Source organism: Vibrio mangrovi, assembly GCF_024346955.1.
In the GTDB taxonomy this organism is placed as follows: domain Bacteria; phylum Pseudomonadota; class Gammaproteobacteria; order Enterobacterales; family Vibrionaceae; genus Vibrio; species Vibrio mangrovi.
On the sequence record NZ_AP024883.1, the window covers coordinates 922,745 to 1,153,430 of the forward strand.

224 protein-coding genes, 15 tRNA genes and 1 pseudogene (2 of these 240 cut by a window edge) are annotated in these 230,686 nt (G+C 45.4%); 167 read left to right on the plus strand and 73 right to left on the minus strand.

Annotated elements, in window-relative coordinates; all coding sequences use genetic code 11:
- The 7 genes from nqrF to OCU74_RS04115 all read left to right on the plus strand — a co-directional run.
- Positions 1–949: the 3' portion of an NADH:ubiquinone reductase (Na(+)-transporting) subunit F gene (gene nqrF, locus OCU74_RS04085; protein WP_087480372.1), read on the plus strand. Its footprint begins 275 nt before the window's first position; 949 of the gene's 1,224 nt are visible here — the last part of the coding sequence; the start codon falls outside the window, past its left edge; it ends in the stop codon at positions 947–949.
- Positions 950–1,085: 136 nt separating this feature from the next.
- Complete coding sequence (nqrM, locus tag OCU74_RS04090) at positions 1,086–1,319, plus strand: (Na+)-NQR maturation NqrM (protein WP_087480373.1); 234 nt, start codon at positions 1,086–1,088, stop codon at positions 1,317–1,319.
- Positions 1,320–1,584: 265 nt separating this feature from the next.
- Positions 1,585–2,652, plus strand: a complete 1,068-nt coding sequence (locus OCU74_RS04095; RefSeq protein WP_087480374.1) for a PA0069 family radical SAM protein — start codon at positions 1,585–1,587, stop codon at positions 2,650–2,652.
- A 4-nt stretch (positions 2,653–2,656) separates the two neighbouring features.
- Positions 2,657–3,745 (plus strand): DNA polymerase IV, encoded by a 1,089-nt coding sequence (gene dinB / locus OCU74_RS04100; RefSeq protein WP_087480375.1) that lies wholly within the window; start codon positions 2,657–2,659, stop codon positions 3,743–3,745.
- 113 nt (positions 3,746–3,858) lie between these two features.
- Positions 3,859–4,101, plus strand: a complete 243-nt coding sequence (locus OCU74_RS04105; protein WP_087480376.1) for a DUF2884 family protein — start codon at positions 3,859–3,861, stop codon at positions 4,099–4,101.
- Positions 4,102–4,176: 75 nt separating this feature from the next.
- The gene (locus tag OCU74_RS04110; protein ID WP_087480377.1) at positions 4,177–5,712 is read left to right on the plus strand and encodes a diguanylate cyclase domain-containing protein; all 1,536 of its coding nucleotides are present in this window, start codon (positions 4,177–4,179) and stop codon (positions 5,710–5,712) included.
- A 140-nt stretch (positions 5,713–5,852) separates the two neighbouring features.
- Positions 5,853–7,211, plus strand: coding sequence for a sodium-dependent transporter (locus tag OCU74_RS04115; protein WP_087480378.1), 1,359 nt, complete (start codon positions 5,853–5,855; stop codon positions 7,209–7,211).
- Between the two features lie 96 nt (positions 7,212–7,307).
- On the opposite strand, the gene rimK is transcribed toward OCU74_RS04115, so the two are convergent.
- From rimK to OCU74_RS04130, 3 genes are all read right to left on the minus strand, one after another.
- Complete coding sequence (gene rimK, locus OCU74_RS04120; protein WP_087480379.1) at positions 7,308–8,213, minus strand: 30S ribosomal protein S6--L-glutamate ligase; 906 nt, start codon at positions 8,211–8,213, stop codon at positions 7,308–7,310.
- Positions 8,210–8,653, minus strand: a complete 444-nt coding sequence (locus OCU74_RS04125) for an ATP-dependent zinc protease family protein (RefSeq protein WP_087480380.1) — start codon at positions 8,651–8,653, stop codon at positions 8,210–8,212. The genes rimK and OCU74_RS04125 overlap by 4 nt, the downstream gene beginning before the upstream one ends.
- A gap of 353 nt (positions 8,654–9,006) precedes the next feature.
- Positions 9,007–10,488 carry an aminoacyl-histidine dipeptidase gene (locus OCU74_RS04130; RefSeq protein ID WP_087480381.1) on the minus strand — a complete coding sequence of 494 codons (1,482 nt, stop codon included), beginning with the start codon at positions 10,486–10,488 and terminating at the stop codon, positions 9,007–9,009.
- 766 nt (positions 10,489–11,254) lie between these two features.
- Here OCU74_RS04130 and OCU74_RS04135 point away from each other — a divergent pair.
- From OCU74_RS04135 to pgpA, 14 genes are all read left to right on the plus strand, one after another.
- Positions 11,255–12,547, plus strand: a complete 1,293-nt coding sequence (locus OCU74_RS04135; RefSeq protein ID WP_087480382.1) for an NCS2 family permease — start codon at positions 11,255–11,257, stop codon at positions 12,545–12,547.
- Positions 12,548–12,585: 38 nt separating this feature from the next.
- Positions 12,586–13,050: a xanthine phosphoribosyltransferase gene (gpt, locus tag OCU74_RS04140; protein WP_087480383.1), complete on the plus strand. Its 465-nt coding sequence runs from the start codon at positions 12,586–12,588 to the stop codon at positions 13,048–13,050.
- 108 nt (positions 13,051–13,158) lie between these two features.
- Positions 13,159–14,403, plus strand: coding sequence for an esterase FrsA (gene frsA, locus OCU74_RS04145; protein WP_087480734.1), 1,245 nt, complete (start codon positions 13,159–13,161; stop codon positions 14,401–14,403).
- Positions 14,404–14,488: 85 nt separating this feature from the next.
- The gene (gene crl, locus OCU74_RS04150; RefSeq protein ID WP_087480384.1) at positions 14,489–14,881 is read left to right on the plus strand and encodes a sigma factor-binding protein Crl; all 393 of its coding nucleotides are present in this window, start codon (positions 14,489–14,491) and stop codon (positions 14,879–14,881) included.
- Between the two features lie 114 nt (positions 14,882–14,995).
- Positions 14,996–16,135 carry a glutamate 5-kinase gene (gene proB / locus OCU74_RS04155; RefSeq protein WP_087480385.1) on the plus strand — a complete coding sequence of 380 codons (1,140 nt, stop codon included), beginning with the start codon at positions 14,996–14,998 and terminating at the stop codon, positions 16,133–16,135.
- A gap of 14 nt (positions 16,136–16,149) precedes the next feature.
- A complete protein-coding gene (locus OCU74_RS04160) occupies positions 16,150–17,400 on the plus strand; it encodes a glutamate-5-semialdehyde dehydrogenase (protein WP_087480386.1) in 1,251 nt (416 codons plus the stop codon).
- Between the two features lie 112 nt (positions 17,401–17,512).
- Positions 17,513–17,962: a transcriptional regulator NrdR gene (nrdR, locus tag OCU74_RS04165; RefSeq protein ID WP_087480387.1), complete on the plus strand. Its 450-nt coding sequence runs from the start codon at positions 17,513–17,515 to the stop codon at positions 17,960–17,962.
- Positions 17,963–17,975: 13 nt separating this feature from the next.
- Positions 17,976–19,088 carry a bifunctional diaminohydroxyphosphoribosylaminopyrimidine deaminase/5-amino-6-(5-phosphoribosylamino)uracil reductase RibD gene (gene ribD / locus OCU74_RS04170; protein WP_087480388.1) on the plus strand — a complete coding sequence of 371 codons (1,113 nt, stop codon included), beginning with the start codon at positions 17,976–17,978 and terminating at the stop codon, positions 19,086–19,088.
- An 18-nt stretch (positions 19,089–19,106) separates the two neighbouring features.
- On the plus strand, positions 19,107–19,766 hold the full coding sequence (locus OCU74_RS04175) for a riboflavin synthase (protein WP_087480389.1): 660 nt from the start codon (positions 19,107–19,109) through the stop codon (positions 19,764–19,766).
- A gap of 80 nt (positions 19,767–19,846) precedes the next feature.
- Entirely contained in the window at positions 19,847–20,956 is a 1,110-nt protein-coding gene (gene ribBA, locus OCU74_RS04180) for a bifunctional 3,4-dihydroxy-2-butanone-4-phosphate synthase/GTP cyclohydrolase II (RefSeq protein ID WP_087480390.1), read from the plus strand.
- Positions 20,957–21,092: 136 nt separating this feature from the next.
- Positions 21,093–21,563, plus strand: a complete 471-nt coding sequence (ribH, locus tag OCU74_RS04185) for a 6,7-dimethyl-8-ribityllumazine synthase (RefSeq protein ID WP_087480391.1) — start codon at positions 21,093–21,095, stop codon at positions 21,561–21,563.
- Positions 21,563–22,030, plus strand: coding sequence for a transcription antitermination factor NusB (nusB, locus tag OCU74_RS04190; RefSeq protein WP_087480392.1), 468 nt, complete (start codon positions 21,563–21,565; stop codon positions 22,028–22,030). Before ribH ends, nusB begins: the two co-directional genes overlap by 1 nt.
- A gap of 97 nt (positions 22,031–22,127) precedes the next feature.
- Entirely contained in the window at positions 22,128–23,105 is a 978-nt protein-coding gene (gene thiL / locus OCU74_RS04195; protein ID WP_087480393.1) for a thiamine-phosphate kinase, read from the plus strand.
- A gap of 3 nt (positions 23,106–23,108) precedes the next feature.
- On the plus strand, positions 23,109–23,612 hold the full coding sequence (gene pgpA, locus OCU74_RS04200; protein ID WP_087480394.1) for a phosphatidylglycerophosphatase A: 504 nt from the start codon (positions 23,109–23,111) through the stop codon (positions 23,610–23,612).
- A 51-nt stretch (positions 23,613–23,663) separates the two neighbouring features.
- On the opposite strand, the gene OCU74_RS04205 is transcribed toward pgpA, so the two are convergent.
- The 3 genes from OCU74_RS04205 to map form a co-directional block, all read right to left on the minus strand.
- Positions 23,664–24,047 carry a DUF3461 family protein gene (locus OCU74_RS04205; protein ID WP_087480395.1) on the minus strand — a complete coding sequence of 128 codons (384 nt, stop codon included), beginning with the start codon at positions 24,045–24,047 and terminating at the stop codon, positions 23,664–23,666.
- Between the two features lie 154 nt (positions 24,048–24,201).
- The gene (glnD, locus tag OCU74_RS04210; RefSeq protein WP_087480735.1) at positions 24,202–26,826 is read right to left on the minus strand and encodes a bifunctional uridylyltransferase/uridylyl-removing protein GlnD; all 2,625 of its coding nucleotides are present in this window, start codon (positions 26,824–26,826) and stop codon (positions 24,202–24,204) included.
- Between the two features lie 210 nt (positions 26,827–27,036).
- On the minus strand, positions 27,037–27,879 hold the full coding sequence (map, locus tag OCU74_RS04215; protein ID WP_087480396.1) for a type I methionyl aminopeptidase: 843 nt from the start codon (positions 27,877–27,879) through the stop codon (positions 27,037–27,039).
- Positions 27,880–28,240: 361 nt separating this feature from the next.
- On the opposite strand from map, the gene rpsB reads away from it, so the two are divergent.
- The 21 genes from rpsB (at position 28,241) to OCU74_RS04320 (ending at position 50,833) form a co-directional block, all read left to right on the plus strand.
- A complete protein-coding gene (gene rpsB, locus OCU74_RS04220; RefSeq protein ID WP_087480397.1) occupies positions 28,241–28,972 on the plus strand; it encodes a 30S ribosomal protein S2 in 732 nt (243 codons plus the stop codon).
- 130 nt (positions 28,973–29,102) lie between these two features.
- The gene (gene tsf, locus OCU74_RS04225; RefSeq protein ID WP_087480398.1) at positions 29,103–29,945 is read left to right on the plus strand and encodes a translation elongation factor Ts; all 843 of its coding nucleotides are present in this window, start codon (positions 29,103–29,105) and stop codon (positions 29,943–29,945) included.
- 160 nt (positions 29,946–30,105) lie between these two features.
- Positions 30,106–30,843 carry a UMP kinase gene (gene pyrH / locus OCU74_RS04230; protein ID WP_087480399.1) on the plus strand — a complete coding sequence of 246 codons (738 nt, stop codon included), beginning with the start codon at positions 30,106–30,108 and terminating at the stop codon, positions 30,841–30,843.
- A gap of 32 nt (positions 30,844–30,875) precedes the next feature.
- A complete protein-coding gene (gene frr, locus OCU74_RS04235) occupies positions 30,876–31,433 on the plus strand; it encodes a ribosome recycling factor (protein ID WP_087480400.1) in 558 nt (185 codons plus the stop codon).
- A gap of 91 nt (positions 31,434–31,524) precedes the next feature.
- Positions 31,525–32,280, plus strand: a complete 756-nt coding sequence (locus OCU74_RS04240; RefSeq protein WP_087480401.1) for an isoprenyl transferase — start codon at positions 31,525–31,527, stop codon at positions 32,278–32,280.
- Between the two features lie 11 nt (positions 32,281–32,291).
- Positions 32,292–33,134 (plus strand): phosphatidate cytidylyltransferase, encoded by an 843-nt coding sequence (locus OCU74_RS04245; RefSeq protein WP_087480402.1) that lies wholly within the window; start codon positions 32,292–32,294, stop codon positions 33,132–33,134.
- 59 nt (positions 33,135–33,193) lie between these two features.
- A complete protein-coding gene (gene ispC, locus OCU74_RS04250; protein WP_087480403.1) occupies positions 33,194–34,405 on the plus strand; it encodes a 1-deoxy-D-xylulose-5-phosphate reductoisomerase in 1,212 nt (403 codons plus the stop codon).
- Positions 34,402–35,760 carry a sigma E protease regulator RseP gene (gene rseP, locus OCU74_RS04255; RefSeq protein ID WP_087480404.1) on the plus strand — a complete coding sequence of 453 codons (1,359 nt, stop codon included), beginning with the start codon at positions 34,402–34,404 and terminating at the stop codon, positions 35,758–35,760. The genes ispC and rseP overlap by 4 nt, the downstream gene beginning before the upstream one ends.
- Before the next feature lie 49 nt (positions 35,761–35,809).
- Complete coding sequence (bamA, locus tag OCU74_RS04260; protein ID WP_087480405.1) at positions 35,810–38,230, plus strand: outer membrane protein assembly factor BamA; 2,421 nt, start codon at positions 35,810–35,812, stop codon at positions 38,228–38,230.
- Positions 38,231–38,246: 16 nt separating this feature from the next.
- Positions 38,247–38,756, plus strand: a complete 510-nt coding sequence (locus tag OCU74_RS04265) for an OmpH family outer membrane protein (protein ID WP_087480406.1) — start codon at positions 38,247–38,249, stop codon at positions 38,754–38,756.
- A gap of 7 nt (positions 38,757–38,763) precedes the next feature.
- Positions 38,764–39,795: a UDP-3-O-(3-hydroxymyristoyl)glucosamine N-acyltransferase gene (lpxD, locus tag OCU74_RS04270; protein WP_087480736.1), complete on the plus strand. Its 1,032-nt coding sequence runs from the start codon at positions 38,764–38,766 to the stop codon at positions 39,793–39,795.
- A 150-nt stretch (positions 39,796–39,945) separates the two neighbouring features.
- Positions 39,946–40,377: a 3-hydroxyacyl-ACP dehydratase FabZ gene (gene fabZ, locus OCU74_RS04275; RefSeq protein WP_200807703.1), complete on the plus strand. Its 432-nt coding sequence runs from the start codon at positions 39,946–39,948 to the stop codon at positions 40,375–40,377.
- 1 nt (position 40,378) lies between these two features.
- Positions 40,379–41,167 (plus strand): acyl-ACP--UDP-N-acetylglucosamine O-acyltransferase, encoded by a 789-nt coding sequence (gene lpxA, locus OCU74_RS04280; protein WP_087480407.1) that lies wholly within the window; start codon positions 40,379–40,381, stop codon positions 41,165–41,167.
- 91 nt (positions 41,168–41,258) lie between these two features.
- The gene (gene lpxB, locus OCU74_RS04285; protein WP_087480408.1) at positions 41,259–42,410 is read left to right on the plus strand and encodes a lipid-A-disaccharide synthase; all 1,152 of its coding nucleotides are present in this window, start codon (positions 41,259–41,261) and stop codon (positions 42,408–42,410) included.
- Positions 42,411–42,413: 3 nt separating this feature from the next.
- Positions 42,414–43,034, plus strand: a complete 621-nt coding sequence (gene rnhB, locus OCU74_RS04290) for a ribonuclease HII (protein WP_087480409.1) — start codon at positions 42,414–42,416, stop codon at positions 43,032–43,034.
- Positions 43,035–43,117: 83 nt separating this feature from the next.
- Positions 43,118–46,597: a DNA polymerase III subunit alpha gene (gene dnaE / locus OCU74_RS04295; RefSeq protein WP_087480410.1), complete on the plus strand. Its 3,480-nt coding sequence runs from the start codon at positions 43,118–43,120 to the stop codon at positions 46,595–46,597.
- Positions 46,598–46,641: 44 nt separating this feature from the next.
- A complete protein-coding gene (accA, locus tag OCU74_RS04300; RefSeq protein ID WP_087480411.1) occupies positions 46,642–47,601 on the plus strand; it encodes an acetyl-CoA carboxylase carboxyl transferase subunit alpha in 960 nt (319 codons plus the stop codon).
- Between the two features lie 166 nt (positions 47,602–47,767).
- The gene (gene tilS / locus OCU74_RS04305; protein WP_087480412.1) at positions 47,768–49,117 is read left to right on the plus strand and encodes a tRNA lysidine(34) synthetase TilS; all 1,350 of its coding nucleotides are present in this window, start codon (positions 47,768–47,770) and stop codon (positions 49,115–49,117) included.
- A gap of 4 nt (positions 49,118–49,121) precedes the next feature.
- Positions 49,122–49,439: a c-type cytochrome gene (locus tag OCU74_RS04310; protein ID WP_200807690.1), complete on the plus strand. Its 318-nt coding sequence runs from the start codon at positions 49,122–49,124 to the stop codon at positions 49,437–49,439.
- A gap of 114 nt (positions 49,440–49,553) precedes the next feature.
- The gene (gene glnB / locus OCU74_RS04315) at positions 49,554–49,892 is read left to right on the plus strand and encodes a nitrogen regulatory protein P-II (protein ID WP_087480414.1); all 339 of its coding nucleotides are present in this window, start codon (positions 49,554–49,556) and stop codon (positions 49,890–49,892) included.
- Between the two features lie 86 nt (positions 49,893–49,978).
- Complete coding sequence (locus tag OCU74_RS04320; protein WP_087480738.1) at positions 49,979–50,833, plus strand: endonuclease/exonuclease/phosphatase family protein; 855 nt, start codon at positions 49,979–49,981, stop codon at positions 50,831–50,833.
- Positions 50,834–50,906: 73 nt separating this feature from the next.
- On the opposite strand, the gene OCU74_RS04325 is transcribed toward OCU74_RS04320, so the two are convergent.
- Both OCU74_RS04325 and gloB read right to left on the minus strand, forming a co-directional pair.
- On the minus strand, positions 50,907–52,490 hold the full coding sequence (locus OCU74_RS04325) for a LysM peptidoglycan-binding domain-containing protein (protein WP_087480415.1): 1,584 nt from the start codon (positions 52,488–52,490) through the stop codon (positions 50,907–50,909).
- 75 nt (positions 52,491–52,565) lie between these two features.
- Positions 52,566–53,324 carry a hydroxyacylglutathione hydrolase gene (gloB, locus tag OCU74_RS04330; RefSeq protein WP_087480416.1) on the minus strand — a complete coding sequence of 253 codons (759 nt, stop codon included), beginning with the start codon at positions 53,322–53,324 and terminating at the stop codon, positions 52,566–52,568.
- A gap of 51 nt (positions 53,325–53,375) precedes the next feature.
- Here gloB and OCU74_RS04335 point away from each other — a divergent pair.
- A pseudogene (locus OCU74_RS04335) lies at positions 53,376–54,107 on the plus strand (class I SAM-dependent methyltransferase); the annotation flags it as partial.
- 1 nt (position 54,108) lies between these two features.
- Here the strand turns inward: OCU74_RS04335 and rnhA are convergent.
- Positions 54,109–54,570, minus strand: a complete 462-nt coding sequence (gene rnhA / locus OCU74_RS04340; RefSeq protein WP_087480418.1) for a ribonuclease HI — start codon at positions 54,568–54,570, stop codon at positions 54,109–54,111.
- 57 nt (positions 54,571–54,627) lie between these two features.
- Between rnhA and dnaQ the strand changes: the two genes are divergently transcribed.
- Positions 54,628–55,365 (plus strand): DNA polymerase III subunit epsilon, encoded by a 738-nt coding sequence (gene dnaQ, locus OCU74_RS04345; RefSeq protein ID WP_087480419.1) that lies wholly within the window; start codon positions 54,628–54,630, stop codon positions 55,363–55,365.
- 14 nt (positions 55,366–55,379) lie between these two features.
- Entirely contained in the window at positions 55,380–56,627 is a 1,248-nt protein-coding gene (locus OCU74_RS04350; RefSeq protein ID WP_087480420.1) for a TIGR03503 family protein, read from the plus strand.
- A 46-nt stretch (positions 56,628–56,673) separates the two neighbouring features.
- Here the strand turns inward: OCU74_RS04350 and fadE are convergent, their stop codons facing one another.
- Positions 56,674–59,160, minus strand: a complete 2,487-nt coding sequence (gene fadE, locus OCU74_RS04355) for an acyl-CoA dehydrogenase FadE (protein WP_087480421.1) — start codon at positions 59,158–59,160, stop codon at positions 56,674–56,676.
- 316 nt (positions 59,161–59,476) lie between these two features.
- Here fadE and lpcA point away from each other — a divergent pair, with 316 nt between their 5' ends.
- Together lpcA and OCU74_RS04365 are read left to right on the plus strand one after the other, a co-directional pair.
- Positions 59,477–60,052: a D-sedoheptulose 7-phosphate isomerase gene (lpcA, locus tag OCU74_RS04360; RefSeq protein ID WP_087480422.1), complete on the plus strand. Its 576-nt coding sequence runs from the start codon at positions 59,477–59,479 to the stop codon at positions 60,050–60,052.
- A 29-nt stretch (positions 60,053–60,081) separates the two neighbouring features.
- Positions 60,082–60,927 carry a class II glutamine amidotransferase gene (locus OCU74_RS04365; protein ID WP_087480423.1) on the plus strand — a complete coding sequence of 282 codons (846 nt, stop codon included), beginning with the start codon at positions 60,082–60,084 and terminating at the stop codon, positions 60,925–60,927.
- Positions 60,928–60,990: 63 nt separating this feature from the next.
- Here OCU74_RS04365 and nudI read toward each other — a convergent pair whose 3' ends face one another.
- The 5 genes from nudI to purM form a co-directional block, all read right to left on the minus strand.
- The gene (gene nudI, locus OCU74_RS04370; RefSeq protein ID WP_087480424.1) at positions 60,991–61,416 is read right to left on the minus strand and encodes a nucleoside triphosphatase NudI; all 426 of its coding nucleotides are present in this window, start codon (positions 61,414–61,416) and stop codon (positions 60,991–60,993) included.
- Positions 61,386–62,126: a deoxynucleoside kinase gene (locus OCU74_RS04375; RefSeq protein ID WP_087480425.1), complete on the minus strand. Its 741-nt coding sequence runs from the start codon at positions 62,124–62,126 to the stop codon at positions 61,386–61,388. The genes nudI and OCU74_RS04375 overlap by 31 nt, the downstream gene beginning before the upstream one ends.
- A complete protein-coding gene (locus OCU74_RS04380; protein ID WP_087480426.1) occupies positions 62,123–62,992 on the minus strand; it encodes a radical SAM protein in 870 nt (289 codons plus the stop codon). The genes OCU74_RS04375 and OCU74_RS04380 overlap by 4 nt, the downstream gene beginning before the upstream one ends.
- A 456-nt stretch (positions 62,993–63,448) precedes the next feature.
- Complete coding sequence (purN, locus tag OCU74_RS04385) at positions 63,449–64,096, minus strand: phosphoribosylglycinamide formyltransferase (protein WP_087480427.1); 648 nt, start codon at positions 64,094–64,096, stop codon at positions 63,449–63,451.
- A 3-nt stretch (positions 64,097–64,099) separates the two neighbouring features.
- Positions 64,100–65,140: a phosphoribosylformylglycinamidine cyclo-ligase gene (purM, locus tag OCU74_RS04390; protein ID WP_087480428.1), complete on the minus strand. Its 1,041-nt coding sequence runs from the start codon at positions 65,138–65,140 to the stop codon at positions 64,100–64,102.
- A gap of 237 nt (positions 65,141–65,377) precedes the next feature.
- Here purM and upp point away from each other — a divergent pair, with 237 nt between their 5' ends.
- A complete protein-coding gene (gene upp / locus OCU74_RS04395; protein WP_087480739.1) occupies positions 65,378–66,004 on the plus strand; it encodes a uracil phosphoribosyltransferase in 627 nt (208 codons plus the stop codon).
- 93 nt (positions 66,005–66,097) lie between these two features.
- Here upp and smrA read toward each other — a convergent pair whose 3' ends face one another.
- Positions 66,098–66,679, minus strand: a complete 582-nt coding sequence (gene smrA / locus OCU74_RS04400; RefSeq protein WP_087480429.1) for a DNA endonuclease SmrA — start codon at positions 66,677–66,679, stop codon at positions 66,098–66,100.
- A gap of 733 nt (positions 66,680–67,412) precedes the next feature.
- Between smrA and OCU74_RS04405 the strand changes: the two genes are divergently transcribed.
- A tRNA-Pro gene (locus OCU74_RS04405) sits at positions 67,413–67,489 on the plus strand.
- Between the two features lie 88 nt (positions 67,490–67,577).
- Here OCU74_RS04405 and OCU74_RS04410 read toward each other — a convergent pair.
- The 3 genes from OCU74_RS04410 to OCU74_RS04420 all read right to left on the minus strand — a co-directional run bounded on the left by OCU74_RS04410 (position 67,578) and on the right by OCU74_RS04420 (position 71,992).
- Positions 67,578–68,480, minus strand: coding sequence for a TraB/GumN family protein (locus tag OCU74_RS04410; RefSeq protein ID WP_087480430.1), 903 nt, complete (start codon positions 68,478–68,480; stop codon positions 67,578–67,580).
- Between the two features lie 126 nt (positions 68,481–68,606).
- A complete protein-coding gene (locus OCU74_RS04415) occupies positions 68,607–69,047 on the minus strand; it encodes a DUF411 domain-containing protein (RefSeq protein ID WP_087480431.1) in 441 nt (146 codons plus the stop codon).
- Entirely contained in the window at positions 69,044–71,992 is a 2,949-nt protein-coding gene (locus OCU74_RS04420; RefSeq protein ID WP_087480432.1) for a heavy metal translocating P-type ATPase, read from the minus strand. Before OCU74_RS04420 ends, OCU74_RS04415 begins: the two co-directional genes overlap by 4 nt.
- Before the next feature lie 246 nt (positions 71,993–72,238).
- Between OCU74_RS04420 and gltX the strand changes: the two genes are divergently transcribed.
- Together gltX and OCU74_RS04430 are read left to right on the plus strand one after the other, a co-directional pair.
- Complete coding sequence (gene gltX / locus OCU74_RS04425) at positions 72,239–73,666, plus strand: glutamate--tRNA ligase (protein WP_087480433.1); 1,428 nt, start codon at positions 72,239–72,241, stop codon at positions 73,664–73,666.
- Positions 73,667–73,938: 272 nt separating this feature from the next.
- Complete coding sequence (locus OCU74_RS04430) at positions 73,939–74,928, plus strand: OmpA family protein (protein ID WP_087480434.1); 990 nt, start codon at positions 73,939–73,941, stop codon at positions 74,926–74,928.
- Positions 74,929–75,082: 154 nt separating this feature from the next.
- Here the strand turns inward: OCU74_RS04430 and OCU74_RS04435 are convergent, their stop codons facing one another.
- Complete coding sequence (locus OCU74_RS04435; protein WP_087480435.1) at positions 75,083–75,589, minus strand: Fe3+-citrate ABC transporter substrate-binding protein; 507 nt, start codon at positions 75,587–75,589, stop codon at positions 75,083–75,085.
- 315 nt (positions 75,590–75,904) lie between these two features.
- The gene (locus tag OCU74_RS04440) at positions 75,905–76,390 is read right to left on the minus strand and encodes a MarR family winged helix-turn-helix transcriptional regulator (protein WP_087480436.1); all 486 of its coding nucleotides are present in this window, start codon (positions 76,388–76,390) and stop codon (positions 75,905–75,907) included.
- A 113-nt stretch (positions 76,391–76,503) separates the two neighbouring features.
- Here OCU74_RS04440 and OCU74_RS04445 point away from each other — a divergent pair, with 113 nt between their 5' ends.
- The 3 genes from OCU74_RS04445 (at position 76,504) to OCU74_RS04455 (ending at position 79,783) form a co-directional block, all read left to right on the plus strand.
- A complete protein-coding gene (locus OCU74_RS04445; protein ID WP_087480437.1) occupies positions 76,504–77,415 on the plus strand; it encodes a DMT family transporter in 912 nt (303 codons plus the stop codon).
- Positions 77,416–77,992: 577 nt separating this feature from the next.
- Positions 77,993–79,255 (plus strand): hypothetical protein, encoded by a 1,263-nt coding sequence (locus OCU74_RS04450; RefSeq protein WP_087480438.1) that lies wholly within the window; start codon positions 77,993–77,995, stop codon positions 79,253–79,255.
- Positions 79,256–79,303: 48 nt separating this feature from the next.
- Positions 79,304–79,783 (plus strand): GNAT family N-acetyltransferase, encoded by a 480-nt coding sequence (locus tag OCU74_RS04455; protein ID WP_087480439.1) that lies wholly within the window; start codon positions 79,304–79,306, stop codon positions 79,781–79,783.
- Between the two features lie 109 nt (positions 79,784–79,892).
- On the opposite strand, the gene OCU74_RS04460 is transcribed toward OCU74_RS04455, so the two are convergent.
- Positions 79,893–80,318, minus strand: a complete 426-nt coding sequence (locus OCU74_RS04460) for an Hsp20/alpha crystallin family protein (protein ID WP_234993565.1) — start codon at positions 80,316–80,318, stop codon at positions 79,893–79,895.
- Between the two features lie 304 nt (positions 80,319–80,622).
- Here OCU74_RS04460 and ompW point away from each other — a divergent pair, with 304 nt between their 5' ends.
- Positions 80,623–81,267, plus strand: a complete 645-nt coding sequence (gene ompW / locus OCU74_RS04465; protein WP_087480441.1) for an outer membrane protein OmpW — start codon at positions 80,623–80,625, stop codon at positions 81,265–81,267.
- A 187-nt stretch (positions 81,268–81,454) separates the two neighbouring features.
- Positions 81,455–82,051 (plus strand): class I SAM-dependent methyltransferase, encoded by a 597-nt coding sequence (locus OCU74_RS04470; RefSeq protein ID WP_087480442.1) that lies wholly within the window; start codon positions 81,455–81,457, stop codon positions 82,049–82,051.
- Between the two features lie 38 nt (positions 82,052–82,089).
- Here the strand turns inward: OCU74_RS04470 and OCU74_RS04475 are convergent.
- Positions 82,090–82,165, minus strand: a tRNA-Arg gene (locus tag OCU74_RS04475).
- A gap of 98 nt (positions 82,166–82,263) precedes the next feature.
- Complete coding sequence (locus OCU74_RS04480; protein ID WP_087480443.1) at positions 82,264–83,403, minus strand: flagellar assembly protein FlgT; 1,140 nt, start codon at positions 83,401–83,403, stop codon at positions 82,264–82,266.
- 170 nt (positions 83,404–83,573) lie between these two features.
- Here OCU74_RS04480 and OCU74_RS04485 point away from each other — a divergent pair, with 170 nt between their 5' ends.
- Both OCU74_RS04485 and flgP read left to right on the plus strand, forming a co-directional pair.
- Positions 83,574–84,209, plus strand: a complete 636-nt coding sequence (locus OCU74_RS04485) for a FlgO family outer membrane protein (protein ID WP_087480740.1) — start codon at positions 83,574–83,576, stop codon at positions 84,207–84,209.
- A 9-nt stretch (positions 84,210–84,218) separates the two neighbouring features.
- Entirely contained in the window at positions 84,219–84,650 is a 432-nt protein-coding gene (gene flgP, locus OCU74_RS04490; protein WP_087480444.1) for a flagellar assembly lipoprotein FlgP, read from the plus strand.
- 150 nt (positions 84,651–84,800) lie between these two features.
- Here flgP and OCU74_RS04495 read toward each other — a convergent pair whose 3' ends face one another.
- From OCU74_RS04495 to flgA, 3 genes are all read right to left on the minus strand, one after another.
- On the minus strand, positions 84,801–85,226 hold the full coding sequence (locus OCU74_RS04495) for a flagella synthesis protein FlgN (protein ID WP_087480445.1): 426 nt from the start codon (positions 85,224–85,226) through the stop codon (positions 84,801–84,803).
- A gap of 64 nt (positions 85,227–85,290) precedes the next feature.
- Positions 85,291–85,611: a flagellar biosynthesis anti-sigma factor FlgM gene (gene flgM, locus OCU74_RS04500; RefSeq protein ID WP_087480446.1), complete on the minus strand. Its 321-nt coding sequence runs from the start codon at positions 85,609–85,611 to the stop codon at positions 85,291–85,293.
- A gap of 119 nt (positions 85,612–85,730) precedes the next feature.
- Positions 85,731–86,474 (minus strand): flagellar basal body P-ring formation chaperone FlgA, encoded by a 744-nt coding sequence (flgA, locus tag OCU74_RS04505; protein WP_087480447.1) that lies wholly within the window; start codon positions 86,472–86,474, stop codon positions 85,731–85,733.
- Between the two features lie 83 nt (positions 86,475–86,557).
- Between flgA and OCU74_RS04510 the strand changes: the two genes are divergently transcribed.
- The 15 genes from OCU74_RS04510 (at position 86,558) to OCU74_RS04580 (ending at position 102,522) form a co-directional block, all read left to right on the plus strand.
- Positions 86,558–87,511, plus strand: a complete 954-nt coding sequence (locus OCU74_RS04510) for a chemotaxis protein CheV (protein ID WP_087480448.1) — start codon at positions 86,558–86,560, stop codon at positions 87,509–87,511.
- Positions 87,508–88,335, plus strand: a complete 828-nt coding sequence (locus tag OCU74_RS04515) for a CheR family methyltransferase (RefSeq protein WP_087480449.1) — start codon at positions 87,508–87,510, stop codon at positions 88,333–88,335. The genes OCU74_RS04510 and OCU74_RS04515 overlap by 4 nt, the downstream gene beginning before the upstream one ends.
- A 198-nt stretch (positions 88,336–88,533) precedes the next feature.
- The gene (flgB, locus tag OCU74_RS04520; RefSeq protein WP_087480450.1) at positions 88,534–88,929 is read left to right on the plus strand and encodes a flagellar basal body rod protein FlgB; all 396 of its coding nucleotides are present in this window, start codon (positions 88,534–88,536) and stop codon (positions 88,927–88,929) included.
- 5 nt (positions 88,930–88,934) lie between these two features.
- Positions 88,935–89,351: a flagellar basal body rod protein FlgC gene (gene flgC / locus OCU74_RS04525; RefSeq protein ID WP_087480451.1), complete on the plus strand. Its 417-nt coding sequence runs from the start codon at positions 88,935–88,937 to the stop codon at positions 89,349–89,351.
- 17 nt (positions 89,352–89,368) lie between these two features.
- Entirely contained in the window at positions 89,369–90,079 is a 711-nt protein-coding gene (gene flgD / locus OCU74_RS04530; protein WP_087480452.1) for a flagellar hook assembly protein FlgD, read from the plus strand.
- Between the two features lie 25 nt (positions 90,080–90,104).
- Positions 90,105–91,409: a flagellar hook protein FlgE gene (flgE, locus tag OCU74_RS04535; RefSeq protein WP_087480453.1), complete on the plus strand. Its 1,305-nt coding sequence runs from the start codon at positions 90,105–90,107 to the stop codon at positions 91,407–91,409.
- A gap of 184 nt (positions 91,410–91,593) precedes the next feature.
- Positions 91,594–92,343: a flagellar basal-body rod protein FlgF gene (flgF, locus tag OCU74_RS04540; RefSeq protein WP_087480454.1), complete on the plus strand. Its 750-nt coding sequence runs from the start codon at positions 91,594–91,596 to the stop codon at positions 92,341–92,343.
- A 19-nt stretch (positions 92,344–92,362) separates the two neighbouring features.
- Positions 92,363–93,151, plus strand: coding sequence for a flagellar basal-body rod protein FlgG (flgG, locus tag OCU74_RS04545; protein ID WP_087480455.1), 789 nt, complete (start codon positions 92,363–92,365; stop codon positions 93,149–93,151).
- A gap of 26 nt (positions 93,152–93,177) precedes the next feature.
- Positions 93,178–93,960 (plus strand): flagellar basal body L-ring protein FlgH, encoded by a 783-nt coding sequence (gene flgH, locus OCU74_RS04550; RefSeq protein WP_087480456.1) that lies wholly within the window; start codon positions 93,178–93,180, stop codon positions 93,958–93,960.
- A 68-nt stretch (positions 93,961–94,028) separates the two neighbouring features.
- Positions 94,029–95,120: a flagellar basal body P-ring protein FlgI gene (locus OCU74_RS04555; RefSeq protein ID WP_087480457.1), complete on the plus strand. Its 1,092-nt coding sequence runs from the start codon at positions 94,029–94,031 to the stop codon at positions 95,118–95,120.
- A gap of 11 nt (positions 95,121–95,131) precedes the next feature.
- Positions 95,132–96,058, plus strand: a complete 927-nt coding sequence (gene flgJ / locus OCU74_RS04560) for a flagellar assembly peptidoglycan hydrolase FlgJ (protein WP_087480458.1) — start codon at positions 95,132–95,134, stop codon at positions 96,056–96,058.
- 152 nt (positions 96,059–96,210) lie between these two features.
- Positions 96,211–98,085, plus strand: coding sequence for a flagellar hook-associated protein FlgK (flgK, locus tag OCU74_RS04565; RefSeq protein WP_087480459.1), 1,875 nt, complete (start codon positions 96,211–96,213; stop codon positions 98,083–98,085).
- Between the two features lie 13 nt (positions 98,086–98,098).
- Positions 98,099–99,292, plus strand: coding sequence for a flagellar hook-associated protein FlgL (gene flgL / locus OCU74_RS04570; RefSeq protein WP_087480460.1), 1,194 nt, complete (start codon positions 98,099–98,101; stop codon positions 99,290–99,292).
- A gap of 420 nt (positions 99,293–99,712) precedes the next feature.
- Positions 99,713–100,852: a flagellin gene (locus OCU74_RS04575; RefSeq protein WP_087480461.1), complete on the plus strand. Its 1,140-nt coding sequence runs from the start codon at positions 99,713–99,715 to the stop codon at positions 100,850–100,852.
- Between the two features lie 536 nt (positions 100,853–101,388).
- Positions 101,389–102,522, plus strand: a complete 1,134-nt coding sequence (locus OCU74_RS04580; protein ID WP_087480462.1) for a flagellin — start codon at positions 101,389–101,391, stop codon at positions 102,520–102,522.
- 136 nt (positions 102,523–102,658) lie between these two features.
- On the opposite strand, the gene OCU74_RS04585 is transcribed toward OCU74_RS04580, so the two are convergent.
- The 18 genes from OCU74_RS04585 to lolB all read right to left on the minus strand — a co-directional run bounded on the left by OCU74_RS04585 (position 102,659) and on the right by lolB (position 108,899).
- Positions 102,659–102,743: transfer RNA gene (locus OCU74_RS04585), tRNA-Leu, on the minus strand.
- Between the two features lie 51 nt (positions 102,744–102,794).
- Positions 102,795–102,869: transfer RNA gene (locus OCU74_RS04590), tRNA-Gln, on the minus strand.
- A 14-nt stretch (positions 102,870–102,883) separates the two neighbouring features.
- Positions 102,884–102,970, minus strand: a tRNA-Leu gene (locus OCU74_RS04595).
- A 25-nt stretch (positions 102,971–102,995) separates the two neighbouring features.
- Positions 102,996–103,072 (minus strand) — tRNA-Met (locus OCU74_RS04600).
- A gap of 32 nt (positions 103,073–103,104) precedes the next feature.
- Positions 103,105–103,189, minus strand: a tRNA-Leu gene (locus OCU74_RS04605).
- 61 nt (positions 103,190–103,250) lie between these two features.
- Positions 103,251–103,325 (minus strand) — tRNA-Gln (locus OCU74_RS04610).
- Between the two features lie 34 nt (positions 103,326–103,359).
- Positions 103,360–103,444: transfer RNA gene (locus tag OCU74_RS04615), tRNA-Leu, on the minus strand.
- Positions 103,445–103,500: 56 nt separating this feature from the next.
- Positions 103,501–103,575 (minus strand) — tRNA-Gln (locus OCU74_RS04620).
- Positions 103,576–103,589: 14 nt separating this feature from the next.
- A tRNA-Leu gene (locus OCU74_RS04625) sits at positions 103,590–103,676 on the minus strand.
- Between the two features lie 25 nt (positions 103,677–103,701).
- Positions 103,702–103,778, minus strand: a tRNA-Met gene (locus OCU74_RS04630).
- 79 nt (positions 103,779–103,857) lie between these two features.
- Positions 103,858–103,932: transfer RNA gene (locus OCU74_RS04635), tRNA-Gln, on the minus strand.
- 35 nt (positions 103,933–103,967) lie between these two features.
- Positions 103,968–104,052: transfer RNA gene (locus OCU74_RS04640), tRNA-Leu, on the minus strand.
- A 44-nt stretch (positions 104,053–104,096) separates the two neighbouring features.
- Positions 104,097–104,173, minus strand: a tRNA-Met gene (locus OCU74_RS04645).
- Between the two features lie 284 nt (positions 104,174–104,457).
- The gene (gene ychF, locus OCU74_RS04650) at positions 104,458–105,549 is read right to left on the minus strand and encodes a redox-regulated ATPase YchF (RefSeq protein WP_087480463.1); all 1,092 of its coding nucleotides are present in this window, start codon (positions 105,547–105,549) and stop codon (positions 104,458–104,460) included.
- 10 nt (positions 105,550–105,559) lie between these two features.
- Positions 105,560–106,150 carry an aminoacyl-tRNA hydrolase gene (pth, locus tag OCU74_RS04655; protein WP_087480464.1) on the minus strand — a complete coding sequence of 197 codons (591 nt, stop codon included), beginning with the start codon at positions 106,148–106,150 and terminating at the stop codon, positions 105,560–105,562.
- A gap of 201 nt (positions 106,151–106,351) precedes the next feature.
- Positions 106,352–107,296 (minus strand): ribose-phosphate pyrophosphokinase, encoded by a 945-nt coding sequence (locus OCU74_RS04660; RefSeq protein WP_087480465.1) that lies wholly within the window; start codon positions 107,294–107,296, stop codon positions 106,352–106,354.
- A gap of 110 nt (positions 107,297–107,406) precedes the next feature.
- Positions 107,407–108,309, minus strand: a complete 903-nt coding sequence (gene ispE, locus OCU74_RS04665; protein ID WP_390623640.1) for a 4-(cytidine 5'-diphospho)-2-C-methyl-D-erythritol kinase — start codon at positions 108,307–108,309, stop codon at positions 107,407–107,409.
- Complete coding sequence (lolB, locus tag OCU74_RS04670; protein WP_087480467.1) at positions 108,291–108,899, minus strand: lipoprotein insertase outer membrane protein LolB; 609 nt, start codon at positions 108,897–108,899, stop codon at positions 108,291–108,293. The genes ispE and lolB overlap by 19 nt, the downstream gene beginning before the upstream one ends.
- Before the next feature lie 172 nt (positions 108,900–109,071).
- Here lolB and hemA point away from each other — a divergent pair, with 172 nt between their 5' ends.
- The 8 genes from hemA (at position 109,072) to ybaK (ending at position 117,021) form a co-directional block, all read left to right on the plus strand.
- The gene (hemA, locus tag OCU74_RS04675; protein ID WP_087480468.1) at positions 109,072–110,328 is read left to right on the plus strand and encodes a glutamyl-tRNA reductase; all 1,257 of its coding nucleotides are present in this window, start codon (positions 109,072–109,074) and stop codon (positions 110,326–110,328) included.
- 32 nt (positions 110,329–110,360) lie between these two features.
- Positions 110,361–111,449, plus strand: a complete 1,089-nt coding sequence (gene prfA, locus OCU74_RS04680; RefSeq protein WP_087480469.1) for a peptide chain release factor 1 — start codon at positions 110,361–110,363, stop codon at positions 111,447–111,449.
- A 3-nt stretch (positions 111,450–111,452) separates the two neighbouring features.
- A complete protein-coding gene (gene prmC, locus OCU74_RS04685) occupies positions 111,453–112,310 on the plus strand; it encodes a peptide chain release factor N(5)-glutamine methyltransferase (protein ID WP_087480470.1) in 858 nt (285 codons plus the stop codon).
- Between the two features lie 54 nt (positions 112,311–112,364).
- Positions 112,365–112,748: a SirB2 family protein gene (locus OCU74_RS04690; protein WP_087480471.1), complete on the plus strand. Its 384-nt coding sequence runs from the start codon at positions 112,365–112,367 to the stop codon at positions 112,746–112,748.
- A gap of 19 nt (positions 112,749–112,767) precedes the next feature.
- Positions 112,768–113,577, plus strand: coding sequence for a SirB1 family protein (locus tag OCU74_RS04695; RefSeq protein ID WP_087480472.1), 810 nt, complete (start codon positions 112,768–112,770; stop codon positions 113,575–113,577).
- A gap of 25 nt (positions 113,578–113,602) precedes the next feature.
- Positions 113,603–114,454 (plus strand): 3-deoxy-8-phosphooctulonate synthase, encoded by an 852-nt coding sequence (kdsA, locus tag OCU74_RS04700; protein ID WP_087480473.1) that lies wholly within the window; start codon positions 113,603–113,605, stop codon positions 114,452–114,454.
- Between the two features lie 294 nt (positions 114,455–114,748).
- Complete coding sequence (ushA, locus tag OCU74_RS04705) at positions 114,749–116,428, plus strand: bifunctional UDP-sugar hydrolase/5'-nucleotidase UshA (RefSeq protein WP_087480474.1); 1,680 nt, start codon at positions 114,749–114,751, stop codon at positions 116,426–116,428.
- Between the two features lie 110 nt (positions 116,429–116,538).
- Complete coding sequence (gene ybaK, locus OCU74_RS04710; protein ID WP_087480475.1) at positions 116,539–117,021, plus strand: Cys-tRNA(Pro) deacylase; 483 nt, start codon at positions 116,539–116,541, stop codon at positions 117,019–117,021.
- 57 nt (positions 117,022–117,078) lie between these two features.
- On the opposite strand, the gene OCU74_RS04715 is transcribed toward ybaK, so the two are convergent.
- Positions 117,079–118,320, minus strand: coding sequence for a uracil-xanthine permease family protein (locus OCU74_RS04715; RefSeq protein ID WP_087480476.1), 1,242 nt, complete (start codon positions 118,318–118,320; stop codon positions 117,079–117,081).
- Between the two features lie 187 nt (positions 118,321–118,507).
- On the opposite strand from OCU74_RS04715, the gene OCU74_RS04720 reads away from it, so the two are divergent.
- Positions 118,508–119,809, plus strand: a complete 1,302-nt coding sequence (locus OCU74_RS04720; protein ID WP_087480477.1) for a DUF2066 domain-containing protein — start codon at positions 118,508–118,510, stop codon at positions 119,807–119,809.
- 85 nt (positions 119,810–119,894) lie between these two features.
- Here the strand turns inward: OCU74_RS04720 and wrbA are convergent, their stop codons facing one another.
- Genes wrbA through bepA form a run of 3 tightly spaced genes read right to left on the minus strand, consistent with a single transcriptional unit; the run spans position 119,895 to position 122,299 of the window.
- On the minus strand, positions 119,895–120,476 hold the full coding sequence (gene wrbA / locus OCU74_RS04725) for an NAD(P)H:quinone oxidoreductase (protein ID WP_087480478.1): 582 nt from the start codon (positions 120,474–120,476) through the stop codon (positions 119,895–119,897).
- Positions 120,473–120,823: an arsenate reductase (glutaredoxin) gene (gene arsC, locus OCU74_RS04730; protein WP_087480479.1), complete on the minus strand. Its 351-nt coding sequence runs from the start codon at positions 120,821–120,823 to the stop codon at positions 120,473–120,475. The genes wrbA and arsC overlap by 4 nt, the downstream gene beginning before the upstream one ends.
- 18 nt (positions 120,824–120,841) lie before the next feature.
- Complete coding sequence (bepA, locus tag OCU74_RS04735) at positions 120,842–122,299, minus strand: beta-barrel assembly-enhancing protease (protein WP_200807705.1); 1,458 nt, start codon at positions 122,297–122,299, stop codon at positions 120,842–120,844.
- Between the two features lie 367 nt (positions 122,300–122,666).
- Here bepA and OCU74_RS04740 point away from each other — a divergent pair, with 367 nt between their 5' ends.
- The 3 genes from OCU74_RS04740 to OCU74_RS04750 all read left to right on the plus strand — a co-directional run bounded on the left by OCU74_RS04740 (position 122,667) and on the right by OCU74_RS04750 (position 125,986).
- Positions 122,667–122,894, plus strand: a complete 228-nt coding sequence (locus tag OCU74_RS04740; protein WP_087480481.1) for a sulfurtransferase TusA family protein — start codon at positions 122,667–122,669, stop codon at positions 122,892–122,894.
- Positions 122,895–123,968, plus strand: coding sequence for an AI-2E family transporter (locus OCU74_RS04745; RefSeq protein WP_087480482.1), 1,074 nt, complete (start codon positions 122,895–122,897; stop codon positions 123,966–123,968).
- Between the two features lie 149 nt (positions 123,969–124,117).
- Positions 124,118–125,986, plus strand: coding sequence for a methyl-accepting chemotaxis protein (locus OCU74_RS04750; protein ID WP_087480483.1), 1,869 nt, complete (start codon positions 124,118–124,120; stop codon positions 125,984–125,986).
- A 66-nt stretch (positions 125,987–126,052) separates the two neighbouring features.
- On the opposite strand, the gene bcp is transcribed toward OCU74_RS04750, so the two are convergent.
- Complete coding sequence (gene bcp, locus OCU74_RS04755; protein WP_087480484.1) at positions 126,053–126,514, minus strand: thioredoxin-dependent thiol peroxidase; 462 nt, start codon at positions 126,512–126,514, stop codon at positions 126,053–126,055.
- A gap of 208 nt (positions 126,515–126,722) precedes the next feature.
- Here bcp and dapA point away from each other — a divergent pair, with 208 nt between their 5' ends.
- Positions 126,723–127,601 (plus strand): 4-hydroxy-tetrahydrodipicolinate synthase, encoded by an 879-nt coding sequence (gene dapA / locus OCU74_RS04760; protein WP_087480485.1) that lies wholly within the window; start codon positions 126,723–126,725, stop codon positions 127,599–127,601.
- Between the two features lie 92 nt (positions 127,602–127,693).
- The gene (bamC, locus tag OCU74_RS04765) at positions 127,694–128,704 is read left to right on the plus strand and encodes an outer membrane protein assembly factor BamC (protein ID WP_087480486.1); all 1,011 of its coding nucleotides are present in this window, start codon (positions 127,694–127,696) and stop codon (positions 128,702–128,704) included.
- Between the two features lie 33 nt (positions 128,705–128,737).
- Here the strand turns inward: bamC and OCU74_RS04770 are convergent, their stop codons facing one another.
- The 4 genes from OCU74_RS04770 to OCU74_RS04785 are packed head-to-tail and all read right to left on the minus strand — an operon-like array spanning position 128,738 to position 131,115.
- Entirely contained in the window at positions 128,738–128,929 is a 192-nt protein-coding gene (locus tag OCU74_RS04770) for a DUF2897 family protein (protein ID WP_087480487.1), read from the minus strand.
- A gap of 2 nt (positions 128,930–128,931) precedes the next feature.
- Positions 128,932–129,615 carry a M15 family metallopeptidase gene (locus OCU74_RS04775; RefSeq protein ID WP_087480488.1) on the minus strand — a complete coding sequence of 228 codons (684 nt, stop codon included), beginning with the start codon at positions 129,613–129,615 and terminating at the stop codon, positions 128,932–128,934.
- Between the two features lies 1 nt (position 129,616).
- Positions 129,617–130,753, minus strand: coding sequence for a succinyl-diaminopimelate desuccinylase (dapE, locus tag OCU74_RS04780; protein ID WP_087480489.1), 1,137 nt, complete (start codon positions 130,751–130,753; stop codon positions 129,617–129,619).
- A gap of 14 nt (positions 130,754–130,767) precedes the next feature.
- Positions 130,768–131,115: an ArsC family reductase gene (locus tag OCU74_RS04785; protein WP_087480490.1), complete on the minus strand. Its 348-nt coding sequence runs from the start codon at positions 131,113–131,115 to the stop codon at positions 130,768–130,770.
- 204 nt (positions 131,116–131,319) lie between these two features.
- Between OCU74_RS04785 and OCU74_RS04790 the strand changes: the two genes are divergently transcribed.
- Positions 131,320–131,601 carry a winged helix-turn-helix domain-containing protein gene (locus OCU74_RS04790; RefSeq protein ID WP_087480491.1) on the plus strand — a complete coding sequence of 94 codons (282 nt, stop codon included), beginning with the start codon at positions 131,320–131,322 and terminating at the stop codon, positions 131,599–131,601.
- A 71-nt stretch (positions 131,602–131,672) separates the two neighbouring features.
- Here the strand turns inward: OCU74_RS04790 and OCU74_RS04795 are convergent, their stop codons facing one another.
- On the minus strand, positions 131,673–132,038 hold the full coding sequence (locus OCU74_RS04795; protein WP_087480492.1) for a DUF2956 family protein: 366 nt from the start codon (positions 132,036–132,038) through the stop codon (positions 131,673–131,675).
- A 243-nt stretch (positions 132,039–132,281) separates the two neighbouring features.
- On the opposite strand from OCU74_RS04795, the gene OCU74_RS04800 reads away from it, so the two are divergent.
- The 26 genes from OCU74_RS04800 to flhB all read left to right on the plus strand — a co-directional run bounded on the left by OCU74_RS04800 (position 132,282) and on the right by flhB (position 158,558).
- Positions 132,282–133,184 (plus strand): Dyp-type peroxidase, encoded by a 903-nt coding sequence (locus OCU74_RS04800; protein WP_087480493.1) that lies wholly within the window; start codon positions 132,282–132,284, stop codon positions 133,182–133,184.
- A gap of 113 nt (positions 133,185–133,297) precedes the next feature.
- Entirely contained in the window at positions 133,298–134,431 is a 1,134-nt protein-coding gene (locus OCU74_RS04805; RefSeq protein ID WP_087480741.1) for a flagellin, read from the plus strand.
- Positions 134,432–134,953: 522 nt separating this feature from the next.
- Positions 134,954–136,087 carry a flagellin gene (locus OCU74_RS04810; protein WP_087480494.1) on the plus strand — a complete coding sequence of 378 codons (1,134 nt, stop codon included), beginning with the start codon at positions 134,954–134,956 and terminating at the stop codon, positions 136,085–136,087.
- A gap of 259 nt (positions 136,088–136,346) precedes the next feature.
- Positions 136,347–137,480, plus strand: a complete 1,134-nt coding sequence (locus tag OCU74_RS04815) for a flagellin (protein ID WP_087480495.1) — start codon at positions 136,347–136,349, stop codon at positions 137,478–137,480.
- A 74-nt stretch (positions 137,481–137,554) separates the two neighbouring features.
- On the plus strand, positions 137,555–137,998 hold the full coding sequence (gene flaG, locus OCU74_RS04820) for a flagellar protein FlaG (protein WP_087480496.1): 444 nt from the start codon (positions 137,555–137,557) through the stop codon (positions 137,996–137,998).
- A gap of 21 nt (positions 137,999–138,019) precedes the next feature.
- Positions 138,020–140,020, plus strand: a complete 2,001-nt coding sequence (gene fliD / locus OCU74_RS04825) for a flagellar filament capping protein FliD (RefSeq protein ID WP_087480497.1) — start codon at positions 138,020–138,022, stop codon at positions 140,018–140,020.
- Positions 140,013–140,318, plus strand: a complete 306-nt coding sequence (locus tag OCU74_RS04830; RefSeq protein WP_087480498.1) for a flagellar protein FliT — start codon at positions 140,013–140,015, stop codon at positions 140,316–140,318. The genes fliD and OCU74_RS04830 overlap by 8 nt, the downstream gene beginning before the upstream one ends.
- 12 nt (positions 140,319–140,330) lie before the next feature.
- The gene (gene fliS, locus OCU74_RS04835) at positions 140,331–140,741 is read left to right on the plus strand and encodes a flagellar export chaperone FliS (protein ID WP_087480499.1); all 411 of its coding nucleotides are present in this window, start codon (positions 140,331–140,333) and stop codon (positions 140,739–140,741) included.
- Between the two features lie 240 nt (positions 140,742–140,981).
- Complete coding sequence (locus tag OCU74_RS04840; RefSeq protein WP_087480500.1) at positions 140,982–142,451, plus strand: sigma-54 dependent transcriptional regulator; 1,470 nt, start codon at positions 140,982–140,984, stop codon at positions 142,449–142,451.
- A gap of 131 nt (positions 142,452–142,582) precedes the next feature.
- The gene (locus tag OCU74_RS04845; RefSeq protein ID WP_087480742.1) at positions 142,583–143,638 is read left to right on the plus strand and encodes a sensor histidine kinase; all 1,056 of its coding nucleotides are present in this window, start codon (positions 142,583–142,585) and stop codon (positions 143,636–143,638) included.
- A 2-nt stretch (positions 143,639–143,640) separates the two neighbouring features.
- Positions 143,641–145,077, plus strand: a complete 1,437-nt coding sequence (locus tag OCU74_RS04850; protein ID WP_087480501.1) for a sigma-54-dependent transcriptional regulator — start codon at positions 143,641–143,643, stop codon at positions 145,075–145,077.
- Between the two features lie 87 nt (positions 145,078–145,164).
- Positions 145,165–145,476: a flagellar hook-basal body complex protein FliE gene (gene fliE / locus OCU74_RS04855; RefSeq protein ID WP_087480502.1), complete on the plus strand. Its 312-nt coding sequence runs from the start codon at positions 145,165–145,167 to the stop codon at positions 145,474–145,476.
- A 25-nt stretch (positions 145,477–145,501) separates the two neighbouring features.
- Positions 145,502–147,241 carry a flagellar basal-body MS-ring/collar protein FliF gene (fliF, locus tag OCU74_RS04860; RefSeq protein ID WP_087480503.1) on the plus strand — a complete coding sequence of 580 codons (1,740 nt, stop codon included), beginning with the start codon at positions 145,502–145,504 and terminating at the stop codon, positions 147,239–147,241.
- Positions 147,234–148,280 carry a flagellar motor switch protein FliG gene (gene fliG, locus OCU74_RS04865; protein WP_087480504.1) on the plus strand — a complete coding sequence of 349 codons (1,047 nt, stop codon included), beginning with the start codon at positions 147,234–147,236 and terminating at the stop codon, positions 148,278–148,280. The genes fliF and fliG overlap by 8 nt, the downstream gene beginning before the upstream one ends.
- Positions 148,281–148,302: 22 nt before the next feature.
- Positions 148,303–149,103: a flagellar assembly protein FliH gene (gene fliH / locus OCU74_RS04870; protein WP_087480505.1), complete on the plus strand. Its 801-nt coding sequence runs from the start codon at positions 148,303–148,305 to the stop codon at positions 149,101–149,103.
- Positions 149,097–150,422, plus strand: coding sequence for a flagellar protein export ATPase FliI (fliI, locus tag OCU74_RS04875; RefSeq protein ID WP_087480506.1), 1,326 nt, complete (start codon positions 149,097–149,099; stop codon positions 150,420–150,422). The genes fliH and fliI overlap by 7 nt, the downstream gene beginning before the upstream one ends.
- A gap of 4 nt (positions 150,423–150,426) precedes the next feature.
- Entirely contained in the window at positions 150,427–150,867 is a 441-nt protein-coding gene (gene fliJ, locus OCU74_RS04880) for a flagellar export protein FliJ (protein WP_087480507.1), read from the plus strand.
- Between the two features lie 151 nt (positions 150,868–151,018).
- On the plus strand, positions 151,019–153,034 hold the full coding sequence (locus tag OCU74_RS04885) for a flagellar hook-length control protein FliK (protein ID WP_087480508.1): 2,016 nt from the start codon (positions 151,019–151,021) through the stop codon (positions 153,032–153,034).
- Positions 153,035–153,071: 37 nt separating this feature from the next.
- Complete coding sequence (fliL, locus tag OCU74_RS04890; RefSeq protein ID WP_087480509.1) at positions 153,072–153,578, plus strand: flagellar basal body-associated protein FliL; 507 nt, start codon at positions 153,072–153,074, stop codon at positions 153,576–153,578.
- A 7-nt stretch (positions 153,579–153,585) separates the two neighbouring features.
- Positions 153,586–154,641, plus strand: a complete 1,056-nt coding sequence (fliM, locus tag OCU74_RS04895) for a flagellar motor switch protein FliM (protein ID WP_087480510.1) — start codon at positions 153,586–153,588, stop codon at positions 154,639–154,641.
- 9 nt (positions 154,642–154,650) lie between these two features.
- A complete protein-coding gene (gene fliN, locus OCU74_RS04900) occupies positions 154,651–155,064 on the plus strand; it encodes a flagellar motor switch protein FliN (protein ID WP_087480511.1) in 414 nt (137 codons plus the stop codon).
- A 17-nt stretch (positions 155,065–155,081) separates the two neighbouring features.
- The gene (gene fliO, locus OCU74_RS04905) at positions 155,082–155,459 is read left to right on the plus strand and encodes a flagellar biosynthetic protein FliO (RefSeq protein WP_087480512.1); all 378 of its coding nucleotides are present in this window, start codon (positions 155,082–155,084) and stop codon (positions 155,457–155,459) included.
- Positions 155,456–156,334, plus strand: coding sequence for a flagellar type III secretion system pore protein FliP (gene fliP / locus OCU74_RS04910; RefSeq protein ID WP_087480513.1), 879 nt, complete (start codon positions 155,456–155,458; stop codon positions 156,332–156,334). Before fliO ends, fliP begins: the two co-directional genes overlap by 4 nt.
- 9 nt (positions 156,335–156,343) lie before the next feature.
- Entirely contained in the window at positions 156,344–156,613 is a 270-nt protein-coding gene (gene fliQ, locus OCU74_RS04915; protein WP_087480514.1) for a flagellar biosynthesis protein FliQ, read from the plus strand.
- 10 nt (positions 156,614–156,623) lie between these two features.
- Complete coding sequence (fliR, locus tag OCU74_RS04920) at positions 156,624–157,415, plus strand: flagellar biosynthetic protein FliR (RefSeq protein ID WP_087480515.1); 792 nt, start codon at positions 156,624–156,626, stop codon at positions 157,413–157,415.
- Positions 157,416–157,427: 12 nt separating this feature from the next.
- Positions 157,428–158,558, plus strand: a complete 1,131-nt coding sequence (gene flhB / locus OCU74_RS04925; protein ID WP_087480516.1) for a flagellar biosynthesis protein FlhB — start codon at positions 157,428–157,430, stop codon at positions 158,556–158,558.
- Between the two features lie 50 nt (positions 158,559–158,608).
- Here flhB and smrB read toward each other — a convergent pair whose 3' ends face one another.
- On the minus strand, positions 158,609–159,139 hold the full coding sequence (gene smrB / locus OCU74_RS04930) for an endonuclease SmrB (RefSeq protein ID WP_087480517.1): 531 nt from the start codon (positions 159,137–159,139) through the stop codon (positions 158,609–158,611).
- Positions 159,140–159,201: 62 nt separating this feature from the next.
- On the opposite strand from smrB, the gene prmB reads away from it, so the two are divergent.
- The 5 genes from prmB (at position 159,202) to OCU74_RS04955 (ending at position 163,132) form a co-directional block, all read left to right on the plus strand.
- Positions 159,202–160,134, plus strand: a complete 933-nt coding sequence (gene prmB, locus OCU74_RS04935) for a 50S ribosomal protein L3 N(5)-glutamine methyltransferase (protein ID WP_087480518.1) — start codon at positions 159,202–159,204, stop codon at positions 160,132–160,134.
- Positions 160,135–160,401: 267 nt separating this feature from the next.
- Positions 160,402–161,487 (plus strand): chorismate synthase, encoded by a 1,086-nt coding sequence (aroC, locus tag OCU74_RS04940; RefSeq protein WP_087480519.1) that lies wholly within the window; start codon positions 160,402–160,404, stop codon positions 161,485–161,487.
- 140 nt (positions 161,488–161,627) lie between these two features.
- Positions 161,628–162,158: an elongation factor P hydroxylase gene (locus OCU74_RS04945; protein ID WP_087480520.1), complete on the plus strand. Its 531-nt coding sequence runs from the start codon at positions 161,628–161,630 to the stop codon at positions 162,156–162,158.
- A 61-nt stretch (positions 162,159–162,219) separates the two neighbouring features.
- Positions 162,220–162,486, plus strand: a complete 267-nt coding sequence (locus OCU74_RS04950; RefSeq protein WP_087480521.1) for a YfcL family protein — start codon at positions 162,220–162,222, stop codon at positions 162,484–162,486.
- A gap of 118 nt (positions 162,487–162,604) precedes the next feature.
- Entirely contained in the window at positions 162,605–163,132 is a 528-nt protein-coding gene (locus OCU74_RS04955; RefSeq protein WP_087480743.1) for an NADPH-dependent FMN reductase, read from the plus strand.
- A gap of 76 nt (positions 163,133–163,208) precedes the next feature.
- On the opposite strand, the gene mnmC is transcribed toward OCU74_RS04955, so the two are convergent.
- Positions 163,209–165,230 carry a bifunctional tRNA (5-methylaminomethyl-2-thiouridine)(34)-methyltransferase MnmD/FAD-dependent 5-carboxymethylaminomethyl-2-thiouridine(34) oxidoreductase MnmC gene (mnmC, locus tag OCU74_RS04960; protein ID WP_087480522.1) on the minus strand — a complete coding sequence of 674 codons (2,022 nt, stop codon included), beginning with the start codon at positions 165,228–165,230 and terminating at the stop codon, positions 163,209–163,211.
- A gap of 121 nt (positions 165,231–165,351) precedes the next feature.
- Between mnmC and fabB the strand changes: the two genes are divergently transcribed.
- From fabB to OCU74_RS04975, 3 genes are all read left to right on the plus strand, one after another.
- Positions 165,352–166,563, plus strand: a complete 1,212-nt coding sequence (gene fabB / locus OCU74_RS04965) for a beta-ketoacyl-ACP synthase I (protein ID WP_087480523.1) — start codon at positions 165,352–165,354, stop codon at positions 166,561–166,563.
- Between the two features lie 221 nt (positions 166,564–166,784).
- On the plus strand, positions 166,785–167,918 hold the full coding sequence (locus OCU74_RS04970; protein ID WP_087480744.1) for a 4-phosphoerythronate dehydrogenase: 1,134 nt from the start codon (positions 166,785–166,787) through the stop codon (positions 167,916–167,918).
- Positions 167,915–168,928: an aspartate-semialdehyde dehydrogenase gene (locus OCU74_RS04975; RefSeq protein ID WP_087480524.1), complete on the plus strand. Its 1,014-nt coding sequence runs from the start codon at positions 167,915–167,917 to the stop codon at positions 168,926–168,928. The genes OCU74_RS04970 and OCU74_RS04975 overlap by 4 nt, the downstream gene beginning before the upstream one ends.
- Before the next feature lie 53 nt (positions 168,929–168,981).
- Here the strand turns inward: OCU74_RS04975 and fcrX are convergent, their stop codons facing one another.
- The 3 genes from fcrX to OCU74_RS04990 form a co-directional block, all read right to left on the minus strand.
- Positions 168,982–169,431 carry a ferric iron uptake transcriptional regulator FcrX gene (fcrX, locus tag OCU74_RS04980; protein ID WP_087480525.1) on the minus strand — a complete coding sequence of 150 codons (450 nt, stop codon included), beginning with the start codon at positions 169,429–169,431 and terminating at the stop codon, positions 168,982–168,984.
- A gap of 268 nt (positions 169,432–169,699) precedes the next feature.
- Positions 169,700–170,227, minus strand: coding sequence for a flavodoxin FldA (gene fldA, locus OCU74_RS04985; protein WP_087480526.1), 528 nt, complete (start codon positions 170,225–170,227; stop codon positions 169,700–169,702).
- A gap of 278 nt (positions 170,228–170,505) precedes the next feature.
- A complete protein-coding gene (locus OCU74_RS04990) occupies positions 170,506–171,279 on the minus strand; it encodes an alpha/beta fold hydrolase (protein ID WP_087480527.1) in 774 nt (257 codons plus the stop codon).
- A 91-nt stretch (positions 171,280–171,370) separates the two neighbouring features.
- Between OCU74_RS04990 and seqA the strand changes: the two genes are divergently transcribed.
- From seqA to OCU74_RS05005, 3 genes are all read left to right on the plus strand, one after another.
- Positions 171,371–171,949, plus strand: coding sequence for a replication initiation negative regulator SeqA (gene seqA, locus OCU74_RS04995; RefSeq protein ID WP_087480528.1), 579 nt, complete (start codon positions 171,371–171,373; stop codon positions 171,947–171,949).
- Between the two features lie 115 nt (positions 171,950–172,064).
- A complete protein-coding gene (gene pgm, locus OCU74_RS05000; protein ID WP_087480529.1) occupies positions 172,065–173,708 on the plus strand; it encodes a phosphoglucomutase (alpha-D-glucose-1,6-bisphosphate-dependent) in 1,644 nt (547 codons plus the stop codon).
- 222 nt (positions 173,709–173,930) lie between these two features.
- The gene (locus tag OCU74_RS05005) at positions 173,931–174,635 is read left to right on the plus strand and encodes a GH12 family glycosyl hydrolase domain-containing protein (RefSeq protein ID WP_087480530.1); all 705 of its coding nucleotides are present in this window, start codon (positions 173,931–173,933) and stop codon (positions 174,633–174,635) included.
- A 112-nt stretch (positions 174,636–174,747) separates the two neighbouring features.
- Here OCU74_RS05005 and OCU74_RS05010 read toward each other — a convergent pair whose 3' ends face one another.
- Positions 174,748–175,143, minus strand: coding sequence for a VOC family protein (locus OCU74_RS05010; RefSeq protein WP_087480531.1), 396 nt, complete (start codon positions 175,141–175,143; stop codon positions 174,748–174,750).
- A gap of 113 nt (positions 175,144–175,256) precedes the next feature.
- Positions 175,257–176,000: a DUF1853 family protein gene (locus OCU74_RS05015; protein ID WP_087480745.1), complete on the minus strand. Its 744-nt coding sequence runs from the start codon at positions 175,998–176,000 to the stop codon at positions 175,257–175,259.
- Between the two features lie 73 nt (positions 176,001–176,073).
- Between OCU74_RS05015 and OCU74_RS05020 the strand changes: the two genes are divergently transcribed.
- Entirely contained in the window at positions 176,074–176,829 is a 756-nt protein-coding gene (locus OCU74_RS05020; RefSeq protein ID WP_087480532.1) for a Nif3-like dinuclear metal center hexameric protein, read from the plus strand.
- Positions 176,830–176,906: 77 nt separating this feature from the next.
- On the opposite strand, the gene OCU74_RS05025 is transcribed toward OCU74_RS05020, so the two are convergent.
- Positions 176,907–178,196, minus strand: a complete 1,290-nt coding sequence (locus OCU74_RS05025; RefSeq protein WP_087480533.1) for a citrate synthase — start codon at positions 178,194–178,196, stop codon at positions 176,907–176,909.
- A 392-nt stretch (positions 178,197–178,588) separates the two neighbouring features.
- On the opposite strand from OCU74_RS05025, the gene sdhC reads away from it, so the two are divergent.
- From sdhC to sucD, 8 genes are all read left to right on the plus strand, one after another.
- Positions 178,589–178,981: a succinate dehydrogenase cytochrome b556 subunit gene (gene sdhC, locus OCU74_RS05030; RefSeq protein ID WP_087480534.1), complete on the plus strand. Its 393-nt coding sequence runs from the start codon at positions 178,589–178,591 to the stop codon at positions 178,979–178,981.
- Positions 178,975–179,322, plus strand: coding sequence for a succinate dehydrogenase, hydrophobic membrane anchor protein (sdhD, locus tag OCU74_RS05035; protein ID WP_087480535.1), 348 nt, complete (start codon positions 178,975–178,977; stop codon positions 179,320–179,322). The genes sdhC and sdhD overlap by 7 nt, the downstream gene beginning before the upstream one ends.
- Positions 179,323–181,089, plus strand: a complete 1,767-nt coding sequence (sdhA, locus tag OCU74_RS05040; protein WP_087480536.1) for a succinate dehydrogenase flavoprotein subunit — start codon at positions 179,323–179,325, stop codon at positions 181,087–181,089.
- 15 nt (positions 181,090–181,104) lie between these two features.
- Positions 181,105–181,815, plus strand: a complete 711-nt coding sequence (locus OCU74_RS05045; RefSeq protein WP_087480537.1) for a succinate dehydrogenase iron-sulfur subunit — start codon at positions 181,105–181,107, stop codon at positions 181,813–181,815.
- An 87-nt stretch (positions 181,816–181,902) separates the two neighbouring features.
- The gene (sucA, locus tag OCU74_RS05050) at positions 181,903–184,716 is read left to right on the plus strand and encodes a 2-oxoglutarate dehydrogenase E1 component (protein WP_087480538.1); all 2,814 of its coding nucleotides are present in this window, start codon (positions 181,903–181,905) and stop codon (positions 184,714–184,716) included.
- 27 nt (positions 184,717–184,743) lie between these two features.
- Positions 184,744–185,952, plus strand: a complete 1,209-nt coding sequence (gene odhB, locus OCU74_RS05055) for a 2-oxoglutarate dehydrogenase complex dihydrolipoyllysine-residue succinyltransferase (protein WP_087480539.1) — start codon at positions 184,744–184,746, stop codon at positions 185,950–185,952.
- Between the two features lie 194 nt (positions 185,953–186,146).
- Complete coding sequence (sucC, locus tag OCU74_RS05060; RefSeq protein WP_087480540.1) at positions 186,147–187,313, plus strand: ADP-forming succinate--CoA ligase subunit beta; 1,167 nt, start codon at positions 186,147–186,149, stop codon at positions 187,311–187,313.
- A complete protein-coding gene (sucD, locus tag OCU74_RS05065; RefSeq protein ID WP_087480541.1) occupies positions 187,313–188,185 on the plus strand; it encodes a succinate--CoA ligase subunit alpha in 873 nt (290 codons plus the stop codon). Before sucC ends, sucD begins: the two co-directional genes overlap by 1 nt.
- A gap of 50 nt (positions 188,186–188,235) precedes the next feature.
- On the opposite strand, the gene znuB is transcribed toward sucD, so the two are convergent.
- Together znuB and znuC are read right to left on the minus strand one after the other, a co-directional pair.
- Entirely contained in the window at positions 188,236–189,021 is a 786-nt protein-coding gene (gene znuB, locus OCU74_RS05070; RefSeq protein ID WP_087480542.1) for a zinc ABC transporter permease subunit ZnuB, read from the minus strand.
- Positions 189,014–189,802, minus strand: coding sequence for a zinc ABC transporter ATP-binding protein ZnuC (gene znuC, locus OCU74_RS05075; RefSeq protein WP_087480543.1), 789 nt, complete (start codon positions 189,800–189,802; stop codon positions 189,014–189,016). Before znuC ends, znuB begins: the two co-directional genes overlap by 8 nt.
- A gap of 80 nt (positions 189,803–189,882) precedes the next feature.
- Here znuC and OCU74_RS05080 point away from each other — a divergent pair, with 80 nt between their 5' ends.
- From OCU74_RS05080 to OCU74_RS05095, 4 genes are all read left to right on the plus strand, one after another.
- Complete coding sequence (locus OCU74_RS05080) at positions 189,883–190,767, plus strand: zinc ABC transporter substrate-binding protein ZnuA (RefSeq protein ID WP_087480544.1); 885 nt, start codon at positions 189,883–189,885, stop codon at positions 190,765–190,767.
- 387 nt (positions 190,768–191,154) lie between these two features.
- Positions 191,155–191,385: a FeoA family protein gene (locus OCU74_RS05085; protein ID WP_087480545.1), complete on the plus strand. Its 231-nt coding sequence runs from the start codon at positions 191,155–191,157 to the stop codon at positions 191,383–191,385.
- Complete coding sequence (feoB, locus tag OCU74_RS05090; protein WP_087480546.1) at positions 191,382–193,667, plus strand: Fe(2+) transporter permease subunit FeoB; 2,286 nt, start codon at positions 191,382–191,384, stop codon at positions 193,665–193,667. Before OCU74_RS05085 ends, feoB begins: the two co-directional genes overlap by 4 nt.
- The gene (locus OCU74_RS05095; protein WP_087480547.1) at positions 193,664–193,894 is read left to right on the plus strand and encodes a FeoC-like transcriptional regulator; all 231 of its coding nucleotides are present in this window, start codon (positions 193,664–193,666) and stop codon (positions 193,892–193,894) included. The genes feoB and OCU74_RS05095 overlap by 4 nt, the downstream gene beginning before the upstream one ends.
- A 1-nt stretch (position 193,895) precedes the next feature.
- On the opposite strand, the gene OCU74_RS05100 is transcribed toward OCU74_RS05095, so the two are convergent.
- The 3 genes from OCU74_RS05100 to OCU74_RS05110 all read right to left on the minus strand — a co-directional run bounded on the left by OCU74_RS05100 (position 193,896) and on the right by OCU74_RS05110 (position 197,061).
- Positions 193,896–194,327 carry an HIT domain-containing protein gene (locus OCU74_RS05100; RefSeq protein ID WP_200807706.1) on the minus strand — a complete coding sequence of 144 codons (432 nt, stop codon included), beginning with the start codon at positions 194,325–194,327 and terminating at the stop codon, positions 193,896–193,898.
- Positions 194,328–194,400: 73 nt separating this feature from the next.
- Positions 194,401–196,056 (minus strand): methyl-accepting chemotaxis protein, encoded by a 1,656-nt coding sequence (locus tag OCU74_RS05105; RefSeq protein WP_087480549.1) that lies wholly within the window; start codon positions 196,054–196,056, stop codon positions 194,401–194,403.
- 495 nt (positions 196,057–196,551) lie between these two features.
- Entirely contained in the window at positions 196,552–197,061 is a 510-nt protein-coding gene (locus OCU74_RS05110; RefSeq protein ID WP_087480550.1) for a phenolic acid decarboxylase, read from the minus strand.
- Between the two features lie 118 nt (positions 197,062–197,179).
- On the opposite strand from OCU74_RS05110, the gene OCU74_RS05115 reads away from it, so the two are divergent.
- Both OCU74_RS05115 and OCU74_RS05120 read left to right on the plus strand, forming a co-directional pair.
- Positions 197,180–198,064, plus strand: coding sequence for a LysR family transcriptional regulator (locus tag OCU74_RS05115; RefSeq protein WP_087480551.1), 885 nt, complete (start codon positions 197,180–197,182; stop codon positions 198,062–198,064).
- A gap of 141 nt (positions 198,065–198,205) precedes the next feature.
- Positions 198,206–198,625 carry a DoxX family protein gene (locus tag OCU74_RS05120; RefSeq protein WP_087480552.1) on the plus strand — a complete coding sequence of 140 codons (420 nt, stop codon included), beginning with the start codon at positions 198,206–198,208 and terminating at the stop codon, positions 198,623–198,625.
- A gap of 74 nt (positions 198,626–198,699) precedes the next feature.
- Here the strand turns inward: OCU74_RS05120 and argS are convergent, their stop codons facing one another.
- Positions 198,700–200,433 carry an arginine--tRNA ligase gene (gene argS / locus OCU74_RS05125; protein WP_087480553.1) on the minus strand — a complete coding sequence of 578 codons (1,734 nt, stop codon included), beginning with the start codon at positions 200,431–200,433 and terminating at the stop codon, positions 198,700–198,702.
- A 198-nt stretch (positions 200,434–200,631) separates the two neighbouring features.
- Here argS and OCU74_RS05130 point away from each other — a divergent pair, with 198 nt between their 5' ends.
- Positions 200,632–201,243 (plus strand): VOC family protein, encoded by a 612-nt coding sequence (locus OCU74_RS05130; protein ID WP_087480554.1) that lies wholly within the window; start codon positions 200,632–200,634, stop codon positions 201,241–201,243.
- On the opposite strand, the gene OCU74_RS05135 is transcribed toward OCU74_RS05130, so the two are convergent.
- Positions 201,240–204,017: an insulinase family protein gene (locus OCU74_RS05135; protein WP_087480555.1), complete on the minus strand. Its 2,778-nt coding sequence runs from the start codon at positions 204,015–204,017 to the stop codon at positions 201,240–201,242. The two genes, OCU74_RS05130 and OCU74_RS05135, sit on opposite strands and share 4 nt — an antisense overlap.
- A 235-nt stretch (positions 204,018–204,252) precedes the next feature.
- On the opposite strand from OCU74_RS05135, the gene sixA reads away from it, so the two are divergent.
- The 23 genes from sixA (at position 204,253) to OCU74_RS05250 (ending at position 225,997) form a co-directional block, all read left to right on the plus strand.
- Positions 204,253–204,720 (plus strand): phosphohistidine phosphatase SixA, encoded by a 468-nt coding sequence (gene sixA / locus OCU74_RS05140; RefSeq protein WP_087480556.1) that lies wholly within the window; start codon positions 204,253–204,255, stop codon positions 204,718–204,720.
- Positions 204,721–205,069: 349 nt separating this feature from the next.
- Complete coding sequence (gene flhA, locus OCU74_RS05145; RefSeq protein ID WP_087480557.1) at positions 205,070–207,163, plus strand: flagellar biosynthesis protein FlhA; 2,094 nt, start codon at positions 205,070–205,072, stop codon at positions 207,161–207,163.
- A gap of 58 nt (positions 207,164–207,221) precedes the next feature.
- Complete coding sequence (gene flhF / locus OCU74_RS05150; protein ID WP_390623647.1) at positions 207,222–208,673, plus strand: flagellar biosynthesis protein FlhF; 1,452 nt, start codon at positions 207,222–207,224, stop codon at positions 208,671–208,673.
- A 13-nt stretch (positions 208,674–208,686) separates the two neighbouring features.
- Complete coding sequence (locus OCU74_RS05155) at positions 208,687–209,574, plus strand: MinD/ParA family protein (RefSeq protein WP_200807691.1); 888 nt, start codon at positions 208,687–208,689, stop codon at positions 209,572–209,574.
- The gene (locus tag OCU74_RS05160; RefSeq protein WP_087480560.1) at positions 209,567–210,301 is read left to right on the plus strand and encodes an RNA polymerase sigma factor FliA; all 735 of its coding nucleotides are present in this window, start codon (positions 209,567–209,569) and stop codon (positions 210,299–210,301) included. The genes OCU74_RS05155 and OCU74_RS05160 overlap by 8 nt, the downstream gene beginning before the upstream one ends.
- Positions 210,302–210,345: 44 nt before the next feature.
- A complete protein-coding gene (gene cheY / locus OCU74_RS05165; RefSeq protein WP_087480561.1) occupies positions 210,346–210,714 on the plus strand; it encodes a chemotaxis response regulator CheY in 369 nt (122 codons plus the stop codon).
- A gap of 71 nt (positions 210,715–210,785) precedes the next feature.
- A complete protein-coding gene (locus OCU74_RS05170) occupies positions 210,786–211,508 on the plus strand; it encodes a protein phosphatase CheZ (protein ID WP_087480562.1) in 723 nt (240 codons plus the stop codon).
- 9 nt (positions 211,509–211,517) lie between these two features.
- On the plus strand, positions 211,518–213,833 hold the full coding sequence (locus OCU74_RS05175) for a chemotaxis protein CheA (protein ID WP_087480563.1): 2,316 nt from the start codon (positions 211,518–211,520) through the stop codon (positions 213,831–213,833).
- Between the two features lie 25 nt (positions 213,834–213,858).
- Positions 213,859–214,998, plus strand: coding sequence for a protein-glutamate methylesterase/protein-glutamine glutaminase (locus tag OCU74_RS05180; RefSeq protein WP_087480564.1), 1,140 nt, complete (start codon positions 213,859–213,861; stop codon positions 214,996–214,998).
- Between the two features lie 9 nt (positions 214,999–215,007).
- Entirely contained in the window at positions 215,008–215,787 is a 780-nt protein-coding gene (locus tag OCU74_RS05185; protein ID WP_087480565.1) for a ParA family protein, read from the plus strand.
- Complete coding sequence (locus OCU74_RS05190; RefSeq protein WP_087480566.1) at positions 215,777–216,820, plus strand: chemotaxis protein CheW; 1,044 nt, start codon at positions 215,777–215,779, stop codon at positions 216,818–216,820. The genes OCU74_RS05185 and OCU74_RS05190 overlap by 11 nt, the downstream gene beginning before the upstream one ends.
- Positions 216,821–216,867: 47 nt before the next feature.
- Positions 216,868–217,362: a chemotaxis protein CheW gene (locus OCU74_RS05195; RefSeq protein ID WP_021018794.1), complete on the plus strand. Its 495-nt coding sequence runs from the start codon at positions 216,868–216,870 to the stop codon at positions 217,360–217,362.
- Positions 217,362–217,862 carry a DUF2802 domain-containing protein gene (locus tag OCU74_RS05200; RefSeq protein WP_087480567.1) on the plus strand — a complete coding sequence of 167 codons (501 nt, stop codon included), beginning with the start codon at positions 217,362–217,364 and terminating at the stop codon, positions 217,860–217,862. The genes OCU74_RS05195 and OCU74_RS05200 overlap by 1 nt, the downstream gene beginning before the upstream one ends.
- 200 nt (positions 217,863–218,062) lie before the next feature.
- Positions 218,063–218,686 carry a cytochrome c biogenesis heme-transporting ATPase CcmA gene (ccmA, locus tag OCU74_RS05205; protein ID WP_087480568.1) on the plus strand — a complete coding sequence of 208 codons (624 nt, stop codon included), beginning with the start codon at positions 218,063–218,065 and terminating at the stop codon, positions 218,684–218,686.
- Positions 218,683–219,354 carry a heme exporter protein CcmB gene (gene ccmB, locus OCU74_RS05210; RefSeq protein ID WP_087480569.1) on the plus strand — a complete coding sequence of 224 codons (672 nt, stop codon included), beginning with the start codon at positions 218,683–218,685 and terminating at the stop codon, positions 219,352–219,354. Before ccmA ends, ccmB begins: the two co-directional genes overlap by 4 nt.
- An 83-nt stretch (positions 219,355–219,437) precedes the next feature.
- Entirely contained in the window at positions 219,438–220,208 is a 771-nt protein-coding gene (locus OCU74_RS05215) for a heme ABC transporter permease (RefSeq protein WP_087480570.1), read from the plus strand.
- Complete coding sequence (gene ccmD, locus OCU74_RS05220) at positions 220,208–220,414, plus strand: heme exporter protein CcmD (RefSeq protein ID WP_087480571.1); 207 nt, start codon at positions 220,208–220,210, stop codon at positions 220,412–220,414. Before OCU74_RS05215 ends, ccmD begins: the two co-directional genes overlap by 1 nt.
- Positions 220,411–220,890: a cytochrome c maturation protein CcmE gene (gene ccmE, locus OCU74_RS05225; protein WP_087480572.1), complete on the plus strand. Its 480-nt coding sequence runs from the start codon at positions 220,411–220,413 to the stop codon at positions 220,888–220,890. The genes ccmD and ccmE overlap by 4 nt, the downstream gene beginning before the upstream one ends.
- Entirely contained in the window at positions 220,887–222,845 is a 1,959-nt protein-coding gene (locus OCU74_RS05230; protein ID WP_087480573.1) for a heme lyase CcmF/NrfE family subunit, read from the plus strand. The genes ccmE and OCU74_RS05230 overlap by 4 nt, the downstream gene beginning before the upstream one ends.
- On the plus strand, positions 222,846–223,403 hold the full coding sequence (locus tag OCU74_RS05235) for a DsbE family thiol:disulfide interchange protein (protein ID WP_087480574.1): 558 nt from the start codon (positions 222,846–222,848) through the stop codon (positions 223,401–223,403).
- Positions 223,404–223,411: 8 nt separating this feature from the next.
- Positions 223,412–223,900 (plus strand): cytochrome c-type biogenesis protein, encoded by a 489-nt coding sequence (locus OCU74_RS05240; protein WP_390623642.1) that lies wholly within the window; start codon positions 223,412–223,414, stop codon positions 223,898–223,900.
- Positions 223,897–225,120, plus strand: a complete 1,224-nt coding sequence (gene ccmI / locus OCU74_RS05245) for a c-type cytochrome biogenesis protein CcmI (protein WP_087480575.1) — start codon at positions 223,897–223,899, stop codon at positions 225,118–225,120. Before OCU74_RS05240 ends, ccmI begins: the two co-directional genes overlap by 4 nt.
- A 106-nt stretch (positions 225,121–225,226) precedes the next feature.
- Entirely contained in the window at positions 225,227–225,997 is a 771-nt protein-coding gene (locus OCU74_RS05250; protein ID WP_087480576.1) for an MlaA family lipoprotein, read from the plus strand.
- Between the two features lie 67 nt (positions 225,998–226,064).
- Here the strand turns inward: OCU74_RS05250 and OCU74_RS05255 are convergent, their stop codons facing one another.
- A complete protein-coding gene (locus OCU74_RS05255) occupies positions 226,065–226,736 on the minus strand; it encodes an SDR family oxidoreductase (RefSeq protein ID WP_087480577.1) in 672 nt (223 codons plus the stop codon).
- A 179-nt stretch (positions 226,737–226,915) separates the two neighbouring features.
- Positions 226,916–227,440 (minus strand): VC2046/SO_2500 family protein, encoded by a 525-nt coding sequence (locus tag OCU74_RS05260; protein WP_234993566.1) that lies wholly within the window; start codon positions 227,438–227,440, stop codon positions 226,916–226,918.
- 203 nt (positions 227,441–227,643) lie between these two features.
- On the opposite strand from OCU74_RS05260, the gene OCU74_RS05265 reads away from it, so the two are divergent.
- Positions 227,644–228,030 carry a DUF4260 domain-containing protein gene (locus tag OCU74_RS05265; RefSeq protein ID WP_087480580.1) on the plus strand — a complete coding sequence of 129 codons (387 nt, stop codon included), beginning with the start codon at positions 227,644–227,646 and terminating at the stop codon, positions 228,028–228,030.
- Between the two features lie 62 nt (positions 228,031–228,092).
- Here the strand turns inward: OCU74_RS05265 and sodB are convergent, their stop codons facing one another.
- Positions 228,093–228,677, minus strand: coding sequence for a superoxide dismutase [Fe] (gene sodB, locus OCU74_RS05270; protein ID WP_087480581.1), 585 nt, complete (start codon positions 228,675–228,677; stop codon positions 228,093–228,095).
- A gap of 254 nt (positions 228,678–228,931) precedes the next feature.
- Between sodB and OCU74_RS05275 the strand changes: the two genes are divergently transcribed.
- Together OCU74_RS05275 and OCU74_RS05280 are read left to right on the plus strand one after the other, a co-directional pair.
- Positions 228,932–229,264, plus strand: a complete 333-nt coding sequence (locus OCU74_RS05275; RefSeq protein WP_087480582.1) for a Grx4 family monothiol glutaredoxin — start codon at positions 228,932–228,934, stop codon at positions 229,262–229,264.
- A gap of 69 nt (positions 229,265–229,333) precedes the next feature.
- Positions 229,334–230,686: the 5' portion of a DNA topoisomerase III gene (locus OCU74_RS05280; protein WP_087480583.1), read on the plus strand. The gene runs 591 nt beyond the window's last position; only the first 1,353 of its 1,944 coding nucleotides appear in the window; the start codon lies at positions 229,334–229,336; its stop codon lies off the right edge, out of view.

Consider the following 230,686-nt stretch of genomic DNA (forward strand, 5'->3'; position numbering starts at 1 on the left):
AGAATTGAGCCATATCTCTAAAGGTGAAGCTCGTGAAGGTGAGCGTCTGGCGTGTCAGGTTTCTGTGAAAACAGATATGGAAATCGAACTGCCGGAAGAAATCTTCGGAGTGAAAAAATGGGAATGTTCCGTTATCTCGAACGATAACAAAGCTACTTTTATCAAGGAGCTGAAGTTACAAATCCCTGACGGAGAATCTGTTCCGTTTCGTGCGGGAGGATATATCCAGATTGAAGCTCCGGCACACCATATCAAGTACTCAGATTTTGATGTACCTGATGAGTATCGTTCAGATTGGGATAAATTTAATCTGTTCCGCTACGAATCGAAAGTTGATGAAGACATCATTCGGGCATATTCGATGGCAAACTATCCTGAAGAATTTGGCATTATCATGCTGAATGTTCGGATTGCAACGCCACCGCCAAATAATCCGAATGTACCACCGGGTCAGATGTCATCTTATATCTGGTCTCTGAAAGAGGGAGACAAGGTGACGATTTCTGGACCGTTTGGTGAGTTCTTTGCCAAAGATACTGATGCGGAAATGGTCTTTATCGGTGGTGGTGCCGGTATGGCTCCAATGCGTTCTCACATCTTTGACCAACTGAAGCGTCTGAAATCTAAACGTAAGATGAGTTTCTGGTATGGTGCACGTTCGAAGCGGGAAATGTTCTATGTGGAAGATTTCGATGAACTGCAAGCAGAGAACGACAACTTCAATTGGTTCTGTGCACTTTCAGATCCATTACCGGAAGATAACTGGGACGGCTATACCGGTTTCATTCACAATGTTCTGTTTGAGAACTATCTGAAGGATCATGATGCACCCGAAGACTGTGAATACTATATGTGTGGGCCACCGGTCATGAACGCAGCAGTAATCAATATGTTGAAAGATCTGGGTGTGGAAGAAGAAAATATCCTTCTGGATGATTTCGGCGGTTAAGCTTTCGCTTCACTCTCGGTATAATATGGCTGGCTGTAAAAAGTCAGCCATTGTTTTATCCGGACCCGAAGCTTGTGATGTCAACAAGTATACACGTCAGTATGTTGTCTGACGGTGGCTGACATGAGGTATAAATATGAGTACTTTCCTGATTACTTTTGCAATGTTTGTGATTGTGATTGCTGCAATGGCAGTTGGATACATCTTTCAAAAGAAAATGGTCAGCGGTAGTTGTGGTGGTTTAGGCTCAGTCGGTATTGAAAAAGTCTGTAATTGCCCTGAACCTTGTGATGCCCGTAAGAAACGGGAAGCTAAAGAAGCAGCTAGAGCTGAACGTTTAGCTGAGTGGAATAAGGATCGCATTGCCTAAAATCGAATTTTGGTTCACTCATTGATTCATTACTTGCTGCTCTCATCAGATACTGACCGCTCTGTTTTGAGAGCCGCTTTTCTTCTTCTGTTTTCTTTTTTATCAGTCGATTGCTTTTCCTCTCACCTTTGTTTTATTTCCCGTATCCCACTTTCAGATAACTAATACATTAATCTATGAAATAGATTATCGATAAAATTAGATCGCGATTTTTGAAAAAGTTGTTATGATTAACTGTATATATATACAGTATTGTTGTGTTGTTATGTCGAGATTTGTTGCAGGAAAGCGATTTCTGGGGCGGGGAACTATGTCGACAATTCCGGGACGTTTTGATGTCCGGATTGTTGAAGCTGATGATTGCTCCAAAGCTGAGGCGATTCCGGATACTGAAGTTCGTTACGAATATGCAAAAACAGTGATTTCATCGAATCAGTCACCTGATATTCCATTTCGTCTTTCCGTAAATCCATATCGTGGCTGTGAACATGGTTGTATTTATTGTTTTGCCCGTCCGACACATGCCTATCTGGACTTATCTCCTGGTCTTGATTTTGAAACTCGTCTGACTGCGAAGATTAATGCGCCTGAGGTTTTCGAAGCGGAACTCAGACATCCTGATTATCAGTGTCAGCCTATTGCAATAGGGATGAATACGGACGCCTATCAACCGATCGAAAAAGAACTGAAAATCACTCAGAGGTTACTGAAAATTGCATATGAATATAAACAGCCTGTTTCTCTGATTACCAAAAGCTCTCTGATTCTTAGAGATCTTGAATTATTACAATTGATGGCATCAGAACATCTCGTTCATACGGCAATTAGCCTGACGACTCTGGATAATGATTTATCTCGCAGGCTTGAACCCAGAGCTGTTTCTGGTGCGGTTCGCCTGAAAACGATTCGAGCTCTGAGGGAAAAGAACATTCCGGTCACGGTGATGATTGCTCCGATGATTCCTTTTATCAATGACCATGAGTTAGAAGTACTGATCCAGGCAAGTGTTGATGCCGGAGCCGAGCGAGTCGGATACGTGATGTTGCGCTTGCCCCATGAAGTTGCACCTTTATTTGAAGATTGGTTACAGTTACATTTTCCACAGCGGGCTGAACGGGTACTTAACCATATTCGAAGTATGCGAGGCGGGCAGTTATATAATGGACAATTTGGAAAGCGGATGACGGGGGAAGGGGTTTATGCTGATCTCATCCGGCAACGTTTTCATCTGGCAAGACGTAAAGCCAGATTAGATGTCCGCGATCTGAATATATTGGATTGCAGTCGTTTTCAATTACCTCCCCGGAGCGGGGAACAAATGATACTGTTCTGATTTCATGGATGAGGGAGTAAATACGGTGTCGTCAGAAACGATCAGAAAAATTATCCATATTGATATGGATTGTTTTTTTGCTGCTGTTGAGATGCGTGATTTTCCTGAATTTCGGGGTATTCCATTAGCTGTAGGGGGAAGTCAGAAACAGCGTGGGGTGATTAGTACATGTAACTACGAAGCCCGTAAATTTGGGGTTCGCTCAGCAATGCCGACAGCTCAGGCACTCAAACTATGTCCACACCTGAGAGTTGTACCGGGAAGAATGGAAGTTTACCGGGCAACCTCAGTACGGATTCGGGAGATTATGTCCCGCTATACTGAAATGATTGAGCCACTGTCATTGGATGAAGCTTATCTGGATGTGACGAATTCTTCATCCTGCCATGGTTCTGCAACCTTGATGGCTCAATCGATTCGTGCGGATATCTGGAATGAATTACAACTGACTGCCTCTGCCGGAGTTGCTCCGGTTAAATTTCTGGCTAAAGTGGCCTCCGATATGAATAAACCTAATGGACAGTATGTTGTGACCCCTGAGCAGATGCAGGAGGTGATCGATAACTTGCCTCTGGAAAGAATTCCGGGTGTAGGTAAAGTTGCATTAGAGCGACTGCATCAGGCTGGTTTGTTTTTGGGGCAGGATGTCAGGCTGGCAAACTATCGGCAGTTGCTGCATGATTTTGGTCGTTTGGGCGCTTCTCTGTGGAAAAAGTGTCATGGTATTGATGAACGTGAAGTGGTTTCTAAACGGGAAAGGAAATCTGTAGGTGTGGAAAGAACACTGAGCCAGAATATCAGAACTTTTGAGGAATGCTGGACGCTGATTGAAAGGCATCTTTACCCTGAGTTGCAGCAGAGGCTGGATAAACTGGAAGAAAGCAGAGAAATTATCAAGCAGGGTGTGAAAATGAAATTCGCAGACTTTCAGTTGACGACTATTGAACATATTCAGGATCAGCTTGATTTAGACGATTTTAAAATTCTGTTACAAAAGATCTTACAACGGCAGGGAAACAGAGAGATCAGGCTGTTAGGGCTTCACGTCATGTTAAAGCCCAGAGAAGCTTATCAGCAACTGAGTTTCTTCTGATAAGAATTAAGGTGTTGGCATCATTTGTTGCCTTCTTCCTGCATGATCACATTTATGTTGCAATGTATAATTAGGTTATTATTGAAAAATGATATACCTGAGATTTCACAATAATGTCACTTAGTGTTAAGCAAAAGTATCTGACCATAACATGTCTGTTCGCCGGACTACTGTTCTCTTCCGGTGGCTACGCCGGACAATGCCATTTTAATATTCAGAATGAGGTTCATCTGACCAGGACGAAGCATATTCAGCAACAGGAATTATGTGATTCATTCGATCAATTGATAAAAGCAGAGCAGGACTTACAGGAAAAAATTCCTGAATTAAGAAACTATCAGGTGTTTACCATATAAACTTATCATTAGCAGAGCTGTACAACCAAGGGGCGGCAGCCCGGCAATTATTCAGCTATATACTGGAATTATCCAATGAGATTAAAGAATCTGGGGTTGCGTTGGCTGGTATCTAGCATGTCCTTATGTGTGGTTATTCTTTTTCTTATTTTTTATTTTGCATTTAAGTATGCCTGGACACATGAGAAGCAAGCCAGAGAAGCCCGTTATCTACAGCGTATGGAGACTGAGCGTGTCGAAACTCTTCTGGAAATGAAGGGAGCAGAAATGACTTCGGCACTGGCAGATTATGCAGCCTGGAATGATATGGCAGCATTCATTCGCTCTCCGGATGATACATTTAAAACTGACAGCATGAATTTGCATGCCTTAATCTCGGTTGGTCTCAACGGTTTTTTTATGTATGACCCTGATTTTAAACTGGTTTGGGGGCTTCGGTATGACTACCGGACACAGAGTACTATCGGCTTTGATGATTTAGATTTCCATCTCCGGAAGATTTTGCAGGAAACTTCTGAAATGCAGGAGGAAACAGTTCAGCCGATACTTCGTTTTCTGGTGATTAACGGCAGCCCCTATCTGGTTGCATCTTCCCGGGTCTGCAACAGTCAAGGGTATCAGTGTCATTCTGGTTATATGATCTTTTTGCAAGAGATACGTCAGTCATTTATTCAGGAAATAGAAAAAGCAACCGGGTTGATCTTATCCGTGCTGGTTGAGTCTTCTTTGGAACCTCTGACATATCCCACATTAGAAGATAACATTTCTTATATTGAGAAACATGGTTATCGCGATGATATGTATGTGCTGATCCGTATTCATCATGATGTACAGTTGCCCAGTTTTCTTGACTGGGAAGAAGTCTCTGCCTTAGTCGGTTTTTCAGTACTGATGTTCATGATTAATTTATATGTGGTGAACTATCTGGTAAGCCCGATTCGATCAGCAAATCAGGTTCTGGAAAAATTTAAGATCTCTGGTGGAAAAATGCCGAAGGCCAATACTTTCCTTTCCAAGGAGATGAGAGCGTTTTCCCAGACAATCAATAGCATTGTTGACCAACTGGAGAAAAGTCGTCAGGAGTTACAGTGGCAGTCAGAACATGATCCATTAACCCGTATCGCCAATCGACGACGTTTAGAGAAAGATATTCTTCGTTTCATCGAGGAGTGTCATTATCCGCACATGTTACTTTTTTTGGCCGATATCGATCATTTCAAGCAATACAACGATCATTACGGGCATATGGAAGGGGACTTTGTTTTGCAAAAAATATCCCGGGCTTTTTCTCAATTCCCTTTTGATGAAGAAATGAGTGTTGCAAGATTTGGTGGGGAAGAGTTTTGTATTGTACTGGCAAGTGATCATGAGTTGGATGGAAGTCGGTATGCAGAGCAGTTGGTTCGGTTAATTGAATCATTGAATATTCCTCATGCCTGCTCCCCAACGCAGCCAATCCTGACGATCAGTGTTGGCGGAATAGTGATTGAACATCCTGATGCTGAAGACTATCTACAGTTCTTCCATGAGGCAGATAGTGTACTTTATCAGGCGAAAGCTCTAGGTCGTGCCCGCTTCGTCGTTCAGCCGTTTACAAAAAATAGTGATTAATGATGTGTTCATATTTATTTACAGTTGAATATGTACTAATTTGAGTTCTGACTAGGTGATATCACGCAATTTGATTGTGAAACGTTGCATTTTTGATTATTGTACTCATCAACTAGTTCATTGGTATTCGTGTGAGTTGTATGACACAATCTTCGTCGCGTGATTTTTTCGCTTCTCGTCTTGGATTTATCCTTTCTGCCTCAGGGGCAGCTGTTGGTTTAGGAAATATCTGGGGATTTCCTACCCAGGCTGCTAGTAATGGCGGTGGTGCATTTCTGTTGGTTTACCTGATTTTGATCGCATTTGTGGCATTTCCTATGCTGGTCGTTGAAATGGCGATCGGACGGCATGGTCAGGCTAATCCGGTAGACAGTATGCGTTCACTTTCATCTCAGCCGGGAACTCAGAAAATCGCTTCCGGAGTCGGATGGCTGGGTTTGAGTGTTCCCTGTGCGGTACTGGCTTTTTACAGTATTGTCGGTGGCTGGATTATCTGTTTCTTTCTGGCTGCATTGAGCAATTTGTTGGGCTGGAGCGAAATATCACAGTGGCTGGAGGGTTTTTCGGTTGAACGCAATCTTCTTGGGACTGTTATTTTTTATGTTTTAACAATCTTAATTGTTCAGGGCGGAGTGAAACAAGGGATTGAAAAATGGTCAACCCGGCTGATGCCAGCGTTGTTTGTTCTGTTTGCTGTGTTATTTGTCTATATTCTGATGCAGGACGGTGCAGTTGAAGGGCTGAAACAGTATTTGATTCCTGATTTTTCTAAAATATGGAATAAAGACCTGATTCTTGCGGCTATGGGGCAAGGGTTCTTCTCATTGACGATCGGTGGATGTTCCATGCTGGTTTATGGTTCCTATCTGAGTAAGAAGGAAAACCTGCCGAAAATGGCTCTGAGTGTGACTCTGGTTGATACGGGGGTTGCATTTATTGCCGGTCTTGTCGTGATGCCAGCTATGTTTGTAGCGATGAAGCAGGGCGTTGAAATATATGCTGCAGATGGCAGTTTACTGAATTCGGATACGTTGGTTTTTCGGGTATTACCGATGATGTTTGAGAGTCTTGGAGTGCTTGGGCAGATATTTGCGGCGGTTTTCTTCCTGTTATTGACGATTGCTGCATTGACCTCGTCTATTTCAATGCTTGAATGTCCTGTGACACTGGTCAGCGAACGCTGGAATACTGGCAGAAATTCGACGACCTGGGGATTAGGAGCTGTGATTGCCGTATTCAGCGTCATTGTTCTTTATCATTTCTCTGAACTGTTTGGTCTGGTTGTCATGCTGGCGACACAGTATCTTCAGCCTTTTGCTGCATTAATGTTCTGTATATTAGGCGGCTGGGTCTGGCGTCATCATTCGAAAGTTGCAGAGCTTCAGCTCGGCTTTCCCGAGCTTCCTCAGCACTGGTTCGGACGTATATGGCCGACATATGTTAAATACATATGCCCGATCTTTGTGGTTGCTGTGCTGTGGTTTTCTCTGTTTTCCTGATGGGTTTCGTTGATGAGAGCAGTGCTCTCATCTGAGTAAAGACGACTCTGTATAAAATCCCTCAAGAGCCAGATTATGGCTTTTGAGGGGAATCATTTAACCTCTTCCTCTAGTTTTAGTTTTTCTGGAATGTGCATTTTTCTCAACAAATTCAATGATCATTCCTGCAATGTCTTTCCCGGTTGCTTTTTCAATCCCTTCCAGGCCGGGAGATGAATTTACTTCCATCACCAACGGTCCTCTGGAGGAACGGAGTAAATCAACACCGGCAACATTCAAACCCATGACCTTTGCAGCATCAATGGCTGTTTTTCTCTCCAGTGGTGAAATCTTAACCAGAGCCGCGGTTCCACCCCGATGTAAATTAGAACGGAATTCCCCTTCAGCTCCCTGACGCTTCATCGATGCTATGACTTTATCACCGATAACAAAACAACGGATATCCGCACCACCGGCTTCCTGGATATATTCCTGAACCATGATATTGGCTTTGAGTCCCATGAAGGCTTCAATAACACTTTCTGCTGCTTTACGGTTTTCTGCCAGAACAACCCCAATCCCCTGAGTTCCTTCAAGAAGCTTAATAACTACCGGTGCTCCGCCAACCATTTTCAGCAAGTCTTTTATATCATCCGGTTTACTGGCAAAGCCGGTAATTGGCATGCCGATTCCTTTTCTGGACAGTAACTGCATGGAGCGGAGTTTGTCTCTGGAACGGCTGATAGCAACAGATTCGTTTACCGGATAAACCCCCATCATTTCAAATTGACGCAAGACGGCAGTGCCATAGAAAGTCACCGATGCTCCAATTCTTGGAATGATGGCATCAAATCCTGATAGTTCTTCTCCTTTAAAGTGAATCTCCGGCTTTTCGGAGTTAATGTTCATGTAACAACGCAAGGCATCGATCACTTTGTACTCATGTCCCCGGATCTGGCATGCTTCAATGAGCCGCTGAGTTGAATAGAGAGAACTGTTTCTGGAAAGAATCCCTATTTTCATATGTTGTCACCGCCGGCAGAAAGTAAAAATGAAGCATCAGGATCGACAATAATTCTGGGACGCATTGCTGTTCTGCCCAATAGCATTCGGAATGCCATATTTTCACGATTCGTCAACGTAATGTCGATTGACCACTGCTCTGTCCCTAACTGAAGATCTGTACGGATAACATAGCGTTTTTCTTCATAACCACCAGAGTTTCTGACTATGCGTCTGTCAATGACAGGTGCTTCGCAAATAATGACCTCAGAATCATCTTTCTGCCGGGGATGAAGCCAGAAGCGAACCCACTGTAAGCCATCTTTAGTGAAGGCTTTTATCTTAAATGCGTGCAGACAGGATGTTTTTGCACCAGTATCGATTTTGGCATTGATGGATTTAATACCCAAAGCCGGAAGACTGAGAGTTTCTCTCCAGCCAACAATTATTTTTTCTTTCATCTTTGTGTTCTTCGATTAATGAAGGTGAATCGATAGGGGAGGCTCTGGGCAGTCGGCTTCTGCAATAGGATTTCCCCTCGGAAATCATAGTCCGAAGATATCGTGACATACAGAAGATTGCTCAAGTTTTAACCAGAATTGGCTTTGCCTGGAGGAACACTACCAGTAGTTTCGGGATTGAGCGAACAAAAAAATTGTCCGTCACGATAAATAATAATGATGATTATGGGGGGAATGGCTTATTAAGTACATGATCTGAATTTTCAGAGGGGCAAGGAGATGTGATTCGATGCAGTATTCTGAGTTTTAAGACAGTAGCGGAAGTGTTGTACTTCCGCTACTAGAGCTAGAGGTTAGTTTTTCTCAGGAATATGTTTCAGCATAACGATCATCTGTTCCCAGAACTGTTGCACTGTACTGATTTGTACTTTTTCGTCCGGAGAATGAGGGAATTTGATTGTCGGTCCGAACGATACCATATCCATATCCGGATAGGGTTGCTTGAATAATCCGCATTCGAGTCCGGCGTGAATGACCATAATGTTTGGTTTATATCCGTAGATCTTTTCATACTGCTCTCTGAATATCGCCATAATGACCGAATTAGTGTCTGGCTTCCAGCCCGGATAAGCATCATAGAAATCGACTTTGGCATTTGCCAGTTCTGCGATAGAGGTCAGGCTGCTTTCAACCTGCTGACGGCCAGAATCAATCAGAGAACGAATCAGGCTCAGGATCGAGACTCTCGAGTCTTCTGTTTCTACAACGCCCAAATTCAGTGATGTTTCAACAACCCCGGGGAAATCATCACTCATGCGGATCACGCCATTGGGACAAGCATTGAGAGTTGCGATAAAACGCTGCTGTGTCGATTGATCAAAGATTTGATGTTTTTCATGATCCAGCGTGATGTCATGGAGTTCAGTTACAATGTTGCCCTCGGTTTGCTCGAGTTCCCGGCAAATCGTATCCGTGAAGTGTTGAAAGGCTTCAGAAAGTTGAGAGGTATTCTCTTTCGGAAGAGATAAAGTGACCGAACCTTCCCGGGGGATTGCGTTTCGGAGTGTTCCTCCCTGAAAATCAATCAGATGAAGTGCGAGTGATTCAGCATTTTGTGCCAGGAACCGGGCTAGCAGCTTGTTTGCATTTCCTCTGCCCAGATGGATGTCACAGCCTGAATGCCCGCCTTTCAGGCCTTTCAGTTGTAGTTTCCGGACAACATGGTTTTCCGGTACTTCACTCCGTTGGATGTCAAAAGCCAGCAGACCGTTGATTCCCCCTGCGCATCCGACATAGACTTCTCCTTCCTGCTCAGAATCCGTATTGAGCAGGATTTCTCCCTCAAGGTAACCGGCTTCCAGGCCAAATGCTCCGGTCATTCCGGCTTCTTCATTAATGGTCAGCAGAACTTCTAATGGACCATGCTGGATATTGTCAGACGCCAGAACAGCAAGACAGGTTGCCATGCCGATGCCATTGTCTGCACCAAGGGTTGTTCCCTGAGCTGTGACCCACTCTCCGTCAATGTAAGGACGAATTGGATCATTCGCAAAGTCGTGCTCCGTCTCTTCATTTTTCTGTGGGACCATATCAAGATGAGCCTGTAGTACAACGCCCTTTCTGCTCTCCATTCCCGGCGTTGCCGGTTTTTTGATGAAGATATTTCCAGTTGGATCCCGCCGGACATCAAGTTGTTGAGACTGAGCCCAATCGATAATGTACCGGGCTAGCGCCTCTTCATGATATGAAGGGTGTGGGATAGAACATATTTTATCGAAAAAGCTCCAAACGAGATGTGGTGAAAGATTGCTAATTTCAGATTGGAATTCAGACACTGAAGACTCCTGTTCCCCGAAGTGATAAATAAGTTAAGCTTGATTGATGCGCAAGACGATGTGCACCAGTAGATAGAAGAAGAATATCACCCTCGTCATCATGGGGGTAGCATGTCCGTAGGTATTTTCACAAATAACATATTAAACAAGTTGAAATTAAATGTAGACATTTATGGAATAAAGTTTCAATTGATAAAGTTATTTTTGTAATTTAATTACCTAAAACTCAATTAAAAATGCTTTGTAATGGATTTTATTTGATTTTTGTCACATGTATATTGTAATAAATTTTCTTTATGGTATATTTTGAGCCGTTTGCAACGCTTCTGATTTGATCGATTTATGGAGCTGCCCGAATTTGGTATTTCCCCTGAGTGGATTGATGGGGGACATGAGGGAAGTTCTGTCAGGCCATGCTGATCTAATGGCCTTGTTGTTGAGTTAGATCGAAATAGGAACTTGCAGCTCGGACATTTTTTGTTCACCCCTAATTTATTATTGGAAGATTTTGACCCCTTTCCATCGCCACTTCATATGAAGTGGCGTTTTTTTATTTTTCGGTCTGTTATCCTTTTTGATGAGAAAGGATAGAAGGTGGTCTCCGGTTGCTCCTGCGGTGTAAGACCGAATATTTACAGGGTTTCATAAAGTTGACTATCAGGTCAGTTTTTATGTGAATTGAGCTAGAATTTGCCGGGTTTAGTCTCTATAATCGCCCCCCAATCGTTTACGCAACCGTTTACTTGAAATCTATACAGGATCCATCATGCTCGAGAAGCTATTTAAACTGAGTGAACATGGTACAACCATGCGAACAGAAGTCATTGCGGGAATTACGACTTTTCTGACCATGGCTTATATTATCTTTGTCAATCCGGCGATTTTATCCGATACGGGAATGGATCGTGGGGCAGTTTTTGTTGCAACATGTCTGGCTGCTGCCGTCGGATGTTTTATCATGGGCTTCATTGCAAACTATCCGATTGCTCTTGCTCCGGGAATGGGGCTGAACGCTTTCTTCACATATACTGTTGTTCTTGGTCTGGGTTACACCTGGCAGGTTGCTTTGGCTGCGGTATTTGCTTCCGGCGTGTTGTTTATTCTGCTGAGCCTGTTTAAAATACGGGAGTGGATTATTAACTCGATTCCTATGTCCTTAAGGACTGGAATCTCAGCTGGTATCGGGTTGTTCCTTGCTTTCATCGCGCTAAAGAATGCCGGCATCATTGTTGATAATCCGGCCACGCTTGTTTCACTTGGAAATATGACGTCACTTCAGTGTGTGCTGGGCGCTTTAGGTTTCTTTCTGACCATCGCCTTAGTTTACCGTAACGTCAGAGGTGGTGTGATGATCGCAATTCTGGTGATTAGTGCCATTGGTCTGATTTTGGGTGATGTTAAATGGGCCGGTAATCTGGTCTCTATGCCACCAAGTATTGCCCCGACATTTTTACAACTGGATTTTTCTGCATTACTGGATGTCGGCATGATCTCAGTGGTTTTTGCCTTTCTGTTTGTCGATCTGTTTGATACAGCCGGTACATTAGTTGGCGTTGCCCAGAAGGCTGATCTTATCGGTGAAGATGGCAAGATTCCTCGTTTGAACCGCGCACTGCTGGCTGATTCCTCGGCAACAGCAGTTGGTGCGTTGTTTGGTACATCAAATACAACTTCTTATATCGAGAGTGCGGCCGGTGTTGCTACTGGTGGACGTACCGGTCTGACGGCTGTCGTTGTCGGTGTTCTGTTCCTGTTCGCTCTGTTTTTTGCTCCTCTGGCCGGAATGATTCCTGCGTATGCAACCGCTGGTGCGCTTCTCTACGTTTCTATTCTGATGTTGTCCGGATTGGTCAGTATCGACTGGCGGGATTTGACGGAAGCAGCACCTGTCGTAGTGACTTGTTTGATGATGCCTCTCACATCTTCAATTGCAGAAGGTATCTCTTTAGGTTTTATCTCGTATGCTGTGATTAAACTGCTGAGTGGTCGGGCTCGTAATGTATCACTGAGCGTATGGGTGATGGCTGCGATTTTTGTTGTAAAATATATCGCAGGATAACGACTTTAGATTTTAGATAAAAATTTGGATAGAAAACAATGAGCAAAAAATTCCTGATTACATGGGATAACATGCAGATGTATTGCCGCCAGCTTGCTGAGCGCCAGATGCCCGCAGAGCAATGGAAGGGATTGATTGGTGTGAGTCGGGGCGGACTCGTTCCGGCAGCGATTCTTGCTCGTGAATTGGGTATCCGCTATGTGGATACCATCTGTATTTCCAGCTATGACCATGACCACCAGCGCGATATGAGTGTTCTTAAAGCACCGGAGCATGATGGTGAAGGTTATCTCATCATCGATGATTTGGTCGACAGTGGAGATACGGCACGTAAAATTCGTGAATTGTATCCGAAAGCCAAACTGGTAACAGTATGTGCCAAACCGGCAGGCAAAGACTTAGTCGACGAGTACGTCGTTGATGTGCCTCAGGATACATGGATTGAACAACCATGGGATACTGTACTATCTTATGTTGAGCCAGTTAATCGTAAGCTGAAATGAATCTTTTCGTATGAATTGATGTAAATTGATGTAAATTGAGAAAGTGGTCCTTTTATGGACCATTTTTTTTTGATTAATATACAGTGTTGCCCGAAATGGTCCCAAGTTATGCCTAAAACAAGAAACAATAGCCAAAATCTTTCTGAACGATTGTTTGCCAATCATAAGCAGGCGAAAGAAACTTCTGCTCTGACCCGGTATATGCCAAGTAGTCAGGCGTTTGTATCCCAGAAAATTGAAGGTGCCTGGTATCGGACGTTAAGAAGAATGCAGTGGGCATGGCAGGGAATCGATCCGGTCGATCAGGAAGAGATTCTGGCCCGAATCGCTTCTTCAGCCCATTCGAGAACGGTTGATGAATGGCTGGATACAGTGATGGGGTACCGGAGGGGCAACTGGGCTTACGAATGGAATAAGCTGGGAATGCGCTATCAGCAGGAATCCGGTCAGCTTCAGGGAGAAGATGCGGCAGATAAAATGTTTACGGCTTCTTTGTGTTTTAGTATTGCCGGATACCCACATTTAAAGAATGATAATCTTGCGATTCAAGCGCAGGCAATGGCCAATTCAGCTTATACGGAAGCGGCGAAACTTTCGCATTATGTTGTGAAGCAACTGGAATTTCCGTATCAAAACAAGAAAATAGTTGCACACCTGCATCTCTCTCATACGGAACATCCGCAACCCGTTGTGATGGTGACTGCGGGGTTGGATAGTCTGCAAACTGATATGTGGCGTTTGTTCCGGGACTATTTGGCACAAAGGGATATTGCGATGCTGACGGTTGATATGCCTTCGATTGGATTCAATTCTCAGTGGCCGTTGACCGAAGATACTTCAGCACTTCATCAGGCTGTTCTGAATCAGCTTTCCGGTTTGCCGTGGGTTGATCATCACCGGGTCGGACTTATCGGTTTCCGCTTCGGAGGTAACGCAATGATTCGCCTTTCATTTGTTGAATCCAGCAAAGTGAAAGCCTGCATCTCGCTGGGAGCGCCGGTACATGACATTCTGTCATCTCCTGAAAAATTAAAGCGGATGCCGAAAATGTATCTTGATGTTCTGGCTTCCCGGTTAGGAAAAAACGTGGTTGATATCGATAGTTTAGCGATGCAGTTACGGGCATGGTCACTCAAAGTTCAGGGATTTCTTGCCAACAGAAAAACAAAAACACCGATTCTGGCTCTGGGATTGGAAGGCGATCCGATCTCTCCTTATTCGGATAATCAACTGGTTGCGCTTTTTAGTTCCAGAGGAAGATCAAAAGAGATTAAGTCAAAGACATTATTCCATGGATATGAGCAAGCCCTCGATTTAGCGATCAATTGGCTTGAAGATGAACTGATTAAGTGACATTTAGTATGATTTTAGTTACAAAATATGTGCTTTGTTGAATATTTTGTTTGAAATGCAATTCTGTAAAAAAGGGAGTGCTGAGATGCCAGAATTGAGTAAGGAACCTACATATCATCGGCTAAATGCTGCATTTAAATTATTAGGTCCGTATCTGAGAGAAGATAAATATCAGAGTGGAACTTACCTGTTTGATTGCCTGGCTGTTTGTGTCAATGACAAAAAATCTCCGGAAGTCCGAGAATTTTGGGGGTGGTGGATGGAGCTGTCGCACCCGGGTGAGCAGTTATTTGAGGCGAAATATGCCATCGGTCGATTTGATTTGGCCGGAAACTGGGTGTCTGAAAATCCGCAGCCACAAGCTCTGGAAGAAGTACACCGAACTCAGAAAGCTTTTCATTCAAAGCTTGAAACACTACTGAAAGAACAATTTCAGTGTGAATTGACGACTTGTGATCCGCTTTTGGTCGACAAGTAATTCCTGTCCATTTTCTGATTCCGACAAAAAAGGTGCAGATTGCACCTTTTCTGCTTGTGAATTTGTCTTTTGATTGCTAAAAATAGTCTCTCATTTTCTACTTAGATCGTATTGATGATGACGACAGAGCAACCTGAAACAGAACAACAATCAAAAACAGTCATTATAAAGTTGGGAACCAGCGTCCTGACCGGCGGAACATTGGCTCTTGAACGGGCTCAGATGGTTGAGTTGGTCCGGCAATGTGCTGAACTCAGACGCCAGGGACATGCCGTTGTCCTGGTTTCTTCCGGAGCCATCGCTGCCGGAAGGGAGCATCTGGGCTACCCGGCACTACCGAATACGATTGCAAGTAAGCAGCTTCTGGCTGCTGTGGGGCAGAGTCAACTGATCCAGACTTGGGAATCTCTGTTTTCGATTTATGATCTCAAGATTGGCCAGATGTTACTGACCCGGGCTGATCTGGAAGATCGGGAGCGTTTTTTGAATGCCCGGGATACAGTGAATGCCCTGATTGAAAACGATATTATTCCTATCGTTAATGAGAATGATGCCGTGGCAACCGTAGAAATTAAGGTTGGTGATAATGACAACCTGTCTGCTTTGGTTGGAATCCTTTGTGGTGCAGATAAGTTGCTTCTCCTGACGGATCAGAAAGGATTATTTACCGCGGATCCCCGGAAAGATCCGAATGCCGAATTAATCCGGGAAGTTAAAAAAATTGATGATACGCTGAGAAAAATTGCCGGGGGAAGTGGTACTACGCTGGGAACCGGAGGAATGGCAACGAAGTTGCAGGCTGCGGATATTGCCCGTCGTGCCGGTATGGAAGTGATTATCGCCTCCGGGCGGGCTCCGAATGTCATTTCTGATTCTCTCAGCGAACATCCGCAGGGAACCCGTTTTTTACCATTGGAAGAAGCACTGGAAAGCCGGAAACGCTGGATTCTGGCAGGGCCGGCGGCATCAGGTGATATCATCGTTGACGATGGGGCGGTGAAGGCTGTTGTATCCAGAGGGAGCAGTCTGCTGGCGAAAGGGATTACCGGTATTCGTGGTGCTTTTGCCCGTGGTGATGTGGCAAGAATCCTGAATCAGTCGGGACAGATTGTTGCCCGGGGAATCTCTTCATATTCCAGCCGGGACTTAGAACTGATCCAGGGTAAACATAGTAAAGATATTCATGATATTCTGGGACATGACTATGGCTCCGAAGTCATTCATAGAGATGATATGGTCATCATTCAGGAATAAGAAGGAAGTATAGCGTGGACTTAACATTGATGGGAAAAGCAGCGAAAGAAGCTGCTTTTCATTTATCAACTGCAACAACAGCACAAAAAAATCAGGCTTTGGCAATGATTGCCGATGAACTGGAAGCGAACAGTGAAGCGATTCTGGCGGCAAATGCGCGGGATATTGAACTGGGGCGTCAGGCTGGATTGAGTGAAGCTTTGCTGGATCGGTTGTTGCTGAATTCTGAGCGTTTGGCCAGTATTGCCGGAGATGTACGTAATGTGATTGGTTTACAGGACCCGGTTGGTAGTGAAATTGATAGTCGTGTTCTGGAGAATGGCATGTCACTTTCCCGTCGTCGTGTGCCGCTGGGGGTGGTTGGCGTCATTTATGAGGCCCGGCCTAATGTGACGATCGATATTGCCGCGCTATGTTTGAAAACCGGTAATGCCAGTATTTTGCGTGGTGGCAAAGAGACGTTTTATTCCAATATGGAGCTGGTGAAAGTGATTCAGTTGTCACTGAAGAAAGCCGGACTACCTGCTGCATCGGTACAGTATATTGAGAATCCGGATCGTGCTTTGGTTAGCCAGTTACTGACTCTGGACCAGTATGTCGATATGATTATTCCCCGGGGTGGCGCAGGTTTACATAAAATGTGTAAGGAAAACAGTACGATTCCTGTCATTATCGGTGGGTTTGGTATCAGTCACATGTTTGTCGATGAGAGTGCGGATCTGACACGTTCTCTGGACGTGATTGAAAATGCAAAGGTACAACGTCCGTCGGCCTGTAATGCTCTGGATACACTGTTGGTTCATGAAGGTGTCGCAACTGAATTTTTACCACGTCTGGTTCAACATCTGGGTGATAAAGTCACTTTTGTTGCAGATGCATCTGCACAGACTGGTCTGAGCGGAGCAACATCTTTGAAAGAGGCTCAGGAAGGTGATTTTGATACGGAATGGCTCAGTTATACGCTTGGTGTTAAAGTTGTGAAAGATATTCATGAAGCCATTGAGCATATGCGGGAACATCATGCCAGCCATTCAGATGCAATCCTGACCAACCGATTGGATCACGCGGAGCTTTTTATCAATGCTGTTGATTCGGCCGCTGTTTATGTGAACGCCTCAACACGTTTTACCGATGGTGCTCAATTCGGTTTAGGTGCTGAGGTTGCTGTATCGACTCAGAAATTGCACGCTCGGGGACCGATGGGTCTGGAAGAACTGACCAGTTATAAGTGGGTTGGTAAAGCAGACTACCTGTCCAGATGTTGATATTTTCAGGGTATATATAAGCGATTGTGTGATAAGGGGGCATTTCTGCCCCTTTTTCTTTCACTCCTGTCTGCAATTCCGTTACACTCACTCTCACTAGAATGGAGGTGATATGCATTGTCCTTTTTGTTCGGAAAATGATACGAAAGTGATCGATTCCCGGCTGGTTGCCGATGGCCACCAAGTGCGCCGCCGCCGTCAATGTCTGGCTTGCCATGAGCGATTTACGACATTTGAAACAGCTGAGCTGGTGATGCCCAGAGTGATTAAATCAAATGGAAACCGTGAACCATTTGATGAAGATAAAATGGTTAACGGTATGCTGAGAGCGCTGGAAAAGCGGCCTGTGAGTGCTGATGCGATTGATTTGTCAATCAGTACGATTAAGTCACGTCTGCGGGCGACCGGAGAACGGGAAGTGCCCAGCGAATTGATTGGTAACCTGGTGATGGAACAGCTCAAAGAGCTGGATAAAGTTGCTTATATTCGTTTTGCATCAGTTTACCGGAGCTTTGAAGATATCCGAGAGTTTGGTGAAGAAATCGCCAAACTGGAAGACTAAAAAGGTTTGATCCATGAGCATATTTAGCGCATTTGACTATCAGATGATGTCAAGGGCGATTGCACTGGCAAAGCAGGGGATTTATACCACAACACCGAATCCGAATGTCGGATGTGTTTTGGTCAGAGACGGCCAGATTGTTGGTGAAGGTTATCATATTCAGGCCGGAGGGCCTCATGCTGAAGTCCATGCATTACGGATGGCTGGAGAACAAGCCAAAGGTGCGACTGCTTATGTCACGCTTGAACCCTGTTCTCACTATGGCAGAACGCCACCTTGTGCAGAAGGACTGATTCAGGCCGGTGTCCGAAAAGTTATTTGTGCGATGCAGGATCCGAATCCGCAGGTTGCCGGCCGGGGGATGGCTATGTTGCAGGATGCCGGAATCGAAGTCCTGAGTGGATTACTGGAAGATGATGCTAATGCGCTGAACCCGGCTTTTATCAAACGAATGAAAACAGGCCTGCCCTGGGTTCAGTTAAAGATGGCCGCTAGTCTGGATGGGCAGACCGCATTAGCCAATGGCGTCAGTCAATGGATAACCTCTCCGGAGGCTCGGTGTGATGTGCAGAAGTTCCGGGCTGGTGCTGGTGCAATTTTGTCAACAAGCCGCACGGTTATCGCTGATAATGCCTCTCTGACGGTCCGGGATAGTGAGTTACCTGAATCTGTCCGGCATGTTTATCCGCTGGCTGAGATCCGGCAACCCATGCGCATCATTCTGGATCAGCATCATCAGTTATATTCCGGGCTGAAGCTTTATGATGCCGGTGGGACAGTGATGACTGTCGGGCAGGAAGATGCGGATATTTGTATTGCGACTGAATCAACAGGTAAACTCGACCTCCGCCACCTGTTCAGAACTCTGGCCGATGAACATCAAATCAACCATCTCTGGGTTGAAGCGGGAGCAACACTCTCCCAAACACTGTTATCGCAACAGTTAGTGGATGAAATTATTTTATACTTAGCACCTAAGTTAATGGGAAGTGACGGACGGGGATTGTTTGGCAGTTTTGGTTTTGAGGTAATGAAAGACGTTTTTCAACTTGAAATCTCAGATATTGTCCGGGTTGGCCCCGATATTCGTATCACTGCAATACCGCAGTATCACTCCTTTGTTTAAGAATATAAGAGTAACTTTATGTTTACAGGTATTGTTGAGTCGACCGGAACACTGATGGCAATTACTCCTAAAGGGGAAGATGTGTCTATTCAGGTCGATGTCGGTTCTTTGGATATGACAGATGTCAGGCTTGGGGACAGTATTGCGACCAATGGTGTGTGTCTGACCGTGGTTCACATGACCGAGAAAACTTATACCGCCGATTTGTCTTTAGAAACCCTGAATAAGTCGAGTTTTGCTCAGGCTCGTGTTGGTGATCAGGTTAATCTGGAAAAGGCAATGCTGCCGACGACCCGGTTTGGCGGACATATTGTTTCCGGTCATGTCGACGGCATCGGGGAGATTGTCGAACGTGCTCAGGTCGGGCGGGCAATCGAATTCTGGATCGCCTTACCGGAAGAGCTTGCCCGATACGTGGCTGAAAAAGGGTCGATTACGGTTGACGGTATTAGTCTGACAGTGAATGCCTTGCGTAAGAATACCTTTAAACTGACAATCATTCCCCATACTTCGTCAGAAACAACGATTCATTCATTTCAGGTCGGACGGAAAGTCAATCTGGAAGTCGATGTGATGGCTCGCTATCTGGAGCGATTACTGAGTGCCGGTAAAGCTGATCAGAATGAGCCCGGCTCCTCCATCACTTTCGAATTTCTGCAACAAAATGGTTTTGCCTGAATCACAGAAATTGTGGATGTCAGGTGGCATTGAAGAATTATACAAATAAATGTACTGAATCAGTACCGAGGATAGAAACAATGGCGATTAGCACCCCCCAGGAAATTATCGAAGATATTCGTCAGGGTAAAATGGTTATCCTGATGGATGATGAAGACCGTGAGAATGAAGGCGATGTGATTATTGCCGCAGAGCATGTCACACCTGAAGCGATCAATTTTATGGCAACACACGGGCGGGGACTGATTTGTCTGACAATGACGAAAGAACGTTGTCAGCGTCTGGGACTGGCTCCAATGGTTCAGGATAATAACGCACAGTTTACGACTAACTTTACCGTGTCTATTGAAGCTGCTGAAGGTGTGACGACCGGAATTTCCGCTGGAGATCGGGCCCGGACTGTTCAGGCAGCTGTTGCAGCGGATGCTAAAGCATCAGATTTGGTTCAGCCGGGACATATTTTTCCTCTGGCTGCCCAGGATGGTGGTGTGCTGACCCGTGCCGGCCACACCGAAGCCGGATGTGATCTGGCCAGATTAGCCGGGCTGGAACCTGCTTCAGTGATTGTTGAAATCCTGAAAGAGGACGGCAGTATGGCAAGACGTCCGGATTTGGAAGTTTTTGCAGAGAAGCACCAGATTAAGTTAGGCACAATTGCCGATTTGATTGAATACCGGAACAATACAGAAACAACCATTGAGCGTGTTGCAAGCTGTAAACTACCGACGGCTTACGGTGAGTTCGATCTGATCACCTACCGGGATGTTATCGATAATCAGATTCACTATGCACTGGTCAAAGAAAAAAACGGGCAGAATGTGCCTTTGGTCCGTGTACATCTGATTAATACATTCACGGATGTACTCCACAGTGACCGGAATACGGATCGGAGCTGGAGTATTGAAGATGCAATGAAACGTATTGATGCTGAAGGTGGTGTGTTGGTCTTACTGGGGAATGAAGAATCTCCGGAACTGATTATTCACCGGGTTAAAATGTTTGAGTTGCAGGATAAAGGCGAAGTGCCAGCGATGGCGAAAAAGCAAGGAACATCCCGTCGTGTCGGTGTTGGCTCTCAGATCCTTGCTGATTTGGGTGTGACCGATATGAAGTTGCTTTCTTCTGCCAATAAAAAATATCATGCGTTGGGTGGATTTGGTCTGAATGTAATTGAATATGTCAGTGAGTGATCAGATCGTTCACTATTGATTGAAAGCCGTGAATGTGTTTCGCGGCTTTCTCCGGAAATACCATTAGATATTGATTATGGAACTATGCTAGAATCCGGCGATTCTCGCTGATGAACAGAGTTTTTAAGGAAAGTTTATGAAAGTGATTGAGGGAGGTTTCCCTGCACCTCACGCGAAAATTGCGATTGTCATTTCACGGTTTAATAGTTTTATTAATGAAAGTTTACTTTCCGGTGCGATTGACACGCTGAAACGTCATGGTCAGGTAAGTGATGAGAATATCACAGTTGTTCGTTGCCCAGGTGCAGTAGAGTTGCCTCTGGTCGCTCAGCGAGTCGCAAAAACCGGTAAATTTGATGCAATCGTATCTCTGGGGACAGTGATCCGTGGTGGAACACCACACTTTGACTACGTTTGTAACGAATGTAATAAAGGCTTAGCTCAGGTTTCTCTGGAATACAGCCTTCCGGTAGCTTTCGGTGTATTGACTGTTGATACCATCGACCAAGCTATCGAACGCGCAGGAACCAAGGCTGGTAACAAAGGTGCAGAGGCAGCACTAAGCGCACTTGAAATGATTAATGTTCTTTCTGCAATTGATTCCTAATGGGGGCACGCGTGAAACCAGCCGCACGTCGTAATGCACGTCAGTTTGCTTTGCAAGCTATTTATTCTTGGCAAATTACTCGTGAGAATGTCTCAACAATTGAGGCTCAGTTTCTCTCTGGTGATAAGTATGATGATGAAGAGCATCATTCAACGGAGCCAGCGCTTCGGGCACCTGAAACTGACGTTGAGTATTTTCGTGATTTGCTAGCAGGCGTCGTATTACATCATACTGAGCTGGATAGCAAAATTCGCCCTTATGCTTCTCGTCCGATGCAGGATCTGGATATGATGGAGCTTGCTTTACTTCGTTTAGCGATGTACGAGATGACACGTCGCGATGATGTGCCTTACAAGGTTGTCATCAATGAAGCGATTGAACTGGCGAAATCTTTTGCTGCAGAAGATAGTCATAAGTTCGTCAATGGTGTGCTGGATAAAGCTGCACCTCATGTACGCAAGAAGTAAAAAACGATTAAAATAAACAGGTCAGCGAGAGCTGACCTTTTTTATGAGCAGTATATTCTGGCATCATCGATTGTGTCTCCATATTCAGGAAAATTTTATGACTGGTGAATTTAGTTTAATTGACCGTTTTTTTAAGCAACGGCAAGCACAGCGTAAAGATGTTCAGCTTGGTATTGGTGATGATTGCGCCATAGTAAAAGTGCCAGAGCAGGTCAGGCTTGCCATCAGTACCGATACTATGGTTTCCGGAACTCATTTTCTTCCTGACGCGAATCCAGCCTGGGTCGCACATAAAGCACTGGCATCCAATTTGAGTGATTTGGCATCAATGGGGGCAACTCCGGCCTGGTGTTCTCTGGCTCTGACTTTGCCAGAGACAGATACAGAATGGCTGAGTCAGTTCTGTGATGCTTTTTTTGAGTTGGCGAGTTATTACAATATCCAACTGATTGGCGGAGATACAACCCGTGGGCCGCTGAGTATTACATTGACTGTTCATGGCTTTGTTCCGGAAGATCAGGTTCTGACGCGTCAGGGAGCAAAAGTCGGAGATTGGATCTATGTGACCGGAACGCTGGGAGACAGTAAAGCTGGATTAGAGCTGATTCTGTCCGGGGAGCAGATGGTTCATCCTTCAGGTGCCGAACTGGAAAAGCGTCATTATTTGTCTTCTCCCCGGGTTCTTGCCGGGCAGGCTTTGTTAAAACTGGCTTCTTCCGCCATTGATATATCCGATGGTTTGGCCGCCGATGTTCAACATATTCTGGAATGTTCCGGGGTCGGTGCCAGTATTGATGTGAGTTGTTTACCTGTATCGAAAGAGCTATTGCAGTATTTGGGCGATGATATTGTCAAAGCGCAGCAGTATGCTTTGACGAGTGGTGAAGAGTATGAGCTCTGTTTTACGGTTTCAGAGGGAAATAAAGGTTCACTGGAGAGTGCTCTTTCTCATTGTGATACACCACTGACTTGCATCGGACAAATTCGGCCTCAGGGGCAGTGGGAACTACATGATAAAGGGAAACCACTTGCGTGGAACCTGACCGGTTATGATCATTTTCGGCGGGAGAAATAAGTCATGAAACCAACTGAACGGCTGAATCTGTGTAATCCCTGGCATCTGCTTGCGACTGGTTTCGGGAGTGGATTGTCTCCGGTTATTCCCGGAACTATGGGAACACTGGCTGCTATTCCGTTTTATTTGCTGTTGGCACAATTACCATTTGGGATCTACGTTGCTGTGATCGTCATTGCTGCATTGGTCGGCATCAAAATATGTCAGAAGACTTCAGACGATATGCAAGTCCATGATCACGGTTCTATTGTATGGGATGAGTTTGTCGGATTTTGGATCACGATGCTGATTATTCCCTATATGGTTCAGGGAGTGGGTGACTGGTCATGGATTGCATCGGGATTTGTGTTGTTCCGTTTCTTTGATATGGTGAAACCGTGGCCGATTAGCTGGTTGGATCGCCATGTCGAAGGTGGTTTTGGGATTATGATCGACGATGTTCTTGCCGGTATAATGGCCGGTATTGTCCTGACTGTGATTGGTTTCGGTATGGCATGGTTTGGTTAAAGGTCAAAACTTACAGGTTCCCGTTCAGGAACCTGTTGTTTGGCTGTCAGATCACTTCAGTTTCATGAGATCTGTTTCTATTTCGTGGATTTTACTGGTGACGACTTTTTCAAGATGACGTAAATCATTGAGTATTTTTTCTTTCAGATCACTTTCGGAGAGCTGTTCCGGAGTGGTAATCCGGTTCAGTTCATCAATCACCAACGTAAGATTCCGGTTGATTTCCGTGACTTCTTTATACTGATGACTACCACTATCGACGAGAACATTTTTGACTTGTCTCGGATATTTAAACTTAACGCTTTTGGCGAATAGTTCTCCCCTTTGTTTGTGAAAATAAATTTTCAGCACATCTTTCAGCGCTTCCTGACGGAGCGTGTAGCGTTCTATCTGGGTTGGATCATGTATTCCCAAGCTCGTGAGATGGGGGAACATAGGCTACCTCTCTGATGACAAGTGATATATTCAATGTATCAGCCTCTTTCCGGTAGAGGTAGCACACGCTCCTATTTTGCATTGAAGTTGTGGTGTAGATCGCTCTCTCTGTTTATCTCAGAGAGGCTCTCTGTCTGGCTGTGGGATGTCTGGCCTAATTCGGCATCAAAGCATCTACATTTTCAATCAACACCTGTCTTAAGTGCTCTTGTTCTTCCATGGTCAGTTTTCCGTGCTGCGTACTGGCAATGATGAACAAATCTTCGGCTCTTTCTCCAATGGTTGTAATCTTTGCTCCGCGGATGTCAAATCCCAGCTCTGCAAAGGTCGCACCGACAGTTGCCAGCAGACCGGGCATGTCCAGAGCGACAAATTCCAGCAGGGTTCGTTTTTTGCTTTTGGTCGGCAGAAAATCGACCTGAGTTTTCACTTTAAAGTGTTTCAGGTTGCTTGGTGTTCTGCGTGTTTTATGGAGTGCAGGAGTGCCGTTCTCAATAGCGCGGTGGAGATGAGATGTCAAAATCTGATGTCGTTCGGCATCAATGATTTCTCCATTTTGGTCAAGAACCATAAATGTATCGAGAACATATCCGTCTTTGCTGGTCATAATTTGAGCATCATGAACATTTAATCCTTTGCGATCCAGTTCGGCCACAACGGTTGCAAACAGCGCATGCTGATCCTTGGTATAGACAAAAATCTCAGTCCCGCCGCGTGTGGCTTTCTTACTAATCAGAATCAGCGGTTCGTCCGGGGATTCATGTCTGAGAATATGTGTACTGTGCCAGGCTATCTGTTTGTGAGTATGACGCAGGAAGTAGTCTGCTTTAAAACGCTGCCACAACGATTCGATTTCCCGGCTGGTGAAACCTTCTTTTCTTAATAATGCGGAAGAGAGTTGTTGGTTATGCCGGATGCGCTCTCTGACATCAACCGGGTTTTCCAGTCCACGGCGTAATACCCGTTGTGTTGAGTAAAATAGTTCGGCCAGCAGGGTTCGTTTCCAGCTGTTCCATAGTTCCGGATTTGTGGCGCATATGTCTGCGACAGTCAGGCAGACGAGAAATTCGAGGTATTCTTCATCCCGGACTGTTTTGGCAAACTCAGTGATAACATCCGGATCATAGATATCACGTCGCTGCGCTGTTACTGACATCAGCAGGTGATTTTGTACCAGCCATGAAACCAGCCTGGCCTCTGGTTTAGATAACCCGTGTTCAATACAGAAGTCATAAGCTTCAACCGCTCCGATTTCTGAATGATCACCGCCACGCCCTTTACCGATATCGTGGAATATAGCAGCAAGAATCAGTAGCTCTTTCTTTTGTAGCCGAGGATAAACTTCACAGCAAATGGGGTGTTTTTCATGATTTTTCGGGTCACTAAAAGTCCGGATATGTTTCAGGAGACGAATACTATGCTCATCGACTGTATAAACATGGAACAGGTCAAATTGCATTTGTCCGACGATATGACTCCATTGAGGAAGATAGGCTGCTAAAACGCCATGCCGGTGCATCAGACTGAAAGCTTTGGTTAGCGCATTAGGATGACGTACCAGCTCCATGAATTTTTCCCGGGCTTCCGGCAGCATATGTAAGAAATGGCTCAGTCTGCGGCGGGCAGTTCTCAGTTGTCTCATGGTTGCAGGTGCAACGCCTTCAATCTGGGAATCGTTAGCAATATGGATAAACATATCCAGTATCGACTCCGGTTTCTGCTGGAAGAGTCCTTCAATCCGGAGTTCGATAAGATTGCCCCGCTTCTGAAAGGCTGCATTGATTACTTCAGGATCGGGTTCATCTCCCTGATCTAAAATTGCCTGATCAAAGAGTTTGAGTAACATTTTATTCAGCTCGGCGACCCGTCTGAGTGTCCGGTAAAACTCTTTCATCATCATTTCAACGGCAAGGTTTCCTTCCCCTTGGAAACCAAGATGATGGGCAACCTGAGCCTGATGGGCAAAAGTCAGCCGGTTATCGTAACGTTTGAGTTCCAGATGCAATGCAAAACGCACACGCCACAAAAAGTCCTGACACTCAGCCAGTTCCCGGTATTCAGCATCTGTGAGAAAACCGTGACGGCTCATTTCAAATAATGAAGTGGCTCCGAAATGTCGTCTGGCAATCCAGCTCAGAGTATGGATATCTCTCAGTCCACCCGGAGTCGATTTTATATCCGGTTCCAGATTATAAGTTGTGTCGTGATAACGGGCATGACGTGCTTTCTGCTCCTGTACTTTGGCACGATAGAATGTTTCTGTCGGCCAGAATGATTCGGATAGAATCATCACTTTGAGCTGATGGAATATATCGTCACAACCTGAGAGCAATCGGGCTTCCTGCAAATTAGTTGCAACAGTTAAGTCTTCACGTCCGATATGTCCGCATTCTTCAATTGTTCTGACCGCATGACCAACTTCCAGTTTTAAATCCCAAAGCAGGGTAATGAATTCACTGATTTTTGCCTGAACTTCTGCCGGAAGTTTCTGCTTGGAAAGAATTAAAATATCAATATCGGATAATGGATGAAGCTCTTTTCTTCCATAGCCGCCAACGGCAATCAGACAGAGATGATCGATCAGATGGAAATCATAAAACTGCCACAATCTCTGGAGCAGTTGATCCATATATTCAGCCCGGCCGTAGACCAGATCCGGGACTGGATGCGCATCCAGAAATGCCTGTTTCTGGCTTTCGGCAAATGCTTCCAACTGATTTTTCAGTAACGGAAGTGTGAGTTGTTCATCTTGCAGTGTGAGTGGTGATTGAACATGCATATCAGTAGCGTCCATGCAACATACATCTTAATTGTGAACATGAATCTATCAAAGATAAATACAGAAGCATACCTTTTGCGCTTCCCTGAGTGTTAAAACCGGGAAAAGGAAGGGAGTTATACCGATAAATCTAAAGCCGTTACAGCCTGAAACAAGAAGAACCAGCAGTGCAGTTCTGGATATCAATGCACTGCTGGTTTTTAGCTTAAATTAAAGATTGTTCAAATGACGGGGGATTGTCTCATCTTTGCGTAAGGTGAGGACTTCACAGCCGGTGTCTGTTACCAGTAGTGTATGTTCCCATTGAGCGGAATTTTTTCCATCTGCAGTATAAACTGTCCATCCGTCTTCTTCATCCAGACGACAGCCGAATTTCCCTGCGTTGATCATGGGTTCTATCGTAAATGTCATTCCGGGCTGTAGCACGGTTCTGTCGCTATTCTTATAGTGAACAACCTGAGGCTCTTCATGGAATCCTGCACCGATTCCATGGCCACAATAATCTTTCACGATAGAGAACTTCATCCGCGGATTATTCTTATTGTTGGTTTTGATATATTTCTCGATGGCCGTGCCGATTTCACCCAGACGAATGCCGGGCTTGACCACTTTCATCGCCAGGTAGAGACTTTCCTGGGCAACCAGGCACAGCCGCTTATCTGCCGGAGAGACATCTCCCACTAAAAACATTCTGGATGTATCCCCGTGATAGCCATTTTTAATCACGGTGATATCAATATTGATAATATCACCATCTTTCAGAATTGCCGGACGTTGGATTTGTCCGAACACGCCGTCTTCGGTGGCTGGAACACCGTGGCAGACGACATGATTAATGGATGTACAAATCGATTTGGTGAAACCATGATAATTCAGTGGCGCAGGAATAGCCTGTTGAGATTCAGTGATGTACCGATGGCAGATTTGATCCAGTTCTTCTGTCGTTACACCCGGTTTTACATGGGGTTCTATCATTTCAAGTACATCTGCCGCAAGTTGGCCGGCAACTCGCATCTTTTCAATTTCTTCTGCGGTTTTTATTTTTACAGACATCGGTCATCTCTATTTCATTTAATATGCACTCAATCGTGCGATGGGCTTATTTTAACAATCGGAGACAGGAGCGCAAGCTGGCAACATCGACGTAACATGACAAATTCAGCTGAGAGGTGATTCCCTGTGGGAAGATTGTATTTTTTTCTAGCCAGTGAACGGTAAAATATGATATAAAGCGCGCCGGAATGACGACGAGTTTCTTTTCTTTTGATAGAAATGAGGATATGTCTTCATTCTTTCCATTTACTTCTTTAAATCACACACATTCCGACACGTGTTCCGGGGTGCTTCTGCTGAAATAGTGCAGGGGTCGGAAACATGGGGGATGTGGAGGCCTAACCCCATAGAGGATGAAAATATGGCAACTGTATCAATGCGCGATATGCTAAAAGCTGGTGTTCACTTTGGTCACCAGACTCGTTACTGGAACCCAAAAATGAAGCCATTCATTTTCGGTGCTCGTAACCGTGTTCATATCATTAACCTGGAAAAAACTGTTCCTATGTTCAACGATGCGCTGGCTGAGCTGGCAAAAATCGGTGAGAAAAAAGGTAAAGTTCTTTTCGTTGGTACAAAGCGCGCTGCATCTGAATCTGTAAAAGAAGCTGCATTAGCAAGCAACCAATACTATGTTAACAACCGCTGGTTGGGCGGAATGCTAACAAACTGGAAAACCGTTCGTCAGTCAATCAAGCGTCTGAAAGACCTTGAAGCTCAATCAACAGACGGTACTTTCGACAAGCTGACCAAGAAAGAAGCTCTGATGCGTACTCGCGAAATGGAGAAGCTGGAGAAATCTCTTGGTGGTATCAAAGATATGGGTGGTTTACCAGACGCTCTGTTCATCATCGATGCTGATCACGAGCATATCGCAGTTAAAGAAGCGAACAACCTGGGTATCCCTGTATTCGCAGTTGTTGATACGAACTCTAACCCAGATGGTGTTGACTATATTATTCCAGGTAACGATGATGCAATCCGTGCAGTTCAACTTTATCTGAATGCTGCTGCTGCATCTGTCAGTGAAGGCCGTAACAAAGACGTTGCTGCTATTGTTGCTGAAAAAGACGGTTTCGTAGAAGCTGAATAATTGCGGCTCTGAGTCACACTTAGTCTGATGTGCAACGGAAGTGACACATTAGCTAAGTTATAGTTAACATTGGGGGCCGGAAACTGGCCCCCGATTTTTACCATATCCAGAATCAATCGAGGAATAGAGAATGGCTGTTACTGCTGCTCTAGTAAAAGAACTGCGCGAGCGTACTGGCGCAGGTATGATGGAATGTAAGAAAGCGCTGGTTGAAACAGACGGCGATATTGAACTTGCAATCGAGAACATGCGTAAAAGTGGTGCTGCTAAAGCTGCTAAAAAAGCAGGTAATCTGGCAGCTGAAGGCGCGATTATTATCAGAGAAGGCAACGGTCTTGCTGCTCTTCTTGAAGTCAACTGCCAAACTGACTTTGTTGCTAAAGACGAAAACTTTACTGCATTTGCCAACGAAGTTGCTGAAGCAGCGCTGGCTTCTAAAACAACTGTTGATGTACTTCAGGCTCAATTTGAAGAAACTCGTGTGGCACTGGTTGCTAAAATCGGTGAAAACGTCACAATTCGTCGCGTTCAGTATATCGAAGGTGCAGCAATGGCTTCTTACCGCCATGGTGAGAAAATCGGTGTTGTTGTTGCCGGTGAAGGCGATGCTGAAACTCTGAAACACATCGCGATGCACGTTGCTGCATCTCGCCCTGAGTACGTCAACCCAGAAGATGTACCAGCTGATGTTGTTGAAAAAGAAAAAGAAGTTCAAGTTGAAATTGCAATGAATGAAGGCAAGCCAGCTGAAATTGCAGAGAAAATGGTTATTGGCCGTATGAAGAAATTCACCGGTGAAATCTCTCTGACTGGTCAGCCTTTCGTGATGGAACCTAAGAAATCTGTTGGCGAAATCCTGAAAGAAAAAGGTGCTTCTGTTTCTGCATTTGTCCGTCTTGAAGTCGGTGAAGGTATTGAAAAACAGGAAGGCCTGAGCTTTGCTGAAGAAGTTGCACTGGCGCAAAAAGGTTAATTTCTGATTCGCTAAGCAATGAAAAGGACCGTGGCAATTGCTGCGGTCTTTTCGCGATTAGAACCATCATTAATTGTGATGAATATATGTTTATAATAATCTTCAAGCATCTATTCATGACAGTTAATTGATTGACAACTTTCTTGAGAAGGTAAACACCATGACAACGAATCCGAAACCTGCATATCAACGTATTTTGTTAAAATTAAGTGGTGAAGCCCTACAAGGTGATGAAGGCTTTGGCATCGATCCTACTGTGCTTGATCGTATGGCTCAGGAGGTAAAAGAACTGGTTGAGCTGGGCGTTCAGGTTGGCGTCGTAATTGGTGGCGGAAATTTATTCCGTGGTGCCGGACTGGCGAAAGCCGGTATGAATCGTGTTGTCGGTGATCACATGGGGATGCTGGCAACAGTGATGAATGGTCTGGCGATGCGTGACGCTCTGCACCGGGCTTATGTGAATGCACGGGTTATGTCTGCAATTCCGCTGAATGGTGTGTGTGATGACTATAACTGGGCCAATGCCATCAGTCAGCTTCGGCAGGGCCGCGTTGTCATTTTCTCTGCGGGAACTGGGAATCCTTTCTTCACAACAGATTCTGCTGCGTGCTTACGTGGCATCGAAATTGAGGCTGATGTTGTGCTGAAAGCCACAAAAGTTGACGGTGTTTATAGTGCTGATCCGGTAGCAAACCCAGAAGCAGAACTGTATGATAAGCTGACTTATGACGATGTTCTTGAAAAGGAATTACGAGTGATGGATTTGGCCGCCTTTACGCTTGCCAGAGATCATCAAATGCCAATCCGAGTCTTTAATATGAATAAACCTGGAGCCCTGCGCCGTATTGTGATGGGAGAAGCTGAAGGTACACTTATTAACAACAAGGCTTCGTTGTAATCTATAGGTTGAGTAAGAATTAAGGTGATAATGTGATTAATGAAATCAAAAAAGACGCTCAGGAAAGAATGGATAAGAGTGTAGAAGCGCTCAAAAATAACCTATCTAAAGTTCGCACAGGCCGGGCTCATCCCAGTTTACTTTCCGGTATCTCCGTTGAATATTACGGCGCACCGACACCGTTGAATCAGGTTGCTAATGTTGTTGCCGAAGATTCAAGAACACTTGCGATTACTGTTTTTGACAAAGAATTGGCACCCAAAGTAGAAAAAGCCATTATGATGTCTGATCTGGGCTTAAATCCAATGTCTGCCGGTACTGTTATTCGTGTACCACTGCCAGCGCTTACGGAAGAACGTCGCCGTGATCTGGTTAAGATTGTTCGCGGTGAAGCAGAAGGTGGCCGGGTTGCTGTACGAAATATTCGTCGTGATGCAAATAATGAACTGAAAGCTTTGTTGAAAGATAAAGAAATTTCAGAAGATGAAGAACGTAAAGCTCAGGAAGACGTCCAAAAACTGACTGATGTTGCCGTAAAGAATATCGATGAAGTTCTGGCTGCAAAAGAAAAAGAGTTAATGGAAGTTTAGTTGATATCTTTGTATGTCATAGAGGCGCTGAGCAAGAACAGTACAGCGCCTTTTTGTTCTAAACATTTTACTGAAAATCAATTCGTTCCTTATGCAAAAATCACAACTCTCGTCTGATGCATTCCCCCAACATATTGCTATTATTATGGATGGTAATGGACGATGGGCAAAAGCCAGGGGAAAACCGAGAGTTTTTGGACATAGAAATGGTGTCAAAGCGGTAAGAAAAACAATTACAACAGCAGCTCAATTGGGTATTCAGGCGGTGACTTTATTTGCTTTCAGTAGTGAAAACTGGCGGCGTCCTGAAGATGAAGTTGGTGTATTGATGGAGTTGTTTATTACTGCGTTGTCAACAGAAGCCAAAAAACTGCACAAAAACAATCTCCGATTACGGGTCATCGGGGATATCTCTCGTTTTAACTCTCGTTTACAAGATAAGATTGCTCAGACTGAGTCTTTAACCGCGCAGAATACCGGTATGGTGGTTAATATTGCGGCTAACTATGGTGGGCAGTGGGATATTACCCAGGCTGCCAGAAAAGTTGCAGAACGAGTTGCCACCGGGGAATTGACGCCTTCTGACATTACAGAAGATATGTTGGCCCAGGGCTTGATGATGTCAGATTTACCCGATGTCGATTTATTGATCAGGACCAGTGGTGAATGCCGGATCAGTAATTTCATGTTGTGGCAGCTTGCATACGCAGAATTGTATTTTACGCCAACGTATTGGCCTGATTTTAATGAAGAAAGCTTAATTGAAGCGATTACCTGGTTTGTCAATCGTGAACGACGCTTTGGTTGTACCGGTGAACAAATTAAAGCAATTATGGATAAGAGATAAAGGTTCAGGATTTGAAGCTGAGAATTATTACTGCCTTAGTTTTGGCTCCCTTAGTGGTGCTGGGAATTTTTAAATTACCTCTGAGTATTTTTATAGCAACCTTGGCGTTGATTACGCTATTTGGTTTCTGGGAATGGACACAGTTTATTAGTTTCGATTCTCGTTTTGTTTCTCTCCTGCCAGCAATTGTGATTGGTGGTGTGAGTCTGTGGATATTGCCTGAAGACTTTACCATGGATCATTCACTCCCATTTTCTTTCCAGCTTCTTCTGTGGGGTGGTTTTCTGTGGTGGATTGTAGCGAGTTATCTGGCTGTTTCTTACCCTAAATCCCGTTCTCGCTGGGAATATTCAAAAGGGCTTAAACACCTTTTTGGGTTGCTGACATTAATTCCATTTTTCTGGAGTATCTTATTACTCCGGACGGAAGATCTATCCGTAGACCCTTTTCATGGTGCGAAGCTGGTTATGTTTGTCTGCCTGATTGTTTGGGTTGCAGACAGTGGCGCTTATTTCTCCGGACGTTTGTGGGGAAAACATAAGATGGCCCCGGAAGTGAGTCCGAATAAAACTATTGAAGGTTTAATCGGCGGGGTTGTCGCTGCATGTATCGTTGCTTTTGGGTTAGTTGAGTGGTTTGAACTCCACTTTTCCAGTACCGGAATGATGTTAGTGACGATACTGCTGACAGTTATTTTTTCTGTATTGGGTGATCTGGTGGAAAGTATGTTCAAGCGTGTTGCCGGGATCAAAGATAGTAGTCATATTATTCCCGGGCATGGCGGTATTTTAGATCGTCTGGATAGCTTAACTGCTGCATTCCCTGTGTTTGCATTTCTGTACTTCCAGGTGTAACTGACCTGTGAAGTCGGTGTCTTGCAGTGATGTTCCAAAAGAGTGATACGGTTTTTTCTATGCGTAGATTAACAATTTTAGGAGCCACAGGATCCATAGGAGCCAGTACACTCCGGGTCGTGGAAGAAAATCCTGAACTGTTTTCAGTTGTTGCTTTGGTGGCTGGCAGCCACGTCGAGAAAATGTATCAGCTTTGTTGCCACTGGCAACCACAGTATGCTGTGATGGCTTCTGAGCAGGCAGCCAGCCAGTTGAAGCAGAAGCTGCAACCGAGTTCTGTCAAGACTGAAGTTTTGTCCGGAGTGCAGGCGATGTGTGATATGGCTGCACTTGACGATGTTGATACGGTGATGTCTGCAATTGTTGGTGCTGCTGGTTTATTACCGACGATGTCAGCGATTAAAGCCGGGAAACGAGTACTGTTGGCAAATAAAGAAGCGCTGGTCATGTCTGGTCAGTTGTTTATTGATGCGGTAGAACAATATGGTGCTCAGTTACTGCCGGTTGATAGCGAGCATAATGCAATCTTTCAGTGTCTTCCTCTTACCATCCAGAAAACATTGGGACGATGCCATCTGTCTGAAAATGGCATCTCTCATATTTTGTTAACTGGCTCCGGCGGGCCATTTCGCTATACTCCGGTTCATACGCTTTCCGATGTCACGCCTGAGCAGGCTATTGCTCATCCCAACTGGTCAATGGGACCGAAAATTTCGGTTGATTCAGCCACAATGATGAATAAAGGGCTTGAGTATATTGAAGCGAAATGGTTATTTAACACCTCCCGGGAACAGCTTAAAGTCTTGATCCATCCTCAGTCAGTGATTCATTCAATGGTTCAGTACCGTGATGGCAGTGTTATTGCTCAGATGGGTGAACCTGATATGGCAACTCCGATTGCTTACACCATGGGTTACCCGGAACAGCGGGTTTCTTCAGGGGTTGCACCACTGGATTTCTCCAGCTTAAGTGAATTGACATTTATGCAGGCAGATACTGAGCGTTACCCGTGCCTGCAGTTAGCGATTGATGCGTGTTATGAAGGACAACATGCCACAACTTCGCTGAATGCCGCTAATGAAATTGCCGTTGAAGCATTTTTAAATCGCAGGATTCGTTTTACAGATATTGCCGCCATTAATGAGCGAGTTTTGTCAAAAATGTGTACAACTGAGCATTCATCTTCTGTAATGGATTTGGAATGCTTGCTGAAGCTCGATAAGATAGCTCGGCAATCGGCACAGCTATTAGTCAAAGAGTATTCGTTATGAATAGTATCCTGTGGAATTTAGTTTCCTTTATCCTTGCATTAGGCATACTTGTTGCCGTCCATGAGTTCGGTCATTTTTGGGTTGCCCGCCGTTGTGGCGTTAAAGTTGAAAAATTTTCTATCGGATTCGGGCGTTCGATTTGGCGCAGAATGGCGAAAGATGGAACTGAATACAGTTTGTCAATCATTCCTCTGGGCGGTTATGTGAAAATGCTGGATAGTCGAATTGCTGATGTTCCCGAACATTTGCGTTCTCTGGCTTTTGATCAGAAACCTTTATGGAAACGGACTGCAATTGTTGCAGCCGGACCTGTATTTAATTTTTTGTTTGCAATCTTTGCTTATTGGGCGGTGTTTTGTCTTGGAATTCCAGCAGTGAAACCTGTTGTCGGAGACGTTGCTCCGGTTTCAATTGCTGCGGATGCAGGATTGCATTCCGGGATGGAAATCCAGGCTGTCTCTGGTGTTAATACTGCAGACTGGGAGTCAGTCAATATGGAGTTGATTTCTCATATTGGTGATGCTCAGATGACTTTGACTGTTCATGAGGCAGACTCTGTCGGTCATCAGGAAATTTTGCATCTTGATCTCTCTTCATGGAACTTTGACCCAGAAAAAGAGTCTCCAATGAAGGCTCTTGGATTTCGGCCATATTCTCCAAAAGTATCGACGATTTTAGATCAGGTCGTTGAAGGAGGAGCGGGTGCTGAGGCTGGATTAACCTCTGGCGACGAGATCATTGCAATTAACGGTAAAGAAGTTTCTTCCTGGCCACAGGTTGTTCAGTCGGTGCAAAATAGCCCGGATAAGACGCTCAATTTGTCTGTCTTAAGAAATGGACAGCATGTTGATGTTGCTCTTATTCCAGGAACCAGAACTCTGTCTGACGGACGTACGGTTGGATTTGCAGGTATTTCTCCTTCTGTAGATGAGTGGCCTGCAAATTATCGTTATAATTTACAGTTTGGTGTTTTTGAATCGATCCCGAAGGCTGTTGAAAAAACAGGGCAGGTTGTCGGTTTGACGATTAGCATGTTGAAAAAACTGTTGATTGGTGATGTCGGACTGAATAATTTAAGTGGGCCGATTTCGATAGCGAAGGGAGCAGGCACGACCGCTGAATATGGCTTAGTCTATTTTCTTGGGTTTCTGGCATTGATCAGCATTAACTTGGGAATTATCAATTTAGTGCCGCTTCCGATGCTGGATGGAGGACATCTGATGTTTTTTGCTATTGAGGCTGTTACGAGACATCCTGTCCCGGAGAGAGTTCAAGAGATAGGATACCGTATTGGCGGTGCAATTATTTTTTCACTCATGGCGATTGCCATGTTTAATGATTTTACGCGCCTGTGATGAATCTGCATTTAGGCATAAGTTGTACAAAGGAATAATTAGAATAACGATGGCGATAAAAAAGCTTATCCTGACAACAGTGCTTGTCAGCAGTATGTCTGTTTACGGTGCCGAGCGATTTGTTGTTCAGGACATTCAGGTTGATGGATTACAGCGTGTTACTCTTGGTGCTGCATTATTGAAGATGCCAGTTCGGGTCGGAGATACGATTGGTTCTCAGGATATTGCCGATTTGATCAAGGCGCTATACTCATCCGGCAATTTTGAGGATATTCAGGTATCTCGGGATAATGGCACGCTGGTTGTGACAGTTAAAGAACGGCCGACCATTTCAAGTGTTTCTTTCTCAGGCAATAAAGCGATTAAAGATGAACAACTGACTGAGAACCTGAATGCATCAGGAGTCCGGGTTGGTGAGGCACTTGATCGTACTGCCTTGAGTAATATTGAAAAAGGATTGGAAGATTTCTACTACAGTGTCGGTAAATATAATGCGACAGTAAAGGCGGTTGTTACACCACTACCGCGAAATCGGGCTGATCTTAAATTTGTCTTTACCGAAGGTGTTTCTGCAAAAATTCAGCAGATCAATTTCATCGGTAACCATGTCTTCAGTGATGAGACGCTTCTCTCCCGCTTTGATCTCAATGTTGATGTCGCGTGGTGGAATTTCTTATCTTCAGATAAGTATCAAAAGCAAGTTCTTGCCGGTGATCTGGAAAAACTGAAGTCATTTTATCTGGATCGCGGTTATCTGAAGTTCCAGGTTGAATCAACTCAAGTCTCAATTTCTCCGGATAAAAAAGGTGTTTATATTACCTTGAATCTGAATGAAGGCAGGCCATATACAGTCAAAGATGTCACTTTCAGAGGTGAGTTGATTGGTAAAGAAGATGATTTTAATCATCTGATTCCTTTCGAGAAAGGAGATATTTATAACGGTTCTTCTGTGACTGCTCTGGAAAGCAATATCAAGAAAATTCTTGGTGAATCCGGTTATGCTTATCCTACAGTCAGAACAATTCCTGAGTTTGATGACGACAAACAGGAAGTTTCTCTGGTTGTTCATGTTTCTCCCGGAAAGCGCATTTATGTGCGTGATATTCGTTTTGTCGGAAATACAGTCACGAAAGATGAAGTCCTTCGTCGTGAAATGCGTCAGATGGAAGGAAGCTGGCTGAATTCTAAATCGATTGATGCAGGGAAAACCCGCCTGAACCGGCTGGGCTTCTTTGAAACTGTTGATGTTCAGACTGTACGTGTACCGGGAAGTGATGATCAGGTCGATCTCGTTTATAACGTTAAAGAAGCAAATTCCGGTAGTGTCAATTTCGGCATCGGCTATGGTACGGAATCAGGCATGAGTTTTCAGGTTGGCTTACAACAGGAAAACTTTCTGGGAACCGGAAATAGTGTCGGCATTACGACGACAATCAATGATTATCAGAAAAATGTGACTCTGAGCTATAACGATCCTTACTGGAATCTGGATGGCGTTAGCTTAGGAGGCAAGATTTTCTATAATGAATTTGAAGCATCAGAGGCTGGTATTGTCGACTATACCAATGAAAGTTATGGGACGAGTCTGACATGGGGATTCCCTTACGATGAACTGAACCGTTTTGCGTTTGGTGTCGGGTACACACATAATCAAATCGGAAACCTTTCGCCTTACCTTCAGATTGAACAATTTTTAATGTCTCAGGGGATTGATTCAAATACTTCTTCAACCGTGAGTTTTGTCACAGATGATTTTGATCTTAATCTGACCTGGACCCGAAATAATCTGAACAAAGGATATTTCCCGACAGCAGGGAATTATCAGCGGGCTTCTTACAAGATTACTGTCCCGGGTTCTGATACCCAGTATTTTAAGATGCAATATAACGTCAGACAGTATGTTCCTCTGACTAAGAAACATGATTTCACCTTGTTGCTCCGAGGAAGACTGGGGTATGGAAATGGTTATGGGCAAGATGGCGGGAACGATAATCTTTACCCATTCTATGAAAACTTTTATGCGGGTGGTTTTTCTACGTTGCGTGGTTTCGGCTCGAATTCAGCAGGACCGAAGGCTGTATTCAAAAGTTATGCAGACAGTAATAACGGTACATTGATTGCGACAAATGATTCGGCCGGGGGGAACGCAATGATGCTGGCTAGCGCTGAGTTGATTGTTCCGACACCATTCGCATCTGAAGAAGCACAAAATCAGGTTCGGACGAGCATCTTCTATGATATGGCCAGTGTCTGGGACACAGAATTTGATTATCGTGATCGCGGTGCAGATTATGGCGATGCGTATTATTATGATTATTCCGATCCGACAAAATACCGCTCATCATATGGCGCTGCATTGCAGTGGATGTCTCCGATGGGGCCGCTCGTCTTTGCTATAGCAAAACCGATTAAGAAATACGAAGGGGATGATGAAGAGTTCTTCTCCTTCACTATAGGTAAAACTTTCTAAAATGAGGATATTAATTGTGAGGAATCATATTAAAGCAATCAGTGTTGGTTTAGCTGTTTTGAGCATGTCATGTTTTAGTCTGGCTGCTGAAGCTGCACAGAAAATTGGCTATATCAATACTGCGAAAGTGTTCCAGCAACTTCCTCAGCGAGAAGTTGTCCTGCAAAAAATGAAGCAGGAGTTTCAGGATAAAGCTGCTGAGCTGCAAAGCATCAGAACTGAAGCAAAAAATAAAGTTGAAAAGCTGAAAAGAGACAGTTCATTGATGAGTGCTGATGAGGTGGAAAAGCTACGTATCGAAATCGGGCAGCTTGACAGTAAGTATAAGATTAAGTCACAGGCTTTGGAGCAGGCATCTTCTAAAAGAGAAACGGAAGAAAAAGGTAAATTGCTGAAAGTTATCCACGATGCAGTAGAAAAAATTGCTCAGAAAGAAGGCTATGACATGGTTATCGATACTCAGGTTATGCAATATGGCAAACCAGAGTATGATCTCTCGGACAAGGTTATTAAAGCGTTGAAATAATTATATGATGGTAAAACTGACATTAGCAGAGCTGGCAGATATCACTAATGGTGAAATTATCGGGGATCCAACCGTTGCCGTAAGTTCTGTCGCGCCGATGAATAAAGCGAAAGAGGGTGATATCACTTTCTTATCAAACCCGAAGTATGCGAAGCATTTAGGAGATTGTCAGGCATCTGTGATCATGGTGAAGTCTTCTCATCAGTCACTGTGTCCGAAAAATGTATTGGTTGTTGATGACCCGTATGTCGCTTTCGCAAAAGTTGCTCAGGCTCTTGATACAACACCAGCACCGGCTTCTGGAATTGCGGCATCTGCCGTGATTGCTGAGGATGCGGTTCTTGGCTCCAATGTATCGATCGGCGCTAATTCGGTCATTGAGTCCGGTGCTGTGCTGGGAGATAACGTGATCATCGGTGCGGGCTGCTTTATTGGTAAAAAAGCTAATATTGGCAGCAATACGCGTTTATGGGCTAATGTTAGTATTTATCATCGGGTTGTGATCGGCACTGATTGCCTGGTTCAGTCGGGTACGGTCATCGGTTCTGACGGGTTCGGTTATGCTAACGAGAAAGGGGAATGGATTAAAATTCCTCAGTTGGGAACTGTCCGGATAGGTAACCGGGTTGAAATTGGCGCATCAACAACAATTGATCGTGGTACACTCGACGACACGGTAATTGAAGATAATGTTATCCTTGATAACCAGATGCAAATCGCTCATAACGTGCACATCGGATATGGTACAGCAATGGCTGGTGGTACGATTATCGCAGGAAGTACCACGATAGGAAAATATTGTGTGGTCGGTGGTGCTTCGGTCATTAATGGTCACATTGAAATTGCAGATGGCGTGACTATTACCGGTATGGCAATGGTTATGCGGAGCCTTCCTGAAAAAGGTGTTTACTCTTCGGGAATACCTCTTCAGCCGAATAAAGAGTGGCGTAAAACAGCGGCCCGGGTTCTTCGGATTGAAGATATGCATAAACGTTTGAAAGCCGTCGAGCAATTGCTGGAGCAGCAAGTGGAATCTTGATCATTCTGCTGTGTATCCTTGACCGGATTTGATTTTACGGGGAAGGGTATAGAAAAGGCTCGCATCGTGTGAGCCTTTTTTGTTGATAATGCCCAGATTAGTTTTTATTGATTGTATAGGAATATGACTTTGACTACTGAAAAGAAGACGATGAATATCACTGAGATTCAGAAACTCCTTCCGCATCGTTACCCATTTTTAATGATTGATCGGGTGACAGATTACGATGAAGGGAAATACTTGATTGGCCTGAAGAATGTATCGGTCAATGAACCTCAGTTCACTGGACATTTTCCTCAGCTGCCGGTATTCCCGGGAGTGATGATTCTGGAAGCTATGGCTCAGGCGACTGGCCTGCTTGCATTTAAAACTTTTGGAGCTCCTAAAGAGAATGAGCTTTATTATTTTGCTAGTATTGATAATGCGAAGTTTCGCAAACCAGTCTCTCCGGGGGATCAGTTGATCGTTGAAGTTGAGTTCCTGAAAGATCGTCGGGGAATTGCACTTTTCACTGGAGTGGCAAAAGTTGATGGTGAAGTCGTTTGTTCGGCTGAACTGAAATGTGCTCGCAGAGAATTTTAGTATGATTCATGAAACAGCTCAGATACACCCGACTGCAGTCGTTGAAGATGGTGCTCTGATCGGTGCTAATGTAAAAATTGGTCCATTTTGTTATGTAGAAGCAAAAGTGGAAATTGGTGATGGGACAGAACTTCTGTCTCATGTTGTCGTCAAAGGACCGACTAAGATTGGTCAGGAAAATCGTATTTTCCAGTTTGCTTCTATTGGTGAAGCTTGCCAGGATTTGAAATACAAAGGGGAAGATACACAGCTGGTTATCGGGGATCGGAATACGATTCGTGAGAGTGTGACCATGCACCGGGGAACGGTACAGGATCAAGGGATTACCCAAGTCGGAAATGATAACCTGTTTATGATCAACGCGCATGTTGCGCACGATTGTATTGTCGGAGACCGGTGTATTTTTGCTAACAATGCAACGTTAGCCGGACATGTAAAAGTCGGAAACTATGCTATTGTTGGTGGAATGTGTGCGATTCATCAGTTCTGCCATATCGGAGAACATGCAATGCTGGGCGGTGGTTCCATTGTTGTCCAGGATATTCCTCCTTATGTCACGGCTCAGGGAAACCACTGTTCACCGTTTGGTATTAATATTGAAGGCCTGAAGCGCCGTGGATTTGAAAAATCTGAAATTCATGCGATTCGACGGGCGTATAAAACACTGTACCGTAGTGGTCTGAAGCTGGATGAAGCGAAAACTGAAATTGCGAAAGAAGCTGAGTCAAGTCCGGCAGTTCAGGTTTTCCTGGATTTTCTGACTCAGTCAGAACGCGGAATTATTCGTTGATTCATCTTGAATAATGAGAAAAGATCGCTCTGAAATTTAGCGATCTTTTTTTATTTATTCACCAGTAAAACGTATTAGGTATCCAAAATCGATGGTATTGGACAAGAATAAACCTCTGAATATCGGAATTGTTGTCGGGGAGTTATCCGGTGATACTCTGGGAGAAGGACTCATTAAGGCGATTCGGGAGAAGTATTCCGATGCTCGTTTTGTGGGGATTGGCGGCCCGAAAATGAAGGCATTAGGGTGTGAATCTTTATTTGATATGGAAGAGCTGGCTGTAATGGGATTGGCTGAAGTATTAGGCAGATTACCCCGTCTGATTCAGGTTAAATCTACCTTAGTCCGCTATTTTAAAGAGAATACCCCCGATGTTTTTATCGGTATTGATGCTCCGGATTTCAATTTACGTCTGGAACGTAATTTGAAGGACTTAGGTATCACAACTGTCCATTATGTGAGTCCATCTGTCTGGGCATGGCGGCAGAAACGTATTTTTAAAATTGCCCGGGCGACAAACCTTGTGTTGGCATTTCTCCCTTTCGAAAAAGCATTTTATGACAGATTCAATGTGCCATGTGAGTTTATTGGTCATACGTTGGCGGATTCAATTCCTTTGACCTCCGATAAGAATGAGGCACGTACGAAACTGAAGCTGGATACGGAACGGCGCTGGTTAGCGGTACTTCCCGGTAGTCGTGGCGGCGAACTGAAAATGTTGTGTCGTCCTTTTATTGAAACCTGTCAGAAGCTCCAGCAAAAATATCCCGATTTGGGTTTTGTCGTTGCGCTGGTGAATGAAAAAAGGCATGCACAGTTTGAAGCCGCATGGCAGGAGATTGCTCCTGAGCTGGACTTCACCCTGATTAACGGCACTGCCAGAGAAGTCATAACGGCTTCTGATGCTGTTATGTTAGCTTCCGGAACGGTAGCATTAGAGTGTATGCTGGTTAACCGGCCAATGGTAGTCGGTTATCGGTTTAATGCCGTGACCAATTTTTTAGCGAAGCGATTGGTAAAAACAAAGTATGTTTCATTACCAAATATCCTTGCAGATGACGAAATTGTGAAAGAGTTACTGCTGGACGAATGTACCTCTGAGAATCTGTACCGCGAAGTGTGTACATTACTGGATGGTGATAACAGTCAGATGCAAAGTAAATTTACGGAAATTCACCGTTTAATCCGTAAAGATGCAGATAAACAAGCGGCAAATGCTGTGCTGAACCTTATAGAGCAATAATGAATGGCAACATATAAAACAGATTTTCCTCCTTTTGAATATCCATCAGGATACCAGTTGTTTGCAGGTGTTGATGAGGTCGGACGGGGACCACTGGTTGGAGATGTTGTTACCGCGGCTGTGATTTTAGATCCAACCCGGCCAATTTCCGGTTTAACCGATTCAAAAAAATTATCGGAAAAAAAACGACTGGCACTCTTCCCTGAAATTCAGGAGAAAGCAATTGCCTGGTCTATCGGTCGTTGCTCTCCTGAAGAAATTGATCAGATGAATATCTTACAGGCGACGATGGTTGCGATGCAGCGGGCAGTTGATGGATTATCGGTTGCTGCTGAGTTTGTACTGGTTGACGGAAATCGGCTTCCACCATTGGCGGTGCCGGCGGCGGCAGTTGTCAAAGGTGATCTGAGAGTTGCTGAAATTAGTGCAGCTTCAATTCTGGCGAAGGTCACCCGTGATCAGGAAATGGAACTTTTGGATCAGCAGTATCCGGATTATGGATTTGCCCAGCATAAAGGCTATCCGACCAAAGCTCACTTGGAAGCCATTGTAAATTACGGAGTGATCGACGCTCATCGCAGAAGTTTTAAACCTGTCCGGCGTGTTTTGGACTTAGATATATAATCACGTACAATACTTTGTCATACAGTTTTTACATACAGTAACGACACGTTTCTTTGTCGTTCCTGAACAGGATATTCATTCTTATGTCTGACCCTAAATTTATCCATCTCAGAATTCATAGTGACTTTTCTATGGTTGATGGCCTCTCGAAAGTACCTCCTTTGGTGAAGAAGGTTGCCGAGATGGGAATGCCGGCGATGGCGTTAACCGACTTTACCAACTTGTGCGGATTGGTGAAGTTTTACAGTACGGCTCATAATTGCGGGGTGAAGCCGATTATCGGTGCTGATTTCGCTATGCGCTCGGAAGAGTTTGGTGATGAACTGACCCGCCTTACTTTACTGGCTGCCGATAATGTTGGTTATAACAATCTGACTTTACTCATTTCTCGGGCTTATCTCCGGGGACATATTCAGCACCGGCCTGTGATTGACAGGGAATGGCTGGAAGAACATGCAGCAGGCCTGATCGTCCTGTCTGGCGGAAAAAACGGTGATATCGGACAAGCCTTGCTGAAAGGGAACCAGAAACTGGTTGAGCAATGCGTGCATTTTTATCAGACAAACTTTCCTGATCGTTTTTATCTTGAGCTGACCCGCACAGGGCGACTGGACGAAGAAACCTATTTGCACTTTGCCGTTGAGTTGGCGGAAAAAAGTGGTTTGCCTGTGGTGGCAACAAACGATGTTGTACTCCTGAGCCGGGATTTATTTGAAGCGCACGAAATACGGGTTGCAATTCATGATGGCTATACAATGGACGATCCGCGCAGACCGAAACACTACAGTGAGCAGCAATATCTTCGTAGTGAAGGTGAGATGTGCGAGCTCTTTCAGGATATTCCTGAAGCGCTGGAGAATACGGTAGAAATAGCCAAACGCTGTAATGTAACTGTTCGGCTGGGAGAGTATTTTCTACCAAATTTCCCGACTGAAGGGATGAATATCGATGACTTTTTAGTGAAAAAGTCCCAGGAAGGTCTGGAAGAACGTCTGGAATTCCTGTTTCCTGATCCGGAAGTCAGACAGCAAAAGCGTCCTGAATACGACGAGCGCTTGCAGATTGAACTGGACGTGATCAACCAGATGGGATTCCCCGGTTACTTCCTGATCGTAATGGAGTTCATTCAGTGGTCGAAGGATAATGATATTCCTGTTGGTCCCGGCAGGGGTTCCGGTGCCGGGTCGCTGGTCGCTTATGCGCTGAAAATTACGGATCTGGATCCGTTGGAATATGATCTGCTGTTCGAACGTTTCCTGAACCCGGAGCGGATATCGATGCCCGATTTTGACGTCGATTTTTGTATGGATAAGCGGGACCGGGTCATTGACCACGTTGCTGAAATGTATGGCAGGGATGCGGTTTCTCAGATTATCACCTTTGGTACGATGGCTGCCAAAGCGGTTATTCGCGATGTGGGGCGGGTTTTAGGACATCCGTTTGGGTTTGTTGATCGAATTTCTAAACTCGTCCCTCCTGATCCGGGAATGACGCTGGAGAAAGCATTTAAAGCAGAACCGGCTTTGCAGGATCTTTATGATTCCGACGAGGAAGTGAAAGAACTGATCGATAAATGCCGGATTCTGGAAGGATGCACCCGAAATGCCGGTAAACATGCCGGTGGTGTGGTTATTTCCCCGACAACGATCACTGATTTTGCCCCGATTTACTGCGATCCGGAAGGAAATTATCCGGTTACCCAGTTTGATAAGAACGATGTTGAAACTGCCGGGCTGGTGAAGTTTGACTTTCTGGGGTTAAGAACGCTTACCATTATTGACTGGGCGCTTGGCCTGATTAATCCGAGACTGGAGAAACTTGGTGAGCCTCCGGTTCGTATCGAAGCGATTCCTCTTGCTGATCCTCCATCATTCAAAAATCTGCAAAACTCTGAAACAACAGCGGTGTTCCAGCTGGAATCCCGTGGTATGAAGGAGCTGATTAAGCGGCTTCAACCCGACTGTTTCGAAGATATTATCGCTCTGGTAGCTCTGTTCCGCCCCGGCCCGCTACAGTCCGGCATGGTTGACAACTTTATTGACCGGAAACACGGACGAGAGCCTATCTCTTATCCTGATGAAAAATGGCAACATGAGTCGCTCAAAGAGATTCTGGATCCGACATACGGCATCATCCTCTATCAGGAACAGGTCATGCAGATTGCTCAGGTGCTTGCCGGATATACGCTGGGCGGTGCCGACATGTTGCGTCGGGCGATGGGTAAGAAAAAACCGGAGGAAATGGCCAAGCAGCGGGCTGTATTCGAAGAAGGGGCGATAAATAACGGCGTTGATGGCGAACTTGCGATGAAAATCTTTGACTTGGTGGAGAAATTCGCCGGTTATGGATTTAACAAGTCGCATTCGGCAGCTTATGCGCTAGTATCATATCAGACGCTTTGGCTGAAAACGCATTATCCGGCGGAATTTATGGCGGCTGTAATGACCGCGGATATGGATAATACGGAAAAAGTTGTTGGTCTGGTTGATGAATGTATCCGGATGAACCTGAAAGTGTTACCTCCGGATATCAATTCGGGACTTTATCGGTTTAACGTCGATGATCAGGGTGCCATCGTTTATGGTATCGGTGCGATCAAAGGTGTTGGTGAGGGGCCGATTGACGCGATTCTGGAAGCCAGGAACTCCGGAGGTCATTTCAAGGATCTATTTGATTTTTGTGCCCGGATTGATTTAAAACGCGTTAATAAACGTGTGATTGAAAAACTGATTTATGCCGGAGCGCTTGATCGTCTGGGGCCACATCGTGCAGCAATGATGGCTTCTCTCGATGATGCTGTTAAGGCGGCGAGCCAACACCGTCAGGCTGAGTCATTTGGTCAGACCGACATGTTTGGTGTGTTGACCGATGCACCTGAAGCGGTGGAACAGAGATATACACAAGCACCACCATGGCCGGAAAAAGTCTGGCTGGAAGGTGAGAGAGATACGCTGGGTCTTTATTTAACCGGGCATCCGGTGAATGCGTACATCAAGGAACTCAATCACTATACGGACTGTCGATTAAAAGATGTGACGCCAACAAGACGCGATCAGTCACTAAAAGTCGCAGGATTGGTGATTGCTGCGCGGGTCATGACAACGAAGAGAGGAACCCGGATTGGTATCCTGACTCTGGACGACCGATCCGGCAGACTGGAAGCGATGTTGTTCTCCGATGCGCTGGAACAGTATGCAGAATTGCTTGAAAAAGATAAAATTTTGGTCCTAAACGGACAGGTCAGCTTTGATGACTTCAGTGGTGGCCTTAAAATGACTGTTCGCGAAGTGATGGATTTAGATTCAGCACGGGAAAAGTATGCAAAGAGTTTATCTTTATCGATGACTCAAGCACAAATTGATGAACCGTTTTTTGAGCGTTTCAGTCGGATTCTGGAACCTCACAGAGCCGGTAGTGTACCGATTCACATATATTACCAACGGGTTGATGCCAGAGCGAAGTTGACCCTGGGGACAGAATGGCGAGTGACGCCGAACGATACACTACTGGATGAATTGAAAGAATTGCTTGGCCCCGGCCAGGTTGAACTCGAATTTAACTAAATTCAGCTGAAAATAGAGAAAGCTGAGTCAAAAAGGATCGGTAAATGAGCCTGAATTTTCTAGAATTTGAAAAACCAATTGCAGAACTTGAAGCGAAAATCGAAGCGTTGCGAGATGTATCCCGTCATGGTGATAACACCTCGGTTGATCTGGATAAAGAGATTGAACAGTTAGAAAAGAAAAGTCTGGAACTGAAGAAAAAAATCTTTAGCGATTTAGGGGCATGGCAGGTTGCCCAGCTTGCCCGTCACCCTTTGCGCCCTTATACGCTGGATTATATCAAACATGTTTTTACTGATTTTGATGAACTGGCTGGCGATCGCGCTTATGCTGACGACAAAGCGATTGTTGGCGGTATGGCACGCCTTGACGGTCAGCCTGTGATGATTATCGGTCATCAGAAAGGTCGTGAAACCCGGGAGAAAGTGAAGCGTAATTTTGGGATGCCAAAACCGGAAGGTTACCGTAAGGCGTTACGTCTGATGAGAATGGCTGAGCGCTTTAATATGCCGATCATCACTTTTATCGATACTGCCGGCGCATATCCTGGGGTCGGTGCTGAAGAACGCGGACAATCTGAAGCGATTGCAACGAATCTGAAAGTGATGTCAGGTCTGAAGGTTCCGGTGATCTGTAATGTGATTGGAGAAGGTGGTTCCGGTGGTGCTCTGGCTATCGGTGTCGGTGATTATGTGAATATGTTGCAGTATTCAACTTACGCTGTTATTTCTCCTGAAGGGTGTGCGTCGATTCTGTGGCGTGATTCCGATAAAGCACCTCAGGCTGCCGAAGCGATGGGGTTAACGGCTCCACGGTTGAAAGAGCTGGGTCTGATTGATGAAGTCATTGAAGAACCTCTGGGTGGAGCTCATAGTCATCATCAGCAAATGGCACAGAGAATGAAAGCGACGCTACAACGTCAGCTTCAGGAACTACATAAATTTGATCAGGATGTTTTGTTGGATCGTCGTTTCCAGCGTTTGATGAGTTACGGTTATTGCTAAATAATATTGACTCTACTGGTTGATATCATGGGGAGATCTGCAGAGATCTCCCTTTCATTTTTGGTAACCTTTCATTTTTCATAATAATGCAGGTTTTCACAATGAAGTCCCCAAGGTAAACTGCAAGCCTCGTGTGATTTTCTGCAATATGATGTCTTAAAACGCTATGTCGACGCTTTATAACAATTTCTCCCGGTTTATGGCTGCTAATGTGCAATCGGATTCCCGGTGTGTTTTAGCATTGAGCGGCGGTATTGATTCCCGTGTGTTGCTCCATCTGTTTGCCCGCTATGTCCGGGAAAACGGATGTCCGGCGGTGGTCGTTCATGTTCACCATGGATTGAGTCCGTCTGCTGATCAATGGGTCGATCGCTGCCGGCAATGGTGTATTGAAGAAGCCCTGCCTTTTCAGGTGGAATATGTTGTTGTCGATAAAACGGGTGAAAGTCTGGAAGCGGCTGCCCGCCGGGTCAGATATCAGGCATTACAGCGCTATATCGGAGAAGGTGACCGGCTTTTAACCGGACAGCACCGTGATGATCAACTGGAAACTTTTCTGCTGGCATTAAAGCGGGGAAGCGGGCCGAAAGGATTATCCTGTATGGCAGAGTCAATGCCATTTGGCCGGGGCCGGTTATTACGTCCGTTACTGACAGTTTCCAGAGCAGACATTGAAGTGTATGCGACATCGTTTCAGTTAACGTGGGTTGAAGATGAGAGTAATCAGGATACCCGCTTTGACCGGAATTTTATCCGTCATGATGTTGTCCCATTGCTCGTATCCCGATGGCCTGATTTTCCGCAGGCAGTACAACGCAGTGCAGAATTATGTGCCAGTCAGGAAGCCTTGCTGAATGAGTTACTTCAGGACCTTTATCTGGCAGCTTTACAAACTAACCACAGTTTATCTGTGCATCACCTGCTTACTTGTAGGGAATCTGCCCGGGCACAGATATTGAGAATGTGGCTTCATCAGCTTGGGCATCCGATGCCAAGCCGGATACAACTATCTAATATTGATCATCAGGTTTTGCAGGCCAGAGCGGATGCGAATCCAAAATTGCGTTTCGGAGAGCATGAAATCCGTCGTTTTGACGGGTTTCTGTTCTGTATCCCTGTTTATCCTGATATCAGTGACTGGCAATGCCAGATAAAATTAAATCAAAGTGTTGAACTTCCTGATGGTCTGGGCACACTAACATTAACGGAAACATCTTCAGATGCCGGTCTGAATAGACAATGTCTGGCTGAGCCTCTCCGGATTACTTTCAACCCTGAAGGGCTGATGGCATCCCCGTTAGGAAGGAAAGGGCGACATAAGTTGAAGAAACTGTTTCAGGAATACCGGATTCCTAGTTGGCAGCGGCGGCGAATTCCTATTCTGATGAGTGGAAAACATGTTGTAGCGGTCGCTAATTTGTTTGTTGATAAGCACTTTTCTGGTTCAGATTGTGATCTGATTTGGGACACAATGGCTGAGTTCATGTCAGAATCCGGGCAAGAGCATCGTAAATGAGGTGATGATGAAAAAACGATTTTTACTGGGGTTGGTCACCAGTCTGTTGTCATTATCGGTATTTGCCGGTGAAGGTGACATTGTCGCCGGAAAAAAGAAATCGATGATCTGTGCCGGTTGTCATGGTATTGATGGTATTGCGCAGGTTCCGGGTTTTCCTAGCTTGAGAGGGAAGAATGAGCAGTATTTCATCAATGCGATGAAAGCTTATCAGGCACAAAGAAGAACCGGAGGAAGTGCCGCGATGATGAGTGCTCAGGCCAATGCGCTGAGTGAGCAGGATATTAAGGATCTGGCAGCCTATTATGCCAATATGAAATAGAAATTGCTCTAGTTGTTTCATATTGGCGTGATGATTGCTTACCATTTGGGGCTGTTGAATGTTTTTGTCTGGTAACCGATAATGCCAGCAACCAATAAAGTGTAAAGGATGAACATGAAAAAGATAGAAGCCATTATTAAACCATTTAAGCTCGATGATGTCCGTGAAGCTCTTGCTGATGTCGGGATCACCGGGATGACAGTTTCAGAAGTCAAAGGATTTGGTCGCCAGAAAGGTCATACTGAGCTATATCGCGGTGCTGAGTATATGGTGGATTTTTTGCCTAAAGTGAAACTGGAAATTGTCGTTTCCAGTGATGTTGTCGATCAGTGTGTTGATGCGATTATTGAAACGGCACAAACAGGTAAAATCGGTGACGGTAAAATCTTTATCACAGAAGTTGAGCGAGTCATTCGAATTCGTACCGGTGAAGAAGACGAAGATGCGATTTAATGGAAGGGGCCAACCGGCTCCTTTTTTATATACCGGTAATTTTATATCAGTCCTCCCATAATCCTCCATTTCCCGGAAAATTGACCATGAAAAGAAAACTGGGGATAACACTCTTCATACTATTGCTACTTTCCGGATTGGGTGTCACCGTCGCTTTTGATGTGCCAGACTCTCCTCAATTAATGGCATTTCTGTCGTCTGAGCCATCAAGTTCTGCTCTCAGGGGGCACTGTTACCACAATGAAAAACAGATTGCCCCGATCGATGTTCAGGGACAGTTGAATGTTCTGGTCTGGAATATCTACAAAGAAAATCGCCCCGACTGGAAATCGGCACTGACTCAATATAGTCAACACAAGCAACTGATTTTACTTCAGGAATCAAGTTTTGGCCCGGAGTTGCACCAGTGGCTGATACAGCAGAAGTTGTCCGCATTACAGGTTCATGCTTTTTCAGTCTTTGAAAAATCGGCTGGTGTGATGAACATATCCGGGCGAAAGCCTGTATCGGCCTGTGCTTACACGGCAGAAGAACCCTGGATTCGTTTACCTAAATCAGCTCTGGTTGCTTATTACATGCTGAGTCAGCATCAGACACTTGCTGTCGTGAATATACATGCGATCAATTTTTCACTTGGCATTGAAGCATTTCAAAAGCAGCTACAACAGCTTGCTTCTGCTCTGTCATCTCATCAGGGGCCGATATTGTTTGCCGGTGATTTCAACAGCTGGAATGAATCAAGAATCCAGTTGATTCATCAGTTGATGGCGTCTTTATCGATGCAGGAAGTCATTTACCCCAAAGATTTGCGTAAGCAGTTTCTTTCTCATCCGCTGGATCATGTTTATTATCGTGGCCTGATTTTGACTCAGGCCAGAGTGGAACAAACAACAGCTTCTGATCACAATCCTATACAGGTCTCTTTTGCTTTACCCGAATAGGAGTTTATCGCAAGTTGACATTTACCTAGTGATCTTCAAGAGGTAGTTTCAGCAAGATCACTGGGTTCAAAGGTCAGACGCTGACTTTCGTGACATCGACATATAATTTCAACTGCTGCCCCGGCTGGAGATATTCTCCCTTCAGCAGACTGTTCCATTTAACGATATCGGACGTTTTGAGTCTGAACTTACTGGCGATTCCACTCAGCGTATCACCGCTTCGGACCTTATAAAGTAAAGTCCGGATAATTGCACCATCACTGGCATCTTTCCAGACAACCAGTTTCCGGCCGACTCTGAGGGGATCTCTGGGGCTCATACCATTCCATTTAGCCAGAGATGTATGAGACACATGGTAATCCTGTGCAATACTCCACAAGCTTTCCCCTGAGCTGACCTGATGGGTCATTTTGTATTGTCCACGGACTCTGGACTGAATTTTCGCCAGTCGGTTACGCATACTCAGTGTATAGGCTTTTTCATCTTTGACTGATGTCGGGATCATTAAATACTGCCCGGCACGGATCAGCATTCCATCCAGATTATTTACGGTTTGGATCACTTTCATGGTCGTGTTGTATTTCTTGGCAATTTTGCCAAGTACATCTCCGGATTTGACCTGATAACGAACCAGTTTGACGCCTTGTCCATCATCATCTTCGACAGACTGTTCAAATATCTCGACTTTGTTGACAGGAATTAATAGTTGATAAGGACCATTAGGTGATGTTGCCCATTGGTTGAAAGCCGGGTTATAACTCTGAAGTTCTCTGACACTGATGTTGGCATATTTCGCTGCCAGAGCCAGATCCAATTGTTTTTGAGGATTGACACGTGCCAGTACTGGTTGATTGTCAATCGGAGGTAGTTCAATGCCGTATTGTTGCTGATGGGCTATCACATCAGCCAGAGCCAGAAGCTTTGGTACATAGCTGCTGGTTTCCTTCGGGAGATCCAAAGAGAAAAAGTCTGTCGGAAGCCCTTTTCTCTTATTTTTTCTGATGGCAGATGACACACGTCCGCTGCCACTATTATATGCGGCAATGGCGTGATACCAGTTACCGTCAAATTTCTTATTCAGGTAGGTGAGATAATCCAGTGCAGCATCTGTTGCCGCATCAACATCTCTACGCCCGTCATACCAGAAATTCTGCTTCAATCCATACAGTTTTCCGGTTGAAGGTACAAACTGCCATAAACCGGCAGCTCTGCCATAGGAGTAGGCAAAAGCATCGAAAGAACTTTCCACGACCGGTAATAATGCCAGTTCCAGAGGTAAGTGGCGTTGTTCAATTTTCTCAGTAATCAGATAGAGAAACGGCGTCGCTCTTTGTGCGACAATCTCCAGATGACCGGGATGTCTGAGATACCAGGACCGATAACGGTTCACTGATTTCTCATTCGGAACCGTCAGGCGAAACTGCATACTGATTCGTTGCCACAGATCGGTTTGTTCCTGTGGCGTGGGTGTCTTCACTTGTTCTTTTTGTTTTGCTGCCGCTGTTTGAATAGAAGTTGACAGTGTTGCGGCAACTTTTTCTGTGTGTTCCGGACGTTGTGAGCGTTCTGGTTCAGAAGCCGTTGCCTGACCAAGCGGTTGGGTGGTTTGACATCCGGTGAACAGCAACAGGAACACCCAACAGACATATATTCTCATAGATTAATAACAGCCCTTTTTCCGACGGCCCGTGATGATACTTGTCTCAGGATAGCGATGACAAGAGCGGAAACGTTAAAATTCATTTTTCCACTCACGTAATACCGTAAAAACGGAAAGCGGGTCAAGGTCTGAGGTCCGATCTGAGACAGATTTAATAATTTCGGCCTGATCCGGACGCAAAAATGGATTCACTTTTTTCTCTAAGCCAATCGTTGTGGGTACAGTTGGCTGGTGGTGTGCCCGCAGTCGGTTGACTTCATCACGGTATGCCTGAAGCTCTGGGTTTTCCGGTTCGACAGCCAACGCGAAAGCAAGATTACTGGCTGTATATTCATGAGCACAGTAGACCTTGGTGTCATCCGGCAGGGCGCTTAATTTCTGTAGCGAATGCCACATCTCTTCTGCTGTTCCCTCAAACAGACGGCCGCATCCGGCGGAGAATAGCGTATCACCGCAGAAAACCAGTGATTCGCCCAGATAACCGATATGTCCCAATGTATGGCCTTTTAAGTCAAGGATGCGAAACGTATGACCGAATATTTCAATCTGATCCCCACCGGCAACCGAATGAGTAATACCCGGAATCGCTTCACTAGCCGGACCAACGACATTGATGTGCGGAAAGTGCCGGACAAGCTCGCTGATCCCACCGGTATGATCGGCATGATGATGAGTAATCAGGATTGCATCCAGAGTCAGATGATTGGATTCCAGATAATCGATGACGACGCCAGCCTCGCCGGGATCGACAATCACACAGTGCTGATCCCGATTTTGGATGAGCCAGATGTAATTATCACGAAATGCAGGTATGCTTTTGATGTTTAACATGGGTTATCTCCATTCACCTTCTTTCTATTTTGCTTATGTAGCGGGGCAGTCATGGAACCGGCACGCAGTGAAAAAAAACTCGATAAGCCGCACTCTTGGGACCAGTTAAAGAATGGTCAATGGGTTAGTGAGTCGATACAAACCCGGTTGGATGAGTGGTGGCCGAAGTTATTTGGTTATCATATGCTGAAATTGGGCGGTTTAAGTTGTGAGCTTGCCAGTAGTCTTTCAAATATTCAACATCAAGTCCATTTGGATATAGAAAATCCATTGCATACTGTCATTGCTGATGGCTACGATTTACCCTTTCTGGAAAAAAGTATTGATGTTGTGATTCTGGCGCATCAACTTGACTATTGTAACGATCCGCACCGAATGCTCAGGGAAGTCGACCGGGTGATGGTTGATGATGGTTATCTGATTGTGACGGGGTTTAATCCGATAAGTCTGACCGGATGTGCAAGTATTCTGCCCTGGCGAAAGAAGTATCTTCCCTGGAGCGGGCGAATGTTTACTCCCAGCCGAATCAGTGACTGGCTGGGGGTTTTAAACTATCAGGTGATTGAATGCGATCGCTATGCGCTGTTTCCGGTCCAGAGCTATCGTCCTCTCTGGACCTGGCTGGAAAATAATATCAGTGACTGCTGGCGCACCTTTGGCAGCCTGTACTTTATTGTTGCGAGGAAAAGGACTTACCCTCTGAAACCGATCAAGCCACACTGGCGCTTAAAACGTCCGCTCAGCCCGGTGAGAATTAATTACCGGACACTTCCTGAACAACAGATTATGGCTGGTAGCCCTCATCATCTGCCGTTGGTGATTCAGCTGCCGTCCGGGCCAGCTCATCGCAAATTTCATTCTCCCGATGACCCGCGTGACCCTTGACCCAGTGCCACTCAATAGTATGGCGCCGGGTTTCTTCATCCAGTGCCTGCCATAGATCTGCATTTTTAACCGGTTTTTTATCCGCTGTCTTCCAGCCTTTCTTTTTCCAGTTATGAATCCACTGGGTTATTCCCTGCCGGACATACTGACTATCTGTTGTCAGAATGACATGGCAAGGCTCCTTGAGACTTTTCAGTGCCATGACGGCTGCCATCATTTCCATCCGGTTATTTGTTGTCAGCCGAAAACCCTGAGATAAGGTCTTCTCAATCTGCTTGTAACGCAGAACAATGCCATATCCGCCTGGTCCCGGATTGCCAAGACAGGAACCATCTGTGAAAATTTCCACCTGTTTCGCCATGATTTGATACTATAAGCCACAGTGATTGAATCAACATAGTCTGACACAGTTATCCCAATGAATACTAGCAACAATTCTGAAACGCATCGTATTGTGGTACTCGATACCGAAACCACGGGTATGAATATGGACGGCGGTCCGCATTATGAAGGCCACCGGATTGTCGAAATCGGTGCGGTTGAAATTATCAACCGCAAGCTGACCGGCAGACATTTCCATGTTTATCTGAAACCAGACCGGGCTATTCAGCCTGAAGCAATCGAAGTTCACGGTATTACGGATGAATTTCTGGTTGATAAGCCGGAATATAAAGACGTTCATGCATCTTTTCTGGAATTTATCCGCGGAGCAGAACTGGTGGCTCACAACGCGCCGTTCGACGTCGGTTTCATGGATTATGAGTTTGCCAAACTGAATGCAGGTATCGGAACAACAGAGCAGTACTGTAAAGTGACAGATACACTGGCAATGGCAAAGCGGATTTTCCCCGGTAAGCGGAATAATCTGGACATATTATGTGAACGCTATGGTATCGATAATTCACACCGGACACTGCATGGGGCTTTGCTCGATGCGGAGATCTTGGCTGATGTTTATCTGTTAATGACCGGGGGGCAGACTTCATTACAGTTTTCTGCCGGGCAAAGTAGCGGAGATGGCGGTGAAGCAATTCGCCGGGTTGTCTCCGGTCGAAAATCACTAAAGGTTTTGCGGGCAACTGCCGATGAAATACAAGCACATCAGGATCGTTTAGATTTAGTTGAAAAGAGCGGAAGCTGCCTTTGGCGTCAGTAGGAGAGTAAATATATATGTTGCGGGTGTTAACGATCTTTATCGGGCTGTGGGTCACACTGGGAAGTTATGCTGCAACAAGTTCTCCGGTGTCCTTACTGGATAATCGTTTTCGGGTTGATCCGACAATCAGCCAGATCACCTTTGTTATTTACCGGGCAAAACCTTCCCGGCCTGTTGTTTTAGTCCGGCCTGACGGGACTAAATACTATTCATGGCGGCATCCTGATAATGTGCGTTGGTATCAGGAGCCTTCGATGGATATTGTGTCAATTGACCATCCGATGCCCGGTCCCTGGCAGGCTGTAGGGAAAGTCACGCCGAAGAACAACATCAGACTGATTTCTAATCTGGAACTGACCACAGATAAACTCCCATTGCGCTTGTATCACGGGGAAAACATAAAATTTACTGCCAGACTGACTTCTGATGGAAAGCCGCTGACCATTCGCGATTTTCTGGATCGGGTCAAACTGAAAGTGACTTTTACTAAATATATAGAGAATGAAGACCAGCTGGTAAAAGAAGCCCGCCCGACACCAGATGTTATCGGGGAATTTTCTGATGACGGGCGGGGACTGGATGAAAACCCCGGAGATGGTGTATTTACGGTCAAACTGAACATTTTCTCCGAGCCCGGACGGTATCGTGCCCGAATTACGTCGGGAAATGGGGTTTTTCTGCGTGCGCAGGAGCAGGATGTGCTGGTCTATCCTGAACCTGTAACAACATCTTTTATTCAATCCCGGGTTGATGACCAGCCTCATCACGTTGTTTTCACCGGTCTGGAAGGGACCATCGAACCGGGTTCTGTGATCGCACATATTGATCACTGGGATCGGTATGACAATCACTATACTGCGGAAGGTCAGGCGGGAACAGAATCACTGACGGTGAAACTGAGCATTCCCAATCATGGTGAAGTGGGTAACTTTAAGTGGAATGGCCGGATTTATGCGACTGAAGTGAGCTCTCAGCGGCCGCTGAGCTTTACGATTCCTGAACACACTTATAGTGTGGTTGAAGAGTTCAACATTGAACAGACCCGGATGATGCAGGAAAAAGCATTGGCTGAAAAACTCAAGCGGGAGCAGCAGGAAGAAATATTGCAACAGCGGGAATCGGCAAGGAAATGGAAGATCATCTACATTGCAGCCGGTAATGTCGGTATCGTGATTCTGGGATTGATCATCTGGCTGGTGGTCCGGAAGATTAAAGCTAAAAGAGCCGAAATGCCGATGCAGCTTGATATGCCGAAGAAATAAAAAATGGGCCATTGGCCCATTTTTTTACTGGAGTGATGCTATTTTTCTACGATTCCTGTATCGGGCTGGGGGTTTTCTTACTTTTGCGTTTGGGTGCTGATGGTGCCGGAGATTCAGGATGTGCTGCCGCTAACTCTTCTGGTGCAAAGTCATCAACATTGATGACGTAGAGCCGTTCCTGTTCCGCTTTGACCAGCAAATTAGACTCATCTGTAGAGATGAGCTGCTCTGCCAGAGCTTCTTGTGCAAGCTGATCCAGATTAGTAAATGGATAATGCTTATTTTTCAACTGGCAGATTTTGTCAAATATGGGCTCAGCCTGCAAAATTGTATCCAGTGCCTGATGAACTCTGCCTGCAGGGTTGTGTTCACTGGCATACCAGTACTGATAGCGACCCAGACGGTTTCTCGGAGCTGTTGTGGATTGCAACAGCATGGCAACCTGATGATCCAGTTTATCGCCCGGGCCACGGCAGACTCGTCCAAAGGGCATGAGCATCCGTTTGAGTACAGCACCCAGAATTGGTGACGGATAGTTTTCCAACAATTCAGCAAGTGCCACTTCCATCTGTTTGAGGCTGTCTTCCAGTGCCCAGCGAACCAGTGCCAGATCTTCAGGACTGCGCCCGTCATCGTCATAGCGTTTCAATGTGGCTGATGACAAATACAGTTGACTAAGCAGATCACCCAGACGGGCTGATACACGTTCTTTACGTTTCAGACTACCGCCCAGTGTCAGCATTGTCAGGTCTGCCAATAGTGCGAGGTTGGCACTGTAACGGTTGAGTCTTTGATAGTAACGCTTGGTTTCATCATGATATGGTGCTGCGGACCCACGGCCGTTGGTCAGACCGAGCCAGAAACTACGGGCTGCATTACTGACGGTATAGGCAATATGGTTGATGAGCGTATCATCGAATTGCTCCATCGCCTTGTCGTCAGTGGAATGTGCAAGTTCCATCTCTTTGAGAACATATGGGTGACAACGAATCGCTCCTTGTCCAAAGATAATCATTGAACGGGTAAGTATGTTGGCACCTTCTACCGTAATGGCTATTGGTGCGCCCTGATAGTTTCTGGCCAGGAAATTGGATGGACCGAGACAGATCCCTTTCCCTCCGGTTATATCCATTGCATCTTTCAGGCACTGTTGGGCCCGGTGAGTACAGTGATATTTGACAATCGCTGAAATGACTGATGGTTTTTCGCCCTGGGTAATGCCGGTTACAGTGAGCTGACAGGCTGCATCCATCAGATAAGCATTTCCTCCCAGACGAGCCAAGGGTTCTTCGATTCCTTCCATTTTTCCGATAGGCTGTTTGAACTGACGGCGGATTCTTGCATAGGCTCCGGTGGTGACAGCCGTAGTTTTTGTCACACCAGTTGAGTTGGAAGGCAGAGTAATACCCCGGCCAACCGACAGACATTCAACCAGCATGCGCCATCCGTTTCCTGCCATATCAGGACCACCGATAATAAAATCAAGCGGGACAAAGACATCTTTTCCCTGAGTCGGACCATTCTGGAATGGAATATTGAGTGGGAAATGGCGTCGACCGATGTCGACTCCCTGAATATCTGTTGGAATTAACGCACAGGTAATACCGATGTTTTCTTCTTCACCTAATAAGTGATCTGGATCTTTGAGCTTAAATGCCAGCCCCAGCACTGTGGCAACTGGTGCCAGTGTGATATAGCGTTTGTTCCAGGTCAGACGCATCCCAACGACTTCTTTCCCTTCCCATATACCTTTACAGACGATACCAAAATCGGGAATGGAGCCCGCGTCTGAACCGGCCTCCGGACTAGTTAGTGCAAAGCAGGGGATTTCCTGACCAGCGGCAAGACGGGGCAGATAATAATCTTTCTGATCGTCGGTACCGTAATGCTGTAATAACTCGCCGGGACCTAATGAATTTGGTACGCCGACAGTAATTGCCAGAATGCCTGAAATACCGGCAAGCTTTTGCAAAACCAGAGACTGAGCATAGGCTGAAAATTCTAATCCACCGTATTGTTTCTTGATGATCATGGCAAAGAATTTATTATCTTTCAGATATTCCCAGATTTCAGGAGGCAGATCGGCCAGTTCATGGGAAACCTGATAGTCATTGACCATTTCACAAACCTGATTGACCGGACCGTCTAAAAATGCCCGTTCTTCTTCAGTGAGGTTAGGTGTCTGATAACGATGGAGCTGTTGCCAGTCTGGTTTTCCCCGGAACAGTTCGGCTTCCCACCAGACTGTTCCTGCATCCAAAGCTTCTTTCTCTGTTTTAGACATGGTTGGAAGCAGGCTTTTGAATACACTGAAAAGCCGGTATGTCAGCAGATTTTGCCGAATTGCTGGGACTGTGACACAGGCGACCACTAAAACGTAGATAGTCCAGAATGTGAAACTGACATGACCAAGCAGAGTTAAAACTACAAGTGATGCCGTGAGAACACCAGTTCCCAAAAGCATCGACAGACGGTGGTATGCGCAGATTCCCCATACTGCGATTAAGACGGCAATCGAGAGCAAGATACTCATATTCCTTTTTCCTTTATCCGAGATATATCGATGTCTTAATCGTAGATCTACTCAAGAGGTCTTACCAGTTGAAATGTTGCAAAAGTGTTAAGGAGATCGGGTTGTTATCATCTTCTGCATAATTTGGTGAGATGATCATCTGGATTTCAGGGAAGAAGCAGCATTCTTACCGACCAAGGCTCGACAGAATGAAATGTTGGGGTAAACTCATGTTTATCCCCGGAACACTTCAAGATATGTATCTTGAGTAACCGGAAATAAACTTCACTCTTATTGTAAGAGTGCCATCTCAGTACACATCAAAGAGAATTGACTCATGTACCACGATTTAATTAAGAACGAGCTGAACGAAGCGGCCGATGTACTCAATAAATTTTTAAGCGATGAGCAGAATATTGCTCAGATTGAAGCTGCCGCCAAATTGATTGCTGATTCTTTTAAACAGGGTGGCAAAGTGCTTTCTTGTGGTAACGGTGGTTCACACTGTGATGCGATGCATTTTGCTGAAGAACTGACCGGACGCTACCGGGATAACCGGCCTGGCTATCCGGGAATTGCAATTTCTGATCCCAGCCATCTGTCGTGTGTCAGTAATGATTTTGGCTATGAATTTGTGTTCTCCCGTTATGTAGAGGCCGTTGGCGCCAAGGGCGACGTTTTGTTCGGACTTTCAACATCCGGCAATTCCGGTAATATTCTGAAAGCAATAGAAGCAGCTCAGGCTAAAGGCATGAAAACCATCGCATTAACCGGTAAAGACGGTGGAAAAATGGCTGGAGCTGCTGATGTCGAAATCCGTGTTCCTCACTTCGGATATGCAGATCGCATTCAGGAAATTCATATTAAAATCATTCATATCCTCATCATGTTGATCGAGAAAGAAATGGCTTAACTCGGTCAAAGATAGGGAGAAATCAGGCTATGTGTGAATTGCTCGGCATGAGCGCGAATGTTCCGACCGATATCTGTTTTAGTTTTACCGGATTGATTCAGCGTAGTGGTAAAACGGGTCCGCACCGTGACGGCTGGGGAATAACGTTCTATGAAGGGAAGGGGTTTCGCACATTCAAAGATCCGAAACCGGGTTACCAGTCTACGATTGCTGAGCTGGTTCGGGAGTATCCGATTAAAAGCCGTGCGGTGATTAGTCATATTCGTCAGGCCAACCGTGGTGGTGTTTGTCTGGAAAATACCCATCCCTTTACCCGGGAGTTGTGGGGACGTTTCTGGACTTTTGCCCATAACGGGCAACTGACAGGTTATCAGAATCTTGACACGGCTAATCACCGCCCAGTGGGTGGGACAGACAGTGAACTGGCATTCTGCTGGTTATTGAAACGACTGGATGATCAGTATGCGACGCCGCCTGAAGATGTGAGTGAAGTTTGTCGTTTTATTGCGGCCCAGTGTGATCAGCTTCGGCAAATGGGAGTATTTAATATGCTTCTGACCGATGGTGAATATGTCATGACCTACTGTACCAATCACCTGTACTCGATTACACGACGGGCTCCTTTCGGGAAAGCAACATTGATTGATGATGAAGTTGAGGTGAATTTTCAGGAAGAGACGACACCGAATGATGTTGTCACCGTGATCGCAACTCAGCCTTTAACTGTCAATGAACAATGGCACCGGATGAAACCGGGGGAGTATAATATCTTTCACCACGGAGAATTGATTGATACGAACCAGTCTCTGTTGGAAGATGTTCCGTTCGCGGAAGCAAAACCTGGTTCTCAGGCACCGACAGAACCCTTAGAGTGAAGGGATATCTGATTAAAGATGAGAGAGGCTTGCTATCGGGCAAGCCCTCTTATTACTGGGATATTACAGGAAGCCTTTCTGTGTAAATGTAATCCTTGTTGCTTCATTCAGATCCAGTTCTTTGAGTTCATGAGGGTTGACCCATTTAAATTCCTGAAATTCATCATTGATTGCAATATGACGGTTTGAACTTTCACAATCGAAGATTAAGTAAATCATATAGATTTCTTCCTGTGTGCCATCAGGATACGTTTTGATTCGGGTGTCATCTCTGAATTTCCAGGGGGAAATATGGGTCAGTTCCAGAGTTTCACCTAACTCTTCCCTGATCTCTCGCTTCAATGCTTCCTCCATTGTTTCTCCGGCTTCCATTCCGCCACCGGGTAAGGCCCATTGTCCGGGGAATACCCCTCGATCATCAGCCATTTTACAGAGTAAGTAATCACCGTTGTTCGTAATCAACGGGCAAACAATGGTTCGCTGTCGCATAAACGCTCCTGTTTATTCTTAATGCTATTGATAACCTGATTGGTGATATCTTCAACTGTCATATGTTGATTAAATTCAACAACCCGGTCAGTCAATTTAGGGGGCAAATTGTCAATAAATGATTTGTATTCCTCTCCCCACCCATTAATCCATTGTTCTTTTGTTTTTTCATCAGGAAATTCCCGAGGGCGAATTCCTTTTGATTCATCATTGAATAAGTTTTTTAATGAAAAATCTGGTGTGAAATTCATATAAACAATGATATCTGGTATGGGAGCAATATCCATAAGCTCATTCCATAAAGAAAGGTATACTTTATGCTTTTCTCTGCTTATATATCCTTGCTTGTACATAAAATTAGCAAATATATAATCTTCTAAATGAGAGCGCTCCATAATAACATTAAAGCCTTTATCTATCCAAGATTTGACCAGTAAGACTCGCTGTATCATGAAGTTAATCTGTAATGGATATCCGTATGTTTCTGTCTTATCAAATAGGTTTTGTAGTAATGGATGATGGAGGGACTTTTCATCGATTGCAATCGTCTGATTATCTTGCTCATAAATATGTGTTGAGATTGACCTGAGGAGGGTACTTTTTCCTACGCCTGAGTTTCCGGATAATGTAATATATATTGGGGTTCTCTCTGGAATATCTGGAAATTCTTCAACACTCCAGGGGGGGATATAGAGGTGATTTTTACTCATGATACAAACTCCATCTCATCTAGCCAGAATCGATTATTTTCACATTTGTTCATGATTTCCGGTTGACCAAATATATTATGGATGATGGTTTCCGGTGTGTCTTTCTCCATATTGCACAAATAGGTATAGTTTTCTCCATCAGGAATAATGACATCAAAATTAGGTTCCATGACCACATTTGCTTTATCTCGTTCTTCGAAGGTTGCCCAACTGAGAGGAAGATCTGGAAATTCAGCTTTTGTCTGCTCCATTGTCTTGATAAATAAGTCCGTATCAATTTCCAGCTTATCTCTTTTCTCCTTACCAACGCCAAGTGGGCAGAACTGATAAAATCGCCATGACTGGACTTTATAAGAAAAGCTATTTATCCAACGAACAATATCGGATATTTGGTGGACATTGGTTTGAGAGACAACCGTCGTTAGTTTAATGTTGATTTTATTATCTGAATGAGTCAACCAAGTCAGTATATCTTTTACCACCCGGTGCTGATTTCCCATTTTTTCACTTCTGATATCACTATTCGTTTCTTTTTCTATTCCATCAATTGGAATGCCTACCCAATCCAGAATACCGTTTAATCTTTCATAATCCATGACAAAACGGTGACCTACAGTAGATAAATAAGTCATAAAACCGAGTTGTTTGGCATGTTCAATCAAAGTTAGAAAGTCTTTTCTGGTTGTAGGTTCTCCTCCCGTAAAACCAACTCTGCGAAATCCAACCTGGTACATTTTGTCTAATATTTTTAATGCATTTTCTGTTGATTGATCTTCAATTCCCGGGTTTCTGAAACATAAATCACAGCCGAGGTTACAATAAGAAGTAATACGAAAATCTAATAACAAAGTATTGATATTTAACATATTTGCCACTCTAAGCCAATAAAAACTAATTAACCATACTCTTTATAAGGCTTATATACAAGTAGTTGCGCTTTCATGAGAATTTAATAGTCATTCTAAAAATTAAGTGAATGATTTAATAGATATGATGTAATCATACAGAAGGAGTATGATGAACTTTCTCGTTTATAGAAAATAATATCAATTGCAGTAATTATCTGATCATTGAATAATTTTTATTGGTATACCCAAGTAACCTCAATATGTGGGATTCGTAGTGTCTTCAATCGGTGCTATTCAAGGAGAATGTCGGCAGGAATATTCCCATTTCAACAGTGTATATAAGAAAGTGGCCTGTGGGAGCAGATTTACCAAGATATATAGAATGAATGTGATTGATATTAATGAGCAAAAGTAGATGCAGAAAGTGAATGAAAACAGGTAGCGTTATAGAAGCTACCTGTTCAAAGTAGAAAACTAACGAGCAGATTTACCGGTGTGTCCGTGAATACCCAGAGCTTCACCGTTGAGGTAGGCTTTACCTTCACGCATCTCGACACGATCTTCAACAAACCATTGTGCGACCAACGGATAAATCCGGTGTTCCTGTTCCTGAACTTTTTTTGTCAGTGACTCAATCGTGTCATCATCATCAATAGGCACCCGGGCTTGCAGAATGACCGGACCACCATCGAGTTGTTCCGTCACGAAATGAACACTGGTGCCATGTTCTTCATCGCCAGCGAGAATGGCTCTCTGATAAGTATTCAATCCCGGATACTTCGGCAGCAGCGATGGGTGAATATTGATCATTCTACCCATATAATGACGAACGAATTCGCTGCTCAGAATACGCATGTAACCTGCCAGAATAATCAGATCCGGGGTATATTCGTCAATCTGTTCCATTAGAGAACGGTCAAACGCATCCCGGGTATCAAAGGCTTTCGGGTCAACAAAGATTGCCGCTGCATTGGCTTTCTTCGCTCTTTCCAGAGCATAAGCATCTGCTTTGTTTGAAAAAACAGCGGTTACTCTGCCATTTGGCATTTTTGACTCACAGGCATCGATGATCGCCTGCAAGTTGGTACCATTTCCCGAAACTAAAACGACAATACTTTTCATGAATTACTTAATCTCTACTTGCGGTTCGTCAGATTGGGCTTCTGCGATATGTCCGATGATCCAGGCATTTTCCCCTTCTGATTTGAGAAGTTCAACCGCTGACTGAGCCTGATCTTCCGGCAATGCGATAATCAAACCGACACCACAGTTGAAAGTCCGATACATTTCGTAGGTATCGACATTACCCTTTTTCTGAAGCCATTTGAAAATCGCCGGCCATTCCCAGCTATTACCATCAATCACTGCTTTTGTTCCCTGTGGCAGAACCCGGGGAATGTTTTCCCAGAATCCACCGCCGGTAATGTGAGAGATTGCATGAATGTCATGCTCGGCCAGTAATTTCAGCCCGGACTTAATATAGATTTTGGTTGGTTCAAGCAGGTGTTCACCAACGGTTTTTCCTTCCAGCATCTCTGCTTTGTCAGCGCCTGACACTTCCAGAATTTTACGGATCAGTGAATAACCGTTTGAATGTGGACCGCTTGAGCCAACAGCAATCAGGCTGTTACCTGACTGAACTTTAGTGCCGTCGATTATTGCTTCTTTTTCAACAACACCGACACAGAATCCGGCGACATCGTAATCTTCACCTTCGTACATCCCGGGCATTTCAGCTGTTTCGCCACCAATCAGTGAACACCCTGCCAGAAGACAGCCATCAGCAATACCTGATACCACATCTGCTGCCGTATCGACATCAAGTTTTCCTGTAGCATAGTAGTCAAGGAAAAATAGTGGCTCAGCGCCCTGAACAATCAAATCGTTGACACACATAGCGACCAGATCAATACCAATGGTGTCATGTTTCTTCATATCCAGTGCCAGACGCAATTTTGTGCCGACACCGTCAGTACCTGATACCAGCACTGGGTGCTTATATTTGGTTGGTAATTCACACAGGGCGCCAAAACCGCCAATACCACCCATTACTTCCGGGCGACGTGTTTTTTTTACCGCACCTTTAATTCGGTCTACAAGCGCGTTGCCTGCATCAATATCAACACCTGCATCTTTATAGCTCAGAGATGTGTTCTTGCCACTCACGGGGTCATCCTCGTTCTTTGGTTGGATATGAAAACGGCGCTATTCTACAGGGGAAAGACGTAAAAGGAAAACGTTTGCGTCGTTTTTTTTATCTGGCCTGATACGCTGAAATTTCTGGGTAACAATGACCTCGAAATGCGCGAAATCATGAACATTCTCTACAGTTAAGGATAAAATTAACGACAGAAAATGTGTATAATCAGAAAGTTTAATTTGATTGAATTGTCGGAGATGCAGATGAAAGTTGTTGAAATTAAGCACCCCCTTGTCAAACATAAGTTGGGTTTGATGAGAGAAAAGGATATCAGCACAAAGCGTTTTCGTGAGCTAGCTACTGAAGTTGGTAGCCTGCTCACTTATGAAGCAACCGCAGACTTTGAAACAGAAAAAGTGACCATTGAAGGATGGGACGGATCAGTTGAAGTCGATCAACTGAAAGGTAAGAAAGTGACTGTAGTACCGATTCTCCGGGCTGGTCTGGGAATGATGGACGGTGTGCTTGAGCATATTCCAAGTGCCCGAATCAGTGTCGTCGGTATCTATCGGGATGAAGAAACGCTGGAACCAGTTCCTTACTTTAATAAAATTGCTTCAAATATTGAGGAACGTATTGCTTTGGTCGTTGATCCGATGCTGGCAACCGGTGGTTCTATGATTGCAACGATTGATCTGTTAAAGGCTCAGGGATGTACACAATTTAAAGTGTTGGTTCTGGTTGCTGCGCCAGAAGGTATTGAGGCACTTGAGAAAGCTCATCCGGATGTCGAGTTGTATACGGCTGCGATTGATGATCATCTCAATGAGCATGGTTATATTGTTCCGGGTCTGGGTGATGCCGGGGACAAAATCTTCGGTACGAAATAAAGCCGGTGAGCAAGTAAAAAAACAGTCAGTCTCTATAAAGGGGCTGGCTGTTTTTTTATGCGTATACAGCAGATGTAATCACTTATTTTATCTCTAGTGCGGACGCTTTTTCTGATGCCGTTCGCGGTTTTCCTGCTTTTGCTCCTGGCTTTTACGCAAGAGAACATAAAGCGCTCCGGTACCGCCATGGAATCGTTGAGCACTATGCACACACTGAACTTCTTCTATCTGGGGAAGCCAGTGGGAAACGTAGCTTTTCATCAGGGCCGGAGGATTTGAACGTTCCCCTTTACCATGGACAATCAGCACGGTGCGAATATCCATTCTCATACACTGGCGCAGAAACGTCACAATCTCATCTCGGGCCTGTTCCAACGTTTTCCGGTGCAGATCCAGACGGGCCTGAATGGGATATTTCCCCAGCCGGAGCTTCCTGTAAACCCCATCCTGAACACCATTTCGTTTAAATTCGACCAGATCATCGGATTTGATTTGCGGCGCATGTTCCAGAGACAGATAATTTGAATCATTCTGCTCTAGTTTCATGGCAGCTTCCTGCCGGGCAAGATGTGCATCGGTAATCTGCAAATCTTTTTTGAGTTCTGCAGTATCGTGCTTCAGAGGTTTGACATCTCCCATCATTTGCTGAAATAACTCGAAATCTTCCTGAGACATTCATATTCCTCCGAATCAGTTTTGAATCGTATCGAGTCATATACCCAAATGACCTCATGGTGCAGTTTCAGCAAGAATCACTGGGTACAGAGACTGCGTTAGAGATTTATATACCTAAGTTACTTGCAGATGCAAGACTCCAGCAACATAGATGGTCGAAAGATGCGCAGAATCAGGTAGTGTGGTCGTTGCGTTATTGTGGAATCCGACTGGTGGACGAGTTTGAATGAAACGGAGGAAATTGTGCTGCCGATAAAAATAAAAAACCGGAGTGGAAAAGAGTCCGCTCCGGTGCATAGCTTATAACTGTTTATTAACAGGAGCTAAGCGATCTAGTGAGGAGATTTGTCATTCATGACTTTGTCGATAAGAAACTGCACACTTGCACTAAACCTGAGTTTACACGGTGACATACATTACATCTGTCTCTGTTTGCCAAGAGGTAGCCAAAAGTTCAGCCTCAGGTCTCTGTTTCTTCAAAGTTGCGAAGACGTGTTAAACATAAAGTGACTCAATGGATGAAGTGATGATCTGGATCAAGTGTATTGATGAAGTTGCGTATTCGTTGAAAATCATGTGTTCATTGTCACATTTATAGCCTGATGTGGATGCCTTTTGAGCACTTGATTCTTTTTTTTAAAAAATTAGCGAAAAGGAGTTGCGTCTGGGACAATAATCCGTATTATACCCATCCGTTGAGACGCCAGAGCGTCGCCATCAACAACCCAGAATTCGGTGAATAGCGCAGTTTGGTAGCGCATCTGGTTTGGGACCAGAGGGTCGGGGGTTCGAATCCCTCTTCACCGACCACTTTCGAAGCCTCGGCAATATGCCGGGGCTTTCTGTTTTATGCGATCCAGAGTTATGTGAATAGTGCAGTTTGGCCGCGCATCCCTAGTTAACTTGTCCCTTGACCATGTTCCCGATTATCTTGACTGATACGGCATTCGCTATTCTGAATTGTATTTTGCCGTGTGACCGTAAATCCCTGCTCTTTGAGGAGCTGGATTAAATTCTCCTGTCCGATCAAATGCAATGTTCCGACAACAACCAGATATTTTGCCGGTTGCGGAGAGAATATTGGTGGTGAAGTTAACTGTTCCAGCCAGTGGTGGTTTCTTTTGATTTCTAACTGACGGGACATTTCCTGAGACATTTCATGATGATCAATCAGAGATTTCAACTGCTCCAGATCACCCTGATGCCAGCTTGTCACCAGACAGTCGGTTTCTTGTGTGGTTTCTCCCCATTCCTCCAGAGTTGAAGTGAGTAACTCTTTACCATCCTGATCCAGTCCGGCCAGAATATCGATTTGAGACTGGAGTGACTCTAGTCCGATCACTGGGATAGATTCCGTCTCTGCCTGATGGATCATATATTGATCAATACCAAGTTCAGGCTGATAGCCTGCCTGATTCATCACTTGCATCTGTAAGCTAATCGCAGTCTGCCATGGTGGAGATTGTCTCAGGCGTTGAGCGTTCAGTTTCAATTGGCTGGCAATGCTATCTAACTTCTGAAGTTGTGGCGGAGAAAGAACCTGCTGTGAAGTCCATTTGACGGGTGGATATTGCAGTGTGTTTGCCTGACGAATATCAGCTTCAACAATTAATCCGTCACTTTCGTGCAGAAAGTCCATAACCGGCGTAGGTAAAGGATACATATCAGGGTGTCCTACATGAACTGAGCCTAATAACATCAGTTGCAACTGGTTTTTGCTGGCAAGCCAGTATAATGGATCCGCAGTTGTGTAGAAGCTGAGAAAAAGAGCACCGGCTGAGAGCAGGCGGGAAAGTTGCATGAGTTGAATTCCTGTCTTCTGGCATCAATCTGAACGCTAGCATAGATTGAGTCATACTTGGTTAGCAACTTTTTCATGGTACGGATACCTGTAGATTACAGGTATCCGATATTGTAATTTTTTAAGTTACAAAGCGTTGTAATGACGGTATTCGTAGTTTTTCCCTTGCTTTCCGAGGACAAATACCGAATAGGCGTCCCGTTTGTCACCATAATTCATCCCGGGAGAGCCAACTGGCATGCCTGGAACACTGAGACCTCTGGCATCAGCAGGAGGATTGGCTAAAAATGCCTGAATGTCTTCTGCCGGAACATGACCTTCGAACAGATATCCGTTGATTTCTGCGGTATGGCATGAAGTCAGCTGAGCCGGAATATTAAATTTTGCCTTAACGGTTTCCATATTTTCATGGTAGACCTCTTTGACCGTGAAACCGGCACCTTCCATATGTTTGGCCCATTGGCTACAGCAACCGCAGTAAGGGCTTTTATGATTGATGACTTCTGTTGCCATGGCTGAAAATGTAGCTGCAGAGAAGAGTGAAGCAAGTAATAGTTTCTGGATCATTCTGATTTCCCCTGAGTGGATTGTTTGTTCTGGTAGCGTGGCCGGAACAACCGTAGCCGGTTCGCATTTGTGACGACAGTTATTGAAGATAAAGCCATTGCCGCACCGGCAATGACCGGGCTGAGTAAGAAGCCAAACCATGGATACAGCACACCGGCAGCAACAGGAATACCGAGAGTGTTGTAAATAAAGGCTCCGAGCAGGTTCTGTCTGATATTCCTGACCGTTGCTTTTGAAAGTGAAATCGCATTGAGAATTGCCAGTGGAGAACTACTCAGAAAAGTCATCTGAGCACTTTCTATCGCGACATCGCTACCACTTGCCATGGCGATTCCCAGATCAGCTTGTGCTAAAGCCGGGGCATCATTAATGCCGTCACCGACCATGGCAACTTTGTGTCCGGCCTGCTGGAGTTTAATGACATGTTCAGCTTTCTGATCCGGGAGAACCTGAGCGATAACATCCTGAATTCCTAATTGTTCGGCAATTTTCCGTGCTACGGTGATGTGGTCTCCGGTCAACATCACGGTCTTGATTCCCAGATGATTGAGAGCCTGAACGGTCTGAGCCGTGTCTGCTTTGATCGGATCGGCTACGGCAATGATGCCCTGGATTTCCTGATCGACTGCGATCAGAATAGGCGTCCATGCCTGAGAAAGTACGTGGTCAAGGGCTGCTTGTACCTGTTCAAATGACAAACCTAGTGAGGTCAGATAGCTCAGAGAACCGATCTGGACGGTATGGTTCTGGTAAATTGCCGTGACGCCACGTCCCCGCAAGTTTTCGAAAGCAGAAATCGGAGCCGGTGCAATTTGTTTTGAACGGGCATATTCACAGACCGCTTTTGCCAGAGGATGCTCGGATTGCTGTTCCAGTGCGTAGGCGATCGATAACAGTTCGTTCTGATCCTGACGGAAGCTTTCCATATACTGAACCTGAGGTTTCCCTTCGGTAAGCGTTCCGGTTTTGTCAAATACAACGGTATCAATGTGACTGGCTGTTTGTAGTACCTCGGCATCCCGGATCAAGATGCCCATTTCTGCTGCTTTTCCCACACCGACAGTCACTGATAGCGGAGTTGCCAGCCCTAAAGCACAGGGACAGGCAATGATCAGGACGGTTGTGGCAACGACAAGCATGTAGCTGATTCTTGGTTCCGGGCCAACCCAAAACCAAATCAGTGCGGCAATGATTGCGATGACAACGACAACCGGAACAAAGACAGAAGATATCTGATCAGCAAGTTTGGCAATCGGTGGCTTACTGCTCTGAGCCCGGCGAACCATCTGAATAATCCGGGAAAGCATGGTTTCACTACCGACTCCAGTTGCCTGAATGATCAGGCCGCCGTCCTGATTGATAGTTCCGGCAGACACAGTATGTCCGGAACTTTTCAGAGCAGGAATCGGTTCTCCGGTCAGCATGGATTCATCGAGATAGGATTCTCCTTCAATGACAATACCGTCGACAGGAAGTTTATCGCCCGGTTTGATTCTCAGATGCATACCTTTCTGAATCTGTGCAACGGAGATCTCCTGATCACCACTTGCCGTGATGAGTGTTGCCTGTTGAGGTTGCAGGTGAATTAATGCCTGCAATGACTGGGTTGTTTTAGCTTTGGCTTTTGACTCGATAGAGTGTCCCAGAGATATCAGACCGATAATCATTGCACTGGCTTCAAAATAGACATGGCGAGCCTGAGTCGGGAACCACTGTGGGGCAATGACAACCATGATCGAGTAAAGCCATGCTACACCTGTTCCCAGTGCAACAAGTGTATCCATTGTCGCTCTTTTGTGCACAAGAGCCTGCCATGCACTTTGGTAGAATCCTCGTCCGGCGGTGCTGAGTAGCCCCAGACATAACAGACCGACAATTCCCCAGCTTAGTTGCTCCTGAGGTGTCTGAATCAGCATACTTCCGCCAAACACTCCCCATCCCATGAGCGGGATACCGAGTAATAGTCCCATAAAAGCATTACGCTGATGGTATTTCAGAGTCGCCTGTAAGTGTGCCTGCTGTTTTTCTTGTTGCAGTGCCGGGTCATCGACTGTTTCTGCGTCATATCCGGCAGCACGTATTGCGGCAACAAGTTGTTGCGTATCGGGTTGCTGGTCTGAAAAAGCTGCTGCACTTTGCTCTGCAAGATTGACCTGAGCCGTCAGAATCCCGGGGACTGACAGTAGTGCTTTTTCTACAGAAGAGACGCAACTGGCACAGGTCATGCCTTTTATCAGTAAATGCGTTGTGACTTCGGCATGTTCCGGCTCTGGTTCTTTTGTTGAGCCGGTTATTTCTGGTATTTCTGAACCAGTGGTTGGTCTGTCATTACTTTTGCCTGAAGAATCCTCTTCCCGGAAGGCTTCATAGCCAAGAGAAGCAACACTGTCGACAATTGTCTGTTCTGGTAATGTTGTCGTCAGTGAGAGCGACTCTTTGGTCACTTCCAGATCATGTATTTGTTCATTCTCATTCAGCAGATCTGTTAGTTTCTGGACACATTTACCGCAATGTAGTCCCTGTAAACGGTATGTCTGGTGGATTTCTGTCGGTAAATCAGGAGACAAAAGGGTTGCCTGATAACCCAGAGAAGAAACTTTTTCGGCGATATCCTGAGGTGAGAGGGTTGTGATTAGTGACAATGTCTCTTTTGTGACATTTAAATCGGTGATTTGCTCATTCTCACTCAGCAGGGTTGAAAGCTTCTGGACACATTTCCCGCAATGCAGCCCCTGTAAATGGTAAGTCTGCCTTTTTCCTGCCTGATATCCGAGTGATTCGATATTTTCAACGATTTCATCGATTGAAGCATTGGTATCAACTTCAATCAGGGAAGGCGAGAGATTGTGGATCTGCACATCGAAGTGTTCTTTCAGGCTGCGCTCTACTTTCCGGGCGCACCCCATGCAATGCAGGCCTGATAATGGCAGTGTTAAATGGTTCATATCAACCTCTCCTCGAATCCGATTTATCTTAAAGATAAACCTTTACGCAAGGGGAAGGTCAAGTGAGTCGTGAATTCTTTTTTCTGTGCCTGAGGGCTATTTCGGTATATCTGCTGATATTACCGAAAAATCAGGGTAAAGGGTGATTGTCGTTATTGATGCTCAGGTGCTAGAATACCGCCCAAATTTTGGCTGATAAATCTAGTCTGAAGTCGATAAAGCTCGATCGGAATAAAGGTAAATCTCATGACGGTTAAAACTCGTTTTGCTCCAAGCCCTACAGGGTTTCTTCATGTTGGTGGTGCCCGTACGGCACTGTATTCCTGGCTCTATGCAAAAAATCAGGGTGGGGAATTTGTTTTAAGAATTGAAGATACCGATTTAGAGCGTTCAACTCAGGAAGCGGTTGATGCAATTCTGGAAGGAATGAGCTGGTTAGGTCTGGATTGGGATGAAGGTCCTTATTATCAGACGAAACGCTTTGATCGTTATGATGAAGTTGTCGAACAGCTTCTTGCTGCGGATAAAGCTTATAAGTGTTACGCATCGAAAGAGTTATTGGATGAAGTTCGTGCTGAGCAGGAAGCCAACAAAGAGAATCCTCGTTATGATGCGAATCATCCTAAAATCAAAGCAGTGAATGATGCAGCAAAAGACGGAGATGCTTTCGTCGTTCGTTTCCGGAATCCGAAACAAGGCAGTGTGGTATTTGACGATCAGATTCGCGGGCGGATTGAAATCCGGAATGATCAACTGGATGATTTGATTATTCGCCGTACTGACGGTTCTCCGACATATAACTTCTGTGTGGTTGTTGATGACTGGGATATGGGAATTACTCATGTGGTTCGCGGTGAAGACCATATCAATAATACGGCACGTCAGATTAATATTTACCAAGCGTTGGGTGCTACGGTTCCGACCTTCGCCCATTGTGCGATGATTTTAGGTGATGATGGAGCGAAGCTATCGAAACGCCATGGTGCTGTTTCTGTGATGCAATACCGTGATGAAGGTTATCTCCCGGAAGCTCTGAATAACTATCTGGTTCGCCTTGGCTGGTCTCACGGAGATCAGGAAATCTTTTCCCGTGATGAAATGATTGAGTATTTCAGTCTGGATGCAATCAGCAAATCAGCATCTGCATTCAATACTGAGAAGCTGTTGTGGCTGAATAATCACTATATTAGGACTTCAGATCCTGAATATGTTGCCGGACATCTTCAATGGCATTTGGATCATCAGGGAATTAATAAAGAGAACGGACCTGCGGTTACTGAAGTGATCCAGCTTCTGGCTGACCGCTGCCAGACTCTGGTTGAGCTGGCTCAGCAGGCTCGTTATTTCTATGAAGATTTTGATGCTTTTGATGACGCTGCTGCGAAAAAACATTTGCGTCCGGTTGCAAAAGAACCTTTGGTTCTTGCTCTGGAAAAAATTACAGCGCTGGATGACTGGACGACAGAAAATCTTCATCAGGTTATCACTTCTGTGTGTGAGACTCTGGGTGTTGGTATGGGAAAAGTCGGTATGCCACTACGTGTTGCCGTGACCGGTGGTGGTCAATCACCATCTGTTGATGCAACAATGAAATTAGTTGGTAAAGAACGTGTTATTTCGCGTATTCAGATGGCGCTTGCATTCATTGAAAAGCGCGAGTCTGATTCTAACTAACTGAATTATTATATTTTTATTTCTATAGGCCGCAACTTAGTGTTGCGGCTTTTTTATTCTGTCTGTTTTTTGAACTATGCTTTCATTTTAATATGCATCTAGGTTGCTTTACCGAATGAAAATGCCGTTGTTTTTCCGGACAGAACTGAAAAGTGACAATGATTTAACGCACCGTTTTCTGATTTTTTGCAGTGATGCAATAGAGTACAGCGATGACACGCGCTAGATGCTGAGACAAATTTGAGCATCCACAATCAAAGGGAAATAAGAAGATGAAAAAAATGATAATGATGTTGTCAGCTACATCATTGATGGTATCAGCAATGGTTCATGCCGAGGTATATCTCGGGGGCAAAGTAGGCAAATCGTGGTTGGATGATGCATGCCGACCAGCGGATACATGTGATGATGATTCATCGGCAGTTGGTGCTTTTCTTGGGTATCAGGCCTGGGAAAATATTGCACTGGAAGCCGGATACGATTATTTAGGGACATTTTCCGGAGCAGGGTTGAATGATGATCATGTGAATGCAATTACCCTGGCTCCTAAGTTTAATCTTCCCATATATCAGAACCTTGATCTGTATGCCAAACTAGGTGGTGCCTATGTTGATTATGGTTCTGAAGAAGACTGGTCATATCTTGCCGCGGCAGGGCTTGAACTGAGTGCCACCCAGAATCTGGCGGTACGTCTGGAATATCAGACGCTGACCGATATTAATAATAATATTGTTCGTGCTGAAGGTAATATGGCGACACTGGGAGTGACTTATCGTTTCGGGCATTCGGAACCAGCCCCTGTCGTGGAGAGTCAACCTCGTCCGGTTGCAGCTGTTGCTGAGGAAAAACCTGAGCCAGCACCATTGACTCCGGTTAAATCTCAAGTGATGAAAACAGTGAAAAAGAGCCTGAATAGTGCCAGTAGCTTTGGGTTAAACAGTGCCGCATTAAGTGCTCAGGGACTTGCTGATCTTCAGGAAGTGGTTGATATAGTCTCCCGGTATCCTCAGGCGACTGTAACAGTGACCGGCCATACCGATTCAACCGGTTCGGCAGAATATAATCAGTCTCTTTCAGAAAAGAGAGCTCAGGCTGTTGCAAATGCCTTAGCTTCACAAGGTGTTGATCCATCCCGGATTACCGTTCGTGGTATGGGAGAGTCTGAGCCTGTCGCTTCCAATGATACTAAAGAGGGGCGTGAGAAAAACCGCCGGGTAGAGATTGAAATTCCGACGTTTACTTATCAGGTGACAGAGGAATAGACGGACTCTTGTAAGTTTATGAGGTCGTGATTAGTGCTGTTGTCAGGTGTACTTCAAAGTACTCATGCGACGGCACTTTTCTATGTAAGAAAAAATAAATATGTAAGAAAAAATAAAGATGGAGGCATTTATAGTGGTGGGGTTCGAATGATCATCATTTCAGGTCAATACTATTCAGTCTTCCCATAAAAATAAGAATATCGAGATAGTCTTTGTGAGCTTCCAGAAGGGCTTTTTTCGTCTTTGTATATGCTGCTAGTTTCCCATGTTTGTTGATTGAACAGACAACACTCTTGAAATGACATTTTCCATGTTCGTCGTAAGTACGCCAGGCGGCAATATAGCAGGCATCCCGGTAATCCGGGTTCTCTTTCGTAGGTCTTGGTTTATAGATGATCTTAGGTTCAAGGCTATGAGGTAGCCTGGTCATGAGATAAGGATCTTTAAGCAGCATTCGCCAGTGCTTACCCCACATCTGACGCCCAAGTTCATTGCGAAGTAAGATCGCTTTCTTCAGCCCCTTTTTTTCACCAATACGGATGAAACCAACAGAGCGGTGTAAAACTTTATCATCTGGCGTGTGAATATGAATTTTGTAAGCAGTTTTCGCCTTAGAAATAAAGCGATGGCCAGTGTTTGTTTCAAGATTACTCTTCTTCATCCGTTTGTTATCAATATTTTTATTAGTAATAGTAGATCAAATCACCAGCAAGGTGAAGTGGTTCCTTTCACTTGGGTAATGAGTAAAGAAACAGAGGATACAGGTAATCTCAATCAATACCGGAAAGCATGAATGCCTGTCAGTATCCCTGATATCAGATAAGGACTCTGAATCAAGCAACTCTACCCAACATCTCCGGTATTTTGATCTAGTTTGAGATAACACACAACAATTGTGACTATATTCGAGAAATCCATCCAATTTTTACTGCAAGAAAGGTAACAACCGGAACAATATTAAGTATTTCAGTATTGTTCATGGTGTGAATGATGATAGCCAAGATTTGAGCAGGGCAGTGAGTTCTTGTTGTTCTGCTGGTGTGAGTGCGCTGATTAATTCTTCCTGTGCCCGGACGTGGTCTGTCAGTGCCTGACTGATGAGCTGATAGCCTTGATCCGTTAACTGGACCGAGATACTACGACGATCTGTATGGCTATGGATTCTGGTCACTAAATTTTTTTGTTCCAGTTTATCGAGTCGGTTCGTCATCGCGCCTGAAGTGAGCATCGCTGTATCTATCAATGCTGATGGTGTCAGTTGGTAAGGCGCTCCGGAGCGAAGTAAGGTTGCCAACACATCAAACTCTCCCAGCTTTAAATCATATTGTTTGTGGATACTGGATATTTCCTGTTCTAAATGTTTGGTCAGACGTAGTAGCCGACCAAAGATACTCATCGGAAGTGTGTTCAGATCAGGCTTTTCTGCCGCCCATTGACTAATGATTTGGTCGATAATATCCATTTACAGATAGATGTATTGTCAATTGATAGTCAGAATATCTTAACATAAAGATTCTTTACAAAAACAATGAAATTTTTTATGCTTTAATAAATCTCAACGTAAAGATACTTTATATGAATATAATATTTGCTATGTTTGCTGCATTCCTGTGGGGAACGACCTACGCGGTCACACAGGCAACATTACCTGGTTGGCCACCATTGTTGCTTGGTGTATTACGTGCTTTACCTGCGGGACTTATCCTTCTGGCTATCAAACCAACTTTTCCTGAGAAAGGGACCTGGAAACTACTGACAACAACAGGTTTGGTTAACATTGCTATATTCTTCTGCTGTATTTTTGTCATGGCGCTTACTTTACCTTCTGCGATTTCCAGTGTCGGAATGATGTCGGTTCCTGTATTTGCCATGCTGATTCAATGGGGGATTGCGAAACAACGTCCTTCTATAATTCAGATCTTTGCCGGAATTGTGCTGCTTGGGTTCGCTGCACTGCTCTTTGATCCGGGTAGTCTGAATCTGAGCGTATTGGGATTATCTGCGATGCTGATTGGTATCTTGTGTATCATATGCGGCAGTTCTTTAACTCAGATGCTGAGTCGTCAGTTAGCATGGTGGTGCGTGTTAACCTGGCAGTTAATTATCGGTGGGGTGGCACTATTATTGGTTGTGCTTGTACATATCAGTTATGAACCAGGCAGTTATGTGTATGCATGGGAACACTTGAGTGGTATGAACCTGCTGGGGATTTTCTGGATCTGTATTCTGAATACGTCAGTTGCCTATACAGTTTATGTCTGGTCTTTACAGCATATTTCTGTCGTCGAATTCACTTTTGCCGGTGTCGCAAACCCGGTTGCCGGAATTCTCTGTGGATTGATTCTGGTTGGTGAATCATACACACCAGTCCAATATAGTTTGATGGCTGGAATGATTGTGATGTCTTTGCTTCCCCAGTTTGTGAAAGGTTACCAGAAACATCGTCTCTTATCGAAGAGCCGGCTTCAGCCATCTACTGAAAAATAATCATCTCCAATAGCCAGGATAGTATTTCTCTTTCCTGGCTGATTGAATCAATTCTCTTCTGTATTTCTCCCAAACCACAGACTGCCTGAATATATGCCTTAAGTTGTTATAAGAGTCTATGAATATGATGTGGCTCGAAAAAAATTTACATAATTCAAGTAAGTCTGTATCGAAATTGGAAAATGACGTAAAAAGAGAAATCTAAAGCTATCAGTTGCATAGAATGTTAAGTGTTTGATGCAAACACTCTCGGAATTTCACTGTAGGGACATATATTTTCTGAGAATAACGATAAATATAAAAAGGTGGCTAGTATGACAACATTAGTATTTAGGGCAAGAAACAGGGAATGTCCTGATTGTTTTAAATATGAACAATTGAGTGATCCAGGTCACTTTTTGAACGTGACTTGTACATCTCAAATTCAGTACCTGCGTTTGTCTTATCACAATGTTCTGTCTTTGTTTCGGGGAAATGCTGCTGATTACGATATCTTTATGGGAATCTGCTGTTTGATGATTTCTGTTCGGTTGTGGACAGAAAAACGGACTCGGATGGAGTATCGTTGGAGAGCTTTATGAAATATGTTTGCCCGAATATTCAACCTGCATTTCAGGAAGAGCAGAAGACATTTGAACAGCAACTGGAAGCCTTGTTTTTTCGGATGGATACCCAAGATGAAAGGAGTTATCTGAATCATAAAAACCGATCTTGGAGGCAGATGGAAATGCCGATTCGGGCGACCGCTGATGGGAAGGTTATTGCGTGTCATTTGGGATCGTCTTATCAGACTTCGGTTATTCGGGAGCAACCCATCAGCTATAGCCGGGATTTTTGCCTGATTCAGCATGAGTTACCTATGAGTAGTGATGGATCCGGACAAAAATTTACTTTTTATTCCTTATATATGCATTTAGCTCCACATTGCGAGAGTCACGTCACGGTTCATGCCGGTAGACGGTATCGGGTGATAGTGACCTGTCGGGCTTATGCTGTGACTGAACAAACATGGCAATCGATGGTTTTAAAGAAAGGAGCATTGATAGAAGAGGCCGACATTCCCCGAGAGTGGCATGATGGAGTGGAATATCAGGCATTTCAGGTGATAGAACACCCACAGGGAAAATATCATATTCCGCCGGAAAACTTATTGTTGGTTTGGCTGGCAACCCGTAGGAATAATAGTGAGGAAACCTCGTTTTCCTCTTCAGTAGTACAGACTTCTCCTGACTGGATGGTCGATAGTGTTGTGGGGCGGGTAACCGAACCGCTAGGGCTTGCCGGATTTTCTGAACCGGAAGGTAAAAAAGTTGGGCAACCTATTATGACGTTACCTTCAGGTACAAGAGTGTGTTACCGAAAAACGGAACAATATGGTTGGTTTGAAATCATGGGGAAAAGGAGGCTGATGGCACATTGTCGTTTCCCTGATCGTGATGTTTATACCTTAACCGGAGAACTTGCTGACGAAGGTTGGGTGTGTATTGAACCTCAGTATGTTCAGCCACTATCCAGAGAAACGATAGAGATGGATCGATTTCAGTGCTTTGGTCCGGATTCCCCATTTTTAATTCGGGCTGGAGAAACGATTGGTTACCGGAGTCGCTATAGTAGAGGGAATGGTGATGATTTACGTATGTCCGATGTGGAGAGTACCGAGCATGTGGCGTACTTTTCTCAAGAGAAACCTCCGGCTAATGTTTACCGACGTTTGTTGAACCAGCATTCGGAAAGTGGGAATCGTTTTCAGTGGGTTGGGGATGTTGACTCAGAGGGGTTGGTCGATATCGATGAGAAGAGTGTTTTCTTTCAGCACTTGATCAAATTGATTCATAAGTAAACAATAGGGCTCACTTAGGCATGGTATCAGTAAAAAGAGGATATTCTGATGCTCCAAATCGAACCTATGTATCCGAAACATCAGTCAGAGATAGAACTCTTGTCTGTGAATGCTCAGCAGCGGGCATTTGTCGGAACTATGGAAGAAATTCTGGTCAATATTAGTGATTGGGTTCATCCCCATGTGGTGATTTCGGAACAGCAAGTTATCGGTTTTTTTCTGGTTGACACCCGTTATTCCCTGAATGTGGATTTTTGTCAGCCGGATGATATTGGAATCAGGGCATTTTTTATCGACAGTCGACAGCAGGGGAAAGGATATGGAAAATTAGCTGTCAGTTTACTGAAACCTTATCTGCAACGTCAGTATCCAATGCATCATCAGGTTTATCTGACTGTGAATTGCCGCAATAAAATCGCTTTTCACTGTTATGAAGCCGGAGGGTTCAAAGATACAAGAGCGTTGTATCTTGGTGGCGCTGCGGGACCTCAGCATATTATGTCTCTTCATTTGACGTCCACCAGTTAACATACTCTGTAAGTATGGAGCTGTTATTGAAAATATTCTCTGGTTATAGAAAAACAGAATAGAAAAAGCGGCATTTTGTGCCGCTTTTATTTGTTGTTGGCCCGGAACATCAGTTGATTTGAATGTGCTGAGCTTCGTCCGGTTTCACATCTATTTTCGGAACGACAACAACGAGTACACCATCCTGGTATTCAGCATAAATTTCTTTAGCATTGATATTGTCGCCTAAAGTAAAGCTGCGTACCATTTTACCTTGATAGCGTTCTCTGTGAATGACTTTATCCTCATCGGTTTTTTCTTCACTTTTTATGGTCGATGCTTCGATAGTCAGGGTGCCATGGTGACAGCTCACCGAAATATCGTCTTTTTCGACTCCGGGTAAATCGGCAATGATTTCAAACGCAGTCTCTTTATCCAGAACATCAACTCGTGGAGAAAAAGATTCGATATTGAAACTTGGCCGAATAGACGGAAAAGCATGATCAAACAAATGATAGAAATCAGACCATGAGTCACGTGGAATCAAGCTCATCATAATCCTCCTGTTTGTCATCCTCGATCTCATCATAAGTGTAGAACTCGTCCCGAAAATCGAATAAGAAAATGCATGAAATTTGACCTGGGTCAAGTTGCGTTTGAAAAACATTGTGTGACTAACTTTTGGTTTTTATGTTTGAATTTTTGTTTTATTTCATTGTAAATGTGATGTTTATTTTATAATTGTGTTGTTTTTGTATGTAAATTTTACAAATTGATTTCCATCAAAATAGTGTGGTTTTTATGTGCTACCGTGCGCAGCAGAGAAGGTACTTTTAGCCCTGTGAAAAGGAAAATATATAATGAAAAAAACACTTTGCGGACTTGCCGTCCTGACTGCTCTTTTTTCCACCAGTGTTCTGGCACATCAAAAAGGAGATTTCATTGTTCGTGCGGGGATTGCATCCGTTATCCCAAATGATAGCAGTGATAAAATCTTAGGCAGTCAGGAAGAATTAGAGGTTAACAGCAATACCCAGATCGGCTTAACTCTGGGTTACATGATTACAGATAATGTAAGCTTTGAGGTCTTGGCAGCGACCCCATTTTCTCACGATATTTCAACACCATATGGAAATTTAGGTGATATTGGTGAAACGAAACACCTTCCACCGACATTTATGTTCGAATACTATTTCGGTCAGTCAGATTCAAAAATCCGTCCTTATGCCGGTGGCGGGATCAACTATACAACGTTTTTTGATGAAAAAATCAATAGTACCGGAGCCAATGCAGGTCTAAGCGATCTGAGTCTGGATGATTCCTGGGGATTAGCAGTGAATGCTGGTGTTGATTATAAAATCAATGAAGACTGGTTTGTGAATGCTTCAGTTTGGTATGCCGATATTGATTCGACAGCAACCTATAAAGCTGGTGGCGTTCAGCAGTCGACAGAAGTCCATATTGATCCGGTCATTGTCATGATCTCCGGCGGCTATAAATTTTAAGAATCCCCATTTTGTCTATAAGAAAGGCAGCTTTATTGCTGCCTTTGTATTATTTGTCTTTCTTACCATTTATCCCTACACACCGATAATTTGCTGAGATTCCTTTTATTTTGACGTCTCTTATTTCTTGAATCATCACAATGGTTTTTATATATTAGGATTAGCTAATTTATATTGAGGAAAGATTGTGTGGGATGACCGATATCAGGTAGATACATATATCTACGGTACAGAGCCGAATGATTTTCTTCGTGAAAGTGTGGAACATAACTATCTTTCGTCAGGGCCGGTTTTGTGTCTGGCTGATGGAGAAGGGCGTAATTCTGTTTATCTGGCTAAATGTGGCTATGAGGTAACTGCTGTCGATTTATCTGCGGTTGCGATCGAAAAAGCTCGCAGGTTTGCAGAAGAAAATGAAGTCTCTGTGAATTTCATCCAGGCTGATTTGGCTGAATTTGACTTAGGGGAGTCACAGTGGCAGGGAATTGTGGCGGTCTTTTGCCATCTTCCGCCGGTGATACGGCAAAAGTTACATCAGGCATTGCCGGTAAGCCTGAAGTCCCATGGTATTTATCTTATTGAGGGATATACACCCCAACAGTTGAAATATAAAACCGGCGGGCCCTCAGTCGCCGATATGATGTTATCCCGACAGGTTTTGGAAGAGGAGCTTCCGAGTTTGTCTCCCTGGTACATTGAAGAAAAAGAAAGAGAGATCTATGAAGGCGTGATGCATCGGGGGAAAAGTCATGTTGTTCAGGCAATTATGAAAAATATTCCGTAGGAGCATGAAATCATGTTGATCGATGCAATGATGAGAAGTGGCGTCCCCTGCGAGATTTGAACTCACGTCTAAGACTTAGGAGGTCCTTGTTCTATCCAACTGAACTAAGGGGACGGAGCAGTCATTTGACAGTGACCGCACAAGAAAAAATCGATTGTGCGGTCTGAGGTTGTACATAGTACTGATTTATTAAGATAAGTTAAGCCCTGACTTCAATTTTTTATCTGTTTGTGCATTACATCGCCAATTTGGATACTGTCTGCCAGTTCGATCTGATCAACCAATAACTCGGCTTCTGTTTCATAAACACGATCAACCGTCAGGGTTATGTCACTTTGTGTCACTTTATTTCGTGGCAATCCTCTTTGATCAATGAATGAGCCTGTATGCCACAACTGGAGTTTATCTCCTTTCTGTACGCCATGGATTCTTCCTAAATTCATCATAACTTTATGATCTGATTTAGATATAACTTCTGGCAATGTAATTTTACAGGAAAGCTCTGATTCGAGGTCTAACATGATATTGCGACTAAGGCGAAGTAGCATTTCTCCGTAAGTTGAAGCCCAGAAGCGGGCACTTTGGGTATCAACCTGGCTTGTTTTCGGGAATGGCCACCGGGCAATTTCACGGTAGTTGCGGTCCATAACTTCGTTACCGGTTTCTCCGTCGAATACATTAAGATCCATAGCAAACTGACGATTGATTACTTCATTATTGGATGAATCGACAGAAATTGTGGCGGTGAGGTCCGTGATATTTCCCGTAATAATGTATTGTGCATTGTTATCCTCTGCGATCATTTTTAGCCGGGCCGGGTAATTTTTATCAATATCATAATCGGTGGTTCCTACCGAGATGAAACTGTGTGATTCCTTATCCAGCTGTTTATTTAATACTTGGGCAAAATCATCACCAAGCTGGTAAATCTGTCCCATCACCGCTTGTTGTGGTGATGCCAGGGACATATCACTGACTAAGACGGTCTTTTTATATTGTTCTACCTGGCAACCTGATGCCGATGGATAAATATCGATTCGGACTTTGACATAAGCAACGTCATTTTTGACTTCTTGCTCTTCTATCAGAATGTAGCGGACTTCGTGATTGGTAAACTGAAATTCAGTACGCTGTGCATCCAATAGCGGGTAGAGGTTGCTGATACTACCGATGTCTGCTCCGGAAAAACTGATTGCTTTATAAATGGCATCTTCAAGAGCATATAGTTTGGCCTGAGACTCGGATGAAACGACTGCTGCACTGCCGGTAACTTCATACCATGAGGCTACTGCCGGTGTGGTACCGAATATCAGCAAGGAAAGTGATAAAAGGATGGTTCCTACATTTTTCATATTTACCTACCAATCAGGTATAAAATTTGCTTGTTATTTTGATAACAGTGATAGAGCAGTTATCGGCAAAGCTTTTCTTTATGATGAATAACAAGAGAAAAGCAAAGAGTGTTCCACTTTTGCGTCAAAAACTGGACACCTGAATGACCGAGTTATCTGGAGAGCGGAAAATGAAAAAATGGCTACCGTTAGTGCCTGCGTTATTTTTGACAGCGTGTGCCTACGCCCCGATATATAATGGTAAAGAACCCTATAAAGGGTCTCAGTTTATGTTACTGGAAAGCCCTCGCCATACCTTAGACTTTTTTGTTGAGAGTATGACTGAAGATTTAATTAAATCGAATACAAGTGTGACAGCACGAACACCAATTGCCGTTACTTCATTTGTTGACCTGCAAAATATGGATACCACTAATTGGCTGGGAAATTCTGTGACTGAAGGATTTATTCACCAGTTACAGCAACGAGGTTTTCAGGTTGTTGATTTTAAAACAACAGGATCAATTCAGGTGACGCAACAAGGGGATTTTGCCTTTAGCCGGGACTGGAAAGATCTTGCCCAGCAGCAGGAAATTCAATACGTTTTGACCGGAACGATGCTTCGTCAGGAAGGCGGTGTTTTGGTGAATGCCCGGGTGGTTGGAATGCAGTCCAGAATTGTTGTTGCAACGGCTCAGGGGTTCTTACCAGCTGACAGAATTGGCCGGGATCTGGATACACTGAATGCTGTCCGGACAGAAGATGGTGTTTTGATCCGTTCAGATCCGACGATGAGCCAGCCTTACACTGTTATTCTGCGTCCTTAGGAGTTTCTGATGAAAGTTTGGTTAATGAGTGCCGTGATCTTATTTATGGTTGGCTGTCAGCCATTGCAGACCATGAATAAGGAAGAGTGGCTGACTGCGGTAGGCTATGCTTCGATCAGTGAGCAAAAAGGTCGGAATGAGGAAGAAAAGCAGGTTCGGGCGATGCGTGCATCAAAGATCGATGCTTACCGGGAACTGGCTGAGCAGGTTTATGGGATGCGGGTTAGCGGACGAGCTGAGCTGATGGACCAACGACTGGGAACAGAAGCAACATCCGGAGCAGTCGATGGCGTGATTCGTGGTGCTGAAGTCGTCAGAAGCTATAAAGTCGGTGATAGCTATGTTACGGAACTGCGTCTGAACGTGGAAAAAATGGAAAAGCTCAGAGATTACGGTGAAGTTCAGCAGGTTCCGGAAAAACGGCAGCAGACATTGTTTTGAGTCAGTGAAACTGTTTCGATTGCCGCCTTTGCGGCAAGCCTTTTCTCTCCAGATCATAAAAAGCGGCAAGATTTGCCGCTTTTTATATTGGAATATTGTCAGATTATATCTGTAGGAATTATAAATATAGGGAAAGGAAAAGAAGACACATCAGGCTTTAATATCGGTACCTAATGTTGAAATAGAGCGTGTTTGCCCTTCAGCGGTATAAGTCATACCAATTTTTCCCTGACTTTGTTGCATCAGGTTTTTCAGTTTATGAAAACTAACCTGGGCACGACTGAGTGCTTCACCATTAATTTGGTTTGCCTGCTGGCAGTCAATAATGACGGATTTGATTTGCTCAACGAGACTTTTTAATGCTTCATCCTCTTGCAGGCTCGATACATGAGGGTGGTTTGCTATACGTTGATCAGCTTCGTTGAGTTGGTTAATCAGAGTTATTTTTTGCTTGGCAACAGCTTCAATCTGAGATGAATTACGTTGAGTAATTGCCAGTTTTTCCTGAACTAACAGTTCGGAAAGCGACTGAGCACTCTTTAACTGAAACTCGAGTAGATCCTGTAATGCTGCCATGATTTAAATTACCTGATTTCCTGGCATAAGTGTGTCTGCTGCTATCGACTGTATGATCGATGACTTATTGCAGTCCACCCAGCTCTTTTTCGAATTTGATCATGTTATCTGCAAGTTTTTCTGCATCAACACGATAAGAACCATTTGCAATGGCTTCTTTAATTGCCTGTACTTTGGCACTGTCAAAAGCCGGACTAGATGCGAGTTTACTTTGCATTTCTCCCATTGCCTTACTTTGTGAGCTCAGAGACACTGCATCTTTTTTATCGGAAGATGAGGTATGATTTGTTTTCTCTGAACTTGATGCCTTGTGTTCTGCCCGGGTCGAACTACGACTCGTATTCGCCAGAGACTGGCCAGAACGCACATTATCAATGCTTGCCATAATTGAGCCTTTTTATAAAAGTTAAACTTCTGTACCGTCAATATCGACAGACCTACTCCATACTTTAGCATTTTCTTTGCCAAAAATGATGTTTTTTTATTCGCTACCTGCCGGAAACGTTAAAAACGGACGGTGACTTCACCGATTCCTGAAACCTGAGCATCGATGATTCGGTTTGACTTGTCATTCTTCACCCGGATTTGTTCCCCGAGACTTCCGTCAGAGAGCGCTGTCCCTTGTGTTGTAATCGACAAACCATTTTTTACTGCTTTTATGGTTACCGTCTCACTACGGCATACAATGCAAATATCCCGATCACTAATAATATCGTTCAGTGGAATATTTCTTTTAACTTTTGCTCCGATCACTTGATCAATTGTCGAAAATCCTTGCTGTCGGAAGCGAAGCAGATCTACCATACCTAAAGTAACATCTTGTTGAGTAATGATTTGTCCCCGGTTTAACGGATGGGCAGCGAGTACGGCAGGAACGGAAATATTCAGACGGACGGGCACATAAATCCGCCAATTATCTGTCGGACATTCAACCAGAACAGTGATATGGCTTGCAGAACCATTTCTTGATGAAGAAAAAGCCTTCAATCCGGTTGGACAATCCGATGCTTGTATCCGATTATCAAGAGGTGCCGCCGTGGCAACAATTTTCCCTCCTGCAGGATGCTCTATGGTAGTGGTGGCATATTCTTCTGCAGTTTCTCTGATATGATCGAGTTGTTTTTGAGTTGCTGCCTGAACCGAAATATTAAAGAAAACAGATAAAATGACGATAATGCTATAAAAAAGTTTGAAGAAAGCTCTACACTTAGTAAAAGGCAGAGGGGATAAACACAGTTTCCAGGACATGATTCTGGTTCCCTTAATTTATTCATCGCTTGTTGTAGACTATCACTTTTTTACAGAAAAGTTTTAGAGATGGAGATGGGCTTATGACGGGTATTCTTGATTCTGTGAATCAGCGTACACAACTCGTTGGGCAAAACCGCTTAGAGTTGCTGACATTTCGGCTGAATGGTCGCCAGCGTTACGGGATTAACGTATTTAAAGTAAAAGAGGTATTGCAGTGTCCAAAGTTGACTGCCATGCCCAATCTACATCGTCTGGTCAAGGGCGTTGCGCATATTCGTGGACAAACCGTTTCTGTCATTGATTTGAGTCTGGCGATTGGTGGACGTGCAACAACAGATGTTGAAAAAAGTTTCGTCGTGATTGCCGAATTCAACCGAACTATTCAGGCTTTTCTGGTTGCTTCTGTCGAACGTATCGTGAATATGCGTTGGGAAGAAATTTTGCCGCCTCCGGAAGGTGCCGGGAAAGCAAACTATCTGACTGCAGTCACTAATATTGAGAATGAACTGGTTGAAATCATTGATGTGGAAAAAATCTTAGCTGAGATTGCTCCTGTAGATGAAACCATGGATTCTTCAATCGCAGAAGATATTGCTCAGGTCGAAGAGAACACCGAGAGAGAACTTGTTCGCCGTATCCTGATTGCTGATGATTCAACGGTTGCCCGTAAACAGGTACAACGTGCCGTTGAGTCGATTGGATTTGAAGTTATTGCGGTTAAAGATGGCAAAGAAGCTTATGAAAAGCTGGTCGAGCTTTCAGAGACTGATGACATCTTTGATCATATTTCACTGGTTATTTCGGATATTGAAATGCCGGAAATGGATGGTTATACACTCACTGCTGAAATTCGGCGTAACCCGAAACTGAAAAATCTTTACGTAATTCTTCATTCATCATTAAGTGGTGTATTTAACCAAGCTATGGTAGAAAGAGTAGGCGCGAATACATTCATCGCGAAGTTTAATCCTGATGAACTGGGTAATGCGGTAAAAGCTGCATTGGTAGACACCGAGCTAAAGAGAAGTGAATGACTGCGATAACGATCAGCGATCAAGAATATAAAGATTTTTGCCGCTTTTTAGAGTCTCAATGTGGAATTGTACTTGGAGACAGTAAGCAATACTTGGTTCGAAGCCGTCTCAGCCCTTTAGTAACAAAATATAAGATGGATTCTTTATCATCGTTACTGAAGGAAGTTGTGAGAGGTCTCAGCCGGGATTTAAGAATTGCTGCTGTTGATGCGATGACAACGAATGAAACGTTGTGGTTTCGTGATAATTATCCTTTTATAGTTCTCTCTGAAAGGCTGCTGCCGGAATTGGCAGCTAATCGGCGACCTATTAAAATCTGGTCTGCGGCCAGTTCGTCTGGTCAGGAACCTTATTCGATTGCGATGACGATTCTGGAAACGCAGCAGAAGAAGCCCGGACTACTGACCAACTGTTCGATTACAGCGACGGATATTTCATCAACCATGTTAGATATTTGCCGGATTGGCAGTTATGACAGTCTGGCCCTGGGACGCGGTTTATCGGTTGAACGTCGGCGTAACTTTTTTGAAGATGCCGGAGACGGCAGAATGAAAATAAAAGACAATGTTAAGCGTCTGGTGAACTTTAAACCTCAGAATCTGATGGAAAGCTATGCACTGCTCGGCAAGTTTGACATTATCTTTTGCCGGAACGTGTTGATCTATTTTTCTGCCGATATGAAATCTAAGGTTTTAAATCAGATGGCAAACTGTCTGAACCCGAATGGTTATCTGTTATTGGGAGCCTCGGAGTCTCTGACTGGTCTGACTGATCGTTTTGAGATGGTTCGCTGTAACCCCGGCATCATATATAAGCTGAAATAAAATATCTTCACTTCTCAAGCCCGGCATTGCCGGGTTTTTCTTTTTATTCACCACGTCTTTGGTCTGGAATTTGCCTATATTAAAGAAAAGTAAAGGCGTGAATCATCATTTCAGGAAAATAGCGGCAATGATCAAAGTTGGTATATAAGTTGCTAGAGTTACGACATAGATGATGAATATATCCATGAAGAGGCGTATATGGCAATCTCATTTGATAAAGCATTAGGCATCCATCAGTATACAGTTGGTGTGCGTGAGCGTAATGCAGAGATGATTTCCAGTAACATCGCGCAAGCGAATACGCCGGGATATAAGGCTAAAGCTTTAGATTTTGATCGAGCATTACAGGCGGCAAGCTCCGGGGCAAGTATTAGTCTTGCCCGTACTAATGGACGGCATATTCCTGCCTCCATGTCGGTTATAGGGGAAGAGCTTTACCGCATTCCGACACAACCTGATACCGGAGACGGCAATACAGTTGATGTCGATTTAGAACGAAATCTGTTTATGCAGAATCAACTTCGCCATCAGGCTTCCCTGGACTTTCTGGGTGGAAAGTTCAAAGGAATGACCAAAGCAATTAAAGGGGAGTAAGTTAGATGAGTTTATTTAATGTATTCAATGTCACAGGTTCTGCAATGAGTGCTGAGTCTGTTCGTCTAAATACAACCTCAAGTAATCTGGCGAATGCTGATAGTGTAAGTAGTTCTGCAAAAGATACCTATAAGGCTCGTCATCCGGTATTTGCCGCTGAGTTAAATCATGCGAAATCAAAAGATGACTATACCGTGCCGGTAAAAGTCTTAGGGGTTTTGGAAAGTAATAAACCACTGGTTGCTGAATACAATCCTGACCATCCTTTGGCGAATGCTGATGGTTATATTTATAAGCCGAATGTGAATGTGATGGAAGAAATGGCAAATATGATTTCAGCTTCACGAGCATACGAAACCAATGTTCAACTGGCTGAAGCGAGTAAGCAGATGCTGCTGAGAACATTGCAGATGGGTCAGTGAGGTATAGGAGATAACATATGGCCGGAGTAGATAATGTTGGTCAAAATGGCAGCTTGTCCTATATCGACCAACTGAAAAAACTTCAAGAGCAGAAGAAACCTGATGAGGTCACTGGTAAGCAGGATCTGAAGCAGGAAGATTTCTTATCTCTGCTCACCAAACAACTTGCACAGCAGGATCCGTTTAAGCCGGTCAGTAATGACCAAATGATCGCTCAGATGGCATCATTTGCAACCGTTGATGGTATCGGGAAGATGAACTCTCAGTTTGAGAGCCTCAATTCATCGATGACCTCGAATCAGGCATTGCAGGCATCTTCACTGGTTGGGAGGGACGTACTTGTTCCCGGAGCCAGCGGGGTGAAGAAAGATGCTGGTAGCATGGCTGCAATGGTGAAACTGCCGGAAGCAGTCGATAACTTGCTGGTACGGATCGAAGATACTGCAGGGCAACTGGTTCGGACATTTGATGTCGGGGCAAAACCTGGCGGCGATAACCGTATTGAATGGGACGGCAAAGATCAAAACGGCAACCCTTTACCGGGTGGCAAATATAAAGTGAAGGCTTCAGGTCTCATAGACGGAAAGAGCAAAGAATTTGATGTTTCAACTTATGCAAACGTCAACAGCGTTCTTCTTGGCAAAGGTGATGGTAACGTACTACTCAATCTGGCTGGCTTTGATTCGCCAGTTCGACTTGCTGAGGTACTGGAAGTAGGCAAAGCGTAATGCTAGCTAGATAGGAGAATTCAGGATGTCATATGTATCATTAAGTGGCTTATCTGCCGCTCAACTTGACCTCAACACCACCAGTAACAATATTGCCAACGCGAATACTTATGGTTTTAAAGAATCGCGTGCGGAGTTTGGTGATGTTTATTCAAATTCGTTGTTTACCAACGCAAAAACCACCCCGGGGAAAGGTGTACAGGTAAACAAGGTCGCCCAACAATTTCATGAAGGGTCGAGTATTTACACCAATAACCCGATGGATTTGCGGATTTCAGGAACCGGTTTCTTTGCCGTGGCAAAAGATCGCCTGACACCTCAGCAGAATGAGTTGACACGTAACGGTGCTTTTCATATTAACCATGACAATTACTTAGTCACTTCGAATGATGAATACATGTTAGGGTATAACGTGAATCCGGAGACCGGAGATGTTCTGTCTTATGAAGCATCACCAATCAATATTCCGGCTGAGTTTGGTAAGCCGAAGCAGACGTCCAATATTGATGTCGGAGTGAACTTACCGGCCGGTGGTGACCTGAAAGATCCTGCTTTGTTCGATTATGAAGATCCGGAAACATATAACCGCTCCACATCATCGACAATTTATGACTCGATGGGACAGGCGTACAAAATGACAACCTATTACCTGAAGGATCAGACACAGGCGAATACCTGGCAGGTATATTATACGATGACTGATTCAACGGGAGAAAAACCGATTAATATTGTCGGTGGTGATGCAGCAACACCAACAGGACATGTCGGTCATACTCTGAAGTTTAATAATGATGGCACATTGTCTAGTATCAATAATGGGCAGGATGTTGTTTCTGAACCTTTAGGTGCCGGAGCGAATCCACTTAACCTTAATGGTGCCGATATCAACCAGACACTTTCTTTCGGATTGGACTCTTCGACCCAGTTTGCCGCACCATTCGAACTCACGAAGTTTGATGAAGACGGGGCGACTACTGGATTTTTGACCAAAGTGGATGTGAATGAAGAAGGAAGTATTCTTGGTACATATTCAAATGGTGAGAATATCACGCTGGGGCGTGTTGCTTTAGTCCGGGTTCCGAATGAACAGGGATTGGATAAAAAAGGTGGTACTCAGTGGGATTCGACCAATGCGTCAGGCGATAAAATCTGGGGTGAATCGAACAAAGGGTCATTTGGTACGATTAATAGTGGTACATTAGAGCAATCTAATATTGATATGACTCAGGAACTTGTGGATTTGATTTCTGCACAGCGTAACTTCCAGGCAAACTCCCGTGCATTGGAAGTGCACAATCAAACCCAACAGACGATTCTTCAAATCCGCTAATCTACTTCTTTAAGTCAGGCCGACGGCAATGTTGGTCTGACTTTCCTTTCTTTGCCCGGCAATTTTGCGGCAAAAAGTGTTTCTCTTCTTCTTTTTATTCTTTAATTAATTGATTTTTAAATAAAATAATATTTGGCACACCAATTGCTTTATATCATCTGAATGACGGTGATAGGAGTCAATTATGGATCGTGCATTGTTTCTGGCAATGAGTGGTGCAAAGCAGAATATGCAAGAGATGCAGCTCAGAGCAAACAACCTGGCCAATGTCAGTACAACTGGCTTTCGGGCTGATTTAGCTCAGGCTCGTGCTATGCAGAGCTATGGCGATGGTTTGCCGACTCGGGTTTTCAGTATGACAGAGCGTCCCGGGCATAATTTTGCCCAAGGGAGCGTGATGACGACTGGAAGAGATCTTGATGTCACGATTCAGGGAGATGGATGGATTTCAGTGCTGGATGAAACGGGTACGGAAGGATTAACCCGGAACGGCAATTTCCAGATTGATCCAAATGGTTTGCTTACCAGTGGCAGTGGTCGTCTGGTTCTCGGTGACAATGATGCTCCTATTACACTGCCGATTCCTTTGAGTAAAATCGAAATTGGAAAAGATGGCACCGTATCCGTTATTCCTCAGGGAGCTCCTGCCGATGCTATGGAAGCTGTTGGTCGGATCAAGTTGGTACGTCCGGACAATCGCGCATTGTACAAAGACTCCAATGGCCTGTTCCGGGCAAAAGATCCCAATACAACATTTAATACTGATGCAAGTGTGACATTGCTGCCTGGTGCTTTAGAAGGAAGCAATGTCAATGCTGTCGGAGAGATGACGAACCTCATTGATCTGCAGCGTCAGTTTGAAATGCAAGTCAAAATGATGAGTACAGCAGAAGAGATGGACAAAGCTTCAGACTCTCTGCTGCGCACCGGTTAATGAGTGAGAGGAGAAGGTTATGCATCCGGCTCTATGGGTAAGTAAAACAGGTTTAGACGCGCAGCAGACCAATATTGCGACGATTTCGAACAACCTTGCCAACGCTTCCACAGTAGGATTTAAGAAAAGTCGTGCTGTGTTTGAAGATCTTTTTTATCAGAATATTAATCAACCCGGAGGTCAGTCTTCACAGAACACTGAGCTGCCGAGTGGGTTGATGCTTGGTGCCGGCTCGAAAGTCGTCGCGACTCAGAAAGTTCATACCAATGGTAATGTACAAACAACCAATAACAGTATGGATATGATGATCGAAGGAGATGGTTTCTTCCAGATCATGATGCCGGACGGCAATATCGGCTATACACGGAACGGACAGTTTACGTTGAATGCTGAAGGAACCATTGTTACTTCAGGCTCAGGTTATCCTTTACAACCTGAAATTGTGATCCCTCAGGATGCGGTATCAGTGACGGTTGGGAATGACGGGCAGGTTTCCGTCCGCATTCGTGGGCAGCAGAATAATCAGGTTGTCGGCCAGATTACCACCGTTGATTTCATTAACCCGGGTGGTTTAGAACCTGTCGGACAGAACCTATATTTGCCAACCGGTGCCAGCGGTGACCCACAGGAAGGAGTTCCCGGATTGGATGGCTTGGGAAATGTTCGTCAGTCGATGCTGGAAAGTTCTAATGTGAATGTCACAGAAGAACTGGTCAATCTGATTGAAGCGCAGCGCGTATATGAGATGAATTCAAAAGTCATTTCAGCAGTAGATAAGATGATGAGCTACGTGAACCAACAGCTCTAATCGGGATTAAATGAGAGAGGCATTCGATGAAACGTTTATTTACTCTGGGTCTAATCTGTTTCTTATCTGGCTGCTCGCTGATGCCACAGGAAACTCAGGAAGATCAGAGCGGTAATGAAACCACTTTGGTTGATGCCGTTGAAGGGGATAAATCAGCGGATGGGAACAATCAGGGATTACTGGATGGATTGAGTCATCGGACTGATCCGGTTGCCGGTGATCCGGCCTGGGCTCCGATTCACCCCAGTCATCGTCCGAAACATTATGCAGCCGAGACAGGCTCACTGTTTAACCTGAGTTCAGCCAACAGTTTGTATGATGATTCAAAGCCCAGACAAGTCGGTGATATTATTACGGTCACACTGAATGAAAGTACCAAAGCGGCAAAAAGTGCCGATGCTGATTTGTCGAAACAGAATGATGCCTCTATGGATCCGCTGGCAGTCGGTGGTCAGGATATGAAAATTGGTGATTACAATTTCTCGTACAACCTGAAAAATGATAATAAATTCTCCGGTAGTTCTGCTGCCAATCAGAGTAATAGTATTTCTGGTTCGATTAGCGTTGAAGTTATTGATGTCCTGGCAAACGGAAATCTGGTTATCCGGGGAGAAAAATGGCTGACACTGAATACCGGTGATGAATATATTCGGTTGAGCGGAACGATTCGTCCCGATGATATTGAGTTTGATAATACGATTTCATCGAATCGTATTTCGAATGCCCGGATTCAATATTCAGGGACTGGTACAAATCAGGATATGCAAGAACCGGGATTCTTGGCACGATTTTTTAATGTTGCTCTTTAACTGAAGTTTGAACGTCGGTTTTTTGGCTAAAAATGATGTTCATGGTAGAGAAACGCAAGGTAGATTAAATGAAAAAGTTGACTCTTTTCTGGTTAGCGACACTGTTTGTTTCGTTACAGGGGCAGGCTGCGAGAATTAAAGACGTCGCAGAAGTTGCCGGTGTACGAAGTAACCAGCTCGTCGGTTATGGTCTGGTGACCGGTTTACCGGGAACCGGGGAATCGACTCCTTTTTCTGACCAGAGTTTCAATGCCATGCTGCAAAATTTCGGCATTCAGTTGCCGCAGGGAACCAAACCTCAGACGAAAAATATTGCCGCTGTCATTGTAACGGCTGAGCTGCCGGCATTCTCTAAACAGGGACAGACGATTGATGTGACGATTTCTTCCATCGGTTCGGCAAAAAGTTTACGTGGCGGAACATTGATGCAAACTTTCCTGAAAGGGCTGGACGGGCAGGTTTATGCTGTCGCTCAGGGCAACCTTGTCGTCAGTGGTTTCAGTGCCAGTGGTGCCGATGGTTCAAAAATTGTCGGGAATAATCCAACGGTCGGGATGATTTCCAATGGGGCAACGGTTGAACGTGAAGTGCCGAACCCGTTTGCCCGGGGAGATTATATTACATTTAATCTGCTTGATTCAGACTTTACGACAGCACAGCGTATGGCCGATACCGTCAATCAGTTTCTTGGTCCCCAAATGGCGACAGCTATTGATGCAACATCGGTTCAGGTTAGGGCACCCAGAGATGCCGGACAGAGAGTGGCTTTTCTCTCTGCAATTGAAAACCTTGAATTTAATACTGCGGTTGGTGCTGCTAAGATTATCGTCAATTCACGCACCGGAACGATTGTTGTCGGTCAGTACGTTCGTTTGAAACCGGCAGCAGTAACACATGGTGGCATGACCGTTGCTATTAAAGAGAATTTGAATGTAAGCCAGCCAGGCGCATTATCGAACGGACAGACTGCTGTGGTACCGAATTCAGATATCTCTGTGACGGAAAAGAAAGGCAAAATGTTTAACTTCCAGCCGGGGGTGACTCTGGATGATTTGGTTCGGGCTGTAAATGAGGTTGGTGCTGCGCCGTCGGATCTCATGGCCATTTTGCAGGCATTGAAGCAGGCCGGTGCGATTGAAGGCCAGTTGATTATCATTTAAGGAGTAGCCCGATGATAAATGACGCAAAAGATATCGGTTTTGTACAGGATATTACACAACTGGACAAACTTCGCCAGAAAGCGGTCAGTGGAGATACAGAGAGTGAAAAATCAGCACTGACAGCTGCGGCAAAGCAGTTTGAAGCCGTGTTTACTTCGATGCTTTTCAAGTCAATGAGAAAAGCAAATTCTGGATTTGAATCCGACCTGTTCCATAGTAAGACGGAAGATTTTTACCGTCAGATGTTAGATGAGCAGATGGCTAGCCATCTCAGCACTTCTGGTCGGTTAGGACTGGCAGACATGATTGTCGCTCAGCTTTCGACAAATATTGCCGGAGATAAGCCAAAAGAAACATCAGAGCCGGATCAGCTTCAGCAGGCTTTAGCTCGTATTCGTGAGCATCAACAACAGAATTCAGATGCGGAAAAGATCAAAGGTACTGCTGATTCAGCATCGGTCCCGGAACCACGCCGGTTCGATTCGCCGGAATCCTTTATTCATTCTTTAAGACCTTATGCAGAAAAAGCAGCCCGGGTTCTTGGCGTCGATGCCTCTGTATTGTTGGCACAGGCGGCACTGGAAACCGGGTGGGGAACTAAAGTTGTTGCCAACTCCCGGGGAAGTAGCCATAACCTGTTTAATATTAAAGCTGATCGCAGCTGGCAGGGTGATAAAATGGCGACTCAGACACTGGAGTATTATGGCCATACTCCCGTTGTAGAGAAAGCTTCATTCCGGGCTTATGATTCGTATCAGGATAGTTTCAATGATTATGTAAATTTCCTGTCCGGTAATCCTCGTTATATGGCTGCGCTGAGTCATCAGGGAGATGCAACTTCCTTCATTCAGGGAATTCATCAGGCTGGTTATGCAACTGACCCTGAATATGCGGAAAAAGTACTGCGGGTACGTTCTCAGATTCAGCAGATGGATTAATCTCTTCTTCCTTTCTTTGCCGGGCGGAAAATTCCTTCCGGCTTCTTTGTAACTCATTGTATTTTCTTTAATTAGTTTAATGGCACACATATTGCTTGATATGGGTAGAAGGTTCAGTTTTTACTGATGATTTTTATCTTTGTGGGGGCGGTATGGCGTCTGACTTGTTGAATATTGGGACTCAGAGTGTCTTAACATCTCAAAGACAACTGAACACAACTGGTCACAATATATCTAACGTAAATACAGAGGGTTACAGCCGTCAGTCTGTAATCCAGGGTGTCAATGCCCCGCGTATGTACGGCGGTCAGACGTATGGTATGGGCGTACATGTGGAAAATGTTCGCCGCTCATGGGACCAGTTTGCCGTGAAAGAGCTAAATATTGCCACAACCGATTATTCCTACAAAAGCGATACTGAGCAGAATCTGGATATGTTATCCAAGATGCTTTCTTCCGTTGCCTCTAAGAAAATCCCCGAAAATATGAATGAATGGTTTGATGCGCTGAAAACTCTGGCTGATAGCCCGAATGATATGGGGGCACGTAAAGTTGTCTTGGAAAAGTCACAGTTGATGACTCAGAACCTGAACGACTTCCATGAAACGATTCGCCGGCAATATGAAACGGTGAATAAAGGTTTGGATCTCGGTATTAAAAGAATTAACCAGCTTGCTTTGGAAATCAGGGACTTGCAGCGTCTGATGATGCGTACACCCGGGCCGCATAACGATTTGATGGATCAGCATGAAAAGCTGGTTAAAGAACTCTCTGAATATACCAAAGTGACGGTAACTCCCCGTAAAAATGCGGAAGGATTCAATATCCATATCGGTAATGGACATACCTTGGTTTCTGGTACCGAAGCCAGTCAGTTGAAGATGATTGATGGTTATCCGGATACACACCAATGGCGTTTAGCGATGGTTGAAGGCAAGGGTATAAAAGCGATTACTTCGAAAGATATGGGAGGAAAAATCGGTGCATTATTTAATATGCGTGATAATGAAATTCCCAATGTTCTCGATGAAATAGGCCGTCTTGCAACAACATTTTCTTATGATGTGAATAAGTTACAGTCTCAGGGGCTTGATCTGAACGGAGACATCGGCGAGTTAATGTTTACCGATGTTAACGATGATCGGATTGCCAAAGAACGGGTGATTACCAGTGGGGACTCTGAAGCTGATATGGCAGCTTATATTGAAGATGTTACCCAATTGAAAGGCGGTGAGTACTCACTGCTTTATGATGGAAGTGATTATATTGCCATCCTGCCTAACGGTGAGCAGAGGGTTCTTTCTCCCAGTGGCGGAGAAATTCGTCTCGATGGTATGAGAATTGAGATTCGTAATGAACCGAGATCTGGTGAGCGGGTTCTGATCCGGCCAACCCGTTCCGGTGCGGCAACGATAAAGATGGAAATGAATGATCCGGCAAAAATTGCCGCTCAGAGCTTTGAGGCTTCAACAACTTTTGCTCAGGGTACGGCAACTTTTAAAATTCTACGGGCCGGAGAATTAAGAGAATTCGAAATTGATGTTTCAGAGTTGGGTGATACTTTCACTGTCAAAGATAAAGAAGGCAATATTGTTGCGGAAAATGAAACATATCCGCCTTCCGGTCCGTTTACAGTGATGGGCACAACTTTTGAGTTATCAGCTGGTGCATTACCAAAAGATAAATTTACAGCGAACCTGGTTCCCTCTGAAGGGGATAACGGGAACCTGAGGAAAATGCAGAATATCCAGACCGATAAGCAGTTGGATAATAATGAGTCGACGATTCTGGATGTTTACCACAACCTGAATACCAATGTTGGTCTGAGAATGTCGACAGCATCCCGGCTGACTGATGTGGCCCGTCTGGAGAAAGAAGCAGCACAAGAGCGGATTGCTTCAGTCTCTGGTGTCAACCTCGATGAGGAAGCTGCCAATATGATGAAATTTCAACAGGCATATATGGCATCTTCGCGAATCATGCAGACAGCCAACGATACCTTCAACACCATTCTGCAGTTGAGATAGGGAGGAAGAACTTATGGTTGGTCGTATCTCAAGCTTCCATAACTATCAGGCCGTTCAAAACGATATCCGTCGTCAGGAAGCCAGGGTTTACCATAATCAGGCACAGTTGGCTTCAGGCAAAAAGCTGATGTCTCCCAGTGATAATCCTCTGGCAACCCACTACATCCAGAATGTTGGCCAGCAGGAAGAGCAATTGCGTCAGTATCTGGATTCTATCGTTCTGGTTCGTAACCGCCTTGGTCATCAGGAAGTGATTATTTCTAATGCGGAAGATTACGCTGATGAGGCAAAACGTACCGTAATGGAGATGATTAATGGTTCGTTATCATCTGAGGATCGTCAGGCGAAAGAGCGTGAGCTTGAAGAGCTGGCTGATAACTTTTTGAATCTGGCAAATGTTCAGGATGAATTAGGCAATTTCATCTTTGCCGGCACTAAGCCGGATAAGCAGCCGTTTTTCCGTGATAAAGAAGGGAATGTGACTTATGCGGGAGATGACTATCAACGCAAGATGAAAATCTCCAATAGTCTCGAAATGCCTTTCAACAATCCGGGTAGTAAAGTTTTTATGCAAATCGATAATCCATTCGGCGACTACGAACCGGATTATCAGTTGCAGGAAGGGTCTGAACTTTTACTGGAAAAAGCCACCAATTCTGATCCTCAGGACCAGTCTAAATATTCCGTCACTTTTGTGGATATGGGAAACGGACAATATGGTTATCAGTTGGAACAGGATGGCAGTGCTGTTCAGGTCGGAGAATTTGATCCGAAAACCGGAATCAATTACGAAGGGCTGAATATTGAAGTTAAGGGACAGATTTCTCCGGGAGATGTAATAGAGCTTTCTCCCAGAAAAACGTTCGATATTTTTGATAGCTTTAAAAAAGCAATGGAATATTCGCGTGACTCTGTTGCTGATGGCTCGGCTACGGCCAAACTTCATCAGGTAACCAGAGAATTTCATGCCGCTTTTATCCATCTGACAAAAGTCAGAACGGATATTGGTGCCCGGTTGAATACGTTGGATATTCAGGAACAGGAACATGAAGATTTCAAAATTACTTTGGCGAAATCTAAAAGTAATTTTGAGGATCTTGATTATGCGGATGCCGTGATCGAGTTTAATGAAAATACTCGGGCACTCCAGGCATCCCAGCAGGCTTTCAGCAAAACGAAGGACTTAACTTTGTTCAACTATATCTAACTTTCATCCGCCTTATGTGCCATGCCATAAGTAGCGAAAGGAGTTTAGTTGAGTGATGTTCTTTATGGAAAGTTTTGAAGAAAGCGAAGCTTTGTCTCTATTAAAGTGGTGCCGGATAAACAATTGCAGTGAGGCAATTAAGCGGCAAAAAAGCGGCAAAGTGGAAAAAAGAGTTATCTCGGAGAGAACAAATCAAATAAATGGAATGTTTTTCTTCATTTAACTTACTGATATAAAAGATTAAAAAATTTATTTTCAAAGTTGGCACAGTAATTGAATTAAATCTATCAGAGCGCAAGTTATCGGTTCGGAACCGGCAATGTTGCAGATGTGGCAAGTTATTTACGGTCAGTGCTTCCAAATGAGAGTTAAAGCTGACCGCTTCGCAGAAAGCTTGCGGACTCAATAGGAGAGCAAACTATGACCATTACAGTCAATACCAATGTGTCAGCGCTGACCGCTCAGCGTTACCTGAATAAGGCAACGGGCGAGCTGAATACCTCAATGGAGCGTTTGTCTTCGGGGAACCGGATTAACAGCGCAAAAGATGATGCAGCAGGTCTTCAGATTTCGAATCGTTTGACAGCTCAGTCCCGGGGATTGGATGTCGCTATGCGAAACGCCAACGACGGTATTTCGATTGCTCAGACTGCTGAAGGGGCAATGAATGAGTCAACCAGCATATTGCAACGTATGCGGGATCTGGCACTTCAGTCAGCAAACGGTACGAACTCTTCATCTGAACGGAAGGCTCTGAATGAAGAGTATACAGCCCTTCAGGATGAATTGAACCGGATAGCAGAAACAACCTCATTTGGTGGTCGTAAGTTGCTGAACGGTACATTTGGTGAGTCTGCTTTCCAGATTGGGGCCAGTTCCGGTGAGGCAATTATTGTCGGATTAACCAGTATTCGGGCAGATGATCACCGCATGGGCGGCCAGACTTTTGTCTCTGAACTAGGCAAAGACATGGACTGGGGAGTTCCAGCGAATGCACGTGACCTGAAACTGGAGTTTACCAAGAAAAATGGTGAGCAAGTCTCTGTAGATGTTATGGCAAAACCCGGAGATGACATTGAAGAGCTGGCAACTTATATCAATGGTCAGGTTCAGGATGTTACTGCCTCAGTGGATGATGAAGGTCGTTTGCAGCTCTTCATGCAGGAGTCAGATCTTCAGGGTAACCTTTCCATCTCTGGTGGGCTGGCAACAGAACTTGGTCTTGATGGTGGTCCGGGACAGAATACTACCGTACAAACAACGGATATTCTGGATATCGGTAACTCTCAGAACTCTGTTGGTGTCCTTGATGCGGCGTTGAAATATGTAGATTCTCAGCGTGCAGATTTAGGGGCGAAGCAGAACCGTTTAAGTCACAGTATCAATAACCTGGCAAATATTCAGGAGAACGTTGAAGCGTCGAAGAGCCGGATTAAAGATACCGATTTTGCGAAAGAAACAACGCAAATGACAAAAGCTCAGATATTGCAACAGGCAGGTACTTCAATACTTGCTCAGGCAAAACAGTTACCAAACTCTGCATTGTCACTATTGCAGTAGTAACAGGGACTTTATCGTCCGTCCCAGACGTGGGTATACGGTAAAGCCTCTTTGGTAAAGTGTGATCTGTGGATGATATAAAGCTCTCTCAAGTTTAACACCTGCTTTATATTCATTCCGCATCATACGCCCGGTCAGCCAGGATGTGTTCATTTCTCTTGATCTCCACATGGTTGGCTACCACCAATAGCCCCGGTTCTCTCAAAGATAAGGGGCTTTTCTCTTTTCTGTACTATCTTCCACTTGCTTATTCTCTGGATAAAGTGTCTGTGAGCTCATATATAATATGGATTCAAGCCACTCGGCACAAAAGTCAAAAACTTAAATAATTATCTTAGTTGCATATCGTTTTTGTGTTTCCTCTCTCGTTTATCTATCGTCTGGTTATTCGCACTACGAAAATTCCATCTTTTTCCTAAAGGAAATCATTTTTGAGTCGCTAAAAGATCGAACTTTGAGAGAACTATGTTTTTCCGAGACGTCGGAAAACGGTCAAGAATTTCCGCGACGTCGGAAAATCAATAGGAGAAACCACTATGGCGGTTAATGTAAACACAAACGTTTCTGCGATGACGGCTCAACGCTATCTCAATAGCGCAACGAAGTCGATGAACTCATCAATGGAACGGTTATCCTCAGGATATCGGATCAACAGTGCTAAAGACGATTCGGCAGGCCTTCAAATCTCAAATCGTTTGAGTGTTCAAAGCCGGGGATTGGGTGTTGCTGTTCGTAACGCAAATGATGGTATTTCGATTGCTCAAACAGCTGAAGGGGCGATGAATGAAACCACCAGCATTTTGCAACGGATGAGAGACTTGTCTCTTCAATCAGCGAATGGTTCCAACTCAAAATCTGATCGTGTTGCGATTCAGGAAGAAATTACAGCATTGAATGATGAATTAAACCGTGTTGCGGAAACGACATCATTCGGCGGTAACAAACTTCTGAACGGTACTTTCGATACAAAATCTTTCCAGATTGGTTCTGACAGCGGTGAAGCCGTGATGCTGCATCTGAAAGATATGCGTAGCGACAATAGTATGATGGGAGGCACGTCATATATTGCAGAGAATGGTCAGAGCAAAGACTGGCAGGTCCAGAGCGGCTCCAATGATCTGTCAATTACTCTGAATGACAGACTCACCGGAGAACAGACTATTAATATTAGTGCAAAAGCTGGCGATGATATCGAAGAGCTTGCAACATATATTAATGGTCAGACTGACATGGTGAAGGCTTCCGTCGATGACGAAGGCAAACTGCAGTTGTTCACTGATAATAACAAGGTGGATGGCGAAGTTAGCTTCGGTGGAAGTCTGGCTGGAGAGCTCGGTCTGTCGGGTGGACAAGCGACAACAGTAAGTAATATTGATGTTACTTCGGTCGGTGGAGCTCAACAGTCTGTTGCAGTTGTCGATGCGGCGCTGAAATACGTTGATAGTCACCGTGCTGAACTCGGTGCATTCCAGAACCGTTTCGGACATGCTATCAGTAACTTAGATAACATCAATGAAAACGTGAATGCATCAAGAAGCCGGATCAAAGACACTGACTTTGCTAAAGAAACAACAGCATTGACTAAGTCTCAAATCCTTTCTCAGGCATCAAGCTCCGTTTTGGCTCAGGCCAAACAGGCGCCAAGTGCAGCATTAGGATTACTTGGATAAGTACTTCTGAACTGAACGAAAAAATCCAGCTTCGGCTGGATTTTTTATGCTTATCTATAAAGAAGAAGTTTTTGACAAAAGATAGCTTAAACTTTCAGGAAAAATAAAACCCAGACAATGTCTGGGTTATTCTATATGGTGCGGAAGGAGAGACTTGAACTCTCACACCTTGCGGCGCCAGAACCTAAATCTGGTGCGTCTACCAATTTCGCCACTTCCGCGCTAGTCTGTCTTGAGCTTTATTGCTCTAACTCCAGTCAATTAATGAATAATGGCAGGTCTACCTGGATTCGAACCAGGGGATGACGGGATCAAAACCCGTTGCCTTACCACTTGGCGATAGACCTGTAATTTCTTTTGCTGGTGCGGAGGGAGGGACTTGAACCCTCACGTCCTAACGGACACTAGCACCTGAAGCTAGCGCGTCTACCAATTCCGCCACCACCGCATATAAGTAGCAAAAGAATAAAACATGGTGGCTACGACGGGATTTGAACCTGTGACCCCATCATTATGAGTGATGTGCTCTAACCAGCTGAGCTACGTAGCCATAATTCAGTTATCAGTCTGATAACTAATTCGTGGTGCGGAAGGAGAGACTTGAACTCTCACACCTTGCGGCGCCAGAACCTAAATCTGGTGCGTCTACCAATTTCGCCACTTCCGCATCTGTTTGTCTTGAGCTTTCTGCTCTAACCTCAATTCAATTGAGGTTAATGAATAAATAATGGCAGGTCTACCTGGATTCGAACCAGGGGATGACGGGATCAAAACCCGTTGCCTTACCACTTGGCGATAGACCTGCAGTCGTTACTTCATTCTGAAATAACATAATTATGGTGCGGAAGGAGAGACTTGAACTCTCACACCTTGCGGCGCCAGAACCTAAATCTGGTGCGTCTACCAATTTCGCCACTTCCGCGTCAGTCTGTCTTGAGCTTTCAGCTCTAACCCCAAGCCATTGGAGTCAATAAATAATGGCAGGTCTACCTGGATTCGAACCAGGGAATGACGGGATCAAAACCCGTTGCCTTACCACTTGGCGATAGACCTGTAATTTCTTTTGCTGGTGCGGAGGGAGGGACTTGAACCCTCACGTCCTAACGGACACTAGCACCTGAAGCTAGCGCGTCTACCAATTCCGCCACCACCGCATGTGAGTAGCAAAAGAATAAAATATGGTGGCTACGACGGGATTTGAACCTGTGACCCCATCATTATGAGTGATGTGCTCTAACCAGCTGAGCTACGTAGCCTCATTTTGGAGCGAGACAATATAATAAATCCCGCTCTTTGTTTCAATCTCTTTTTTACAGATCGAGACAAATTTAAATATGGCAGGTCTACCTGGATTCGAACCAGGGGATGACGGGATCAAAACCCGTTGCCTTACCACTTGGCGATAGACCTGTTGTTGTTACTTCATTTTGAAGTAACACAAATTATGGTGCGGAAGGAGAGACTTGAACTCTCACACCTTGCGGCGCCAGAACCTAAATCTGGTGCGTCTACCAATTTCGCCACTTCCGCATATATTTCCTAAAAACTTTCCACCAGAGAAAGCGCTTAGGAAATGGTGGCTACGACGGGATTTGAACCTGTGACCCCATCATTATGAGTGATGTGCTCTAACCAGCTGAGCTACGTAGCCACAATACCTCAGAATAGGGAAGCCATATTCCCGAGAACGGAGCGCATTATGCGGATATGGGTTGAGAGCGTCAATAGTTTTTTTTAATAAATCGCTGAAAAACAGCTGTTCGTGTTTTTTTTAGTCAAACCGCGGTGTTTATAGACAAAATAACTCGAAAATCAACTGACTGAGGATGTGTGCTGTCTACCTAATATGAAGTGATGGAATGACAAAAAAATAGCTATAGAAACAATAAAGACCCTCATTGAGGGCCTTTATTTCAGATCACATTTAAAGGGAAATCAGACATTGAACCGGAAATGGATAACATCTCCATCTTTGACGATATAGTCTTTCCCTTCCAGACGCCATTTCCCAGCTTCTTTCGCGCCACTTTCTCCGTTATATTGGATGAAATCGTCATAACCGACGACTTCTGCCCGGATAAAGCCTCGTTCGAAATCTGTGTGGATTTTCCCGGCAGCCTGCGGTGCCGTTGAACCTACTGGTGTCGTCCAGGCTCTGACTTCTTTTACACCGGCTGTAAAGTAAGTGTGTAGCTCAAGCAATTCATATCCTGAGCGAATTACACGGTTTAACCCCGGCTCTTCGATACCCAGATCAGCAAGAAACTCATCACGTTCTTCGTCGTCTAGCTCTGCTAGCTCGGATTCGATAGCGGCACAGACGGCAACGACAACATTATTTTCTTTAGCGGCAAATTCCCGGACGGCATCCAGATAAGGATTATCTTCAAAACCATCTTCATTGACATTAGCAATATACATGGTTGGTTTCAGTGTCAGGAAGTTGAGGTAACCAATGGCCGCCAGTTCCTCTTTTGCCAGTTCTACGCTACGAGCCATGCCACCTTCGGTTAACACCGGAAGAAGCTTTTCCAGTACGGCAACTTCAAATTTTGCGGCTTTATCTCCACCTTTAGCGCGTTTTGCCTGGCGCTGGATAGCACGTTCACAAGTATCTAAGTCAGCCAAGGCTAATTCCAGATTGATGACTTCGATATCTTCTATTGGAGATACTTTTCCTGCTACATGAACAATGTTTTCATTTTCGAAGCAGCGGACAACATGACCGATAGCGTCGGTTTCCCGGATATTAGCCAGAAACTTATTTCCCAGCCCTTCACCTTTGGATGCTCCGGCAACCAGACCGGCAATATCGACAAATTCCATTGTTGTCGGCAATATCCGTTCGGGATTGACAATTTTAGCCAGTGCGTCAAGACGCAAATCCGGAACAGGAACAATCCCTGTATTTGGTTCGATAGTACAAAACGGAAAGTTTGCCGCTTCAATTCCTGCTTTGGTTAAAGCGTTAAAAAGTGTTGATTTTCCGACGTTTGGTAAACCAACAATGCCACATTTAAACCCCATGACTGTAACCTTATTCAGCTTTGAACGTGTGTAAACGATTTTGTGCTTTCGTGAGACCATCTTTGAGCAATATGTCCAGACAGCGGACAGACTCGTCTACGGCGGCATTGAGGCATTCCTGTTCTTTTTCAGGAGCCTTACCTAACACATAACCTGTAACTTTATCTTTGTGGCCCGGATGACCGATACCGATCCGGAGCCGATAGAATTCTTTATTGTTTCCCAGTTTACTGATGGTATCTTTTAAACCGTTATGACCACCATGACTGCCGCCCTGCTTAAATTTGGCAACACCGGGAGGTAAATCAAGCTCATCATGAGCAACCATAATCTCTTCCGGCTGAATCTGATAAAACTTTGCCAGAGCTGAAACTGCTTTCCCGGATAAGTTCATATACGTTGTCGGAATCAGTAAACGTAAATCCTGACCATTCAGTGTTACTCTTCCGGTCAGGCCAAAAAATTTGGGTTCGTTTTTTAACACCACACGATGAACACGGGCTAACTCTTCGACGACCCATGCTCCGGCATTGTGCCTTGTTCTGGCGTACTCCGGACCTGGGTTGGCTAGCCCAACAAGTAGTTTTATGGATTGACTCACGGTCAGGCTCTCTCTGATGTCTAAAACTAAAAGCGCGGTATGATAGCACAGAAATTTTTATCCCCAAACTTCCGGTGTTATTGCATTGTTACCCGGCAATTTCTGCCAGAGGCGCATCTGGGATGTTTCATGTCGCTCAGTATGTGCTGGAAATAAAAAAGCATCTCAAATGAGATGCTTTCATCGATAAAAAGGTACGAATTAGTTGAACATCGCAGAGATCGATTCTTCATTGCTGATTCGGCGAATTGCTTCGGCGAGCATAGTCGATAGTGTCAACTGTGTGACCCGACCCGTTGCCTGCATTTCTTTGGAAAGCGTGATTGAGTCAGTAATAATCACCTGATCCAGCACCGAATTTTTAATATTTTTCGGAGCATTACCGGAGAATACTGCGTGAGTTGCATAGGCAAACACACGTTTGGCACCACGTTCTTTTAAAGCTTCAGCAGCTTTGCATAGTGTACCGCCGGTATCGATCATGTCATCGACGATAACACAGTCGCGACCTTCAACATCACCAATGAGGTTCATTACTTCAGAAACGTTTGCACGGGGACGGCGTTTATCGACAATTGCGATGTCAATGTCGCCGAGTGCTTTTGCTGTTGCCCGGGCGCGAACGACGCCACCTAAGTCAGGTGACACGACAACCGGATCTTCCAGACTCCGTGCTTTCATATCTTCCAGCAGGACAGGAGTTCCGAAAATGTTGTCTACAGGTACATCAAAGAAACCTTGAATCTGTTCGGCGTGCAGATCGATCGTCAATACGCGGTCAACACCAACGTTAGAGAGAAAATCGGCGACGACTTTCGCAGTGATCGGTACACGGGCAGAACGGACACGACGATCTTGGCGAGCATATCCAAAATAAGGGATAACAGCGGTAATACGGCCTGCTGAAGCACGGCGCATCGCATCAATCATGACCACGAGTTCCATCAGGTTGTCGTTGGTTGGTGCACAGGTTGATTGAATGAGAAATACGTCGCTTCCTCGCACATTTTCGTTGATTTGCACAGCAACTTCACCGTCTGAAAAACGGGAAACAGTGGCATCTCCAAGGGAAATATACAAGCGATCAGCAATACGTTGAGCTAGTTCAGGGGTAGCGTTACCGGCAAATAGCTTCATATCAGGCACGGTGGAAACCTCAGGGTTGCGTCCAGTATTTAAATAGGTTGGGTGTGGTCGATTGAACATACCCTTGCTATTCTGGCAAATGGTATGTGAGCCATTTGCTGTGATTGCAGTCAGTCGTTTTCACAACCGTGGGTATAGCCAGCAAAAGTTTCTTTTAGTGGCGAAATATTGCGCCCTTTTGCTACAAAAGCAGAAACTTCGTCTGGCAAACGGGAAAGAACATGCTGTGCTTCTTCTTCACTCGAAAATTCAGCAAAAATACATGAACCGGTCCCGGTCAATCTCGACGGCGCGTATTGTAGCAGCCATGAAAGTTGCTTATCAACCTCTGGGTAAAGCTTTCGGACAATTTTTTCGCAATCGTTTTCGTACGGATGTTGTAAAAGCGTTGTCAGCTCTCGCTTGGGAGTGTTTCTGGTTAATTTGGGATGCGAAAAAATGGCGGCAGTCGAAATACTGACATCTGGTCTGATAACCAGATACCATTTCTCCGGTGGTGTGACCGGTGTCAGTTTTTCTCCGACCCCTTCGGCATAAGCTGCATGACCCTGAACAAAAACGGGGACATCAGCACCGAGTTGCAAGCCGATGTCTGCCAACTGGTTTTCGGACAGACCACATTGCCAGAGATGATTTAATGCAACCAATGCTGTTGCTGCATTTGATGAACCACCGCCGATACCGCCGCCCATCGGCAGAACTTTGTGTAAATGAATCTCCGCCCCAAGTAATGTGTGGGTGTGCTTCTGGAGTTGCGTTGCTGCTTTCCAGATGAGATTTTCCTGTAATGGAACACCTTCAATTTCCGGGGATACTGTGACTTCTCCGCTGGTATTGACGCGAATGGTCAGTTCATCGCCATAATCCAGAAACTGAAAAAGTGTTTGCAGTTCATGATAACCATCATCCCGGCGACCTGTAATGTAAAGAAACAGATTCAGTTTTGCTGGTGAAGGCCAGACGGTCTGTTCGGAATTAGGAGCGCCAGATGTACTCATTGCATGACTTTCCATTGTGAAATATGAATGTTGATTTTTGTGTGTCCCTGTTGCAGCAGGAGACGGTCGGGAAGAGGCAGTTGATTATCCCCGAAGGTTATAGCTGTGTATGCTTTGTATTGTACCTGCCATTGCTGATTTGCCAGTTTTTTTTCCAGATTATCCAGCGTGTTATCCGGCTTAAGTGAAAAATCATCTGCGAGTGCAGGACGTCCCAGAATCCACTGACTGAGTGAACTCAGCGGAATATCCAGTCCGGTCAGTTGATGCAGTAATAATTCCGGTGTCGGAGCCGAGTAGTGTTTCCCTTCATAGGTTTCGGCATCTGCCTGCTGAGGGTGAATATCCATCTTCAGTACGGTTTGTCCCAGAAATGTAGTTAAACGCAATTGACTGTAACTATCGGACTTTTTCCATTGAAAATTGAGTGAACGGCGTTCTTTAGGCGAGATGTAACCGAGTTTGCCAGTTATCTGATAAGTATGAATCTGTTGGAGGCGTGCCTGATGTGCCTGCCATTCTACAGGTGGAACCGGTGTCTGAATGCTGCTACAGCCTGCCAGAATGGATAACGTCAGGAGCACCTGAATGATTCGGTTAGTCATAAATACAGCTTTTGTTAGTCAAAGGATTGAGTAGTCTAAAACAGAAACACTATAGCATTGATATCACGAAGTTATAAAAACAAATCAGTTAAAGTCTTTTCATCACTAGGGGCATACAGTAAAATTCTCGCCTTACTCCTTAAAAGATAGTGAATCAGAGTACCTCCAGTCGATGTCCTTACTTGCCATTGGAATTAATCATCAAACAGCACCTTTGGAACTGCGTGAGAAAGTTGCGTTCGGGCCGGATAAGCTTTCCGAAGCGCTCAGTCAGCTCCGGGAGCAGGCTGACGTTAAAGGGAGTGTCATTCTTTCTACCTGTAACCGGACCGAAGTGTACTGTGAGATAAAGCCGACCAGTAAGGGGCGTTTGATAGATTGGTTATCTGAATTTCATCAGGTGAATCCTCAGGAACTAAAACCCAGTGTTTATATACACGAAGAGCAGGCAGCCATCCGGCATCTGATGCGGGTCTGTTGTGGTCTGGACTCTCTGGTATTGGGAGAACCTCAGATTCTGGGGCAGGTAAAGCAGGCATATTCGGAATCGAAAGATCTGGCATCGGTTGATGCCGCAATTGAGAAATTGTTTCAGAAAGCATTCTCGGTCGCAAAAAGAGTCAGGACCGAAACTGATATTGGCGGCAATGCGGTTTCGGTTGCTTATGCTGCGTGCACACTGGCAAAACATATTTTCGAATCTCTTGCCGACGCCACTGTATTGTTGGTCGGCGCCGGAGAAACCATCGAATTAGTTGCCAAACACCTCTCTTCCAACGGATGTCAGAAGATGATCGTTGCCAACCGTACCCGGGAAAGGGCGATGGGACTGGCAGATCAGTTTGATGCTCAGGTTATTCGCCTGCAGGATATTCCGGACCATCTTGCCAAAGCTGATATCGTAATTAGTTCTACGGCCAGCCCTTTACCGATTATCGGCAAAGGAATGGTTGAAAAGGCAATTAAAGCACGTCGTTACCAGCCGATGCTTTTGGTCGATATCGCTGTTCCGAGAGATATAGAAGCAGAAGTCAGCGAGATTGGTGATGCTTATCTGTATAGTGTCGATGATTTGCAGTCGATTGTTGACAGCAATATTGAACAGAGAAAGGTCGAAGCGATTCAGGCTGAAGCCATTGTCAGTGAAGAAAGCGCTGCTTTTATGAGCTGGATGCGTTCATTGCAAGCGGTCGATAGTATTCGGGATTATCGCAAGAGCGCGAATGATCTTCGGGAAGACCTGGTGAATAAAAGTCTTCAGGCTCTGGCATCAGGGGGTGATCCGGAAAAAGTCCTTCAGGAACTCAGTCACAAGTTAACCAACAAATTAATTCATGCACCGACTCGTGCACTACAGCAGGCTGCCGAGCAGGGAGAACCTGCGAAATTAGCTATAATCAGACAGAGTCTGGGGCTTGATAACCTTTAATTTCTATAATATTCCAGTACAAAGAAGAAACTATGAAAGCGTCAATTTTACAAAAGCTTGAAACGCTCGTTGAGCGCTATGAGGAAGTTCAGCATCTGCTTGGCGATCCGGCGGTTATCGGAGATCAGAACAAGTTTCGTGCTTTATCAAAAGAGTTTTCTCAGCTCGAAGAAGTGACTCAATGTTTTCAGGCATACCAGCAGGCGCAGGAAGATTTGATTGCCGCTGAAGAGATGGCCAAAGAAGATGATGCAGAAATGCGGGAAATGGCTCAGGAAGAAATTCAGGCTGCTCAGGATTCGATTGAGCAGTTGACCGACTCATTACAGATATTACTGTTACCCAAAGATCCGAATGATGAGCGTAACTGCTTTCTTGAAATTCGTGCCGGCGCCGGTGGTGATGAAGCTGGTATTTTTGCCGGTGATCTTTTCCGGATGTACAGCCGTTTTGCAGAAAGAAAGGGATGGCGTATTGAAGTTATGTCTTTTAATGAGGCAGAACATGGCGGTTACAAAGAGATGATCGCCAAAGTAAGTGGTGATGGTGTTTACGGTACATTGAAATTTGAATCCGGCGGTCACCGGGTACAACGTGTTCCGGCAACGGAATCGCAGGGAAGAGTTCATACGTCAGCCTGTACTGTCGCGATTATGCCGGAAATTCCAGAAGCTGAATTACCGGAAATCAAAGCCAGTGATCTGAAAATTGATACGTTCCGTTCATCGGGTGCAGGCGGCCAGCACGTGAACACAACGGATTCTGCCATCCGGATTACGCACCTTCCTACGGGTGTGGTGGTTGAATGTCAGGATGAGCGTTCACAACATAAGAACAAAGCAAAAGCAATGTCTGTACTGGCTGCCCGGTTAGCCCAGGCTGAAGAAGCCAAGCGGGCGGCAGAAGTTTCAGATGTCCGGCGGAATCTTTTAGGAAGCGGAGACCGGAGTGACCGTATCCGTACCTATAATTATCCGCAGGGACGGGTGTCTGATCACCGGATTAACCTAACGTTATACCGTCTTTCCGAAGTCATGGAAGGTGATTTAGATGGATTGATTAGCCCAATCATTCAGGAACACCAGGCTGATCAACTGGCTGCACTGGCTGAGCAAAATTAATTTATGACATCTCTCCCGAACCGAATCGATGAGTTAGTTCGTTACAGTACTGCCGTTTTGTCTGAAAGCGGCAGTCCTTCGCCAGCGATCGATGCTGCGGTATTACTTTGCCACGTCCTCGACAAACCCCGGTCATATTTACTGACATGGCCGGAAAGAACGCTCACTGATACTCAGATGAATTCTTTCGCTGGGTTGCTTACCCGACGTCTGAGTGGAGAACCGATAGCGTATATTCTTGGGGAACGGGAGTTCTGGTCTTTGCCACTCAAGGTATCGTCAGCTACATTAATTCCCCGTCCGGATACCGAATGTCTGGTGATGCAGGCTCTGGAAAAAGCCCGGCAAATCTCTGGTCCCATCCTTGATTTAGGGACCGGAACCGGTGCGATTGCACTGGCTTTAGCTTCTGAGTTACCCGATATTGATGTAACCGGTGTTGATATTCAGCATGAAGCCTGTGAACTGGCCAGAGCCAATGCGGCCCGATTGGGAATTCCGAATGTGACTTTTTGTCAGGGGAGTTGGTTCGATGCAATTGATGAAGGTATGAAATTTGCTTTAATTGTCTCAAACCCACCCTATATTGATGCTGATGATCCGCACTTGCTGCGTGGGGATGTTCGTTTTGAGCCTCTTTCTGCTTTAGTTGCAGAAGAACAGGGATTGGCCGATATCAGAACAATTGCAACAGCGGCAAGACAGTACCTGCAACCAAAAGGGTGGCTTCTGTTTGAACATGGCTATGAACAGGCTGAGTCTGTCAGGGCACTATTTCAGTCGCTTGGTTATCAGGATATTTATACTGAGCGGGATGATACAGGAAATGAGCGGGTGACTGCCGGCTGCTTTCTGTTATAAAAATGCTGCCATAAAAGAACGCTGCCATAAAAGAATACTCATAAGAGGACGTTTATGTATCTGGGATTAAAATATTTCCACCTATTCACTATCGTTGTCAGTGTTTCTTTATTCTGTATCCGGTACGGACTGATGATGATGGATTCCAAATGGCTTCAGAACCGTTTTCTGAAAGTCGTTCCGCATCTCAATGATACATTGCTTCTGTTATCCGGCGGAGCACTGATTATAGTCACGGGGTTTGTTCCTTTTACTCCGGCAGCTCCCTGGCTGACAGAAAAACTCATCTGTGTTCTGGCTTATATTCTATTAGGCTTTTTTGCCCTGAAATTAGGGAAAAGTAAGCTGCTGCGGAGTATTGCATTTCTGGGTGCTCTGGGCTGGATTGCGATGGCCGGAAAAATTGCTGTGACAAAGTTACCGATACTGATGCATTAATATTGAACCGGGTATTGCTATGATTGAGCTATTTGATGAAGATTTTGATGCGATGGAACTGGTGGAAGGTGCGCTTGCCCTGAATCAGGCGATTAATCCGGAAACCCGGGTCGCATGGGCTGAACAGAAACTGGCTGCTATGGCTCGTGAAGCGGAAGAATATCTGAGTCATGAATCTGATAAAAAAGCACGGTTGGCTGCTTTTCTGCATTTGTTCTATCAGGAATGGGGATTTTCCGGTGATCAGGATGCTTATTTTGAATCGCGCAATGCTTTTATTGATCAGGTTCTCGAACACCGTAAAGGGATTCCCGTCAGTCTGGGGGCTTTACTGCTGTATTTCAGTAATCAACTGGGATTTCCTCTGAAACCGGTCATGTTTCCGACTCAATTTTTGATCCAGATTGCCTGGCATAACGAAGACGCTGTCTATCTGAACCCATTTTCCGGTGAGTATGTTTCCAGGCATACTTTACAGGCATGGTTAATCGGCAACAAAGGACCATTAGCCAAATTAAAGCCGAAACACCTGCAGGTTAGTGATCATCCAACGATTATCGGTCGTTGGCTCGCTTTGCTGAAAAGTGCTTTGATGCGGGAAGAACATTATACTCTGGCACTGAAATGTACCAATCTGGCATTGACCTTTGTTCCCGATGATCCGTATGAGATTCGCGACCGGGGGTTTATATATCAGCAGCTGGAATGTCATCAGATTGCACTTTCGGATTACCAGTATTTTATTGAGCATTGTCCGGATGATCCCGCAGCTGAATTATTGAAAAATCAGGTGACTCTGCTGCGTAGTACGGCAGTTGTTATCCACTAATCTTTAGGTTTACAGAGAGAATTCGATGGAACAGAAAGTTGTAAAAGTTGGCGATATCGACGTTGCCAATGACCGACCATTTACTTTGTTTGCCGGTATGAATGTACTGGAATCCCGTGACCTTGCGATGCAGGTTTGTGAGCATTATGTCAACGTCACAGAAAAGTTAGGGATTCCTTATGTATTCAAAGCTTCATTTGATAAGGCAAACCGCAGCTCTGTTCACTCATACCGTGGGCCAGGTCTTGATGAAGGAATGAAAATTTTTCAGGAACTGAAACAGACTTTCGGTGTGAAAATTATTACGGATATTCATACAGAAGCTCAGGCTCAACCGGTCGCTGATGTTGTTGACGTGATTCAGTTACCGGCGTTTCTTGCCCGTCAGACCGATTTGGTTGAAGCGATGGCAAAGACCGGTGCGGTTATTAATGTGAAGAAGCCTCAGTTTATGAGTCCGGGACAGGTCGGCAACATTGTTGAAAAATTTGCCGAGTGTGGGAATGATCAGATCATTCTCTGTGAACGGGGTTCCTGCCATGGTTATGACAACCTTGTTGTCGATATGCTGGGCTTTGGTGTGATGAAAAAAGTCTCTCAGGGCAGTCCGGTTATTTTTGATGTGACTCATTCACTGCAAATGCGGGATCCAACCGGTGCAGCTTCCGGCGGACGGCGTGAGCAAACGGTAGAACTAGCTAAAGCCGGGCTGGCGACAGGGATTGCCGGATTGTTTATTGAAGCTCACCCTAATCCGGCTCAGGCAAAATGTGATGGTCCTTCTGCATTGCCTCTGGATAAACTGGAACCATTCCTGGCTCAGATGAAAGCGCTGGATGATCTGATAAAAAGTTTTGCTGAGATCGATATTCGCTAAGTTGTCTCAGAGATGAAATTCAGCCATAAAAACCATCGCATGACGTGATGGTTTTTTTACACCTGAATACTTTAAGACGTTGATGTCAGCTTGTTTCTCGAGATTCGCCAGCGTTCACCCATCGTGTGATCACACCATCAGAAATTTGTGACCTCAGATTCATAATTCTGTAGTATTCTTAATCGGTTGATATATATAGTTAACTTATATTCCTGTTTCACGTCATGGTGCACTCTGGGTGAACAGGAATACAGACGGACAATAACGTCAGGGAACAGGATTGACAGGTATATTATGCGATTATCACTTATTTCAAATAATTGGCTCCATTCGAAAACATTTTTATCAGCGGCACTACTCGTTTCTTTATGGGGATGTGCGACCACGCCCCAGCAGCAATGGCATCAGGATGAAACTTACCATCTGACTGTACTTCACACCAATGATCATCATGGCCGGTTCTGGAAGAACAAATATGATGAATACGGCATGTCTGCCAGAAAAACACTGATCGACGAGATTCGTCAGGAAGTTGCAGCTGAAGGTGGTAGCGTTCTGCTGTTTTCCGGCGGTGATATTAATACGGGGGTTCCTGAATCTGATTTGCAGGATGCTGAACCTGATTTCAAAGGGATGAATATTATTGGTTACGATGCAATGGCCGTCGGGAACCATGAGTTCGATAACCCACTGGAAGTGCTGTTCAAACAGCGTCAGTGGGCTAATTTCCCAATGCTTTCTGCCAACATTTACGACAAAACGACCGGTAAGCGGTTATTCCGTCCTTATAAAATTTTTGATGAACAGGGCATTCGCATTGCTGTCATTGGCCTGACAACAGAAGATACGGCGAAGATCGGCAATCCGGAATATATTGGTCATGTTGAGTTCAGAGATCCGAAAGCTGAAGCTAAAAAACTAATCGCTGAACTGAAGAAGTCTGAACAGCCTGATTTGATTTTTGCTGTGACTCATATGGGACATTATGTGAATGGTCAGCATGGTATCAATGCACCGGGTGATGTGGCTCTGGCCCGTTATCTGGAGCCGGGATCGCTGGACATGATTGTGGGAGGACACTCTCAGGAACCGGTTTGTATGGAAGCTCCGAATGTTGCGGACACACATTTTCAGCCGGGAGATGACTGTCAGCCGGATAAGCAAAACGGGACCTATATTGTTCAGGCGCATGAATGGGGTAAATACGTTGGCCGGGCTGATTACGAATTCCGTAACGGTCAGTTGAAAATGACCAGCTATGAACTGATTCCGATCAATCTGAAGAAAAAAGTGGAAATCAATGGTAAGAAACAGCGGGTACTGGTGAGTGAAAAGATCCCTGAGAATGCGGCATTGCTAAAGTTTTTAGCACCTTATGAAGAAAAAGGGCAGGCTCAGCTGGGACAGAAAATTGCAACGGTTCAGGGGCGACTGGAAGGAGACAGAAATGTTGTACGTTTTCAGCAGACCAATCTGGGGCGCTTAATTGCGACGGCCCATAAGGAAAAAGCTAAAGCTGATTTCGCGGTCATGAATTCCGGTGGTGTACGGGACTCAATTGAATCCGGGGATGTAACCTATAAAGATGTGCTGAAAGTGCAACCCTTTGCCAATATCCTTACTTATGTAGATATGTCCGGAGCTGAGGTTATTCAGTATCTGAATCAGGTGGCAACTAAGCCTGTTGACTCTGGAGCTTATGCCCAGTTCGCAGGGATCTCCATGACGGTCAGTGCATCCGGTGTTGCTGATGTGAAGATTGGTGGTGAGCCGATTCGGATGGAGCAAACCTATCGTTTTACAATTCCGAGTTATAATGCTGCCGGTGGCGATGGTTATCCCAAACTGACGGATCATACCGGTTTTGTGAATACCGGGTTTGTTGATGCTGATGTTTTAAAAGAGTATTTGCAGGCGCACAGTCCAGTTGATACTTCTTTGTATCAGCCTAAAGGTGAGATTATCTATAAATGAAAAAGCATTTGACTCTCACTGTCGGGTGATTTTAACTTGAGGCGGCAAATTGCCGCCTTTTATTTATCTGAAAGCGGGCTATTGTTTTTGTTGATAATAAGGACTGACTTATGACACCGGCGATTCGTCTGGCAAAGAAAAAGAAGGTTGCCCATACGATCCATCAGTATGAGCATGACCCGAATCATACCAGCTTTGGACTCGAGGCTGCAGAGGTTCTCGGACAGGATCCGAAAAAAGTGTTTAAGACTTTGTTGTTCAGTCTGAACGGGGAACCCAAAGCACTTGCAGTGGCAATTATTCCTGTCGATCAAAAGCTGAATTTAAAACTGGCGGCGAAAGCGGCTGGTGTGAAAAAAGCGGAAATGGCAAATCCTGAAATTGCTCAGAAAACAACCGGGTACGTTGTTGGTGGGATTAGTCCGCTCGGGCAGAAAAAAGCACTGCCGACTTTCATTCATACCAGTGCCCAGTCTCAGGAGATGATCTGTGTCAGTGCCGGGAAAAGGGGATTAGAGATCGAACTGGCGCCACAGGATTTGGCAAATCTGACCCGGGCGAAGTTTCTGCCTTTATGTCTGGATAACGAATAAAATACCCCGGTATTTACCGGGGTATTTTATTCAATAACTTGTTATTGACTGATGATGTTAGTCTTCTATCTGCGCGTTATCGACAACATGGTTTTCACCTAAATCATCAGGCAGAATCAGGTTCAGTAAGATCGCAACGATCCCGCAGAGACTGACGCCCTGCAAGCTGAACTCTCCGACACCGAAGGCCATTCCACCAATCCCGAAAACAAGTGTAACGGCAACAATTACCAGATTTCTGGATTTATGCAGATCAACATGATTTTTGATCAGAGTATTCAGACCGACAGAAGCAATTGAGCCGAACAACAGAATCATAATGCCGCCCATTACCGGAACCGGGATGGTTTGCAGTAGTGCACCCAGTTTGCCGACCAGAGCTAAGACAATGGCTGTTACGGCAGCCCAGGTCATAATCACTGGATTGAATGCTTTGGTGAGCATGACTGCACCGGTGACTTCACTATAGGTTGTATTTGGTGGTGCACCGACCATTGCTGCTGCAATTGTTGCAATCCCGTCACCGGCAATCGTACGGTGAAGACCGGGTTTTTTCAGATAATCTTTCCCGGTGACATTTGAGATCGAGAGAATATCACCGACATGCTCAACTGCCGGAGCAATTGCGACCGGAATCATAAATAAGATTGCATTGAGGTTAAACTCAGGCATGGTGAAATTCGGCAGTGAAAACCATGCTGCATTTGCTACCGCATCAAAACTGACAACACCAAAAATCAGGCTGAGTGTATAACCGGCAATGATTCCACCAAAAATTGGCAGAAGCTTGAACATGCCTCGGGCAAAGACACTGATCAGGATGGTGGTAAGCAGAGAAATACAGGAAATCCAGAGTGCTGCTTGTCCGTCAATCAACTGAACCGAGCCATCACTGGTTTTTCCCAAAGCCATATTCACAGCAACTGGTGCCAGCCCAAGACCGATAACCATAATAATTGGACCAACCACCACTGGGGGAAGAAGTTTGTGGATGAAGTCTGCACCATTGACTTTGATAAGCCCGCCTAATACCAGGTAAACCGCTCCGGCTGCCATGAGTCCGCCCATTGTTGCCGGGATTCCCCAGGCTTGGACACCGTATAGAATGGGAGCGATAAAAGCGAAAGAGGAGGCGAGAAAGATAGGAACAGAGCGGCGGGTGATAAGTTGAAAGAGAAGGGTCCCGACACCGGCTCCAAAGAGGGCGACGTTTGGATCCAGTCCCGTCAGCAACGGAACCAGTACCAGAGCACCAAATGCAACAAAGAGCATTTGAACGCCTAATATGGCATTTTTCATGTTTTTTTCCCTGATTAAGACAAATTTTGAGGATTCTATCACTTATTTAAACGTTTGCCATACACCAACTATGCGATTTTTGTGGAAATATTCATCAGGAAAATTTGTCATTGTGTCAGGGTTTTCTTGCCGGGAACCCAATAGTTGCTTATGATCGGAGCACGATTGTTGATGTATTTGGATTACTATGCGTAATTTCGCTTGTCTGATTTTGTTATGCCTGAATTTTTCCGGTTATGCGGCAACCCAGGTGAATATTTATCGTTCGGAAGTCGTACTTGCGCCGGAGCAGAATGAAGCTCAGGCGCGTGTTCAGGGAATGGAAAATGTGATTATCCGGGCAACCGGAGACAGAAATTCAGTGGATAACCCGGTTGTCAAAAAAGCGCTTTCTCAAAACCGCCTGTACTTATCTCAGATTAGTTATGATCAGAAAGATGAGCAGAATGTGGTAAAAATGCAATTTGGCAGCAAACAGATTAGAACGTTACTGACTCAGGCTCAGCTGCCATTCTGGCCTGAAAAGCGCGCTACGATTCTGGTATGGTATGTGGAAGATCAGAACTTCCAGCGGAATATTGCCTGGGAGAATGTCGCGAATTCAGATATCCAGCAACTGAAACAGCTCGCGGAAGAGCGTGGTTTACCTCTGATTGTGCCGGTCGGTGATTTTGATGATATTACCGGGATTGAAGCTTCGGATGTCTGGGGTGGATTTCTTCAGCCTATCCGTGATGCGAGTCGACGTTATCACCCTGATGCCATTCTGATTGTCCGAGCTCAGTCGGGGGAGCTGAACTGGAAGCTCTATGATCAATCACCAGAAAATCTGCTGGATGTTTCTATCTCACCCGTGAGTGGGAATTTTAACGGTGAACATGCTCAGGAGCAGTTGGTTGATCAACTGACGCAGTATTATGCCAGAAAAAACCGGGTTATCGTTTCCGGTGAGTCTTCTCATTCTATGTTGTTGAAAGTGACTCATTTGAGTCGTGCCGTCCATTTTTTCACACTGGAACAGGCTTTGAATCAGTTGAGTTCTGTGGCTGCGGTGGATGTTGTCAATGTTCAGGGGGATGAAGTGACATTCCGGGTTCATCTGCTCACCACTCAGGAAGAATTTGAGCAGGAACTCACTTCCGTCAGTCTGATTGAAAGGCAGCCGTCTCCGGTCAATTCAGAGACCGGACTTTTTGAGCAACCGCATGAAAGCGCTCCTGCAGGTGAGCAAACTGAAAATGTGGATGGATTATCCGGCAATAGCGAGACATCTTCCCGGCCGGATATTGTTGAAAAAAAGTCAGAGAGTGAGACGAATTCGTCGGCTGCACCACAACCGACAGTGTATACCGGTGTATCACAGTTGATTTATCAGTGGCGTGAGAATTCTCTCCGGGATGACCAGAACAGTGAGGAAATGGAAACTCACACGGAGGAGAATCTTTCAACAGATAATCCATCTCAGAGTAATCAGCCTCAGGATAATTAGTCTCAGAGTAATCAGTAAAAAATAAGGGCCGAACCGGCCCTTATTTTATGTATGAAGACGAGAGTTTTACTCGTGCTGATCGTTTTTAGTCGCACTGATAATTTTTTAGCCGTGCTGATAATGTCGCGAGTCTGCAACCAAGTTGCTGTGCCAGTGTCTTTTCTTCCTGACTCATCTGCCCCGGAGTTCCGGACAAATGGCTGGCTCCGTATGGTGTGCCTCCGGTCTGGGTTGTATGTAAGGCCGGTTCACTATAGGGAATGCCGACGATGAGCATTCCATGATGGAGTAGCGGTAATTGCATACTTTGCAGTGTGGATTCCTGACCACCATGTAAAGACGATGATGAAGCAAAGACACAGGCCGGTCTATCAATCAAAGCACCACTGACCCACAGTGGTGTTGTGGTATCCCAGAAATGTTTGAGCGGAGCCGCCATATTGCCGAACCAGACCGGACTTCCCATCGCCAGACCATCACAATCCTTTAATTCATCCAGTGTCAGATAAGGATCGCTATGTTGCTCTGTCGACGGCGGGATATCCGGGACTGTCCTGAGTAGCGCTTCACAGTCAGAAACTGAGTTAATCCCCCGGGCTATCTGTCTGGCAAGTGCCTGTGTTGACCCGTGGCGACTGTAATAAAGGACCAGAATCCGGGTACTCATAGAATATCGAGAACCTGCTCGGGAGGCCGGCCGTGACGGGCTTTGCCGTTAGCAACCACGATAGGGCGTTCAATCAGTTTCGGATGCTCAATCATCGCCTGAAATAACTCATCATCACTCAGAGATTCCTGATCTAAGGACAACTCTCTGTAGATTGACTCCTTCGTTCTCATCATTTCTCTGACAGAACTCAGCTCCAGTTGAGAATAGAGCGTTTTCAGCAGTTCGGGAGTCAGATCCGTTTCCAGATATTTGATGATTTGAGGCTGAATACCTTTACTTTCTAACAAGGCCAGAGTTTCCCGGCTTTTTGAACATTTGGGATTGTGGTAGATGACGACTGACATAATGACTCCTTGAGCTGGTTATCTTTGTAAGGCGAGGAATTGTTCCCTCTGAGTAATAAGTTGATCGATTCTTGCGTCGTAGCGGGCTTGCTCCAGACTGCCCAGTTTTGCCAGTTGGCCGGCTCGCGTATAGTACTGGATGGCCTGATCCCAGTCGGCTTTCAAGGCGAAGAGTTCGGCTCGTGCAGCGAATTCTTCCTGTTGATTTCCTGTATGACTATTGGCTTCCGATAGTAAAGACCAGCCATTTGCATCCTCCGGGTGATCATGGGAGTAGCGTTGTAATACCTGAATTGCATCCTGATATTGTTTTGCCTTCATCAGGGCATTGGCATAGTTGATCGTCAGTACGGAATTATGAGGTGACTGTTTCAGTGCTTGTGCAAGTAACTGTACTGATTGTTTTGCTTTTCCCTGAGCAATATACAGATCGGAGGCTGCATCAAGGTAGAAATGGTTTTGTGGATCGTCTTTGAGAAGGCTGGCCAGAATCGGGGCGGCTTTATCGTACTGTTTATTGTCCAGATAAACGAGAGCCGTGCCGTAATCACTGGCTGCTAAAATTATCGGGTCGTTCTTCTTCCGCTGACGCTGTAGCCAGTCCAGTGCGGCTTTTTCATCAATGCCTGCATAGCGGACGACGACTCTGGCACGGGCTAACTGGTAGTCAGTTGAATAGGGAAGTTTTACATGATTATAGTGTTGCGCCCTTTCCCGGCTGTCTGTAATCCGGCTATCCGGCAGTGGGTGGGTCAGGAGCATTGCTGGTGGATGACTGGTATATTGGTATTCTTCTGATAATTTACCAAAAAAACGTGGCATTGCGTATGGGTCAAACCCGGACTTTGCCAGTGTTTCAATTCCAAAGCGATCGGCTTCTTTCTCATTGGCCCGAGTGTAGTTAATCTGGCTCTGAACTGATCCTGCACTCGTAGCCGTTATCGCTGCAATACCTGCTTCCGGGGCAGCGATTGCCAGTAGCAGTGAACCTGCCAGTGCTGCGATGGTTGCCGGAGAACGTTTGGCTTCAGCTTCCATACTTCTTGCCAGATGGCGCTGAGTGACGTGGGCAATTTCATGGGCCATTACGGAAGCCAGTTCACTTTCTGTCCGGGTATGGAGGAACAGCCCGGAATGAAGAGCAACATGACCGCCAAAGAAAGCAAATGCGTTAATTTCACGATTTTGGATCAGGAAAAAAGTAAATGGTGTTTTCACATCACTGGCATGCGAAACCAGCCGGTGTCCCAGTGTATTGATATATTCATTTAATACCGGATCATTAATCACCGGCTGTCTGCTACGGAGAATTCGCATGTAAGCGTCTCCATATTGCTCTTCCTGATCAATACTCAGGGTTGCTCCGGCAACGGTGCCGATATCTGGCAGATCATTTGTATCAGCTGACACCAGTGTCGGCAGCAGTAGAGATGCTGACAGGCATGAACAGAGTAAAGCCCGGATTCTTAATCTCATCATATAAAACTGTTTTTTCCTTTGTTGCCCTGATTATATACTCAAGTCAATTCAAGATGCAGGACTCAGAGACAAGGCTGTGATTTTCGCTGAAATTGCATCTTGAGGTCATTTGGATATAGACCATCACTTCTGCTATTGGTTTCCCCGGGAGTTGTCTGTGCTGATGACAGGTTGATTCCACGCTATATATTTTCCTGTTTCGCTTTATGATTAACGGTGGCATGCATTGTAAAACACTATACAATATACCCAAGTAACCTCAAGGTGCGGGATTCAGAGTGTTTGTAATCTGCGCCATTCAAGGAAAATGTCGGCAGGAATGGCGACATGCATAGTAGTCCTATATTAAGCATCAAGTGAAAGAATGGAACCCTATTTTCTTGATTTACGCGATAAGCGCTGTCCGATCTCTTTACTGATGGTTAAACAGTATGCCAGGAACCTGCTTCCCGGAGACTCAGGCACCATTCTCATTTCTGATCCGATATCCATGAAAGATATCTTAAAATATCTTCAGGCCCATGCATGTCAGTGCGAATGTGAGCAACTGGATGATTATTTTCAACTTAAAATGATAAAAGGACGTCATTAAATGTTCGATATGTTCAATCGGTGGTACAAACGGCGTTTTTCTGACCCTCACGCTGTCAGTCTGTTTGCCATGCTGTTTTTCGGGTTCCTGATTATCTATTTCATGGGTCATCTGATTGCGCCATTGCTGGTTGCGATTGTTCTGGCTTATCTGTTGGAATGGCCCGTAACCAAAATGGTCCGGTTTGGCATGCCGAGGACCGTGAGTGTGATTTTAGTCATTGCCGTATTCGTCAGTTTGATGCTGGTTGCTGTGTTCGGATTGATCCCAACGATTTGGAATCAGGTCGGGAATCTGATCAATGATATTCCCGGAATGTACAGTCAGTTGCAGCATCTGATTAACACACTGCCAGAGAAGTATCCTGAATTGGCTGATCTCGCGATTGTCGAACCGATGATGGATAACATCAAGAATCAGGCACTGAGCTTCGGAGAGAGTGTGGTTAAAGGCTCACTGGCTTCACTGGTCAGCATTGCAACATTGGCCGTTTACCTGATCCTGGTTCCTCTGCTGATTTTCTTTTTATTGAAAGATAAGCGGGAAATGCTCAGTACTGCCAGTGGGATTATGCCGAAGAACCGGAAATTAGTTACGAAAGTCTGGATTGAAATGAATGAGCAGATTTCAAACTATATTCACGGTAAGGTTCTGGAAATACTGATTGTCGGTGGTGTGAGTTATATTACTTTCGCTATTCTGGACTTACGTTATTCCGTATTACTTGCGGTTGCGGTTGGTTTTTCTGTGCTAATCCCTTATATCGGAGCTGCTGCTGTGACGGTTCCTATTGCGATTGTTGGTGTTTTTCAGTGGGGATTTACACCGCCATTCTATTGGTTACTGATCGCTTACGGCATTATTCAGGCGCTTGATGGCAACATTCTGGTTCCGATTCTGTTTTCTGAAGCTGTAAACCTGCACCCTGTCGCAATTATTGTTGCCGTCTTAGTATTTGGCGGGTTGTGGGGATTCTGGGGAGTATTCTTTGCGATTCCTCTGGCGACTCTGGTTAAGGCCGTGTGGAATGCCTTACCTGGGAGTGAAGATGAGATCTCTCATCCAGTAGAATAATTTTGCTATCATATATGTGAAATGTGATTCATAATTAGAAAAAATAAATCACGAAAATAAACATTTTTCTGAATTTTTAGATTCGTTTTTGTTTGGCTAGGCAATAATTGATAGTAGTGATATTTAATGTGGTATCAGAGAGGAATGTCATGAGATTTAGCCAAAAGATAGTAGCGGCATCGTCGTTACTCTTGATCGGGACGATTTTATTATTGTCTCTGCATCAGTTAAGAACGGTGAAAAGCAGTTTTGAGTCTTTAGTTTACAGTAGTTTGCAAGAGTTAGTTTCTGGCGTAAAAAATAGTATTACTACCGACATGCAGGCGAAAGAGTCACTGGCTCAGTCTATGACGGAAGTGATTCAATTAGATCCGACACGCAGGGATTATGTCAGTAATATTCTGGAAACCCCAAAACTCAAATCAAGTTTTGTTGCCGTAGGGTTGGGGTATAAAGATGGTACAGTTGTCGAAAACGATGATAACTGGGTTCCTACCTCTGCATATGACCCGAGAAAACGACCATGGTATATCGACGTTAAAGGACAAGGTAAACTTATCGTTACTGAGCCATACGTTGATTTCACCACCAAAAAAATCATTATTTCTATTGCGACACCTGTATATGACAAGGGGCAGTGGGTCGGTGGTATGTACTATGACCTCGATCTTTCCGGTTTATCTGATGTTGTAAATTCCATTGATCTTTTCCATGCCGGACACCTGTTTATTGTTACGGAAAAAGGTGACACCATCGCGCACCCGAACCGGGATTATAATGGCAAGAAATTTACGGAATACCTGCCGGGTGTTCAGTTGAAAACTGGCATCCAGCGGGTTGAGATTGATGGTAAAGATTATCTGGTCAATTTTACTTCAGTTCCCAGTGAACATTGGTATATCGGCGCTGTGATTGATGAATCTATTGCTTTTAGTACACTTTCTACATTAAGAAACAGCTCGATTCTCTATACGATTGTCGGTGTGGTGATTAGTTTGATTCTGTTATCACTTCTGATTAAGCGGTTGATACGCCCACTTGGCATACTGAATACGGCTATCCATGATATTGCTTCCGGGCAGGGCGATCTGACCAAGCGTCTGGATACCGATTTAGATCAGGAATTTGCGACACTGGCTGTTGGTTTTAATCAGTTTACGGAAACATTGCAGCAGCGGATTCGCCAGTCTAAAGAGATTAGCGGTGATATTCTGCAAGGGATACATGTGATTGCTGAGCATTCAGGGCAGTCAGCCGGAGGGATGCAATCACAAATGCTGGAAGTGGATCAGCTAGCGACAGCAATGAATGAAATGGCGGCTACGGCTTCAGAAGTTGCTCACAATGCTCAGAATGCAGCAACTGCAGCAAAAGAAGCTGATGATGCGTCTAATGAAGGGTCTGAAGTTGTCAGTTATACGACTCACGCAATCAATGAACTTTCGGCAAGAATTGATCAGGCCGTGGAAGAAGTTGAACAATTAGAGTCAGCGACGGCAAATATCGAAACAATTCTGAAAGTCATAAATGATATTGCCGATCAGACCAACCTGCTGGCGCTGAATGCTGCGATTGAAGCAGCCAGAGCCGGAGAATCCGGACGTGGTTTTGCTGTGGTTGCCGATGAAGTCCGGACGTTGGCACAAAGGACTCAGGAGTCTACAACAGAAATTCGTTCGATGATTGAGCAATTACAGTCCGGAGCTTCTTCAGTTTCTGCTGCTATGGGCGAAAGTAAAGGGAAGGCCGCAGAGGCTGTTGAAAAATCTCATGTTGCAAATGAAGCTCTGCAGCGAATCCGTGATGCGATTCAGCAGATTAGTGATATGAATATTCAAATCGCTTCCGCCGCTGAAGAGCAGAGTCTGGTTGCGGAAGAAATAAACAATAACATGGTGAAAATTAAAGATATCAGTGGCGAAGTTGCAGAGTCGGCGAAAGGTGCCAGTCATGCAACGCAATCACAGGTAGATAAAGTTCATCAGCAGGAAAAGATTCTGAATCAATTTATTGTTTAATCTTCGGATCGCGTTATGTGATTAGAATAATGCCAGCCGCTTCAGGCTGGCATTTCATCCGATGGGTCAGGCGAAGTAATCCAGAACAACCTGATGGTGATCCTTGGTTTTAAACTTATTGAAGACGTGTTCAATCACCCCTTCTTCATTAATCAGAAAGCTGATTCGATGCAGACCATCGTATACTTTCCCCATGAACTTTTTCTCTCCCCAGACACCAAACGCTTCTGCGACCTGATGGTCTTCATCTGAGAGCAATGTGAAATTCAGGTTGTCCCGTTCGATGAATTTACCCAGACGTTTTACCGGATCGATACTAACCCCTAAAATGACGACGTTTTTGGCGTCAAGTTCAGTTTTAACATCCCGGAGTCCCTGAGCCTGAACTGTACAACCCGGAGTCATTGCTTTCGGATAAAAGTAAAGCAGCACTTTCTTTCCCCGGAAATCACTCAGACTCACTGAATGACCATCTTGATCAGGAAGTGAAAAATGAGGAGAAGGTGTACCTGCTTGTAATGGATTCATGATATTTCCTTTCGTCGGCTATACGTTTTTTTATTTCGATTACCCGGGTTTTTATACCTTGAGACTAAAAGAGACTCAAGTCAGATGGGAAGTAAAGCAGAGACTTGGATATATTCATCTGTTTTACTCAAATAAGAGAACTTATTCACTTGTGTTTTTCAGTATCATTACAGTACCATGCACTAAGATTCAACTTATGGAGAAAGACATGTTTTCTGGAAGTATAGTCGCATTAATCACCCCTTTTAATAGCGATGGAGAAGTAGACTACGGAAGTCTCAAAAGATTGGTAGATTTTCATGTGGATGCTGGAACCGATGCGATTGTTTCCGTCGGTACGACCGGAGAATCTGCAACACTCAGTATTGAAGAGCATGTCAAAGTTGTATCGAAAACAGTCGAGTATGCACAGGGCCGTATTCCCGTGATTGCCGGGACCGGAGCAAACGCGACCCATGAGTCTCTGACGTTCAGCCGCCTATTGTGTAATACAGGGATTTCCGGTTTTTTGAGTGTAACGCCATATTATAACAAACCGACTCAGGAAGGCTTATATCTCCACTATAAGGCAATTGCAGAAGAGACGGATATTCCACTGATCCTGTATAACGTACCGGGCCGGACTGCTGTCGACATGCAACCTGAAACTGTTGCACGTTTATCTGAAGTAAAAAATATTGTCGGCATCAAGGATGCGACTGGTGATTTAAGCCGGGTTGCGAAACACCGTGAACTTTGCGGAGAAGATTTTGTCTTATTGAGCGGTGATGATGCAACCGGACTGGAGTTTATTAAACTGGGTGGTCAGGGTGTAATTTCCGTTACCAATAACATTGCGGCAGCTGCAATGGCGCAGATGGTTCATCTTGCTCTGGATGGTCAGTTTGATGCCGCGGAAGCGATCAATGAAAAGCTGATGGCTCTGCATAAAGGTCTTTTTGTTGAATCCAGCCCAATTCCTGTTAAGTGGGCAGCTCATAAAATGGGACTGATAGATGAAGGTCAACTGCGTTTGCCGATGACAGTATTGTCTGAATCGAAGCAACCGACAGTAGAGCAGGCAATGATTGCCGCAGGATTATTGTAGGCTGTTGCTGTTGATTACCGGAAATATTGTTTCGGTCGCATGATTGATTGTTGTACCGGGGCTTCGCCTCGGTTTTTCGTGTAGGAGTATGAATGAAATTTTTGCATCAGCTGGTTTTTAGTTCACTGGCTGTATTAATGATATCTGCATGTTCTGATGGTGCACTGAAGCGGCGAACGGCGGAAGGAGATTTTGAGTATCTGGATTCGAAATTATCTACAGCCTGGAAAATGCCTCAGGATGCAGAATTACAGTTGTACCATGATTATGATATTCCAGCCGGAAATTATCAGGGAGCTTTAGGTGAGCAGGTTGATATTCGTCCTCCTCAGTCTGTGTTGACTCTGATTCCCGGTGTACGGATTGACAGTGGAAAGAATCGTATTATTTTCTGGACGGTAAAACCGCAACTTGCCGATCAAATCTGGCATGTTATTGCTCAGTTTCTGGAACAGCATCAGGTCGCCCGTTCGCAAAGTTCGGCATCAATGGTCGAGACTTCTTGGGTTACATGGGCTGAAGAAGATGAAGTGTCTCCGGTGAAAACCCGATATCGCTATACCCGCTTACAGCAGAAAAACCAATATGGTGTACAGGTGTCTCTGGTAGACATGCAGCATAGCGGTACTGAAGACGAAGCTCTTTACAATCAGGATCGTTATACCGTGATGATGGCTAACGCCATTACCACAAGCTATGATCGTCAGGCTCAGGAAGATGCAGCCAGAAAATCCCGCCAGATGGCGCAACAGATTGCGGTTGCTATGGGGACGGATCGTAGTGGTCTGCCGGTTGTGATTGCCAGAACATCATACGACAATATGTGGCAACGTTTGTCAGACTCTCTGAGTCAGGTCGGTTTCCATATTGATGGGCGGAATCGTTCTCAAGGGACAATAAAAGCAAAATTCAGTCAGCCGGATGATGAGGTTTGGCAATCTCTCGGGGTTAAACCTATCTCTCTGGACAATCGTACGTATACGTTATTATTAGGGGATTTGGGAAACCGGACTTCTATCAATATTACTGACGGGGATGACAAGCCGGTTGCTGAAGAGAAGCTAAAAGAATTTGCTGCGGCACTATCGGCTCTGTTTCAGTGATTTATTCACAATCTGAGGTTACAAAAGGGATGATTATTCATCCCTTTTTTTTATTTCTTGCTGATGTTTTTTATCTAATTCAATTAAGCGGTCCAAATCGTTTTCTTTTTTCCCTTTAAATGAATCAAGATTTTTTGGGGTCAGATATTTGAAAGCCGCAATGTTTCCGACAAGGATGCTGATTACAATAATGATGATAAACCAGGGAGACGTCAGAAATTCCATATTTATGCCTTGTCCTGATAGATATTGATGACAAATTGAGTGTAGATAGTATTGATCAGTTTTTGAATACTGTTTTTTCCGTTTATCGGTTCATCGGCTAATGTCTGGAGTATGACTTCAGGTGACATCAGACTTAAACATTGTGTTGCAACATGGTAGTGGCTGATATGCCATGGTTCTGCTGAAACACCGCCTTGATCTCGCTGATAAGGAAGGAAAAAACCGAACTGGGAGAGGTTTTCATGTAGCCACATGGAAAATCTGGCCTGATGACCTGACTGATATTCCCAAGGTTCCAGACACAGACTTTCTCCCGGAGGCAGAGCTGCCCGATCGTAAACATCAAAGTCAGTCCCCCAATGATGTCGGCTGGCTCCCGGAAGTGCTGACCAGCGCAGGATAGCCAGAACTTTTTCTGGCTCTGGCATGTTCTGAGTGTCGATAGGATGACTCTGTGAATCAAGTATTGGCAGTTCTCCTGAGAATTTACGATTCCAGATCGAGAGCTGCTTCCGGAAATCCCGGAATCCGCTGGCAATCTGTAAGTGAAATCCAGCCTGATTGGCTGCTTGCTTTAGTGCAAAAAAATCTTTGGCAATATCTTGATGCATCAGAAACGTTTTTGTATCGACAAGATATTCCCGCAGATGTAGTTCACTTTTTCCGGTCAATTGCTCAGGAGTCATATTATGATGCCAGCAGATTTCTTAACACTTGTTGATACATGTCCGTCAGTTTCTCAAGATCAGGAATACTAACGCATTCATTCACTTTGTGAATTGTTGCGTTTACCGGACCAAGTTCAACGACCTGAGCTCCCATCTGTGCAATGAAACGGCCATCGGAAGTTCCTCCTGTTGTCAGCAGTTCCGGTTCCTTATGGTTTATCTGGCTGACGGATTTTGTTACTGCATCCACAAGGCTTCCGGCTTCGGTCAGGAACGGTTTGCCGTTTAATGTCCATTTTAGATCGTAGTCCAGTCCGTGGGCATCAAATGTAGAATGAACCCGGCGTTGGATCTCTTCTGCTGTCAGTTCGGTGCTGTAGCGGAAGTTGAACTGAACATGGAATTCACCCGGAATGACATTTGATGCGCCGGTTCCAGCATGAATATTCGGGATCTGGAAACTGGTTGGCGGGAAGAATTCATTTCCTTCATCCCACGTGACAGCAGCAAGTTCGGTCAGAGCGGGAAGGGCCTGATGAACCGGATTGTTGGCTAAATGAGGATAAGCAACATGTCCCTGAGTTCCTTTGACGACCAGTTCACCGGTCAGTGAACCCCGGCGGCCATTTTTGACGACATCACCGATTGAATGGGTGCTGGATGGCTCACCGACAATACACATATCGATCGGTTCATTGCGTGCCATCAGGGTTTCAACGACCCGGGTTGTTCCGTTGATAAATGGTCCTTCTTCATCGGACGTAATCAAAAATGCGATAGAGCCCTGATGATCCGGATGCTGTTCAAGAAAACGTTCAACAGCAACAATCATGCAGGCGAGTGAGCCTTTCATGTCAGCCGCGCCCCGGCCATGCAAATAATCATCAATGACCGTGGGTTCAAATGGTGGAGTATGCCATAACTCTTCTTTTCCTGCCGGGACGACATCAGTATGTCCGGCGAAGGCAAACAGTGGCGCCTGATGGCCTCTTCGCGCCCAGAAGTTTGTGGTATCTTCGAACACCATGATCTCAACCTCAAAGCCAAGTGCTTTGAGTCGCTCTATCATTAAGTCCTGACATCCGGCGTCTTCAGGGGTGACTGAACGACGGCGAATTAAATCTTTTGCAAGGGTGAGTACTGGACTATCGCTCATCCATTTGTTCCTTTCTATGAAAAAATCGTGGTGTATTGTTCCGGAGAAAAACCGAGGTGGAAAGTTTTATCAACCATTAGAATCGGGCGTTTGATCATCGCCGGGTATTCAATTAGCAGGCTGACTGCCGTTGTACTGTTCAGGTTTTCTTTCTGTTCCTGTGTCAACTGTCTATAGGTGGTTCCACGTTTATTCAACACATTTTCCCAACCTAAAGCCTGACAAAACTCCTGCACCAGTTCGGGATCGATGCCGTCTTTTCGGTAATCGTGAAAACGGTATTCAATATTTTCAGCATCCAGCCACCGGCGTGCTTTTTTTATCGTATCGCAGTTGGGGATGCCATAAAGCGTTATTGTCATATGATTCCTCAAATCAGAGAAGGCTGAGAGCAGCATCGTAGCAGGAAGTTGATGCGGTGACAAAATCCCTGTCATCATCAGCGTGATTGGGTATCAGGGATTTTTGCGCATCTGGTGACAGATAAAAATGAAGTTATTGATCGAACGCAACACTCTTTGTGTGAAAACCGAAATAATGGGTTGGCACATGAATAGGAGGTGTCAATGGAATTGAGTCCTGTTTTTGCAAGAAGGCTCTATTTAGCCTACTTGGTTGAAAATTTAGACAGGCCAAATGTCCCCAGATTGATTGAACATACCGGGTGGCCGCGTCGCACGATACAGGATGTGTTGAAAGCATTACCGGGTATAGGTATTCAGTTAATGTTTATTCAGGACGGGAGACGACATAATGATGGATATTATCGGTTGTCCGATTGGGGGCCGTTTGATAGTCAGTGGATCGTTGAGCGTCAGGATGATATAGCCTCAAGTCTGGGGAAATGAGGTTCAGTCGTGTGGAAGTCAGAAAGCCAGGTTGTTCTGGCTTTTGCTTTCTCTGTTCAGATACATTTTGCTCAGGAGTGTGTTTGTGTCAGTACCCACTGTATAGCAAACAATCCCCATCCAATAGCGGCAAGTATCCACGGAACGGCTGGTTTTAAGCTGTTTGTTGTCTTCTCTGGGGAGGCTAATGTGTTCGGGTGTGTGCTTTCCTGCTCTGTCTGAGTTTGTTGTCTTTTCTCTTTTTCCCGCTTCTTTTTCTCTTTGTCAGTTTGGCGCTGCTTTTCTTTCTGCTGCTTTTTATAAAGGGTGATTCCTTTCTCAATCCCCTGAGCAATAATTTTAGTCTGTTCTTTCGTTTGCCCGGGTTTTTGTGTTGCTTTCGCGATATTCATTGCTTCGGTCTTGGTTTGTTCTGAAGGAGGTGATACTTTTTTCATGCTTCGTTCAGCCTGTATTATCGATAGGTATATACCCAAGTGACTTCAAGATACAGTTTCAGTGAACTCGCCCTTCGGGAGTGCATCTTGAAGTTACTTGGGTATAAGTTAACGAAAGTTACCGACAGACTCAATTTTTGTTCGTCAATTTGATATACACGTACCCAAGTAACTGAAACTGCAACTTAATGTTATTTGGGTATACTATGTGAGTAATGACAACTACATAATCAGGGATCTTTTATGTCTCATCCTCAAACTGCAATTTTGCCAGAGGCTGGCCCATTCGCACTCTATGCCATTTTTAAAGTCAATCAGGAAGCAGCATCGGTACTGCATCAGTTACAGCTTTTACCTAAACTGGCAGAAGCTCTGAATGAATCTCAGCCTGGTGCTGATGTTTCTTTGTCCATCGCATTCAGCCGTCGCTTCTGGGAACGACTTGATGTGACTTTACCGCCGGAGCTGGTGGATTTCACTCCTTTAGGAAGTGGCGACACGATCGCTCCTGCTACAGAAGCTGACTTTTTGATTCATGTCCACAGTCAGCGTCATGATCTGCTGTTTTATCTGCTACGCAAGTTTATGAGTCATGTTGCCGAATGGGTTGATGTCGTTGATGAAACCTATGGCTACCGTTTTCTGGATGCTCGGGATATGACGGGATTCATCGATGGCACTGAAAATCCGAAAGATGAGAAACGCCAGGCGGTCGCATTAATTAGTGATGGAGAATTTGCCGGGGGCAGTTATGTGATGATGCAGCGGTTTGTCCATAACTTACCGGCATGGGAAAGACTGAATATTTCTGCCCAGGAAAAAGTTTTTGGCAGAACCAAAGAAGATTCTGTCGAGTTAGATGATGTTCCGGCTGCATCTCATGTTGGACGAGTCGATCTGAAAGAGAATGGTCAGGGGCTGAAGATTCTCAGACATAGTCTCCCTTATGGAACGGTCAGTGGTGATCATGGTTTACTGTTTATTGCTTATTGCCACACTCTGCATAACTTTCAGGCGATGCTGAATAGTATGTATGGTGAGAGCGATGGCAAAACCGATCAGATGTTACGCTTCACCCGGGCCGTCTCCGGGGCTTATTTCTTCGCTCCTTCGGCCGGAATGTTACAGTCACTTATTATGAAATAAGTGTAGTAATTATTGTATAAATTGTGACCGGACCAGAGCGTCCGGTTTTTTTAGCTAAAGATATCACTGAAAACACCGATAGGGGGGAAATCCTGAGTGATTTAGGTGAATTTATGGCAATTACAGTCAATACCAATATTTCGGCATTGCTGGCCCAGCACTACGTGAATCAGGCTAATAATGCCTGGTCACAGGCGATGGAGCGTTTGTCTTCCGGTTATCGTATCAATCATGCAAAAGATGATGCGGCTGGATTGCAGATTTCGAATCGCCTGAGCACACAAATGCGGGGATTAGATGTTGCAGTCAGGAATGCGAATGATGGTATTTCTATTATGCAGACCGCGGAAGGCGCGATGCAGGAGAGTACTTCATTACTACAGCGTATGCGGGATCTGGCACTGCAATCGGCTAATGGCTCTAACTCCAAAGCCGATCGGCAGGCGTTACAGGAAGAATATGTCGCTCTGAATGATGAGCTAAACCGAATTGCAGAGACAACTTCGTTTGGTGGCAGAAAGTTACTGAATGGAACTTTTGGCACCTCTTCTTTTCAGATTGGAGCCAGTTCCGGTGAAGCGGTACAACTTTCCTTAAGTAATATGCGAACGGATACGCTGGACATGGGAGGGTTTAGCTATTTATCTGTCAGAGTGCCTCCGCCCGGCTGGCAGGTTCAGCCGGAGCAGAATCAACTCACAATGCGTTTCGTTGATGCCAGTGGTGAAGAGCGACAAATCGATATTGAAGCAAAACGAGGCGACGATATCGAGCAGTTAGCTACCTATATTAACGGTCAGACTGATTTGGTTTCAGCCTCGGTCAATGAACGGGGACAGCTCCAGATTTTTATGGCGGGTAAAGAAACGTCCGGGACGATTGATTTCAGCGGTTCTCTCGCCAGTGAATTGCAGATGGAAGTCATGGGCTATGAATCGGTCGCGAATCTCAACATTTCTCAGGCCGGAGGTGCTCAGAGAGCAGTCTCTGTACTGGATACTGCTTTATCGTTTGTTGATAAGAACCGGGCTGAACTCGGTGCGTTTCAGAATCGTTTCGGCCATGCAATTCAGAATTTAGATAACATCCATGAAAATCTGTCTGCTTCCAGAAGCCGCATCCGGGACACGGATTATGCACGGGAAGCGACCCAGAATATGAAGCAGCTTATTTTACAGCGGGTCAGTATGTCGATTCTGGCTCAGGCTAAGAGGCAACCCAATATGGCTTTATATTTATTAAGATAGTGAAGTTTTGAGATAGTGAAGGTGTATTGAGTTTAGCAATATGCCCTGAGGCAACTTGTTGTGCCTGAAGTGAAACAGATGCAATTCTGTGTCGCTCTGACAGCGCTTATGGTCTTACATTGAATGTATGGACCTGTGTTGCTTTATCCCGATTCCGTCATTTTCACGGAAACGGTATCCTGAAGCTATGGGAATACAATACGAAATAATGATAGGTAGCCGGAAGCGGAAAACCGTGTAATCCGACATCAAAGTAAATATGCAGGTACTGCTTATGCTGAATGACTGAAAATAGAGAAACGTTCGTTATCGTCCGAATCAAGGAAGCCTTTAGCAAAAAATGCAGTGAATTTGATCCTTTGCTCATTCCTTGCTCCATTTTCTTTTTTATCAAAAAAAATCTAAAAAAATACTTAAGGTTTTTCCATTGACGTCGTTAATAAAAGTAACTTTGAGAGAGCTACTTGGTTTTCCGAGACGTCGGAAACCGGAAACATCGGAAAATCAATTGGAGAAGTCATCATGGCAGTAAATGTAAACACAAACGTATCAGCAATGACCGCACAACGTTACCTGAACGCGGCAACTAAAGCCCAAAATACATCAATGGAACGTTTATCATCTGGCTTTAAAATTAATAGTGCTAAAGATGATGCAGCGGGTTTGCAAATTTCTAACCGCTTAAGTGCTCAGAGTCGTGGGTTAGGGGTCGCCGTACGTAACGCAAACGATGGTATCTCTATTGCTCAAACTGCTGAAGGGGCGATGAACGAAACTACCAACATTCTGCAACGTATGCGTGATTTGTCACTGCAATCAGCGAATGGTTCAAACTCTAAATCAGAACGGGTTGCAATCCAGGAAGAAGTTACAGCATTGAATGATGAACTGAACCGGATTGCAGAAACAACATCTTTTGGTGGTAACAAACTATTAAATGGTACTTTCCAGACTAAATCATTCCAGATTGGTGCTGACAGTGGTGAAGCCGTGATGCTGAACCTGAGAGATATGCGTAGTGACAATCAACAAATGGGTGGTACCAGTTACGTCGCCGAAAATGGTCAGAATAAAGACTGGTCTGTTCAAGCCGGACAAAATGACCTCCAGATCAATCTGGTTGATAAAGATGGACAAGAACAGACTATCGCTATCTCAGCCAAAGCTGGTGATGATATCGAAGAACTTGCAACATACATCAACGGTCAGACAGATGTGGTAAATGCCTCTGTTGATCAGGATGGTAAACTGCAAATCTTTGCCGGTAACAATAAAGTTAATGGTGAAGTCTCATTTGGTGGTGCATTAGCCGGTGAGCTGGGTCTTGGTGAAGGTGATAATGTAACGGTTGATACCATTGATGTCACCAGTATCGGCGGAGCACAACAATCTGTCGCAATCATCGACTCTGCACTGAAATATGTAGATAGTCACCGTGCTGAACTGGGTGCATTCCAGAATCGTTTCGAGCATGCAATCAGTAACCTGGATAACATCAATGAAAATGTGAATGCATCGAAGAGCCGGATCAAAGATACCGACTTTGCGAAAGAAACCACTGCATTGACCAAGTCTCAGATTCTGTCACAGGCATCAAGCTCTATTCTGGCACAGGCCAAGCAGGCGCCAAACTCAGCATTAAGCTTGCTTGGATAAGGTTTCAGCAGAAAAATCAATCTCAGTTAAAAATCCAGCTTCGGCTGGATTTTTTTGTATTCAGGATCAGTGAATCAGGGACGGGTAAATTTTAAGCAGATCACATTTTTTACACGATAAGCACATTAAATAAAAAAAAATTAAAAATTTCCTAAAGGATATAGATGCCTCGCCGTTAACAGGATCGAGAGAAATGAGATGTGCGGAAGTGAGGTGAGAGACACGGAAGCGCATCAACTGTCCGTTAAAGGAGATCAATATGCCAATTAGTGTAAATACCAATATATCGGGGATGACCGCGCAGCGTTATTTGAATAATGCTGCGGACGGTGCTCAAAAATCGATGGAGCGGCTGTCTTCCGGCTATCGTATTAATAGTGCGAAGGACGATGCTGCCGGTATGCAGATTTCGAACCGCTTAACCTCACAAAGTCGTGGGTTGGATATGGCGGTCAGAAATGCCAACGATGGGATTTCAATTGCCCAAACTGCTGAAGGGGCAATGAATGAGACCACATCGATTTTGCAGCGGATGAGAGACTTGTCACTGCAATCTTCCAATGGTTCTAACTCGAGTTCGGAGCGTAAAGCTATTCAGGAAGAAGTTTCGGCTTTGAATGATGAACTGAACCGGATCGCAGAAACCACATCTTTTGGTGGTAACAAGCTTCTGAATGGTAGCTTTGGTAGTAAATCTTTCCAGATCGGTGCCGATTCCGGTGAAGCTGTTTCTTTAACTATGGGTAATATGCGTTCTGATACAGCCGATATGGGTGGTCGGGCATATGTTGCTGAAGAAGGTAAAACGTCAGATTGGAGAGTCTCTTCTGGCGCAACTGATCTCACCTTGAGTTATACTAATAAACAAGGAGAAGCACAGGAATTGACTATTAATGCGAAGGCTGGCGACGATCTGGAAGAAGTCGCTACCTACATTAACGGACAAAATGGAGATATTCAGGCTTCTGTTGCTGAAGGCGGCAAATTGCAGTTATTTGCTTCTTCACAGAGAGTGACCGGAGATGTCTCTGTTGGTGGTGGACTGGGATCTGAAATTGGTTTTGGTGCAGGGCAGGATATAACTGTTCAGAGTGTTGATGTCTCAACTGTCGGTGGTTCCCAACTGGCTGTTTCTGTTATTGATGGTGCACTGAAGTCTGTCGATAGTCAGCGTGCATCTTTAGGGGCATTCCAGAACCGTTTCGGACATGCAATCAGTAACCTTGAAAACATCAACGAAAACGTGAATGCATCACGGAGTCGGATTAAAGATACTGACTATGCAAAAGAAACAACGCAGATGACCAAGTCTCAAATTCTGCAGCAGGCAAGTACTTCGGTACTGGCTCAGGCGAAGCAGGCTCCATCTGCAGCTCTTAGTCTATTGGGGTAATCGATGGACTATTTTGAGCTTGGGGTCAAAGTAGTCTAACGATTTGAACCCAATGAGGTGGAAGGGAGATTGTTATGGAAGTTTCATCCTACACATCGAACATCCAGCCTTACGGCTCACAAAATGGCACTAAAATTGCTTCAGAGAATGATAGTGATAGTGCAAGAAGTGTTTCTGTGAATAAAGAAGCAGAACGTATGGACAAACTTGCCGAAGATGTGAAAGAGCGGCAAGCCGATTCCGCTCAGGCAGTAGAAAAACTGTCAAAAGAGCGGAAGCGCATTAACGAAGAACAGCGAGCCAAAGTGATGGAGCAGATGCATGAATTTGTTTCTTCACTAAATAAAGGTTTATCGTTTCGGGTTGATGAAGAGTCCGGACGGGATGTGGTGACGATTTACGAAGCCGATACCGGTGATGTTATCCGTCAGATTCCGGAAGAAGAGATACTTGTTGTCTTGCGACGCTTGGCCAGAGACCAGGAACATCGGTCCGGTCTTCTGATGACCAAAGTGTAACGTTATTTTTGAGGTGATTGGATGAGTCTGGGCCCGGTAGGGATGAATTCTGGCATGGATATAAATGCCATGGTCAGCAAGATTGTCGATTCGGAGCGTGTTCCCAAGCAGCAACGGATCGATAGTCAGCGGACGCAGAATAATGCCAGTATTAGTGCCTACGGCCGACTCAGGGAGTCGCTGGATACGATGAAAACGCTGATGACGAACTTTCGTCAGAAAGAGGCGTTTGCATTACGAAAAGTTGATACGACCAATGAAAGTGTCGTATCAGCAACAGCGACGACGGATGCTATTGCAGGAAGATACGCTATCGATGTGTTGCAGCTTGCTCAAAGCCACAAGGTCGCATCTAACGTTTTTGCGGAAGATACGAAATTTGGGCCGGGTAAGCTGCATATTTCGTTAGGGAATCGTAGTTTTTCGGTTGATGTTCAATCGGATTCCCGCCTGAAAGATGTGGTCAATGGTATTAACTCTGCTAAGGGAAATCCGGGAGTCCGGGCTTCTGTCATCAATGATATCAATGGTCCTCGTCTTATTGTCGCTGCAAACCAGTCCGGCGAGGAAAATAAGATACAGATTCATTCGGACGCACCGAAGGGAAGTACTTTAAAACAGCTAGAATATAAAACGCTTGAACAACGTGTGAAAGACTTAGAAAAGGCACGTTCTCAGGCTCAGCAACTCATTACACCCCTCACTCCTGAACAACAGAAAATCGCCGGAAAAGTTGCAGAGAAATTAGAAACTGCAGCCCGGGCGGTTGATCAGTCTGTTGCCGACGAAATCCGTCAGGCTGCTGAAAAGGCACAATCCGACGGTTCAACTGCTGGCGAATTACCGGATACAGCGGTTAGTGCAGTTGCGGATGCCGCCAAAAAAGCACAGGATTACGTTCGGCCGGAAGAGCGCATTCCCGGTTGGAGTGAAACTGCATCCGGAACACTGCTAGATTCTTATCAGGAGCCGGAAGCAGAACTGGATCAGAGTGCTATTGATAAATCGGGAGATGTTCCGGGGTGGTCAAATACAGCTTCGGGAACATTATACGATTCATATGTCACTCCTAAAGAAGCTCAGGCAAAACTTCGGGATAAGTTATCTCAGGAAGAAGCTGAAATTGAATCCGCAGTGCGTTCCGGTGCAATGACACCAGAAGAAGCGAAAGCACAGGAACGTGCGAAACTTTCTCCTGAAGAGCGGGCTTATATTGAGAATATTGAAAAAGTACAGTCTGAGCTGCAAGCTGCTCAGGATGCTTTTGACGCTTATCAGGGTATGTCTGAAGTTCAGGCTGCTCAGGATGCGAAAGTGATGCTGGATGGTGTCGCGACCCTTTCAAGCAACAATAATGTTATTGAAAATGCGATTGATGGTGTTGACCTGACCGTAAAAGGGAAAACCAAATCCAATCAGCCTCCGGCAGAAATCGATATTGAGTATGACCGGGATACGGTCAGAGATGATATTCATCAATTTGTCGATTCATACAATCAGTTTTATCAACTGTCCAAAGAATTATCAAATGTCGATCCGCAAACCGGAGAAGCAGGTCCGCTAGCCGGTGATAGTGTGGTCCGCAATGCGGATTCCCGTTTGAAACGAGTTTTCTCTTCCCAGATCCGTCAGGCTCCGGAAAATCTGAAAAGTCTGACAGAATTTGGTATTACAACGACCCGGCAGGGAACGTTGGAAATAAATGAAGATATGCTGACCCGGCAACTGAATAACAACTTTGATAAGCTCGGTGATTTTTTTGGCGGACGGGACGGTTTCGCGAAAAGGGTTGAAGATGCGATTCAGAACATGACGGGTGTAACCGGTTCTCTCCGTACCCGGGAGAACAGTATGGTTGAGCAGAATCGTCGTCTGGATGGTGATCAGGAGTCACTGAATCGCCGTATGGATACGTTAGAACAGCGTACTCACGATAAATTTCTGGCAATGCAGGATGCAACAAGCAAGATGCAGAGCCAGCTTTCAGGTATGATGAACGCATTAGGTCCGTCAAATGGATGATAACTTGAATCGGCTAAGTGATCTTGATCACGAAATTGATGAATTACTTCAGGCTGAAGAAATAAACACTGAAGTAATTCATCAGTTAGTCGATAAAAGGGATCAGATATTGCAGGTATTGATTCAGGAAGCGTCAGAAAATCAACAGTTCTTGCGTTCTGAGTCGTGGCAGCATGCAATTAAGCGTACCCAACGACTTGTTGAAGAGATGCAACTGAAAACATCAGGTATCGGGAAATCATTACAAAAGTACCGGTATGGAAATAAATCTGTTCAGCAGTACAAGAAGTTTTTATGAAAGAGGAAGACTATGCGTGGTTCTTTACAGGCTTACAAAAAAGTATCAGTGGACAGCCAGCTCAGTGCGGCCTCACCGCATAAAGTCGTACAGATGCTGATGGCTGGAGCGATCGAGCGCCTGATACAAGCTAAAGCGGCAATGATACAAGGTAATATCCCTGTCAAAGGTGAACGTTTAGGCAAAGCCTTGGATATTGTTATTAGTTTGCGTAGCTGCTTATCTATGGATGATGGTGGCGATATTGCCAGAAATCTGGACCAGCTTTATGAGTTTGTTATTACCCAGATAACTCAGGCCAACCATCTCAATGAACCTCAATTGCTTGATGATGTGATTGATATCATTCGGGAAATTAAATCCGCGTGGGATCAGATTCCCGCAGAATATCATCATCTCACTTCATCTGAAGTAGGAATGTAAGTTTATTGGAAGCATCTCACTCAATCGACGATTGAGTGCTGCTTCGTATTGCCATATTTTTTGAATTCAATAGAATAGAAGCCACTATCACTATAGATTAGTGGCTTTTTTGTTGCTGGTGGTTTGAATTTTTGTCTATTGTTTATCTAGAGAGCTGGTGAATGAACTGCTCCTCAAATCATAAAAATAGGAATTCAACAGTAACAATAACCTAATGGATGAAGGCAAATATACTTACCTATGCAAGGTTTAGCGAAACTGCTCGTGATTGAGGATGATCCTGCGATTCGCCGGCAAATCAGTATTATTTTGGATTTTGTGGGTGAACCCTGTGAGGTGATCGAGTCGTCTCAGTTTGAGCAGATTGATTGGTCTGCAATATGGGCCGGTTTTATTTTAGGCTCATTCAATGATGGACATCTTACCGATACGCTTCAGGGGCGGTTAAAGGATGTTAGTCATATTCCACTGCTGATGATGGATCAACAGCCTTATTCTCTGGAATCTTTCTCCAATTATGTTGGAGAACTTGATTTCCCGCTCAATTACCCTCAACTGACCGAAGCGTTGCGGCACTGTAAAGATTTCTTAGGCCGGAAGGGCATTTCTGTTTTTGCTTCCGGACGTAAAAATACGCTATTTCGAAGTCTGGTCGGGCAAAGTTCAGGTGTTCAGGAAGTCCGTCATTTGATTGAACAGGTTTCCGGCACGGATGCGAATGTACTGATTCTGGGTGAATCCGGCACAGGGAAAGAAGTGGTCGCCCGCAATGTACACTACCATTCACCGCGACGTAACGGGCCTTTTGTTCCGATTAACTGTGGCGCCATCCCGGCTGACTTGCTGGAAAGTGAGCTTTTCGGGCATGAAAAAGGTGCTTTTACCGGCGCATTGACGGCCCGGAAAGGCAGGTTTGAACTGGCGGAAGGCGGAACTTTATTTCTGGATGAAATCGGTGATATGCCGATGGCGATGCAGGTGAAGTTGTTACGTGTATTGCAAGAGCGTTGTTTTGAGCGAGTAGGAGGCAATACGACAATTAAAGTCAATGTCCGGGTCATTGCCGCAACACACCGTAATCTGGAGTCGATGATCGATAAAGAATCGTTCAGGGAAGACCTTTATTACCGTTTGAATGTGTTTCCGATTGAAATGCCGGCTCTGAAAGAACGTAAAGACGATATTCCGTTGTTGATACAGGAATTGCTGACGCGAATGGAGTCGGAAGGCGCTTCGCCGATATGCTTTACGCCAAGAGCGGTTCATTCCCTGATGGAACACGACTGGCCGGGCAATGTCCGGGAACTGGCGAATCTGGTTGAACGGATGATCATTCTTTATCCTAACAGTCTGGTTGATGTTAATCATTTGCCAACCAAATATCGCTACAGCGATATTCCTGAATTCCAGCCGGAAGTGAGTCGTTTCAGTAGTATTGAAGAGCAGGAACGTGATGTTTTAGCTGATATTTTTTCAGAGGATTTTCAACTGAGCGATGTTGAACAGGAACTAATGAATCATGTTAATGCACCTCAGTCACTCCCACCGGAAGGAGTTAATCTGAAAGAGTTACTGGCTGAGCTTGAAGTCAATTTGATCAATCAGGCGTTGGATGCTCAGGATGGTGTTGTTGCCCGTGCCGCCGATATGTTGGGAATGCGCAGAACGACATTGGTTGAGAAAATGAAGAAGTACAATATGAATCGCTAGCGTCAGAAAATAGTCAATATATTGTCATTTGTTTTTTGTTTGTACTTAATTTATTGAATTTTTTACATAAAATGGCCTGGAACGCTTCTTGCTTTCAGGCTATTGTTGTTTTGACAGAACAGAAAACCAATATGCAAGAATCTCAGGCTCAGACACAACTTTCTCATCTTGATTCTATCGAGGATCAGGTTGAGCGATATAAACAGGTACTTGATGTCATGCCTGCCGGCGTTATTTTGCTGGATACTCAGGGAATTGTTCGGGAGGCAAATCCTGAAGCGGTCCGGTTACTGGAAGTCCCGTTGGTCGGTGAGCGGTGGTATGCTGTGATTCAGGCTGCCTTTGCGCCAAAAGAAGATGACGGACACGAAATTTCTCTGCGCAATGGGCGGAAAGTCCGCTTAGCTATTTCTGCTTCATCAACCGGTCAGTTGATATTAATTACCGATTTAACTGAGACTCGTCTGCTTCAGGCTCGGGTGAGTGACTTACAGCGGCTCTCTTCGCTGGGACGGATGGTCGCTTCACTGGCTCACCAGGTTCGTACGCCGCTATCCAGTGCCATGTTGTATGCATCAAACCTTGCTGCACCTCATCTACCTAATGCAACACGCGAACGTTTTCAAACCAAGTTGATGGATCGGCTGCATGATTTGGATAAGCAGGTGAACGATATGTTGTTGTTTGCCAAAGGAGGCGATAATAAAGTCGTTAAACCTTTTACACTTGATGAACTGGTCCGGGAATTTTATCCGATGGTGGAAACAGCAATACAAAGCCATCAGATCGACTATGGGCAGGAGGTCGAGCAACCGGAAATTTCTCTTTTAGGAAATCCGAATGCGATTGCTTCTGCATTGAGCAATTTGGTGATGAATGCGATTCAGAACACGGGGAAAGGCGCTCAGATCGATGTCTTTTTCCGTCCGGTTCAGGGGGTGCTGAAAATTTCGGTGCAGGATAACGGGCCGGGAATTCCCGAATCAATGCAAAATAAAATTATGGAGCCTTTTTTTACGACACGTTCTCAGGGAACGGGTCTGGGGCTCGCGGTTGTCCAGATGGTTTGTCGTGCACACGACGGGCATCTTGAATTGATTTCTGAAGAAGGAGATGGTGCGTGTTTCACGATGTGCATTCCTCTGGAACGGACGGTTTCTCATGAGAATTCAGAGACAGGAGAGTAATCATGGCTCAGAGCAAAGTACTGATTGTTGAAGATGATGAAGGTTTACGTGAAGCATTAGTGGATACCTTAGCTCTGGCCGGTTATGAGTGGGTCGAAGCTGATTGTGCCGAAGAGGCTTTGGTTAAACTGAAAACAGAGTCTGTAGATATTGTTGTTTCTGATGTGCAGATGGCCGGTATGGGCGGACTGGCATTGTTGCGTAATATCAAACAGCATTGGCCAAACCTTCCGGTTCTGCTTATGACTGCTTATGCCAATATTGAAGATGCCGTTGCTGCAATGAAAGAAGGTGCCATCGACTATATGGCAAAGCCATTTGCGCCTGAAGTCCTGTTGAATATGGTCAGTCGCTATGCGCCGGTCAAATCTGATGACAATGGTGATGCTGTTGTTGCTGATGAAAAGAGTGTGAAATTGCTGGCTTTGGCAGATAAAGTCGCCAAAACAGATGCGAACGTCATGATTCTGGGACCGAGTGGCTCTGGGAAAGAAGTGATGTCCCGCTACATCCATAATGCTTCCCAACGCAAGGACGGGCCTTTTGTTGCCATCAACTGTGCAGCGATTCCGGATAATATGCTGGAAGCAACGCTGTTCGGTTATGAAAAAGGCGCTTTTACCGGAGCGATTCAGGCTTGTCCCGGTAAATTTGAGCAGGCTCAGGGCGGAACTATTCTGCTCGATGAAATCAGCGAGATGGATTTGAATCTGCAGGCGAAGTTACTGCGGGTTTTACAGGAAAGAGAAGTCGAACGTCTGGGCAGTCGTAAAAGTATTCAACTGGATGTCAGGGTGCTGGCGACCAGTAACCGGGATTTAAAGACTTACGTTCAGGAAGGAAATTTCCGGGAAGATTTATATTATCGTCTGAACGTGTTTCCGATTTCCTGGCCAGCTCTGCGGGATCGGCAGGGTGATATTGAGCCTTTGGCGCAGCATCTGGTTGAACGAAATTGTAAAAAGCTGGGGATTGCCGTTCCTCGCATGATGCCTTCTGCTGTCGAAAAACTGCTGTCTTATCCGTGGCCCGGTAATGTTCGGGAACTGGATAATGTGATTCAGAGAGCGCTCATTCTGAGTGAAAACGGGAATATTGCCGAAGAGCATATTCTACTGGAAGGTGTCGACTGGAAAGATGCCGGAAGCCTTCAGAAACTGGTTGAAAATGATCGGCCTTTATCTGCTCCTGTATCGATCCCGACGCCTGAAGTACCGACTGTCAAAACAGTGGCTCAGAGCGAAGCTGTCAGAAATCAGTCAAGTATTTCTGATCTTGGCGGAGAACTGCGGGATCAGGAATACTCAATTATTCTCGAAACTTTGATTGCGTGTAAAGGCCGCCGGAAAGAGATGGCCGAGCGGTTGGGAATCAGTCCGAGAACATTACGTTATAAGCTGGCGAAGATGCGCGATGCGGGGATTGAAATCCCGGGTTAGGGTATTTATATCAAGTGGCACACTAATTGCTGGATAAGAGATAGACAACGATTATACGAGTCAAAGAATTGGCTATCAGAGGTACTTATGAGATTAGATGGATTACAAAGCGAAATGCAGTCGATGATACAGGAAGCTTCCGGTAAACCGTCGACACCAACCGGGCAGTCGGTGAGTGCTGATTTCGGGGACCTTCTTAGTAAAGCGATCAATAACGTTAACGGGTTACAACAGAATTCAAGCAATCTGCAAACCCGCTTTGACCGGGGAGATGAAGGTGTTTCCCTGTCTGATGTGATGATTGCACGGAATAAGGCAAGCGTTGCATTTGATGCGACAATCCAGGTTCGGAATAAGCTGGTTGATGCTTATAAAGAACTGATGAACATGCCGGTATAACTTGTAAGTAGTGTAGGTAAGCAACGTGGCCGAAGATAACCAATCGACAGACCTGACCCTGGCAGATGGTGGTGCACTTTCAGCAGATACTGATTTGCCGGTCGAACATCAGGATCCGGATTTAGATGAGAAGAGCGCATCTCGCTTTGATTTTGCAGTCGGAGATCTGGATCTGATTCGTCAGGTCGTTCTCGTCCTTTCCATCTCGATTTGTGTCGCTTTGATTATGATGCTGTTTTTCTGGGTGAAAGAACCGGAAATGCGTCCACTGGGTGCCTATGACACCGAGGAATTGATTCCAATTCTGGATTATCTCGATCAGGGCAAGAAAGAGTACAAACTGGATGGTAATACGATTCTGGTTCCTGTCACCGAATACAGTGGTCTGAAGTTGGATTTAGCCCGGGCTGGTCTGAATCAGGATAAACAGGCTGGTGACGATATTCTGCTTCAGGATATGGGGTTTGGTGTATCGCAACGTCTTGAAATCGAGAGATTAAAACTGAGCCGGGAACGCCAGTTAGCCAAAGCGATTGAAGCGATGAATCAGGTGAGAAAAGCACGCGTGTTACTCGCCATGCCTAAATCAAGTGTTTTTGTCCGCCAGAATCAGGAAGCATCAGCATCTGTCTTTCTGACTCTGAGAACCGGCGCTAATCTGAAACAGGAAGAAATTGATTCGATCGTTGATATGGTTGCCAGTGCAGTTCCGGGAATGAAAACCACCCGGATTACTGTGACGGATCAACACGGTCGTTTGCTGAATTCAGGTTCTGCAGACCCAGTGTCAACTGCACGTCGCAAAGAGCAGGAACTGGAGCGTAAACAGGAACAGGCTCTGCGGGATAAGATTGATTCTGTTCTCATTCCTATTCTGGGACTGGGGCAATATACGGCTCAGGTTGATGTACAAATGGACTTTAGTGCGGTAGAGCAAACGAGCCGCCAGTTCGATCCGAACAAATCATCCACCCGAAGTGAATATACATTAGAAGACTACAACAATGGCAATGTCGTTGCCGGTGTTCCCGGAGCACTGAGTAATCAGCCGCCGGCGGACTCTTCAATTCCGGAAGATGTTGCACAAATGAAAGATGGCTCGACATTAGGGCAGGGTTCCGTACATAAAGAAGCGACCCGTAACTATGAGCTGAATACGACTGTGAGTCATGAGCGTAAACAAACAGGTGTTATTCATCGTCAAACCGTTTCTGTTGCAATCAAAGATCGTGAGCGGGTGAATCCGGATACGGGAGAAATTACCTATGAGCCATTATCTGACAGCCAGTTGAATGCTGTGCGTCAGGTGCTGGTCGGGGCGATTGGCTATAATGAACAACGAGGCGATTTACTGAACGTCTTAAGTATGCAGTTTGCTGAGCCTGAAGTGGCACAACTGGCTGATGTGCCGATTTGGGAAAATCCGAACTTTAGTGACTGGATTCGCTGGCTTGCAAGTGCGTTGGTTATCATTGTCGTGATTCTTGTTCTGGTTCGTCCTGCGATGAAAAAACTTATCAATCCAGCAAGTGAAGATGAAGACCAGCTTTATGGTCCGGATGGACTGCCGATTGGTGCTGATGGCGAAACCAGCCTGATTGGTGAAGACATTGAAGCCGGGGATTTGTTTGAGTTCGGTTCGACTATCGACCTGCCGAACCTGCATAAAGATGAAGATGTACTGAAAGCAGTGCGGGCTCTGGTCGCTAATGAGCCGGAACTGGCTGCTCAGGTTGTGAAAAATTGGATGTTAAACGATGGCTGATGAGAAAGAAAACGGCGGTGCTCTTGTACCACAGGAAGTTGATATCACATCAATCAGTGGAGACGAGAAAGCTGCAATCCTGTTACTGAGTCTGAATGAGGAAGATGCTGCCGGTATCATTCGTCATCTGGAGCCAAAGCAGGTTCAGCGGGTCGGTAGTGCCATGGCCCGTTCCAGTGAGCTGAGTCAGGATAAGGTGAGTGCAGTTCACCGGGCGTTTCTGGAAGATATTCAGAAATATACCAATATTGGTATGGGCAGCGAAGACTTCATGCGTAATGCATTGATTGCTGCGCTGGGTGAAGATAAAGCCAACAACCTGGTTGATCAAATTCTGTTGGGAACCGGCTCAAAAGGTCTGGACTCACTGAAATGGATGGATCCACGTCAGGTTGCCAGCATTATTGTAAACGAGCACCCTCAAATCCAAACCATTGTTTTATCTTATCTCGAACCTGACCAGTCTGCCGAAATTCTGGCGCAGTTTGCCGAACGGGATCGGTTAGATCTGATGATGCGGATCGCGAATCTGGAAGAAGTACAGCCGTCGGCTCTGGCTGAACTGAATGAAATTATGGAGAAACAGTTTGCCGGACAGGCGGGAGCACAGGCAGCGAAAATTGGTGGTCTGAAAGCGGCTGCCGATATCATGAACTATCTCGACAATAATGTTGAGGGCATCCTGATGGAGCAAATGCGTGATCAGGATGAAGATCTGGCAACTCAGATTCAGGATCTGATGTTTGTCTTCGAGAACCTGGCTGAGGTTGATGATCAGGGGATTCAGAAACTATTGCGGGATGTACCGCAGGATGTTCTGCAAAAAGCACTCAAAGGTGCTGATGACACCCTGAAAGAAAAAATCTTCAAAAACATGTCCAAACGTGCTTCTGAAATGCTTAAAGATGACCTTGAAGCCATGCCACCGATTAAAGTATCGGATGTGGAAGCTGCACAAAAAGAAATTCTGGCGATTGCCCGGAGAATGGCTGACAACGGTGAGATTATGTTGTCGGGTGGTGCAGATGAGTTCCTCTGATTGGCTGGTATAAGGAGTCACGATGTCTGATAGAAAACGCGGATTTTTACGTCCTGGAGCTGATGCTGATATTGAAAGTGCCGAAGTATGGGGACTGCCGGATTACACCGCTGAGCAGCACGGTCGTGCGAAAGAAACAGCGCTGAAATATGATCCGGGATGGATGCCGGATATGGAACCTTCAGTTGAGGAGGAACCGCTTGAACTGACGGAAGAAGAAATCGAGCTGATTCGTCAGGGCGCTTATCAGGAAGGTTTGCATCAGGGACAGGAAGCGGGTTTCAGACAAGGTTACGATAAAGGGAAAGAAGAGGGTTATCAGGCTGGTCATCAGGAAGGTCTGGAAGCCGGACAAAATGATGGATTGGCTGCCGGTCAGCAGATTATTGACGAACATGTAGCCAGTTTTGTGAATCTGGCGAACCAGTTTGCCCAACCTTTGGCTCTGATGAATGCACAGGTTGAACGTCAATTGGTCGATATGGTTCTTTCTCTGGTCCGGGAGGTTGTCCGTATTGAGGTTCAGATGAATCCTCAGGTGATTCTGGATACAGTAAAATCTTCGGTTGAGTCTCTTCCGGTTACCGGACATGAGATTACGCTGAAACTGAACCCGGAAGATGTGGAGATTGTTCGTCAGTCTTACGGAGAAGAAAATCTGGATTTTCGTCACTGGACTCTAATCAGTGAGCCGTCTCTCAATCGGGGAGATGTTCAGATTGAGGCCGGAGAATCGAATGTCAGTTACCGGATTGAAGACCGGATCCGGACAACACTGAAAAACTTCTGTGAAGCAAACCGACATGGTGGTGATGCGTGTTAGCGTTAGAGGACCGTCTTGCACAGTATAAAGTTCAGGGATTGTCATCTCGTCCGATTGCTTCGGGACGTCTGGTTCGGGTTGTCGGCCTGACTCTGGAAGCAACCGGATGTAAAGCGCCTATCGGCAGCTTGTGTAAAGTAGAAACAATGAGTGGTGAGATAGAAGCTGAAGTCGTCGGTTTCTCCGGAGACCATCTGTTTCTGATGCCGAGTGAACAGGTTTCCGGAATTTTACCCGGCGCAAAAGTTACACCGATGCATGAAGATACCGGCGTTCCTGTCGGTATGGAACTTCTGGGAAGAGTGATTGATGGTGTCGGGGTTCCTCTTGATGGCGAGGGGCCGATTTATACTGAACATAAAGCATCGTTTCAGTCTGTCTCAATCAACCCGCTTTCCCGTAAACCTATTTCTGAACCTCTGGATGTCGGACTGAAATCAGTCAATGGATTACTGACGGTTGGCAAAGGTCAGCGTATCGGGCTTTTTGCTGGTTCTGGTGTCGGTAAATCCGTGACTCTGGGAATGATGACCCGGGGAACGACAGCTCAGGTTGTGGTGGTCGGACTCATTGGTGAACGTGGACGGGAAGTTAAAGAATTTATCGACGAAATTCTTGGTGTCGATGGACGTCAGCGTGCAGTTGTTGTGGCTGCACCTGCTGATGCTTCTCCTCTGATGCGATTGAAAGGATGTCAGACAGCACTGACAATTGCTGAATACTTTCGTGATCAAGGGTTGGATGTTTTGTTACTGATGGATTCTCTGACCCGGTTTGCTCAGGCACAGCGGGAAATCGCGCTTTCTGTCGGTGAACCTCCTGCGACAAAAGGATATCCGCCTTCAGTTTTTGCCAAATTACCGGCATTGGTTGAACGGGCCGGTAATGGTAGTGAAGGGCAAGGTTCGATTACGGCATTCTTTACGGTTCTGACCGAAGGCGATGACCTTCAGGATCCGATTGCTGATGCATCCCGGGCAATTCTGGACGGTCACATTGTTTTATCCCGGGAGCTGGCTGATGCCGGGCACTATCCAGCTATTGATGTTGAAAAATCAGTCAGCCGGGTTATGCCTCAGATCACGACTGATGAACATCAGTTGATGTCGAAAGCGGTCCGGCAAGTCCTGTCTGTCTGTCGCAAAAATCAGGATCTTGTTTCTATCGGCGCATACAAGCCGGGATCTGATCCGGCGATTGATCAGGCTTTCACCCTGAAACCGAAGATTGATATGTTCCTGCAACAGGGAATGAAAGATACGGTGCCTTATGATATGTGCGTCAGTATGTTGAAAAATGTTCTGCAGATAGAGTCTTAATAACATGGAAAATGCGCTGGAATTTTTGCTGGAACAGTCCAAAGAGAATGAAGAAAAAGCGGTTCTTGCTTTAAATAGTGCGCGCCAGGAACTTGAAGGTTATTACTATCAGGTCAAACAGATTGAGCAATATCGTCTGGACTACTGTCATCAGATGATTGACCGGGGAAAAGCCGGTTTGACAGCCAGCCAGTATGGACATCTGAATCGTTTTTTAACCCAGCTTGATGAAACTCTGGCCAAGCAAAGAAGTGCTGAACAGCACTTTATCGATCAGGTAGAAAACTGCCGGGAGCACTGGCTTGAGATGCGTAAAACACGCCGTTCCTACGAATGGCTGATTGAGAAAAAACGCACAGAGAGACAGAACGCCGAAATGAAAAGAGAGCAGAAGCAACTGGATGAATTTACAACAATTCAGTATGCCCGCAAAGCGCTGTTCTGAGCCTTTTAACAGCAGCATTAGACTGATCCTATCGTGAAGTGGACAGATATTTTTGATGGATATGGCGTACTTCTTGCTAGTTCATCATAAAGGTCGTTTGTCTGTGATAGCAAATACCGTAATTTAGGTTTGGTTTGCGAGAGTACTGGATATGAATATCAACCTCACTCCCTCTTCAGGTACACAAAAAGCTCAGTCGCACCTTAAAGCAGGAAATGATGAGCCAGTGAGTGACGATGCCGTTGTCGGTGATGTTTCTGAATCATCGGAAGAATCCGGCGGTTTTTTTGCTAAACTTGCTGCCTTATTTAAGGGGGAAGAGGCATCTTCCGGAAAAAAAGTGACACAGGATGGAGATGCTAAGGCGCTTCAGGGTTCGTCTCATCTGGCTGATGGCGATGATATTTCGGCTGATGCCTTATTATCTCAGGATGATGAAGCTCAAGTTATAGGTGAAGACGGCAAAGTATCTAAAGCGACTGGTAAAGTATCTGGTGAACAAGTAAGCGATGAGAAATTGGTGGACGGTGGTGTTGCCCAGAAAGCCGATTTACTTCCCCGGACCGTTGCGCAAGAGTCGTCCGAATCTCCGGTATTGCGACAATCTCAGGGACAAGATGACTCATCTGCAGGGAAAGAAGCAGCATTGCGGGCTATGGGAGAAGGCGAGGCAGTTCTGACCCGGTTAAAAGGTTCTGAAAAGCAGCTTGTTTCACCAAACGGCAAAAAGTTGCCAGCTTCTGATATAACCGAATATTCCGTACCGTCAGGAAAAAATGCTCAGCAGAAAACGGAGGCAGACCAAGGTCTTCCGGTGGATTTGCAGCATATTGCTCAACCTGAACGTGTCTATTCTGATCCGCAGTCATTACAGACAGCTTCTGCCGAATCCCCTTCCCAGCCCGGAGAAGATAAACTCACTGCTGAAATTTCCCGGCTGGTGAATGAATCTGGTGAACCGATAGTAGTATCTGCATCACTTGCTTCATCCGGAGCAACAAATCAGCTTAAAGAGTCTGAGGAATACGGGAAAGTCGTGCAGAAAGATGTGGATGCAATCGAAGCATTGTCTCAGGAACAGGTATTATCCCCGGAACAGGCTCTCTCCGGGGGGCATAAATTGTCAGACAAAAATATACCGGTTGCAGGCCAGCAAGGTTTGTCCGATGCCCAGTCTGTGGCGCAGATGAGCGGATTGGAACATATACATGCTGCTGATTTATCTGCGGCTCAGCTCGATGGTGCTATTCCTGCCGGAGCAGAAGGAAACTCAGATAAAGCGGTTTTAGCACAAAAATCGCTTCAGTCTCTGGCTCAGGATTTACCGTTGAGATCGGATATCAGGCATCATACTCATGCCATACCCCAACCACAGTCTCAAGCGCTTAATATTCCGGTTAATCAGTTAACTCAGCCACAAAATGGTGATGCTTCGGCTATCTCCGTGAATGGTGGTACCGTTCTTCCCGGCGATCCTGCTGTTTCTCAGGCGGCATTACAGGCGGCGTTGTCCGCAGGCGCTGCCGGTACTGAGCAATGGATTCGTAACCGGGCTGCCGGGTTGCCGCAGAAAGGCGATTCAAGAATTCACATGGGTGAACTGACAGATGATAGTTCGAAAGGCAGTCACTTTGCCCAACAACTCTCATCTCTCAGTGGACAGCAGGGTTCCGCAACGCAGAATAACCTACGGGCAGATGCCACACAGAATCCTTCATCTGTTTATCTGGCAAAAGATGCAATGGCTGCCGATCAGCTATCTGAGCGGGTCCAGATGATGATGTCCAAAAACCTGAAGAACATCGATATTCGCCTCGACCCGCCGGAACTGGGGCGGATGCATATCCGAATGAATATGACAGGTGATGCTGCTACCGTTCATTTTACCGTGGCAACTCCGCAGGCAAGAGAGGCGCTTGAACATTCAATGCCCCGGTTAAGAGATATGTTATCGCAACAAGGCGTTCAGTTGGGAGATACATCGGTGCAACATCAGGGAAGCGGTAACCAGCAGCAAGGCTATGCAGCGTCCGGACGTGGAGAACAATCGGGCCAGCATGCATCGTTAAGTCAGGATTCGGTTTTTCATGAGGATAATCCCGATACAGGTGTTAAACTTGATTTGAATGTTGGTATGAAGCGTGATGGTATCAGCTATTACGCGTAAATTTGAAATTTAGTGTTTTGCACATTCAGAGATAATTATGGCAGATGAAAACGACGTAGCAGAGAATGCATCGGGTGGTAAAAAGAAACTTTTGATTATCATTATTGCGCTGGTGGTATTGTTGGTTGTCGGTGGTGGTGCAGCATTTTTTCTGATGGGATCGAATGACGAGTCGGAAAGTGCGGCGGCCGAACAGAGCACAGTGAATGTTGATACCCAGACTGAGCCAGTTGCTTATGTCAGTCTTCCTCAACCGTTTGTATTCAATGTAACCGGTGATAAGCGTGACCGGATGGTTCAGATCAAAGTACAGTTGATGGTCCGGGGCAGTCAGAATGAAAATATGGCGCGCTATCATTCTCCATTGATCGAAAGTTCTCTTCTCTCAACATTTGCTTCTGCAACTGTAGAGCAGTTGCGAACCCCGAATGGTCGGATTGAATTACGTGACAGAGCGACCGAAGACATTAAAACGGCTCTGACCAAAGCGGTTGGCGAGCCGGTTATTGAGAGAGTTCTGTTTACTGATTTTGTAATGCAATAGGTGATGTGTGACTGATCTATTAAGCCAGGACGAGATTGATGCGCTGTTGCACGGCGTTGATAGTGTCGATGACGAAGAAGAAGAGTTAGAAGTCGCTTCGACCGATGCGGTAAATTTTGACTTTTCGTCTCAGGACCGGATTGTCCGGGGGCGGATGCCGACGCTCGAACTGATCAATGAGCGTTTTGCCCGTCACCTGCGTATCAGTTTGTTTAATATGCTGAGAAAAACAGCAGAAGTGTCGATTAACGGCGTACAAATGATGAAGTTCGGGGAATACCAGAACACATTGTATGTACCAACCAGTCTGAATATGGTTCGTTTCCGGCCATTGAAAGGAACTGCACTTATCACAATGGAAGCCCGACTGGTTTTTATTCTGGTGGAGAATTTCTTCGGTGGGGATGGACGTTTTCATGCCAGAATTGAAGGTCGTGAGTTTACGCCGACAGAACGGCGGGTCATCCAGCTACTGCTGAAAATTGTCTTCGGAGATTATAAAGAAGCCTGGTCACCGGTCATGGGGGTTGAGTTTGAATACCTTGATTCTGAAGTAAACCCGAGCATGGCAAATATTGTTAGCCCGACAGAAGTGATTGTTGTCAGTTCGTTCCATATTGAGGTCGACGGGGGCGGTGGTGATTTCCATATGGTCATGCCATACTCGATGCTTGAACCGATTCGTGAGCTTCTGGATGCCGGTGTTCAGTCGGATAAAATGGAAACAGACGTGCGCTGGAGTTCGGCTCTCCGGGAAGAAATCATGGATGTACCGGTTAACTTCCGGGTGAATTTGCTGGAAAAAACACTGGCATTAAGAGATTTAATGGAATTACAGGCAGGTGATGTGATTCCGATAGATATGCCCGAACATGCGATTATGTTTGTTGAAGAACTGCCAACCTTCCGGGTGAAAATGGGACGCTCGGAAGATAGTCTGGCAGTACAGATTTCCGAGAAAATTAAACGCCCTGATGTGGTGAAAACGGATCTGGCTTTTTTAAGTGAGGATATTATTTCTGATCTTGAGAAAGAAGATGAAGTAGAAAAAACGAGAAAGTAGGTAGCGAAGATGTCTGATATTGATGATCAAAAGCTGGCAGATGAGTGGGCAGCAGCCCTGGGCGAAGATCCGAATGCGCCGTCGGATGTCGATGTTGATGAAATATTGGCGGCACCGCTTGAAGAACTGCAAGATACTTCACAGCCTATTTCGGATGATGAGCGTCGTAAGCTGGATACGATTATGGATATTCCGGTGACGATTTCGATGGAAGTCGGTCGTTCACAGATCAGTATCCGTAATTTGCTTCAGTTGAACCAGGGTTCTGTTGTTGAACTTGATCGGATTGCCGGAGAATCTTTGGATGTTCTGGTCAACGGTACGCTGATTGCTCATGGTGAAGTCGTTGTGGTTAACGATAAGTTTGGTATCCGGTTAACGGATGTGATTAGTCAGACTGAACGGATTAAGAAACTAAGATAATTAGAATAAGGTAGTTGATGAAACGATTAATCATTCTGTTGTTTTGCTCTTTTCCTGTCTGGGCTGAAACTGGAGCACAAATGAGTATTCTGACGACTTTCGGTGCTCTGATTTTTGTGGTTGCCTTTATTCTGATTCTGGCGTTCTTACTTAAAAAAATGCGTTTGCCTGCGTTAGGCGGCAGTCAGAAAGATCTGATGGTGATTCGTCAGCTTCCCATCGGGACAAAAGAAAAACTGTTGGTTGTTCAGGTGGGTGAAGAACAGTTTCTGGTTGGAGCGACCGCACATTCGATTCGGTTGATTTCTAAGCTAGAGCAGCCGCTAACATCATCCTCCCAGACATTGGAACATCCTTTTGCAGGTCAACTGAATCGGTTTCTGAAAAAAGAATGACAAAACATAATATTGAATTACTGACGACTCATTTGAATAAACTAGCCCTTGTCGGGCTGGTTCTGTGTTTAGGATTATTCTCTGATATTCTATGGGCAGCCCCGGCTCCGGGAGAAGTTCAGCCAGCTAATAGTCAGGTCACACAGAGTATCACTGCGCAGGGTTTTTCAAACACTTCAACGGTTGCACGTTCGAATCAGGCGGGCATTCCGGCTATTACCATGACGACCAACCCTGACGGAAGTCAGGATTATTCGATTAATCTGCAAATTCTGGCGTTAATGACGATGCTCGGCTTCTTGCCGGCATTAGTTATTCTGATGACATCTTTTACCCGGATTGTGGTAGTGATGTCGATTCTGCGTCAGGCGATGGGATTGCAACAGACACCATCAAATCAAGTCATCGTCGGGATTGCTCTGTTTCTGACCTTCTTCATTATGTCTCCCGTATTCCATCAGATTAATGAAAAAGCAATTCAGCCATATCTGAACGAGCAGATTAATGCGAGGCAGGCATTTGATCAGGCTCAGCAACCGATGCGGGCTTTTATGCTGAAACAGACCCGGGTTAAAGATTTAGAGACTTTTGTGAATCTGTCCGGTTCTCAGGCGACGGATCCTCAGGATGTTGAAATGACGGTTCTGATTCCGGCTTTTATCACTTCTGAGCTGAAAACTGCATTTCAGATCGGCTTTATGCTGTTTTTACCTTTTTTGATCATTGACTTAGTTGTTGCCTCGGTACTGATGGCGATGGGGATGATGATGTTATCTCCGATGATTGTTTCTTTACCGTTTAAGTTGATGCTGTTTGTTCTGGTTGACGGATGGAATCTGATTCTGTCAACGCTGGCAGGCAGTTTTGCACTTTAGGGGAAAATGATGACACCAGAAGCTTTTGTTGAAATCTTTCGTGATGCTTTATGGATTGTATTACTGATGGTGTCGGCGATCATTGTTCCCAGCTTGCTCATCGGTTTAGTCGTTGCCGTTTTTCAGGCGGCAACATCGATCAACGAGCAGACACTCAGCTTCTTGCCCCGTTTAATCGTGACCTTACTGGCGTTAATGATGTTTGCTCACTGGATGACTCGGATCTTAATGGAGTTCTTCTATTCTATGATTGACCGTCTGCCTCAGATCCTCCATTGAGGAGAAAGCTATGGAATATCCGGCAAGCCTGATTTTAGACTGGATAGCAACATACTTCTGGCCGCTTACCCGGATATCGGCAATGCTGATGGTGATGACGGTGACCGGGGCTCGTTTTGTGACGGCCCGAATTCGTCTTTATCTTGCCCTTGCGATTACGTTGGCACTGATGCCGGCCATTCCTGCGGTTCCCCAAAATATTGAGCTGGTTTCCCTTCAGGGCTTTATGATCACCTTCGAGCAGATTGTGATCGGTGTGGCTATGGGCACCATTACTCAGTTTATGGTCCAGACATTTGTCATGCTGGGGCAGATCATCGGGATGCAGTCGAGTCTGGGTTTTGCATCAATGGTGGATCCGGCTAATGGTCAGAATACGCCGTTGCTTGGTCAGTTCTTTATGTTTCTGGCTACCATGTTCTTTTTAGGCAGTGATGGTCATTTGAAACTGATTCAACTGATTGGTTTTAGCTTCAAGACATTACCTATTGGTCAGGGTGGATTAACATCGGTAGATTTTCGTGAGCTGGCCTTATGGTTTGGTATCATGTTCAAAGTTGCCCTGACCATGTCACTTTCTGGAATCATTGCTTTGTTGACCGTGAATCTCTCATTCGGGGTCATGACCCGGGCTGCACCTCAGTTGAATATCTTTTCCCTCGGTTTTGCTTTTGCGCTCATGGTTGGATTACTGCTTTGTTGGTATATTGTCACGGGTCTTTATAGTCATTATGAGATCTTCTGGGAGCAGGGAGAAGCCCAAATCTGTCGATTTATTCGACTGGATTGTCAGGCACCTTAAGGAGGAACGACCTTGGCAGAGTCAGACGGACAAGAACGCACCGAAGAAGCCACACCCCGAAGGCGGGAGCAGGCGAAAGAGAAAGGTCAGGTTGCCCGCTCAAAGGAACTGGCCTCGGTGTCGGTGCTGGTGGTCGGTGCTATTGCGTTGATGTGGTTTGGTGAATCCTTAGCAAAAGCGCTGTATCTGTCGATGGGAAGATTGTTTACCCTGAGCCGGGAAGAAGTGTTCGACCTGACCAAATTGTTTGATATCTTGTCCGGTACGCTGGTTTCTCTGATTCTGCCACTGGTTCTGATTCTGGTGACGCTGTTTGTTGCTGCTTTGATTGGAGCAACCGGCGTAGGTGGTATTTCCTTTTCTGCTGAAGCTGCCCGCCCCAAAATGTCAAAGCTGAACCCATTAAGTGGACTGAAGCGGATGTTTGGCCTGCAAAGCTGGGTTGAACTGCTGAAATCTATTCTGAAAGTGTCTCTGGTTGCCGGGGTAGCATTCTCTTTAATCGACAGTCAGAAACTGGATTTATTCCAGCTAAGTCTGGATGTTTTTCCACAAAATATATATCACGCACTTCAGATTCTGCTCAATTTTGTCCTGTTGATTAGCTGTTCTTTGCTGATCGTTGTGGCGATAGATATTCCCTTCCAGATTTGGCAACACGCCAACCAGTTGAAAATGACCAAGCAGGAAGTGAAAGACGAATACAAAGATACGGAAGGTAAACCTGAAGTTAAAGGCCGGATCAGGATGCTGCAAAGGGAAGCAGCACAGAGACGGATGATGGCTGATGTTCCTCAGGCCGATGTGATTGTGACCAACCCGGAACATTTTTCTGTAGCACTGCGGTACAAGCAAAATACCGACAAAGCACCAGTAGTTGTGGCAAAAGGGATTGATCATCTTGCACTCAAAATCCGGGAAGTTGCCAGAGAGCATGATATTGAGATTGTTCCCGCACCACCATTGGCCCGAGCCCTTTATCATACCACTGAGCTGGAGCAGGAAATTCCGGATGGCTTGTTCATCGCCGTTGCTCAGGTACTGGCTTATGTTTTCCAGTTACGCCAGTACCGGCGGCGTGGTGGTAAACGGCCAAAGCTGAACGAAGAGGCGATGACCATTCCAACCGATATGAACTATTAGGGCTGTTGAACGTTTCCTGGTGTTTTTTGCACTGTGTTACCCTGAATCTTTTATTTCTCCGGGATGGAAAGCAGAATCAGCAGCGCTCCATCTCCGCCAAATTCCAGTGGTGCCTGATGGAATGCCATCACATCAGGATGCTGAGCCAGCCACAAAGGCACTTTCTGTTTCAGAATATGTTTACCGATACCATGCTGAACACAGGCACAGTGGATGCCTTCTTTGATGCAGTACGCAATCATGGCTCCAAGTTCTCTTTTCGCCTCTTTCTGAGTCATTCCATGCATGTCCAGAAATACGTCCGGAACATACACGCCCCGGCGCAGACGTTTGACTTCATATTTGGAAACATCACTGCGGGCGTAGCGTGTTGGCCCTTCCTGCTCGAGGTGAGGGACAAACTCATCGGAAAAATAAAATTCGTTATCATTTGCGTCATGAATGTTTCGGCGTGCTAAATTTTGTTTGGTATTTCTGTTTGGTTGCCGGACTATGGTATCCTGACGCAACTTTTTTACGCCCTGTACTGCATCTTTGAATAAGGTTGAGTCATCATCCTGATATGGGTCGTGGTCACTCATGCGCTGTTCATATGTTCGTTTAATTCGGATAAGCAGTATTGTAGCGCTTTTTGGAGGCAATTTTGGATAAGATTTTTGTCGATGAAGCGGTATCTGAGCTTCATACGCTTCAGGATATGGTTCGCTGGACAGTCAGTCGCTTCAATGCGGCTGGATTATTTTACGGTCATGGAACCGATAATGCCTGGGATGAAGCGGTTCAGTTGATTTTACCCACACTATATCTGCCGATTGATGTGCCTTCACATGTATTGAGTTCTCGTCTGACAATGAGTGAGAGAACAGATATTGTCGAACGGGTGATTCAGCGCATTAAAGAACGTAAACCTGTCGCCTATCTGACCAATAAAGCCTGGTTCTGTGGACTGGAGTTTTTTGTCGATGAGCGGGTATTGGTACCTCGTTCTCCAATCGGGGAGCTGATTGAGAATCAGTTTCAGCCCTGGTTGAGTGAAAGCCCGACCAGAATCATGGATCTCTGTACCGGCAGTGGCTGTATTGCAATCGCATGTGCGCATGTATTTCCGGATGCAGAAGTTGATGCGGTTGATATTTCCGCCGATGCTTTGGCTGTTGCTGAAATCAATATTCAGGACCACGGGCTGGAACAGCAGGTTTTTCCGATGCGTTCAGACCTCTTCCGGGATTTACCGAAAGAAAAGTATGAGCTAATCGTTTCTAATCCTCCTTACGTGGATCAGGAAGATATGGACTCATTGCCACGAGAATTTGAGCATGAACCTGAGTTAGGTCTGGCAGCCGGTGTTGATGGTCTGGAACTGGTACGCAGAATTCTTGCCAATGCACCGGACTATCTGACTGAGCAGGGAATTCTAATCTGTGAAGTTGGTAATTCAATGGTACATATGATGGAGCAGTATCCGGAAATTCCGTTTACCTGGCTGGAGTTTGCCAATGGCGGGCATGGGGTCTTTATGCTGACCCGGCAACAATTGCTTGAATGTGCGGATCAGTTTGCCGATTATCTGGATTAACACCGGAGAAAGCGTCTGGGAGGAGTCAGTGCCACCGATTGGGCTTTACATCAAATCAGAATCAAGCGACTATGAGGCCACTCAACGCTAACACGGTATCTCAGCCTCATACTGCCGTCTGATCTAAAAATGGTTTGGTCTGGTTTGGGGCTCGCCATCAAGTAGATGGTTAACCAGAAAATAGTTATACCATTCAGAGCATATCTTTATCTGGGTTGGTATTAGCTGATAAATTGATAACAGAAAAATTTATAGACAGGAAAGTGCATGGCAGGAAATAGTATCGGGCAACATTTTCGTGTAACGACATTTGGAGAAAGTCACGGTCTTGCTCTGGGATGTATCGTTGACGGATGCCCTCCGGGACTTGAGCTGACCGAAGCCGATTTACAGGGTGATCTTGACAGACGTCGCCCGGGAACTTCGCGTTACACCACGCAAAGACGTGAGCCGGACGAAGTCAAAATTTTGTCTGGGGTGTTTGAGGGAAAAACAACCGGAACCTCAATTGGACTATTGATCGAGAATACGGATCAACGTTCTAAAGATTATTCAGATATCAAAGATAAATTCCGTCCGGGACACGCTGATTATACTTATCATCAGAAGTACGGAATTCGGGATTATCGCGGCGGTGGCCGTTCTTCTGCCCGTGAAACTGCAATGCGGGTAGCTGCCGGAGCTGTGGCCAAAAAATACCTCCGTCAGGAATTCGGGATTGAAATTCGTGCTTATCTTGCGCAAATGGGAGATATCTCAATAGAGAAAGTCGATTGGGCTGAAATCGAAAATAATGCTTTTTTCTGTCCTGATGTCGACAAAGTCGAACAGTTTGATGCACTGATCCGTGATCTGAAAAAACAAGGCGATTCTATCGGAGCGAAGATTCAGGTGGTTGCTACTCAGGTTCCTGTCGGGTTGGGAGAGCCTGTTTTTGACCGTTTGGATGCCGATATTGCCCATGCATTGATGAGTATCAACGCGGTAAAAGGCGTTGAAATCGGAGATGGTTTTGCTGTCGTACAGCAAAAGGGAAGTCAGCATCGGGATACGTTGTCTCCTGATGGTTTTGGCAGTAATCATGCCGGTGGTGTGCTGGGCGGTATTTCAACCGGGCAGGATATTGTCGCCAATATTGCGTTGAAACCAACCTCAAGTATTACAGTTCCCGGAGATACCATCACCAAAGCAGGAGAAAAGACGCAACTGATTACTAAAGGGCGTCATGATCCGTGTGTCGGTATTCGTGCTGTTCCGATCGCGGAAGCGATGCTGGCGATTGTATTGATGGATCATTTGCTACGTCACCGTGGCCAGAATCAGAATGTGACGACGGAAACGCCGAAGATTTAATTTCTGAAGTCGCCTCGGTATGTCGTTCAGTGAACGAATCTGAAATGCCCTCACCGGAGGGCATTTTTTATGGAGAGACTTTACCTCCGCCGGGAAAAACAGGAGAATGCACTCCGTTGTAAAAGCGTATCAAGTGAACCATGGATCATCAGTATCAGGACTTAATCAACATTTTTAACTGTACCTTTTCCGGACGTTATAATACCCGTCTGGTCTCCGGCGATGATGAACCCATTTATCTGCCGGCTGGTGGCCCGGTTTCTTACCACCGGATTATTTTTGCCCACGGTTTTTATGCCTCGGCCCTGCATGAGATTGCTCACTGGTGTGTTGCCGGCCCTGAACGTCGTTTGCTGGAAGATTTTGGTTACTGGTATGAACCTGACGGGCGGACCCGTGAAGTTCAGGCTGCTTTTGAGCTGGTTGAAGTTCGTCCTCAGGCATATGAGTGGATTCTCTCGGTCAGCGCCGGTTTTCCTTTTTCTGTCAGTTGTGACAATCTGAATGGGGATTTTGAGCCGGATCGGTTGCAATTCATGGAGAAAGTTCATCGTGAGGTGATGCAGATCCTCAGAGAGGGACTGCCCGAACGGGTTGGGCTTCTCGCAGAGGAACTGCGGATTTTTTATCAGACTGAGCCGCTGTCTCCGGCGTTATTTGTTGTGAAGTAATACCATTGACAAAGTATCTATTCGGATTAACGCGCCCTAGGGTGGCAATGAAGAGTGTAAAATGATTATTGAATTTGAAGAAAAAATGCTGGCACTGATCGATGATGGCATTGAGCAGGCCTCTGACGATGAATTGTTTGCTGGTGGTTATCTACGGGGGCACATTTCTCTTGCTGCGGCAGCATGTGAAGATGAAGGGATTGCCGATTTAGCTGAACTGAAAGCCCGTATTGATGCCAGTCTGGAAAATGCACGCTCCGAACTGACGCCCTCGGATCGGCTGATTGTTCAACAACTCTGGGAAAAACTCCAGTCCCAGACGGTTTAAACCTCGCCCTAAGAGTAGTTCTAATTATTTGAATGTATCTATATAAATTTTGTGGTTGTTGTCACACTGATGAAGACTTATGCTGATTTCATCATATAGAGATGTCGAGGTAATGACTGTGAAAATTATTGCGTTTGGTGCGAGTACAAGTTCAACTTCAATCAATAAAGCATTGGCAACTTATGCGGCGAATCTGGCAGATAATGTCGAAGTTCAGATATTAGATATAAATGATTATACAGTGCCGATTTTTAGCGAAGATCTGGAAAAAGATATCGGCCATGCAGAAGGTGCAAAAGCTTTTCTGGATGATCTGGCACAGGCTGATGCATATGTCATTTCTTACGCTGAACACAATGGCCACTATCCGGCGGCTTATAAAAATCTGTTTGACTGGGTGAGCCGGATTGATCGGGATATCTTTAAGAGTAAACCTGCCGTTTATCTGGCAACGTCTCCCGGTGCAGGTGGTGCTCAGTCGGTATTGGCGGCGGCAACAGCTTCGGCCGGTTTCTTTGGCGGTAATGTAAAAGCATCGATTTCCGTTCCCAGCTTTTATGATAACTTCGATATGGAAACCGGTAAGGTAACCAACGCGACGATTGCGACTGAAATTCAGGAAGCTGTAGCCACACTACTGGCGTAATTTTATCTCTGCGAAAGCTCGGAATAAACCACCCGGAATGTACGTTCCGGGTGGTTTTGTCTATTGAGAGGACGGGTTATGTTTCTGAGACTGATTTGCCTTTCCGCAGTTTCCTGACCCACATCCGGCAGGGATGCAGTCGTTCCAGTAAGTCAACCGGTAATGGGAGCGGATCGCCACACATCATTGAGGCAAGTAGCTCTGCCAGTAACGGTGCGGAACTGAGTCCTCGTGAGCCGAGCCCTAACAGACCGTAGAGATGTGGGAAGTGGTGAATTGTTTGTGCCGACTGTGCTGTTTGTGAGGCCAGTGACTGATACTGGGTTTTGATTGTTTGCAAGTCTCCCAGATTACCGGCGAAAGGCAGGTGATCACGACTGACACAGCGAATTCCCTGTCTTGACTGATTCTGAGAGACGTCCACATCTTCCGGCCAGTTTTGATCAGGAATACAGGTTTGCAGTTTTTCCCGGTTCTGAATCTGAGCGGTTGGATCAAAGCGGGTATCAATATGCTGCCGGTCGTAGCTGGCTCCGATACAGTGGTGCTGGTTACCCGGATTGACCGGTGTCATATAACCATCATAACAGAGCACGGTTTTGAGTTGTTCCAGCGTGTCGGTGGTTGGGATATGGCTGACCTGACCTTTCACTTTTGCCAGTGGCAGCGTCTGGCTGGGAAGGAGCTGATCATATTGATGTCCATTGGCAATCACGACGCACTGATGTCTGAATATCTGCTCCGAACTGTGCAATTGCCAGACTTGCTTCTGTTCATCCCAGTTGAGTGAGTCAATCGGGGTCCGGAAATGGGGCTGTAACTGTCCGGATGACTGTAGTGTTGAGAGGATTTGTTCGGTTAACTGAGCCGGACAGAGCCAGCCTCCGAGTGGATAGTAAAGGCTTTCTGATGTGACCGGCAGGCCAATTGTTTCTGAAGTTTGTTGTGCATCAAGACCTGTAACGAGTGTTGCCGGAAAGTGATTTGTAGCGATGGGCTTTAATTTTTTCTGTGCCTGTTCATTCCACATGAGTTGAGTTACGCCACACCACTGGTGATCAAAACGAAGTCCGTCATTCGCCATCTGCTCAACAAATTGTCGGGCATATAAAAAACTGGCAGCAAAGAAACGGGATAAAGGGTCATGCTGTGCATTCAGCAGCGGATAAATTGCTCCCTGGCGGTTGCCGGAAGCTCCCTGAGCCGCTTTTTCATCCTGACAGTACAGAGTTACCCGGATTCCCCGTCTGCTTAATGCTTTTGCCAGTGTAGCACTGGCAATACCGCCACCGATGATGGCGACATCTGACAAATCAGGCACAGCGTGACAGGCATACCACGGCAGCATATTAGTGAACCCGGTCGGTGTTTCCATGGCTCCGGCCAGCATTTCCCGTTTCGTACCGAATCCTTTCACTTTCTGCATGGAAAAACCGGCTTCGATTAACCCCCGGCGTACAAATCCAGCTGCTGTAAACGTGGTGCAGGTTGCATCCGCTCTGGCCAGTTTAGCCATCTGATCAAACAGTTGCTGATTCCACATATCGGGATTTTTACTGGGAGCAAAACCGTCGAGAAACCAGGCGTCGATAAGGCCATCCCGGGAAACGGGAACCAAAGGCATGCAATCATGAATATCACCAAACCACAAATCGAGTGTGACCGCGCCGTCAGCTAAGGTTATCCGGTGACATTCCGGGACCGCCAGCGGGTAATGTCGCTGAAGTTCTCCGGCATAATCTGCCAGTTCGGGCCAGGCCTGGTGAGCTTTGATTAAATCTTCTTTACTGACAGGATATTTTTCAAAGCTGATAAAATGGAGTGACTGGAGTGGTGCTTCCGGATGCTGCTGGCGGAAGAGATCAAATGCCTGCCAGGCGGCAAGAAAATTGAGTCCGGTACCGAATCCTGTTTCTCCAATCACAAATCTTGGCTGGTTAAAGTGATTCCAGCGTTCAGGTAATTGATTTTTTTGGAGAAAAACGTATCTTGTCTCCTCAAGTCCATTCACATTCGAAAAATAGACGTCGTCAAACTCCCCGGACACGGGTGTACCGGATTCGTTCCAGTCCAGTTTGGCATTGATAATTTTAGTCATAGTGGTTTTGTCTTAATATATGAATGTGGGGGAATTGTACGAATTTCTTGGAAAGCTGACCACTTCCATAGGCTTTGTCAGCTATCATCGTATGCGAAATTTCAATGAATAGGGATCTTATATGAAACGAGTTGTAATAACCGGTATGGGTATTGTTTCCAGTATCGGTAACAATGTCGAAGAAGTTCTGGCATCTCTGAAAGCTGGAAAGTCAGGTATTACAGCGTCTGAGCAATTCAAAGAGAAAGGTCTGCGCTCTCAGGTATGGGGTAATCTAAAGATCAATCCGGCAGAGCATATCGATCGCAAACAAATGCGGTTTATGGGTGATGCTGCTGCTTATGCCTATCTGTCGATGGAACAGGCCATTGCCGATGCCGGATTAACTCCGGAAATGGTTTCAAATGACCGTACCGGAATTGTTGCCGGTTCTGGTGGCGCATCGGCTCTGAACCAATCTCTTGCAATCGATACTCTGCGTGAAAAAGGTGTCAAACGTGTTGGACCTTATATGGTGACACGGACCATGTCATCTACTGTTTCTGCGTGTCTGGCTACGCCATTTAAGATTCGGGGTGTTAATTACAGTATGAGCTCGGCATGTTCAACATCAGCACACTGTATTGGTCATGCAGCAGAGCTGATCCAGCTTGGTAAGCAAGATATTGTTTTTGCCGGCGGCGGTGAAGAACTGGATTGGACGATGACCATGATGTTTGATGCGATGGGAGCACTATCGACTAAATATAATGATTCTCCGGATCTGGCTTCCCGCACATATGATGCGGACCGTGATGGATTCATCATTTCCGGCGGCGGCGGTATGGTTGTTGTTGAAGAACTGGAGCATGCTCTGGCTCGTGGTGCGACCATCTACGGTGAGATTGTCGGCTATGGTGCGACTTCTGACGGCTATGATATGGTTGCTCCTTCCGGCGAAGGTGCGGTGCGGTGTATGAAAATGGCGATGCAGAATGTTGATCAGGTCGATTACATCAACACTCATGGTACATCAACACCTGTCGGAGATGTGAAAGAACTGAATGCGATTCAGGAAGTATTCGGAGGTCATAGCCCTGCGATTTCAGCAACCAAAGCGATGACAGGTCATGCTTTGGGTGCTGCCGGGGTACATGAGGCGATCTATTCACTACTGATGTTGCATCATAACTTTGTTGCCCCAAGTGTTAACATCGAGAATCTGGACGAAGCTGCACAAGGACTGGATATCGTAACAGAGACCAGAGAACAGGAACTGACAACAGTGATGTCTAACAGCTTTGGTTTCGGTGGTACAAATGCAACACTACTGATGCAAAAATATCAGGGGTAATCCTGATAGCAGCACATTGTTTTTCATCTGTTTTTACGGCAGTTTGTTATGCTGTGAGTTCAAACTAATGATGTGAAGTTGTGCGGTTTGTATAAGTAATCATTCCAAATACCCGATGTTACATGACATCGGGTATTCTTGTTATATGGTTCTGGGTATATAGAACCCCGTCCCGACTTTCTGTACAATCTCTCTTTATTTTGAAAAAGATGATTTCAGGTATGAAAATCCTCATTGATGAGAATATGCCTTATGCTGAACAGCTATTCAGCCAATTAGGTGAAGTGATTCTAAAATCCGGACGTGATTTAACTGCTGATGATTTAGTGGATGTGGATGCTTTGATGATTCGCTCCGTTACGAAGGTCAATGATGCATTACTGCAAAAGGCCGATAAGCTGAAATTTGTCGGTACTGCTACTGCGGGTATGGATCATGTGGATCAGAAGCTTTTGCAGGAACGGGGAATTTTCTTTACCGCAGCGCCGGGGTGCAACAAAGTTGGTGTTGCTGAATATGTATTCAGTGTCCTGATGGTTCTTGCACAACAGCAGGGTTTTTCTGTTTTTGACAAAACTGTAGGTATTGTCGGCGCCGGTCAGGTTGGTAGTTATCTTGCTAATTGTCTGCGTGGTATCGGGCTAAAAGTACTACTCAATGATCCGCCTAAAGAAGCTGAAGGTGATTCGCGCCAGTTTACTGAACTGGAAACACTGCTGGAAACGGCAGATGTGATTACGTTGCATACACCTTTGGTAAAAGATGGCGCATGGCCAACTTACCATCTGATTGATGAACAGAGGCTGAACAACCTTCGGGCTGATCAGATATTGATCAACGCAGCACGGGGACCAATTGTTGACAATGCAGCACTGAAAAATCGTCTGCAACAGCAGGATGGTTTTACGGCAGTACTGGATGTGTTTGAGTTTGAGCCGGAAGTTGATATGACATTGTTGCCTCTGTTAGCCTTTGCTACTCCACATATTGCAGGCTACGGGCTGGAAGGCAAAGCGCGTGGGACAACCATGATTTTTAATAGTTATTGTACTTTTCTCGGCTATGATCTCTGGGCAAGCCCGAATAAACTCCTGCCTGTTGCGCCGGTCTCAGAAGTCTGTTTATCTCAGGCATGGGATGAAGCGACGTTGGTCAACCTGATTCATCTGGTTTATGACGTTCGTCGTGATGATGCGCTGTTCAGAAGAGAAATCACCAAACCGGGAGCATTCGATGCTATGCGTAAATATTACTGGGATCGCCGTGAATACGGGGCGATTAAAGTAACCGGCCATCAGGATTGTAATTTAAATCCGCTGTCAGAGTTAGGTTTTCAGATTGAGGTGACATCATGAGCCAAAAATTTAATGTCGTTATTTTAGGTGCCACCGGAGCTGTCGGTGAGACAATGATTGAAGTTCTTCAGGAGCGCCAGTTTCCTGTTGATGAGCTATTTTTGCTGGCCAGTGAGCGCAGTGAAGGGAAGACTTACCGTTTTAACGGTAAGTCGGTGCGTGTCCAGAATGTTGAAGATTTTGACTGGTCTCAGGCTCACATCGCACTCTTTTCTGCCGGAGGTTCTCTGTCAGAGCAATGGGCACCAATTGCAGCAGATGCTGGTGTCGTTGTGATTGATAATACATCACAGTTCCGTTATGACTATGATGTTCCGTTGGTTGTCCCGGAAGTTAATCCGGAAGCAATCGCAGAATTCCGTAACCGGAATATTATTGCCAATCCGAATTGTTCAACCATACAGATGTTGGTTGCGTTAAAGCCTATTCACGATGCGGTTGGTATTGACCGGATTAATGTTTCGACGTACCAGTCTGTTTCCGGAGCCGGAAAGCCCGGTGTGGATGAGTTAGCGGGACAAACAGCCAGACTGCTGAATGGTGTTCCGGCGGAACCAAGTCAGTTCAGCCAGCAAATCGCATTCAATTGTATTCCTCAGATCGATGCATTCATGGATAACGGTTATACCCGTGAAGAGATGAAGATGGTTTGGGAAACACAGAAAATCTTCAATGATGATTCGATTCAGGTGAATCCGACCTGTGTCCGGGTTCCGGTATTTTATGGTCATGCTGAAGCACTGCATGTTGAGACTCGTGCTCCGATTGATGCGGATCAGGTGACGGAATTGCTCCGGCAGGCTGAGAATATTGAAGTCTTCAGTGGCGAAGATTTTCCGACTCAGGTCAGAGATGCGGGTGGTCAGGATAAAGTTTTTGTTGGCAGGATCCGCAACGATATTAGCCATCATCAGGGAATTAATCTCTGGGTTGTTGCTGATAATGTCCGTAAAGGCGCAGCAACTAATGCGGTGCAGATTGCAGAAGTTCTGGTTCGGGATTATCTGTAATTCAAGTTCATGAACGGATAAAAAAACCACCGACTTGTCGGTGGTTTTTCTTTTTAAATCTTGCGCTTATGAACACTTGGATCTTGTTTACAGTTTCCTTCACCACATTTGCCATAAAGATAAAGGCTATGGTTGGTGAGCTGCACATTATATTGAGCCGCAATTTCTTTTTGACGTTCTTCAATCACTTCATCAGAGAATTCAATCACTTCGCCGCAATCAAGGCAGACAAGGTGATCGTGGTGATGCTGGGTTGAGAGTTCAAATACAGATTTACCACCTTCAAAATGATGGCGGGTAACGATACCGGCATCGTCAAACTGGTTAAGGACACGATAAACGGTAGCCAGACCGATCTCTTCACCGAGATCAATCAATTTTTTATACAGTTCTTCGGCACTAATGTGCTGGCACTCTGGCTGCTGCAAAACTTCGAGAATTTTTAACCGGGGAAGAGTGACCTTCAGGCCCGCATCCTTAAGCGCTTGGTTGTTATCAGACATATATTTTCCTGTTGATGATCTGCATCAGTAACAGAGTTTCATTATTTGAATTATTATAGGTTAGTCATCGCAAACAATAAACCACTAACTTTTAAAGGGTATTACTCCTTTATAGGTAGACAGCGGTATCTGCAATTCTTTCCATATATAAATGCGAGTGATAACTGTACTTTATAAGATCCATCAACAAATAAAAAGACCTGAACTGTCAAAGCTCTCCTGAAGGTCAGGTGCCTATTGAGTGATCAGATCTTTTTATCTATTAAAATCAGTCTTCTAGCTCTGAAAGACACATTTCATCGTAAATCTGATTCACCCAACGGTTCACCCGATCTTCGGTCAGCTCCGGCTGACGGTCTTCATCGATACATAAACCAACGAAATGATTCTCATCAACAAGTGCTTTTGAGGCTTCAAATTCATAGCCTTCGGTTGGCCAGTAACCAATGACGGTTGCCCCTTTACTTTCGACGATATCCCGGATAGTACCCATCGCATCACAGAAGTACTCAGCGTAGTCTTCCTGATCGCCACAGCCGAAAAGTGCAACCAGTTTGGTGGAAAAGTCGATGCCTTCCAGTTCCGGGAAAAAGTCATCCCAGTCACATTGCGCTTCACCATAGTACCAGGTTGGGATACCAAATAGCAGCAGGTCAAAATTGTCGATGTCCTCTTTACTGCTTTTTGCAATATCCTGAACATGAACCAGTTTTGTACCGAGTTGCTTTTGGATCATTTTTGCAACGGCTTCAGTATTACCTGTATCACTTCCAAAGAAGATACCTACACTTGCCATAAAATCATTACCCTATATATATTTGTCGTCTACTTATGGGATGGAATCCTGAACATTTATCTCCGCATTATCCCTATCACGATTCAACACGGTGTCACGTTATCTGGATCGGGCTCATCAGTAGGTTCGTCTTTGTATGACGGAAGTTTCCTGAGCCAGCATTGTTCTGGCTGCTCAGACATGCAGGCGCTGCTGCTCCATCCCTATGATGATTGCGCGAACTATACCATTGTTATTTGTTAAAGTTAATGCACACAACAGCCGACGGCTGATAAACACTACCCGACACTCAGTAAAAATTTACGGATGATTCTCAATACATCCTGAGGCTTTTCCGCATGGAGCCAATGTCCGGTGTTTGCAACAATATGGGCTTTTGCCTGCGGAAATTGTTCCAGAATCGGAGCCTGAGCTTCCGGGCTGATATAGTCAGAGTTGGCTCCTTTCAAAAATAGCGTAGGCATTTGTACCGCCTGAATGGGTTGCCAGTCAAGAATATGTTCGTAATTGTTGTACAGAGCTTCAACCTGAAAACGCCATGTCATTCTGTCACCATCTTTATATAAAGATTTGCCTAAAAATTGTCTGACAGATTCCATTTCAATATGCTGGGCGAGTAACTGCATTGCAGTTTCTCTGTTTGATGGGTGTTGCTCCAAAACAGAAAATAATCCGGCAAAAACGTTATCGTGGTGACGTTCACGGTATTTCAGTGGTGCAATATCCATCACAACCAATTCACGGACTAGTGCCGGCTCTGTTGCTGCCAGTTTCATGGCAACTTTTCCTCCCATGGAATGACCGATTAACGTGACTGGTGGCAGATGAAGAGACCGAAGCAGTCTGGCAACATCTTCAGCCATCAGTTCATAATTGTGCTCTGGCGATTGAAAAGAGAGCCCATGGTTTCTTAAATCGGGGCGGATGACCTGATAATCATTTTTCAAATCACGGGCCAGCAAGCCAAGGTTATCCAGGTTGCCGAACAATCCGTGTAGCAGGACAAGCGGTGGTCCATCCCCTTCAATTTTATAGTGAAGTTGTGCAGACATTTTCTCTGTTTGTATTGGGTTTATCGTGGTGTATCGTAAAAGATCTCGCTATAATCCCAAAGAGTTTAAACATAGAGATTGTGAAAAGCGAATGAAAACAATTGAGGTTGACGAGGAATTATACCGTTACATTGCAAGTCAGACATGCCATATCGGTGAAAGTGCATCGGATATCTTACGCCGGTTGTTGAATGTCGATGGTCAGGAGAGTCCGTCCCAGCCTGTTTCTCACGAGGTTCAGTCAGCAGAACTGTCTGATGAACCGGTGCAGCCTGTTCATCAGGGCATTGTCGTTAGCAAAGATGCTGGAAGAGAACCACAATTATCAGGTGTTCAGATGATTCGTGAGTTGCTGATTTCCGATGAATTTGCAGCTCAGAAAAAAGTCATAGACCGTTTTATGCTGGTGCTTTCTACCCTGTATAGTATCGATTCGGTCAGCTTCTCCGAAGCTATGCAGGTCAAAGGCCGGAAGCGGGTCTATTTTGCCGATAATGAACAGACCTTACTGGAAAGCGGCAACACGACTAAACCGAAAGCGATCCCAAATACACCTTTCTGGGTGATTACCAACAATAATACCAGCCGTAAACAGCAGATGATCGAACAGGTGATGGTTCGGATGAACTTCCCTTCAGATCTTATCGATAAAGTAACGCTTTCGATTTAAATGAAATTTTACAGCCTCATCACATCCGATGGGGCTTTTTTTCTTATATCTGAGACACCGTTCTTTGAAATACTGTGATTTTAGATAACTGTTATTTTGAAACCAAGGATGTCATATGGCTATTCACCCTAGAGCAGGACAACAAGCACAACACGAAGATTTGCAAAATATCCCGGTTCTTGTATCTGATTATTACCGTCTTAAACCCAATGCTGCCGAAAAGGCGCATAAAGTAGAGTTTGGAACTTCAGGTCACCGGGGAACTTCCGGTAAGTCTTCATTCAATGAAAATCATATTCTGGCAATTACTCAGGCAATTGCGGAAGTCAGGCACCAGTCAGGTATAAATGGTCCTGTTTTTGTCGGGAAGGACACGCATGCCCTGTCCGAGTCCGCATTTTCAAGTGTTGTTGAGGTTCTGATAGCCAATGGCGTTCAGGTGATTGCTCAGGCTGATAATGGTTATACGCCGACACCGGGGGTTTCCCACGCAATTCTGACTTATAACCGTGAACATGAACAAAAAGCGGACGGAATAGTTATTACTCCGTCTCATAATCCGCCACAGGATGGCGGGATAAAATATAACCCACCTCATGGTGGTCCGGCTGAAGGTGCTGTAACTCAGGCGATTGAAGATCGGGCCAATGAGATCATTGCTACAGAGATGGCAGCTGTTAAACAGATGCCGTTACAGGAAGCGATGGCATCTGAGCTCTATGTTGAACGGGATTTAGTGACACCGTATGTTGATGATCTGATCAATGTGATTGATATTCCCGCAATTCAGAAGGCAAGCCTGAAAATTGGTGTGGATCCACTAGGCGGAAGCGGTATCGAGTACTGGCGGAAAATTGCGGTGACCTACGGACTGAATCTGCATCTGGTTAATGAGGCGGTTGATCCGACTTTTCAGTTTATGTCTCTGGATAAGGATGGTGTGATCCGGATGGATTGCTCATCTCCGTATGCTATGGCGGGATTACTGGCCCTGAAAGATGAGTATGACCTTGCATTCGGCAATGACCCTGATTATGACCGTCATGGCATTGTGACACCGAAAGGGTTGATGAATCCGAATCACTTTCTTGCTGTCTGTATTGATTATTTATATCGCCATCGTGAGTGGAAAGCAGATGTTGCGGTCGGCAAGACACTGGTTTCCAGTGCGTTGATCGATCGGGTTGTTGCCGATCTTGGCCGGGAGCTGTGTGAAGTTCCGGTTGGCTTTAAGTGGTTCGTTGATGGGCTGCTTTCCGGACAGTTTGGCTTTGGTGGAGAAGAAAGTGCAGGTGCATCTTTCCTGAGATTCGATGGAACGCCATGGGCGACAGATAAAGATGGCATAATTCTTTGCTTGCTGGCTGCTGAGATCACGGCAGTGACCGGGAAAAATCCCCAGCAGTATTATGAAGAGCTGGCCGCAAAGCATGGTGAATCAAAATACAGCCGTCTTCAGGCAGTTGCAACTGGTCCGCAGAAAGATGTACTGAAAAAACTGTCTCCGGAAATGGTTTCTGCTCAGACTCTGGCCGGAGATCCGATTACGGCAAGGCTGACCCATGCACCGGGAAATGGTGCAGCTATCGGTGGACTAAAAGTGACGACGGAATTTGGCTGGTTTGCAGCACGTCCATCCGGAACTGAAGATATTTATAAGATTTACTGTGAGAGTTTTAAAGGTGAAGAACACCTCAAACAGATCGAATCGGAAGCTCAGGATATCGTTAATCAAGTTTTTGCCGATGCAGGTGTCTAGTTTTAATCTGTATTTATATCAATAAGATACAAGGGAGTGCTTCGGCACTCCCTTTGTTTTTCCCGAAATCAAACCTTCCTCAGAAAAATGCAATTTATTTATGAGTCTTTGTTCATATTTGCTGCACTGCATTATATTCTCATCGGTGATGAGCAAATTATGCTCAGTTATATAGGTAAAAAAATAAAGTCTGTTGTATATACACCAATAGAGGATAACTAAATGAAACGTATCAAATGGCTAGGAATATTGTTAGCAGCACTGTTTGTTTCAAACGCATACAGTGCAAACTGGTCGAGTTGCGACCGGTGGGGAACTTATAACAATAACGGCTACACGCTATATAACAATATCTGGGGACAGGGAGCCGGAACTCAATGCATGTGGGTGAACTCTTATAACAACTGGGGCGTCTGGGCACAGCATCCGAATACCGGAGGAATCAAATCTTATCCGAATGTATCTTTTGAGCAAAATATCCGGGTCAGCCGGCTGAATACCTGCCGCAGTACCTTCCAGATTGATGTTCCATCGTCCGGTGCTTACTCTGCCGACTATGATCTCTGGTATGACAACCACAGTTACGAAGTGATGTTATGGATGAATTATCGTGGTGACGTTGCGCCGATTTCTTATAACTATGATGCCTATGGACGCCCGGTTGCAGCATACACCAATGTTCGTCTTGGCGGACATACATGGAATGTTTATCGTGGCAGTAACAATGTTAATGAAGTTTTCTCTTTTGTGCGTACCAGTAACACTCGTTCAGGCACCGTTGATATTGCTGCAATTTCAAAATGGATTCGTTCAAGAGGCTGGTTTGGCGATGCAAATCTGCACCAGATTCAGTTTGGGTTTGAAATAACATCTTCTGCTAATGGTGAAGATTTCCGGGTAGGTAACTATTCATTATCTTGTTATTAAGAATTTCTGTTATTCAGAATTCTAGTTATTAAAAAACAGTTATCAGAACGGTTAAACCATACTGACCAGGTTTTGGTCAGTATGGTTATCTCTGTTCTATAAAATGAACTGATTATTCAGGATCATGGCAGACTGCTTCTACATTGTTTCCGTCCGGATCCAGAGTAAAAGCACCATAGTAGTGTTCATGGTACATCGGTCTCAGTCCCGGCTTGCCATTATCCTGACCGCCATTCTCCATTGCTCCGGCATAAAACTGATCGACAAGCTTGCGTGAAGACGCTGAGAAGGCGATATGGCGTGGTGTGAATTGTTCTTTGGTTTCGATGATCCAGAAAGCTGGCTTACCTTCCGGACCGAATGCACACATACGTTGTTGTGGAAATGCTTCGTTCCACTCTGCGACAAATTCCATTTGCATACTGTAACCGAGAGGAGCAAAGGCTCCGGCATAAAACGCTTTGGTTGCTTCGTAGTCGGTTGCGTAGGTACTCAGATGATCAAACATATTGTTCTCCTTTTGTTGTTTGTGTCCGTTTGTTTCATTCGTTATGAAATCCAATGAACAAAGTATAAGCCGGTTTTCATCGCTGTATGGGATCCTGAGAAAATATGAGAGGTTTATTCCGGCCAGTTATCCGGAACGATAAACCAGAACACGCCGTTTTCAGACTGACAATGAACGGCCCGTCCAGAGCCAGACTCGTAACGAAGGTTTGTTTCTGTTCGCCCAGTCATCCACTGATGCCTTTCAAGCGAATATAGCGGTTCATTGATCTGATGGAACTGAGAATGATAGCACCAGCGCCCCTGAATCTGCGTTTGATTCAGGAGATGGCCCAGACAATCCCGGGGAATGGGCTCGTCAGCATAAGGATTGATGTACAGCCGGCCCTGCATCAACAGGTGGTGGGATGTTACCTGCCATTGCGGATATTGTTGTAACACGGTGGGGTGAGCAGACAATGGCAACTGATGAGTGAGCATATGTCTGAGCTTTATATCCAGACGGTCTTTCGCATTTGGGCCGAACCAGTAGCCGTGATGGAGAAGATAGAATTTTACTGCAACTTCCCAGTGTTCCTGTTGTGATGTCTGCTGATTTTTGGCAATAAAATCGATGGCACCCAGAGTTTTTCCGTTGTCGGTAATCTGCACTTCTTCTGCGGTTAAGGTATACATTGGGCTAGATGTAAACAGGGCTGAACAGATCGATTGATAGAGCAGCCCCAGTCGTTGGTTCGGATTTTCTGACAATGAGACATCAGAGGTTACGCTGAAAGGTGCATGGGATTCAATCGGCGGATCTGCCAGAAATAATCCGGGGGAATTACTAACCCATTGGGCAATTGAAGTTAAATCCATGATGAATGCCTCTTGAAGTCTGTCAGGTGTCATTGTAGCCTGCCCGGATGTCATATCAAAAGCGGGAAGAACCATGAATAACTTCGAGCTCGAAGCATTACTCCACGAGAAACTGCGTCCCGATTTAATTCAGGATTACAGCCCTAACGGATTGCAAATTGAAGGCAAGTCAGAAATCAGAAAAGTTGTGACTGGTGTTACTGCCTCTCAGGCTCTGATTGAAAAAGCAATTGCGCTGCAAGCCGATGCGATTTTAGTCCATCACGGCTATTTCTGGAAACGGGAACCTGAGCCGATCCGGGGAATGAAAGGGAAGCGGATCCGGACTTTAATTCAGCATGACATCAACCTGTATGCTTACCACTTACCGCTGGATATTCACCCTGAACTTGGAAATAACGCCTGTCTGGCCCGGCTATTAGGTATTGACGTGACCGGAGGGCTGGAAGGGCATGAGCAGTCGGTGGCAATGTATGGTTCTTTCAGAGAGCCGGTCAGTAGTACTGATTTGAGTCAGAGAATTGCAGCTGTATTGCAACGTGCACCGCTTCATATTCCTTCAGGTGAAGAACAACTGATATCCACGGTTGGCTGGTGTACCGGTGGCGGGCAGGATTTTATTGATCTGGCTGCGGCGAAAGGGCTGGATGCTTTTATTTCTGGTGAAATTTCTGAAAGAACAACTTACAGTGCCAGAGAACAAGGGATTCACTATTTTTCAGCTGGTCATCATGCGACTGAACGTTATGGTGTGAAAGCTTTAGGGGAATGGCTGGCTCAGACTCAGGATCTTGAGGTTGAGTTTGTCGATATTGACAATCCGGTTTAAAAAAAACGTTCTAAGGCTCAAAAGGGCGGGTTGATCACTCAACCCGCCCTTTGATTTATGCAAACATCTGGATTTTATTATTCACGTTCGTGTAGTGGGGAAAAATCACGAAGTTTATGTCCGGTATAAAGCTGACGAGGACGACCGATACGACTTTCAGGATCACTGTGCATTTCATTCCAGTGAGCAATCCAGCCGATTGTCCGTGACATCGCGAAAATAACCGTGAACATTGAGATTGGAATACCAATCGCTTTCAGAATGATACCTGAATAGAAGTCGACATTTGGGTAAAGTTTCTTATCGACAAAATAGTCATCAGACAAGGCAATTCTTTCCAGTTCCATCGCGACATCCAGTAGCGGATCGTCGATATTCAGTTCTTTCAATACTTCATGGCAGGATTCACGCATAACAGTTGCACGTGGATCGTAGTTTTTATAAACCCGGTGACCAAAGCCCATCAGACGGAATGGATCGTCTTTGTCTTTTGCCCGAGCTACGAATTCCGGAATTCGATCGACACTACCGATTTCTTCAAGCATTCGCAGACATGCTTCGTTTGCACCGCCATGAGCTGGTCCCCATAGTGATGCGATACCTGCAGCAATACATGCAAACGGGTTTGCACCAGAAGAACCAGCCAGACGAACAGTTGATGTCGAAGCATTCTGTTCGTGATCAGCATGCAGGGTGAAAATTTTATCCATTGCCCGTGCGACTATCGGGTTTACTTCATACTCTTCACATGGTGTTGCGAACATCATATGAAGGAAGTTTTCCGCATAACCTAAATCGTTACGGGGATAAATGAATGGTTGACCGACAGAGTATTTATAACACATTGATGCCAATGTCGGCATTTTAGAGAGAAGGCGATATGCAGCGATCTCCCGGTGGCTGTCGTTGTTGATATCCAGAGAATCATGATAGAACGCAGCAAGTGCACCAACAACACCAACCATAATTGCCATAGGGTGAGCATCTCGGCGGAAACCGTGAAAAAAGCTGGCGATCTGCTCGTGAACCATCGTATGGCGCGAAATTGTAGTTTTAAATTCTGAGTATTGCTTCCTGTTTGGGGCTTCACCATAAAGAAGAATATAACAGACTTCCAGATAGTCTGCGTTATTCGCTAATTGATCGATAGGGTAACCGCGATGGAGCAGAACTCCTTTGTTACCGTCGATATAGGTGATTTGAGATTCACAAGATGCAGTGGCAAGAAAACCGGGGTCGTAAGTGAAATAGCCATTTGCTCCCAGTTGTCGAACATCAATTACCTCAGGTCCCATAGAACCGTTGATAATTGGCAGTTCGATTGGCGCTTTTCCTTCAACATGAAGGGTCGCTTTCTTATCTGCCATAACAATCTCCTTTGTTTATTATTTAATCCGTCCAGGATGTTTGCGAAGGAATTTTTAACTCTGGAATCTATTAAAGTCAATTTTTCTCCTGCGATGTGTGCACTCAATTGCGTTTTTTGCACGAATTAAGTTAAAAATATGTTCTATGTAGCAAAAATTGTTACGTCAATTGTATTAGAATGTTGCGAGCCTTATATTGGCTGGGAATCCAGTCAGTCTGGACTGTATAAGATGTGACCAGTGAGAAATTTTTGTTACATTTCTTAACTAAATTTTAACAACTTTTTATCAAGTTTTATCCGTTTTCCGCTTAGAGTTGTATAAATATTGTTAAAACTTATCAGTTAGGGCTGACTCTTCATTTATAACAATAATGCTCAATGGGGAGCTGAGTGAGCAAGCCTGTGAAAGAAAGAAATTTAAGACCCGTAAATCTTGACTTGCAGACCATCCACTTTCCGATCACTGCGATTGCATCTATTCTTCATCGTGTTTCAGGTGTAATCACTTTTGTCGCTATCGGAATTTTACTGTGGCTGTTGTCTGTCTCGATATCTTCTCCGGAAGGTTTTCAATATGCATCGGAACTTGTAGGAGGCTTCTTCGTGAAGTTTGTCCTATGGGGGATATTGACTGCACTGTCTTACCATATTGTCGGCGGAGTACGCCATCTGATTATGGATCTCGGTTATTTTGAAGAGTTAGAGTCCGGTAAGCAAACGGCGAAAATCTCGTTTGCCATCACGGTCGTCTTATCTCTGCTGGCGGGGGTAATGGTATGGTAAAGCATGTTTCATCTGTAGGGCGTAATGGCGTTCACGATTTCTTACTGGTTCGTGCAACTGCAATTCTTATGGCCCTGTATACCGTCTACCTTGTTTGTTTTTTTGCTTTCTCCGGTGATCTCACCTACGGGCTATGGCTCGATTTCTGGAGTGGTACATTTACAAAAGTCTTCACAATGATTGCCCTGGTTTGCGTACTGATTCACGGTTGGATCGGTTTATGGCAGGTGCTGACGGATTATGTGAAATCCGCACCGCTACGTGGCCTGTTACAGCTTGCTGTCATTGCTGTGCTGTTGGGGTATTTTTTCTCTGGTCTGTTTGTATTGTGGGGTGCTTAAGTGACTATTCCAGTTCGAGAATTTGATGCCGTCGTGATCGGCGCCGGTGGTGCAGGCATGCGAGCTGCACTGCAAATTTCTGAGCAAGGCCTCTCTTGTGCTTTGCTATCTAAAGTGTTTCCTACACGTTCTCATACAGTGTCTGCACAAGGCGGAATTACTGTCGCATTAGGAAATTCGCATAAAGATAATTGGCAATGGCATATGTACGATACTGTGAAAGGTTCTGATTATATCGGTGACCAGAATGCTATCGAATATATGTGTAAAAATGGCCCAGAGTCTGTCATCGAGCTAGAAAAGATGGGTTTGCCGTTTTCCCGTTTTGAAAATGGATCTATCTACCAGCGTCCTTTTGGCGGACAGTCCAAAGAATTCGGTGGTGAACAGGCTGCGAGAACTGCAGCAGCAGCAGACCGGACCGGTCATGCTTTGCTGCATACTTTGTATCAGCAGAACATCAAACATAAAACTACAATTTTCTCAGAATGGTATGCCTTAGATCTGGTGAAGAACCAGGATGGTGCCGTGATGGGATGTACTGCTTTATGTATGGAAACCGGTGAAGTCTGTTACTTCAAAGCCAAAGCAACCGTTCTGGCAACTGGTGGTGCCGGACGGATCTATGCTTCGACAACGAATGCCCATATTAATACTGGTGATGGTGTTGGTATGGCTCTACGTGCCGGCGTACAGATGCAGGATATGGAAATGTGGCAATTCCACCCCACCGGTATTGCCGGTGCCGGAGTTCTGGTAACCGAAGGCTGCCGGGGTGAAGGTGGTTATTTGCTGAATAAAGATGGTGAACGCTTCATGGAGCGTTATGCACCGAATGCTAAAGATTTGGCCGGGCGTGATGTTGTTGCCCGTTCGATGATGATTGAAATCCGTGAAGGTCGTGGATGTGATGGTCCTTGGGGAACACATATCAAACTGAAACTGGATCATTTGGGTAAAGAAGTTCTTGAATCTCGTCTGCCAGGTATTTGTGAACTTTCACGGACATTTGCTCACGTTGACCCGGTAAAAGAACCGATTCCTGTAATCCCAACCTGCCACTATATGATGGGTGGCGTTCCGACTCAGGTTTCCGGTCAGGCCGTGAAACAGGATGCTTCCGGTAAGGATATCGATATTCAGGGCTTGTTTGCCTGTGGTGAAATTGCGTCGGTCTCTGTGCATGGGGCAAACCGTCTGGGTGGAAACTCTCTGCTGGATTTGGTGGTCTTTGGCCGGGCGACCGGACTGCACTTGGGTGAAACGCTGGCAGCACAAACAGAATCGCGTGATGCAAGTGAGTCAGATATTGAAGCTTCACTGTCTCGTTATATGCGTTGGGAAAACAGTAAGAGTGGCGAAGATCCGGTACAAATCCGTAAAGACCTGCAAGCATGTATGCAGAATAACTTCTCGGTTTTCCGTGAAGGTGAAGCCATGGCTGAAGGTCTGAAAGAGCTCAAAGTGATTCGTGAGCGGCTGAAAGATGCACATCTGGCTGACAAGTCGACAGAGTTCAATACCCAGCGGGTTGAATGTCTGGAACTGGACAACCTGATGGAGACTGCTTTTTCAACAGCTGTTGCGGCAAACTACCGTACAGAGAGCCGTGGTGCTCATGCCCGCTTTGATTATCCTGACCGGGATGATGAAAACTGGCTGTGCCACTCAATTTATAATCCGGAAACGGAACAGATGAGCAAGCGTGATGTGAATATGGCGCCAGTTCATCGCGAAGCGTTTCCACCGAAGATTCGTACATACTAAGGGGAGGACAACGTCATGAAACTTAACTTCTCTTTGTATCGCTATAATCCTGATGTGGATAAAAAGCCATATATGAAGGACTATACACTGGACGTTCCTGAAGGTTCGGATATGATGGTACTGGATGCATTGATTCTGCTGAAAGAGCAGGACCCGTCAATTGCATTCCGTCGTTCATGCCGTGAAGGGGTGTGTGGTTCTGATGGCTTGAACATGAATGGTAAAAATGGCTTGGCATGTGTTACGCCCTTATCGGATTTGTCCGGCGATAAAATTGTCATTCGTCCGTTACCGGGGCTTCCGGTAATTCGGGATTTGATCGTAGATATGACACAGTTTTACGATAATTACGCAAAAGTAAAACCTTACCTGATTTCAGACGGGGATTTACCGCCTTCCAGAGAAAATTTGCAATCTCCTGAAGATCGTGAACATCTGGATGGATTGTATGAATGTATTATGTGTGCATGTTGTACGACTTCTTGTCCTTCGTTCTGGTGGAACCCGGATAAATTTATCGGTCCTGCCGGACTGTTAGCTGCTTACCGCTGGCTGATTGACAGCCGGGATACAGCAACAGATGAACGTTTGTCTAATCTTGATGATGCGTTCAGTGTTTTTCGTTGCCATGGCATCATGAACTGTGTCAGTGTTTGTCCTAAGGGACTGAACCCAACGAAAGCAATCGGTCATATTAAGTCAATGTTGATTAAACGTTCCGTTTAAATAATATTTTGCAGGTCTTCGGACCTGCATTTTTAGAGCTCGGCGTAGACCGAAGCAAAACGTGAAAACTACTGGTAAAGGGAAAATATGCACAACGGCGTGATGAAGGCATGGCTCGAGTCTTCACACTTGGCTGGCGCCAATGCAACGTACGTAGAAGATATCTACGAACTCTATTTAAGTGATCCCGACCTGGTAAGTGAGGAGTGGAAACGTGTTTTTGACGGGTTATCTAACCCTGATGATAGTAATGTGGCTGAACAACCACATTCACGTGTCCGTGACTACTTCCGTCGACTCGCTCAAGAGACAAAGCATTACAATGTCCAAGTTAGTGACCCCGATGTCGATGCAAAACAAGTAAGAGTATTACAATTAATCAATGCGTACCGCTTCCGCGGTCATGAAGCGGCTCAGTTAGATCCGCTCGGTCTGTGGCAACGGCCCACAGTGGCTGAGCTCGACCCCTCATTTCATAATCTCAATCCTGATGACATGGAAGAGACGTTTAATGTCGGTTCTTTTGCTATTGGTCAGGAGACCATGCAACTGAAAGACATCTATACGTCTTTGAATAAGATCTACTGTGGTGCCATCGGTGCAGAATACATGCACATGACAAATACCGAGCAAAAACGTTGGATTCAGCAACGTCTTGAATCGGTTGTCGGTCAGCCATCCTTTACCAAAGAAGAGAAGATGACTTTCCTCGATGAGTTAACCGCTGCTGAAGGTCTGGAACGTTATCTCGGAGCAAAATTCCCCGGTGCGAAGCGCTTTTCTCTGGAAGGCGGTGATGCACTGATTCCTATGACGAAAGAATTGATTCGCCGGGCCGGAGCTCAGGGAATGCGGGAAGTTGTTGTTGGAATGGCCCACCGTGGACGTCTCAACATGCTGGTGAATGTTTTGGGGAAACGTCCTCAGGATCTGTTTGATGAGTTTGCCGGAAAACATGATGAAACCTGGGGAACCGGGGATGTGAAATACCATCAGGGTTTCTCGGCTGACTTTGCGACGCCGGGAGGAAATATCCATTTGGCGCTGGCATTCAACCCGTCGCATCTGGAAATCGTTAACCCTGTGGTGATGGGATCGGTTCGGGCCCGTCAGGACAGACTGGGTGACAAAGACGGTTCAAAAGTTTTACCGATAACCGTTCATGGTGACTCTGCCGTTGCCGGACAGGGCGTGGTTGCGGAAACATTCAATATGTCGCAGGCGCGTGGTTATCAGGTTGGCGGAACAGTGCGTATCGTCATCAACAATCAGGTTGGGTTTACAACATCCAATCCGCGGGACACCCGTTCGACGATGTACTGTACCGATATTGCTAAAATGGTTCAGGCTCCGATTTTCCACGTCAATGCGGATGATCCGGAGGCTGTCGCGTTTGTTACTCATATTGCGCTGGATTACCGGAATACATTTAAGCAGGACGTTGTCATTGATCTGGTTTGCTATCGTCGTCATGGTCACAATGAAGCCGATGAGCCGAATGCGACACAGCCGCTGATGTACCAGAAGATTAAGAAGCATCCGACGCCGCGGAAACTGTATGGTGACATGCTGGTTGAGCGTAATGACATTGATGCTGAAGCCGTGACTCAGGCCGTCAACGAATATCGTGATGCCTTGGATCATGGTGAAGTTGTTGTGAAAGAGTGGCGTCCGATGGCGATGCATTCTGTCGACTGGTCACCTTATTTATCTCATGAGTGGGATGAAGTCTGGAAAAATGAGTTTGATTTAGAGAGACTCAAAGACATCGGCAAACGCGTCTGTCTGTATCCGGAAAGTCATAAGTTGCAGAGTCGGGTTGAGAAAATCTATAACGATCGTCTGGCGATGATCAATGGTGAGAAGTCTCTGGACTGGGGGATGGCAGAAATTCTGGCATACGCGACGTTAGTTGATGACGGTCACCGAATCCGTATCTCAGGTCAGGATTCCGGACGTGGAACTTTCTTCCATCGTCACTCGGTGCTTCACAACCAGAATGATGCAAGTACTTATATTCCACTGAAGAACCTGCATAGTAATCAGGGACCATTTCAGGTCATTGATTCCGTGTTATCCGAAGAAGCGGTGCTGGCCTTTGAATATGGCTATGCGACTGCGGAACCCGGTGGTTTAACGATCTGGGAAGCGCAATTTGGTGATTTTGCCAATGGTGCTCAGGTCGTTATCGATCAGTTTATCTCTTCCGGAGAACAGAAATGGGCCCGGTTGTGTGGGATTACCATGCTGCTGCCACACGGCTATGAAGGTCAGGGGCCGGAACACTCTTCCGCACGTCTGGAACGTTATCTGCAACTTTGCGCTGAGCAGAATATGCAGGTCATTGTTCCTTCAACACCGGCTCAGGTTTATCACATGCTGAGACGTCAGGTTATTCGTCCGATGCGACGTCCTCTGATTGTGATGTCACCTAAGTCTCTGCTGCGGCATCCATTGTGTGTCTCTTCTCTGGATGATCTGGCAAGCGGTACTTTCCAGCCGGCAATTCCGGAAGTTGATGAACTGGATGCAAGTCAGGTAAAACGGGTTGTATTCTGCTCAGGTAAAGTCTATTACGATTTGCTTGAACAACGTCGTAATAATGAGCAAGGCGATGTTGCCATTGTGCGTATCGAACAGTTGTATCCGTTCCCACTGGAAGATGTCCGGGCGGCGATCGCGCCTTATACCAATGCTGTAGACTATGTCTGGTGCCAGGAAGAACCGCAGAATCAGGGAGCCTGGTACAGTAGTCAGCATAATTTCCGAGCCGCAATTCCTGCTGGCGCTGAACTGAAGTATGCAGGACGTCCTGCATCAGCTTCTCCGGCTGTCGGTTATATGTCGGTTCATTTGAAACAGCAGAGAGCGCTCGTCGATGATGCGCTGAAACTAGATTAAGAACTAGAAGTAAAAGGAAAAATAAGTATGACAGTTGAAATTCTGGTTCCGGATTTACCTGAATCGGTAGCAGATGCAACCGTAGCAACCTGGCATAAAAATCCGGGAGATGCAGTTGAGCGTGATGAAGTCTTAGTCGAAATCGAAACAGACAAAGTTGTATTAGAAGTCCCGGCCCCAGAGTCTGGTGTTCTTGAAGAAGTTCTGGAACAAGAAGGTGCGACAGTCCTTTCAAAACAGTTGCTGGCGCGCTTAAAACCAGGAGCTGTAGCTGGAGAACCGACTTCGGATACCACTGCTTCTACTGAGCCGTCTCCGGATAAGCGCCATAAAGCAGCCCTGAATGAAGAGAGTAATGATGCTTTGAGCCCGGCGGTTCGCCGTCTGATGGCCGAGCATGGCCTTGAAGCATCTCAGGTGAAAGGTTCCGGTGTCGGTGGCAGAATCACCCGTGAAGATGTTGAAGCTTATTTGGCATCTGCTCCCAAAGCATCAGCAGAAAGTAAATCAGAACCAATTGCTATGCCGACCACTGAGCGTAGTCAGAAACGTGTTCCGATGACTCGTTTGCGTAAGCGGGTTGCAGAGAGATTGCTGGAAGCCAAAAACAGCACTGCAATGCTGACGACTTTCAATGAAGTGAACATGAAGCCGATTATGGATCTGCGTAAACAGTACAAAGATCTGTTTGAGAAGAAGCATGGTATCCGTCTGGGATTCATGTCGTTCTATATCAAGGCGGTTACAGAAGCGCTGAAACGTTACCCTGAAGTGAACGCTTCAATTGATGGTAGCGATATTGTTTACCATAATTTCTTCGATATCAGTATTGCTGTATCAACACCGCGTGGTCTGGTGACACCAGTCCTGAAAGACTGCGATATGTTGAGTGTGGCAGAGATTGAAAAAGGAATTAAAGGTCTGGCAGAAAAAGGCCGTGACGGTAAGTTAACCGTTGAAGAACTGACCGGTGGTAACTTTACTGTGACCAACGGTGGTGTCTTTGGTTCTCTGATGTCAACACCAATCATTAACCCGCCTCAGGCTGCGATTCTTGGCATGCACAAAATCCAGGATCGTCCGATGGCGATTGATGGCAAAGTAGAAATTCTGCCAATGATGTATCTGGCACTTTCTTATGACCATCGTCTGATTGATGGCCGTGAATCCGTAGGCTTCCTGGTCACAATTAAAGAACTGCTGGAAGATCCGACACGTCTGCTGTTGGATGTGTAATGAATGATATGGCGGGTATCTTCTTCCGGATACCCGCCATGCAGGCTGGGTTGCTCAACACCTGGTCTTGTGTTGTCAGCATGTATGGAAATAAACATGCTGTCATGTTTCAGCGAGTACTGAGTACCCTGCAAAATGTTTCGTTTCGTCTAAGCGAAATCGAATGAAAAAATAATATACAACGGAATAGCACAATGAATTTGCATGAATATCAAGCCAAACAGCTCTTTGCAGAATTTGGTCTGCCGGTTCCTGATGGTTACGCATGCAGCACGCCACAGGAAGCTGCAGAAGCCACAGGTAAGATTGGTGGAACGAAATGGGTCGTAAAATGCCAGGTTCACGCTGGTGGCCGGGGAAAAGCCGGTGGCGTTGAACTACACGATACAAAAGATGGTATTCGTGATTTTGCCCAGAAGTGGCTAGGTAAGAACCTGGTGACTTACCAGACAGATGCAAATGGTCAGCCTGTTGCAAAAATTCTGGTTGAAGCTGCATCTGATATTGCGAACGAACTTTACCTCGGTGCTGTAGTTGACCGCTCCAGCCGTCGTGTTGTCTTTATGGCGTCAACCGAAGGTGGTGTTGAAATTGAGAAAGTTGCTGAAGAGACTCCGGAACTGATTCACAAGGCAGCCATCGATCCTCTCGTTGGTCCACAACCTTATCAGGGACGTGAACTGGCATTTAAACTGGGCCTGAAAGGTGATCAGATTAAACAGTTCGTCAAAATCTTCATGGGTCTTGGTGAAATGTTCAGTCAGTATGATCTGGCGTTGCTTGAAATTAACCCGCTGATTATTACCGGAGATGGCGATCTGCTTTGTCTTGACGGGAAAATCAATATCGACTCAAACGCATTGTACCGTCAGCCAAAACTGAGAGAGATGCACGATCCTTCACAGGAAGATGAGCGTGAAGCTCATGCCGCACAATGGGAACTGAACTACGTTGCACTGGATGGCAATATTGGCTGTATGGTTAATGGTGCTGGTCTTGCAATGGGAACCATGGATATTGTCAACCTGCACGGTGGCAGTCCGGCTAACTTCCTGGATGTTGGTGGCGGTGCGACCAAAGAGCGAGTAACCGAAGCATTCAAGATCATTCTTTCCGACAGCAATGTACAGGCTGTTCTGGTTAATATTTTTGGTGGTATTGTCCGTTGTGACCTGATTGCCGACGGTATTATCGGTGCGGTTGAAGAAGTTGGTGTTTCCGTTCCTGTCGTGGTTCGTCTGGAAGGGAACAACGCTGAACTGGGTACGAAGAAGCTGGATGAGAGTGGATTGAACATTATTGCTGCAACTTCGTTGACTGAAGCTGCTGAGAAAGTTGTAGCTGCTGCGGAGGGTAAATAATGTCTGTATTGATTAATAAAGAGACAAAAGTAATCTGTCAGGGATTCACTGGCGGACAAGGTACTTTCCACTCAGAACAGGCGATTGCATACGGCACACAAATGGTCGGTGGTGTTTCTCCGGGTAAAGGCGGTCAGACTCATCTGGGTTTACCTGTCTTCAATACCGTTCGTGAAGCTGTTGAAGCCACTGGCGCGACAGCGTCTGTTATCTATGTTCCGGCTCCTTTCTGTAAAGATGCGATTCTGGAAGCGATCGATGCTGGTATCGAACTGATTGTAACCATTACTGAAGGGATTCCGACGCTTGACCTGCTGGATGTTAAAGTTCGTCTGGATGAAGCTGGCGTGCGTATGATTGGGCCAAACTGTCCGGGAGTTATCACTCCTGATGAGTGTAAGATCGGTATCATGCCTGGACATATCCATAAGAAAGGGAAAGTCGGTATTGTTTCCCGTTCGGGTACTTTGACTTATGAAGCCGTAAAACAAACGACCGATGAAGGGTTTGGTCAGTCAACTTGTGTTGGTATTGGTGGCGACCCGATTCCGGGATCGAACTTTATCGATATTCTGAAGTTGTTTGAAGAAGATCCAGAAACAGAAGCGATTGTCATGATCGGTGAAATCGGTGGAACGGCTGAAGAAGAAGCTGCTGCATTCATTAAAGAAAATGTAACTAAGCCTGTGGTTTCCTATATTGCTGGTGTGACGGCACCTCCGGGTAAACGTATGGGACATGCTGGTGCAATTATTTCTGGTGGTAAAGGTACAGCAGACGAGAAATTTGCTGCACTTGAAGCTGCCGGAGTGAAAACCGTGAAAAGTCTTGCCAACATTGGTCAGGCTTTACGGGATGTCACTGGCTGGTAAGTGATTACCGGTTGAGTTAAATGAATCCCCCCTCTGTTGAGGGGGATTTTTTATGCTTTGGTTTTGACAAGATGGCTAAGTATGAATAGACAGCTTGCCGAAATAACTACTGACGGTCCGGCTGGTGTATCAAATTCCCAGGAAAAATAAAGCCCGCTCAGAACAGCGATGATACCGATACCGGAAGCTAAAGCAGCCATTTGTTCCGGAGTGGTTGACAATCTTCTGGCTCCGGCTGCGGGAATAATCAGCAGAGATGTAATAATCAGAGCGCCGACGAATTTCATCCCGACAGCAATGACCAGACCAACCATCAGCATTAATAGCAGTTGCATTAAGTCGACATTCGTTCCTTCAACGGAAGCCAGTTCTTCATTCACACTGGAAGAGAGTAATGGTTGCCAGATGAAGTAAAGCAGGATAGCAATGACCAATACGCCACCCCAGATAAAATACAAATCACTGGGAGTAACCGCAAGTAAGTCACCAAACAGGTAGCTCATCAGATCGATACGGACATCATCCAGAAAGCTGACTGCAATCAGACCGACTGACAGAGAACTGTGTGCGAGAATCCCTAACAGGGTATCTGTCGCAATGAATTTCTGTCTTTGTAGTACCACCAAAATAGCTGCAATAGCCAGACAACACACTGAAAGGGCAAGGTTCAGGTTGATATCAAGTAAGAAGCCGAAAGCGAGTCCCATCAGAGAGGCGTGTGCCAGCGTATCTCCGAAGTAGGCCATTTTCCGCCATACGACGAAGGAGCCGAGTGGACCGGCAATCAGTGCGATACCGACACCTGCCAGAATCGCAGGAAGTATAATGTCAACCATGGTGATGATGTCCGTGAGTATGATGGTTACACTGTGTTGCATCACCGGAAACCGGCTGTCCGGCTAAATCATGATGATGCTGATGTTGATGATGATAAAAGGCCAGAGATTCGTCATGACGCCGTTGCCCGAATAAAGCAATATAGTTGGGATGTTGGGTAATATCCGCCGGGGCACCATGGCAACAGATATGATGTTGAAGGCAGACAACATGATCTGTTTGTGCCATCACCAGATGAAGGTCATGAGAAACCATAAAAACCGCACATCCGAAACGTTGTCTGAGAGTTTGGATCAATTCATATAAGTCGATTTGCCCCTGAATGTCGACACCCTGTGTCGGTTCGTCAAGCACCAGAATGTCCGGACGTTGCAGCAGTGCTCGGGCCAGCAGAACACGCTGGGTTTCCCCGCCGGACAGATTATGCATATCGCCATGAGCCAGATGTTCGGCACCGACAACAGTCAGTGCATTTTGCAGTTCTTGTCGGCTGTAGCGTCCGGCAAGTTTTAGGAAACGTTGTACGGTCAGAGGTAATGTGTCATTCAGGCGCAGCTTTTGGGGTACATAACCGATTTTCAGTCGCGGGGCTCTGATGACTTTCCCTGCATCAATCGACTGTAGTCCCAGCAGGACTTTGACCAGTGTGGATTTCCCGGCCCCGTTTGGGCCGATAAGTGTTGTTATCTTACCTTGATCAACTGTAAGACTGATATGGTCTAAAACATTTCTCTGGTTGAATGCAACACAAACATCTTGTAGTTCGATCAGCGTCGACATGAAATAACTCGTTTGCAAAATAGTAATGTTATAATGTAACATTTCGGGTATGTTGAAGCTACAACTTGGGAATAAAATTCATGAAGTTCTTTCGTCTCGCGACATTCACACTGCTTTTTTGTATGTCAGTCCCCGTGTGGGCACTCAATGTGTTAACAAGCGTCAAACCGATCCAGATGATCAGTTATGAATTAATGGCAGGTGTGGATGAGCCTGATGTGTTGCTTGCAGCTAATACTTCACCGCATGATTATGCACTTCGTCCTTCGGATGTAAAGCGAATCAGACAGGCCGATCTGGTGATTTGGTTTGGTGAAGGGCTGGAACCTTTTCTGGCAAAAGTGCTGTCACAGCAATCCGGGCGACTGACAATCAGCCAGATAAAAGACGCCCATTTCAGACACTTTTCTGCATCACATGAGGATGATGGTCATCATCATGGCAATACCGATCCACATTTCTGGCTGGGGATTGAGCAGGTTCGCGAAGTTGCAAAGGCGATCTCTGCCCGCCTGATCCAACTTGATCCGAACCACACCACGCAGTATCAGACAAACCTGACCCGCTTTCTGGCGCAGTTAACTGAAACGGATAACCAGATTCAGACTCAGCTGGCGGCATATCAGCAGTCACCGTATTACGTTTTTCATGATGCGTATGAGTATTTTGAGTCTCACTACCATTTGAATAATATCGGACATTTTACCGTCAGTCCGGATCGGAAGCCGGGGGCAAAGACTTTGATTGATATCCGAACCACACTGCAAAAACAGCCTGGAGTGTGCATCTTTTCTGAGCCGCAGTTCTTACCGTCAGTCATTACCAGTGTTACTCGCGGAACATCAGCCAGAATCGGTGTGCTTGACCCGCTGGCTACTGATATTCCATTGGCTAAAGGGAGTTATTTCCACTTTTTAAGTTCATTGAGTCAAAGTTACATTAGCTGTTTTAAGAGCCAGAAATAATCAAAGAAATGACGTGGTATAGCATCAGCTATACCACGGGCGAAAGCCGCCGTCATGAATACTTCGGAATTGTTTGAAGTGTTTGCCGAAAATAAATTTCGACGAAAAATAAGTAGATAGGTTATCTCACTATAGAACACCGCTCTGGTCAGAGATGCGTTCTACGATAAGCCACGCAAGGTTAACATTTTCATTTGCAGAGTGCTGTCTCATTTGTGAGACTGTTGAATGCATCGGGAAGTCTTCAATACTGCTGGATAACATCAAAGAGCAGAATTCGGAAATTAACTATTTTTGATCCTTCTCAATAAGCCTGATCATATTTATGCGTATACTTAGAATTGATAACGAGAATGCTTCTCATAAATCATACCGTAGGTATTAAGTATGAAACTGTCCCAGTTAAATCCCGGTCAACGGGCCTCCATTCGAGGGTTTCATCAACTCTCTGCTGAAGTCCGGAAACGATTAATGATCATGGGTATTTTACCCGATACTCCGGTTCTGTTGATCAGGAAAGCGCCAATGGGCGATCCGCTTCAGATCGAAGTCCGGGGTGTTTCTTTGGCAATCAGAGAAAAGATTGCGGCAGCCATTGAAGTGGAGATTGTCGGGTGAAATATAATATTTTAACTGTAGGGAATCCTAACAGCGGCAAAACGACCTTGTTTAACGGGCTGACCGGCGCTCGTCAGCAGGTTGGGAACTGGGCTGGTGTTACTGTTGAGAAAAAGACCGGAAAATATATGCATTCCGGAAACGAGTTTTGCCTGACCGATTTGCCGGGCATTTATGCGCTGGACAGTGGTAATGACAGTCATAGTATTGATGAGTCGATTGCATCAAAAGCAATACTGTCACATCCGGCAGATTTGATTCTGAATGTTGTGGATGTAACTTGCCTGGAGCGGAGTCTGTATATGACGTTGCAGCTTCGTGAGCTGGGCCGGCCAATGATTGTTGTACTGAATAAAATGGATGTGCTCAAAAGAGAGCGCCGTTCGATTCACGTTAAACGGCTGGAGCAACTGCTGGGATGTCCGGTTTATCCTATTTCTGCCAACAATAAAGCGCAGGTTTCACAGCTTAAAGAGAATTTACATAAAACTTTATTACAGGGAATTGCTCTGAATGAATTGCGTTTGGATTACGGTCAGCAGTTTGAAGCCGTCATCGATGCAGCACTTCCGTTTTTTGCCTCACCAGAAAGCTCATCGCAAGAGGTTTCATCCCGAGCCTTGGCTATTCGGGCCTTGGGTGGGGATCGTTTGATTACTAATCCGTTGCCTGAACCGGTCCGGGTACAGTTGGATACGCTACAGCGTGATTGTCCTCTGGATATCGATTTACATGTTGCTAATGTTAAATACACTTGGCTCCATCAACAGTGTCAGAATATTCGCCGTGAGCAGGGTGTGCTGGGCCACAGCTTCACCAAACGTGTTGATCAGGTCGTACTGAATAAGTGGATTGGGATTCCTTTTTTCTTTCTGGTGATGTACCTGATGTTTATGTTCTCGATAAATATCGGGAGCGCTTTTATCGACTTTTTTGATATTTCTGTCGGAGCTTTGCTTGTTGATGGCGGACATGCTTTGCTGGATCAATATCTTCCTGTGTGGCTGGTTACGCTGTTGGTTGATGGATTCGGTGGCGGGATTCAGACCGTTGCAACCTTTATTCCGGTGATTGCCTGTCTTTATCTGTTCCTTGCAGTGCTGGAGAGTTCCGGTTATATGTCCCGGGCGGCATTCGTGCTGGATAAAGTCATGCAGAAGATCGGATTACCGGGTAAGGCTTTTGTACCTCTGATTCTGGGATTTGGCTGTAATGTTCCTTCGATTATGGCAACCCGGACTTTAGATCAGGAAAGAGAAAGACGGTTATCTGCTGCTATGGCTCCTTTCATGTCCTGTGGTGCCCGATTACCTGTCTATGCTTTGCTGGCTGCGGCATTTTTTCCGCATAGTGGACAGAATGTAGTCTTTTCTCTTTACTTGCTGGGAATTGCTGCCGCGGTATTTACCGGAATGGTATTACGCCATACGATTTACCCGGGAAGTAGTGAAAGTCTGGTGATGGAAATACCGGATTATGAGCTTCCTACACTGCAAAATATTCTGATTAAAACATGGCAGAAGCTGAAACGTTTTGTTCTGGGGGCAGGAAAAACGATCGTGGTCGTGGTTACAGTTCTGAGCTTTTTGAATTCTGTCGGCACTGATGGCAGTTTTGGTCATGAAAACAGCGATACATCTGTATTATCAAAAGTATCGCAACGGGTAACACCTTTCTTTGCGCCAATTGGAATACAGCAGGACAACTGGCCGGCTACCGTTGGTATTGTCACCGGACTGTTTGCCAAAGAAGCCGTTGTCGGTACGCTGAATAATCTCTATTCCTCGCAGTCAGATGAAGGGAATGATTTTGATTTGCTTGCCAGTTTGCAGGAAGCTCTGCAAACGATCCCTGATAACCTGATGTCACTGAGTTTCTCTGATCCTCTGGGCATTGAAGTTGGTGATTTATCTGATACTCAGAGTGTTGCACAAGATCAGGAAGTGGATTCATCAATATACAGTAATCTGCAATATTACTTTAAAAGTCATTCGGCAGCATTTGCTTACCTGATTTTCATTTTACTCTATACACCTTGTGTGGCAGCCATGGGAGCCTATGTCAGAGAATTTGGTTCTCAGTATGCGCGTTTTATTGTCGTCTGGACTTTCGGTTTAGCTTATTGTTCGGCAACCCTGTTTTATCAGGCCGTTAATATCACAGTGCATCCGTTGCAAAGTATTCTGTGGATCTCCGCAATATTACTCAGTGGATGTGGATTGTATCTTTGGTTGAAACATTGGGGAGATTCCCTGAAAAAACTTGAGACTCAAGTCATATGATTCTGAATGAACTGAAAAGTTATCTGGAACAGCATGGAACGACCAGCGGTGTGGAACTGGCACGCCGCTTCCGTATGAGTGAAGATGGTGTCGACGCAATGTTGGGAGTATGGGTGAAAAAAGGCATAATTTCCCGCTTCGTCGATACGCGTCCCGGTGGCGAGGTGCGTCGGATTCGTTATGCGGTCAATCATCCTCAGACACTTTCGCTGACCGCAATTCTGTGAATTAAGCTGGTGTAAAGATCTCTGCTTCAGATAGTGCAGTTATCAGCGACTGTGCTATACGTTGTTGTTCCGCATCGTTGCGGTGGACTCCGGAAGTATTTCCCCAGACAGGGCCGGGCCACGCTTCGTCATGGGTAAATCTGGCGATATGATGGTAGTGAAGCTGAGGGACCATGTTCCCCAGAGCGCCCAGATTGATTTTGTCTGGTTGATACTGAGATTCTAATACCTGACAGACCCATTGAGATTCAATCAGAAACTGTTGTTGGTCCACCATCGGTAAATGGTGGAACTCTGTGATCCCGGAACGTTTTGGGACCAGAATAATCCACGGAACAGCCTGATCCCGATGCAGTAATACCAGAGAAAGCGGGAAGTTACCTAACAGGGTTGTATCTTGTTGTAACTGAGGATGAAGTTCGAAATCCATAATCCTGATGCCTGAAATCAATAAAACAGAAATGAGAATATCACATCTCCGGTAGAGTCCGGAGTGTCATTCTCTGTTAAACCGAGAAGCGCTGTACACTACCCAATAGATTCTGAGCAATATCCCGCAGACTATGTGCAGCATCGGATACTTCCGTAATTGCCTGACTATTCGCCCGGTTAATTTGGACAGTTTCTTCAACACTCTGGGAAACTTCATCACTTGATTTTGTCTGCTCGTTTAAAATTTGAGTAATCTCATCCAGTGCGTTCAGGACTCTTTGTGTTCCGGATTCGATATCCTTCATCATTTGATCTGTGGAATCAACGGCGTTGATCACCGGCTGCATCTGCGACATACATCCTTCCATTTCATTGATCACCTGGTGTGTGTCTTTCTGGATAGAAGTTATGGTTTCTGCAATTTCAACCGTTGAGCTACCGGTTTTTTCTGCCAGCGTTCTGACTTCATCTGCGACAACGGCAAATCCCCGTCCGCTTTCACCGGCTCTGGCAGCTTCAATTGCAGCATTCAGCGCCAGTAAGTTGGTTTGATCTGCAATCTCGCGAATTACCGCAATCACATGATGGATTTGATTGGATTGTTCACCAAGCCGCTGAATCGACTGAGTCGTACTTTGCAGAGAACCGGCAATGATGTCTATGTCGCGGATCGTTTCTTTCATGCTCCCTGCACCATGGACAGCCGATGTTCTGGCTTCATCAGATAAGCCCATGGCCTGAGTTGCATTTTCGGTAACCTGATTAATGCCATAGGTCAGTTCTTCTATTGCAGAAGCGATCGTTGCCGAAGCATCATTCTGTTGGTTCATACTGATGGCTGCCTGATGAGATGCTGCCGCCAACTGTTGTGATTCGCTGGCGAGCATGTCGCCTGCCTGATGAATCTGTGTAATGATTTTAGACAGGGAAGATTGCATGTCATACATCTGCGCCAGCAGACTATCATTATCGCCGGATCTGAGTTGTATCTTTGTTGTCAGGTTTCCGGCAGCAATCGTCTTCGCTATTTTAGTGGCATAAGCCGGATCTCCTCCGAGCTGACGCATAATATTTCGATTAATCCAGACAGAGAGGGCAATAATAATCAGCACACCGGAGCAGCTAATCAACAGAGAATAAAATGTCGCCTGTTGTGTGTTTGTATCCATGTTCGCCAGTTGTTGTTCTATATGATGGCTGAAATGTGTTTCTAACTCATGTACCAGTTCATTCATTGCTGTTAAAGCGGGCCGATCAATACCTTTAACCATGGCATCAATTTTTTTCCCTGCATTCGGATCATCAATCTGATATTTATCGAGTGCCTGCATATATTGATCACTGAGGGTTCGATGCCGTTGGATCAGTGTTTGTATCTGCTGGGTTGATAATTGTTTCTTTTGCATCTGTTGGCGGGTTTTATCCAGAAACTGGACGACTTCCTGACGATGCTGTCTGAATTCGCCGGAATAAGTTGCCAGAGTCTCTTTTGTATTACCCCGAATTAGAGCGTCTTTAAAGGCTTTTACTTGTAGTAATAAACTGATTTTTGCCTGTTCGACAGCCATGAGTCCATTACTTTCTGATTCGATAGTATAGATGCTCTTATATGTATCACTGCCCATTTTATGAAGGCTTAAAGTTCCACTCAGGCCGATCAGGGCAATACCCAGAATACTTAGGATGGCAAAGAGCCATAGTCTGGCTGAGGTTGTTAACTGACTTAGCATATATATTCTCCCTGTCACTGATATGAATACGCAGGTGATTATCTTTGTTTTCTGTATATTGATCGTTTTTGGTGCGTTCAGGAATGTTTATCGAGTAAGAATTATTTTTTATCTCAATAACGGTGTTGGGAGAGTATCAAAACAATGCTGTTTATCCACGTATAATTTAAACAGAAAATTACGGTTTTGTTAACGGGAGCAAATATTAGCAACATTAGAGATTGTTTATATTTGAAGTGAATATGAATTAGTGTTGGAAGAGGTTGTGAGTAATAGCTTACTCACAACATATATTGGTATTGAATATACTTTAGCTTCAGGTTTGGTTCCCGAAAGATATGATAGAAAATGAGTGAATTTTGAAGAGACTATATTAGCTGATAATAGAATTTAGGTTATCTATTATGGAACTTTCTTATATAGAAGAATGCTAATATAAATAGTCACTGGATAAAGAATCACTTTATTTTCTATCAGTCGTCATGATTAATATGCTTAAGCCATTACAGGGAAAGACTCAGGGAGTTCTGATGGTGCACAAGCGATAATATCATTTCTGTTGGCACCACAGTCTTCAATGAAGGTCACTTTGGCAAACTCATCAATGACTTCTTTTGGATAAGTTGGACCTGCATCGCGGTACTGACGCATTAAATCAAGGTGCTCGTTCTGATAGCAAACGGTTTTTTTCGGATCATTGAAGACCCAACGAGGGAAGAAGATAACGCCGTGAACTTCTTCTCTGTCCAGATTAATTGTCAGACTTACCGTTGTTCCGGTTGGTTCATCCCAGGAAATCTTGTAAACATTATTACCAACAGAATGGATGTGTGCTTCCTGATCGGTAACCCAGCGACCGCCAACAATACCGCTATGAATACGATAATCAAAGACGTTTTCTGATTTTACATAGATTTCATATTGCCAGCCGTTGTCGTATGTATAAACCAAGTGTTTTCCGATCAGTCTGTTTAATTCTGCTCTCTGTTGTTCTGGATTATTCATATTGTTTTCCTTACTTCGTATTCGTATAGAAAGATGATGCAGAGAATATATCATTTGATTTTTAAATTGATAAACGCTATTTTTGCGGTAAAACAATCTAAAAATCAGATGGATTCATATGCATCGTTCCACACTTGAACAATGGTTTGTGCTGCAAACCGTAGTTGATATCGGCGGTTTTACTGCGGCGGCCAGACAATTAAACCGCAGCCAGTCATCCGTGAGTTATGCCATTAAAAACTTGCAGGAGCAGTTAGGCGCCAGTTTATTGGTTGTCGAAGGGAAGAAGGTCGCATTGACCCCGATTGGTGTGGCACTGTTGGAAGATGTCCGGCCTTTGCTCAGAGAATTTACCAATATAGAGAGCAGGGCGAAATTTCTGACAGCCGGTGCTGCGGCCCGGATCCGGCTTACGGTTGACTGTATTTATCCGAAACCGCTGTTGTTTTCTGCCCTGAAGATATTTCAGCAAAACTTTCCTCACACTCAGGTTGAGCTGGAAGAAGTGATACGTTTTACGCCGTCATTCAACTTTTCAGTGGGGGATTTGGCGATTGGGTTACCTTTTTATGGTGAGCTGATGGGGCAAAAATTACTGGATGTTGAGCTTGTGGGTGTTGCTCATCCGAATCATCCGCTGCACCACATGAAGAATTCTGCATTAACCATGACCGATCTACATCATCATACCCAGGTTTATATGGATAACCGATACGAATACTCACCGGAAATGATTGAGAAGCCAAGTCAGCGCTGGACTGTAAATACGATTGAGAGTGCAATAGAAGCGGTACGCAGTCAGTTGTGTTTTGGCTGGCTTCCCAAGCATATGATTCAGACTTTGCTTGAGCAGAATGAGTTGAAATTGCTTCCGTTGGCAACCGGGTTGATGAGAAAGATTCCGCTCTATCTCACTTATACCGATTATGATCATCTGAGCCCGACATCACAGGCACTAGTACAGATCATTCAGGAAACAAACTTATCATCAGCAGATGGATGAGTTGGGAAGAATGTTCCAATTCTTTGATTTAGGACAGCATTCTTGTTCGAATTTTTTGATGAAGATGATAAAAACTACATCTATGTTTTTCCAATTGTTATCGATATACTCGATGTGAAACCGATTGATTAGGAGTGATTGATGAGTGAGTTGATCAGTAAAATTGAAGCAGGGTTGAATCATCCGGATGCCGCGAAGTTGGTTCTCAGGGTGAGTTTTAGCCTGATGTTTTTGTTACATGGTATTCATAAAATATTTGCAGGAACCGGGTTTATTCAGGGATTGTTTATTGATTTAGGTTTACCGGCTTTTCTTGCTTATGCTGCTTACCTGGGGGAAGTTGTCGCGCCGATCATGATTATTCTAGGCCTGTTCACCCGTTTTGCTGCGACAGCAATGATAGGGACTTCGCTTGTCGTGATCGGACTGGTACACCGGGATGACTTTTTCTCGCTGAATCAGTTTGGAGCCTGGGAAGTTGAGGATATCGGTACTTATTTATTTGCGTCAATCACGATTCTGCTTCTGGGATCGGGCAAGTATGCAGTGCGTCCGGATTAAAACCCGACTGAAGAATACCGTATAACAAAGAACCCGGCATACTGCCGGGTTCTTTGTTTTGTCACAGGGGAATTCTACATTCGCTCAAGTGTCTGAATACCCAGAAGATTCAGTCCTTGCTGAATAGTTTTCGCTGTCAGTGCCGCAAGTTTCAGACGACTGTCACGGGTTGTTTCACTTTCTGCTGACAGAATCGGGCAGGCTTCATAGAAGCTGGAGAACTGTCCTGCCAGTTCAAACAGATAAGCACACATCAGGTGTGGTTGGCCTTCACGGGCAACTGACTGTACTGTTTCTTCAAACTGTAACAGTTTGGTGATAATCGCTTTTTCTTTACTGTCGGTAATCTGAATCTCTCCGTTGAGATGATCCATGGTCATTCCTGCTTTGGAAAAAATAGATGCAACCCGGGTGTAGGCATACTGCATGTAAGGCGCGGTATTTCCTTCAAAAGCCAGCATATTGTCCCAGTCGAACACATAGTCGGTTGTCCGGTGTTTTGACAGGTCTGCATATTTTACCGCAGCCATTGCTACAGTTTTGGCGATTGATGTTTTTTCTTCCTGCGCCAGTTCCGGATTCTTACTTTCGATAAGCCGGGTTGCCCGTTCTTCTGCTTCATCCAGCAGATCGGCCAGACGGACTGTTCCACCGGCCCGGGTTTTGAACGGACGTCCATCTTTCCCTAACATCATGCCAAAAGCGTGGTGCTCCAGTGATACTTCTTCCGGGATATAACCGGCTTTCCGCACGATAGTCCAGGCTTGCTGCAAATGTTGATGCTGACGCGAGTCAATAAAATACAGAACTCGATCGGCCCCCAATTGTTCGTAGCGGTATTTGGCACAGGCAATATCAGTAGTTGTATAGAGGTAACCACCATCACGCTTCTGAATAATTACCCCCATGGGTTCACCATCTTTATTTTTGAACTCATCAAGAAATACCACCTGGGCGCCATCATCTTCCTGAGCTAAGCCTCTGGCTTTCAGATCGGCAACGATTTCCGGCAGCATAGCGTTATACATGCTTTCTCCCATGACATTATCACGGGTTAAGGAAACATTCAGACGGTCATAGTTGAACTGGTTCTGAGTCATGGTGATATCGACCAGTTTTTTCCACATTTGTGTGCAGAATGCATCACCACTTTGCAGTTTTACCACATAGTTTCTGGCTTTCTCTGCAAACGCTTCATCTTCGTCATAGCGTTTTTTGGATTCGCGATAGAAAGCTTCCAGATCTGCGAGTTCCATCGACTCGGCATTTTCACTTTGCTGAATACGTTCCAGGTTGGCGATCAACATACCAAACTGAGTTCCCCAGTCACCGATATGGTTTGCCCGGATGACTTTATGTCCCAGAAACTCAAGGGTGCGGACCACTGCATCACCGATGATCGTTGAACGCAGATGGCCGACGTGCATTTCCTTAGCAACATTGGGTGCGGAATAGTCAGCGACAATTGTCTGAGGCGCTTCCTGAGCGACACCAAGCCGGGAATCGGCGAGTGCTTTTTCTGCCTGTTGTGCCAGGAATGCTTCGTCGAGGAAAATATTGATGAATCCCGGACCTGCGATTTCTGTCTTGCTGGCAATTCCGTCCAGATCAAGTACATCCAGTACTTTTTGAGCAAACTCGCGTGGATTCGTGCCGAGTTTTTTGGCAACACCCATGATGCCATTGGCCTGATAATCGCCAAACTGTGGTTTGGCTGACTGGCGGACGGCTGCTGGGCTACCGGCAGGCGCACCGGCTGCTTCAAGTGCTTGAGATACTTTATCGTTTATCAGTGCTTGGATATTCACGTACTTATCCTTCAATTCCAGGAATTGTCTGCTTGTGCATCATAAAATGGTGATGCACATCTCGATCTTGTTCAAAAATTGGCGCACATAATAGCAACTTTATTATCACTCTTATAGAGAAAAGCTTCTGAAATTTTCTACTTTCCTCTGGAATCCTGCTAGGATGCCGCTTGTTTCAATGCGGAAGATGGTACTCAAATGCAGTCGTTTTTAACAACCAACCGGCTTATGCCAGTACAGATGTATGAAGATGTTTCTGTTTTTATCCATAAAATCAGCGAATTATGTGATTTTTTACAGATGGATTTGTCCCCGTTCCATCTGGATCATATTGCGATGCGTATTAATGACCGGCAATACGCAGAGGCCGCACACCAGCTTTGGTTATCTGAAGGCAAGGAAATATCATCTGCTGAGATTCATGGCCGGCCAATTATCGTGATTGAACTGGAAGAGCCGATGACTCTCGGATCATGGACGACCAGACATGTGGAATTGCCTTATCCGGCGAAAGGGAAAATCTATTCCCGGCAGGGATGGGAACATGTCGAGTTTGTGGTTCCTTCCGAGGCAACTACGGTCGAAAATTTCTTACAGGATATCTGGCAACGTTTTCCGTCTCTGGAGGAGATGTGGCCAATGCTGGAACAACAAGGGATTCAGGTAAAATGTTCCTCTCCGCAAGGAGAAGGTGAGCGTCTGGCAAACCCGACGATTGCTTTTCGCCGGGAAAATATCTGTTTCAAATTGCATCCATATTCACTGGCTCAGGTCATTGCTTCTGAGAAAAAAGCAGGTACGGACAATTAACCCAGCTCATACGCTTTTGGCATTAGCTGGAAAGCTTCAATTGATCCGACTTCTCTGCCCAGAGTCAGTTGACCTGCATCATAATGTGCATTTCCCTGAGTGTGCATAATCAGCCGGTTGGCGGTTCTGGGTTTCAGCTCGTTTACAACGAAGCGGATCATATCCGAGCGGGACAGCTGTTTGAGTTCCTGTAGAACCTGCTCCCGTTGATCAAACTGATGATCTTTATTTCCGATAGCAACCCAAAAACGCTGAGCGCGGCTTCTGAGCGTTGGATCCGGTGTAGCGATTTGGTTTAATAATCCCCGTTTGCTGCTATGCCACTGATATTCGTTCAGTTCAAGCAAGACCATATAAAAGGCATTGAGGTATTCATCAATTGAGGCCATCAAATCTACTGGGGCTGCGTGAGGTGACTGCACATACATGACGATTCCCGGATGACGGTTCAGAGGAAGATTTCCGGTGCCAACCATATAGCCCAGCTGTTGCTTGGTTCTGATTTCATGAAAGAAGGTTGCAGACATTAAATGATTCGCTAGTGAGTAAAGCGCAACACTTCGGGGAGAAATGTCGGTGCATTGGTAATACAGGACAACCGCTGAATCATCCTGATCACAATAGACTTCCCGGCGGAAAGTTCCTTGCTTACCGAGCATCACCAGAGGCCGGAGAGATTCTTCATAACGTTGGTCCTGTACATGCAAGGCCTGGATGAGTTCCTGACCTATCTGCAACGCGTCTGATTTTCTCCAATCGCCATAGATGAACATTTCAACATGCAGTTGAGATAACATCTGATCGACGAAAGGAGCCAGTTCTTGGACCTGAATGGTTTGAAGTGCCTCAAGTAAGCTGTCATAAGGCGGATTATTCGGCTGTAATAGCCCGGTCATCGCATTAAACAACTGTGAAATCGGACGATCTTTGGCTGCATTCCGCCAGCTTCTCTCCAGCTGTGTTTTGACGGACAGGAAACGGTGCTCACTAAATTCCCTTTGTTCGAAACGATCCAGAATTAATTTCAGCAGCTCGGGTTGTTTCTGGCTGAAGCCAGAAATTGACAGAGTGACGCCACCCTGATGGGTGTACATGTTGTATCCCATCCCGGCGATCTCTGCCGGATATGTTTCTTTTGCCAGAGAATCGAGAAAGATCTCAACACACAGACGTGTCATGACAATATTACGGGGGTTTTGAACCGCATAAGGGCTATCGATAGCAACGTATATAACCCCTTTCGGAACCAGAAATTCCTGATCCTGCATATGCCACAGACGGAATCCATCGCTCTCCTGTATGATCTGCGGTTTATCATTAGTTGAATCGATAGGCTTTGGCTGAAGTTCATGACAGATGAAAGGATTCGGTTCAGGTAAATCCATACTCAGCTCTGACTGAGCCTGCCCGAAAAATGCTAATTGTGACTCCGTAAAGGAAGTCACCGAATAAGGGGTATAATACCAGTTGGCCGTTTGGTTGTAGTCCCGTCCCTGAGCCAAAAGCGTCGCCCTGAGGTTTTCCGGGACAAATTGGTCAAGAATTTCTCTGAGCAGAGCTTCATCGTAGCTTTGCATCATGTAATCGCCGTAGATAGTATCTTCTTCCCGGTAATGCTGCATGTTCATTACCAGGTGGCTAACGGTGTCCAGTGGCCGGGCAGTTTCCTGATAACGAAAAGCAGCTTCAAGGACAGCTTTTTTCTCATCATAGCGCCAGGGTTGTAGCCCATGCTCCCGGATCTGCCGGATATAGCTGAAAATTGCCAGAATAACTTCGTCAACATGCTCAAGACCTGCTTCGGTGAGTAACATGCTAATAGTAAATTCCCGGTAGTTACTGCCACTGGCTCCGCCTCCGGCCGAAAGGCTGGTTATCCATCCTTTGTCTTTCAGAGCCAGAGTCAGACTGTTTTTCCCTTCATAACCCAGTAAATGGGCAAAATAGGAGAGTGGTTTTTGCTGATAGTAAACATCCATACCGGGGAGTGGGAATGCCAGAAACAGTTTCCGAATATCTTTGAGTGGTTCGGCTTCAATCAAAAGCCCGGTATTTTCCCGGGTAACGAATGGTTCCCGAATCTTCTTGCCATAACGCTGTTGGTTAACCACAGCAGAGAATCGTTCAACAATCCATTGTTCCTGAATATCCAGTGACTCGGGAGCAATCACTGCCAGAGTCATCAAATCGGCTGAGTAATGCTCACGGTGAAAACGGACAATTTCTTCACGAATGCTGGCTTGGTTGCGATCTGAAAGCGTTTGTAGATTGCCGACTGAAAATTTGGCAAAAGGGTGCTGTGGATGAATGGTTTCTTTATGGACCTGATAGAGACGCCGTACATCATCATTGAGCTTTAACTTATATTCTGACTCAATTGCCTGACGTTCTTTGTCCAGAGATTCCTCGTTGAACAAGGGAGCAGTAAAAAACTGGGCGAAGCGATCAAGAGCCTTTTCATATGCCGAAGCCGTAATGTCAAAAAAGAAACAACTATGTTCAGTTCCGGTCCACGCGTTATGCGATCCCCCGTGCTGATTAATGAAATTTTGAAACTCGCCGGAATTTGGGTATTTTTCCGTTCCCAAAAATAGCATATGCTCTAGGAAGTGAGCTAAGCCTTCGCGATCTGCCGGATCATCAAAATGACCGACATTGATTGCCAGAGCTGCCGCACTTTTTTGTGCATTTTGGTCACAAATCAATAGCACCCGAAGTTGATTAGGCAAGGTGATATATCGGTAACTATTTGTATCATTTGGACTGATGTGCACGAGATATGCCTCCAGACGTGGCTAGGGAATCGATCATTAGTATGACGTTGAAAACAGGAGTCGCCAACCTTAGATAACAATTTTATGAGTAAAATGTTATTTTAATTTGCTCAATTGGATTGAAGCAGCCAATATACACTTGAGGTTTCTCTAACGACGACAATCAGGGCTTGGCTATATAGAGTGAGTATGAACTCATCTGTGAGTTTAATGGTGTATTTAAGGTAGCCATCATATGAAAATTTTTATTATGCGTCACGGAGAAGCGGGATATTGCGCGACAGGTGATGCGGATCGGCCTCTAACCGAACTCGGAAAAAATGAATCGGTTTCCGTCCTGAAACAGGCGAATGACATTCAGAAAATCAGCGTAGATAAAGTCTTGGTCAGCCCTTATCTTCGGGCTCAGGAAACATGGCGGGAAATAGCAGACTATATCGATACCCGCAGTATAGAAACTTGTGATGATATTACACCGTACGGTAAAGCCGACCGGGTATTTGATTACCTGATGGTTTTGGCCGACATTGAGAAAGTGAATTCATTTTTTCTGGTTTCCCACTTACCGCTTGTCGGTTATTTGACCAGTGAGTTTGTCAGAGAGATGACGCCACCGATGTTTCCGACATCAGGATTGATCTGTCTTGATTATATGCCGGAGACACAGCGGGGCGAACTACTGTGGCGTCTTTCTCCCAAATAGGACCCGGTTGAGAACTGGGCTGTTCGCTGAGTAAGTGTGTCTTGAGATTATCTGAGTATCAAACCTTGTATATCGGATGAACTTTCCTGAGAGGGGAGTCTGTTCGGAGAAAAGGTTTGTGCATCCTGTCATTGGGTTCATTTTCCTTCACTTATTTCTCATATCAATTTGCATATCGCCAGAGACTGTGCGATATGACATCCCGCTGTTTGTGATGCGATTTAGCGAGCCATAAATTTGACATGTTTATGGTTCAATTATTGCATGATGCGAGAAATCCATACGTTCCCGATGGAGGCCTGAGGTTCCGGGTCTTCATTTCTAAACAGAGAATTATGAACGGTCATCTATGAAGTTTACCCTGCCATTTGCTGACAAATTACCGCTGATTCCCCGGAGAACTGTCCCTGCGGTCGGTGCTCCTATTATGGTGCTTGCAACGTTGGGAATGGTGGTGCTGCCTATTCCGGCGTTTATGCTCGACCTGTTTTTTACGTTCAATATTGCGTTGGCGATGGTTGTTCTGCTGGTGACGATATATACACGTCGGCCACTTGATTTTGCTGCTTTTCCTACGGTATTGCTTATTTCTACACTGCTTCGGTTAGCTCTGAACGTTGCATCGACCCGGGTGGTTCTGCTGTATGGTCATGAAGGTCCGGGAGCTGCTGGTAGTGTGATCGAAGCATTCGGTAGTGTTGTGATTGGCGGAAACTATGCTGTCGGTCTGGTGGTTTTCCTGATTCTGATGATCATTAACTTTATGGTTGTCACCAAAGGTGCCGGCCGGATTTCAGAGGTAAGTGCCCGCTTTACACTGGATGCATTGCCAGGGAAACAAATGGCGATCGATGCGGATTTGAACGCTGGATTAATTGATCAGGAGCAGGCACGTCTTCGTCGCTTCGAAGTGACGAAAGAAGCTGACTTTTACGGCTCAATGGATGGTGCTTCCAAGTTCGTGAAAGGAGATGCGATTGCCGGGATTCTGATCCTGTTTATTAACATTCTCGGTGGTCTGTCTATCGGGATGATCCAGTATGATCTGGGATTTGGCGATGCAATTCAGATTTATACGTTACTGACCATAGGTGATGGTCTGGTCGCTCAGATTCCGTCATTGCTCTTGTCAATCGGTGCCGCGATCATGGTGACGCGTCAAAATACCGATGAAGACATGGGGCAGCAGGTTATCTTCCAGATGTTCGACAACCCGAAAGCCCTGATGATAACTGCGGCGATTCTGGGAGTCATGGGGATTGTTCCCGGTATGCCACATTTTGCGTTTCTTCTTCTGGCGTCTCTTGCCGGAGGCGGATCCTATCTTTTGCATAAGAAGCAGCAGAAAGCAGCAGAAGAAAAACAATTACCGGCAGAGCTGGATACCGAGGCTCCGAAGCGAAGAGAACTATCCTGGGATGATGTTCAACCCGTAGATGTGATTGGTCTGGAAGTGGGGTATCGGTTGATTCCTCTGGTTGACCGGGATCAGGGAGGTGAACTGCTGGAACGGGTCAAAGGGGTCAGGAAAAAACTGTCGCAGGATTTTGGATTTCTTATCCCGCCGGTTCATATCCGGGATAATCTGGAACTTTCACCAAATAGTTATCGAATCACGTTGATGGGGGTTGCTGTCGGCGAAGCGGAAATTCGTCCCGATCAGGAGCTGGCCATTAACCCTGGGCAGGTTTACGGAGCTATTGATGGCGAACATACATTCGATCCGGCCTTTGGTCTGGAAGCTGTCTGGATTCGCGAGGAACAGCGGGAGCATGCTCAGGCTCTGGGCTATACCGTCGTTGATTCATCAACAGTACTGGCGACTCATCTGAGTCAACTGTTAACGAATAATGCCGCTCAGTTAATCGGTCATGAAGAAGTTCAGAATTTACTGGATATGCTGTCTCGCAGTGCGCCGAAACTGGTTGAAAATTTTGTTCCGGATCAACTGCCATTGGGAACGGTTGTGAAAGTCCTGCAAAATCTGTTGAACGAAGCAATCCCGATTCGGGATATACGGACTATCGTCCAGACTCTTGCTGAATATTCAGGAAAGAGTCAAGAACCCGACATCCTGACAGCCGCTGCCCGGATTGCTTTACGACGTTTAATTGTTCAGGAAATCAATGGTATAGAACCAGAATTGCCTGTGATTACTCTGATTCCTGAGCTGGAACAATTATTGCATCAGACCATGCAAGCGTCAGGTGGAGAATCCGCAGGTATTGAACCCGGTCTGGCTGAGCGGCTTCAGTCTTCGTTGAGTCAGGCGACTCAGGAGCAGGAGCTGAAAGGTGAGCCAGCCGTTTTACTGACTTCTGGTGTACTGCGCTCGACCCTGGCTAAATTTGTGAAAAATACGATACCCAACTTGCGCGTGCTTTCTTATCAGGAGATTCCTGATGAAAAACAGATTCGAATTGTACAGGCTGTCGGTAACTAGCAGATAAACATGATGGTGGGTTGCTGCTTTGAAGATAAAACGATTTTTTGCTAAAGACATGAAAACTGCATTGCTCCAGGTAAAAGAGGAACTTGGAGTTGATGCGGTAATTATGTCGAATAAAAAAGTTGCAGGTGGTGTTGAAATCGTTGCTGCAGTCGATAGCGATAATGTCGCACCCAAAACACAGGTTCACGGTTACAGTTCTCAACCCCGTCATCGTGAACATGAAGGTGTATCACCTTCTGCCGGACGACGTGAGTTGGCAGAAGATCGGGTTCATTTAGGCCAACGTGCTGCACCTGCTCCCCAAAAATCCCGGACACCACAGCAAAAGACATCCAGTCAGCGTGGGTCGATGACCAACCGCTTTGCCAACCTGTTGAAACAGTACTCTCCAGCTCACGAAGAAGCAGAGTCTGAACGTGAAGATACACTGACCTCTCTGTTGCAACGTCAGGCAAAGTCATCACAAGCCGGTAGTAGTCATGCACCTGTGAGTCGGTGGGATGAACGGGAAGAGAATCATAAGCCACAACTTGACCCTTCTCGCTATGAACGTCGTCAAAAACGGGAAGAAGCGCAAAGTTCTCAGGATATTGAGCTGATGAAAGAAGACATCAACTCAATTCGTCGTCTTCTGGAGCATCAGGTTTCTGGCCTGATGTGGCAGGAGGTCGAGCGTCGGGAACCGCTTCGGGCGATGTTAATCAAGCGATTATCCCGAATGGGACTTTCTCTGGAACTGGCGGATCAACTGGCTTGTTATATACCGGAAGACACGCCGCCACCGAAAGCCTGGCGAGCTTTACTCGGACTGGTGTCGGATCAAATTCCGGTTGTTAACCAGGATATTTTAAAGAAAGGGGGCGTTGTTGCCCTGTTAGGGCCGACTGGTGTAGGAAAAACCACCACGGTTGCAAAGTTAGCTGCAAGGGCAGCAATGGAGTATGGATCGGACAATGTAGCACTGGTAACAACGGATACTTATCGTATCGGAGCCCATGAGCAGTTGGCAATATACGGTAGAATAATGGGGTGCCCGGTAAAAGTCGCTAAAGATTCCAACGAGTTAGCCGATGTAATTCAGCAATTACGAAATCGACGACTGATTCTTGTGGATACAGCAGGCATGGGACAGCGTGATGTGCGTCTGTCTGAGCAACTTGACACCTTAATGCAGGATCGCGGTAGTGCGATCAAAAGTTATTTGGTTTTACCAGCAACAGCACAAAGAAAGGTGCTTCAGGAAACCATTGATCATTTCAGACGAATTCCCTTATCCGGATGCATCATGACGAAGTTAGATGAGTCTCTGAGTCTGGGAGAGTTTGTCAGTGTGGTTGTGGAGAATGCGTTACCCGTCGCTTACATCGCGAATGGACAGCGTGTTCCTGAAGATATTGTGATTGCTCAGCCAAAATATATGGTAGCGAAAGCGAACGAATTGCTAGAGAAGTCGGCTGACAATGAGCCTCACTACTGGAGCAGTGACTCAGAGAGAATCTAGGCGGCGAACAGATATGACGAATAAAATGATTTTTGACCAAGCAAGCGGCCTGCGCCGTTTAAGCCAACCGACACTGACAAAAGTGATTACAGTGACGGGAGGAAAAGGTGGTGTTGGAAAAACCAACGTTACTTTGGGAATGGCGATGAGTATGGCTCGTCAGGGCAAGAAAGTAATGGTGCTTGATGCCGACCTGGGATTGGCAAATGTAGATGTCATGTTAGGTATTCGCCCTAAAAAGAATCTGGGGCATGTCCTGGCTGGTGAGTGTGAATTAAAAGATGCTATCGTCGAAGGACCATATGGGATTAGAATCATCCCTGCAACTTCCGGAACCAAGTCGATGGTCGAGTTATCCCATGCTCAGCATATCGGATTGATTCGGGCATTTGGCAGTCTGGAAGAAGAAATGGATGTGTTGTTGGTTGACACGGCTGCGGGTATTTCTGATATGGTTGTAAGCTTCGCACGGGCTGCTCAGGATGTTGTTGTCGTTGTTTGTGATGAACCGACGTCAATTACCGATGCTTATGCTTTAATTAAATTACTCAGTAGAGAGCATCAGGTTCAGCGTTTTAAGATTGTTGCGAACATGGTGCGTAGCTATCGGGAAGGGCGTGAGTTGTTTGCGAAGTTGACCTTAGTCACAGAGCGGTTCTTGAATGTAGGCATAGAACTCGTCGCATGCATTCCTTTAGACGATAATGTACGGCAGGCGGTTAAAAAACAGAAAATCGTTGTTGATGCATTTCCGCGTTCGCCGGCATCACTTGCGATTAGCTCTTTGGCGAATAAAGCATTAACATGGCCAATACCGAAAACGCCCAGCGGACACTTGGAATTTTTTGTCGAGCGGTTGCTAAACCGAACAGAAATAGTAGGGGAACCATTTGGTGAATAAGGCGCTGACTTACGATCAATATGGAAATATCAATAATCAACAGGCTTTTTTAGAAAAGTATTCTGTATTGGTTAAGCGTATAGCTCACCACTTGATCGGACGTTTACCGCCGAGTGTTCAGGTCGAAGATTTAATCCAGGCTGGAATGATCGGACTACTCGAAGCCCAGAAAAACTATGATAATAGTAAAGGTGCCAGTTTTGAAACCTATGCGGGTATCCGTATTCGGGGGGCAATGCTGGATGATATTCGTCGTGGAGACTGGGTTCCACGGTCTGTTCATAAGTATAATCGTGAGATCAGCCAGGCAATTTCGATACTTGAAGGTGAATTAAATCGTGATCCGACCGATACAGAGGTTGCGAAGTATCTGGGAATGTCGTTAGATCAATATCATAGCGTCATTACCGATATAAACTGTTCTCGCATCGTGGGGATTGAAGATCTGGGTGTTTCCGAAGATGTGATTTCCCCTTTTGATTCCGATGACGAGAATTCTCCTTTTAAAGGTGTTGCTGACGAATCATTTCGTAAAGCATTGGTTGAATCAATAAAATCGCTTCCTGAACGTGAAGCTTTGGTACTTTCGCTCTATTATGATGAAGAGCTAAACTTAAAGGAAATTGGTGAGGTGCTTGGTGTAAGTGAGTCTCGCGTAAGCCAAATATTAAGCCAAACGATGCAGCGTTTAAGAACAAAGCTGCGTTCTTGGACACAGAATGACTAATATCACTGATCTCATACTCAGTGGAGGCAATTTTGAATAAAAACATGAAAATCCTTATTGTTGACGATTTTTCAACAATGCGCCGAATAGTGAAAAACCTGCTCCGCGACTTGGGTTTTAATAATACTCAAGAAGCTGATGATGGTTTGACGGCTTTGCCTATGCTTAAGAAAGGTGATTTTGACTTTGTCGTGACCGACTGGAATATGCCGGGAATGCAAGGGATTGACTTACTTCGAAATATTCGTGCTGATGAGGAGCTGAAACATCTTCCTGTATTGATGATTACAGCTGAAGCGAAGCGTGAGCAGATAATTGAAGCTGCTCAGGCAGGGGTGAATGGTTATATTGTGAAACCATTTACAGCGGCTACGCTTAAGGAAAAGTTGGATAAAATCTTTGAGCGTTTATAAGTCTTGAACTTTGGTCAGCGTGTATGATCTGGTAAGAGAGAAATTTATTCGCATATAAAGGCTCTTTCAGGATGATTGAATTAGAACAAGCACAACAGCTCGTCCGGTTACTGGAAAGCGGGAAGCAAGAAGAAGCCAATGCATTATTGGTGGATATATACAAAGCTAAGTCCGCTGATCCCATGTTTCGGCAGATCGGCGAGTTAACCCGAGAGCTACATGAATCTATAAAGGGATTCTCCGTTGATGAGCGGATGAGTGAAATTGCGACGGCTGAAATCCCTGATGCAAAAGACCGTCTTCAATATGTTATTTCCAAAACTGAGGTTGCAGCCAATAAGACAATGGATGCAGTCGATCGGTGTATGCCGATCGCAGATAAGTTGCATCAGAGTTTGTTAGATGTTCGTCCTCAGTGGAACGAGCTCATGAAAGGTCGGATAGCATTAGAAGAATTTAAAGCGTTGTGTCATAGAATTGACGATCTACTCAGTCAGATTGAAGGAGATAGTTCAGAATTACGCGGTGAGTTGATGGATATCCTCATGGCTCAGGATTTCCAGGATTTGACGGGGCAGATCATTCGGCGTGTTATTACATTGGTGAGTGAAGTTGAGCAACGGCTCGTTGATATTCTTACCGTGTTTGGAACGAGCCAGTCAGAACAACAAGCAGATAATATAAAACATCAGTCTACTGAACCTGAGGGGCCGATTTTGAATCCTCATGAAAGAAGTGATGCAGTTTCATCTCAAGACGAAGTTGACGATTTGTTATCGAGTCTTGGTTTTTAGAGGTGCCGTATGAGCTACGAATTAGATGAAGATATTTTACAGGACTTTTTAGTTGAAGCAGGTGAAATATTAGAGCTGTTGTCCGAACAATTGGTCGAGCTTGAAAATAATCCTGAAGATAACGATCTTTTAAATGCAATCTTCCGGGGATTTCATACGGTAAAAGGTGGTGCTGGTTTTCTTTCTTTAACTGAACTGGTTTCAACCTGTCACGGTGCGGAAAATGTCTTTGACATATTGCGTAATGGTCAAAGAAAAGTGACTGCGGGTTTGATGGACACAATGCTTCGGGCATTAGATACAGTAAACGAGCAGTTTCAGGCCGTACAAGACCGAGAACCTCTGGAGCCCGCTGACCCTGTATTACTGGAAGAATTACACCGCCTGTCTCAGCCAGCTTCAGCTGATGAAAACGACGAAGATGAAATCTCCCCATCAGCCGATTCATTACATGAAGAGCCACCTGTTGTCGAAGAACCAATCGTTGAAACCCCTGTAGAAAATACACCACAGGGCAATACAGCTGCGTCCGATGCCAAAGGTTCGAGTTCAATTGATGAAATTACGCAGGATGAATTCGAGCAGTTGTTGGATGAACTTCATGGCAAGGGCAAAGCGCCAACGGCTGATTCCGGTTCAAAAACACCGGCAGAAAAGCCAGCTCAGGCTGCATCACCACAGAGTACAGCCAATGACAGTGGTGATATCACTGACGATGAATTCGAAAAGTTACTTGATGAACTTCATGGTGTAGGAAAAGGTCCTTCGCTTGAATCTAAAGCACCGGAAACTCCTCCATCAGCAACTCCTAAGGCTCCGGCACCAAAAGCACCAACAGAAAGTTCAACAGCCAAATCATCTGCAGCAGCCGGTGATAGTGATCTCATGACTGATGATGAGTTTGAGAAACTATTAGACGAATTGCATGGTGCTGGTAAAGGGCCTTCAGTTGAAGAGCTGGAAATGGCTGTCAAGCCTGCATCGGCGAATCCAGAACCTGTAGCGAAGGCAAGTGCAGCACCCAAAGCAGCCGTCCAGGCTGAGCCGAAACCGGCAGCGACACCTCCGGTCAGTGAAAAACCGGCAGCTAAAACTCAGGTTGCAACCAGAGAGTCTAAAGAAGTTGCCGCTGCGAAGAAACCGCAGGCAGAAGCAACGGTTCGTGTGGATACTTCGACGTTAGATACAATTATGAATATGGTCGGAGAGCTGGTGCTTGTCCGGAACCGTTTACTTAGTCTTGGTTTGAACAGCAACGACGAAGAAATGTCGAAGGCTGTTTCTAATCTGGATGTTGTGACCGCTGATCTGCAAGGCGCTGTCATGAAAACCCGGATGCAGCCGATCAAGAAAGTTTTTGGCCGTTTCCCTCGTGTGGTCCGGGATTTGGCAAGAAGCCTGAAGAAAGATATTGTCCTGGAAATGCGTGGTGAAGAGACCGATTTGGATAAAAATCTGGTTGAGGCTCTGGCTGATCCATTGATTCACTTGGTCAGAAACTCGGTTGACCATGGTATTGAAATGCCAGAAGACCGGGTAAAAGCTGGTAAATCCCGAACCGGGAAAGTGCTTTTATCCGCATCTCAGGAAGGTGATCATATCGAACTTTGCATCATTGATGATGGTGCAGGGATGAATCCGGATAAGTTGCGTGGTATTGCTGTCAAAAAAGGGCTTATGGATGAAGATGCGGCTTCTCGTCTGACAAATAAAGAATGCTTTAATCTGATTTTTATGCCGGGTTTCTCCAGTAAAGAGCAGATTTCTGATATATCCGGCCGTGGGGTTGGTATGGACGTGGTTAAAACGGCCATTAATACTCTCAATGGTTCGATCGATATTGATTCTGAGATCGGGAAAGGAACAAAAATTGCCATTAAAGTCCCACTAACCTTAGCAATCCTCCCTACATTAATGGTTGGTGTCGCAGGCAGCCCATTTGCTTTACCACTTGCCAGTGTTAGTGAAATTTTCCATCTTGATCTGAGCCGGACTAACGTGGTCGACGGGCAACTGACAATTATTGTTCGTGAGAAGTCGATCCCCTTGTTCTATCTGCAAAACTGGCTGGCACCTCGTCAGGGCATAATTGAACACCGGAAAGGGCATGGGCATGTTGTTATCGTGCAACTGGGGAACCAGCGCGTTGGTTTTGTGGTTGATACCCTGATTGGACAAGAAGAAGTGGTGATTAAACCGCTGGATAATTTGTTACAGGGGACTCCGGGAATGGCCGGAGCTACAATTACCAGTGATGGACACATCGCGTTGATACTGGATGTGCCTGATTTATTGAAAAACTATGCGGCAGCATCCCGAATCTAGTTGACTGGTTGAGATAAGGAAAAATATGGCGATAAGAGTTTTAGTGGTTGATGACTCCAGTTTTTTCAGACGTCGTGTTAGTGAAATCATTAACTCGGAATCGCGTTTAGAAGTGATTGACGTCGCGATCAATGGTCGTGAGGCTGTAGAGAAAGCGAAGCGCTTAAAGCCGGATGTCATCACAATGGATGTAGAAATGCCTGTCTTAGATGGCATTTCTGCTGTCAAAGAGATTATGGCGGATAATCCGACACCAATATTGATGTTCTCGTCCCTGACTCATGATGGAGCGAGGGCGACTCTGGATGCTCTGGATGCCGGTGCCATGGATTTCTTACCGAAAAAGTTTGAGGATATTGCCCGGAACCGTGATGAAGCTGTGACTCTGTTGCAACAGCGAGTCTTGGAGATTTCCCGGAAAAAAGCTTATCTTCGGCGAGTTACTCCTCTTTCTACGTCTCGTCAAAGTACACCAACTGCGACTTCACCTTCATCCAGAACCTCTGTAGGCAGGCCGATACAATCGACAAGCCGCCCTTTGAGCGGTGGAGTCAGTTCACCACCACTTCGTTTTAAATCCAGCGGAAAAAAATATCAGCTTACAGCAATCGGTACATCAACCGGCGGACCTGTTGCGCTTCAGAAAATACTGGTGAAGTTACCGGCAAACTACCCACATCCGATTCTGTTAATTCAACATATGCCTGCAACATTTACCTCAGCTTTTGCCAGTCGGCTGGATTCATTATGCAAGATTTCAGTGAAAGAAGCAGAAGATGGAGATGTTTTGCGTCCAGGGGTTGCTTATCTTGCTCCGGGCGGTAAACAGATGATGGTAGAAGGGAGAGCTGGCGCGGCCAAAATCCGTATCCTGGACGGCGGTGAGCGAATGAATTATAAGCCCTGTGTGGACGTAACATTTGGCTCAGCGTCAAAGATTTACGCAGATAAAGTGCTTTCGATTGTGTTAACCGGAATGGGAGCCGATGGTCGGGAAGGTGCCCGGATGTTGAAACAGGCTGGTGCAACAATCTGGGCTCAGGATGAAGAAAGCTGTGTTGTTTATGGCATGCCTCAGGCTGTGGCTAAAGCTGGAATTTCTTCTGAGAGTTTGCCTTTGGAGCGTATAGCCGAGCGTATTTTGGTTGAAGTAGGTCTTGCATAAGGAAAACCGATGATTGTTTGGAGTATTGCCAATCAGAAAGGTGGAGTAGGAAAAACGACAACGACGATTACGTTGGCGGGTTTGTTATGCAAGAAAGGTCATCGGGTTCTTTTGGTGGATACGGATCCGCATGCTTCGCTGACGACTTATCTCGGCTATGATTCTGATCATGTTGAGTCGAGTCTGTTTGATCTGTTTCAATTGTCATCACTGAAAGAAGAGTCCGTTCGCCCTCTGGTGATTCAGACTGATATTGAAGGAATGGATCTGATCCCTGCACATATGTCTCTGGCAACGCTGGATCGTGTGATGGGAAACCGGAGCGGGATGGGACTGATCCTGAAAAAAGCATTACTGGAATTACGTCATCAATATGATTATGTGCTTATTGACTGTCCTCCGATTCTAGGCGTAATGATGGTGAATGCTCTTGCTGCCAGTGACCGGATTCTAATACCGGTGCAGACTGAGTTTCTGGCCATGAAAGGGCTGGAGCGGATGATTCGGACACTCAGTATCATGCAGAAGTCACGCAGTCGGGAGTTCAAAGTTACCATTGTTCCGACTATGTATGATAAAAGAACCAGAGCTTCTTTACAGACTTTAACTCAGTTGAAGAAGGATTATCCGGATCAGGTCTGGACGTCTGCTGTCCCTATTGATACGAAATTTAGAGATGCCAGTCTGAAACGTTTACCTGCGTCTCATTTTGCAGAAGGTAGCCGGGGCGTTTTTGCATACAAACAATTGCTTATCTACTTAGAGAGGTTAGCGATTAATGAGTCGTGATGCAGCGTTATCCAGTGAGCAGGCTTTAGACGATTATTTTGCTGCCCTGTTAAATGAAGATGCAGGGGAGTTAGAGCTGGTTCAAGAAAAAAACTCACAAGTTTCGCAAGAATCTCAAGTTGTACCACAATTACAGACACAGCGTGTCGTTGAAGAATCAGAAGTTAATCAGGATGAATCTCTGTTTCCGAACCTTGAGGATGTGCAGCGCTTATTAAACCAACTGGAGTCTTCAAATCCGGTTGATGAAATTGAAGATCTTGCTGAGTTGCTGGATCGGAATACTCAGAAAATTGTTTCTCATCAGGAGACAGAGGTCGTAGGAGATGAGATTCAGGACTGGGATATTGAACTTCAGTCGGAAGACGTGATAGAAGTTACAACAGAGGTTGCAGTTGCCGAAGACGAGATAGTTCTGGCGGAAGTAGAAAGTGAACCGCTGGTTGTTGAGCCTGAAGTTGTGACTCAGTCTGCGGAGGCTGTTCGGGAAGATGTTGATGAACAGCAGGAAATCCAACCAGAGCCTCAAACTCAGGCTGGTGGTGTTGGGGATGTAGTATCCTGGCACAGTACTGAGCGGGCTGAAGATTTTCAGGTACTGTATTTTGAAGTCAATGAGGTTACATTTGCAGTTCCTTTAGACGAATTAGGTGGCATTCATCGTCTGGAGAAAGTGAGTCATCTGATTGGCAGACCTCAGTGGTATCTGGGGTTACAGACTAACCGGGATCATCAGTTGGATGTTGTTGATACAGCCCGGTGGGTTATGTCAGAAAAGTTGATGGATGACAGCTATAAGGAATCATATCAGTATATTGTTATGCTGGGTGATAGCTCATGGGGATTAGCATGTGATCAACTGAAAGGAACCGAATTGCTGAACCCAGAAAAGGTTCGTTGGCGTGAACAGGCAGGGAAACGTCCCTGGCTTGCCGGAATGGTAAAAGAAAAAATGTGCGCTCTGATTCATGTTGAAGCATTGACTGCAATGTTAAACGCGGGATTAGATGTCAAAGCGCTCGATAATGAATAGATTTACCGAAAACATTAGTGTCGGATTCGACTTAGAGAGGATAAGGTATGTCTCATACGAATGAAGTAGAAGTGAAAAAAGATAAGTCTAATGATGAAGTGCTTCAGTGGGTGACGTTCCAGTTAGAGGAAGAAACTTACGGCATTAATGTGATGCAGGTTCGGGAAGTCCTTCGCTATACTGAGATCGCCCCGGTTCCCGGAGCTCCTGATTATGTTCTGGGCATTATCAACCTGCGCGGTAATGTGGTCACTGTCATTGATACCCGTTCTCGTTTTGGTCTGATCGATGGTGAAGTGACTGACAATACCCGGATTATCGTGATTGAGTCGGAACGTCAGGTGATCGGTATCTTGGTTGATAGTGTTGCAGAAGTGGTTTATTTGCGAACTTCTGAAATTGATACAACACCAAGTGTTGGAACGGACGAAAGCTCGAAATTTATTCAGGGTGTCAGCAACCGGGAAGGTAAACTGTTAATTCTGGTTGATCTGAATAAACTTTTGAATGATGACGAGTGGGATGAAGTGGCTCACTTATAATGAGTAGTGATGTTTTATTAAGCTTTCCCGTCTTGTCCGGGGGAGCTGTTTTTGTCGTTCTCTTACTGATTCTGGCGATTTATCGTTTAAGACGGATGATTGTGAATCAGTCAGATATTCGTCGGCAGGAATCAAGAACTTTAGACAAGGCACTTCAGAAAGCCAATAAACAAGTCCTTGAGCTTCGATCGGTTGTTGTTGGTCTGGGGCAGAAAATTTCCGAGCAGGAAGAAGTGATTTTGCATCTGGATGAGCGAATTAAGGAGTTAGAGCAGCAAGATAACGATGCCCGGCTTTATACTCGTGCTTCAAAAATGGTTCAGCTTGGGGCTGATATCAATGAATTAATTGAGGAATGTGAATTGCCCAAAGCAGAAGCGGAATTGATGCTTTCACTTCAGAAAAAGCTTTCCGGAGAGGAAAAAGTTCCGCCTTTAGCATCGCGTCCGGAAGGTAAGCCGTTACAGAAAAAATCACCTCCGACAAAAAGAAGAGTGTGATTGAGAAAAATAGGAAGTCTGCGGACTTCCTTTTTTAATTCTTTTAACCCTGTGATTTGTTTCTTTCGTTGATACTGCATCCGGAGGAAATCCGGGTATACCACTAAAGGTGTATTTCGTTTTATCTGCGCTATGGAGGTGATCTCAGCTCCTGACAGATATGATAGGATAACCCTTCAAAATATAAGAAATTAAAAAATATGCTGGAAGTCAAGAATGTGAGTGCTGTCCGTGATGAGCGAATCTTATTTGAAGCCTTGTCATTCACGGTTCGTCCGGGAAATCTGATCCAGATCGCCGGACGTAATGGCGCAGGTAAGACGACACTGCTACGCATGATTGCTGGTCTGGGAGATGTCGAACAGGGGCAGATCCTCTGGGATGGTATTTCTGTTTGCCGGAACCGGGAGCATTTCTATCAGCATTTGCTTTATCTGGGTCATCAGACCGGCATTAAACGTGAACTTTCTGCTTATGAAAACCTTGTTTTTTACCAGTTACTACACCAGCGTGAGGTACAGCAGGAAGCTATGTACTATGCTTTGGGGCGGGTAGGACTGGCGGGCAAAGAAGATTTACCGGTTTCACAGTTATCCGCGGGACAGCAGCGACGGGTAGCTTTAGCCCGTTTGTGGTTGAGTGATCACCTGCTATGGGTATTAGATGAACCTTTGACGGCGATTGATAAGCAGGGCGTTCACATTTTGGAAAATCTGTTTCTGGAACATATCCAGCGTGGTGGAATGATCATTCTGACAACACATCAAACATTACTTGAAGAACATCCCGCTTTAAAAAAAATCCATTTGGGAGAGGTGGTATGAAATCGACGCTTTTGCTCGTTATACATCGCGAGTTACTGGTCGCTTTTCGCCGTCAATCCGAAGTTCTCAACCCTATCTGGTTTTTTATTCTGGCAGTGACTTTGTTTCCGTTGGGACTCGGGCCAGAGCCTTCATTACTGGAGCGTGTCGGGCCCGGTGTAATATGGGTTGCAGCCTTATTATCGTCACTTCTGGCGCTGGAACGTTTGTTTAAAGATGATTTTAGTGACGGCTCTCTGGAGCAGATGCTTATCACACCGAGATCTCTGGTTGTGGTGGTTTATGCCAAAGCTCTGGCACACTGGCTACTGACTGGTTTACCGCTGATTCTGATTAGCCCACTGTTAGCCGTATTATTGTCGATGACTCCGGAAACCTGGCTGTCAGTTGTGCTATGTCTGCTGCTGGGGACTCCGACTCTGAGTTTTATCGGAGCCATTGGTGTGGCCCTGACTGTCGGGCTGAGGAAAGGAAGTGTCATCCTCAGTTTGCTGATACTACCACTCTATATTCCAGTATTGATTTTTGCCACTTCAGCTGCGGAAGCCGCAGCGTTAGATCTGTCATATCATGGGCAACTTGCCATATTAGCTGCCATATTTACAGGAACCTTTACATTATCCCCTTATGCGATTTGTTCAGCATTGAGGGTGAGTACGCAGTCGTAGCGGTGATTACTGAAAAGGGAGCAACACATTCCTTTTGAATATGTTCCAGAAGACGAATATCACGAGAGAAGAGAGAAACAAACATGTGGAAATGGTTACATCCATATGCGAAGCCAGAAATGGCCTATCAACTTAGCGGGAAACTAGCACCTTACTTTTCTGTTATTGCTGCGTTGCTACTGATATCTGGTTCGGTTTGGGGGCTGGCATTTGCCCCGTCTGACTATCAGCAAGGGGACAGCTTCCGGATTATCTATATTCATGTACCGGCAGCAATTTGGTCAATGGGCGTTTATTTTTCGATGGCTGTTGCCGCTCTGATTGGAGTGGTATGGCAGATCCGTCTAGCCGAAATCGCAGCTTGTGCGATGGCACCCATTGGTGCCGTATTTACTTCGGTAGCTCTGATCACCGGTTCTCTCTGGGGAAAGCCGATGTGGGGCGCATGGTGGGTGTGGGATGCCCGGTTGACATCCGAGCTGATTCTGCTGTTTTTGTATATCGGAGTTATTGCTCTTTTCCGGGCGTTTGATGATGAACGTCAGGGAGGAAAAGCGGCCAGTATCTTAGCTATCGTTGGGGTGATTAATTTACCGATTATCCATTTTTCTGTGGAATGGTGGAATACCCTGCATCAGGGAGCCACGATCACGAAGTTTGCCAAGCCATCCATTGCAACAGATATGCTCTGGCCTCTGTTATTGAATATTTTGGGATTTGCCATGTTTTTTGCCGCATTAACCTGTCTGAGGTTCAGAAATGAAATTCTGTACCGGGAACGCAACCGTCCATGGGTCAGTCATTTGGTAAGGTCACTTCAGGCTGGGGGTGGCCGGGAAAGAGGAGATAACTGATGTATTTTGATTCTTTTCAGGCTCTGCTTTCAATGGGTGGATATGCAGGATATGTCTGGAGTGCTTTTGGGATTACTTTCGGAATGATGATGGTTCTGCTCTGGGGAAGTCTGCGCAGAAGAAAGCATATTCTCCGGGAAGTTAGTGACAGAATTGCCCGTCAGGCTCGGATCGATGCTGCCAAAGCCATGGAGAATACCCTATGACACCGAGAAGGAAAAAACGCTTACTGGTTGTCGTATCTATCGTCTTCGGGCTGGGAGTGACCACCGGGCTGATATTGTATGCACTGAATCAGAATATGGATCTGTTTTACACACCAAGTGAGATTATTGCTGGTAAAGAAGATGGTTCAAAACCGCATTCAGGTCAGAGGCTCCGTGTCGGTGGCATGGTGGTCAAAGGTTCTGTCCGGAGAGCACCGGATTCGCTGAAAGTCAGTTTTCAGCTCAAAGATTTTGGTGAGAGTATCACGGTTAACTACGATGGGATTCTGCCGGACTTGTTCCGGGAGGGGCAGGGAATTGTTGCGCAGGGAACACTGACTGGTCCCAGAACAGTTGAAGCATTTGAAGTTCTGGCAAAGCATGATGAAAATTACATGCCGCCGGAGGTTTCTGAAGCCATGGATAAAAATCATGCAGCTGCGCTGGACCGGCGGCTTGAGGAGACGATGCAATGATAGCAGAGCTCGGGCACTTCTCGCTTATTCTGGCATTGGTTTTATCTGTTTTGCTGGGAGTGGTTCCTCTGGTTGGAGCAACATATCAGCAAAACAGGTTGATGAGCATGGCAAGACCACTCACCTTCGGGCTGTTTTTTTTTCTGGTCTGTGCTTTTTCATCGTTACTCTGGGCATTTTACAGTAACGACTTTACGCTGACCTATGTTGCTGCCAATTCAAACAGTCAGCTTCCCTGGTATTATCGTCTGACCGCAGTTTGGGGGGCGCACGAAGGATCACTGCTGCTGTGGGTTCTGATTCAGTCGGGATGGTCTGTTGCTGTGGCACTGCTGAGCCGGGGAATGCCGATGGCTTCAATTGCCCGGGTGCTGGCGGTTATGGGGATGATCAGTATTGGTTTCATTCTGTTTATTCTGCTGACATCGAATCCGTTTTTGCGAACGCTGCCTTATTTTCCGGTGGATGGCCGGGATTTGAATCCGTTATTACAGGATCCCGGACTGATTGTGCATCCTCCGATGCTGTATATGGGATATGTTGGTTTTTCGGTCGCTTTTGCTTTCGCTATTGCCTCTCTGATGGCCGGCAGACTGGATACAGCCTGGGCAAGATGGTCGCGTCCCTGGACGATTGCAGCCTGGCTGTTTCTGACTCTGGGAATCATTCTGGGATCATGGTGGGCTTACTACGAGCTGGGCTGGGGAGGCTGGTGGTTCTGGGATCCGGTAGAAAACGCATCATTTATGCCCTGGCTGGCTGGAACGGCACTCCTGCATTCTCTGATTGTGACTGAAAAACGGGGAACATTTAAAGCGTGGACGGTTCTGCTGGCGATCTCGGCATTTTCTTTGAGTCTGCTGGGAACATTTCTGGTCCGTTCCGGGGTTCTGGTTTCGGTACATGCATTTGCATCGGACCCGGCCAGAGGGTTGTTTATCCTCGGGTTCCTGATTATTGTCATTGGCGGTTCCCTGCTGCTGTTTGCGCTTCGGGGGGCTTCTATCCGGGTTCGGGGACGTTTTTCTCTGATTTCCCGGGAGAGTGCACTGCTGAGTAATAATATTTTTCTGATGGCTGCATTGTCCGTCGTGTTGCTCGGTACTCTGTTACCTTTGGTTCATAAACAACTAGGGTTGGGATCTGTTTCAATTGGTGCGCCGTTTTTCAATACGGTATTTACCTGGCTAATGTTGCCATTTGCTTTCTTTATGGGAGTCGGGCCGCTTATCCGGTGGAAACGTGATCAGCTTTCTTCTTTTTATCGTCCTATCGTGATTTGTGGCATTGCTGCCCTTGCCGGAGGCTTTGTTTCTGTCTGGCTGTTTGCCGGAGAGCTCTCACTGTTACCGATACTTGGTTGGGTAATTGTCTTATGGATTGTGTTATTGCATCTGGTGGAATCATTTCAACGGGCGACCTACAGGCATACTTTTTGGACCGGTCTGCGCAGATTGCCTAAGAGCCACTGGTCCATGTTTCTGGCCCATATCGGTTTAGCGGTGACGATTCTGGGCATTACCATGACCCAGAATTTCAGTATTGAAAAAGATGTTCGTCTGGCTCCGGGAGAGCATTACCGTGTCGGTACTTATGATTTTCATTTCGATCAGGTTCAGTCTCATCACGGCCCGAATTATCAGGCTTATGTTGCCGATTTCATTGTGACTTCACAAGGGCAGCATGTTGGTACTCTGCATGCAGAAAAACGCTTCTACCCGACAGCCCGTTCGATGATGACTGAAGCAGCTATCGACTGGGGACTCAGCCGGGATCTGTATGTTGCTCTGGGTGAACAACTGGACTCCGGAGCCTGGGCTGTCCGGGTTTATTATAAGCCATTCATTCGCTGGATCTGGCTGGGAGGATTACTGATGGTTTTTGGTGGGTTAATTGCGATCAGTGATAAGCGATATCGCTTCCGTCAGGTTGTTACACATTCAGGGGAGGCATAAATGTCTAAACGAGTTATTTTTCTACCTTTGATTGCATTTATGTTACTGGCGACGATTCTGGTGATTCAACTGGTCAGAAACGCTGAAGGCGATGATCCGACAAAACTGGAATCGGTTTTGATCGGTCATCCTGTTCCCTCATTCAGACTGGAAGATCTGGCAGAACCGGGCAAATTGTATGATCAGTCAATTTTTAAAGGTGAGCCGTTGCTGCTGAATGTATGGGCAACCTGGTGCCCGACTTGCTATGCCGAACATCAATTTCTGAATCAGTTATCAAAGCAAGGGGTCAAAATCATCGGCCTGAATTACAAAGATCAGCGGGAGAAAGCCATTCAGTGGTTACAGGATTTAGGAAATCCGTATCTGGTGAGTCTGTTTGATGGAGATGGTATGTTGGGGCTGGATCTGGGAGTTTATGGAGCACCGGAAACTTTCCTGATCGATGCTCAGGGGGTGATCCGTTATCGGCATGTCGGTGATGTGAATGCTGGAAACTGGCAACAGGTGCTATTACCGCGCTATCAGCAGCTTTTCACAGGAGAAGAACAGCCGTGAAAATGCCTATGCTTGTATTATTCCTGATGTTGGGACTATCTTTACTGACGACAGGAACATCGGCGGTAGCTGCAATTGATGTCTACGATTTTCACAATGAACAGCAAGAGAAGCAGTTTCAGGCGCTGACTCATACACTTCGTTGTCCGAAGTGTCAGAACAATTCTATTGCGGATTCTAATGCAGCACTGGCTCAGGATTTAAGACAGAAAGTTTATGACATGACGATGGCCGGGAAAAGCCAGCAGGAGATCATCGATTACATGACTGCCCGGTATGGTAATTTTGTCACTTATAACCCACCCTTTACCTGGTCTACTGCAATACTGTGGTTAGCACCGTTGATGATTATTCTGACCGGACTCGTATTTATGTTCAGGCGTACGCGTCGATTACACCGAGGTTCTGTTCAGACTGAAGATGGATGGGGAGAAGAACAGGAGTCCCGTTTGCAGGCGTTACTGACAGATGATGAGCAGGAGGAAGACAAGCAATGATACTGTTCTGGATTTGGACATCTGTCCTGGTCATCATCGCATTATGCTTTGCTGTTCTGCCCCTGTTCCGCCGAACATCTGATGAAGGGGCGAAAAAGCGGGATAAACTGAATAAAGCTTTTTATCTGGATCGGGTTGCCGAAATCAGGCAGGAGACGGAAACAGGTCTGGTTGCCGACGAACAACCGTTAATGACAGAGCTTAAGCAGTCGCTTCTGGATGATGTTCCAACCGATGGTACTGTATTGCAGAGAAGTCAGCCAGTAAAGCGGGGTGTCGTTGCCGGTCTTATTCTGCTGGTGGTATTTGCCAGTTACGGACTCTATCTTACTTTAGGAAATTATCGTCAGTTAGGACACTGGCAGCAGGTTGCCCGGCAACTTCCGGAATTGTCGAAAAAGCTCATGCAGCCGGGAGGAAATCCTCTGACGTCTCAGGAGATTCAGGATCTCTCACTGGCTCTCCGGACCCGGTTGAGCCAGACTCCGAATGATGCGACTGGCTGGCTGTTTTTAGGAAAAATTGCGCTGGCAAGTGAGGATGCAACGACAGCGATAGGGGCAATGGTGAAAGCAAGGCTGTTAGCTCCGGATGATCAGGAGATCATGGTTGGTTATGCTCAGGCAATGATGATGGCCGGAGATGAACAACAGCAATCGCAGGGCGCATCTCTATTGCAGTCTTTGGTTGATCAGGGAAGCTCCGATATTCGGATCTATTCATTGTTGGCATTTCATGCTTACGAGCAGCAGGATTTTGCCAAAGCGATTCATTTGTGGCAGATCATGCAATCGCTTCTGGGGCCGGAAGATCACCGTTATCTGATGTTGGCCAAAAGTATTGCCAGTGCTCAGGATAAAATGAAGTCAGCTCAGGAAGTATCGGCCGGGGCGATATCCGTCGGGATCTCCTTATCACCTGAACTCAGAAACCTGCCCCGGCAAGGTGTGGTTATAGTTTCGGTTCATACTCAGGAAGGACGGACCATGCCTTTTGCCGCAGCCCGTTTTCCATTGCGCTCTTTTCCGATGCATGTGAGATTAGACAGTCAAAATGTGTTAATCTCCGGGAAGAAGCTGGAGGAACTGACCTCCTTTATCGTCAAGGTCCGTATTGATTTGGATGGTAATGTGACGACACAAACGGGTGACTTTTACGGACAAACTCAGATGCTGAACCGGGACAAGACGATTGAAGTTGTTATTGATAAACAATATTAATATACTCAGCGGATTTTGAGAGGCAGATTTGGGGGCTTAAACCAGTCTGCTGAATTGAAGATTGGGATCGTTGTCCCGGATAAATAATAAAACGGAAAAATAGAAAATGAATTACCGTATCAAGCGGCTGTGTTTTGGCTTTCTTATGCTGGTATTGGTTGGATGTAGCAGCACACCGGGAGAGAATGCTGATGAGCAGGACCTTTCCAGTACAAACTCATCGGTAAATGACCCGTTTGAAGGGGTAAACCGTAGTTTCTGGTCTCTGAATTACGATTATCTTGATCCTTATGTAATAAAACCGGTTTCTCTGGCTTATGTCGATCATGTTCCGAGTCCTATTCGCCGGGCAATTGCAAACTTCTTTTCTAATCTGGATGAACCAGCCAGTATGGTGAATAACCTGATCATGGGGAATGGCCATAAAGCTTTGGATCACTTTAACCGTTTCTGGATGAACAGTACTTTTGGTCTGTTCGGATTAATTGATATTGCATCTGAAGCTGGCATCACGAAAGAAGGTCATAAAGGTTTTGGCGATGCGCTGGGGCACTATGGCGTCGGTAATGGTCCATATCTGATGGTTCCGGCTGCTGGTCCATATACACCCAGAGCCGCGACTAACCTTGTCGATGAAGCTTATGCACCTCTCTCTTACCTGAATATCTGGGGAAGCGTATCGAAATTTATTTTTGAGGGAATGGAAACCCGTGCTTCTCTGGCCAGTCAGGAATCGATGCTGGAAAATTCTCCTGATCCTTATGCACTGGCCCGGGATATCTACTTACAGCATCAGGATTTCAAGGCTGAAATTGAAGAAAAAGATGCCTACGATCCTGATCAGGAAGCGCTGTTTGACGAATACCTGAACGAGTGATGTCAGAGCCTCAGAAATGAGAGTGGGCTGGTTAGCCGTTGTTGAGTTTTGCAGCCTGTCGGCCGTTTCAGGCCGACATTGTTCTTCCGCTGAAGTATTCGTTTTCTACGATATATTCTGTATTTCTGATAAGTTCATCTAACAGCACCGGCATCGGCAGTGCTTCTTCGTCAGTTGCTTCTAACGTCGGGAGCACCGCACCTACCCGAATATTGAATGGCGTCAGTTCTTTTGCCCAGCTCTGGGTAAATCCGGTGACCATCGATGCTGAGTTCTCAAATCCTTTGACAGTGTCTTTATCTGTGTTTGAAATGATATTGACGATGACACCTTCCTTTTTATCACGCCGCATTTGCTCGGCACTCATCTGACCGAATGAAAATATCGTGGAAGCCATAATTGTCAGATTATGAGTAAATTGTTCCAGAGGATGATCATCGGTGACTGAAGGCAGTGGGGTATTGGGCCAGTTGTTGACCAGTACATCCGGGCCTTCCTGATATTTCTGTACGACGAAATCCAGTAATGCCTCAATTGAATCTGGTGAGTAATCCTGAAGGAAGAAGTAGCTGGTACTGGCTGAAAGTTCCCGGACTCTGGCATAGGTTGCCAGCAAATCCTGCTGATGTGTATCGGTCAGAACGACCTTCGCTCCCAGTTGAGCGAATCGCTCAGCTAATGCACTCCCCAGCATCGTTGCTGCTGAAGTGATCAACACAATTGAATCTTTAATATGCATGGCTGGCGTTTTCCTGTTCTGACTTATTTTTCTTCATGTCTGGTTAGAATGGTTGAACCCAGCAGGGAAGGATGTGAAAAGAGTCAAAGAATACATTTTAAACAGCGGAATGATGATCTGTTTTGGGGGGTAATTCACACTACCACTTTATACACGGCGGGGTGCTTGCAGAAAAATGGTTAGACCTGAGCCTGAATCTGGGACAGTCTCCGGTTGGTAACTAACTGATTATAAAGCTCATAAGTTAAAGATTGAGTGGATTCTTTCTCTTCCAGATGGCGGCGTTGATGTCCGGAGAGATTGTGATAAACCGATTCTTCCAGTTCATAGGTATGTTCCGGGAAATAAGACAGAGCATCAGGACGCAGGTAGTGTTGGAGTTTTGCCGAACGCATTCCTCCCTGGTGGAATTGTAAAGCAACCTGAGCGCCGTACGCGTAGCTTTCCTGATCGGAACGTAAAGGTTGTGGGGATGCGATGTCAAAATGCTTGCGTAGCTCACTGTCCGTATGCTTAACCGTATCAATAACTTCTGTGGCGGTTGTTTCCCGTGTGTCACCGGAGAGCATGGCAACCAGCAACGCAAAATCGGCCCGGCGATTTTGTGAAATAGCCTGATTGACGCTCTGCCCGCATTGCAGTTCGTTGATCAGGTTTGCTTTATCCTGCGTGTGCAGGATTTCGGTGGTTTGCTGTAGCATCATATTCTCCATCTGATGCTTTCGTATCGGCAGCAGAGGAGCTGACTTTAATGTGATTTTCGCTGAACTAACACTTTGAGCGCAAAAACATAATTGATATATTTAATTATAATTATATTTTGATAAAGATTTGTGTTCATTTGTCGGTTCAATACCGGAGAACTTCATTGTTACAGCAAAATATACGGGATGAATAAGGAAATTCTATGGCATATGTCTCAGGGAATTTGAGAGCCGTTTTGCGACTGGAAGGACTAGGAATTCTACTGCTATCACTCATGGCATTTCACAAGTTTAGTCCGGACTGGGCAATGTTTGCATGGCTGTTCTGGATTCCGGATTTAGCATTGCTGGGGTATCTGGTCAATGCACGAACCGGAGCTGTTGCCTATAATATCACCCACTCAACTATCGGGGCTGCATCACTGATGGGAATCGGACTCGTCGGTGAAATAAATCTGGCGCTTTCCGTTTCGTTTGTCTGGTTTGCTCATATCGGTTTTGATCGGGCATTAGGGTACGGACTAAAGTACAGTCGTGGATTTCGGGAGACACACCTTGGAAAAATAGGTCGTTCGACTGACACGGCATAAGAAAAATCCCCAGTGTCAGACTGGGGATTTCTTTGAACTCTGACAGTTTCGGAGTAACCGAATTATTTCGCCAGATTTTCAGCAACGAAGTTCCAGTTAACCAAAGCCCAGAAACCATTCATATAGTCAGGACGCAGGTTACGGTAATCGATGTAATATGCGTGTTCCCACAAATCAACAGTCAGCAATGGTGTTACACCTGCTTCAGTCAGTGGTGTTGCAGCATTGGATGTATTGACGATATCCAGAGAACCATCTGCTTTTTTTACCAGCCAGGTCCATGAAGAACCGAAGTTGTTGATTGCAGAATCTGTAAATTTCGCTTTGAAGTCTGCGAAAGAACCGAACGCCTGATTGATTGCATCAGCGACTGCACCTGTTGGTTCACCGCCACCGTTTGGTGACAGGCAGTGCCAGTAGAATGTGTGGTTCCAAATCTGGGCTGCGTTGTTGAAGATGCCGCCAGATGAAGTTTTGATGATTTCTTCAAGAGATTTGTTTTCGAATTCAGTTCCTGGGATCAGGCCATTGAGTTTTACCACGTATGTGTTGTGGTGTTTGCCGTGATGATAATCCAGTGTTTCTGCTGAAATATGAGGTTCCAGTGCATCTTTTGCATAAGGAAGAGCGGGAAGTTCAAATGACATTGCTCAGTTCTCCATTGTGTTGAAAGAGAGTCTCTCTTTCGGTTTGCTTCCAGTTATATTGCTTTTGATGTTCGTCATTACGACTGACTTGGGTCTATTTTAGCAAGTTTTTACTTTATTAAAAGCACTAATTTTTCTGTACAGCAGGACGGAGTTGTCTCCCGGGTAACAGAAACCATAATAATAATAGGCTTTTTATTCTCTGCTAATGATTTAGAATAGCCGATATTTTTAAACTCTCTGACGAGGACATCATGGAAACAATCGATAAAATCAAAAAGCAGATTACTGAAAATCCGATTCTGCTTTATATGAAAGGTTCGCCTAAGCTACCTAGTTGTGGTTTCTCATCTCAGGCAGCACAGGCATTGATGGCTTGTGGAGAAAAATTTGCTTATGTCGATATTCTCCAGAATCCGGATATTCGTGCAGAGTTGCCGATTTATGCACAGTGGCCGACTTTCCCACAGCTATGGGTTGAAGGAGAGCTGGTCGGTGGCTGTGACATTATTCTTGAAATGTTTCAGAAAGGGGAACTGCAACCTCTGATTAAAGAAGCGGCAGCCCGTGCAGAAAAAGAAGAGTAAACTGTATAAATTTACAGTTGATCCTGCTATGTTAAGGCCACAATTTCTGTGGCCTTTATTTTTTGTTTTATGCCTCGTCTGTTTATTGCTGAAAAACCCAGTCTTGGTCGTGCTATCGCCGATGTTCTGCCCCGTCCTCACCAAAAGGAGGACGGGTGTATTCGTTGTGGTAACGGGGATATCGTGACCTGGTGTATCGGACACCTTTTAGAACAGGTAGAGCCGGAAGCTTATGATGAGCGCTATAAAAAGTGGCGGCTGGAAGACTTACCGATCGTACCGCAGCAATGGCAGCTTCGCCCCCGGAAGTCATCTTCACGACAGCTGTCGGTCATTAAGAAACTACTCAAATCTTCTTTACAAATCGTCCATGCAGGAGACCCGGATCGCGAAGGGCAGCTTCTGGTTGATGAAGTTATAGAGCATTGCCGGGTAAGCCAGCAGCGCCGGGCGGCAACGGAGCGTCTTTTAATTAGTGATCTGAACCCGTCTGCGGTAAAGCGGGCATTGCAACAGATCCGGCAAAACCGGGACTTTATTCCGTTATCTGTTTCAGCGCTGGCTCGTTCCCGGGCGGATTGGCTGTATGGCATGAATATGTCCAGAGCTTATACATTATTGGGACAGCAATCCGGTTATCAGGGCGTATTGTCGGTCGGGAGAGTTCAGACTCCTGTGCTGGGATTGGTCGTTCGCAGAGATGAGACGATTGAGAACTTTGTTCCCCGGGATTATTTCACACTCCATGCGTTGATTCCTTATGATACGGGAAATCACACTATTGATATCCGGGCCCGCTGGAAGCCGAGTGAAGCCTGCCGCCCGTGGCAGGATGATGAAGGCCGGGTATTACATCGCCCTCTGGTTGAAAATGTGGCCGGACGTATTCAGGGACAACCTGCGACTGTCACGGACTCGGAGCAAAAGCAGACCCGTCAGGCTGCCCCATTGCCTTATTCTCTGTCTGCTTTACAGATTGATGCTGCGAAACGGTATGGGATGAGTGCCCAACAGGTGCTGAATCTGTGTCAGGGACTTTATGAAAAGCATAAACTGATTACTTACCCTCGTTCTGACTGCCGTTATCTGCCGACAGAACACTGGCAGGAAGCCGCAGTGGTCACTGCTGCAATTTCGGGTATTGTTCCTGAACTGAAACCGGCGGTGGACGAGGCAGATTTATCCCTGAAATCCAAAGCATGGAATGACCGTAAGGTCGATGCTCACCATGCCATTATTCCAACACCGAAATCGAAGCCGGCAGGTATATTATCCGGGGATGAGCAGAAAATTTATCAACTGATTGCCAGACAGTATCTGATCCAGTTTTATCCTCCGGCGTGTTATGCAGAATCACAGTTGGTGTTTGATATTGCCGGAGGAACATTTATTGCCAAAGGCCGGCAGATGGTCGCTCCGGGA

Excerpts from the sequence above, each read along its gene's own strand:
- nqrM (WP_087480373.1), top strand. The coding sequence starts at position 1,086 with ATGAGTACTTTCCTGATTACTTTTGCAATGTTTGTGATTGTGATTGCT.
- OCU74_RS04095 (WP_087480374.1), top strand. The coding sequence starts at position 1,585 with ATGTCGAGATTTGTTGCAGGAAAGCGATTTCTGGGGCGGGGAACTATG.
- dinB (WP_087480375.1), top strand. The coding sequence starts at position 2,657 with ATGGATGAGGGAGTAAATACGGTGTCGTCAGAAACGATCAGAAAAATT.
- OCU74_RS04105 (WP_087480376.1), top strand. The coding sequence starts at position 3,859 with ATGTCACTTAGTGTTAAGCAAAAGTATCTGACCATAACATGTCTGTTC.
- OCU74_RS04110 (WP_087480377.1), top strand. The coding sequence starts at position 4,177 with ATGAGATTAAAGAATCTGGGGTTGCGTTGGCTGGTATCTAGCATGTCC.
- OCU74_RS04115 (WP_087480378.1), top strand. The coding sequence starts at position 5,853 with ATGACACAATCTTCGTCGCGTGATTTTTTCGCTTCTCGTCTTGGATTT.
- rimK (WP_087480379.1), bottom strand. The coding sequence starts at position 8,213 with ATGAAAATAGGGATTCTTTCCAGAAACAGTTCTCTCTATTCAACTCAG.
- OCU74_RS04125 (WP_087480380.1), bottom strand. The coding sequence starts at position 8,653 with ATGAAAGAAAAAATAATTGTTGGCTGGAGAGAAACTCTCAGTCTTCCG.
- OCU74_RS04135 (WP_087480382.1), top strand. The coding sequence starts at position 11,255 with ATGCTCGAGAAGCTATTTAAACTGAGTGAACATGGTACAACCATGCGA.
- gpt (WP_087480383.1), top strand. The coding sequence starts at position 12,586 with ATGAGCAAAAAATTCCTGATTACATGGGATAACATGCAGATGTATTGC.
- frsA (WP_087480734.1), top strand. The coding sequence starts at position 13,159 with ATGCCTAAAACAAGAAACAATAGCCAAAATCTTTCTGAACGATTGTTT.
- crl (WP_087480384.1), top strand. The coding sequence starts at position 14,489 with ATGCCAGAATTGAGTAAGGAACCTACATATCATCGGCTAAATGCTGCA.
- proB (WP_087480385.1), top strand. The coding sequence starts at position 14,996 with ATGATGACGACAGAGCAACCTGAAACAGAACAACAATCAAAAACAGTC.
- nrdR (WP_087480387.1), top strand. The coding sequence starts at position 17,513 with ATGCATTGTCCTTTTTGTTCGGAAAATGATACGAAAGTGATCGATTCC.
- ribD (WP_087480388.1), top strand. The coding sequence starts at position 17,976 with ATGAGCATATTTAGCGCATTTGACTATCAGATGATGTCAAGGGCGATT.
- OCU74_RS04175 (WP_087480389.1), top strand. The coding sequence starts at position 19,107 with ATGTTTACAGGTATTGTTGAGTCGACCGGAACACTGATGGCAATTACT.
- ribBA (WP_087480390.1), top strand. The coding sequence starts at position 19,847 with ATGGCGATTAGCACCCCCCAGGAAATTATCGAAGATATTCGTCAGGGT.
- ribH (WP_087480391.1), top strand. The coding sequence starts at position 21,093 with ATGAAAGTGATTGAGGGAGGTTTCCCTGCACCTCACGCGAAAATTGCG.
- nusB (WP_087480392.1), top strand. The coding sequence starts at position 21,563 with ATGGGGGCACGCGTGAAACCAGCCGCACGTCGTAATGCACGTCAGTTT.
- thiL (WP_087480393.1), top strand. The coding sequence starts at position 22,128 with ATGACTGGTGAATTTAGTTTAATTGACCGTTTTTTTAAGCAACGGCAA.
- pgpA (WP_087480394.1), top strand. The coding sequence starts at position 23,109 with ATGAAACCAACTGAACGGCTGAATCTGTGTAATCCCTGGCATCTGCTT.
- OCU74_RS04205 (WP_087480395.1), bottom strand. The coding sequence starts at position 24,047 with ATGTTCCCCCATCTCACGAGCTTGGGAATACATGATCCAACCCAGATA.
- glnD (WP_087480735.1), bottom strand. The coding sequence starts at position 26,826 with ATGCATGTTCAATCACCACTCACACTGCAAGATGAACAACTCACACTT.
- map (WP_087480396.1), bottom strand. The coding sequence starts at position 27,879 with ATGTCTGTAAAAATAAAAACCGCAGAAGAAATTGAAAAGATGCGAGTT.
- rpsB (WP_087480397.1), top strand. The coding sequence starts at position 28,241 with ATGGCAACTGTATCAATGCGCGATATGCTAAAAGCTGGTGTTCACTTT.
- tsf (WP_087480398.1), top strand. The coding sequence starts at position 29,103 with ATGGCTGTTACTGCTGCTCTAGTAAAAGAACTGCGCGAGCGTACTGGC.
- pyrH (WP_087480399.1), top strand. The coding sequence starts at position 30,106 with ATGACAACGAATCCGAAACCTGCATATCAACGTATTTTGTTAAAATTA.
- OCU74_RS04240 (WP_087480401.1), top strand. The coding sequence starts at position 31,525 with ATGCAAAAATCACAACTCTCGTCTGATGCATTCCCCCAACATATTGCT.
- ispC (WP_087480403.1), top strand. The coding sequence starts at position 33,194 with ATGCGTAGATTAACAATTTTAGGAGCCACAGGATCCATAGGAGCCAGT.
- rseP (WP_087480404.1), top strand. The coding sequence starts at position 34,402 with ATGAATAGTATCCTGTGGAATTTAGTTTCCTTTATCCTTGCATTAGGC.
- bamA (WP_087480405.1), top strand. The coding sequence starts at position 35,810 with ATGGCGATAAAAAAGCTTATCCTGACAACAGTGCTTGTCAGCAGTATG.
- lpxD (WP_087480736.1), top strand. The coding sequence starts at position 38,764 with ATGGTAAAACTGACATTAGCAGAGCTGGCAGATATCACTAATGGTGAA.
- fabZ (WP_200807703.1), top strand. The coding sequence starts at position 39,946 with ATGAATATCACTGAGATTCAGAAACTCCTTCCGCATCGTTACCCATTT.
- lpxA (WP_087480407.1), top strand. The coding sequence starts at position 40,379 with ATGATTCATGAAACAGCTCAGATACACCCGACTGCAGTCGTTGAAGAT.
- lpxB (WP_087480408.1), top strand. The coding sequence starts at position 41,259 with ATGGTATTGGACAAGAATAAACCTCTGAATATCGGAATTGTTGTCGGG.
- rnhB (WP_087480409.1), top strand. The coding sequence starts at position 42,414 with ATGGCAACATATAAAACAGATTTTCCTCCTTTTGAATATCCATCAGGA.
- dnaE (WP_087480410.1), top strand. The coding sequence starts at position 43,118 with ATGTCTGACCCTAAATTTATCCATCTCAGAATTCATAGTGACTTTTCT.
- accA (WP_087480411.1), top strand. The coding sequence starts at position 46,642 with ATGAGCCTGAATTTTCTAGAATTTGAAAAACCAATTGCAGAACTTGAA.
- tilS (WP_087480412.1), top strand. The coding sequence starts at position 47,768 with ATGTCGACGCTTTATAACAATTTCTCCCGGTTTATGGCTGCTAATGTG.
- OCU74_RS04310 (WP_200807690.1), top strand. The coding sequence starts at position 49,122 with ATGATGAAAAAACGATTTTTACTGGGGTTGGTCACCAGTCTGTTGTCA.
- glnB (WP_087480414.1), top strand. The coding sequence starts at position 49,554 with ATGAAAAAGATAGAAGCCATTATTAAACCATTTAAGCTCGATGATGTC.
- OCU74_RS04320 (WP_087480738.1), top strand. The coding sequence starts at position 49,979 with ATGAAAAGAAAACTGGGGATAACACTCTTCATACTATTGCTACTTTCC.
- OCU74_RS04325 (WP_087480415.1), bottom strand. The coding sequence starts at position 52,490 with ATGAGAATATATGTCTGTTGGGTGTTCCTGTTGCTGTTCACCGGATGT.
- gloB (WP_087480416.1), bottom strand. The coding sequence starts at position 53,324 with ATGTTAAACATCAAAAGCATACCTGCATTTCGTGATAATTACATCTGG.
- rnhA (WP_087480418.1), bottom strand. The coding sequence starts at position 54,570 with ATGGCGAAACAGGTGGAAATTTTCACAGATGGTTCCTGTCTTGGCAAT.
- dnaQ (WP_087480419.1), top strand. The coding sequence starts at position 54,628 with ATGAATACTAGCAACAATTCTGAAACGCATCGTATTGTGGTACTCGAT.
- OCU74_RS04350 (WP_087480420.1), top strand. The coding sequence starts at position 55,380 with ATGTTGCGGGTGTTAACGATCTTTATCGGGCTGTGGGTCACACTGGGA.
- fadE (WP_087480421.1), bottom strand. The coding sequence starts at position 59,160 with ATGAGTATCTTGCTCTCGATTGCCGTCTTAATCGCAGTATGGGGAATC.
- lpcA (WP_087480422.1), top strand. The coding sequence starts at position 59,477 with ATGTACCACGATTTAATTAAGAACGAGCTGAACGAAGCGGCCGATGTA.
- OCU74_RS04365 (WP_087480423.1), top strand. The coding sequence starts at position 60,082 with ATGTGTGAATTGCTCGGCATGAGCGCGAATGTTCCGACCGATATCTGT.
- nudI (WP_087480424.1), bottom strand. The coding sequence starts at position 61,416 with ATGCGACAGCGAACCATTGTTTGCCCGTTGATTACGAACAACGGTGAT.
- OCU74_RS04375 (WP_087480425.1), bottom strand. The coding sequence starts at position 62,126 with ATGAGTAAAAATCACCTCTATATCCCCCCCTGGAGTGTTGAAGAATTT.
- OCU74_RS04380 (WP_087480426.1), bottom strand. The coding sequence starts at position 62,992 with ATGTTAAATATCAATACTTTGTTATTAGATTTTCGTATTACTTCTTAT.
- purN (WP_087480427.1), bottom strand. The coding sequence starts at position 64,096 with ATGAAAAGTATTGTCGTTTTAGTTTCGGGAAATGGTACCAACTTGCAG.
- upp (WP_087480739.1), top strand. The coding sequence starts at position 65,378 with ATGAAAGTTGTTGAAATTAAGCACCCCCTTGTCAAACATAAGTTGGGT.
- smrA (WP_087480429.1), bottom strand. The coding sequence starts at position 66,679 with ATGTCTCAGGAAGATTTCGAGTTATTTCAGCAAATGATGGGAGATGTC.
- OCU74_RS04410 (WP_087480430.1), bottom strand. The coding sequence starts at position 68,480 with ATGCAACTTTCCCGCCTGCTCTCAGCCGGTGCTCTTTTTCTCAGCTTC.
- OCU74_RS04415 (WP_087480431.1), bottom strand. The coding sequence starts at position 69,047 with ATGATCCAGAAACTATTACTTGCTTCACTCTTCTCTGCAGCTACATTT.
- OCU74_RS04420 (WP_087480432.1), bottom strand. The coding sequence starts at position 71,992 with ATGAACCATTTAACACTGCCATTATCAGGCCTGCATTGCATGGGGTGC.
- gltX (WP_087480433.1), top strand. The coding sequence starts at position 72,239 with ATGACGGTTAAAACTCGTTTTGCTCCAAGCCCTACAGGGTTTCTTCAT.
- OCU74_RS04430 (WP_087480434.1), top strand. The coding sequence starts at position 73,939 with ATGAAAAAAATGATAATGATGTTGTCAGCTACATCATTGATGGTATCA.
- OCU74_RS04435 (WP_087480435.1), bottom strand. The coding sequence starts at position 75,589 with ATGAAGAAGAGTAATCTTGAAACAAACACTGGCCATCGCTTTATTTCT.
- OCU74_RS04440 (WP_087480436.1), bottom strand. The coding sequence starts at position 76,390 with ATGGATATTATCGACCAAATCATTAGTCAATGGGCGGCAGAAAAGCCT.
- OCU74_RS04445 (WP_087480437.1), top strand. The coding sequence starts at position 76,504 with ATGAATATAATATTTGCTATGTTTGCTGCATTCCTGTGGGGAACGACC.
- OCU74_RS04450 (WP_087480438.1), top strand. The coding sequence starts at position 77,993 with ATGAAATATGTTTGCCCGAATATTCAACCTGCATTTCAGGAAGAGCAG.
- OCU74_RS04455 (WP_087480439.1), top strand. The coding sequence starts at position 79,304 with ATGCTCCAAATCGAACCTATGTATCCGAAACATCAGTCAGAGATAGAA.
- OCU74_RS04460 (WP_234993565.1), bottom strand. The coding sequence starts at position 80,318 with ATGATGAGCTTGATTCCACGTGACTCATGGTCTGATTTCTATCATTTG.
- ompW (WP_087480441.1), top strand. The coding sequence starts at position 80,623 with ATGAAAAAAACACTTTGCGGACTTGCCGTCCTGACTGCTCTTTTTTCC.
- OCU74_RS04480 (WP_087480443.1), bottom strand. The coding sequence starts at position 83,403 with ATGAAAAATGTAGGAACCATCCTTTTATCACTTTCCTTGCTGATATTC.
- OCU74_RS04485 (WP_087480740.1), top strand. The coding sequence starts at position 83,574 with ATGAAAAAATGGCTACCGTTAGTGCCTGCGTTATTTTTGACAGCGTGT.
- flgP (WP_087480444.1), top strand. The coding sequence starts at position 84,219 with ATGAAAGTTTGGTTAATGAGTGCCGTGATCTTATTTATGGTTGGCTGT.
- OCU74_RS04495 (WP_087480445.1), bottom strand. The coding sequence starts at position 85,226 with ATGGCAGCATTACAGGATCTACTCGAGTTTCAGTTAAAGAGTGCTCAG.
- flgM (WP_087480446.1), bottom strand. The coding sequence starts at position 85,611 with ATGGCAAGCATTGATAATGTGCGTTCTGGCCAGTCTCTGGCGAATACG.
- flgA (WP_087480447.1), bottom strand. The coding sequence starts at position 86,474 with ATGTCCTGGAAACTGTGTTTATCCCCTCTGCCTTTTACTAAGTGTAGA.
- OCU74_RS04510 (WP_087480448.1), top strand. The coding sequence starts at position 86,558 with ATGACGGGTATTCTTGATTCTGTGAATCAGCGTACACAACTCGTTGGG.
- OCU74_RS04515 (WP_087480449.1), top strand. The coding sequence starts at position 87,508 with ATGACTGCGATAACGATCAGCGATCAAGAATATAAAGATTTTTGCCGC.
- flgB (WP_087480450.1), top strand. The coding sequence starts at position 88,534 with ATGGCAATCTCATTTGATAAAGCATTAGGCATCCATCAGTATACAGTT.
- flgC (WP_087480451.1), top strand. The coding sequence starts at position 88,935 with ATGAGTTTATTTAATGTATTCAATGTCACAGGTTCTGCAATGAGTGCT.
- flgD (WP_087480452.1), top strand. The coding sequence starts at position 89,369 with ATGGCCGGAGTAGATAATGTTGGTCAAAATGGCAGCTTGTCCTATATC.
- flgE (WP_087480453.1), top strand. The coding sequence starts at position 90,105 with ATGTCATATGTATCATTAAGTGGCTTATCTGCCGCTCAACTTGACCTC.
- flgF (WP_087480454.1), top strand. The coding sequence starts at position 91,594 with ATGGATCGTGCATTGTTTCTGGCAATGAGTGGTGCAAAGCAGAATATG.
- flgG (WP_087480455.1), top strand. The coding sequence starts at position 92,363 with ATGCATCCGGCTCTATGGGTAAGTAAAACAGGTTTAGACGCGCAGCAG.
- flgH (WP_087480456.1), top strand. The coding sequence starts at position 93,178 with ATGAAACGTTTATTTACTCTGGGTCTAATCTGTTTCTTATCTGGCTGC.
- OCU74_RS04555 (WP_087480457.1), top strand. The coding sequence starts at position 94,029 with ATGAAAAAGTTGACTCTTTTCTGGTTAGCGACACTGTTTGTTTCGTTA.
- flgJ (WP_087480458.1), top strand. The coding sequence starts at position 95,132 with ATGATAAATGACGCAAAAGATATCGGTTTTGTACAGGATATTACACAA.
- flgK (WP_087480459.1), top strand. The coding sequence starts at position 96,211 with ATGGCGTCTGACTTGTTGAATATTGGGACTCAGAGTGTCTTAACATCT.
- flgL (WP_087480460.1), top strand. The coding sequence starts at position 98,099 with ATGGTTGGTCGTATCTCAAGCTTCCATAACTATCAGGCCGTTCAAAAC.
- OCU74_RS04575 (WP_087480461.1), top strand. The coding sequence starts at position 99,713 with ATGACCATTACAGTCAATACCAATGTGTCAGCGCTGACCGCTCAGCGT.
- OCU74_RS04580 (WP_087480462.1), top strand. The coding sequence starts at position 101,389 with ATGGCGGTTAATGTAAACACAAACGTTTCTGCGATGACGGCTCAACGC.
- ychF (WP_087480463.1), bottom strand. The coding sequence starts at position 105,549 with ATGGGGTTTAAATGTGGCATTGTTGGTTTACCAAACGTCGGAAAATCA.
- ispE (WP_390623640.1), bottom strand. The coding sequence starts at position 108,309 with ATGGAAAGTCATGCAATGAGTACATCTGGCGCTCCTAATTCCGAACAG.
- lolB (WP_087480467.1), bottom strand. The coding sequence starts at position 108,899 with ATGACTAACCGAATCATTCAGGTGCTCCTGACGTTATCCATTCTGGCA.
- hemA (WP_087480468.1), top strand. The coding sequence starts at position 109,072 with ATGTCCTTACTTGCCATTGGAATTAATCATCAAACAGCACCTTTGGAA.
- prfA (WP_087480469.1), top strand. The coding sequence starts at position 110,361 with ATGAAAGCGTCAATTTTACAAAAGCTTGAAACGCTCGTTGAGCGCTAT.
- prmC (WP_087480470.1), top strand. The coding sequence starts at position 111,453 with ATGACATCTCTCCCGAACCGAATCGATGAGTTAGTTCGTTACAGTACT.
- OCU74_RS04690 (WP_087480471.1), top strand. The coding sequence starts at position 112,365 with ATGTATCTGGGATTAAAATATTTCCACCTATTCACTATCGTTGTCAGT.
- OCU74_RS04695 (WP_087480472.1), top strand. The coding sequence starts at position 112,768 with ATGATTGAGCTATTTGATGAAGATTTTGATGCGATGGAACTGGTGGAA.
- kdsA (WP_087480473.1), top strand. The coding sequence starts at position 113,603 with ATGGAACAGAAAGTTGTAAAAGTTGGCGATATCGACGTTGCCAATGAC.
- ushA (WP_087480474.1), top strand. The coding sequence starts at position 114,749 with ATGCGATTATCACTTATTTCAAATAATTGGCTCCATTCGAAAACATTT.
- ybaK (WP_087480475.1), top strand. The coding sequence starts at position 116,539 with ATGACACCGGCGATTCGTCTGGCAAAGAAAAAGAAGGTTGCCCATACG.
- OCU74_RS04715 (WP_087480476.1), bottom strand. The coding sequence starts at position 118,320 with ATGAAAAATGCCATATTAGGCGTTCAAATGCTCTTTGTTGCATTTGGT.
- OCU74_RS04720 (WP_087480477.1), top strand. The coding sequence starts at position 118,508 with ATGCGTAATTTCGCTTGTCTGATTTTGTTATGCCTGAATTTTTCCGGT.
- wrbA (WP_087480478.1), bottom strand. The coding sequence starts at position 120,476 with ATGAGTACCCGGATTCTGGTCCTTTATTACAGTCGCCACGGGTCAACA.
- arsC (WP_087480479.1), bottom strand. The coding sequence starts at position 120,823 with ATGTCAGTCGTCATCTACCACAATCCCAAATGTTCAAAAAGCCGGGAA.
- bepA (WP_200807705.1), bottom strand. The coding sequence starts at position 122,299 with ATGAGATTAAGAATCCGGGCTTTACTCTGTTCATGCCTGTCAGCATCT.
- OCU74_RS04740 (WP_087480481.1), top strand. The coding sequence starts at position 122,667 with ATGGAACCCTATTTTCTTGATTTACGCGATAAGCGCTGTCCGATCTCT.
- OCU74_RS04745 (WP_087480482.1), top strand. The coding sequence starts at position 122,895 with ATGTTCGATATGTTCAATCGGTGGTACAAACGGCGTTTTTCTGACCCT.
- OCU74_RS04750 (WP_087480483.1), top strand. The coding sequence starts at position 124,118 with ATGAGATTTAGCCAAAAGATAGTAGCGGCATCGTCGTTACTCTTGATC.
- bcp (WP_087480484.1), bottom strand. The coding sequence starts at position 126,514 with ATGAATCCATTACAAGCAGGTACACCTTCTCCTCATTTTTCACTTCCT.
- dapA (WP_087480485.1), top strand. The coding sequence starts at position 126,723 with ATGTTTTCTGGAAGTATAGTCGCATTAATCACCCCTTTTAATAGCGAT.
- bamC (WP_087480486.1), top strand. The coding sequence starts at position 127,694 with ATGAAATTTTTGCATCAGCTGGTTTTTAGTTCACTGGCTGTATTAATG.
- OCU74_RS04770 (WP_087480487.1), bottom strand. The coding sequence starts at position 128,929 with ATGGAATTTCTGACGTCTCCCTGGTTTATCATCATTATTGTAATCAGC.
- OCU74_RS04775 (WP_087480488.1), bottom strand. The coding sequence starts at position 129,615 with ATGACTCCTGAGCAATTGACCGGAAAAAGTGAACTACATCTGCGGGAA.
- dapE (WP_087480489.1), bottom strand. The coding sequence starts at position 130,753 with ATGAGCGATAGTCCAGTACTCACCCTTGCAAAAGATTTAATTCGCCGT.
- OCU74_RS04785 (WP_087480490.1), bottom strand. The coding sequence starts at position 131,115 with ATGACAATAACGCTTTATGGCATCCCCAACTGCGATACGATAAAAAAA.
- OCU74_RS04790 (WP_087480491.1), top strand. The coding sequence starts at position 131,320 with ATGGAATTGAGTCCTGTTTTTGCAAGAAGGCTCTATTTAGCCTACTTG.
- OCU74_RS04795 (WP_087480492.1), bottom strand. The coding sequence starts at position 132,038 with ATGAAAAAAGTATCACCTCCTTCAGAACAAACCAAGACCGAAGCAATG.
- OCU74_RS04800 (WP_087480493.1), top strand. The coding sequence starts at position 132,282 with ATGTCTCATCCTCAAACTGCAATTTTGCCAGAGGCTGGCCCATTCGCA.
- OCU74_RS04805 (WP_087480741.1), top strand. The coding sequence starts at position 133,298 with ATGGCAATTACAGTCAATACCAATATTTCGGCATTGCTGGCCCAGCAC.
- OCU74_RS04810 (WP_087480494.1), top strand. The coding sequence starts at position 134,954 with ATGGCAGTAAATGTAAACACAAACGTATCAGCAATGACCGCACAACGT.
- OCU74_RS04815 (WP_087480495.1), top strand. The coding sequence starts at position 136,347 with ATGCCAATTAGTGTAAATACCAATATATCGGGGATGACCGCGCAGCGT.
- flaG (WP_087480496.1), top strand. The coding sequence starts at position 137,555 with ATGGAAGTTTCATCCTACACATCGAACATCCAGCCTTACGGCTCACAA.
- fliD (WP_087480497.1), top strand. The coding sequence starts at position 138,020 with ATGAGTCTGGGCCCGGTAGGGATGAATTCTGGCATGGATATAAATGCC.
- OCU74_RS04830 (WP_087480498.1), top strand. The coding sequence starts at position 140,013 with ATGGATGATAACTTGAATCGGCTAAGTGATCTTGATCACGAAATTGAT.
- fliS (WP_087480499.1), top strand. The coding sequence starts at position 140,331 with ATGCGTGGTTCTTTACAGGCTTACAAAAAAGTATCAGTGGACAGCCAG.
- OCU74_RS04840 (WP_087480500.1), top strand. The coding sequence starts at position 140,982 with ATGCAAGGTTTAGCGAAACTGCTCGTGATTGAGGATGATCCTGCGATT.
- OCU74_RS04845 (WP_087480742.1), top strand. The coding sequence starts at position 142,583 with ATGCAAGAATCTCAGGCTCAGACACAACTTTCTCATCTTGATTCTATC.
- OCU74_RS04850 (WP_087480501.1), top strand. The coding sequence starts at position 143,641 with ATGGCTCAGAGCAAAGTACTGATTGTTGAAGATGATGAAGGTTTACGT.
- fliE (WP_087480502.1), top strand. The coding sequence starts at position 145,165 with ATGAGATTAGATGGATTACAAAGCGAAATGCAGTCGATGATACAGGAA.
- fliG (WP_087480504.1), top strand. The coding sequence starts at position 147,234 with ATGGCTGATGAGAAAGAAAACGGCGGTGCTCTTGTACCACAGGAAGTT.
- fliH (WP_087480505.1), top strand. The coding sequence starts at position 148,303 with ATGTCTGATAGAAAACGCGGATTTTTACGTCCTGGAGCTGATGCTGAT.
- fliJ (WP_087480507.1), top strand. The coding sequence starts at position 150,427 with ATGGAAAATGCGCTGGAATTTTTGCTGGAACAGTCCAAAGAGAATGAA.
- OCU74_RS04885 (WP_087480508.1), top strand. The coding sequence starts at position 151,019 with ATGAATATCAACCTCACTCCCTCTTCAGGTACACAAAAAGCTCAGTCG.
- fliL (WP_087480509.1), top strand. The coding sequence starts at position 153,072 with ATGGCAGATGAAAACGACGTAGCAGAGAATGCATCGGGTGGTAAAAAG.
- fliN (WP_087480511.1), top strand. The coding sequence starts at position 154,651 with ATGTCTGATATTGATGATCAAAAGCTGGCAGATGAGTGGGCAGCAGCC.
- fliO (WP_087480512.1), top strand. The coding sequence starts at position 155,082 with ATGAAACGATTAATCATTCTGTTGTTTTGCTCTTTTCCTGTCTGGGCT.
- fliP (WP_087480513.1), top strand. The coding sequence starts at position 155,456 with ATGACAAAACATAATATTGAATTACTGACGACTCATTTGAATAAACTA.
- fliQ (WP_087480514.1), top strand. The coding sequence starts at position 156,344 with ATGACACCAGAAGCTTTTGTTGAAATCTTTCGTGATGCTTTATGGATT.
- fliR (WP_087480515.1), top strand. The coding sequence starts at position 156,624 with ATGGAATATCCGGCAAGCCTGATTTTAGACTGGATAGCAACATACTTC.
- smrB (WP_087480517.1), bottom strand. The coding sequence starts at position 159,139 with ATGAGTGACCACGACCCATATCAGGATGATGACTCAACCTTATTCAAA.
- aroC (WP_087480519.1), top strand. The coding sequence starts at position 160,402 with ATGGCAGGAAATAGTATCGGGCAACATTTTCGTGTAACGACATTTGGA.
- OCU74_RS04945 (WP_087480520.1), top strand. The coding sequence starts at position 161,628 with ATGGATCATCAGTATCAGGACTTAATCAACATTTTTAACTGTACCTTT.
- OCU74_RS04950 (WP_087480521.1), top strand. The coding sequence starts at position 162,220 with ATGATTATTGAATTTGAAGAAAAAATGCTGGCACTGATCGATGATGGC.
- mnmC (WP_087480522.1), bottom strand. The coding sequence starts at position 165,230 with ATGACTAAAATTATCAATGCCAAACTGGACTGGAACGAATCCGGTACA.
- fabB (WP_087480523.1), top strand. The coding sequence starts at position 165,352 with ATGAAACGAGTTGTAATAACCGGTATGGGTATTGTTTCCAGTATCGGT.
- OCU74_RS04970 (WP_087480744.1), top strand. The coding sequence starts at position 166,785 with ATGAAAATCCTCATTGATGAGAATATGCCTTATGCTGAACAGCTATTC.
- OCU74_RS04975 (WP_087480524.1), top strand. The coding sequence starts at position 167,915 with ATGAGCCAAAAATTTAATGTCGTTATTTTAGGTGCCACCGGAGCTGTC.
- fcrX (WP_087480525.1), bottom strand. The coding sequence starts at position 169,431 with ATGTCTGATAACAACCAAGCGCTTAAGGATGCGGGCCTGAAGGTCACT.
- fldA (WP_087480526.1), bottom strand. The coding sequence starts at position 170,227 with ATGGCAAGTGTAGGTATCTTCTTTGGAAGTGATACAGGTAATACTGAA.
- OCU74_RS04990 (WP_087480527.1), bottom strand. The coding sequence starts at position 171,279 with ATGTCTGCACAACTTCACTATAAAATTGAAGGGGATGGACCACCGCTT.
- seqA (WP_087480528.1), top strand. The coding sequence starts at position 171,371 with ATGAAAACAATTGAGGTTGACGAGGAATTATACCGTTACATTGCAAGT.
- pgm (WP_087480529.1), top strand. The coding sequence starts at position 172,065 with ATGGCTATTCACCCTAGAGCAGGACAACAAGCACAACACGAAGATTTG.
- OCU74_RS05005 (WP_087480530.1), top strand. The coding sequence starts at position 173,931 with ATGAAACGTATCAAATGGCTAGGAATATTGTTAGCAGCACTGTTTGTT.
- OCU74_RS05010 (WP_087480531.1), bottom strand. The coding sequence starts at position 175,143 with ATGTTTGATCATCTGAGTACCTACGCAACCGACTACGAAGCAACCAAA.
- OCU74_RS05015 (WP_087480745.1), bottom strand. The coding sequence starts at position 176,000 with ATGGATTTAACTTCAATTGCCCAATGGGTTAGTAATTCCCCCGGATTA.
- OCU74_RS05020 (WP_087480532.1), top strand. The coding sequence starts at position 176,074 with ATGAATAACTTCGAGCTCGAAGCATTACTCCACGAGAAACTGCGTCCC.
- OCU74_RS05025 (WP_087480533.1), bottom strand. The coding sequence starts at position 178,196 with ATGGCAGATAAGAAAGCGACCCTTCATGTTGAAGGAAAAGCGCCAATC.
- sdhD (WP_087480535.1), top strand. The coding sequence starts at position 178,975 with ATGGTAAAGCATGTTTCATCTGTAGGGCGTAATGGCGTTCACGATTTC.
- OCU74_RS05045 (WP_087480537.1), top strand. The coding sequence starts at position 181,105 with ATGAAACTTAACTTCTCTTTGTATCGCTATAATCCTGATGTGGATAAA.
- sucA (WP_087480538.1), top strand. The coding sequence starts at position 181,903 with ATGCACAACGGCGTGATGAAGGCATGGCTCGAGTCTTCACACTTGGCT.
- odhB (WP_087480539.1), top strand. The coding sequence starts at position 184,744 with ATGACAGTTGAAATTCTGGTTCCGGATTTACCTGAATCGGTAGCAGAT.
- sucC (WP_087480540.1), top strand. The coding sequence starts at position 186,147 with ATGAATTTGCATGAATATCAAGCCAAACAGCTCTTTGCAGAATTTGGT.
- sucD (WP_087480541.1), top strand. The coding sequence starts at position 187,313 with ATGTCTGTATTGATTAATAAAGAGACAAAAGTAATCTGTCAGGGATTC.
- znuB (WP_087480542.1), bottom strand. The coding sequence starts at position 189,021 with ATGGTTGACATTATACTTCCTGCGATTCTGGCAGGTGTCGGTATCGCA.
- znuC (WP_087480543.1), bottom strand. The coding sequence starts at position 189,802 with ATGTCGACGCTGATCGAACTACAAGATGTTTGTGTTGCATTCAACCAG.
- OCU74_RS05080 (WP_087480544.1), top strand. The coding sequence starts at position 189,883 with ATGAAGTTCTTTCGTCTCGCGACATTCACACTGCTTTTTTGTATGTCA.
- OCU74_RS05085 (WP_087480545.1), top strand. The coding sequence starts at position 191,155 with ATGAAACTGTCCCAGTTAAATCCCGGTCAACGGGCCTCCATTCGAGGG.
- OCU74_RS05095 (WP_087480547.1), top strand. The coding sequence starts at position 193,664 with ATGATTCTGAATGAACTGAAAAGTTATCTGGAACAGCATGGAACGACC.
- OCU74_RS05105 (WP_087480549.1), bottom strand. The coding sequence starts at position 196,056 with ATGCTAAGTCAGTTAACAACCTCAGCCAGACTATGGCTCTTTGCCATC.
- OCU74_RS05110 (WP_087480550.1), bottom strand. The coding sequence starts at position 197,061 with ATGAATAATCCAGAACAACAGAGAGCAGAATTAAACAGACTGATCGGA.
- OCU74_RS05115 (WP_087480551.1), top strand. The coding sequence starts at position 197,180 with ATGCATCGTTCCACACTTGAACAATGGTTTGTGCTGCAAACCGTAGTT.
- OCU74_RS05120 (WP_087480552.1), top strand. The coding sequence starts at position 198,206 with ATGAGTGAGTTGATCAGTAAAATTGAAGCAGGGTTGAATCATCCGGAT.
- OCU74_RS05130 (WP_087480554.1), top strand. The coding sequence starts at position 200,632 with ATGCAGTCGTTTTTAACAACCAACCGGCTTATGCCAGTACAGATGTAT.
- sixA (WP_087480556.1), top strand. The coding sequence starts at position 204,253 with ATGAAAATTTTTATTATGCGTCACGGAGAAGCGGGATATTGCGCGACA.
- flhA (WP_087480557.1), top strand. The coding sequence starts at position 205,070 with ATGAAGTTTACCCTGCCATTTGCTGACAAATTACCGCTGATTCCCCGG.
- flhF (WP_390623647.1), top strand. The coding sequence starts at position 207,222 with ATGAAAACTGCATTGCTCCAGGTAAAAGAGGAACTTGGAGTTGATGCG.
- OCU74_RS05155 (WP_200807691.1), top strand. The coding sequence starts at position 208,687 with ATGACGAATAAAATGATTTTTGACCAAGCAAGCGGCCTGCGCCGTTTA.
- cheY (WP_087480561.1), top strand. The coding sequence starts at position 210,346 with ATGAAAATCCTTATTGTTGACGATTTTTCAACAATGCGCCGAATAGTG.
- OCU74_RS05170 (WP_087480562.1), top strand. The coding sequence starts at position 210,786 with ATGATTGAATTAGAACAAGCACAACAGCTCGTCCGGTTACTGGAAAGC.
- OCU74_RS05175 (WP_087480563.1), top strand. The coding sequence starts at position 211,518 with ATGAGCTACGAATTAGATGAAGATATTTTACAGGACTTTTTAGTTGAA.
- OCU74_RS05180 (WP_087480564.1), top strand. The coding sequence starts at position 213,859 with ATGGCGATAAGAGTTTTAGTGGTTGATGACTCCAGTTTTTTCAGACGT.
- OCU74_RS05185 (WP_087480565.1), top strand. The coding sequence starts at position 215,008 with ATGATTGTTTGGAGTATTGCCAATCAGAAAGGTGGAGTAGGAAAAACG.
- OCU74_RS05190 (WP_087480566.1), top strand. The coding sequence starts at position 215,777 with ATGAGTCGTGATGCAGCGTTATCCAGTGAGCAGGCTTTAGACGATTAT.
- OCU74_RS05195 (WP_021018794.1), top strand. The coding sequence starts at position 216,868 with ATGTCTCATACGAATGAAGTAGAAGTGAAAAAAGATAAGTCTAATGAT.
- OCU74_RS05200 (WP_087480567.1), top strand. The coding sequence starts at position 217,362 with ATGAGTAGTGATGTTTTATTAAGCTTTCCCGTCTTGTCCGGGGGAGCT.
- ccmA (WP_087480568.1), top strand. The coding sequence starts at position 218,063 with ATGCTGGAAGTCAAGAATGTGAGTGCTGTCCGTGATGAGCGAATCTTA.
- ccmB (WP_087480569.1), top strand. The coding sequence starts at position 218,683 with ATGAAATCGACGCTTTTGCTCGTTATACATCGCGAGTTACTGGTCGCT.
- OCU74_RS05215 (WP_087480570.1), top strand. The coding sequence starts at position 219,438 with ATGTGGAAATGGTTACATCCATATGCGAAGCCAGAAATGGCCTATCAA.
- ccmD (WP_087480571.1), top strand. The coding sequence starts at position 220,208 with ATGTATTTTGATTCTTTTCAGGCTCTGCTTTCAATGGGTGGATATGCA.
- ccmE (WP_087480572.1), top strand. The coding sequence starts at position 220,411 with ATGACACCGAGAAGGAAAAAACGCTTACTGGTTGTCGTATCTATCGTC.
- OCU74_RS05230 (WP_087480573.1), top strand. The coding sequence starts at position 220,887 with ATGATAGCAGAGCTCGGGCACTTCTCGCTTATTCTGGCATTGGTTTTA.
- OCU74_RS05235 (WP_087480574.1), top strand. The coding sequence starts at position 222,846 with ATGTCTAAACGAGTTATTTTTCTACCTTTGATTGCATTTATGTTACTG.
- OCU74_RS05240 (WP_390623642.1), top strand. The coding sequence starts at position 223,412 with ATGCTTGTATTATTCCTGATGTTGGGACTATCTTTACTGACGACAGGA.
- ccmI (WP_087480575.1), top strand. The coding sequence starts at position 223,897 with ATGATACTGTTCTGGATTTGGACATCTGTCCTGGTCATCATCGCATTA.
- OCU74_RS05250 (WP_087480576.1), top strand. The coding sequence starts at position 225,227 with ATGAATTACCGTATCAAGCGGCTGTGTTTTGGCTTTCTTATGCTGGTA.
- OCU74_RS05255 (WP_087480577.1), bottom strand. The coding sequence starts at position 226,736 with ATGCATATTAAAGATTCAATTGTGTTGATCACTTCAGCAGCAACGATG.
- OCU74_RS05260 (WP_234993566.1), bottom strand. The coding sequence starts at position 227,440 with ATGATGCTACAGCAAACCACCGAAATCCTGCACACGCAGGATAAAGCA.
- OCU74_RS05265 (WP_087480580.1), top strand. The coding sequence starts at position 227,644 with ATGGCATATGTCTCAGGGAATTTGAGAGCCGTTTTGCGACTGGAAGGA.
- sodB (WP_087480581.1), bottom strand. The coding sequence starts at position 228,677 with ATGTCATTTGAACTTCCCGCTCTTCCTTATGCAAAAGATGCACTGGAA.
- OCU74_RS05275 (WP_087480582.1), top strand. The coding sequence starts at position 228,932 with ATGGAAACAATCGATAAAATCAAAAAGCAGATTACTGAAAATCCGATT.